This window comes from Enterobacter cloacae complex sp. ECL352 (assembly GCF_020149545.1).
In the GTDB taxonomy this organism is placed as follows: Bacteria; Pseudomonadota; Gammaproteobacteria; order Enterobacterales; family Enterobacteriaceae; genus Enterobacter; species Enterobacter asburiae_B.
On sequence record NZ_CP083709.1, the window covers coordinates 3216929 to 3446428 of the forward strand.

A 229500-nucleotide genomic window follows, 5' to 3' on the forward strand; every position below is an offset into this window, starting at 1 on the left:
TACGTAACTTTACACGCCCGACTATGTCGGGCGTTGTTCTTTTTGGCCTGCCACGCGTTACAATAGTCTCTATACGACGTATTCATGGAGGCAACGCAATGACGCAGGCGAATCTCACCGAGACTCTCTTCAAACCCCGTTTCAAACACCCTGAAACGTCGACGCTGGTGCGTCGCTTCAATCCGGGTACCCAGCCTGCCGTCCAGTCCGCGTTAGACGGAAAAAACGTGCCTCACTGGTATCGCATGATTAACCGCCTGATGTGGATCTGGCGCGGTATCGACCCTCGTGAAATCCTCGATGTGCAGGCACGTATCGTGATGAGTGAAGCCGAACGTACCGACAGCGAACTCTACGATACGGTGGTGGGCTACCGTGGCGGAAACTGGATCTACGAGTGGTCTAAACAGGCGATGCTCTGGCAGCAAAAAGCCAGCCAGGAAGAGGATGCCACGCGCAGCGGCAAGCACTGGCTGCACGCCGCTAATCTTTACGGCATTGCCGCTTACCCCCATTTAAAAGGGGATGAACTGGCGGAGCAGGCTCAGGCGCTGGCGAATCGCGCCTATCAGGAGGCGGCTCAACGTCTGCCGGGCCGGATGCGTGAACTTGAATTCACCATTTCAGGGGGCGCACCCGTCACCGGGTTCCTGCATATGCCGGAAGGCGACGGCCCGTTCCCGACCGTCCTCATGTGCGGCGGGCTGGATTCGCTGCAAATTGATTATTACAGCCTGTATGAGCGTTACTTCGCACCAAAAGGGATCGCGATGCTGACGCTTGATATGCCTTCAATTGGTTTCTCATCCAAATGGAAACTGACTCAGGATTCCAGCCTGCTGCACCAGCATGCGCTAAAAGCGCTGGAAAATATTCCGTGGGTTGACCACACCCGCGTGGCGGCATTCGGCTTCCGTTTCGGCGCGAACGTCGCGGTGCGTCTGGCTTATCTTGAATCTTCTCGTCTGAAAGCTGTCGCCTGCCTCGGCCCGGTCGTACACGCTCTGCTCAGCGATCCTGCACGCCAGGGGAGCGTACCTGAAATGTACCTTGATGTGCTGGCCAGCCGTCTTGGCATGCATGATGCATCAGACGAAGCGCTGCGCGTTGAGCTCAATCGTTACTCGTTAAAAACGCAGGGGTTGCTGGGACGTCGCTGCCCAACGCCGATGCTGTCAGGGTTCTGGAAAAACGATCCGTTCAGCCCGGAAGAAGAGTCGCGATTAATCACTTCGTCATCTGCGGATGGCAAATTGCTTGAGGTGCCGTTCAGCCCGGTCTATCAGAATTTCGACAAATCACTGAAAGAGATTACGCGCTGGATCGCTCAGAGATTGTGTTAATAGATTGCTAAATTTCGCTGGTTTGGTAAAACAGTGGCTTCACAAAAGGAGATCGCAATGACGTTACCGAGTGGACACCCGAAAAGTAGACTGATTAAGAAGTTTATGGCTCTCGGCCCGTATATTCGAGAAGAGCAGTGTGAAGAGAATCGCTTTTTTTTCGACTGCCTGGCTGTATGCGTCAACGTGAAGCCTGCACCCGAAAAACGTGAATTCTGGGGCTGGTGGATGGAAATGGAAGCAGAGGAAAAACGCTTTACGTATAGCTACCAGTTTGGCCTGTTTAATAAAGACGGCAACTGGCAGGCGACCACGATTAAAGATCAGGAAGTGATTGACCGCCTGGAATATACGCTAAAAGAGTTTCACGATAAGGCACGCGCACTGCTGGCTACCCTGGATCTCAAGTTCGAACCTGCGGATGACTTTTCCAGCGAAGCGGTGAAGCTGACTGCCTGATGGTGTCACAGCGCCGGGTGGCGGCTTCGCCTTACTCGGCCTACAAATTCTCCCTCTCACCGTGGGAGAGGGCACCAGACCGCATGAATCCCCGACAATAAAAAAACCGGCATCAAGCCGGTTTTTTTATTTCACATCATCAGAACTGGTAGGTCATACCTACAGCAACGATGTCATCGCTGCTCACGCCCAGTTTATTTTTGTCGTCAATCTGGTTGATTTTATAATCAACAAAGGTGGACATATTTTTGTTGAAGTAATAGGTCGCGCCAACGTCAATATATTTCACCAGATCTTCGTCGCCAATACCTTCGATATCTTTGCCTTTAGACTGGACATAGCCCAGGGACGGGCGCAGACCAAAGTCGAACTGATATTGTGCGACAACTTCAAAGTTCTGCGCTTTATTTGCAAAGCCGCCGGAAATTGGCGTCATATTGCGGGTTTCAGAATACATTGCAGCCAGATAAATATCGTTCGCATCATATTTCAGACCGGTTGCCCAGGCTTCTGCTTTCTGACCCTGGCCACGCGCCAGCAGGTTCTGAGCATTGGTGCGGTCAGAGTTGGTGTAGGCGCCGCTGACGGCGAAATCGCTGCCGCCGAAGTCATAGGTCAGAGAGGTACCAAAACCGTCACCGTTCTGTTTCTTGGCGTCACGGTTCTCGTTTTTGCCCTGGTACTGCAGCGTCATGTCCAGACCGTCAACCGCGCCGAAGAAATCGGTGTTACGGTAGGTGGCCAGGCCGGTAGCGCGCTTGGTCATGAAGTTATCGGTCTGCGCGGAAGAGTCGCCGCCGAACTCAGGGAACATATCGGTCCATGCTTCGACGTCATACAGGGCGCCCAGGTTACGACCGTAATCCAGTGAACCAAAGTTTTTCAGCTTCAGGCCCGCAAACGCCAGACGCGTTTTCTGAGTAGAGTCGCTCTCGGCTTTGTTACCTGCAAATTCAGATTCCCAACGGCCATAGCCCGTCAGCTGATCGTTAATCTGCGTTTCGCCTTTAAAACCGAAACGAACGTAAGTCTGATCGCCATCTTTGGTGGCATCATCACTGATGTAGTGCATGGCTTTCACTTTGCCGTACACGTCCAGTTTATTACCATCTTTATTATAAACTTCAGCTGCGTGAACGGATGCAGAAGCAACTACGCCCATAACCATTAATGCCAGAGTGCTCTTTTTCATTTTCGATCCTGTCTTATAAACGCGCTAAAAAATTCGCTGGACGATAAGCTCATGCTTAAGTCCCGTGAAAAAACAGGAAGGGTTTTATCGTTCTGGAATGAAACTTTTATGACAAACTAAGAATAATTTTAAAAAAATGTGATTTATTATTTCGGTAATAAAATTGTCAAAATTTCCCGCTAGGCTTCCTGATCCCGCGCAACAAAGTGTTTCGCGATGTGCTAAGGCAGTTGGCAACGGGGCTGACTCCTGTTAAAACGTTCGTTCGACATTACTTTCCCTTATCGTTGAACGGCAGAGAATCATGAGTGACAGCCAGACGCTGGTGGTAAAACTCGGTACCAGTGTTTTAACAGGCGGATCGCGCCGCCTAAATCGCGCCCACATTGTTGAGCTTGTACGTCAGTGCGCTCAGCTACATGCCGCAGGGCATCGTATTGTGATTGTGACCTCCGGGGCGATTGCCGCCGGGCGTGAACACCTGGGTTACCCCGAACTCCCCGCGACGATCGCTTCCAAGCAGCTGCTGGCCGCCGTGGGGCAAAGCCGACTCATTCAACTCTGGGAACAGCTGTTCTCCATATATGGTATTCACGTCGGGCAGATGCTGCTGACGCGTGCGGATATGGAAGACAGAGAGCGCTTCCTGAACGCCCGCGATACCCTGCGCGCGCTGCTGGACAACAACATTGTTCCGGTCATTAACGAGAACGATGCCGTTGCTACCGCTGAAATCAAAGTGGGTGATAACGATAACCTCTCGGCGCTGGCTGCGATTCTGGCCGGTGCCGATAAATTACTGCTTCTGACCGATCAGCAGGGGCTGTTTACCGCCGACCCGCGCTCGAATCCGGAAGCCGAGCTGATTACCGACGTTCAAGGCATCGACGATGCGCTGCGCGCCATCGCCGGTGACAGCGTTTCAGGCCTCGGAACGGGCGGTATGGGGACCAAGCTGCAGGCCGCTGACGTAGCGTGCCGCGCCGGTATCGACACCATCATTGCAGCGGGCAGCCGCCCCGGCGTGATTGGCGACGTAATGGAAGGTATCTCCGTCGGCACCCGCTTCCACGCCCAGGAATCCCCGCTGGAAAACCGCAAGCGCTGGATATTTGGCGCGCCTCCTGCTGGCGAACTCGTCGTCGATGAAGGGGCAACCGCCGCGATTCTGGAACGAGGAAGTTCATTGCTTCCTAAAGGAATTAAAAGCGTGACAGGCAACTTCTCCCGTGGTGAAGTGATCCGTATCCGTAACCTCGAAGGCCGCGACATCGCCCACGGCGTAAGCCGTTACAACAGCGACGCGCTGCGCCGCATCGCGGGTCACCACTCGCAGCAGATCGACGCCATTCTGGGCTATGAATATGGCCCGGTTGCCGTGCATCGCGATGACATGATTATTCGTTAAGGAGCCAGAACATGCTGGAACAAATGGGCGCTGCCGCGAAGGCTGCCTCTTACAAACTGGCGCTCCTTTCCAGCCGCGAGAAAAACCGCGTGCTGGAAAAAATCGCTGATTATCTGGAGTCCCAGTCTCAGGAGATTTTGCTCGCCAACGAGCAGGATCTGCTGGAAGCCCGTCGTAACGGCTTGAGCGAAGCGATGCTCGACCGTCTGGCGCTGAACCCGGCACGCCTGAAAGGCATCGCCGACGATGTGCGTCAGGTCTGCAATCTGGCCGACCCGGTAGGGCAGGTGATCGACGGCGGGCTGCTCGACAGCGGTTTACGCCTGGAGCGCCGCCGCGTGCCGCTCGGCGTCATCGGCGTTATTTATGAAGCCCGTCCAAACGTGACGGTTGATGTTGCCTCCCTGTGCCTGAAAACCGGTAACGCCGCTATTCTGCGCGGTGGGAAAGAGACCTGGCGCACCAACGCCGCCACGGTGAAAGTCATTCAGCAGGCTCTGGAAGAGTGTGGCTTACCGGCGGGTGCCGTACAGGCGATCGAGAGCCCGGACCGCGCGCTGGTCAACGAAATGCTGCGCATGGACAAATACATCGACATGCTGATCCCACGCGGCGGCGCGGGCCTGCACAAGCTGTGCCGCGAGCAGTCGACGATCCCGGTTATCACCGGCGGTATCGGCGTGTGCCATATCGTTGTTGACGACAGCGCTGAGATTGAACCGGCGTTGAAGATTATCGTGAACGCGAAAACCCAGCGTCCAAGCACCTGTAACACCGTTGAAACGCTGCTGGTGCATCAGGATATTGCAAACACCTTCCTGCCGGCCCTGAGCAAACAGATGGCAGAGAGCGGCGTGACGCTGCATGCTGACGCCAGCGCGCTCGCACTGCTTCAGGATGGCCCGGCTAACGTTGTTCCCGTAAAAGCGGAGCAGTACGACGACGAGTTCCTGTCACTGGATCTAAACGTGAAAATCGTTGCCGATCTCGACGACGCCATTGCCCACATTCGTGAATACGGCACGCAGCATTCTGACGCGATCCTGACGCGCACCCTGCGCAATGCCGATCGCTTCGTGAACGAAGTGGATTCTTCAGCAGTATATGTGAATGCCTCCACCCGCTTTACCGACGGCGGCCAGTTCGGCCTCGGGGCTGAGGTGGCGGTCAGCACGCAGAAACTGCACGCGCGCGGTCCGATGGGGCTGGAAGCGTTGACCACTTACAAGTGGATCGGCTTCGGTGACGATACGATTCGTGCGTAAATAATCATGGGTGATGCAAAAATAGCCGTTTGATTCAAAAGGGCATTGACGCATCACCCGGTTAGATCTAACCTTTTGCCCCGTGGTTACGCTCGTAACCGGCCTCTCAGGGCCGATATAGCTCAGTTGGTAGAGCAGCGCATTCGTAATGCGAAGGTCGTAGGTTCGACTCCTATTATCGGCACCATTAAAATCAAATTGTTACGTAAGATCTTATCATTCTCCCACCAAAAAAATTATCTTAATGTAACAGCTGGTGTAAGTAAATTCTATCAACGAAGATCAATCTTATCTACTGACCAAAAAGGCCTGATAGGGCTTCGCTCACTATACATCCTTGGCTGCAGGTTTAGTTGTACACCACTCCTAAATTTAATGTGTTGGCAATGTGTTCAATAAAGCTCGAACAAATTAGCTCATTATGATCGGTTAATACTTCAACTTCTGGTTGCATGATTGTTTGTCCGTAAAAAGATAACGCGCCTGCCGGGTAGTAGCAGGCGCATTACGCAATAGGTAAACAAGGGAGGAAGTTCAGAAATGTAAATCGGGAAGGTTGTACGCAATGTTCATCGTACTACGTTGTTACGGCTTTGCCGCAACAAGCCCGTTGCCTGCCGCGCTCGCAGAATGTCTGCAGCCCGGAGATAAGGAGATTGTTCCTGCCAGCTAAATCCCTTCCTGTCGATACGAACCAGCTCGTATTTTTCTACCAGAAAATTCACGGCATCGGCTAGGGTGATACCGGCATCGATGTGTTCCTTAATCACAGCCTCATTGCAGAATGGCGTGTCGTTTATTGTCAGACCATAGTGCTGTTCCAGCAGACGTGTCAGTAACATTTGCCAGACAGCCACGGGTGACAGGCAGGGCTTCACCGCCCGCTGAGTTGTTGCAGGTAAAGTTTTCATGTTTGCTCTCGTGTAGGTAATTAACGCTGAGTGGGGTAAATGGCGATGTATACGTAGCCGCAACTGCCAAGGGTGTCGGCTTCGCAGGTTAAATCGTTGTGTTACAGGGTAACGCAGTGGGCATGGTGGGGGCTGAGTTCACCGGTGGTCAGCATCGATTCCATCTGGCGGATAAAGTGCGGGAATGTTTCATCCAGCTTCCGGCATTCGATGTCACTGAACTTGCCGGTGATGCTGGCCCGGTCAGCCAGATAATGCAGTCGGTTGCCTTCCTGCACCAGACGGGCTCCCAGGCGCAGTGTAATCTCCCGCTGCAGGCCCCTGGTAGGGTTGCTCATTACAGTTCTCCACTATTGTCAGTTCAGGGTGATGCTCATCAGGCAGGTATAGGGCCCATTGCGGTCCTGGCGGCGTTCGGCGTATACCGCGAGGACTCCGGCGATATCCGGAACGTCCCTGCCGGTGTAATGACAGACGCTACCGTGCCACTGGTATTTGCCGGTGCAGTAGCGAAAGATTCGGGACTCAGGATGCTGGCGGTATATCGTCATTGCCCTGCGTTTACTGATAATTTTCATGTAATACCTCAAAGCAGACCGTGTTCTGCGAACGAATAGATTTGCCTGCCACCGACAATCAGATGGTCAGGGACACGGATATCCACCAGCTGAAGCACCTGAACCAGTCGCTGCGTGAGGGTTTTGTCGGCCTGGCTAGGTGTCGTCTCGCCGGAAGGATGGTTATGCGCGAGTATCACCGCCGCCGCGTTGAAGTGCAGAGCATGTTTGACCACCTCCCGGGGATGCACCTCGGTGCGGTTAATCGTGCCGGTGAAGAGCGTTTCATGGGCAATCAACTGATTCTGGTTGTCCAGATACAACACCCGGAACTCTTCCCGCTCAAGCGCGGCCATATGCAGTCGCAGCCATTCACGTACGGCGTGGGTAGAGGTGAAGGCTACGCCGGGCTCATGCAGGTGGCGGTCCAGAGCCCTGAGCGCCCGCTGAATGAGACGCCGGTCCTGTGGCGTCATCTCGCCGGGTAAAAAGGAAAGCTGTTTCATCTGTTGCTCCTTCGGTCAGTCGATAATACGCAGAATGGCGTGAGCCTCTGGATGTTGCATGGCATACTCCCGCAGGCGGTAATAGTGTGCGGTCATCGCGTCACATTCTGTACGGCAGGCATGGTGGCTATACGCAATCAGGCAGACAGCAATACCTGCTGCTTCTGCACTCATTTGGGCATCGTTACCGTTCAGGCAGTTAAACAGACGCCATGTCTCATCGTTGTCAGGCTCGGGGGACATAAATGCGCCGCCATTGCTGAGGGTGTAGAACGACCAGATACCACCGCTGTAGCCCTCACAGAAGCGGTCCATCCAGGCGAAGATATGCGGCTCCAGGAGTAGCCACTGCGGGATAGCGCCAAAGTACTGTGGCCAGAAATCGATACGCTGTTCATCGGGGACCGGCGTGACGGTCAGTTCAAATTCGGGTTGGTTAGCGGGTGCGAGGTCGTGCTGCGTCTGTGTTGTCATGGGTATGTCTCCGTCAATAAAAACGCCAGCGGCGATGGCTGGCGTATGGGGATATAAAGTGTGTTCGGGGAGGTGAATGCGGGTAAATGCTTCGCGATCAGCGGGTGGCCGTGTCTGTACGGATGCCTGAGGTGCGGATATAGCGGTTAAGACCTTCACCGGCATCCGGCTCAAAGTTCCATGCCCGCCAGACCATCCGGCCTTCAGTATCACGAACCACCAGACGGAAGTGACTGCCCTGGTCGTCTTCGAGTGTGATATTGCTGTACGTGGTAGTGACCGCTTGCGCTTGTCTCCGGGTGAAAGGCCCCGGTGGCAGCAACACGGATTGGGTCATTTTCGGGCTCCTGATAAAAGAAAACCCCGGCAGCCTGCTGGCTGTCGGGGTGGATTTGCTGGGGAAGATACTACTATCAGTCGTTGCTGCAGTCTCCGAGAGTGGACAGAACTTTCTCAGCGTTCTTCCGGTCCGCAGTGAAGGTCCCTGCTTTGTGGTCATTGACGTAGACGTCGAACTGCCCGGCCTCAGAGATATTGCTGATGAAGTCAAACCAGGCGTTATCGCCGTTACGCCAGCCCAGGCTGGACGGAATAATGTACTGCTGGTGATCCATCACTACGGTGATAGTAGTGTCGTCATCGTGCGAACTGACCATCTTGTCATCGGCAAGGGTAAGAAAGACTGAATGCTGATAGAAACCATTCTGGTCCGGGTTCCCTGTGCAGTTGATGGTAAACGTCTTTCCGCTGGCTTCGGTCACGCTGTATTCCGTATTGCCCTGACCGTAACCCTGCTGCCAGAACCCCGGGATAGCAGAGGCATTAAAGCTCGCGAGCAGTACACCCGCCAGCATAAACCGACTTAGTGAAAGTATTGTCATTCTTGTCTCCTTTGTCGTTGTTTTATTACTGGTTCTCAGGGTTTGAGGGTATCAGCAGTCGCCCCATCAGTTTGCCGTCATGGGCGTACTCAAAGTATTTTTCTTTGGTATACGGGTCCGTCACCTCCTGGTATTCCAGTTTGATGTTATCGGCAATACACAGCGCATTCATCAGCGGCTGGATGGTTTTTTCCTGCATATCCACGAGGTAGTAGTAACTACCGCCCTCGCAGCCATCGGGCGACTCACGGGTACGTAAGACCTGCAGGGTGAGACCTGATGAAAAGCCAACCTGTGACCATTCTTCGCTGACATCATCCTGCCGACTGACCACATCGCTGAAGCGCGGAGGCGTGAGGTCCTTAAATTTACTGATAGCTTTCAGGTCATCACTCCTGTCATCGCAGGCGCTCAGAAACAGCGTGGTGGCAACCAGCGCCAGCAGAGGTAGTGTTTTACATTTCATTATTTTTTCCCTGAAATCAGACGTACCACTTTGGCAAAGACATAAATGCCGACGAAAATACCCACCGGCACGCCGACGAACGGTGTCAGCGCGACACTGGCAGCACCGGCTGCGCCACCTCCCGTCAGCAGTGCGGCAACAGTGGCAAGGGTCAGGGCCGCGAGACTGTCGGACACCCCGGTTTTGTTCAGAATGATGACGATGACAACAATGGCGATAATGGCAATAACGGGCATAGGGCTCCTCCCTGTTGCCGGGTTGATAACAATGCCTGCGCTATTCCGGTGGGCTGTCAGCCGGAACAAATGTAAGCAGTGACTGCTGGATAAAGCGAAAATGGGGTAAGGACTGAATAAAGCCCGGGTCTTCAACAAGACGACACAGACTGTCGTTACGCCGGAAAGTCTCCTGCAGGGGCTGAACCAGATGGATTTCATCCAGGGAGAATACGGCGATATGTCCGTCGTGCTCTGCCACCAGATACCAGGCCTGCTGGTGGATAAGTAACCGGCAGGGAGCCAGCCGCTCACAGCGCTGCCCCTCGGCAATCAGAGTCACCCGCCTGCGCCCGGTAATGGCCTGAATCAGTCGCCAGAAAGACAATGCGCCTGATGGCGAAGGAGCCGGACTGGCGGGTGCGATTACGCAGGGAGACTCATCGCACATCAGCAGTGCGTTTACCAGACGACGGTCAAAGCCAGGGAAAAGACCGGCCATCCCGCTGCGGTGGGCAAAGATAAGCACGTCGGGCACCATCTGCGTCTCACTGCCCGCAGTGCGTAAGCGGCAATATCCGGACTGATACTCCAGGTCCAGATACATCAGCCGCTCACGAAAATCACGCCGCAGCGTGCGCACCGACACACCAAACTCAGCGGCAAGCTTACGCACACTCAGCGTTTCCCCTGCCACCAGACGGCTGATTATCAGTGACAGCCTGACAGCCAGCCGGTCATGGCGGCGTTCTGCCTGTGTCATGAGACGTTCTCCGTGAAAGTTAACTGACTGAAAATGATGTGATTACTTTAAAGAGGGGGTCGGACAGGGTATGGACACCACAGAAACTATTTTTCATTTCTGCAAAAGCCAGAGGCAGCGGGGGTTACAGGCCTTCCCTCGGTGAGTGAGGACCGTCAGCACGGTGCGATGCGGACAGGTGGTGTCCGATATTAACAACGCAGCAACATTAAACGGTCACTGCAGTTGCGTGAGCAGGGCTTCCGCCATCACCCACAGTGCCCGGTTAAGTTTCACGTCCCCGTCGATACCGCGAACGGCACGGGTATGTGACCGTCCTCCTTTGGCATTACGGCCACTGAGCCCGCCCTTAATCAGGTTCTCCTGAATACGCTGGTACGTGGTCCACAGGTCATTGCTCTCATCCTGCCAGCGGCGAGGGGAGAGGATCTGCGATTCAGTCACCGGCTGGTGGTCTTCACCAAAGCGGTATGTGAGGGCGGCTTTTGCCAGTGCCTGCTGTGCCGGGGGTGGCAACAGCAACGACTGCATGGCATCCCGTTTCTCCTCCACCCGGTCAAAAATCCCCAGCACCTCATACGCGCCTTCAATCACCTGACTCACCACGTCCCCCTTGTGTGGCACCCGCACCTCGCCAAACGACTCACCGCAGACGAGCCCGTTCTGACAAACCGCACGAAATAGTCCCGGCAACATCTGATACGAACTGGTTCCATCGTGGGAGTTGAGCAGGATAATTTCTGGTACCTGTTTACCGGTAATCTGCCCCTCACGCCGCAGACGCAGCATATGCTTTGTATGTTCACGACGACCGGGGTCACGCACGCGGGTCTGACAGGCAAAGAATGGCTGGAAGCCTTCTCGCTGCAGGCTGTCGAGCAGGGAGATGGTAGGTATATAGGTATAACGCTCACTGCGGGATTCATGTTTGTCCTCGCTGAACACACTGGGCACCACGCGAAACAGCTCCTCACGGGTTAACGGGCGGTCGCGACGGATAAGGTTTGCTGCGCCAAAGCGCGAAGCCAGACGGGTCATAAGCAGACTCCTCATAATGGGAAAACAAATAAAAGAAATCCCCGTCGCATCGGCGACAGGGTCAGGGAAATAACAGGGATGGGTTAAATACTCAGAAGAAGAAATCCCAGACGGCACGGGCCACTGACACCACGGTGGTGCGCACGGCCTGAATGACGGCCCGCACCGGGGCGGGTATCAGGGGAAAGGCACTGATGCTATCGAGTACAGCACCGACGGTTTCACCAAAATCGCTACGCGCCTGTTCCCGGACTACCGTCGTGCGAAAGGAAGGCTGGAGTTGCGACACCACCGGGCTGGTGGCCTCACGTGGCAGGCACTTAATCATTCGCTCGGCCATCACCCGCAGTCCCCACTGAAGACGGACCGACACGGCACACACTGGATGGACGGGCTGGAACAGCTCATGCAGCAGACAGATTTTACGGCTGATATTCTGCTTCTGCTCTTTGGACAATGGCCCCCCACCGCTGGTGGGCTCGACCTTATCCGACTGGCTGATAACAAACAGCACCTTATGCCGGTATGCCTCCCCAATCACCTGATGATAAAAGTGTTCATCCACTGCCAGCGCCCGGTCATCGGCCTTAATCAGCCACAGCACCAGGTCAAGCCGGGGAAGCTGTTCGCGATACAGCGCAGCATATTCGTTATCGCGAGCGCCACTTTCGCCCACACCGGGCAGGTCCACCAGCGTCATATGGCGGTCGCCAACCAGCAGACGAAAGCGTAAAGGTTCACGGGTGCAGGCCGCCACATCGCTGACCGGCGATACTTCGCCGACAAACAAGGCATTGCAAAGGCTACTCTTTCCCGCGCCGGTTTTACCCAGAATGCCGATCACTGGCTCGTAGTCGGTTAACTGGTTTATTTGCTGCAGAATCCGCTCTGATGCCCACTGTGGCAGACCAGAAAGCGATTGGTGAAACGACTTCAAACCTTCAGAATTGTTCATTACTACTCCTCTGAAAAATAATACAAAAACGGCAGAATCGTGAGATTCTGCCGTTAATCGCGTATGTTCAGAAGAATGATATCTATCTGAAAATAATTTGAATTAAGGTAAGCGACGAGCCACAGCCGCCTGTGATCCCGGTCCCTGAGTCGTTAGGTTATTCTGGTATCCCTCATCCCAATACCAAAATAGTGGATAAGGGCAAATTGCCTGAGGGGGCTATAGGGCCTTGGGCAGCAAGGTTTTATAGTTGGATGGCATCAATTTAACGGTATAGAAACATCAGCCCATACGATGACTGTCTACGTTTAAGACATAAATTCTTGCTGTTACATAAGTATTAATGCTGATTATCATCAATTTGATTATAATCATGGCACTTTATGGATTACCGTATTAAATATTCATTTTTTCCCTATAGTGATGATTCATGCTTGGTTCCCTTTCTAAGCGGCTTGAGGACTTGAGTTTGGTCCAGCGCGAGAGGTTGGCCTACATCGATTTTCGGCTCTATTTCTTCGGTGAGATCGGACGCCCTGATCTGATTGAGCGCTTCGGTGTGGCTCCGGCAGGGGCGACACGCGATTTGGCTTTGTACCGGGAAATTGCGCCGCATAACATCACCTTCGATGGTAGCAACAAGATTTATCGCATCGGGCAGGAGTTCTCACCGTTGTTCGAGCACGCATCGCTGCGCGTTCTGTCGGCGCTGTCTCTCGGTTTTGGCGATGGCGTGAACGGCTCAATGCAGGCGCTGCTACCATGCGAATCCCCCGCAGCCCTAAGCATTCCCAAGATGGATGTGTTAGCCACGATTTGCCGAGGCATCCACGCTAAGCGACCCGTCGCCATCCGCTACTACTCGATGAGCAGCGGCGAGTCCGAGCGGGTAATTGTGCCCTTTGCTTTGGTTGATACCGGCATGCGCTGGCACGTCCCTTTGATCGCAAGAGTAGAGAGTTTCGGGATTTCGTCGTCACCCGCATCGAAGCACCAACATTGCTCGACGAGGAGCCACAAGCCAACGAACGACAGGATAACGACATCCAGTGGACGCGCATCGTCGAGCTGGATTTCGTGCCGTACCCGAGCGTTGAGCGGCCCGATATTATCAAGATGGACTATCGTCGATGCCACGCTGATCCACGCGCCCAGTTCATCCAAGAACCAGGACGGCAAGCGCGACCCGAAAATGCACCAGACCAAGAAGGGGAACCAGTATTACTTTGGCATGAAGGCGCACATCGGCGTTGATGATGAATCGGGGCTGGTACACAGCGTGGTGGGCACGGCAGCCACCGTGGCGGATGTCACCCAGGTCGACAAGCTGCTGCACGGCGACGAGAACGTCGTCTGCGCCGATGCCGGCTACACCGGCGTCGAAAAGCGCTCCGAGCATGCCGACCGAGAAGTGATCTGGCAGGTCGCAGCACGCCGCAGCACCTACAAGATGCTCGATAAACGCAGCGCCCTGTACAAAGCCAAGCGCAAGATCGAGAAGGCCAAGGCGCAAGTGCGAGCGAAGGTAGAGCCCCCGTTTCGCGTGATCAAGCGGCAGTTCGGCTACACCAAGGTACGTTTCCGAGGGCTGGTGAGGAACACTGCACAACTGGTGACGCTGTTTGCCCTGTCGAACCTATGGATGGCCCGCCGACATTTGCTGGCAAGCGCAGGAGAGGTGCGCCTGTAATGCGGAAAATGGCCGTCGCAAGGTGCTCGCGACGGCTGAAAGCACCGAAATGAGCGGGTGATCCGATCGTTTTTGATCGGTTCACCGCTTTCAAAATCAGCAGTGGCTGAAGTCAGCCGGAAATACAGGGCTACTTCAGACCATCCCTAGCTAGGGCTCGTAGTTCGGCGCAAGGCTGAAGTCGCTTGGCTGCTTCGCTGTGCAGATCCATGACCCACTTTCCATCAAACTCCCGGTTGTAGTTCCACAAGCATCTCGCGAGTCTTGCCGGCCCGCTCCACTAACAAGACCACAACATCTCCAACGTTCTTGTCGTCTAGCCGGGCCTGTAATGTGGTGACGTCGTCGACGGCGATACCGTCGATGCTGATAACGCGATCGCCGGGCACGATGCCGCCTGCGGTGACCTCGACGCCGACGAGCCCGGCCCTGTGCGCCGCCGAGCCCGGCGTCACGCGCAATACGAATACGCCCTTACTGCCGGTCAGCGCCTGCAGACGCGCGTTGATCTGCTCATCCACCTCGATGCCCAGTGCCGGACGGATGTACTTGCCGGTCTTTATGAGTTGCGGCACCACGCGCATGACGGTATCGACCGGCACCGCAAAGCCTATGCCGGCCGAGGCGCCAGACGGACTGTAGATGGCGGTATTGATTCCGATCAGCCGCCCAGCCGAATCGAGCAGCGGGCCACCGGAATTGCCGGGGTTGATGGCGGCGTCGGTCTGGATCAGGTGATCGATGGCCGGGCCGCCCGCTTCTCCCGGCAACGAGCGGTCGAGCGCGGAGACGATACCAGTGGTGAGCGTCCAGTCCAGGCCGAAGGGGTTGCCGATAGCGAACACCTTCTGACCCACCTTGAGGTCGGCACTGGTGCCGACCGGCACGGCCGGCGGGCTCTTGAAACCGACGCCGATCTTGAGCACGGCGATGTCGTGCGCGGGGCTCATCCCCACCAGCGCGGCCTGGTAGTCGCGGCCGTCGGCCAGTTTGACGGTGGCTTCGGACGCGCCCTGGATGACGTGGAAGTTGGTGACGACGTGGCCGGCGTCGTCCCAGATGAAGCCCGAGCCAGTGCCGCGCGGCACGGAGAACACGTTGCGCGTCCAGACATCGCGTACTAATCGCGTACTAATTGCGCGGTGGTGATGTAGACCACCGAGGCGCGCGATTTTTCGAACAGTTCGATGGTGGTTTTCTCGTCCGCCGCCAGATCGCCACGCGCCATCACGGTGCGTTCTGCTGCCTCGCGCGGACTGAACCATGCCTCGATGGCGGGCAGAAACTGCCACAGCAGCATGAGCGCGGCAATGCAGGCGGTGATGAAGAGCCCGCGCCGGACGAAGCGGTCCGGCGCGGGGCGTTGGTACGGGTCGAGATAGGCCATGAGACGTCTCCTGTTGATGGGCAATCAGCGCCACAGCCCGCTCGGGCGCCAGCGCGGTGGGCGCGTCGCCAAAGCAGATTCCGGCAAAAAATGGGGCGCGCGGAGTGGCAACGCTGATGCTGGCCCAGGCGCCAACGTCAGCAGGCGTGCGATGCGCTCTTGCGTTGCCGGACGCGTACGCAAGCAGGAGTGCTCGGGATTGCCCCATCCCGGCCATAGCCAGGCACGCCAGGAGCGGCTGACCCGCTCGATTTTTGCCAGCACGGACGCCAGCCCCTGCGGGTCGCCAGTCAGTTCCGCCGCAAGGCGGTCAGCGTCGAACTCACGCACGCGAGACAAGCCGAGCTGTGCGAGCAGGGCCAGCTGGGGCGATGCGGCCAATAACAATAGACCAGGCCAATAGACCTCCGCCGCGCCAACCAGCTGCGCGGGCAGGCTGAGCAGGATCGCGATCTGTCCCATAAGGGCCAGTAGGCTCGTGAGGCGACTGTCGGAATCCGCCAGCCCAATGACACGCAGATCCTCATTAGCGATGTGCGCGACCTCGTGCACGAGCACACCCGCCAGCTCGCGTGGGCTCAGGCTGCGCAGCAGGCCATCGGTGAGGGCGATCGATGCCTCCTGCTTCGAGCCGGTGGCGAAGGCGTTGACGACGGCACTGGGCACATAGTGCGGCACCGGCGTGGCGGGCAAACCGGCACGGGCGGGCAGCTCGCGCAATAGGGCCCACATCTTGTGGGCTTCTTGCGGGTGCAAGGCCCGTACGCGGTACAGGCGCAAGCTCAGCGCCGACGCGGCTACCGGTTCCAGCAGCAACGCACCTGCAATGGCAAACAGCGCGAGCCACAGGCAGCCTTCCCCAAACGGCAGTCTCCCTGCTGCGGCTGCGATCCCGACCAGGGTCAGGACCAACAGCCCGGTCTGCAGGCGGTTGAGCCAGCGGTGTTGCAAGAGCGCCGTGCGCGGATCACTGGGATGATGACGGGTCATGCTCAGAGGTCTCGGCGGCGCGGTCGCCGCGCTTGCGCAGCAGCCAGTAGGTCGCACCCAGAGCCAGCGTGGCGCTTGCCAGCGCGGCTATCTTTGCGGGGCTCGCGTCGGAGTCGAGGATCACGAACTTGCGGGAGAGTGCGATCAGCGCGATCAGGACCACCGTCTTGACCTGGATGATGCTGTCCCGACGCAGCGCCACGCGCACGATGGAATGCTTGAACTCCATCGCGATCAAGAGCGTCATGATCATGCCGAACACGCTCTGGAATACCTCGTGGTCCAGGGGATTGAAGGCATCTAGAACCAGCAGCGTGAAGACGATGGAGATGAGCTGGAACAGCGACACCACGATGATGACGGCGATCACCGCCGACAGCACGAGCGCGACGACCTGCTCGAAGCGCTCGTAAAAACTCATGATGGCCAATTGGTCACGTAAGACCTGAAATGGGTTAAGGCGTGTTGATTTCATGACGATGAACTCCCTGGAAAACGGCTGCTGTCGAGACGGCGGCGCATTGCGCTGATGTGTCCTTCAATCAGCTCGGTCGACATGCCAAGCGTCGACATCACCTGTTCCGCCAGCCCAATAGCTGCGGCAAAGGATTGCTGATACACGCGCACGTTGGGCATGGCGCGAAATGCATCGGCCGCGGTCGTACTTCTGCATGACACCCACAAGGTCAGCGCCGGACGGCGCTCGGCAATCGCCTGGGCGATGCGCAACGCTTGCTGGGCATGGGCGAACGTCAGCACCACCAAGTGCGCATGCGTCAAGCCGGCAGCCAGCAAGGTATCGGGCCGACTGGCATCGGCATGGAACACCGGCGCGCCGGCGGCACGCGCGGCCTCGACCTTCTGCGCGTCCGCCTCCAGCAGCAGATGCGCCACGCCGGCGTGGCGAAGAATCTCGCTGACTGTCAGGCCAAGCTCGCCCGCGCCGCAAATGATGACATGGTCTCGATATCGCGTCGTCTGCGCGGCGATCTCGACTTCTTCAGCCTGGGGTGGCTGAATGACGCCGCCGGTGCGGCTCAAGAACCGGGCAAGTACATCGTGATGGCGGATCAGTAGCGGTGCCAGGGCCATGCTGAGCACCAGCGCGACCAGCATGGGTTGGACGACGGTCGCGGGGATCAGATGCTGCTGCAAGACCGTGCCCAACAACAGCAGGGCGAACTCGCCGCCGTGCCCCAACGCTATGCCCGTGCGCCAGGCATCGAGGGCGGACAGGCGCGTCGCCCGCAAGGCCAGCGTATTGAGCAGGATCTTGACCGGTACCAGCACCACCAGCCACGCCAGCACCGCCAGCGGTGCCGAAAGAATCTGTGCTGCGTCCAGTTGCAGGCCGATGGTCACGAAGAACACGCCCGACAACACATCGCGAAACGGCCTGAGGTGGCTTTCCATGTGGTGCCGGAAGTCGCTCTCGCCCAGCACCATCCCGGCGAGGAAGGCCCCCAGGGCGGCAGATACGCCGACCGCGTGCGCAGCGGCGGCGGCGGCCACCACCACGCACAAGGAGACGAGCACGAACGATTCCTCGTGGCCCCGCCGCGCCACCCAGCCCAGCAGGCCATGCAACAGACGGCGCGAGGCGAGGGCCGCTGCCGCGAACAGCAGCAGCACACCGAATACTTCGAGCAGCACATGCTCGATCTTCGGCGACTCGCCGCGCGCCCAGATCGCCAGCAAGGCCAGCAGGGGCACGCTGGCCAGGTCCTGAAAGACCAGCACGGCGATGGCACTGCGTCCGTGGCGGGTGGTGAGCTCGCCTTGGTCGGCCAGTTGTCGGCTGACCAGCGCCGTGGACGACATGGCCGCCGCAGTGCCGAGCAGCGCGGCGCTCTGGCCGGGCTGCCCCAGCCACATCAATAGCAGGATCAGCGGCGGGGCCACGGCGATCATCTGCAGAGCGCCCGCCATCAGCACCGTCCTGCGGGCGAGCCAGAAGTCTCCGAGGGAGAATTCCAGTCCGACCATGAACAACAGCAGCGCCACGCCCAGCTCGGACAGAAAGCTCAGCGTCTCCCCCGGCGCGATCACGCCGATGACTGAGGGGCCCAGTACAACGCCGACAGAGAGATACCCCAGCAAGGCGGGCACTCTGAACGCCGCCGTCGCCATCGCCGCCAGGCTGCAAGCCGCCAGTAGGATTAGTGTAGTGCCGAGCAAGCCCTGCATCGGTCAGCGTCCCACTTGCGTCGACGTCCAGCGCACGATGTCCTGCGCGCCCATCACGCCGGCCTGACGGGCGATCTCCCGCCCACCTTGGAACAGGGCGAGCGTCGGGATGCTGCGGATACCGAACTGCGTGGCCAGGTGGGGCTCAGCCTCGGTATTCACCTTCGCCAGCCGGATCCTCGGTTCGAGCTGGTGCGCCGCTTGCTGGAACTGTGGCGCCATCATCTTGCACGGCCCGCACCATGGCGCCCAGAAATCGACCAGCAGCGGCAGATCGCTGCGCTCCACGTGGCGCGAGAACGTCGCCGTGGTCAACTCGATGGGCTCGCCCGTGAACAAGGGCTGCTGGCAGCGGCCACAGTTGGGATGTTCCGATAGCTTCGCAGTCGGTACGCGGTTGATGGACTGGCAATGCGGGCAGACAAGGTGAAGATCATTCTTCATGGTTCGCCTCCTTGGACCACAGTGAGGCTGCCTCGTTTCGGGTCACAGACAATGCCGACCAATCAACGCTTTGGAGCCAATCGTTCCCGTTTTTGCTTACTCCGGCCTCTTCCAGATGAGCAGCGATGAATGCTTCGGCCTGCATGAGCCACCTTCGGACAGCATCTTCCTTACTAGGAATCAGCAGGATTTCAGAGACGCTGCTGGCATTCAGCCCGTCCACACGGATAAGCAGAAAAATGCGCCGCCACAAACGCGGCATGTCCTTCAGCAGGTCAAATGCAAAAGCGAACTCGCTCGACCGATCAATCAGCTCCTCCTGTTCCGCGATCGTTGCGACATCGGGATGCTGACTGCCAGCGAAAATATCGGCCAGCTTGAGTGTGTCATCGTGCTGATAAAATTCGAAGATTTCCTCTTCCACCATGGCCTCGGCCACGTCTTGGGCATCCGGTTCGACCGGCGCGTCCAGAGAAACGGATTCGCCAAATTGCCGGCTGCTTGCCACTTCGTTATCCAGGACGGCGAACAGATGCTTCAAAAGACCGGTGTAAGCCTCTTTTTCCCCCGGCACGGATTGCCATTCCACCTTAGCTCGGACAATCGCTTCATCCACCACGTCGCGCAGCGTCGGATAATCGCGCGGTAAATCGCCGACGGCCCGCAGATAAGCCAGCTCACGCCTTGCGACAGCCTCAAGTTTCGACAGTAGAGGCATTCGGGGCACCTCGGCCTCATGGGCGGCTGATGCGGGTTTTGCGGCAATCTGCACCTTGAGCTCGCGCAAGCGCTCGCGTCGTGCTTTGCGCTTGATTTGATCCTGAGCATGCAGTCGGTCAAAATGCTTCTTGGCCTGACGGAACAACGACTGTGCGAGCATCTGCGCGAGGGGCGTCAGCTCGTTATGTGATGCAGTAACGCTGACAATCTTTTTGCCGGGCAGGTGCATATAGCCACTGGCCAGAAATTGCCGCTTGATCTTATCGCGATCAAGGACGATTTGAAGTCGCGCTGAATCTTTAGTGTGTTTGTCGAGCAATGGCTTGAGGGCGTGCTCGATCACATTTCCCAAAGCTCTCTGCCAAGGTTCATGAAACTCTTTGTCGATAGCTCGATAGCTATATTGTATCTGCATGTATGACTCCTTCGATGTCATTTCTATGGAGGCATGAATCGAGGATGCTCATATCCATAGATTTTGGTTTGGCACGCTCTTACCCCAGGCGCGTTTTGCGAAGACTCCAACTCAAGAACAAAAGCGTGACGCCATAGACTGCCGCATGGAAACCCAACAGCCAGCCTGCGGCCACGAATGACTCGACCGGACGGGTAAAAAATATCCACAAGACGATAGCACCAAGGATAATCGAGAGCAGTCCACTGAGGGCAAGCCAGATTTCACCCTTGATTTCCCGACGCAGCCGAACGGCGGCGGATATCTCCAGCACACCGGTGAAAATCGCCCAGAAGCCCACGCTAGCCCATAAAAAAGAAGCCAAGACTATCGTGGCGACCCAAGGAGCAACCAGGACGACGACGCCCGTAAGTATGCCGACAATGCCGCTGAACAGCAGCCAGCCCCAGCGCTCTTTTTTCTGGATATGGCGCACCGCTGCAAACAAGTTGAACGCGCCATTGACCAAGGAAAATGCGCCGAACATGATGGTCATGGCCAACAGAGCCGATTGTGGCATCCAGAACGCGAGGGCTGCAAAAATCAATGCCAAGACACCGCGCAGCACAAAAAGCCACCAATTTTGGCTCAGCGAACACAGTGCTTTGGTGGGGTCATCCGCATTGGAATTGGCGATGGTGTCTGTGTTCATGCAATATCTCCTAAAGATCTATACAAAATAAAAAATCAAACACTCATGGGACAAGAGAGGGGGCGCTATGCGCCCCCTCTCCAGCGGTTTCAGAACAACTTGGACAGTTTTGCCTTGACTTCATCGAGCCAGCCTTTTCCGCAGCCTCCCCCTCCCGTCTTTTCCTTGATTTTCTTGAGTTCAGCGTACAGGGGCTCAAAGTCCTTCCTTTTTCCATAGCCCAGCAGTTCTGCCATTTCCAACTGCTGCCGGGCTTCGTTCAACAATGTCTCCAGGCGCTCATTGGATGCTTCGCTGCGCTGACCATCTTCTACCAGGGGCTCGGCGCGCTTCAGGAGCAGCTTCGCACGCAGGACGGGCAGCGGAAGCACGCTGCGCTCCTCGACCAGCGTGCTGAGCGCTGACTGCAGCGCGGCTTTGGCTTCTTCGATCTTGCCCTGATCGATCAGCGGCACGACTGCCTTCACGGCTGCGGGATAGGACGCCAAAGGGATGTTGGTGACCGTGATCACGATTTCACTGGCCAGCAAAGCCAGCACGTGGCGAGCCTGTTGCACCTCGCCATGTTTGAGGGCATCCAGCGCCTCGTCGGTCATCGCCTCAATGGTTTCCGTGTTGGCGAACAAGTCGTGCACGATGGTGCGCACATCAACGCCGGCCAGGGCGAGCGTGGGTTCGCGCGCGACGATCAGCTCCAGCTTTCCCGTCACTTCGGCCAGCGTTGCCAATGCGCGTGCAGTGTCCTTGCCGTCAAGTGCGGCCAGCGCTGATTTGGTCAGCGACAAGGCCGAGACTGCCTCATCGAGGACTTGTTTACGTTTGTCTGCCGCCTGTGAGTCCGTTTCTTTCTGAACCTCAGGCTGTACCTCCGTGACGACTTCAGGCTTGGACTCTGGACTGACAGGAAGGCTGCTTACCGCGGCCTGTTCGTTTATTCCTTCGTTCGTCGCATTGGGATTCGGTGTTTGCTCATTCATGGTGATATGCCTCGTATGAGATAGTGAAAATAGGCGAATCTATTGGGGCTGAATGCGAACATCGCGAGACTGACCGGCAGAGCAGTCAGCCCCTTCATCACCTCAAAACAGCTTTTGGATGCGCGTCTTCAACTCGTCGAACCATCCCTTGCCGCTTTTGCCACCAGCCGACTTTTGCTCAATGGACTTCACCTGATCGAAGATGGGTTTGAAGTCCGCCTTCTTGCCATAACCCAGGATCTGCGCCATCTCGATCTCCGTGCGCACGGACGACAGCAAGGTGCTGAGCTCCTCGTTCTGCTTGGCATCGCGCCTGTCGGTCTCGGCCAGCTTTTCAGCTTTTGCCATCGCGGCTTCGGCCCGTAGCACGGGCAGAGGAAAGGCGACCGAGGTCACCACCAGCGTGTTCAGTGCTCGGACGAGTTCCGCTTTGGCGTTGTCGATCTCGCCGCTGTCGATGAGCCGTGCGGCCGACTTGATCGCTGCCGGGTACGTTGCCATCGGAAGGTTGTCGGTTTGGATTACGATTTCGCTGGCCAGATTGGCAACGATGGGCCGGGCCTTTTGCACCTCGCCATCACCCAACAACTCCCGAGACAACTTGACCGCTTTCTTTACCGATTCCACGTTGGCGTGGATATCGTGGGTGATGACGCGTACATCGACCGGCGCTAAAGCAAGTTTGGCGTCGCGTGCCAATACCAGTTCCAGCTTTCCGCTGGCCAGTTCCAGCGCAGCAAGCGCCTCCTTGGTCTTCTTTGCATCAAGGAGGGTCAAAGCCTCCTGGGTCTTGGTGAGCGCCGTGATGGCGTCTTGAGTGAGCTCGGCACGCTTTTTATCGGCTTCCCGGGCGGCCTTGTCATCTACCTGTGGCTGTGCCGCCTTGGATGCGGCAGAGGGTGCTGCAGCACCTGGGCTAGAACCTGCCGCCGATTGGGCCAGAGCCGGTCCGCTCAGTCCGACGACGACCGCCAGGGCAAGTGCGGAGAAGGTGTATTGTGGCTGTTTGATATTCATGATCTTGGGCTCTTGGTTGAAGTTAGTTGACTGAGATTTCAATCTGTTTCGGTTTGGCTTGCTCGGCCTTGACAAGCCGCACTTCCAGCACGCCGTCTTTCATGGAAGCCGTCACCTTGGTCGGATCAACGTTGTCAGGCAAGACAAAGCTGCGCACAAAGCGGCCATACGCACGTTCGATGCGGTGGAACTTCTTGCCCTGCTCCTCTTTTTCCAGTTTGCGCTCGCCGCTGATGGTGAGCACACCGTTTTCCGCGCTGACGCGCACGGCATCCTTGGGGACCTCCGGCAGATCCAGCTTGAGGAGGAATGCGTTCTCATCCTCGCTGATGTCCGCCATTGGTGCCCAGTCCGCCGTGGTCATGGCTTCGTTGCCGGTACGGGCGCCCTGTCGCTGGGGTATTCGTCCGAACATCGTCGCCAGGCGGTTTTGCAATTCATCCAGTTCCCGGAAGGGGTCCCACGGTGTCAATGCAGACATATCGGTTCTCCTTGAACAATGCCGACGAATTGGATGACGCACTGAACAGAGCCGTCGGTTTACTCTGAATGGCACCTACTACTGTTTTCAGTTCCGAACAAGTCCTTGAGTCAATTGACGGATATCGCTTTCGTCGAGCGTTTCCCGCGCCAGCAGCTCGCGCGCACAGCGCTCCAGCACCGCGCGGTTGATGTCGAGAATCCGGTAGGCGTGCTCGAACACGCCCATCACGATGCGTCGCTCGCCGACTTCTTCTTGCGCGAGCCTTTGCCAGCGTCGCCGTGCGGCGTCTCGGTCGCCTTCGCGACATCCGGCTGCTCCGGCTCGGCCGGGGTCTGCGGTAGCTCTTTGCGTTCGAACACCACGCGTTCGGCCTTGTCGTCCCAGCGTGCGCTGGCGTGATCGCCCTTGCCGATGCTGCCACCGAGCATCTCGCGCGCCAGCGCAGTTTCCAGCTCGCTGCGGATCAGGCGCTTGAGTTCACGCGCACCGAACTCGGGTTTGTAGCCTTCTTCCGCGAAATGGTCGATCAGCGTCTGATCGAAAGTGAGCGTCACGCCCTGGCTGGCGGCGCTGCGCGCCACGCGATCGAGCTGCAGGCCGACGATGTGGCGGATCTCCTCCTTGCCCAGCGCATGGAAGACGATGATCTCGTCGATGCGGTTGAGGAACTCGGGCCGGAAGTGGCCGCGCAGCACGTCCATGACCTCGGCCTTGGTCTTTTCGTACTCCTCGTCGGCCGCCCCACGCGCCTTCAGCCGTCGCTGGATGATGTCCGAACCCAGGTTGGACGTGGCGATGATGATGGTGTTGGTGAAATCCACCACCCGGCCCTTGCCGTCGGTGAGGCGACCGTCGTCGAACACTTGCAGCAGGATGTTGTAGACGTCAGGGTGTGCCTTCTCGATCTCGTCGAGCAGCAGCACGCTGTAGGGCTTGCGCCGCACCTTCTCGGTGAGCTGACCGCCTTCGTCGTAACCGACATAGCCCGGAGGCGCGCCCACCAGCCGCGCCACGGTATGGCGTTCGCCATATTCCGACATGTCGATGCGCAACAGGGCGTGCTCATCGCCGTAGATCGATTCGGCCAATGCCTTGGCGAGCTCGGTCTTGCCCACCCCGGTCGGGCCCAGAAACAGGAAGGTAGCCACCGGTTTGCTGCCTTCGCGCAGGCCGGCGCGGGACAGCCGCACGGCATCGGCCACGGCACGGACCGCCTCGTCTTGTCCCACCAGGCGCTCGTGCAGCCGTTGTTCCAAGTGCAGCAGCTTTTCGCGCTCTTCCACCGTCAACTCGTTGACCGGGATGCCGGTCAGGCGCGAGACGATCTGCGCCACGTGTTCCGCCTTGACCTCGGCACTGCCGGAGGCCCGCTCCCGCTCCCAGTTCTCGACGAGCTTCTTGAGCTCGGCCTCCTTGGCTTCGATGCGCTTGCCGAGCTCGGCGGCCTGGTCGTACTGCTTGCGCGCGGCCACGTAATCCTGTTCACGCCGCAGCTGGTGCAGTTCGGACTCCAGCTCCTGCACGGCCACCGGCCGGGCCGTGGCCGACAGCTTCACGCGCGCGGCCGCCTGGTCGAGCAGGTCGATCGCCTTGTCCGGCAGGAAGCGCGCCGTGATGTAGCGGTCGGACAACTCGGCCGCCGCGATGATCGCGTCCTCGGAGATGCTGACCTTGTGGTGCGCCTCGAAGGTGTCGCGCAGGCCGCGCAGAATCATGATGGCCTGGGCCACCGTCGGCTCGGGCACCGTCACCGGCTGGAAGCGCCGCTCCAGTGCGGCATCCTTCTCGATGTATTTCTGGTACTCGTTCAGCGTCGTGGCGCCGATCAGGTTGAGTTCACCGCGCGCCATCATCGGTTTGAACACGTTGGCCACGTCCAGCCCGCCTTCGCCACCGCCCTGGCCGGCACCGACGATGGTGTGCACCTCGTCGATGAACAAAATCAGCTCGCCCTGGTGCTCGGTCACCTCCTTCAGCACCTTCTGCACGCGCTCCTCGAACTCGCCGCGATATTTGGCGCCGGCCACCATGGCGTTGATGTTGAGTTCCACCAGGCGCTTGTCGCGCAAGGTCTCGGGCACTTCACCCGCCACCATGCGCTGCGCCAGCCCTTCGACGATGGCGGTCTTGCCCACACCCGGCTCGCCGATCAGCACCGGGTTATTCTTCTTGCGCCGGGCCAGCACCTCGATGGTGGTTTCGATCTCCTGCGCGCGGCCGATCACCGGGTCGAGCTTGCCGTCGCGCGCCATCTTGGTCAGGTCGCGCGAGTACTTGTCGAGTTCTGGCGTGTTGGTCGGCGTCTCAGCGCGTCCATCCTCGGCGCCCTTGCCGACCACCTTGCTGACCTGTTGGCGCAGCGCCTGCGGCGTCAGGCCGTAGCGGCGCAGCAGGTTGGCGGCCAGCCCTTCGCCTTCCTCGGCCAGACCGATCAGGAAATGCTCTGGACCGACATAAGAATGGCCGAGTTCATTGGAGGCCACGAAGGCGCGGCTGAGCGCATCCTTCACGCGCGGCGACACGCCGATCTCGCCCTCGAAGGGCTTGTCCCCGCGCTTGGCCTCAGACTCGATCTGCCGCTTGAGGTCATCGACCTTGATCTTGAACTGACCCAGGATGGTCTTGACCACGTCGCTGTCGGCCAGCGCCAGCAGCAGATGTTCGGTATCCACCTCGGAGCGGCCAAATTCGGCAGCGTGTTTGGCGGCCTCCTGCAACAAGGCTTCCGACTGTTCGCTGATGCGGCTGGCCAGCCCACTGCCGCGACGGCGCGGTGCACCCGAACCTGCGGCGGCGGGCTCGCCAAACGAGGCATCGACCACGTCATCGGTATCGGCGGCAACTGGCGTCGCGTCGTCGCCGATGCGGAAGAAGTCACTGCCGAGGAAGTCCTCGAACAGGCCGCTGCGCGAACCGAACAAGGCTTCCAGCGGCGAAACGGTGCGCTTTTGCTGGCGCACTAATTGCCGGTAATGGTCGTCGCACAACAGCATGGTGCTGTGACGACCGTTGAGATTGGCTTCCACCCGCACGGTGGCGGGTTGGCCGCAGACCTGGCATTGTTTTCTGGCCATGCTGATGCTCCTGAGAAGGTTGAAAAGGTTGAGGCGACGAGGCATCGCGAGCCGCGACACCTCGTCTCGGGCCGGGTTTTTCTTGTGACGAACGAGCCGGCGACGTCAGCCGTTGATCGGGATCGAGCGTCCCTGCTTCGGCGCACTGACCTCGCGCTTGTCGATCGTGACCGTGAGCACCCCGTTCTTGAACGATGCTTTGATCGAATCCTGGTTGGCGTCGTCAGGCAGGTTCAAGGCACGCTGAAAGCTGCCGTAGGAGCGCTCCACACGGTGGAAGCCACCTTCCTTCTTCTCCTGTTCCTGGCGCTTCTCGCCACGCACCATCAGCACGTCGTTGTCGAGGGTGATCTGGATGTCCTTCTCCTCGACACCGGGCACTTCCAGGGCAATCTTGTACTGCTTGTCGGTTTCCTGGATGTCCAGGGCCGGCTTCAGCATGCCCGACCAATCGGATGGCCACTGCGGCATGTTCAACGCCGGAAAACCGAAGCCCCGGAATGCGTCATCGAACAGCCGGTCGATTTCCCGATGCAGTTGCAGGATCGGGCTGACTGGCCCGCTCGCCGCTGGCAGGTCATTGCGCTGCACCGGCAGGGAAGAGGCGGTCTGCTGCTCTTGCTGCTCGTTCTTGAACCAGTTCCAGGGAGCCAACTTCTTGAAATCGATGTCCATGTCATACCTCCAGAAAAATTGGAAAACGAGTTACTCAAGCCCTTTGCCTGCTGCGACGGGCAGTGCGCCCAGGCGACACGGGCTGCTCGGATGACTTCTGCTGTTCACGCTTGCGCATCACCTCCTTCTTTGCTCCGGCTCGGGTCTGATCATTGATGCACTGATCGATTTCACTTTGACGAAGCCGCCACGTCCCGCCCACCTTGAAAGCCGGAATTTCCCCGTGTGCGGCGAGCCGATAAAGCGTCCGCTTGCCGACTTTCAAGTACGCAGCCAATTCATCGAGCGTGAAAATCACCTGTAGGTGCGCTTTCATCTCCCCCTCTCCAATCGCGTCGCTTTGCGGTTCCGGCCAAGGAAATCCTTGCAATACTTTGTAATACTAGACCTACTATGAAAAACTTCAAGAGTCAATGTGCAGCGTTCTCCCGCCCCATTGATGCAGGTCAACTGCTCAGGCAAGGCACAGGGGGGCGGCCTGATCAGGCAATGGACAGCGCCTGGCTCCTCAGCCTGCGTGTGCCACAGGCGCCTCGATCAAACACCGATCCTCACGTTGTAGCCGAGTGCCCGCAGCCCCTTGCTTGTCTGCATGTTCCTTGGCGGAAACTCGTCTGGGCGCGCCCAGACGACGATTTCCCCGAGGCTGCTCAGGCCAACGTGCGGAATTGCCCAGTCGTCGCTGCGGATCGCGTTCCAGAGTCGGGCCGAAACACTTCCGTTGCCCCAGACAACGTAGTTCAACAGTATCCGTCCGGCCAACACACCTTCCCGACACCGCCGCCGAAGGCCATGGCCCATCAAGCGGATTTTCCATGCGCCCTCAGCGCCGTACCTACAGCAAATCTTTCAAGGCCCAGGTCATTCAGGAGTGTTCTGAACCCGGTGCCTCCATCGCAAACATCGCCTTGGGCTACAGCCTCAATGCCAACCTCGTCCACAAATGGATTCGCCTGCTTACCCAGAAAACCACGGCTATCCAGCCAGCGTTCATCCCGTTGCCTTCTCAAATGCTCGGCGCGGGTTCGCATGCTCAAGCGCGCTGCTGTAGATTCAATCTGTCAATGCAACACCCCTTTCAATTATCTCTTTCGGTGTTTTGAACTTCAGTGTCTTTCTCGGTCTGTTGTTTAGCTGAGCAGCAACCAGATCTAGTTCATGTTGAGTATATTGGGCAAGACATGTCTTTTTAGGAAAGTACTGCCGAATTAGCCCATTTGTATTCTCATTTGTTCCCCGCTGCCAAGGACTCTGAGGATCGCAGAAGTAAACTTTAACGCCGGTGCTGACAGTAAATTCTAGATGTCTGGCCAGTTCCATTCCTCTGTCCCATGTCAGTGATTTTCTGAGTTCTGACGGTAAACTCAGGAATTTGTCGGTAAGAGCCTGATTTACTGAGACAGAATCTTTGCCCCTGAGTCTAAGGATGATCGTATAACGTGATTTTCGGTCTACAAGTGTGGCTATATGAGAGTTTTTTGTACCTGAGACTAAATCGCCCTCCCAATGCCCCAGAGTAAGCGTCGTCTGAGTACCGTCTGGTCCCGAATCCAGGATCCTGTAACTTAAGCACCCACTTATTTTGCAGGTGGACACCTCATGCGCGCTAAAGAAAGACTTCCCCGGAAACACTATTCCCCTGAATTCAAAATGGAACTGGTCAGGCTGGCTCTTGAAGAAGAAGGCAGTATTGCCGCACTGGCCCGGAAACATGACGTCAATGATAACCTGCTCTTTAAATGGATAAGGCTCTGGCAGCGTGAAGGGCGGGTCTGTCGGCCCCGAAAAAACTCATCGTCGCTTCCTGCCCTGATACCCGTGCAGCTTCAGGCGGGCTCTTCTCTCCCAACCTTCGAACTACCATCCTGCTCTCCTCCCGCTACCTGCCACATAAAATGTCGGGGAGGAGAAATAACACTGACTCATCCCTCTGCTGAACTCATGAGCACTGTCCTGCGCGAACTGATGCGGGGGCCTGTATGATAAATCTTCCCGCAGGCACAAAAATCTGGCTGGTTGCCGGTATCACCGATATGCGCAACGGCTTCAATGGCCTCGCCGCAAAGGTGCAGACCGCGCTGAAAGATGACCCGATGTCCGGCCACGTCTTCATCTTCCGGGGACGCAGCGGCAGTCAGGTAAAACTGCTCTGGTCCACCGGCGATGGTCTGTGCCTGCTGACAAAGCGACTGGAACGTGGTCGCTTCGCCTGGCCCTCAGCCCGCGATGGCAAAGTGTTCCTGACGCCGGCGCAACTGGCGATGCTGATGGAAGGTATCGACTGGCGACAGCCAAAGCGGTTACTGACATCCCTGACCATGTTGTAGCGCTCTTTATCCTGGTTGTCGCAGAATAAGCCTGGTAAAATACAGGCTTATGAACGACACCTCTTCTGACGACATCCTTCTGCTGAAACAGCGCCTGGCCGAACAGGAAGCGTTGATCCACGCCCTGCAGGAAAAGCTGAGCAACCGGGAACGCGAAATAGACCATCTGCAGGCGCAACTGGATAAGCTGCGCCGGATGAACTTCGGCAGTCGTTCCGAAAAGGTATCCCGCCGTATCGCGCAAATGGAAGCTGACCTGAACCTGCTGCAGCAGGAAAGCGATACGCTGACCGGCCGGGTGGATGACCCGGCAGTGCAGCGCCCGCTGCGTCAGACCCGCACCCGCAAACCGTTCCCTGAGTCACTCCCACGGGATGAGAAGCGGCTGCTGCCGACTGAGCCGTGTTGCCCGGAGTGCGGTGGTTCGCTGAGTTACCTGGGTGAGGATGCCGCCGAACAGCTGGAGCTGATGCGCAGCGCCTTCCGGGTTATCCGGACAGTCCGTGAAAAGCATGCCTGCCGTCGGTGCGATCGCATCGTTCAGGCCCCGGCTCCTTCGCGCCCCATCGAACGGGGGATCGCCGGACCGGGGCTGCTGGCCCGAGTGCTGACCTCAAAGTATGCAGAGCACACACCGCTGTATCGCCAGTCGGAGATCTATGCCCGCCAGGGTGTAGTGTTGAGTCGTTCTGTACTGTCGGGCTGGGTGGATGCGTGTTGTCGTCTGCTGGCACCGCTGGATGAAGCCCTTCAGCACTATGTCCTGACCGACGGCAAACTCCATGCTGACGATACGCCTGTCCCGGTGCTGTTGCCGGGCAATAAGAAGACGAAGACCGGGCGCTTATGGACGTACGTTCGAGACGACCGCAACGCCGGATCAGCGCTGGCCCCCGCAGTGTGGTTCGCTTACAGCCCGGACAGAAAAGGTATCCACCCTCAGACCCATCTTGCAGGCTTCAGTGGCGTACTGCAGGCTGATGCCTACGCCGGGTTCAACGAGCTCTACCGCGACGGCCATATAAAGGAAGCCGCGTGCTGGGCCCATGCCCGCCGAAAAATCCACGATGTTCACGTCCGTACCCCGTCAGCCCTGACGGAGGAGGCGCTGAAACGGATCGGCGAGCTGTATGCCATCGAGTCGGAGCTCAGAGGTAAAAGAGCAGAGGAACGGCAGGCAGTCCGGCACCAAAAAGTGCTGCCGCTGCTGGCGTCACTGGAGGGGTGGCTGCGGGAGAAACAGAAAACCCTCTCAAGGCACTCAGAACTGGCGAAGGCGTTCGGGTATGCGCTGAACCAGTGGCCGGCGCTGATCCGCTATGCAGAAGATGGCTGGGTGGAGGTGGATAATAACATTGCCGAAAACGCCCTACGACGGGTCAGTCTGGGGAGAAAAAACTGGCTGTTCTTCGGCTCGGATCATGGTGGTGAGCGCGGTGCGTCACTGTACAGTCTTATCGGGACGTGCAAATTAAACGGCGTGGATCCGGAACGCTATCTGCATTATGTACTTGATGTCATCGCCGACTGGCCTGTGAACCGGGTGGGTGCTCTGCTCCCGTGGCGGGTTACTCTGCCTGCCTGACCAGCTTCACTTCGTCAATACGGTTCTCACTGCACGCTTACTGTTTAACTTTGCCTTCAGCGATCAGGTCTTTTACCGTACCGGCAACATCTTCAATCGGGACATCCGGGTCGACACGATGTTGATACAGCAGATCAATGACATCAGTCTTAAGACGGCGTAACGATCCTTCCACAGCTTCACGGATATGCTCCGGACGGCTGTTTAAAATCTGCTGCTTGTTGTCGTCGCCAAAAGTAAAACCAAACTTGGTGGCGATGACCACGCTGTCACGAAATGGTTTTAAGGCTTCGCCAACAACCTCTTCATTAAGGAAGGGGCCATACACTTCAGCGGTATCGAAGAAGGTGACGCCACGTTCAACCGCTGCGCGAATGAGCTCGATAGCCTGTCGGGTATCGGTCGCCGGGCCATAGCCGTGGCTTAATCCCATGCAACCGAGCCCAAGCGCGGAGACTTCGAGTCGGGATTTACCCAGATAACGTTTTTGCATTGAATGAATACCTCTTTTATCGCGACTTAAACATCAAGTTTGCGGCCCGTCAGCCATTCCACCATCGCCGGGTCGCGGTGAGAGAAGAAGGCGCTGGTTGCGGTGTCGAGGGCGGCAATTTGCAGCATATCCTCAGCGCTGAGTTCTAAATCGAGAATATTGATGTTCTCTTCCATGCGTTCTTTGCGCACCGATTTCGCCAGTGAAATGATGCCTCGCTGGAAGATCCAACTCAGTACAACTTGGCCCACGCTTTTGCCGTACTTCTGGCCAATTGCCGTTAACACGGGATGCTGGAACAGGCCATTTTTACCCTCAGCAAACGGTGCCCAGGCTTCCGGCTGAATACCACGGCTTTGATTCCATGGAACCGCATGCAGCTGCTGGTTGAAGGGGTTAACTTCAATCTGGTTCACCGCAGGGGCAATTTTGTTGAAGGCGATAAGGTCAGCCAGTCGGTCAGGATGAAAATTGCTGACACCAATGGCGCGAATTTTGCCTGCCTGCTGCAGTTCTTCCATAGCACTCCATGCCCCATGGACATCGCCATAAGGCTGGTGAATCAGGTACAGGTCGACGTAATCAAGTTGCAGCCGATTAAGGGAGCGTTCGAACTGGGCTTTAGCGCCTTCGTAATTGGTATCCTGCAGCCAAAGTTTGGTCGTTACAAAGAGTTCGTTGCGGGCGATACCGCTCTGTTTAAGTGCGTTCCCGACCTGGGTTTCATTCTGGTAAGACGCTGCGGTATCGATCAGGCGGTATCCCGTATCGATCGCATCAATAACCGCTCTTTCGCATTCAGCGGCATCCGTCATCTGGAATACACCAAACCCCAGCAGGGGCATTTCTATACCATTGTTCAGTTTTACAGTTTGCATGACGTTATCCTTCAGCTGTTGTGTTGGAAAAGCATAACGCAAACTGATTTATTCGATTAGGTGGGGTAATTAGCTAGGGTTTATTAGATGTGTTCATTAATTTAGAGGGGGCTGAAGGTCGGCTTTGTGCCACATATAGATGTTGTGGCTGTCTCCGCAACAGCAAGTCCTAAATCCAAGTGTTGAACTCTAGCAATTAACGGCCGATGATAAGAAAAGAATAAAGTAAAATCGCTCAGAACCTTCGCTGTTAAATTTTATGAGCTTTTTGCCAGAAGAACGTCTTTCCAAAGCCTATGTAATGCATTTAGAGGGAGTTTTATGTATTTATCAAAACTCGGAATCCGCAACTTTAGAAATTTTGAGGCGGCTGATATTCCCCTGGCAGATAATGTTGTGTTATTAGGGGAAAATCGTGTCGGTAAAAGTAATCTGCTTTTCGCAATTCGACTGGTTATTGATCCCACTCTGCCTGATTCAGCCAGGCAGCTTAAGCTGTCAGATTTCTGGGATGGCTGCGACCTTGAATCAAACCCTCAAATTGAGGTGCACCTTGAATTCGCCGATTTCGACAGTGACCCTTCCCTCTCAGCTCTGTTGACCGATTTTCGCATCGCAGAGGATCCTACCGTAGCAAGGTTGAGCTACATTTTTCGTAAAAAGGAAGAACTCGATGGGGCTCCACGTTCGGGTGAGGACTGTGAGTTTATTGTTTTTGGCGGAGGTCAGGAATCGCGAGCCATTCCTGGACGCGTCAGGCGGCGGATCTCCATTGATATGCTGGACGCGTTACGCGATGCGGAAGCACAACTTGCTTCCTGGCGAAACTCTCCGCTACGCCCCTTATTGGAAGATGCATTCTCTTCACTGAGCCGAGCCGATTTGGATCGCGTAGCAACTGAGCTTCAGGCAGCAACGGAAACCATGGAGAAGTTCCCATCAATTAAGGATCTCGAAGATTCTCTTCGTGGTGGCATTCTTGACTTGGCTGGAACTGCTCACGATTTAGATGCCCGCCTCCGTTTTGCGCCTGCTTACCCGCTCAGATTGATGCGTTCTATCTCTATGTTCATTGATGATGGAAAGAGAGGCATTATTGAAGCGAGCCTAGGTTCTGCGAACGTGGCTCTGATATCACTCAAGCTAGCAGAGTTTGCATGGCGACGTGAAAAGAATGAACGTAATTTCTCCCTGCTTTGTATTGAAGAACCCGAAGCACACCTGAAGTGGTTTACTGAATTTGGCCACCTGAACAGAGGTGATATGCTCACCTCAGAACAACACAGGTGTCATAATGAAAAAAAGAAATTTCAGCGCAGAGTTTAAACGCGAATCCGCTCAACTGGTCGTTGACCAGAACTACACCGTGGCAGATGCAGCCAGCGCTATGGATGTCGGCCTTTCCACAATGACGCGATGGGTGAAACAATTACGTGATGAACGGCAGGGCAAAACACCAAAAGCCTCCCCCATTACCCCGGAACAAATTGAAATCCGTGAGCTCAGGAAAAAGCTACAACGTATTGAAATGGAAAATGAAATATTAAAAAAGGCTACTGTAGATTCAATTGGTCAACGCAACAGTTATGTGAAAACATGGGGTTGCGGAGGTTTTTTGAATGAGACGAACATTTACAGCAGAGGAAAAAGCCTCTGTTTTTGAACTATGGAAGAACGGAACAGGCTTCAGTGAAATAGCGAATATCCTGGGTTCAAAACCCGGAACGATCTTCACTATGTTAAGGGATACTGGCGGCATAAAACCCCATGAGCGTAAGCGGGCTGTAGCTCACCTGACACTGTCTGAGCGCGAGGAGATACGAGCTGGTTTGTCAGCCAAAATGAGCATTCGTGCGATAGCTACTGCGCTGAATCGCAGTCCTTCGACGATCTCACGTGAAGTTCAGCGTAATCGGGGCAGACGCTATTACAAAGCTGTTGATGCTAATAACCGAGCCAACAGAATGGCGAAAAGGCCAAAACCGTGCTTACTGGATCAAAATTTACCATTGCGAAAGCTTGTTCTGGAAAAGCTGGAGATGAAATGGTCTCCAGAGCAAATATCAGGATGGTTAAGGCGAACAAAACCACGTCAAAAAACGCTGCGAATATCACCTGAGACAATTTATAAAACGCTGTACTTTCGTAGCCGTGAAGCGCTACACCACCTGAATATACAGCATCTGCGACGGTCGCATAGCCTTCGCCATGGCAGGCGTCATACCCGCAAAGGCGAAAGAGGTACGATTAACATAGTGAACGGAACACCAATTCACGAACGTTCCCGAAATATCGATAACAGACGCTCTCTGGGGCATTGGGAGGGCGATTTAGTCTCAGGTACAAAAAACTCTCATATAGCCACACTTGTAGACCGAAAATCACGTTATACGATCATCCTTAGACTCAGGGGCAAAGATTCTGTCTCAGTAAATCAGGCTCTTACCGACAAATTCCTGAGTTTACCGTCAGAACTCAGAAAATCACTGACATGGGACAGAGGAATGGAACTGGCCAGACATCTAGAATTTACTGTCAGCACCGGCGTTAAAGTTTACTTCTGCGATCCTCAGAGTCCTTGGCAGCGGGGAACAAATGAGAACACAAATGGGCTAATTCGGCAGTACTTTCCTAAAAAGACATGTCTTGCCCAATATACTCAACATGAACTAGATCTGGTTGCTGCTCAGCTAAACAACAGACCGAGAAAGACACTGAAGTTCAAAACACCGAAAGAGATAATTGAAAGGGGTGTTGCATTGACAGATTGAATCTACAACCGCGCTCTTGATGTCAGACTCCCTGAACAGTTCTCGATAATCGGGAAACTCAGAGCGCATTATCCTGTGGCCACACTCTGCCATGTGTTCGGGGTTCATCGCAGCAGCTACAGATACTGGAAAAACCGTCCTGAAAAACCAGACGGCAGACGGGCTGTATTACGCAGTCAGGTACTTGAGCTACATGGCATCAGCCACGGTTCGGCCGGAGGAAGAAGCATTGCCACAATGGCAACCCGGAGAGGCTACCAGATGGGACGCTGGCTTGCTGGCAGGCTCATGAAAGAGCTGGGGCTGGTCAGCTGTCAGCAGCCGACTCACCGGTATAAACGTGGTGGTCATGAACATGTTGCTATCCCTAACTACCTTGAACGGCAGTTCGCCGTGACCGAGCCAAATCAGGTGTGGTGCGGTGATGTGACCTATAGTGTGCCCGGAGTTCAGGGCGGGCATGGATGCTTAAATGAACCGCGAGTCTGTCTGGAATATTGAACCGGTAACTCACGATGAGAAACCCAACAATCCCACCGGGTGTGACGGTGGAGAACCTGAGCGGCAGTGACCTGCGGCATGCCCGCAGGGTGATGTAACCCGCTGACAACGGGGATTGAGGCGAGATCACTAAGCCGAGATGATCCTCAAGGTTAAGTACTGAAAGGCTGAAGAACATGAACCCGTTAATCCGCCTCTGTGGGTTGAAAACGTCACCACGGCCTACGTGATCTGACAGGCCGTGCAGGAGGAACTGGCAGTGATACGTAAGCACTGCCGGTCGAAGGTGTTTTGACATGTATGCGAAACACCGGGGCAGCAGCGTCTATCACGCTTGCGTTGCTGACTTCTGCCAACTTGCGGCAAGCAAGGATAAAGAGTGCGACGGGCAGCCTCCTCAGTATGCCTGAGTCCAGGCAGGTAAACCGGGGAAGGTCAGCGACGGATGTTAAGGGGGCATGGCTCCGATGACGCGCTGGCTGGCGGAGCTTCCGTAGTAGTCCGCGATGGGGAAAGCCCATTACATGGCGAAGGGAAGCAGTTTGAATGTGTTTGCGACGTGAATTAACTGACCTAACGAGGTGAAGACCTTTGATAATCAGCGAAATGCAACGCAAGCTTGCCACATGGGCGGCCACCGATCCGTCCCTACGGATTCAACGGCTGCTGCGTCTGATAACACAACCAGAATGGCTGGCTGAAGCGGCGCGGATCACGCTTTCATCAAAGGGGGCGCATACCCCCGGCGTTGATGGCGTGAACAAAACAATGCTACAGGCCAGACTGGCTGTTGAGCTGCAAATCCTCAGGGATGAATTACTCTCAGGCCACTACCAGCCCTTGCCCGCCAGACGGGTTTACATCCCTAAAAGCAACGGCAAACTGCGACCACTGGGTATCCCCGCGTTGCGGGATCGTATTGTTCAGCGGGCCATGCTGATGGCGATGGAGCCGATATGGGAGAGTGATTTTCATACGCTCTCATATGGCTTCCGGCCTGAGCGCAGTGTCCACCACGCGATCCGCACGGTGAAATTACAGCTCACAGACTGCGGTGAAACCCGGGGACGCTGGGTGATTGAAGGCGACCTGTCCAGTTACTTCGACACCGTACATCATCGACTGCTGATGAAGGCTGTACGCCGCAGGATCAGTGACGCACGTTTCATGACTCTGCTGTGGAAAACCATCAAGGCGGGACATATCGATGTCGGTCTCTTTCGGGCGGCCAGTGAAGGTGTGCCACAGGGCGGTGTTATATCGCCGCTATTATCGAACATCATGCTGAATGAGTTCGATCAATACCTGCATGAGCGCTACCTGAGCGGGAAAGCCAGAAAAGATCGGTGGTACTGGAATAACAGTATCCAACGGGGCCGAAGTACGGCGGTCAGAGAAAACTGGCAGTGGAAACCCGCGGTGGCGTACTGCCGCTATGCCGATGATTTTGTCCTCATCGTCAAAGGCACCAAAGCACAGGCGGAAGCCATCAGGGAGGAGTGTCGGGGTGTGCTCGAAGGCAGTCTGAAACTCAGGCTGAACATGGATAAGACTAAAATCACCCATGTTAATGACGGCTTTATCTTTCTGGGGCACAGGATCATTCGCAAACGCAGTCGTTATGGCGAGATGCGAGTGGTCTCAACGATCCCGCAGGAGAAAGCCAGAAACTTCGCCGCATCGCTGACAGCACTGTTATCAGGCAACTACAGTGAAAGCAAAGTCGATATGGCTGAACAACTCAACCGAAAACTGAAAGGCTGGGCCATGTTCTATCAGTTCGTTGATTTTAAGGCCAAAGTCTTCAGTTATATCGACCGTGTCGTGTTCTGGAAGCTGGCTCACTGGCTGGCCCGCAAATACCGTACAGGTATCGCTTCCCTGATGAGGTGGTGGTGTAAATCACCGAAACCGGGTCAGAGCAAAACGTGGGTTTTATTTGGTAAAACCAATCACGGCAAGCTCAGCGGCGAAATACTGTACCGGTTGGTGGGGCAAGGCAAGAAGCTGTTCCGCTGGCGGCTACCCGAAGGTAATCCCTATCTGAGGACGGAGACCAGAAACACGTATACATCGCGCTTTACAGAAGTGGCAATGGCGTTCGCCAGCATTTAAATGGAGAGCCGGATGCGCTGAAAGGTGCACGTCCGGTTCGGGGAGGAGAGGCAGGGAAATAGTCCGACTACGCCCTGCCTCTTACTCTACTCTGGACAGGCAAGCGTTGGGCTTACCTTGCTGTTGTTCTCGATCTGTTCGCAAGGAAACCTGAGGGTTGGGCAATGTCATTCTCACCGGACAGCAAGCTGACATCAAAGCGCTGGAAATTGCGTGGGAAGCTTGCGGTAAACCCGCCGGAGTGATGTTCCACAGTGACAGTAATAATGCCGGTGTCAGTCTTTACCACCACTCAGTTTGCCGTTTAACCCGATTGGTGTGATTACTGATGCAGTGAAGACCTTTCCGCATCACATCACTACAAATATTGATTTTTGATTGTTGGATTCGCACCAGATTTCACCTCTGTAGGGTATTCAAAAATGCTCAGTTATTACTGATGCCTAAACTGCAGCGTTGCGGGCAGGTAGCGTTGTAGCGTTTCGGGCGTATCGCCCTCGATCAATTGGCTTATCAGATCATAGCAGTGCCAGGCCAACTGGCGGTTATCCTGCTGTACGGTATCGATACGCAGCGACAGCGAATCATAAAGATAGTGATCGTCAAAGCTCGTCAGATGGATATCTGAGTCGAGTAAATGGTGCTGGCTCATATAGCGCAGTACCCCTTCGAGCAGTCCACAGGCGGCAGTGAACAGCGCCTTAGGCGGCCGCCCAAGTCGCGCGCAGAGTGCGGCGAACATCTCATAGCCTGAGCTCGGGTGGTAGTTACCGTTAATCACCCATTCCGGGCGCAGTGCAATACCCGCCTGAGCCAAACCCTGCGTGAAGCCGGTCAGACGATCGCGTGAAGGCGACAGACGCGACTGACCGCCTAAAAACCAGAACTCATCGCTATGCTTAGGTGCAATGCGGGAAATCAGTTCCGCCGTTGGGGTAATCGAATCAGTCATCACCAGCGGCAGCAGGCTTTCATTAGGACAACGGTCAAACAGCACTACTGGCAGTTGTTGGCTGAGCTTAAGATAGTCGGCATCGTTGTGCATACATGAAGCGACGATCAGACCGTCAACCTGGCGGGAAATCATGTTATTGACCACCACGCTCTCCTGACCGGGGTTTTCATCAGTACAAGAGATCAATAGCTGGACGCCTGCTTCGCGGCACAGCATTTCCAGCTCATGTGAAAAGACCGCAAAGCCGTGGTTGGTGATCTCCGGCACCACCAGTCCGATGGTGTGGCTGCGGTTGTCGCGCAGCGAGCGGGCGTGAATGCTTGGCTGATAGTGCTGCTCACGGGCAATCGCCAGTACTCGCTCACGCGTTTCCTGCGCCACACGCAGCTCCTTACCACGACCGTTCAGTACTAGGCTGGCGGTCGCTTTTGAGACGCCAGCCTGTTCGGCGATATCTTTAATGGTTACGCGTTTAGTTTTCATTACGACGCCATGAGCTTGAGGCAAAACGCTTATTCTACCATGCAAGTTCGCAGCGGCCAGTAGCAGAATGCGTCCGGTGTGATGCCAGAGAACATTAGCTGCCCTGAACAGGCCGGGAAGTAGCGGCAGCTCATCACTCCTTCGCCGCCGTTGATGAAAATCTCCACGCTAGACTGGTCGATGAAAATATGCAGCGAGCGGACGTCTCCGCGCCAGTAACGATAATGCTTCTCGTCGCTGGCCAGACTGGGTCGGGCCAGGCGGATCCCGCTGGCATCGCGTTCAAGGATTAATGCGCCGTCAAAATCGAGGCTCAAAATATCGTCCCCAGTGGTTTGTAGAACGATTTCCATCGGTGCCAGCGGCAGGGAGTTCCCTGCCCAGCCGTGCGCTTCGCCGCGCAGGGCGCTCAGCTCTCGTAGAGGACGTTGGTATAGCTGACCATCGATAAACTCCAGCTCACGCAGGCAGGTCATCTGATGGATCCAGCCGTTGGTGAGGGTCGGTTGAAGCATCTCTTCGCCCTCCGGCACGCCCATCCAGCCGACCAGCAGACGGCGGCCATCACTGGTAAGCATGGTTTGCGGGGCGTAGAACTCAAACCCTGCGTCCAATTCGTGCAGTTCGCCATGCTCGAAGGCCGCGCGGTGGTAGTCGAAATCGCCGCTCATCCACACTGCCGGGTAGGTGTTGAGATAGCGCTCTTTCTCACGAGGCACGCCCTGCGGGCAGCAAATCAGGACATGCTGGTCGCCGAGGGCAAACAGGTCCGGGCATTCCCACATATAGCCCGCGTCGTCCAGGCCATTGATGCCATAACCGGCGATTTCGCCCTGACTCGTCCACTCATGAAGGTCCGCTGAGCTGAATAACAACACCTTGCCACGCTTTTGCAAATCCTGTGCGCCCAGCACCATGTACCAGCGACCTTCGTGCTGCCAGACTTTCGGGTCACGCACGTGGCCGGTATAGCCCTCCGGCAGCGGTAATACCGGGCCGAGTTTGGTAAACGTGCCGTCGGCATTTTCCGTCGCCAGGCACTGCCACGCGGTTCGGCTGCCGTCGTCAAATTTTACGTTGCCGGTATAGCACAGGGTGAGCGTGCCCTGACTATCCACGGCGCTTCCGGAGTAGCAGCCGTTGCGGTCATACTCTTCATCCGGCATGAGCGCGATCGGCTCATGTTGCCAGTGCAGCAGGTCGGCAGAGCTCCAGTGCCCCCAGCACTTGAACTTATGATCGCAGGCGAGCGGGTTCCACTGATAAAACAGGTGATAACGTCCGGCAAATTCAATAAAGCCGTTGGGATCGTTCATCAGCCCGGTCACCGGCGCATGGTGCCAGCGGGGATAGTGGCTGTCGGCCAGCGCGCGCGGCTGGCCCTGCATAACAGCCTGCAAAATCGCAGGCAGGCGTGATGGATGTGACATTATTCAGCGTCCGTTTTGTATTTCAGTACCAGGGAGACGACAAAGGCGACGCCAAAGGCGATAACCATCCCGATAATGTAGTTCAGCAGCGAGCTGGCCTGCACGATAGCCATGCCAGGGATAGCCGTCAGGCCCACCGCGGTCATGTAAACATGCATGGATACCACCCACGCGCCGCCCACCGCGCCGCCAATCAGGGCTGCGATAAACGGTTTTACAAAGCGTAAGTTAATACCAAAAATCGCCGCTTCGGTGATGCCGAGCATGGCAGAAAACGCCGAGGGCAGGGTAATGGCTTTGATTTTGGCATCTTTCGTTTTGAACCACACCGCCAGACAAGCACCGCCCTGAGCGACGTTGGCCATCGCCCAAATCGGCAGCAGGAAGTTGACGCCGATGGATGGGTTGCCCAGCAGTCCCGCTTCGATGGCGTGGAAGCTGTGGTGAATACCGGTAATGACGATAACCGAATAGAGACCGCCAAACAGCAGTCCGGCCAGCCAACCGGCGTGGGTAATCAGGGTGCTAAGGACAAACGAAATACCGTCGCCAAGCGCGCGACCAGCCGGGCCGATAATCAGCAGGGCGATAAAACCGGAAATGATCACCGTCAGGAACGGCGTCAGGATCAGATCCAGTGCATCGGGGATCACGCGACGCAGCTGTTTCTCAACGATGCTCATAAACCACACCGCCAGCAGCACCGGGAACACCGTGCCCTGATAGCCGATCATGGCAATCTCAAGGCCGAAGAAGTTCATGGTGTGGAAACCGGCGGCCACACCCCAGGCGTTGGTGAGCGCCGGGTGAGTCAGGATGCCGCCAAGCGTCGCGCCAAGATAAGGATTACCACCGAACTCGCGGGCGGCGGTGAAGCCAATCAGGATCGGCAGAATAATAAACGCCGCTGAGCTGCACATATCCAGCATGATGTAGATGGCGTTACCCGGGTCGACCCAGCCGTACGTTTTAACCATCCCCAGAAGGCCCATCAACAGGCCGGAGGCGACGATAGCCGGGATGATCGGCACAAAGATGTTCGACAACAGGCGGGCAATGCGCTGGAAAGGATTCAGTTTTTTCGCCGCAATGTCGGCAGCTTCCGATTTGCTGGATTCGCCAATCCCTGCCGCCTGGATAAAGGCGGCGTAGACTTTGTTCACCACCCCGGTGCCGAAGATAATCTGCATCTGTCCGGCGTTACGGAAACAGCCCTTCACCCCATCAATTTTGCCGATGGCCTGCTGATCGGCCAGTGAGTCATCGACCAGCACCAGGCGCAGGCGTGTGGCACAGTGCGCGGCGCTGGCGATATTTTCCTTGCCTCCCAGAAGCGGAAGTAGCGAGCGGGAAATCTGTTCAAAATCCATAGTACCCTCTGAATGCGTATTGATTTTCGAGTTGTCGTCCCGTGGTAGCCGGAGCGCATTCTCTTCGTTGTTATTGTGTCCGGGGCGACGAAACGTATTTTGTCGCCCCGGCGGTTACTGTCGCCAGGTGTTAACCATCAAAACCAGGTTTCCATCTGCATCCCGAACGACCATTCGCCGCCCGATTTAAAACCACTGCTGCCCAGCGCGTCATCGCTGGCGTAATTATTGAGTTTTTTGCTCCAGTCCATCCACGAGGTGTAAAGACGGATTTCAGGACGGCTGAAGAAATCGCCGATGTCGCCAACCTTAAAGGTCGGGGCGAAGGTGAGCTTGTAGAAGCTGCCGTTTACCGCATGGCGATCGTTATAACCTTCAGGTTTGAGATCCATATACTGGTAACTGCCTTCATAAGCGAGGGCGAAGTTTTGATTGATCTCCTGGATCAGACGCATGTTGAGGGTTGCCCACTGGTAGCTGTCGCCATCGACATAACGGTCTTTACTGGTTTGTGCCAGTATCGCCGGGGCGATAAACCAGTTCTTGCTCAGTGGCGTGGTGCCGTAGCTGGCGAAGCGCCAGGTGTTAGCCCCCGAGCGTAACGCGCCGTCAGAGCCGACACCTTTAACTTCGGCACCCAGTCCGTGACCGTAGAGCAGGGCGGTTTTGCTGGCACCTTCACGCAGGCCGTAAAAACTGTCGTTGTGCAACCCGAGCAGCGCATGTACACCGGTATTTGCCGCATCGCCTTTGACCGGATTACCGTTGGTATCCTGGCGTTCGTCGTTGTCTTTTGCCCGCATCCCGCTGACCATCATCTGCACCGGCCCGATGAAATTGTTCATGCTGACGATGTAGTTCTGCACACTGTTGCTGGTATCAGCAATATCGCCGAAGTTACGCCCGTAAAGAGAGAAGTTGCTGCGAACGCTGTCGTTCCACCTGACATCGTAAATACCGCCGCCGGTACCGGCGAGGAACACGACATCCGAGTCGATCCAGTGAATGTCAAAGTTATCCCGGTCAAAGCGTTTCCCGGCCCACAGGGTGGAGCCTTTAAACGGCCCGTCGAAGGTGGGCAAGTTGCCCAGTTCAACAAAGGCCTGACGCACGTTCAAATCACTGGTGCTCGCCGTCCAGTCGTTATAAGTGGTTTGACCGTCGGCGACCATGACTTTGAAGCGGGTCGTTGCCCCGTTATCCAGGGTCTGCTTATGTTCAAGATTCATTTCAACATAGGTATCGGCCTGGTTTCCCAGGCGGCCAATAGCCCCACCGGTTTCCCCTGCTGGCGTCATGTAGGCTCCGGATTTGGTGCTGGCGCCGGAGTCATTCATTATCACGCCGGAGCGGGCGTAGCCGTGGAACTCAAACCCGCTTTTCTCATCGGCTTTTTTCTCCAGTTTGGCGGTACGCTGAGCCACTTCCTGAGTGCTGTCCTGGGTTTTTTGTTGCTGTGTCGTGAGCTGCTGTACTTTCTTCTCTGCCGACTCTGCGCGGGTTTCTGCCGTTTGCGCTCTGTTTTCGGCATCCTGTAAGCGTTTTTCCAGCGCAATTAAACGGGCTTCGATACTGCTGAGATCCGTTTGTGCATGGGCTGAGGCGGCGCCGGTTAGCAAAGCGATAAGAACCGCGAGTGTGCTTTTTCTGAACATATTGATTGCATCCCAAAAGGAAAATAAAAAATTGTGTGTTTTTACTAAACCGGTTTAGTTGCAATGTTAAGCACGACATTTAACATTTTGAAATTGATTTTGCTAAACCGGTTTAATAAGTGTGATGGATGCAACAAAGTGGACCGCGTACGACGGTATTTAGGATCAAATCTGGCGGTGTAGATCGCGCTGGTATGGCAGGGCAGTCATCGCGCCTTTCGCCAGGGTTGCCAGGGCACCGCAGGTTTGCGCCAGAGCGAGCGTTGGCTCCAGGGCATTGATATCCGCCGGCATCCCGTTGGCAGCAAGGCTGGCAAGCAGTCCGGCGACAAACGCATCGCCCGCACCGGTGGTATCCACGCTGACAACCGGTTTAGCGCTGAAATGGATAAACTGCTGCTGGAATGCGGCGATGACGCCCGCTTTACCCTGAGTCACCAGCAGTAATTCAGGCTGATAACGCTCAGTGATGCTGGCGATCCCCTGCGCGATATCATTACTCCCGCTGATGAGTATCAGCTCTTCTTCGGACAGTTTCACCACGTTCGCCAGACGCAGGGCGCGGTCGAGACAGGCGTGCAACAGGTTCTGATCTTGCCAGAGATCCAGGCGGATATTAGGGTCAAAGCTCACCCGGCCACCGGCACGTTTGATGTTCTCCATAGCCGCGAAGGTAGCACTGCGGCTGGGCTCGGCGCTGAGCGCGATGGAGCAGATGTGCAACCACTGTCCGGCGGCAAACTGTGGCAGGTCTTCTTCAGCCAGGAACAGGTCAGCGCTGGGGCGTACCATAAAGGTAAAGGTGCGTTCACCTTGGTCATCAAGGTCGACCACCACAGTGGACGTGCGGTGATGATCGTCAAGATACATATGGCTGACGTCGACCTGCTCCTGTTGCAGGGTATGACGCATGTAGCGGCCAAACGGGTCACCGCCGACGCGGCCGATAAATCCGCTGTTGCCGCCAAGGCGGGCAACCCCTACCGCCACGTTAGCCGGCGCGCCTCCAGGGCACTGTAGCAAGCGCCCTTCACTCTCCGGTAGCAGGTCCACCACTGCGTCGCCCAGAACCCAAACTTTTGCTTTCATGCTAAAACCCTCCAAGGCTAAACTTAATTAAACCGGTTTAGCATATTAAATCACAGTGAATGAGTGGGGGAAAGTTCCAGCCGGAAAAGCACTGCTCAGGGCATAAAAACGTGAGCCGCCTTACGAAATAGAATTGATTCGACAGCTGTGAAGACTTACGTCCTGGACACAAATGGATCCTGGATAAATTACCATGCAACTTGATGAAATTATCATGTTTTATCTTATTTACAGATAAATCAAAGGGCTTTTAACACCACACTTCTTGGCATAATGGTTAAGTGTAGTAATGCTCGCTCTGGATGGGTTTGCTTCTATGCTGCGCAGGTATTTGTAAGAAATACCCATTCTACTGGCGAGTTGTTGTCGCATCAGGCCAGCGAAACTGCGCAATTTCATCAGCGTTTCTGGAGGGTTTCCTTTAAAACTTCATCGACAAAACCGCTTTTTACCGTAGATACAGTAAGTGCCTCTTCTCTGCCATTATCCCAGCATCCAAGGTTACCGGGTTCTGATGTAGTCTGCCGATATGCAAGAAATGCAACGGCATCATGCTGGTTATGATGCTGTTTAATCTTCATTGTCACATGGACTATTCAGGGAGCGACAAGCGCTCCCACATGAAAACAGAACCACTCGTTTCATTTACGTGCTTCCTCAAAAGTAATCTCATACCCAATACTTCTGATTTAGTAGGGTTCTGATCATATCATGCAGCTCGATTGCGCTCAATTTGACGGTTTTCATCTTTACACAATGCTCGGTTATGATACTTTGTGATAGGCATGACAAGATCTGGCCGTAATTTTTTAGAAGTGAGTTTGCCCGCCACTTCACGGGACAGCATACATCCGGATAAAACCGGTAACAGGAAAGGCTCCACGCTGCATACGGAGGAAACAGAATTAATGAATGATAAATTGCCGCCCTGCGCTGATACCAGGGTGGAACGTGTCCGTCTTAAAGATGGGGATTACTTTTTCCCTGCTGAACCCGCCATAAAAGCGGATTCTTTGCGGACAAAATCGCTCCTTCATCGTTTTAACCACACCGATCCTGCTCATATTGATTCCCGCCTGCTACTGATGAAAGAGTTGCTGCCTGAATGTGGGGAAGGGGTATCTGTCACCACGTCTTTCCACTGCAGCAGGGGGTATAACATTCGTAAGCGTCGTCTCAGCACCGTCTGGCAGATCCTGAAATTCCTGAGAGGATAGTGGACACCAAATATGGTGGACACTATCCATGAAATCATTAACCACAGTGCGTAAAAAAAGCCCTAATTATCCCGTTGAGTTCAAAATCAAAATGGTTGAACTCTCGCATCGACCAGATATCCGAGTCTTTGCGTTTGCCAGCGAGGATAAGGAGTACCAACCGTTACTCGATGATATTCTGGATGGTCCAATGGTTGGGCGTTTTGATACTGAGGAAGCCGGAAAGGCTTTGATCGATGGTGGATTGATTGAGCGTTTGATGTCAACTATCATGCCCTTTATCACTTCAGAGGCCCCTCTACCCGATACGCATCTACGTCGGGAAACAACCTGGTATTATCCACTGGAAGCTATTCGCGAAACTGTTGTAAATGCACTGGCTCATCGTGACTGGACACGCTTTGTTGAGATAGAGATTGGCTTGTATAGCAATCGATTTGAAGTTATTAGCCCAGGGGCGCTGAATAATTCGATGTCGATTGAAAAGATGGTTACAGGTCAGCGATCACCACGCAATACGATTATTATGGAAGTCTTACGTGATTATGGTTACGTTGATTTCAGGGGGATGGGAGTCAGGACAAAGATTATTCCACTAACACAGGCCATGAGTGGCCAACTCCCTGAGTTTACTGCAACAGATGATTACTTGAAAACAATACTTTATCGCTCACCATCTTCTTGATATATAAGGTCTGGCCTTTCCATCCATAAGAAAGGCCATTGCTGTAAAAAATAAATTACCCGCGACTGCAGCCGAAGCTACGGTCGCCATCTCCATATGCTTTTGTATCGAGTTTAGCTAGGTAGTCGAGACGATTCAGTAATTTATTGTATTCTCCTTCAAAGTTAAAATCATTGACGTCTAAAATATAACGACAATTTTCAGGGTAGTGAACCAATCCCGGATAATCATCCAGTTCCAATCCCAGTGCGCTATACCATGCTCTTACAATCATCATCCTTAAATTTCTTTCAGCCTCATAATCACCTAAATGGTAATAAGCATCTTTATTAAAAAAAAGACCAAGGTGAAAGTGACATTTTCCTTCTTCGGAAAACTCCCGTGCCCAAACATGACGAACACGGTTTGGATATATTCTTTTGCCGTTAGCTGCTCTGGTTCTCTCATTGGCCTCCAACATGGCATTTAATGCATTACGGAAACGGGATATGGCACCAGGCTCTAGATTAGGAAAACAGCAAACAGTGTCACCTCTGTCTAAAATGGGTGGATAATGAACATCAACACGTAACGCCATTGTTCTGGGGAATTCACTGATAGCATCATTGACGACTCGTTCAATATGTTTTTTATAGGCGAGCACATGCTCACCATGGGAACCATGATATAATTCCATGTTTCGATCCTGTCGTTAGCCCTACGGCTTTGGATAGCCGTTGACCTGCTCCCCGTTGATTAGTACACCCCGATGTTAGTAATGTCTTCATAAGCCACATGAGGACATCCCCATGAAGAAGCGTTTTTCCGACGAACAGATCATCAGTATTCTCCGCGAAGCCGAAGCTGGGGTACCCGCCCGTGAACTCTGCCGCAAGCATGCCATTTCCGATGCCACGTTTTACACCTGGCGTAAGAAGTATGGCGGTATGGAGGTGCCTGAAGTTAAGCGCCTGAAGTCGCTTGAGGAAGAGAACGCCAGACTCAAGAAGCTGCTTGCCGAAGCCATGCTGGATAAAGAGGCGCTTCAGGTGGCTCTTGGGCGAAAGTACTGACGACAGACCAGAAGCGGGAAGCCGTGATGTTGATGTGTGATGCGACCGGTCTGTCGCAACGTCGTGCCTGCAGGCTTACAGGTTTATCCCTGTCGACCTGCCGCTATGAGGCTCACCGTCCGGCTGCTGATGCGCATTTATCAGGGCGCATCACTGAGCTGGCACTGGAGCGCAGGCGTTTTGGCTACCGTCGTATTTGGCAGTTGCTGCGCCGTGAAGGGCTTCATGTTAATCATAAGCGCGTGTACCGGCTTTATCACCTCAGTGGCCTGGGCGTAAAACGCAGAAGACGTCGTAAAGGGCTGGCAACAGAACGTCTGCCGCTGCTCCGTCCGGCGGCGCCCAATCTGACCTGGTCGATGGATTTCGTCATGGACGCACTTTCCACCGGTCGCAGGATCAAGTGTCTTACCTGCGTCGATGATTTCACAAAGGAATGCCTGACGGTCACTGTTGCCTTTGGGATTTCAGGCGTTCAGGTCACGCGTATTCTGGACAGCATTGCACTGTTTCGAGGCTATCCGGCGACGATAAGAACTGACCAGGGGCCGGAGTTCACTTGCCGTGCACTGGATCAATGGGCCTTTGAGCATGGTGTTGAGTTGCGCTTAATCCAGCCGGGCAAGCCAACGCAGAACGGATTTATTGAGAGCTTTAACGGACGATTTCGCGATGAATGTTTGAATGAGCACTGGTTCAGCGATATCGTTCATGCCAGGAAAATTATTAATGACTGGCGGCAGGATTATAACGAATGCCGCCCGCACTCCACGCTGAATTATCAGACACCGTCTGAATTTGCAGCGGGCTGGAGAAAGGGTCATTCTGAGAATGAAGATTCCGACGTTACTAACTGAGTGTTGTATCTAATCGTGGGGGCAGGTCACGTGACATGTGTTAATACAGTGGCGAATATGGTTTGAGTATAAAAATTAAGGGGCGTAAAGAAAGAATATCACGAAAAGTTTAAACCTTTTCGCCGTCACAAAGGAGGGCTACTTATCACAACGGTAATTGTGGCAGGACAGGTTCTTACTGAGAAATAGTGACGAAATATGTAATTTAAAGTTTTCTATTTCTCAAGCGAGAACGTGTAAGGTTTGTTGTTCCTGACGAATTAGATTCATTGATGTAAATCAGATTATCTCTTTCATTCGCCGCTTATCGTGTGCACACCCTTCCTTAAAACGAATCAAAAAATGAAAAAAAGACCATTCTTGATGGTGCTTTGCGCTGTGTGCTGCTTTTTTGTTGCGGACATCGCTATGGCAAAAAACAGTTCAGTTTCCAGTGAACAGGTTAAAGAGAACGTTATTGCAGAGTCGATCGCATCTTATCCCGGAGTATGCGCCTGTCCTTTTAACCGGGCCAGAAACGGAAGCGCCTGCGGCAGACGCAGCGCATGGAGTAAAGCGGGAGGCTATGCTCCCATTTGTTATAAAAATGAAGTTACGGATGAGATGGTAAAGCAGTGGCGTGAAAATAATAGCTAACCCGCCTCCAGCATCCCAAAGCTCACAATCCGCGCGCGGCCCAGCTCTTTCGCCCGGTACAAGGCCACATCCGCGGCGCGCAGCAGGTTGTCAGTCTGGGCATGTTGCGGGTAGCTGGCAATGCCAATCGACACATCCACCGGCCCAATCTCGGTCAGCCCGTAGCGAAGCGACAGCTCATGCACGCTATTGTAAATCTTCTGCGCGCAGGCGTGCGCCTCTGGTTCATCGGCACCGGGAAGCAGGACCAGAAACTCCTCGCCCCCGTAGCGGAATGCGAGTCCGTTGTCATGTGCGGCCCGCTGAACAATTGACGCCACGCTTTTAATCACCTGATCGCCCGCTTCATGGCCGAAGCGGTCATTGATGCTCTTGAAGTGATCGATGTCGATCATCATGCAGCTTAACGGTTCGCCGGTGCGCAACGCCTGTGCCGTTTGGGTTTGCAGGGTATCTTCCAGATGATGACGATTACGCAGGCCGGTGAGCGGGTCGAACAAGGCTTTTTCCAGCAACGCGTCGCGCAGACGCTGGTTGGCCAGCGCCAGACCGAGCGCTTCGGCCATCAGTTCCAGATAGGCGCGGGATGGGGCGTTGTCCGCCGTAATATTCTGGAATGAGAGCAGGCCAATGGCCTCGCCCTGGGCGATAAGCGGCACGCACAGCGAGCTTTCAGCTTGCGATGCCGGAAGATGGTAGCAGGCGATATCCGGCTCACCGTTTACCGGCGGGTGGCTCTGCCCGCGGCGCACGGCCCAGCACTCGTCAGGGTGGAACGTCGTCTCTTCACCAACCGGTGAAAGCCAGTGCGCGACGCAGCGCATCTGCCACGGATCGCGGTCAAGGACGTAAAGTCGGCCCGCGATACCCGGCGCGATATTAGGCGCAAACAGCTCCGCCACGTTAATCACATCGTTAAAGTTCTCACACCCCTGCAGCCGCTGCGTCATGCGGGCCAGCAGCTCGCGGATGGCCCAGTCGGCATCGCGCTCTTTTTCCAGACGCTGTCGCGCCAGGCCGTTTTCGCGGAAGATGCGGATGGCCTGGGCCATGTCGCCAATCTCATCAATCTGGTTGAAATTGGGCGTTTCAACCGCGTAATCCTGGGATGCCAGGCGGTGCACCACGTCGCTCAGACGCACCACGGGACGCAGCACGCGGCGCTTTAATATAAAGCCGAGAACAAACAGGAACAGCAGGGCGGTCAGGCCGACCATCAGCTCAGAGGCCGTACGCAGCGCTTTCGATTTTTTTGTCGCGTCCTGAACGGAGGCGATGACGCGTTTGTCGAGTATCTGGCGGAAGTGATCGAGCTGGTTCTGCGCGCGCTCCAGCTCCTGCTCATAGGGCGCACCGTAGAGTAGCGCAACGGCCTGCGCGTCTTCTCCTCGCTCAAGGCTGGAAAGGGCGGTTTGCTGTTCGTCCTGCAGCTCGTCGACGATCTTTATTCCTTCATGCAGCAGGGCCAGTTCTTCATCCGATGCGCCGTTATCCTGCAACTTTTCCAGCCGAAGCTCGATGCTCTTCAGGCTGTTTTCCGCCTGGTTATATTCCTTGAGAACCTGAGGATCTTTTTTAATGACGTACAGCCGTGCTAAATCAGACTGGGCCCAGATATCGGTTTCGATATCTTCCGTGAGCTGATCAAATTTCTGCCGTTGTTCAACAGCCTGACGCTCGAGGGTATCAGCGCTGGACGCCATCAGCATGATGATGCCGGAGGCGATGGTCAGGCAGACCGTGGCACCGTAGGCCCAGTTTGTTATCGTTGCGATTCGCACCTGATGATCCTTTTACGACATGAGTAGGATGGCGTTCTTTCAAATTATAGAAAACGTTTGATTTAAGGCGAAAAAAAAGGCGGCACAGCGCCGCCTGGTGTGGTCTATATCGTCACATCCTCACAATTCTGGAGGATTTTTTCCTTCTTCGATGAAGTCGGGGTCCAGCTCTTCGGCGTTACCTTCGTGATCGCGCCCTGAGAAGAGGTTCCAGCAGGCGATAAACAGCGCGGCAATGAGCGGCCCAATCACAAAGCCGTTGATGCCGTACAGCTCCATGCCGCCGAGGGTGGAGATCAGAATCAGATAGTCCGGCATTTTGGTGTCTTTCCCGACCAGCAGCGGGCGCAGGATATTGTCCACCAGCCCGACGATAATCACGAAGAAGCCGACAATAAACAGCCCTTGCCAAAGCTGATGGGTGGCGAACAGGAAGATGGCGGCGGGAACCCAGACAATCGCCGAGCCGATGGCGGGCACCAGCGAGAGGAAGGCCATCAGCGCGCCCCAGAGCACGCTGCCGTCAATACCGGCAATAGCAAACGCAATCCCGCCGAGGATGCCCTGAACCACCGCTACCGCCGCCGTTCCTTTTGCCGTGGCACGCGACACGCCGACGAATTTGGCGAACAGGTGTTGCTTGGCGAAATCAGACAGCGGCAGGGAGTCGAGGATCTGGCGCACCAGATACGGGCCGTCTTTCAGCAGGAAGAACAGCAGATAAAGCATGATGCCGAAGCTAATCGCAAAGCCAAACGTGCCCTTGCCAATCAGGAACGCGCTGCCGGCGAGATATTGCCCGCCCTGCAGGGCGACATCAGAGAGTTTTTTCTGGATCTGCGCCGCGTTGGTCAGGTTGTGATCCGCCAGGAAGCCGCTGGCCCAGTCAGGCAGATGGTTGAAGATGCTCGCCACCACTTCCGGAAACTGGGTGTTGTTCTCCTGGAGCTTTGTGTACACCATGTTCAGCTCAATGGCGAGCGAGGAGAGGATAACCATCAACGGAATAAAAACGATCAGGCAGATAATGCCAATGGTCAACAGCGAGGCAAGCCCGTTGCGATCCCCCAGCGCGGCGCGCAGCCTGTTTTTTACCGGATTGAAGATGACGGTCAGAATGGCGGCCCACAGTATCGCGGAGAAGTAGGGCGACAGTATGTCGAAGAAGGCCCAGGTGACGAGGGCGAGAATAAAAATGAAGAAACCTTTGGTCAGTCCGTTAAAGCGCATCAGTCAGTCCTGTTACTAAGAAACTGTGTCGACTATAGAACTGATTGTGAGAATTACCAACCCTGTACCGGGTAGCGGCTGCGCCTTACCCGTCCTGCGGGCAGTGTTGCGGTATGAATCCGCTCTTCGCGGATACCACTTTCGACTGACCGAAGTTCGCCGCTTCCCGCACCATGCTGTAAGTATCTGCTTGCGGAGGTGCTTATGGCCTGGCGTCCGATTCTCTATGTGATCCTCACGACCCACCCCAGACTCAGCGCGAGGCGTGCCCGTTTGCGTCTGGTCATCTAGCTTTTTATTAACAATCGCGGTATAACACACCTTCTTTGGATGTTTAGATGTCCATACGTATAGAAGGTAATATGCAAACACAACAAGAAAATGGGCAGCTTAAGCGCACCATGAAAACACGCCACCTGATTATGCTCTCGCTGGGTGGCGTGATTGGGACAGGGTTATTCTTCAATACCGGATACATCATTTCAACGACCGGGGCGGCGGGCACGCTGCTGGCGTACCTGATAGGCGCGCTGGTGGTCTGGCTGGTGATGCAGTGTCTGGGCGAGCTTTCCGTGGCGATGCCGGAAACCGGCGCGTTCCACGTCTATGCTGCCCGCTATCTTGGCCCGGCTACGGGCTACACCGTGGCGTGGCTCTACTGGCTCACCTGGACGGTGGCGCTCGGCTCTAGCTTCACCGCCGCGGGGTTCTGCATGCAGTACTGGTTCCCGCAGGTGCCCGTCTGGGCGTGGTGCGTGGTCTTCTGCGTGGTGATTTTTGGCCTGAACGTCATCTCGACGCGCTTTTTTGCGGAAGGCGAATTCTGGTTCTCCCTGGTGAAAGTCATCACCATCATCGCCTTTATTATCCTTGGCGGGGCGGCGGTCTTTGGCTTTATTCCGATGCAGGACGGTTCCCCCGCGCCGGGCTTAAGCAACATCACCGCCGAAGGCTGGTTCCCGCACGGCGGCCTGCCGATCCTGATGACCATGGTGGCAGTGAACTTTGCCTTCTCCGGGACGGAGCTCATCGGTATCGCGGCGGGCGAAACGGAAAATCCGCACAAGGTGATTCCGGTTGCGATCCGCACCACCATTGCGCGCCTGATTATCTTCTTTATCGGCACCGTGTTTGTGCTGGCGGCGCTGATCCCGATGCAGCAGGCGGGCGTGGAAAAGAGCCCGTTCGTGCTGGTGTTTGAAAAGGTCGGTATTCCTTACGCGGCAGACATCGTTAACTTCGTGATCCTGACGGCGATCCTCTCGGCGGCGAACTCGGGCCTGTACGCTTCCGGGCGCATGCTGTGGTCGCTGTCGAATGAGAAAACGCTGCCGCGCTGCTTTGCCCGCGTGAACAAAAACGGCGTGCCGCTGACGGCGCTCTCGGTCTCTATGCTCGGCGGCGTGCTGGCGCTGTTCTCAAGCGTCGTGGCCCCGGACACGGTGTTTGTCGCGCTCTCGGCGATTTCTGGCTTTGCGGTGGTGGCGGTGTGGATCAGCATCTGCGCGTCGCACTTCGTTTTCCGTCGCCGTCATCTGCAGTCCGGGCAGCCGCTCTCTGCGCTGCAGTACCGCGCGCCGTGGTATCCGCTGGTGCCGGTGCTCGGTTTTATCCTCTGCGTGGTGGCCTGTGTCGGCCTGTGGTTTGACCCAAGCCAGCGCATTGCCCTTTATTGCGGGCTTCCGTTTGTCGCCCTGTGTTATGGTGCGTACTACCTGACCCGAAATATGACATCGCAGGAGCCTGAACATGTCGCAGAATAACCCGCTTACCGCCATCCTTGAAAAACAGCCGTTTGTGGTGCTGGATGGCGCGATGGCGACGGAGCTGGAAGCGCGCGGCTGTAACCTGGCAGACAGCCTCTGGTCAGCCAAAGTGCTGGTGGAAAACCCGGAACTCATCCGTGAAGTGCATCTCGATTACTACCGGGCTGGGGCACAGGTGGCGATCACCGCCAGCTATCAGGCCACGCCTGCGGGGTTTGCGGCGCGCGGTCTGGACGAAGCGCAGTCCCGCGCGCTGATCGGTAAAAGCGTGGAGCTGGCGCGTAAGGCGCGCGAAGCGTACCTGGCCGAAAACCCGCACGCGGGCACGCTGCTGGTGGCGGGATCTGTTGGGCCGTATGGCGCGTATCTGGCGGATGGCTCAGAATATCGCGGCGACTACGTGCGCAGCGCCGGGGAGTTTACTGCCTTCCACCGCCCGCGCGTGGAAGCGCTGCTGGATGCGGGCGCTGACCTGCTGGCCTGCGAAACGCTGCCTTCGTTTGTGGAGATCAAGGCGCTGGCGGCGCTTCTGGCCGGGTACCCCCGCGCCCGGGCGTGGTTCTCCTTTACCCTGCGCGACAGCGAACACCTGAGCGACGGCACGCCGCTGCGCGAGGTGGTCAGCGCGCTGGCAAACTCTCCGCAGATTGTCGCGCTGGGCATTAACTGCATCGCCCTGGAAAACACTACGGCAGCGCTGAAGCATCTGCAAAGCCTGACGACGCTGCCGCTGGTGGTCTATCCGAATTCAGGCGAGCATTATGACGCGGTAACCAAAACCTGGCACCACCACGGTGAAGCGTGCGAGACGCTGGTAGGGTATCTGCCGCAGTGGCTGGAAGCCGGCGCGAAGCTGATTGGCGGATGCTGTCGCACCACGCCGAAGGATATTGCTGAGCTGAACGCGCAGCGCTGATGCCCTCACCCTGACCCTCTCCCACGGGGAGAGGGAAAAAAACGAACCGCACAAAATTCGCTATCCTTTCCCGCTTTTTATCTAAAAACGAATCGTTATGAGCGATTCATTTTTATTCCTTTATCAAAATTCCCGCGCCGGAAATACTGCCCTCATAACAACAAGGGGAGCAGACATTATGGCAATTTCATCGCGAATCACACTTCTCGGCGCACTGGCGCTGTGGGCATTTCAGGCGCAGGCGGTGGACGTCACCGTCGCGTATCAAACCTCTGCGGAACCGGCGAAAGTCGCGCAGGCAGACAACACCTTTGCGAAAGAGAGCGGCGCGAAAGTCGACTGGCGCAAGTTCGACAGCGGGGCGTCCGTTGTGCGTGCGTTAGCCTCCGGCGACGTGCAGATCGGTAATATCGGCTCCAGCCCGCTGGCGGTTGCGGCCAGCCAGCAGGTGCCGATCGAGGTTTTCCTGCTCGCCTCGCAGCTCGGTAACTCTGAAGCGCTGGTGGTGAAGAAAAACATCACTAAACCGGAAGATCTGATCGGCAAACGCATCGCCGTACCGTTTATCTCCACCACCCACTACAGCCTGCTGGCGGCGCTCAAACACTGGGGCATCAAGCCGGGTCAGGTACAAATCATCAACCTGCAGCCGCCGGCGATTATCGCCGCCTGGCAGCGCGGGGATATTGACGGGGCTTACGTCTGGGCTCCGGCAGTGAACGAACTGGAAAAAGACGGCACCGTGCTGACCGACTCTGAAAAAGTGGGCCAGTGGGGCGCGCCAACCCTCGACGTGTGGGTCGTGCGCAAGGACTTCGCCGAGAAACATCCCGAAGTGGTGAAATCCTTCGCCAAAAGCGCGATTGACGCCCAGCAGCCGTACATCTCTAACCCGGATGAATGGCTGAAGCAGCCCGCCAACCTGGAAAAACTCTCCCGCCTGAGCGGCGTGCCGGAAGCGGACGTGCCGGGGCTAGTGAAAGGCAATACCTATCTGACCCCCGCGCAGCAGGTGCAGCAGCTGACCGGGCCGGTGAACAAAGCGATTGTGGATACCGCCACCTTCCTGAAAGAGCAGGGCAAAGTGCCTGCGGTAGCGGCGGATTACAGCCAGTACGTGACCGATCGTTTTGTGAAATAAGGAGTACGCCATGCTGAATATTACGAACCTGTACGCCGATTACGGCGGGAAACCCGCGCTGGAGGATATCAACCTGACGCTGGACAGCGGTGAGCTGCTGGTGGTGCTGGGCCCGTCCGGGTGCGGAAAAACCACGCTGCTGAATCTGATCGCCGGGTTTGTCCCTTATCAGCATGGTACTATTCAACTGGAAGGCAAAAAGGTGGAAGGCCCGGGCGCCGAGCGCGGCGTGGTCTTCCAGAACGAAGGGTTGCTTCCCTGGCGCAACGTGCAGGAAAACGTGGCGTTTGGGCTACAGCTTGCGGGCATCAACCGCGAACAGCGGCTGGAAACGGCGCGGGCGATGCTGAAAAAAGTGGGGCTGGAAGGGGCGGAAAAACGCTTTATCTGGCAGCTTTCCGGCGGCCAGCGGCAGCGCGTCGGTATTGCCCGCGCGCTGGCCGCGAATCCGCAGCTGTTGCTGCTGGACGAGCCGTTCGGGGCGCTGGATGCCTTCACCCGCGAGCAGATGCAAACCCTGCTGCTGCGCCTGTGGCACGAGACGGGCAAGCAGGTGCTGTTGATTACCCACGATATCGAAGAGGCGGTGTTTATGGCGACGGAGCTGGTGCTGCTCTCGCCGGGGCCGGGCCGCGTGCTGGAGCGCTTGCCGCTGGATTTCGCCCGCCGCTACGTCGCGGGAGAGCCCGTGCGCAGCATCAAATCCGATCCGCTGTTTATCGAACAGCGTGAATACGTCTTAAGCCGCGTGTTTGAACAACGGGAGGCTTTCTCATGAGCATCGTCTTCAGTGAAAAAACGCGCCGCACGCGTCTGGCGCTGCACTGGCCTTTCTCGCGCCAAATCACGCTGAGCGTCGGTACGCTGCTGGTGCTTCTGGCGGTGTGGTGGGCGGTTGCTGCCCAGCAGTGGGTCAGCCCGCTGTTTCTGCCGCCGCCGGGCCAGGTGCTGGCCAAACTCATTACCATCGCCGGGCCGCAGGGCTTTATGGATGCCACGCTCTGGCAGCACCTTGGAGCCAGTCTGGCGCGTATTCTGGTGGCGCTGCTGGCAGCGGTAATTATCGGGATACCGGTCGGGATCGCGATGGGCTTAAGCCCGACGGTGCGCGGTATTCTCGATCCGCTGATTGAGCTTTACCGTCCGGTGCCGCCGCTGGCCTATCTGCCGCTGATGGTGATCTGGTTTGGCATCGGTGAAACGTCAAAAATCCTGCTGATTTATCTGGCCATTTTCGCTCCGGTTGCCATGTCGGCGCTGGCGGGCGTGAAGAGCGCCCAGCAGGTGCGGATCCGCGCGGCGCAGTCGCTGGGGGCCAGCCGCACGCAGGTGCTGCTGTTCGTGATTTTACCGGGCGCGCTGCCGGAAATTTTAACCGGGCTGCGCATCGGCCTCGGCGTGGGCTGGTCCACGCTGGTGGCGGCAGAGCTGATTGCGGCCACGCGCGGCCTTGGGTTTATGGTGCAGTCGGCGGGAGAGTTTCTTGCGACTGACGTGGTGCTGGCAGGGATTGCGGTGATCGCCGCGATCGCCTTCGGATTAGAACTGGGGCTGCGCGCGTTACAGCGTCGCCTGACGCCCTGGCATGGAGAAATACAATGAGTGAACGTCTGACCATTACCCCGCTGGGGCCGTACATTGGCGCGCAGGTGTCGGGCCTGGATGTGACCCGTCCGCTGAGCGATAACCAGTTCGAGCAGCTGTACCACGCGGTGCTGCGCCATCAGGTCGTTTTCCTGCGCGAACAGGCGATCACCCCGCAGCAGCAGCGCGCGCTGGCCCTGCGCTTTGGCGATCTGCATATCCACCCTGTCTATCCGCATGCGGAGGGGGTGGAGGAGATTATCGTTCTGGATACCCACAACGATAACCCGCCGGACAACGACAACTGGCATACCGACGTGACCTTTATCGAGACGCCGCCCGCCGGGGCGATTCTGGCGGCGAAGCTGCTGCCGGTAACCGGGGGGGATACGCTGTGGACCAGCGGGATTGCGGCGTATGAGGCGCTCTCCGCGCCGTTCCGGACGCTGCTGAGCGGGCTGCGGGCGGAGCACGACTTCAAAAAATCGTTCCAGGAGTACAAGTACCGTAAAACGGAAGAGGAGCATCAGCGCTGGCAGGAGGCGGTTGCGAAACATCCTCCGCTGCTGCACCCGGTGGTGCGGACCCATCCTGTCACGGGCAAGCAGGCGCTGTTCGTGAACGAAGGGTTCACGACGCGCATTGTGGACGTGTCCGAGAAAGAGAGCGAGGCGCTGTTAAGCTTCCTCTTCGCGCATATCACCAGGCCGGAGTTTCAGGTGCGCTGGCGCTGGCAGGAGAACGACCTGGCGATCTGGGATAACCGCGTGACGCAGCACTACGCCAATGCGGACTATCTTCCGCAGCGCCGGATTATGCAGCGGGCGACGATCCTGGGGGATAAGCCGTTTTACCGTGCGCCATGATCCCCTCACCCTAACCCTCTCCCCAAAGGGGCGAGGGGACTGCCCGGTGCGGTTTTCACCCTCTCCCTTTTAGGGAGAGGGCTGGGGTGAGGGTATTAAATGCGCCTCTATATACCGCTGATAGCGGTTCGCCTTCAGGTAACACAAATCCACCAGCACCAGTCCGTCGACGCAGTCGTTAAACGCCGGGTCGCTGCCAAAATCAATAAACTGCACGCCGCCGGGTTCACACAGCTCGGAATACTGCTTGTAGAGCGGCGGAATGCCGCAGCCCAGATTGCCGAGCAGGGATTTGAGCTTTGTCAGATCGTCCACGTAATCCACGCCGCCAAACTGCGCGAGCACGTCCGGCAGTGATGCGGGATACGGCTGACGTGACGCGGCGAGCGGATGCGTTGCCGGGAACCACATGCGGTAAAAGGCCACCAGCAGATCCCGCGCGGCAGGCGGTAAGCCGCCGGAAATGGAGACCGGGCCAAACAGGTAGCGGTAGTTCGGATAACGCGCCAGGTAAGCCCCAATGCCGGACCATAAATAGTCCAGGCCGCGGCGTCCCCAGTAGCGGGGCTGAATAAAGCTGCGCCCCAGCTCAATGCCGTGTTCCAGCACGTCCTGCATTTTGTCGTCGTAGTGGAACAGGCTATAGCTATACAACCCTTCCAGACCGCGACGTTCAACCTGTCTGGCGGTCGGCATAAAGCGATACGCGCCGACGATCTCCAGATCCTCATCATCCCACAGGATCAGGTGCAGATAATCATCATCGTAGCAGTCGGTGTCACGGCGTTTGCCGCTCCCTTCCTCGACCGCGCGAAAGGCAATCTCGCGCAGGCGGCCCAGCTCGCGCAGCAGCGGGGCGTCTTCCTGACCGTTGCGCTGCCAAAGATAGATGGTTTTACCGTCGCTTGTATTGCCCAGACATTCGGCCTGCGCCAGCGCGCGTTTCAGGGTGGCCCGGTCTTCCGGACGGGCAATGGCGCACTGGGTTTTAAAGACGCCAGGCAATCCCTTGCCAAGACGCATCACGTGCTGACGGCACTGTTCGGCCATCTCACGTGACGAAAGGGTGGCGCTGTGCCAGTGATGCCACGCAATCTGCTGGCCGATTTTAATCGGCAGCTGGCTATGGCGGCGGCGGAACATCTGCTGCATCAGCAGCAGCATGGACAGCGTCGGGGAGACCAGCGTGCTGGCATAGAAGAGCAGGCTGTTATGCGCCTGAATATGCACCGGCAGCAGCGGGGCGCGCAGCTTGCTGGCGAGTTTGATAAAGCCAGAGTGCCATTTTTTATCGCGAATGCCCTTGCGCGTGGGGCGGGAAACTTCTCCGGCCGGGAAGAAGATCAGCACGCCCGCGTTTTGCAAATGCTGTTCCATCTGAACCAGGGACGATTTCGCCGTCCTGCCGCCCATATTGTCCACCGGAATAAACAGCGAGCTGAGGGGCTCAAGGTGCGTCAGCATCCTGTTGGTGACGACTTTAACGTCGCGTCGCACGCGGGAGACGGCGTACATCAGCGCCAGGCCATCCAGCGTACCCGTCGGATGGTTGGCAATAATGACCAGCGGGCCATGTTCGGGGATTTGTTCAAGATCGCGGGCGGAAACGGTGCAGAGAATATCAAGGTGTTCCAGAACTTGCTCCACCATATCCAGTCCTTTCAGGTGGCGGTGTGCTGCGGCAAATTGCTGAAATTCGTCTTCGTAAAACAGTCTTTTTAACAGACTTTTTTGCCAGGGTGCAGGCCTCGCCTGAGGCCAAAGATCGTCGAGAACGCTATCGAGGCTAAACATGGTTACTCCTCCTGCCGTCTTGCGAAGACAGTAGAAGGAGCAGATGTCGGTTGTATTGCAGTTTGGTGAAGATTAGAGCAGGCCGGGTAAGGTGAAGCCGCTACCCGGCGCTAGAGCGGATTAACGCAGAATTTTCTTCTCGGCCAGATCCAGCGCGAAGTAGCTGAAGATCAGATCCGCGCCTGCGCGTTTGATGGCGCCGAGGCTTTCGAGGACCACTTTCTCTTCGTCAATCGCACCGGCCAGCGCGGCGAATTTGATCATCGCGTACTCGCCGCTGACCTGGTAAGCGCCCAATGGCAGCTCGGTGCGCTCGCGGATGTCGCGCAGGATATCGAGATACGCGCCCGCTGGTTTCACCATCAGGCAGTCTGCGCCCTGGGCTTCGTCGAGCAGGGATTCGCGAATCGCTTCCCGACGGTTCAGCGGGTTCATCTGATAGGTTTTACGATCGCCCTTCAGCGCCGTACCGGCCGCTTCGCGGAACGGGCCGTAGAAGGAGGAGGCAAATTTGGTGGAGTAAGACATGATGGCGGTGTCGGTAAAGCCCGCCGCGTCCAGCGCCTGACGGATCGCCTGAACCTGTCCGTCCATTGCGGCAGAGGGCGCGATGAAGTCCGCACCTGCAGCAGCAGCCACGACCGCCTGTTTGCCGAGGTTCAGCAGGGTGGCATCGTTATCGACACCGTGATCGCACAGCACGCCGCAGTGGCCGTGAGAGGTATATTCGCAGAAGCAGGTGTCTGACATAACCACCATTTCCGGCACGGTCTCTTTGCAGATGCGCGACATGCGCGCGACGAGGCCATCTTCTTTCCACGCGTCGCTGCCGGTGGCATCGGTATGGTGAGAGATGCCGAAGGTCATCACCGAGCGGATCCCCGCGTTGGCGATGCGTTCAATCTCACGCGCCAGATATTTCTCCGGAATGCGCATTACGCCCGGCATGGCTTCGATGGCTTTGTAGTCATCGATCTCTTCTTCGACAAAAATCGGCAACACCAGATCGTTTAAGGTCAGGGTTGTCTCTTCAAACATAGCGCGCAGTGCAGGTGACTTGCGCAGGCGGCGGGGACGTGCAATTAAATCGGTCATGGTATGCCTGATGTTTGTGGAACAAAGAAGGCTAGTGTACCTCAAAGTGAAGACAGGTGTTTTGGTAAAAATGGGCATTTTATTTTTGTAAAATGTGATGGGTTTGACTTTCTGGCATCAATATATAATGCAGGGCAGTATAACGCCGAAATGGAGATGAGTTATTCATATTGTTTTTATATTAAATAGAAAACATCATTGAAAATGATTCATTATATATTTTTATATGTGTCTTATTGTTGTGTCTGTATTTTAATGCTTTGTTTTTATAATATTTATCTGTAGTGACAGATGCTTTCTCGGTTTTGATGTGTTATTAGTCTGGATACGGACTTAATGGAAACATTCATTGAACCTTTTCGAAATGAAAATGCATAATTCCCTCCGCAATTAAACATTGCAAAATCATTGATGGACAAACTTGCTTACGTCCCTGAGGAGGGATGACCCAATGCAAACATGGAAAAAGAAACTCGTTGTATCTCAACTTGCATTAGCCTGCACCCTGGCTATCGCTTCTCAGGCAAATGCGAAGGATATTTCCGGTACGACATATAATACATTCGGATACGATAATACCGCTTCCACCCCCTGGTATTATGGCTATGCCGACTGGGATTACTCAGGCGCTACCCATGACGGTGATATTTATCCGGTGATTAATAAAAGCACCGTGAATGGTGTTATTTCAACATACTATCTGGATGATGGCATCAATGGTCGGGCGAATGCGTTAAGCATTTCCAACAGCACCATTAATGGCATGATTACCTCTAAGTGTATGACCTCCTCGTGTGCTGAAGGCCTGGATACCGATGGCACCAACCATTCTCAATACGATCGTTTTAGCCTGACCGTAGATAATTCCACCATTAACGATACCTATGAGCATTATGCGTATGATGTCGTGAATGGGGAAAATACGGAAAGACACTATCTGGACACGTATAATCTGGGTAATGCGATCACCCTGGATGTAGAGTCCGATATTGTTATCCAGAATAATTCCCACATTGCCGGTATTACCCTGACGCAGGGTTATCAGGAGTCGGATAACACTCCTTACGACGGTGTTGAAGGCGTAGCCAACAGCAGCAAAGTATTTACCGACACGCTGGTGGTGAAAGACTCCGTTCTGACCTCAGGCGCGTACCGCGATCTGGGGACCAGCGGGTTCTACGGTCAAACCGCGAAGCCGAGCGACTACGGTGAAACGAATGCCACGGCAGCAGATGATGCGGCGCTGATCGTTGCCGCTAGCGCGTCTGATAACGCGATGCAGACCACTGCCACGTTCGATCATTCCACCGTTACTGGCGATATTCTGTTCTCCAGCACCTTCGACAACAACTTCTATCCGAACGGCGATCCGGCAACGGATACGACTGCAGACGGTGTCTATAACCCAACCACCAACGGCTGGGATGGCACCGATAAGCTGGATGTCACCCTGACCAACGGCAGCAAATGGGTCGGTGCAGCACAGTCCAGCGTCGAGGCTATTGGCCCAGCGCAGATGTATGGCCTGGGCTACAGCAACGTAGACTGGAGTAGCTTATCCCCTAACAGCATTTGGCCGGATTCCATTTATGACAGCAACGGACACGTTGCGGGTGAAGCGGTGTATCAGAGCGGGCTGTTTAACATCGCGCTGGATAATGGCTCTGAGTGGGATACCCGCAAGCTTTCTAATATCGACACGCTGACGGTAAACAACCAGTCTCAGGTTAACGTTGAAGACTCTGGTCTGCTGGCGGACTCCATCACCCTGACCAATGCTTCATCAATGAATATTGGAGACAGCGGTGCTGTGGCGACCGACCATCTGTATCTGGACAGCTATAGCCGTGCGGCACTGACGGAAGAAACGGCCCAACTGTATGCCAACACCATCACCGTGGATAACGGTGCTGAGCTGGCGCTGGGGCTGGGTCAGGTTGATACGCATAATATGGAACTGACCGATGGCGGGGTGCTGAACGTTGCCAGTCGTGATTACGTCCTGAACAGCGATCTGAACAACGCACGCTATATCACTAACGATAAGTACAATGCCGATTACGACTATGGTGTTGTGGCGATTAACTCAGATGGCCATCTGTCAGTGAACGGTGATGTTGCAGGTAACTACCAGGTGCGCATCGACGATGCGACCGGTGCCGGTTCCGTTGCCGATTACAAAAACAAAGAGATTATTCGCGTCTATGACAATAACGCGGATACCACAGCCAGCTTTACTGCCGCAAACAAAGCCGATTTAGGTGCTTACACCTATCAGGCGCAGCAGCAGGGTGACGCCGTTGTCCTTCAGCAGAAAGAGCTGACTGACTCTGCCAACATGGCGCTGAGCATCCCATCTGCCAATACCAATATCTGGAATCTGCAGCAGGATACCGTCGGCACGCGTCTGACCAACAGCCGTCACGGCCTGACGGATAACGGCGGGGCGTGGGTGAGCTACTTCGGTGGCAACTTCGACGGTGACAATAGCGTTATCAGCTACGATCAGGACGTGAGTGGTATTATGGTGGGTCTGGACACCCAGATTGACGGTAATAACGCGAAGTGGATCGTCGGTGGTGCGGCAGGTTTCGCGAAGGGTGATATCAGCGATCGTACCGGTCAGGTCGATCAGGATAGCCAGACAGCGATGATCTATGCGTCAGCGAAGTTCATGAACGATCTGTTCCTCGACAGCTCCCTGAGCTACACCCGCTTCAACAGCGATCTCTCTGCCAACATGAGCAACGGTGAGTACGTTGACGGCAATACCACGAATGATGCTGTTGGTTTTGGGCTGAAGCTGGGCTATGACTGGAAGCCAAACCTCTCTGGCTACGTTACGCCATATGCAGCCGTCTCTGGCCTGTTCCAGTCTGGCGATGATTATCGTCTGAGCAATGACATGCGCGTAGATGGACAATCATACGATAGCCTGCGTTATGAACTCGGTGTTGATACGGGTTACACCTTCAACTACGGGGGCGAACAGGCTCTGACGCCTTACTTCAAACTGGCCTACGTCTATGACGATGCCGATAACAATGCCGATATTAACGGTGACAGCATTGATAACGGCGTGAAAGGCTCCGCTGTGCGGGTAGGGCTGGGCACCCAGTTTAGCTTCACGAAGAACTTCAGTGCGTACACCGATGCCACTTATCTGGGCGGCGGCGACGTTGATCAGAACTGGGGCGCAAATCTGGGCGTGAAATATACCTGGTAATGAATAAAAGCGGGGGAGTGGTTATCTCCCCCGCTTTTTATAGAAGCAATAAAAATAATATTGGACCGAAAAATACGGATGACTTGAGGTCTGCATGAACGTTAATGCGAAACCGCTTTCTGAATTACGCCGGCTCGAACAGTATTTAACAGCGGCCAGCACCCCTTTTACATGTGCGCCCCAGCAATTAATTACGTCAGGGGAATGGAATGAGCCTTGTACGATCGTATTACAAACCGGCGTTATTGAGGTTTATCGAACTTCTGATGAATTGCTGGTGGGGATTGCGACTGCCCCTTTTATATTCGGGCTGTCTACGGTGGTGATTAATCACTCTCACGAATACAGGGTGATTGCTAAAACGGCCTGTACCGGTTTTTATTTGCCCACGGAAACCACCCGTCAACTCATCCAGCAGTATTCACTCTGGAAAGAGGCCTTCTGCTGGTTATCCTGGATAACTTACATTCTCGAGAAACGCGATAAGCAGCTGGTGGGAAATAATTCCTATCACCAGATCCGCTCGATGCTGCTGAATATGGCGGAATGGGATGAAACGCTGCGTTCAAAAATCGGTGTGATGAATCATATTCAACAGAGCACACGAATTTCACGTTCCGTTGTTGCCGAGGTGCTTGCCGCCCTGAGGCAGGGAAACTATATCAACATGAGCCGGGGCAAGCTGGTCAGCATCAACCGCTTGCCCACGGAATATTAAAATTAGTTAGACGCGGTGAGAACCTGGGCTTTATTGGCGCTCAGTTCAGCCACTAAGTTATTAATCCCGTCACTCATATTGACGAAACGCGTATGCGGGGAGCGGGTGACCACCACAAATGCGCCCACGTTTGACTGCGGGATCATGGCCATATAGGTGATGAATCCACCGCCGCCGCCTGTTTTCTGAATAATACCCGGACGGCCATTTTTCGGTGCCATATAGACCCAGCCCATACCGAGTGCGTCGGCTTTACCCGGCACGTCCATCCCGATGACGCGTTGCAGCTGAGTGCGCTGATAAATCAGGGTCTGCATGCGATCGGCCTGGCTGCTGCGTGCGTAGAAATCTGAGGAAAGGAACTGTTGCATCCAGCGCATCATGTCGCCAGGCGTGGAATAGACCCCGCCGCTGCCCACGGCCGCCAGCGTATTATTACAGGGGCTAGCGCCTTTCTCCGCCACCATCAGGCGACGACACTGATCCGGAGACGGGGTAAAGGTGGTGTCTTTCATACCCAGCGGACGGGTTATCTGCTCTTCAAAAAGCTGCGTGTAGGGTTTGCCAGCCGCCGTTGAAAGGGCGTCCGCCAGCAGGTCAAAGGCCAGGTTTGAATAAGAGGCCTGCGAACCCGGCGCCGCCTTCAGCGTGGCGGTACTCAGGTAGCTCCAGCGCTGGTCGCGCGTTGGCCAGACAAATACGTCACGGTGCGCCGCCCCGCCTGGCTGCTCACGCGGCAGGGCGCTGGTGTGGGTGGCAAGGTTCACAAGCCGAATCGGCGTACCCTGATAGGTTGGAACCCGGGCGCCTGGAGGCGCGTATTTGCTGAGCGGATCGTCGAGTTTTACCACGCCCTGATCGAGCAGTTTCACCAGCATTTCGCTGGTCATCAGCTTGGTTAAGGACGCGATGCGAATAACGGAATCCAGCTGCGGGTGAACGTTATTTCCTGGGCGCGTCTCGCCAAAGCTGCGGAACACACGCTGGTTGCCGTCGATGACGACCATCGCCATCCCGGTCGCACCGCTGCCGTAATAGATAAGGTTCGCGTAGCGGTCGGCAATATCTGAAGCTAAAACGGGTGCCGTCAGCGGTTGGGCTGCCTGGGCGGTAGAAAAGCTCACCGCACACAGCGCGGCAAAAGAGAGCAGACAACGTTTCAACGAAAAGCATCCATGAAGTGAATGAAGAAAGTAATGGGTATTTATACTACTAATCGGTACCGCGCAATGCCCCGAATTGCATAACGATAGCGAGAAAAACGTAACCATGGGTAAATATGAACAATTTACTTACGAGCCATCTCCCATTTTGTGACATCGGGCTTATGATAGGCACCAGTGTCACTCAATCTTACGGAGAACGGTATGTCTGAGAAGCGTGTGGTTATGGTTGTCGATATGCAGAACGGGGTATTTGAAACCCCTCGTCATCAGCGCGAAAAATGTGTCTCTCTGATCAACCAGCTTACGCAGGCAGCCGACAAGGTCATTTTTATTCAGCATACCGAGGCAGGGGGCCTGGAAGAGGGAAGCGAAGGGTTTGCGCTACTGCCTGAACTCCATCAGCCAGCTGACGCGCTATATGTGACCAAAACCGCCTGTGATGCCTTCTATAACACCGTGCTTGAGGCGCTGCTGCGTGAGCAGGGCATTCGCGAGTTTGTCATCTGCGGCTGCGCCACCGATTACTGCGTCGATGCGACGATCAAGAACGGCGTTAGCCGGGGTTATCACATCACCGTGGCGGAAGATGCCCATACTACCGCCAATCGCCCGGCGGCAGATGCGCAGATCCTGATTAACCACCACAACGACGTCTGGCGTAACTTCATCGCGCCGGCGAATCCTCTCGCGGTGAAACGCACCGAAACAATTCTCGAAAACTGGAAAGCGAACTAATAATCAACCCTCGGGTCTGACCTTTTTGCCTGAGTCGGGAGGCTGGCTCGGGCAGGTTTTTCGTGTGGTAACGTGTTGTGCACAGCAACAGCCATAACAACAAGAAGGAAGCATTATGTTTAAGTCTTTTTTCCCAAAGCCGGGGCCTTTTTTCCTGTCGGCATTTATTTGGGCACTCATCGCTGTCATTTTCTGGCAGGCGGGCGGCGGCGCATGGCTGACGCGCATCACGGGAGCAACGGGCGAGGTGCCGATTAGCGCGGCGCGCTTCTGGTCGCTCAGCTATCTGCTGTTTTACGCCTACTACACGGTGTGCGTAGGGCTGTTTGCTCTGTTCTGGTTTATGTATTCTCCGCACCGCTGGCAGTACTGGTCTATCCTCGGCACATCGCTAATTATCTTTGTCACCTGGTTCCTCGTGGAGGTGGGCGTGGCGGTTAACGCCTGGTATGCGCCGTTCTACGATCTGATCCAGACCGCGCTGAGCTCGCCGCATAAGGTGACCATCAACCAGTTCTATCATGAAGTCGGCGTCTTCCTCGGTATCGCCCTTATTGCGGTGATTATCGGCGTGATGAACAACTTCTTCGTCAGCCACTACGTTTTCCGCTGGCGTACCGCGATGAACGAACATTATATGGCGCACTGGCAGCACCTGCGCCATATCGAAGGTGCCGCACAGCGTGTGCAGGAAGACACCATGCGTTTTGCCTCCACCCTTGAAGACATGGGCGTCAGCTTTATCAACGCCATCATGACGCTAATCGCCTTCCTGCCTGTGCTGGTGACGCTCTCGGCGCACGTGCCGGATCTGCCGATTGTCGGCCATATTCCTTATGGTCTGGTGATTGCCGCGATCGTCTGGTCGCTGATGGGCACGGGCCTGCTGGCGGTGGTGGGGATCAAACTGCCGGGCCTGGAGTTTAAAAATCAACGCGTGGAAGCCGCTTACCGTAAAGAACTGGTTTACGGCGAAGATGACGCCAACCGCGCCTCGCCGCCAACCGTCCGCGAGCTGTTTGGCGCCGTGCGTCGTAACTACTTCCGACTCTACTTCCACTATATGTATTTCAACATTGCCCGTATTTTGTATCTACAGGTGGATAACGTTTTCGGTTTGTTCCTGCTGTTCCCGTCGATTGTTGCGGGTACGATTACGCTCGGTCTGATGACGCAGATCACCAACGTTTTCGGTCAGGTTCGCGGGTCGTTCCAGTACCTGATCAACTCCTGGACCACCCTGGTAGAACTGATGTCCATCTACAAACGTCTGCGCAGTTTTGAACGTGAGCTGGACGATCGTGACCTGCAGGAAGTCACTAACACATTTAGCTAATACAGGAAGTTGCTATGTCTTTTGCCGTACCGCGCGCGTTACCGTTGTCCTTGCTGGCCGCTCTTGTGCTGGCAGGCTGTGCCGAAAAAGGGGCCGCTCCGCTCAAAAAGGGGGAGAAGCCCGTCGATGTGGCGAGCGTTGTGCGGCAGAAAATGCCCGCCAGCGTGAAGGATCGCAACGCGTGGGCAGATGCGCTGGCAAAAACCTTTGAAAGCCAAAAGATCGCGCCGACCGAGGAGAATATCTGCTCGGTGCTGGCGGTGGCGCAGCAGGAGTCGATGTACCAGTCAGACCCGGTGGTGCCGGGCCTGAACAAAATTGCCTGGAAAGAGATCGACCGCCGCGCGGAATCCATGCATATCCCGGTTTTCCTCGTGCATACCGCGCTTAAAATCACCTCGCCGAACGGAAAAAGCTACAGCGAACGGCTGGATGCGGTGAAAACCGAAAAACAGCTTAGCGCCATCTTTGATGATTTCATCAGTATGGTCCCGATGGGGCAGAAGCTGTTTGGCTCGCTGAACCCGGTACATACCGGTGGCCCGATGCAGGTGAGCATTGCGTTCGCGGAGAAGCATACCGACGGCTACCCGTGGAAAATCGACGGTACGGTGCGTCAGGAGGTCTTCTCCCTGCGCGGTGGGCTGTGGTTCGGCACGTATCATCTGCTGAACTATCCGGCGAACTATGATGAGCCGCTGTACCGCTTTGCCGACTTTAACGCGGGCTGGTACGCCAGCCGTAACGCGGCATTCCAGAGTGCAGTCAGCCGCGCAAGCGGCGTTAAGCTCGCGCTGGACGGCGATCTCATCGCTTACGGCAGCAGCGAGGCGGGAAGCACCGAGCTGGCAGTACGGAAATTATCCACCACGCTTGGCTTCAGCAACAGCGACATTCGCCGTCAGCTTGAGAAAGGCGACAGCCTGGCCTTTGAGAAAACGGATCTGTACAACAAGGTGTTTGCGCTTGCAGAGAAGAAGAGTGGGAAAGCGTTACCGAGGGCGATCCTGCCGGGGATCCAGCTGGAAAGCCCGAAGATCACGCGTAACCTGACCACCGCATGGTTCGCAAAACGCGTGGACGATCGTCGGGCGCGCTGTATGGGGCTTTAACGGCGACGGCGAAAGCGCAACACTAACGCCACAACGCCCAGAATCATACATCCCGCGAGGAAGGGGATCAGGCCGAACAGGGTGCTGACGCCAAAGCCAATCTCAACTCGCGGGCGTCCGTTATCCTGCACCTGCATCAGGTGTTCATAAACGCCCGGCGCATGGACCAGCATATTGAGCAGCTGTGAGCCGGCCCAGAAGCAGAACAGGACAAACAGGGCATAAGCGATATTACCCGCCGTGGAGGTTTTTGGTTTGCCGCCAAAAATCGGTTTCGACAATGTAAAGTCAGCCATGTTGACCTCCCGTGGTATCACTCTGTTTTAATACGCGTCTTACGAGGTGAGTTTGACAGGTCATCGCATTTGTCAATATCAGAATCGTGGTAATTTACGCGCCGGAATCCTCCTGGATTGTCGATTTCTGCAGCACATCACAATTTCATCACTTAAGTGAAATTGCGTCGCGTTTCAGAATTTCCGTATCTGCCACAGACCTGGCCGTAAAACTGTGAGAGGATGTCTTTTTTTCCTGCCGGAGTTGTTATGAAGCTCACGTCCAAACTACGCCGTGACTGGCACTACTACGCCTTTGCTATCGGGCTGATCTTTATTCTTAATGGTGTCGTGGGCCTGTTGGGGTTTGAAGCAAAAGGATGGCAAACCTATGCCGTCGGGCTGGTGACCTGGGTGATAAGTTTCTGGCTGGCGGGGTTGATTATCCGCCGTCGTCCTGAAGAGACGACAGCGGATGATGCGAAGCGCGCCGATTAACCGTTTACGGAACTTTTAAGCGCGCTGTCGGCGGCGTGACGCTCCAGCGCCAGTTCGATCAGGCGGGTGATCAGTTCCGGGTAGCTCAGGCCGCTGGCCTGCCACAGTTTCGGATACATGCTGATGTTTGTGAACCCCGGCAGCGTGTTGATTTCATTGATCACCACTTCGTTTTCCGGCGTCAGGAACACATCCACGCGCGCCATGCCGCAGCAGCCGAGCGTCTGATAAGCGCGAATGGCGATCGCCCGGATCTTATCGTTAATCGCCGGATCGATATCCGCAGGAACGACAACCTGCGCGCCTTTGTCATCAATGTATTTGGTGTCGTACGAGTAGAAGTCGCTGTTTAAGACCACTTCGCCGCAGGTGCTCGCCTGTGGAAAATCATTGCCCAGCACGGCGCACTCAATTTCACGGCCTTTGATGCCCTGCTCAACCACCACTTTATGGTCGAACTCAAACGCCAGACGGACAGCCTGCGTGAACTCTGCTTCACTGGTGACTTTGCTGACGCCCACGGAGGAGCCCTGGTTTGCCGGCTTCACAAACAGCGGCAGACCCAGCTCTCCGCTAATTTGCGCGAAGCTGTGCTTGTCGCGGTTGGCGCGGGTGAGGGTCACGAATGGCGCAATATTCAGCCCGGCATCGCGCAGCAGGCGTTTGGTGACGTCTTTGTCCATGCACGCGGCAGAGCCGAGGACGTCCGAGCCGACGAACGGCAGGTTGGCCATGCGCAGCATTCCCTGCAGGGAACCATCTTCGCCCAGGGTGCCGTGAACGATAGGGAAGACAACGTCGATCTGGGCGAGTGCCTGCGCGTTGCCGGCGTCGATGAACTGCCCCTTCACGACGCCGGGTACGGTGGCGACGCTCACTTCCGAAGGATTAAGGGCGATGTGCGCCGGATCGTGAGCATTCAGCAGATACTGGCTGGCATCGTTAACGTGCCACTGCCCCTGTTTATCAATGCCCAGCAGCACCACGTCGAAACGGCTTTTATCGATCGCATCAACGATATTTTTGGCCGATTGCAATGACACTTCGTGCTCCGCTGATTTTCCCCCAAAGACAATACCTACGCGCTGCTTAGCCATCTCACTCTCTTCCAGTCTGACGAAAAGCCAATAACATACCACGATGCCCGGCGGGTTTCGCGGCCTTCTGCCATAATGTTTTTGGGGAATGTTGAGGGGGGAGAGTGAAAGGAAAAACGCTGCTGACCGTATTCATCATTGTGGCCGTTGCAACGGTGGGTTACCGCTGGTTGCCGCCTTACTACAACCCTTTCATGCCGCTGACGCTTGACGACCCGCCGGGCCGAATCGCCCAGTATAAGCTCCGGCGCTTAACTCCCGAGGCGTGCGCGAGCCTGCTTTCGCAGGCTAACCAAAGAGATCTCATCCGCACCCAGCCGGTGGCCGACAGCGGCGGCGCGTGTCCGCTTAACAACGTCGTGCGCGTGCGTGACTTCGGCCCGGTCAGCCTGAACAGCAGTTTCCTTGCCAGCTGTCCGCTGGCGCTCAGCTCTGCGCTGTTTATCAGCCAGCAGGCCCGGCCGCTGGCAAAACGCTATACGGGCAGCGACCTGGCGCGTATCGATCATCTCGGCAGCTTTGCCTGCCGCAACATTTACCACCGCCCTGACGCGCGACGCAGTGAGCATGCCACGGCGGAGGCGCTGGATATCGCCGCCTTTCGGCTGGCGAACGGGGAACGCGTCACGGTACTGAACGGCTGGAAGGCGGCAACAACGCAGCCATGGCTGAAGGCCATGCTGGCGGCAAGCTGCGGCTACTACGGAAACGGCCTGGGGCCGGAGTATAACGCGGCGCATGCCAACCATTTTCATCTGGGAATGCGCGGTTTCGGATTCTGCCTGTGAAGCATAATATTCCGCCAGAAAATGGATGAATTGTGACTTATTTCACAAATATGATGACTGGGAAGATAAAACACCAAAGTCAGTCAGGCCGCATCTCTGGTGCGACGTCAAAACGCGTAACTTGCTAATCTGTCGGCGAATTCGCCTAAAAATGAAGACTATTTCTTTATGGAATCCTGGAAAGTTAATCTCATCTCGGTCTGGTTCGGCTGCTTCTTTACCGGGCTGGCCATTAGCCAGATCCTGCCGTTCCTGCCGCTGTACGTCTCGCAGCTGGGAGTGACCTCGCATGAAGCGCTCTCCATGTGGTCCGGCCTGACGTTCAGCGTCACGTTTCTGGTCTCCGCTATTGTGTCACCGATGTGGGGCAGCCTGGCGGATCGGAAAGGCCGAAAACTGATGCTGCTGCGCGCCTCGCTCGGGATGGCGATTGCCATTCTGCTCCAGGCCTTCGCCACCAACGTCTGGCAGCTGTTTTTCCTGCGTGCGGTGATGGGGCTGACGTCCGGGTACATTCCGAATGCCATGGCGCTGGTCGCCTCTCAGGTGCCGCGCGAGCGTAGCGGCTGGGCGCTGAGTACGCTCTCCACGGCACAGATCAGCGGCGTCATCGGCGGTCCGCTGCTGGGCGGCTTTCTGGCGGATCACGTCGGGCTGCGCGCCGTATTTATCATCACCGCGATCCTGCTGGTGGTCAGTTTTCTGGTTACGCTCTTTCTTATCAAAGAGGGAGGCCGCCCGGTTATCAGTAAATCTGAACGCCTGAGCGGCAAGGCCGTCTTCGCCTCGCTGCCCTATCCTGGACTGATGATCAGCCTGTTTGTGACCACTATGGTTATCCAGCTTTGTAACGGTTCGGTCGGTCCGATTCTGGCGCTGTTTATCAAGTCGATGGAGCCGGAAAGTACAAATATCGCTTTTCTGAGCGGCATGATTGCCGCCGTGCCGGGCGTATCCGCCCTGATTTCCGCGCCGCGTCTGGGAAAACTGGGTGACAGGATCGGCACGGCGCGCATCCTGATGGCGACGCTGATCTTTGCGGTCGTGCTCTTCTTCGCGATGTCGTTTGTCACCTCTCCGCTTCAGCTTGGCGTATTGCGATTCCTGCTCGGGTTTGCTGATGGTGCAATGTTGCCTGCGGTACAGACCCTGCTGGTTAAATATTCCAGCGATCAGGTGACGGGGCGTATTTTTGGATATAACCAGTCATTTATGTATCTGGGGAATGTTGCCGGTCCGCTTATTGGCGCATCCGTTTCCGCGATGGCCGGTTTTCGTTGGGTATTTGCCGCCACGGCGATTGTCGTTTTAATCAATATTATCCAGCTGGTTATTGCGCTGCGTCGCCGCAGACAAATGGCGGAAGCGAAATCGTCGAGATAATCGTTTTGTTGATGTATTATATATTCTTATGGTAGCCGCATTTTTATATAACAAAATGCGGCGCTTTTTTATAGAAAAACGTTTCGCTCACCGCGGCGGTCCTTTATTTTCATTCCTGCATCACTTTTGCATACCATAATAAATTTCTTCTCTTTGCATTATGGATTCAGAATGCTAACTTCAGACAAAACTGAAAAAGGAACTGGCACGATGAAAAATCTCATTGCTGAATTGCTGGTAAAGCTGGCGCAAAAGGAAGAGGAGTCAAAAGAGCTGGTAGCCCAGGTCGAAGCGCTGGAAATTGTGGTCACCGCGCTGCTGCGACAAATGGCGAAAACCGATCAACAGGCGTTGATTGAGAGCGTGGAAGGCGCGCTGGACAGCGTCAGGCCTGAATCGCAGGTTCCGGTTGAGGATGCCGAGATGCTCCACCAGTACGTAAAGAAGCTGTTAAGGCATCCGCGCAGCTAAACCGTCACAGGACGTAACGACGTGTCATAGAATTGTCATGCAGGATGCCTATAGTCGCTCTGTTTTTATTTTTATGTATTTGTACATGGAGAAAATAAATTGAAACAGAGCGCACTTTTCATCGCATTACTTCCCCTGTTAATTACCCCTGCCATTTATGCCGATACTGCCCAAACCAGCGTGCTGGATAATCGCGCGGCAAAAGGGGATATCACCCAGCCTGGCGGCGCACGCCGTTTATCAGAAGATCAAACTGCCGCTATTCGCGCTTCGCTGAATGATAAGCCGGCGAAAAATATTATTCTGATTATTGGCGATGGAATGGGGGATTCCGAAATCACGGCGGCGCGAAATTATGCCGAGGGTGCGGGCGGCTTTTTTAAAGGCATCGACGCATTACCGCTGACCGGACAATATACCCATTACGCGCTGGATAAAAAAACCGGTAAACCGGATTACGTCACGGACTCCGCGGCCTCTGCTACGGCGTGGTCCACCGGCGTGAAAACCTATAATGGCGCGCTGGGTGTGGATATTCACGAAAAAGATCATCAAACCCTTCTGGAGATGGCAAAAGCGGCGGGCCTGGCGACCGGCAACGTCTCCACCGCTGAACTTCAGGATGCAACGCCCGCGGCGCTGGTGGCGCACGTGACCTCGCGTAAATGCTACGGTCCGTCAGTGACCAGCGAAAAATGCCCGACGAACGCGCTGGAAAAAGGCGGCAAAGGCTCGATTACGGAACAGCTGCTGAACGCGCGTCCTGACGTGACCCTCGGCGGCGGCGCGAAAACCTTCGCAGAAACCGCAACGGCGGGCGAGTGGCAGGGCAAAACGCTGCGCGAGCAGGCGCAGGCCCGCGGCTATCAGCTGGTGAGTGATGCAAATTCGCTGGCAGCCATCACCGAGGCGAACCAGGACAAGCCGCTGCTGGGGCTATTCTCTGACGGCAACATGCCCGTGCGCTGGGAAGGACCAAAAGCCTCTTATCACGGCAATATCGATAAACCTGTCGTAACCTGTACGCCTAACCCGAAACGCACGGACAGCGTACCGACGCTGGCGGCGATGACTGATAAAGCCATCTCTCTGCTGAGCAAGAGCGAAAAAGGGTTCTTCCTGCAGGTTGAGGGCGCGTCGATCGATAAGCAGGATCATGCGGCGAATCCGTGCGGCCAGATTGGCGAAACCGTCGATCTGGACGAAGCGGTGCAGAAGGCGCTTGAGTTCGCGAAAAAAGACGGCAACACCCTGGTGATCGTCACCGCGGACCATGCCCATGCCAGCCAGATCATTCCGGCAGATACTAAAGCCCCGGGCCTGACGCAGGCGCTGAATACCAAAGATGGCGCCGTTATGGTGTTGAGCTACGGCAACTCTGAGGAAGAGTCCATGGAGCACACGGGCACCCAGCTGCGCATTGCGGCCTACGGTCCGCACGCGGCAAATGTGGTAGGCCTGACCGATCAAACGGATCTGTTCTACACCATGAAGGCGGCGCTGGGTTTTAAATGATAAAATCCCGGCGGAAATCACATCTGTCGGCTGGTTTTTTTCCTGTCACGAACCAGACTTACAGGGAATGTTCACAAAAGGATGGTGCAATGAAAACAACATTACTGGTTACTCTGCTCTCCGGCCTGTTCCTGGTCGCATCGGCGAACGCGGAAGAGAAGACGCTAACGCCGCAACAACAGCGTATGACCACCTGTAATCAACAGGCGACGTCGCAGAGTCTGAAGGGAGATGCCCGCAAGACCTACATGAGCGACTGCCTTAAAAATGGCGCCGCGAAACCGGCTGAAAAAAGCCTGACGCCGCAGCAGCAAAAAATGCGCGAGTGTAATGCGAAAGCAACCGAACAGTCCCTGAAGGGGGACGACCGCAGCAAGTTCATGAGCGCGTGCCTGAAGAAAAAAGTGTAGTTCAAACGGGTGAGCGGCTCCGGCGGCTCACCCGAAATTTCATACTTTCCCCGCAGACCCCCTCTCTATAATTTGGGAAAATGTTTCAGAATATTCCCAAAAATGATGAATGATGAAACGTATTACAACAAAAAGCGCATTCGGGAAGAGTGGAATTTAACCCTTTCTCAGGATGACCCTCACCGCGCCGGCATTCAGTTTGCCCGGCGAGTTCGGCTGGCGCGCGCCGTCGGGCTGGCGGCGATGTTTTTCCCCGTTGCGGGGATGCTGGTCACCCATTTTTTACCCGGTGGCTGGTGGCTTTTACTGGTGGGGTGGGCGTTCGTCTGGCCCCATTTTGCCTGGCAGCTGTCCTGCCGTGCCGCTTCACCTCATCAGCAGGAAATTTTCAATCTTAAAATCGATGCCATTATCGCCGGGCTCTGGATAGGCGTGATGGGGATGAATGAATTACCCACCGCAGCGCTGGTGATGATGGTGGGGATGAATATGATGGGTTCCGGCGGCTGTCGTCTGTTTATCCCGGGGATCGCGTTGACGCTGCTCTCCGCGCTGGTGACCCTGCCACTCGTCGGGAAAGTGGCCGTCTTCAACCCCGACCTCGTGGAGTGGGGCTTAACGTTACCCGTGCTCGTGCTGTATCCCATGCTGTTTGCCTGGCTCAGCCACCGAACCGCCGTCAGGCTTGCGGAACATAAGCAGCGGCTGGAAATGATGAGCACCCGCGACGGGATGACCGGGGTCTTTAACCGTCGGCACTGGGAAATGCTGCTGCGAAATGAATTTGAGCATTGTCGGCGCGACCACAGCACCGCCACGATATTGCTGATTGATATCGACCACTTTAAAAACATCAACGACACCTGGGGGCACGACGTGGGCGACGAGGCGATCATTGCTATTACGCGTCAGCTCCAGCGGTCGGTACGGTCAGGCGATGCGATCGGTCGGTTTGGCGGGGATGAGTTTGCGGTGATTATGTCGCAGACCGCGGCGGAAAGCGCCATCGCCGTGATGTCGCGACTGCATGAGCGGCTGGAAAAACTGACGTTACCGTGCGCGCCAAAAGAAGCGCTGCGCATCAGCGTAGGCGTTGCCCCCTGGGGGCCGCAGTTTGGACATTATCGGGAGTGGCTAAAGGCGGCGGACGTGGCGCTGTACAGGGCGAAAAATGCCGGGCGCGGCCGCACCGAAGTGGCCGCCTGACGCCCGGTCAGAAATCAGGATTTACTCAGCTTCTCTGATTTTTCCATGCATTTTGCCATCGCTTCAATGACGGCCGAGCGGAATCCGCGCTCTTCCAGCACCCGCACCGCTTCGATGGTGGTACCGCCCGGGGAGCAGACCATATCTTTCAGTTCACCCGGGTGTTTGCCGGTTTCCAGCACCATTTTGGCGGAGCCCATGACGGCCTGCGCGGCGAACTTATACGCCTGCGCGCGCGGCATTCCGCCAAGCACGGCGGCGTCGGCCATCGCTTCTAAAAACATGAACACATAGGCAGGGGCTGAGCCACTCACGCCGACCACCGGATGGATCATCGATTCGGCAATCACTTCTGCCTCACCGAAGCAGCGGAAAATATTCAGCACGTCGGCCACTTCTTCTGTGGTCACCAGCGCGTTAGGCGTGACGGAGGTCATGCCGGCATTGACCAGCGAGGGGGTGTTGGGCATGGCGCGGACGATTTTACGATCGTGACCCAGCGCGCGCGCCAGCTGATCGAGCGTGACGCCCGCGGCAATCGACACGACCAGCGTCTCTTTATTCAGGCTGGAGGTGATATCGCTCAGCACTTTGATCATGATGTTCGGCTTGACGGCGCCAAAGACGATATCGGCGACCTGGGCGACTTCCTGCGCGCTTTCGGCGGCGTTGATCCCATATTGATCGCGCAACTCGGCGACTTTGTCCGGTGACGGGGTATAGACCCAAATCTGACCCGGCAGCACCTGCCCGCTGGCGATCAGACCGCCCAGGATGGCTTTGCCCATGTTACCGCAGCCGATAAACCCGATTTTCTTGTCCATCACGATTCTCCGTCATTATGCGTTGTTTTCTCTGATTGATAGCTTAACAACGAAATGCAGGCGACAATAGTCGGCAGACTCATTATGGGGAAACAATATGGCGATTTGGGTTGATGCGGACGCGTGTCCGAACGTGATTAAAGAGATTTTATTTCGCGCCGCCGAGCGCGTTCAGATGCCGCTGACGCTGGTGGCGAACCAGAATATTCGCGTACCGCCTTCGCGGTTCATTCGCTCCTTGCGCGTGCCGGCCGGGTTCGACGTGGCGGATAACGAAATTGTTCGCCTGTGCAGCGCGGAGGATCTGGTGATCACGGCGGATATTCCGCTGGCTGCCGAAGTGCTGGAGAAAGGGGCGGCGGCGCTCAATCCGCGCGGGGAGCGTTACTCGCCTTCGACCATTCGCGAGAAGCTCACCATGCGCGATTTTATGGATACGATGCGTGCCAGCGGCGTGCAGACCGGTGGACCGGACAGCCTGTCCCAGCGCGATCGCCAGCAGTTCGCTGCCGAGCTGGATAAATGGCTGCTGGAAGTGAAGCGCCGCACAGCGTAATGATAATTATTGTCAATTTGTGGTACAGTGTGGCCTCCACAGGGTTGTCATCCCGTACCGCTTTGCAGTAAAGTAATCGCAACATCTTCTGCAATTATTTCTTTACACTCTTCAGCCATTCGGCATCAAGGGGAACACCTGGCATGACCCAACCCATCTTTTTAGTTGGCCCCCGCGGCTGTGGGAAAACCACCGTTGGCCTGGAGCTGGCACGCGTGTGTCATCGCCAGTTTGTTGATACCGACCACTGGCTGCAAACCGAGGCCGGAAAAACCATCGCCGAGATTGTTGAGCAAGAGGGATGGGAGAGCTTTCGCGCGCGCGAAACCGCCGCGCTGAAAGCGGTCACGACCCCGTCTGCCGTGATCGCGACCGGCGGAGGCATCGTTCTGGCGGAGTGCAATCGTCACTTTATGCGCGAAAAGGGGATTGTGATTTATCTCAGCGCGCCGGTGTCGGCTCTGGTAGGGCGGCTGGAAGCCTTTCCGGAAGAGGGGCAACGTCCCGCGCTGACCTCCAGGCCGCTCAACGAAGAGGTGAGCGAAGTGCTGGCCGAACGCGATGCGCTATACCGCGAAGCGGCTCACCACGTGGTGGATGCGTCAGCCTCTCCCGAAGACGTTGTGATTCAGATTATTACCGCCCTGCGTTTGGCTTGTGCCAGCTAACCGGCGTCTATACTTATAGCTCAGACATAAAAAAAGGATGAGCTATGCCAACCAGACCTCCCTATCCGCGTGAAGCACGTATTGTTACCGTTGAAAAAGGCCAGACGGGTCATACCGTGACCTGGTATCAACTGCGTGCCGATCACCCCAAGCCGGACTCGCTGATCAGTGAACACGAGACTGAACAGGAAGCGCTGGATGCGAAACGGCGCTATGAAGATCCCGATAAAACCTGACCCTTTTCCTAAACGTTCCAGTATCGTGCCTGAATCACACTTTTTACTCATCGGGAAAGTTAAGCAGGAGTTAATATTTAGTTATTACAAGTAACTCCGGTATCGGCAGGCGATCTTTACATTTCGATGTCGGGATCACCTGCTACGCTTGGTGCTGTTTTGTTGAAAAAATGAACTGTGCAGCGTAGTGAGCCTGTACCTGTGTGCACGATGTTGGAGTAATGGAAGGCGATCAAGATGAAGGCAACGTTGGCGATCCTCACCATTGGTGTGGTCCCTGTAAGCGAAGTGTTACCGCTCTTAACCGAGCATGTATCTGAACAACAGATAACGCATCTTAGCCTGCTGGGGAAGATGAGTCGGGAAGAGGTCATGGAAGACTACGCTGTCGAGGCGGGGGAGGATCCCCTGGCGACGTTATTAAGCGACGGTAAACTGGCGCACGTTTCGCGTCAGAAAATCGAGCGCTCGCTGCAGGGCATAATAGAAGTGCTCGATAATCAAGGTTATGACGTTATTTTGCTGATGAGTACCGCGCCCATTAAGGGCCTCACGGCGCGTAATGCGATTTTGCTGGAGCCGATGCGGATCATTCCACCGCTGGTGGCCTCCATCGTGGATGGTCATCAGGTGGGGGTGATTGTGCCCATTGAGGAGCTCATGGATAACCAGGAAGCAAAATGGCACGTGCTGGAAAAAGTGCCCTTGTATGCGCTGGCAAATCCGTTCTGGGACAGTGAGGCAAAACTTATTGCTGCCGGGAAGGAACTGCTTGAGAGAGGAGCAGATGTCTTGATTCTGGACTGCCTCGGTTTCCATCAGCATCATCGTGATCTGCTGCAAAAAGCGCTGGATGTTCCCGTGCTGTTATCCAACGTTCTGATGGCTCGCCTGGCCTCGGAACTTCTCATGTAATGATTTTGCGTGACAGGTGATGAGCATGGCCCCTATAGTGAATTTTTATCTAAAAATATAAGGGCCAGTTCATGCTTCAAAGTAACGAATACTTTTCCGGTAAAGTGAAATCCATTGGTTTTACCAGCAGCAGCACTGGCCGCGCCAGTGTCGGCGTTATGGCGGAAGGGGAATACACCTTTGGCACGGCGGAAGCTGAAGAAATGACGGTCGTCAGCGGTGCGCTGAACGTCTTACTGCCGGGTGAAACGGAATGGAAAGTTTACGCTGCCGGGCAAGTTTTCAACGTCCCTGGCCACAGCGAGTTCCATTTGCAGGTCGCTGAACCTACCTCTTATCTGTGCCGCTACCTGAAATAAAAAATAAGCCGGGTGGCGTTAACGCTTACCCGGCCTGCGTTTTGCCTGTTATCTTTGCGCTTCGCCGCCGAGACCTTCCACCAGATTCTGAATCAACGCGGCCAGCTCGCCGGTCATCAGGATGAAGTCCGCGTCAAAACGCTGGGCGTAATCTTCCCTGTCGATATCTTCGTTCTGATCGCGCAGCTCGTCGCAGAACTTCAGACGCTTCACGGAGCCGTCGTCGCACATCACGAACTGAATGCGCTGCTGCCAGTCGAGCGCCAGTTTAGTGACCACTTTACCCGCTTCGATGTGGACGGCGATCTCGTCGCTCACCAGATCCTGCTTCTTCGCGCGGATCACGCCGCCATCTTCCAGCAGGGCTTTCAGCTCGGCTTCATCAAGGATCTGGAAACCCTGAGCCGCAGCGCCGCTGCGTACCCATTCGGTCAGCGTCAGCTCGATCGGCGTTTCCAGCGCCAGCGGAACGACCGGTAAAGATCCGATGCTTTTACGCAGCAGGGCCAGCGTATCTTCTGCTTTCTTGGCGCTGGCGCAGTCCACCATGATCAGCCCGTTGACGGTGTCGATCCACATCATGGTCTGGCTGAAGCGGCTGAAGGCGCGCGGCAGCAGCGAGTGCAGCACTTCGTCTTTCAGCGAATCTTTTTCGGTCTTTTTCAGCTTGCGGCCCTGTTCGGCTTCCAGCTTGAAAATTTTCGCTTCGAGCGCCTGCTTAACCACCGGCGTCGGCAGGATTTTCTCTTCTTTACGGGCGCAGACGATGATTTGACCCGTGCTGCTGGCGTGGGTCAGTGCATCGCTTTGTGAACCCATTGGCGGAACCCAGCCGGTTTTCGCCATATCCTGGCTACCGCAAGGGGAAAAGGTATAAGCGGCTAACTGTTTTTCCATCTCTTCTGCACGCAGCGAAACGTCGCGGCTGAGACGGTAAACCATCAAATTTTTGAACCACAGCATGATAATTTCCACGGCCTTGTCGTTAAATCAGCGGGCATGATAACGAATTGTCGCTTCGCTTGCATTGCTAATCGGGAAGCGTGCTTCTACTCTGTTGATAATCAAAATAATGAGGAGAGTCTTGTGCGTATTGGGATCGATTTGGGCGGCACCAAAACAGAAGTTATCGCACTGAGCGAGCAGGGGGAGCAGCTGTTCCGCCACCGTCTGCCGACGCCGCGCGATGATTATCACCAGACTATCGAGACGATTGCCAGCCTGGTTGAGATGGCAGAGCAGGCGACAGGGCAAACCGGCAGCGTCGGGATGGGGATCCCGGGGTCGATCTCGCCGTATACCGGGGTGGTTAAAAATGCCAACTCCACCTGGCTCAACGGTCAGCCGTTTGATAAAGATTTGAGCCAACGTCTGAACCGGGAAGTGCGTCTGGCTAACGACGCCAACTGCCTGGCGGTCTCTGAGGCCATCGACGGCGCGGCGGCCGGTGCTCAGACCGTGTTTGCCGTGATTATCGGTACCGGCTGCGGAGCGGGCGTGGCGTTCGGCGGGCGCGCCCATATCGGCGGTAACGGCACCGCGGGCGAGTGGGGACACAACCCGCTGCCGTGGATGGATGAAGACGAGCTTAAATACCGCGCTGAGGTGCCGTGCTACTGCGGAAAGCAGGGCTGTATTGAGACGTTTATCTCTGGCACCGGTTTTGCGACCGACTACCACGGCTTAAGCGGCCAGCCGCTTAAGGGCAACGAAATCATGCGTCTGGTCGAAGAACAGGATCCGGTCGCCGAGCTGGCCCTTAGCCGCTACGAAATGCGGCTGGCGAAATCCCTGGCGCATGTGGTGAATATTCTCGATCCGGACGTGATTGTGCTCGGCGGCGGCATGAGCAACGTCGACCGGCTATACGCCACGGTACCGAATCTGGTGAAACAGTGGGTGTTTGGCGGCGAGTGTGAAACCCCGATCCGCAAAGCTGTCCACGGTGACTCCAGCGGCGTGCGCGGCGCGGCGTGGCTGTGGCCGGAATAAAAGCAAATAATGTTTATTCCCTCTCCCTGTGGGAGAGGGTCAGGGTGAGGGCACCAGACCGCACCCTCCCCCCATTTATTCCACCGCAAATTCCTTATCCAGCCTGCTATAACCCAGCCCGTTAATTTTCTTCACCTTGATCTGCACCGGAATGCGCTCTTTCATCGCCTCAACGTGGCTGATCACGCCGATGGTTTTCCCGGTGGCGTTCAGCGCGTCGAGCGCATCCAGCGCGGTATCCAGCGTTTCACTGTCGAGCGTGCCGAACCCCTCATCCAGGAACAGGGAATCGATTCGCGTTTTATGGCTCACCAGATCGGAAAGGGCCAGCGCCAGCGCCAGGCTGACCAGGAAGCTCTCGCCGCCCGAGAGCGTTCGGGTATCGCGCACCGCGTCCGCCTGCCACGTATCGACCACTTCCAGCTCCAGCGCGTCGCTGGCCTTGCGCTGCAGCAGATAACGCCCGTGCAGACGGTTAAGCTGCTGGTTAGCAAGCCAGACGAGATTATCCAGCGTCAGCCCCTGCGCGAACTTGCGGAACTTGTCGCCGGTGCTGGAGCCGATCAGCGCGTTCAGATAACCCCAGTCGTCCGCCTGGCGCGCGGCCTCTTCAATTTGCTGCATCAACGCCAGCTGGTGCTGACGGTTATCGCTGTCCTGCTTGAGCTGCTGGCGGATCTCGCCCTGATGCGTCGTGTTCTCGCGAAGCCGTTGCGCCAGCTGCTGCAGCTGGCTTTGCAGCGCAGGAGCATCGGCGTTGAGCCCTTCCGGCCGCAGCGCCAGATGAGCCTGCAGCTGCTGGTTAGCCTGGCCGGAAAGGGCTGCGGCCTGCTGTATCTGGCTTTCCAGCGACTGCTTCAGCTGTTCGAGGCGACGAATAGCGTCGTCATCCAGCAGCGCGGCAAGGAACGCGTCCCGATCGGCAAAGCAGCTCGCTGCGAGCGCCGCGGTGAACTGCGTCTGCGACTGCTGCAGGCGCTCTTGCTCCAGCTTTTCCTGCTGCTGCTGCGCGCTGAGCTGGCTTTGTAGCGACACGCATTCATCGTGAACGTCGCGCCAGCCGTCAGGAATGGCCGGTTCGGCCTCTTCGCCGTTCGTTTCCGGAAGCGTGTCGAGCAGCGGCTTCAGCGCGTTTATGCGTTCCAGAAGCACGCCGTGCTGCGTTTGTTTCTCCTGCCACTGCGCGAATTCCGCTTCGCGGGCGTGCAGCCAGGCGGCTTCATTGCCGTCTTCAGGTACGTTAAGCGATAGCGAGAGCAGGGTGATTTCCAGCGCCTGGCGCGCGGCCGTCAGCTGCTGCTGATACTGTCGCTCCAGCACTTCCTGCTCGTTTAGCTGGTTTTGCAGGGTCAGGCGCTGGCTCAACTGATAAAGCTGGCGCTCGTACTGTTCCTGCTCGTTCATCCATGGCGTGATATCTTCCTGAATATTCAACGCGATGTTCAGGGAAGCGCAGACCTCCATCCACTCTTTAGTGAGCGCTTGCTCTTCCTGAGAGAGCGTCTGCGCTTCGTCTGACTCGCGCTGGATCTGCTGCGTCAGGGCATTAACCTGTCCCAGCACCAGCAGGCCTTCCTCTTTAAGCGCGGCGACCTCTTTTTCCAGGACATCGCGGCGGCGCTGGTTATCCGTCAGCTCAAGCGACTGGTATTGCGCAACGGCGGGATGCTCGCTGGAGCCGCACAGCGGACAGGGTTTGCCTGCCTCAAGCCGGGAACGATAGTTTTCCAGATCTTTAATCGTCGCTTCGCGTTCGCACAGGGCCTTGAGGTCCAGATAGTGCTGGTGTTTCTCTTTGTACTGCTGGCGACGCAGCGTCAGCGTTTCATTGAGTTTGTTTTGATCGGCCTGGGCCTTCTGCACGCTTTCACCGCTCTGGCGCAGGCGCTTTTGCAGCGGCTGATAGCGGGCATGCAGCGACGTCAGCCGCTGGCGCAGCGTGCGTGACCGGGACTGCTGCTCCATGGCCGCGCTGACCTCATCCGCCGTCAGCGTCAGCGCATTTTCCGGCATCTCAGCCAGCCTGTTGCGTAATTCACCCATCCGCGCAGCAAGCGAGGCTAACTGCGTTTTGTCGCGGTTAAGCTGAGAGAACTGGGCACGCCAGCCGGCAATCTCCTGCCCCAGCAGGCGATAGCGTTCGTGCTCCGCCAGCCACTGCGCCAGCGCCGTCTGCTCGGTTTGAAGCTGCTCATGATTACGCTGGGCGGTATGACGGATCCGCGCGCGCAGCGCGGTTTTGGCTTGTAAGCGAGTATTTACTTCAATAATTCGCTGCTGGGTTTGCGTCAGGCGCGCGGTTTGCTCCTGCTGTTGCTCCCAAAGCGGTCGAAGCTGGGCGGCAGGCAGAGCAAGCTGGAGCTTTGCCAGCTCTGGCGCAGCGTTCGTCAGCGCCTGTTGCGCCTGCTGCTGCATCGCGGTGACGCGCTGTTGCTCAAGCACGAGCTCATCATGGCGCGTAAGCCACTGAAAATCTTTCTGTTGGCTTTGCTGCTGAACCAGCAGGGTTTTCTCTTCGTCAGTAAGCGCCTGCAAACTTTGCTGCAACTGCTGCTGCTGTTCTTCGCTCAACAGCACGACGCCCGCCGCCTGCGCCTCGCACTTTTCAAGCACGCTGCGGGCGGCTTTGTGTTTTTCAAACACCATGGCGGAAATCTGTCCGTAGATCTCGGTGCCGGTCAGCTCTTCCAGCAGCTCGGCGCGATCGCTCGGCCTGGCATTAAGGAAGGCGGCAAACTGCCCCTGTGAGAGCAGCATCGAGCGGGTGAAGCGGCCATAGTCCAGCCCGGTGAGCGCAGCGGTTTGCTCCAGTTTATCCGTCACTTTGTCGGCCAGGATTTTGCCATCTTCGCAGCGCGCCAGCTCCACGCGCGGCGCCTGCAGGTTTCCGTCCGGCTGGTTGCGCGCGCGGTTCTGGCTCCAGAATGCGCGATAGGCGGTGCCTTTTACCTCGAACTCCACTTCCGCCAGGCACTCGGCGGTGTCGCGCGTCATCAGGTCGTTTTGCGCCTGAGAGACCTTCTGCAGTCGCGGCGTTTCGTGATAAAGCGCCAGGCAGATGGCGTCGAGCAGGGTGGTTTTACCTGCCCCGGTCGCGCCGGTAATGGCAAACAGCCCGTTGCTGGCAAACGGCTCCGCGGTAAAGTCAATTTTCCACTCGCCCTTGAGGGAGTTGAGATTTTTCAGGCGCAGGCTCAAAATTTTCATGCGTTTTCTTCCTCATCATTGAGCGCATGCAGGGTATGGCTGAACAGTTCGCTGAGTCTTGCGCGCTTCGCGTCGTCAATTTCCTCCTGCGAGAGCCTGCGTTCAAACACCTCTTCAACCCGCAGTTCACTGAGCGTTTCACGTTGAGCGCTTAACAGAATTTTCTCGCGCTGCTCGCGGCTGCGGCGTACCAGTAAGACTTCGACGGGCAAATCTTCCGTCAGCGCCTGAATTTTACGCTGCATATCGTGCAGGTAGTCATCGGTGGTGATTTCGATATCCAGCCAGACGGGCGGGTTAAGCGCCGCGCCGCGCCACTGCTCAAGCTGGGCGGTAATGGCGTCAAGATCGCCCTTCAGCACCGCCAGCGGCTGGGTGACGGGCACCTCCAGCGTCTCGACGGCGTGAAGTTTTCCTTCGGAGAAGCTCACCAGATGGACGGATTTGGCCTTGCCCGTTTCGTCAAAGCTGAGCGAAATTGGCGAGCCGCAGTAGCGGATGTGCTCGCTGCCGCCGACGATCTGCGCCCGGTGAATGTGTCCGAGCGCAATGTAGTCGGCTGGCGGGAAGTTTTGCGCCGGAAAGGCGTCCAGCGTGCCGATATAGATCTCACGTACGGCGTCACTTTTACTGGCCCCGACGGTGGTGAGATGGCCGGTCGCAATCACTGGAATCCGCTGCTCGCCCCGTAGGGCGCAGGCATCGGCGTGCTGCTGGTGATAATAGTCGGTGATGGCCTGTAATAAATGCTGCTGCTTTTCCGCACCCGACAGCCCCGCCTGGCTTTGCACGATGTCGCGTGGCCGTAAAAACGGAATGGGGCACAGCACCGCCCCCGGCGTGCCGTCGCGTTTTTTCAGGAGCTGCGGGGCGTGCCCGGCGCTGGCGACGACGGTGGTATTGAGAAATGCCAGGATGTCACGAGATTCATTGAGGGTCGCGACGGAATCATGGTTGCCGGCGACAATCACCAGATGACAGCCGGTTTGCTGCAAATTCACCACGAAGCGGTTGTACAGTTCACGCGCATAGCTGGGGGGCGAGCCGGTATCAAAGATGTCACCCGCCACAATAATCGCGTCCACCTCGTGCGTCCGGGCCGTTTCCAGCAGCCAGTTCAGGAAAGCTTCATGTTCAGCCGCACGGCTTTTGCTGTAAAAATTTTGACCCAGATGCCAGTCCGAGGTGTGAAGTATGCGCATAGCTGATCCGTGGCAAAAAAGAGAAAGCAGGATTATAAACGTTCAGAGACGGGAAAATAACCGCTGTAATAAAACAACGGTTTGCCCGTTATCGTGGTACTGTTTTTCATAAATCTGTCATAAATCTGACGCATAATGGCGCCGAATTACAAACTTGTAACTTAAATAAGATAAGACAGGGCAAAGTATGGCGAGACGTATTCTGGTCGTAGAAGATGAAGCTCCAATTCGTGAAATGGTGTGCTTCGTGCTCGAGCAAAACGGCTTCCAGCCGGTTGAAGCGGAAGATTATGACAGCGCAGTGAACCAGCTGAATGAACCCTGGCCCGATCTGATTCTGCTGGACTGGATGTTGCCCGGCGGCTCCGGACTGCAGTTTATCAAACACCTGAAGCGCGAGGCGCTGACCCGCGACATCCCGGTTGTGATGCTCACGGCGCGCGGAGAAGAAGAGGATCGCGTTCGCGGTCTGGAAACCGGCGCGGACGATTACATTACTAAACCGTTCTCCCCAAAAGAGCTGGTTGCCCGCATTAAAGCCGTGATGCGCCGTATTTCGCCGATGGCGGTGGAAGAGGTGATAGAGATGCAGGGACTGAGCCTTGACCCCACCTCACACCGCGTGATGACCGGTGAAAATCCCCTCGACATGGGGCCTACCGAATTTAAACTCCTGCACTTCTTTATGACCCACCCGGAACGCGTTTACAGCCGCGAGCAGTTGCTGAATAACGTCTGGGGAACTAACGTGTATGTCGAAGACCGGACGGTTGACGTACATATTCGCCGCCTGCGAAAAGCACTGGAACTGAGCGGCCACGATCGCATGGTGCAGACGGTCCGCGGCACGGGTTATCGTTTTTCTACCCGTTTCTGAACAATGACAGGAGTGTGACGCGTGCTGGAACGTCTGTCATGGAAAAGGCTCGTCTTTGAACTGATCTTATGCTGTATTCCGGCCTTCCTTCTGGGGGCCTTTCTTGGACACCTGCCGTGGTTTCTGCTGGCGTCGGTCACCGGGCTGCTGATCTGGCATTTCTGGAACCTGCTGCGCCTCTCCTGGTGGCTGTGGGTTGACCGAAGTATGACGCCGCCGCCGGGAAGCGGCAGCTGGGAGCCGCTGCTGTACGGACTGCATCAGATGCAGATGCGTAATAAAAAGCGTCGCCGCGAGCTGGGAAGCCTGATTAAGCGTTTTCGCAGCGGTGCAGAGTCGCTGCCGGATGCCGTTATTCTGACGACCGAAGAAGGGACGATCTTCTGGTGTAACGGCCTTGCGCAACAGCTGCTGGGCCTGCGCTGGCCCGATGATAATGGTCAGAATATCCTCAACCTTCTGCGTTATCCCGAATTTACGCTGTATCTGAAAAAGCGTGATTTTACCCGCCCGCACAATCTGAAGCTCAATAATGGTCGCCATCTGGAAATCCGCGTGATGCCCTACAGCGATAAGCAGTGGCTGATGGTGGCGCGCGATGTCACCCAGATGCACCAGCTGGAAGGGGCGCGTCGCAACTTCTTCGCCAACGTCAGTCACGAACTGCGTACCCCGCTGACCGTGCTTCAGGGCTACCTCGAGATGATGCAGGAGCAAACGCTTGAAGGCGCGCCGCGTGAAAAAGCGCTGCACACCATGCGCGAGCAAACGCACCGGATGGAAGGGCTGGTGAAGCAGCTGCTGACGCTCTCGAAGATTGAAGCGGCGCCGTCGCTCGCGCTAAATGACACCATTGATGTGCCGATGATGCTGCGGGTCGTTGAGCGTGAAGCGCAGACGCTAAGCCACAAAAAGCATCACCTGACCTTTGAGGTCGACAATACGCTGAAGGTGCTGGGCAGCGAAGATGAACTGCGGAGCGCCATTTCCAACCTGGTGTATAACGCGGTGAATCATACGCCGGAGGGGACGAATATCGTGGTGCGCTGGCACCATGCCCCAACGGGGGCTGAGTTTAGCGTGGAAGACAACGGGCCGGGGATCGCGCCTGAGCATATTCCGCGTCTGACCGAGCGCTTTTACCGTGTGGATAAAGCGCGATCCCGGCAAACAGGCGGAAGCGGCCTGGGGCTGGCAATTGTGAAACACGCGGTGAATCACCATGAAAGCCGTCTCGATATTCAGAGTACGCTGGGTAAAGGAACCCGCTTCAGTTTCGTTATTCCGGAACGATTAATTGCCAAAAAGATCGCCTGACGGCAGGCGTGTCATTTTACCTTTCCACGGGTCAGCGTCTGCTGGCCCGTTTGCTTTGCAGTCAAGCGAAACGCGGAAGAATTTTATACGGCTGACTGTTTTTTGTTCGCATGATTAGCCATGGGTTTTTCTTATAAATAGCGTATTGTTCTGACGTGTATTTTCATGCTGGCATATTGTTCTGGTTTTACGATCCCACCTTGCCTTTAAACGTTATAAGCGTTTAAATTGCGCCCCAGATACTGTCAGACCGACTGTATTTGCGTGGTAAATCGAAAAACTATTCTTCTCCACGCCAGGACGGGAGCATTTCCCGCTGAAATTGAGCAAATTTTCGGCTGTATCGTCCCGTCAGGGATATCGAAAATCTCAATGTTTTCAACACCACATCCACAGGCAGTAAGGTTTTATGACCCATCACTTAAAATCGCGTGACATCATCGCGCTGGGCTTTATGACATTTGCGCTGTTCGTTGGCGCAGGCAACATCATTTTCCCTCCAATGGTTGGCTTACAGGCGGGTGAACACGTCTGGACCGCCGCGTTTGGTTTCCTGATTACTGCCGTGGGTCTACCGGTGCTGACCGTCGTCGCGCTGGCGAAAGTCGGCGGCGGTGTGGATAGCCTCAGCACCCCGATTGGCAAAGTTGCAGGTGTTCTGCTGGCAACCGTCTGCTATCTGGCCGTTGGCCCGCTGTTTGCAACCCCGCGTACGGCAACCGTGTCCTTCGAAGTGGGTATTGCTCCCCTGACCGGTGACGGTGCGATGCCGCTGTTTATCTACAGCCTGATCTACTTCGCAATCGTGATTCTGGTTTCCCTCTATCCGGGCAAGCTGCTGGATACCGTGGGTAACTTCCTGGCTCCGCTGAAAATTGTGGCGCTGATTGTTCTGGCGGTTGCGGCCATCGTCTGGCCAGCGGGCCCGATTAGCGACGCGATGGACGCCTATAAAAACGCCGCGTTCTCTAACGGCTTTGTGAACGGCTACCTGACGATGGATACGCTGGGCGCCATGGTGTTTGGTATCGTTATCGTTAACGCCGCGCGTTCCCGCGGTGTGACCGAAGCGCGTCTGCTGACCCGCTATACCATCTGGGCTGGCCTGATGGCCGGCGTGGGGCTGACGCTGCTGTATCTGGCGCTGTTCCGTCTGGGCTCCGACAGCGCCATGCTGGTTGAGCAGAACGCCAACGGTGCGGCTATCCTGCACGCCTACGTTCAGCACACCTTCGGCGGTGCGGGCAGTATGCTGCTGGCAGCGCTGATTTTCCTGGCGTGTCTGGTGACGGCGGTTGGCCTGACCTGCGCCTGTGCAGAGTTCTTTGCACAGTATCTGCCGCTCTCTTACCGCACCCTGGTGTTTATCCTCGGTATCTTCTCCATGGCGGTGTCCAACCTCGGTCTGAGCCACCTGATTCAGGTCTCTATTCCGGTGCTGACGGCGATTTACCCGCCGTGTATCGTGCTGGTGGTGCTGAGCTTTACTCGCCCGTGGTGGAACAACTCTTCACGAATTATTGCGCCAGCCATGTTTATCAGCCTGATTTTTGGTATCCTTGACGGGATTAAAGCATCAGCTTTCGCGCACATACTGCCGGCATGGACACAGCGTCTGCCGCTGTCCGAGCAGGGTCTGGCCTGGTTGATGCCTACCGTTGTTGCACTGGTTCTGGCGATTATCTGGGATCGTGCTGCAGGGCGTCAGGTCGCATCGAACGCTCATTAATCAACGGCAACAAACTGTTTAACCACGGGGCTTAAGGCCCCGTGGTTTTTTGTTTTTTTCGTGTTGAATGGCAAGATTTAAATGGAAAGCACTAACAAACTTAAACGTGGATTGAGCACGCGCCACATCCGCTTTATGGCGCTGGGCTCTGCTATCGGCACCGGTCTTTTTTATGGCTCGGCAGATGCCATCAAAATGGCCGGTCCCAGCGTTCTGCTGGCGTACATCATCGGCGGCGTGGCGGCGTATATCATCATGCGCGCCCTCGGCGAAATGTCGGTTCACAACCCGTCCGCCAGCTCCTTCTCCCGCTACGCGCAGGAAAACCTCGGCCCGCTGGCCGGGTTTATCACCGGCTGGACCTACTGCTTTGAAATCCTGATTGTGGCGATTGCCGATGTGACGGCGTTTGGCATCTATATGGGCGTCTGGTTCCCAGCGGTGCCGCACTGGATTTGGGTGCTGAGCGTGGTGCTGATCATTTGCGCCGTCAACCTGATGAGCGTGAAGGTGTTCGGCGAGCTCGAATTCTGGTTCTCCTTCTTCAAGGTCGCCACCATCATCATCATGATCGTGGCCGGTTTCGGCATCATCATCTGGGGAATCGGCAACGGCGGGCAGCCGACCGGTATTCACAACCTCTGGAGCAACGGTGGCTTCTTCAGCAACGGCTGGCTCGGGATGGTCATGTCGCTGCAGATGGTGATGTTCGCCTACGGCGGTATCGAGATTATCGGTATCACCGCCGGGGAAGCGAAAGATCCGGAGAAATCCATTCCGCGCGCCATCAACTCGGTGCCGATGCGTATTCTGGTGTTCTACGTGGGCACGCTGTTCGTGATTATGTCCATCTACCCGTGGAATCAGGTCGGCACCAACGGTAGCCCGTTTGTTCTGACCTTCCAGCATATGGGAATTGCCTTTGCGGCCAGCATTCTGAACTTTGTGGTGCTCACCGCGTCACTCTCCGCGATCAACAGTGACGTCTTTGGCGTGGGCCGTATGCTGCACGGCATGGCGGAGCAGGGCAGTGCGCCGAAGGTGTTCGCCAAAACTTCACGCCGCGGCACGCCGTGGGTAACCGTTGTGGTGATGACCGTGGCGCTGCTGTTCTCGGTTTACCTGAACTACATCATGCCGGAGAACGTCTTCCTGGTGATCGCATCGCTGGCGACCTTCGCGACGGTGTGGGTGTGGATTATGATCCTGCTGTCGCAGATTGCGTTCCGCCGTCGTCTGTCGCCGGATGAGGCGAAAGCGCTGAAGTTCAAGGTACCGGGCGGCGTTGCGACGACCGTCGTCGGGCTGATCTTCCTGGTGTTTATCATTGCCCTGATTGGCTACCATCCGGATACCCGCATTTCCCTGTACGTGGGCTGCGCGTGGATCGTCCTGCTGCTGGTGGGCTGGGTGTTTAAATGCCGCCGCGACCGTCAGTTGGCGGAAGCGCAGTAATCTTTTTTCTCCCTCTCCCTGTGGGAGAGGGTTGGGGTGAGGGCATCAGGCCGCACTGATGCCTCATCCTCCTTTCTCCTCCCCCAATAATCCCGAACGTGATGAGCTATCCTTAACCACCCTGTGGCAAGGTGACGTCAATTTCATCAGAGGGGATTCGTGATGTTAAACGCCTGGCACCTTCCGGTTGCCCCATTTGTTAAGCAAAACAAAGACAACCTTGTGATTACGCTCTGGCTGGCGGGGGAAAATCAGCCTGAACGCGTGACGCTCCGCGCCGAAATAGATAACGAAGAGACCGGCCTGAAAATGCACAAGCTGCGCAGCCAGCCGCAGCCGGGGATCACGGCGTGGCGGGCGAATATCGACCTGAATAGCGGGCAGCCGCGCCGCCGTTACAGCTTTAAGCTTTTGTGGAATAACCGCCAGCTGTGGTTTACCCCGCAGGGGTTTAGCCGTTTCCCGCCCGCACGGCTGGAGCAGTTTGCGGTCGATTACCCGGATAACGGCCCGCAGTGGGTTAACGATCGGGTGTTTTACCAGATTTTCCCGGACCGTTTTGCGCGCAGCGAAAAACGCACCGCCGACCAGGATAAGATCTATCACCACCATGCGGCGGGCCACGACATTATCCTGAAAGCGTGGGACGAGCCGTTAACCGCGCAGGCGGGTGGATCCACTTTTTACGGCGGCGATCTCGACGGCATCAGCGAAAAGCTGCCGTACCTGAAAAAGCTCGGCGTGACGGCGCTGTATCTCAACCCGGTGTTTAAAGCCCCGAGCGTGCACAAATACGATACCGAAGATTATCGCCACGTTGACGAACAGTTTGGTGGTGACGAGGCGCTGCTGCGCCTGCGAAAGAATACCCAAAACGAAGGCATGCGCCTGATTCTGGACGGCGTGTTCAACCACAGTGGAGATTCGCACGCCTGGTTTGACCGCCATAACCAGTCGATGGGCGGGGCATGTCATAACCCGGACTCGCCGCAGCGCGACTGGTACAGCTTTAACGAGGAGGGCCGTGCGCTGGACTGGCTGGGCTACGCGAGCCTGCCGAAGCTGGATTTCCAGTCGCCAACGCTCGTGAATGAAATCTACGGCAGTGAAGACAGCATCGTCCGTCACTGGCTGAAGGCGCCGTGGAATATGGACGGCTGGCGCCTGGACGTGGTGCATATGCTCGGTGAAGCGGGCGGAGCGCGGAATAACCTTCAGCACGTCGCCGGGATTACGCGCTCGGCGAAAGCGGCCCAGCCGGAGGCGTTCGTCTTTGGCGAGCACTTTGGCGACGCGCGCCAGTGGCTGCAGAACGATGCGGAAGATGCGGCGATGAACTATCGCGGCTTTACCTTCCCGCTGTGGGGATTCCTCGCTAACACCGATATCTCCTACGATCCGAATCATATCGACGCTGAAACCTGCATGGCGTGGATGGAGAACTATCGCGCCGGTCTGTCCCATCAGCAGCAGCTGCGGATGTTCAACCAGCTCGATAGCCACGATACCGCTCGCTTCAAATCCCTGCTCGGCAAGGATGCGGCGCGTCTGCCGCTGGCGGTCACCTGGCTCTTCACCTGGCCGGGCGTGCCGTGCATCTATTATGGAGACGAAGTGGGGCTGGACGGCAACAACGATCCGTTCTGCCGTAAAACCTTCCCGTGGGAGCCAGAGAAGCAGGACAAGGTGCTGTTCAGCCTGTATCAGCGGCTGGCGAAGCTGCGTAAGCAGAGTCTCGCCCTTCGCTATGGCGGCTGTCAGGTGGTCTATGCGCACGATAACGTGGTGGTGTTTGCTCGCGTCTATAACCAGCAGCGCGTGCTCGTGGCGATCAACCGGGGCGAGGCGTGCGAAGTGGTGCTGGATGATTCACCGCTGCTGAAGGTGGCGGCGTGGAAGAATAAAGAGGGTAAGGCGACGATACAGGACGGCGTGCTGGCGCTGCCTGCGGTATCCGCGACGATCTGGTTCGGCAGCTAAGACCTGCTAATGTTTCCACCTTTTAAGATGGCGCAAATGCAACTATTTGTGTCAATCTTAACGGATCGTTTACGGTGAAGGTGGAAACATGGACGAGCTTTACATCCTTGGCTGTTTGTTCCTGGTATTTGCGCTGGTGGTGGCACCCGTGCTTGCGGTTATCGGCTTTAACCGAAGTACGGCGGCGCGACAGGAGATCGCCCGGCTACGCCAGCGCATTGAGGCGCTTGAGCAGCGCGACGTACCTGAAAGCGCGCCGGAGCCCGTGCAGCCTACCGCGCCAGTGGTTGAAGATGCTCCCGCGCCTGTCGACCCCTGGCGTTCCGATACTCCCGCAGCCGTGGCAGAACCCGCTCCGGCCCCGACGCCTGCGGCAAAACAGCCTTCTGCCTTTGGCGGCATCCTGACGTCGCTGGTGCGCTGGTTTATGCAGGGTAATCCGCTGGCGAAGCTTGGGATCCTGCTGCTCTTCCTCGGTCTTTCATTCCTGCTGCGCTATACTGTGGAACATTCCCTGTTCCCGCTTGAGCTACGCCTCGTGGCAACGGCGCTCTTTGCCATCGTGCTTCTGGCGGTCGGGTGGCGGCTGCGGCATAAGCAGCGTGTCTATGCGCTGATCCTCCAGGGCGGGGCGACCGGCGTGCTCTACCTGACGGTGTTTGGCGCATTCCGGCTCTGGCAAATGCTGCCGATGACGCTGGCCTTTGCGCTTCTGGTGGTGATTTGCGCGGCGAGCGTTGGGCTGGCGGTGCTGCAGAAGGCGCTGAGCCTGGCCATGCTGGCGAGCCTCGGCGGGTATCTTGCGCCGCTGCTGTTGTCCACCGGGGGCGGCAGCTTTGTGGCGCTGTTCTCATTCTATCTCCTGCTTTCCATCGGGATTCTCGCTATCAGCATCTGGCAGCACTGGCGCGAGCTGAACCTGCTCGGGCTGCTGTTTACGTTCGGCGTGGGCGGCCTGTGGGGGCTGAATGACTACCAGCCTGAAGACTATTGGATCTGCCAGCTGTTCCTGATTGCCAATACGCTGATATTCGGCGTCCTGAGCGTGGCGCTGTCGCTGCGGGCGCAGGAGAAAGGGAAGCAGATTATCGACGGCGTGCTGCTGTTTGCCCCGCCGCTGATCGGTTTCGGGATGCAGTACGGCATGACCCGGCACTGGGAGTATGGCCCGGCCCTGAGCGCGCTGGGATACGGCGCATTTTATCTTACCCTCGCGTTCCTTGCGCTGCGGCGCTATCCCTCCATCGGACGACCGCTGGTCATGGCGGCGCTGGCCATCGGCGGCGGATTTGCCACGCTCGCCATTCCGCTGGCGCTGTCGGCGCGCTGGACGGCGATGGCCTGGGCGCTGGAAGGGCTGGGTATCCTCTGGCTGGGCGTACAGCAGCACCAGCGTCGCATGTGCTATAGCGGGACGGCGCTGCTGGTGCTGGCGCTCGGCAGCGCGCTGTGGACGCAGACGAACGGCGTTACGTCCCTCAGCCTGCTGCTGATCTTCACCATCCTCAGCCTTTGCTGGCTGGCTGCGGCCTGGCTGTGGCGGACTCTCTTTCTGCCGGTCAGCCGGGCGCTGCTGGCAGGCGGGCTGCTGTTCTGGCTCGTGGCGCTATTGGGCGCATCGCGGCTGGCACTGACGAAGGAATTACCCATTCTGGCGGGCGTGCTGGCGCTGACGGCGGCGTCGGTCTGGGGCTGGCGGCAGGCGGCTGCTCGTCTGGCGTGGCGGGAGCTGGATGCCAGCAAATGGCTGCTGTGGCCGGTTATGCTGCTGATGGTGGGTTATCAGCTCTGGCACCAGCAGATCGTTGCCGCCGGCTGGTCAAATCTCGCCTGGTGCGTTGCGCTTCCTGCCGCGCTGATGCTGCTTCGGCGCGACGGTGAAAGACTCCCGCCGCGCATCGCGATGGGGCTGCATTTGTCGCTGTTATGGATGATTTTGCTGGCGCTGGCCGCGGAGCTTTACTGGTTTACCCGTTCGCTGCCGTGGGGCATGGCGGCCTGGGGCAGCGGACTGGCGATGGCAGCAGGCGGCGGGATGATTATGGGGCTCTCTGCAGCCGTACGGCGTCGCGGGTGGCCGTTCCGGGAGTGGCCTGCGCTCTACGCCTGCCTGGCACCGATCCCCGTGGTCGTGGCGCTGCTGGTACTGCTGGTGGTGACCAATTTCCAGGACGGCGTGGTCTATCGTCAGACCTGGCTGCCGCTGGTAAACCCGCTTGAGGAAGGCGCGGCGTTCGCATTGCTGGGGCTGGTGGTCTTTTATCGGGCGGTGGATCGCTACTACCCGGCGTGGCTCTCGCAGGCCCGTCCGTGGCCTGCCGTCGCGATGATGGCGTTTGGCTTCTGGTGGCTTAACGGTGCGCTGATGCGCGCCCTGGCCTGGTACGGCGACGTGGCCTGGAATATGGCATCGCTGTGGGATTCGCGGCTTATCCAGACCAGTTTTGCCCTGTTCTGGATGCTGAGCGCGCTGGTGGTCATGATCCATGCCACCCGTCGGGCTTCCCGGCAGGAGTGGCTCTGCGGTGCCGCGCTGCTGGGCGTGGTGATGGTTAAACTGATGCTGGTGGACAGCGCGGGCGGAGGCGGTTTGTCGCGCGCGGTGGCGTTTATCGGCGTGGCGATACTGGTTCTGATCGTGGGGTATTTCTCCCCGCTGCCGCCCAAAACAGGAGATGAAAAATGAAATGGATGAAAGCGGTAGCCTGTACCGCGCTGCTGGCGCTTTCCGGCCCAGCGTTCTGCGACGAGGGACAAACGGAATCGCCCCGGGACTATGCCTTTGGTCTTTCACTGGATACGTCTGTTCCTTCCCAGTGGTATCGGGTGATGCTGCCGCTCGCCGTCTATGAGCAAAGCACGTCTCCGGATCTGCATGATGTCCGCGTCTTTAACCAGTCGGGCGAGGCGGTTCCCTTCAGCCTGGTCAGCGCGACGCGTCCGCAGGCGCCAGCGCAATCCACCGCGCTGCGCCTTTTCCCGCTGGACGCCTCGCCGCTTGCGGCTTCTCGAGGATCCGGTGATAGCGATAAGATCCTGCTTCGTTCCGGAAGCGGCGTTGAGATTGTGCTGGAGGGGCAAAAAGCCGCCGCAGCCGGGCAACATTATCTGCTGACCCTGCCGGAACAGGCGACGGGCGAGATCGCTATATCCCAGCTGCAGCTGCTCTGGAATACCCCGCAGACGCCGTGGCAGGGAACGGCGTCGGTCTATTACAGCGAGGATCTTAAGCGCTGGTATACCCTGCGCGAGGATATGCCATTGCTGGACGTCGTCAGCGGTCAGGATAGTCTTAAGCTCGATCGGATCGATACCGATACCGTTTTATCTCCCGATGCGAATCGCTATCTCATGGTGGTGCTGAATGCGCAGAGCCAGGGGATAACCTTGACCGGCGTAAACGCAATCAGCGCACCTGCGCAGGCAGCCCCGGAAGCGGTCGACCTTGAGGGCGAAGTGGAGCAGCTATCGACAAGCGAAGCGCAGTGGCACTGGGCGCGCCCGCAGCCGCTGAGTGCTGTCAGCCTCTCACTGAATGGCGATGGCGTCCTTCCCGTGGAGATCGCGTGGCGGAGTACGGAAAAAGACGCATGGCATCCTCTGAAGAAAGAGGTCCTTTACCGTCTTGAGGGAAAAACGTCGCCACCGGTTTCGCTTAACGGGGGGCTGGTGCAGGCCGTGAAAATCACGACGCTGAATGCGCGTCTGCCAGAATACCTGCCGAGCGTCACGGGACATCGCGACCGCTATGACCTGGTGTTCAACGCGCAGGGGAAAGCGCCGTACCTGCTCGCCTGGGGCAACGGCGCCGCGAAGCCTGCCAGCGTGGAGCCCGGCATGCTGATCCCGACCGACCTGCGCAAGACTTATGATATGGCGAACCTGCCGCAGGCCGACATGCTGGATGATGTCGCGTTAGGCGGCCAGGAGCGTCTGACCGCTACCTCTGCGGCCGAGCGGGAGAGCAGGATGAACACGCTGCTGGTATGGGGCGTGCTGATTGCGGGGGTGATTCTGCTGGCGGGCATGGCCTGGCGTATCTGGCGAGAGACGCAGCGTAAGGCATAAAAAAAGGCCCGCATAAGCGGGCCTTTTTCGTAAACCGTGCCGATTACAGGCTGGATACGTTCTCAGACAGGTATTTAGCAACGCCGTCTGGAGACGCGTTCATGCCTTCTTTACCTTTTTCCCACTGAGCCGGGCACACTTCGCCGTGCTCTTCGTGGAACTGCAGCGCGTCAACCATGCGCAGCATTTCGTCGATGTTACGACCCAGCGGCAGATCGTTCACAACCTGGTGACGAACGATGCCGTTTGCGTCGATCAGGAAGGAACCACGCAGCGCAACGCCAGCGTCCGGATGTTCGATACCGTAAGCCTGCTGGATTTCGCGTTTGATGTCCGCAACCATTGCGTATTTCACCGCACCGATGCCGCCTTTGTCGACAGGGGTGTTACGCCATGCGTTGTGTACAAATTCAGAGTCGAAGGAGACGCCAACAACTTCCACGCCACGCTTCTGGAATTCTTCATAACGTTTGTCGAAGGCAATCAGCTCAGACGGGCAAACGAAAGTGAAGTCCATTGGCCAGAAGAACAGAACGGTCGCTTTACCGTTGGTATGCTGTTTGAAGTTGAAGTTTTCAACGATTTCACCGTTGCCCAGAACTGCTGCAGCTGTAAAATCCGGAGCCGGACGAGTTACCAGAACCATATGATTCTCCTGTAGATACTAAGGTTATTTAGAACGCAACGCGAGCCAGTATAGAGAGTGTTCATGGATAAGACAAAGAGGTGGTGACAATCGTTCCGCCAGCTTTTACCTATCAATGTGAATTCTGTCAGAGCTGTTTGTTTTTCGCCTGCACCATCATCCGCGGGTAAAACTGCCAGAAACGCGCTTCCAGGGCATCGTAATGTTCATCCAGGTCATACCAGGAATCCCGCAGCGCATCCAGTCGCGGTCGGCGGCTCGCCATCCCGTTCAGCACGTTCTGGATGAAATCCATCTCGCGATAGCGCTCCAGCCAGCGTTCCGACCATAAATAGTTATTCAGATTCACAAAGCGCGGCGGCGAGTCGGGCAGAATGATCGACACCTGCTGGTGGGCATAGCGCACAAACGCCGGCAAGGGCATCTCCGGCGACAGCTGTTCCCAGTGGCGCGACAGAAAGTGATCCCACATCACGTCGAGCGTGATCGGCGCAACGCGGCGCGTTTCAGGGCGAAACCACGCTTTGGCTTCCGTCACTTCCGGCAGCTTATCCGTCAGTACGTCGATGCGGCGGTGCATAAAAATCCCGTCGACAACCTCAGGGGAATAGTCCTCAGCGGGGTTGCCGCGTACGAAATCGGCCAGCAAATTGCCGGACAGGGAGCTGTCAGCGAGGTGAGCGAGATGCAGGTGAGCGAGAAAATTCATGCGTTTTATTTGTCCGGGGGCGGCTAGTTGTTGCAGCAAAAGGGTGTGAGCACTAGACTATGCCGCCTGTTTTTAAGTCACGAGTATACGTCATGCGCGTCGCCGATTTCTCCTTTGAACTACCTGAATCCCTGATTGCTCACTATCCCATGCCTGAGCGCAGCAGCTGTCGCTTACTGTCACTGGATGGGCCAACGGGCGAGCTGACGCACGGTACTTTCACCGATTTGCTCGACAAGCTCAACCCTGGCGATCTGCTGGTCTTTAATAATACCCGCGTGATCCCGGCGCGCCTGTTTGGCCGTAAAGCCAGCGGCGGCAAGATTGAAGTGCTGGTCGAACGTATGCTCGATGATAAACGTATTCTGGCACATATTCGCGCGTCTAAGGCGCCGAAGCCGGGCGCTGAACTGCTGCTGGGCGATGATGAGAGCATCAAAGCGACCATGACCGCGCGCCACGATGCGCTGTTTGAGGTGGCGTTCGATGACGAACGCACGGTGCTCGATATCCTGAACGCCATCGGCCACATGCCGCTGCCGCCGTATATTGAGCGTCCGGACGAAGAGGCCGACCGCGAGCTGTACCAGACCGTCTACAGCCAGAAGCCTGGCGCCGTCGCTGCGCCGACCGCGGGCCTGCATTTTGATGAGCCGCTGCTGGAGAAACTGCGCGCGAAGGGCGTGGAGATGGCGTTCGTGACGCTGCACGTCGGCGCGGGAACCTTCCAGCCGGTGCGCGTGGACAGCATTGAAGATCACATCATGCACTCTGAGTATGCCGAAGTGCCTCAGGACGTGGTGGACGCGGTGCTGGCGGCGAAAGCGCGCGGTAGCCGCGTCGTGGCGGTCGGTACAACGTCCGTGCGCTCACTCGAGAGCGCCGCGCAAGCCGCGAAGAGCGATCTTATCGAGCCGTTCTTTGGCGATACGCAGATCTTTATCTACCCGGGCTATCAGTACAAAGTGATTGACGCGCTGGTGACCAACTTCCATCTGCCTGAATCAACGCTGATTATGCTGGTGTCGGCATTTGCCGGTTATCAGAACACGATGGCGGCCTACAAGTCTGCGGTAGAACAAAAATATCGCTTTTTTAGCTACGGGGACGCGATGTTTATCACGTACAATCCGCTGGCTTTGAATGAGCGTGTCGGGGAATAAGTCCGCGGCACCGTTTTACAACGTTGGACTGTTTTTCTGACGTCGGAGAAAAAATGAAATTTGAACTCGATACCACCGATGGCCGCGCGCGTCGCGGTCGCCTGGTGTTTGAGCGCGGCGTGGTGGAAACCCCCGCGTTTATGCCTGTGGGCACGTACGGCACCGTCAAAGGGATGACGCCGGAAGAAGTAGAAGCCACTGGCGCACAGATTATCCTCGGCAACACCTTCCACCTGTGGCTGCGTCCGGGTCAGGAGATCATGAAGCTCCACGGCGACCTACACGATTTCATGCAGTGGAAAGGCCCAATCCTGACCGACTCCGGCGGCTTCCAGGTCTTCAGCCTGGGCGATATCCGCAAGATCACCGAGCAGGGCGTACACTTCCGTAACCCGATCAACGGCGATCCGATTTTCCTCGATCCCGAAAAATCGATGGAGATTCAGTACGATCTCGGCTCTGACATCGTGATGATCTTCGACGAATGTACGCCGTATCCGGCCGACTGGGATTACGCAAAACGCTCCATGGAGATGTCTCTGCGCTGGGCGAAGCGTAGCCGTGACCGTTTTGACTCCCTGCAGAACAAAAATGCGCTGTTCGGCATTATCCAGGGCAGCGTTTACGAAGATTTACGCGATATCTCTGTTAAAGGTCTGGTAGAGATAGGTTTTGATGGCTACGCTGTCGGCGGTTTGGCTGTGGGTGAACCGAAGGAAGACATGCACCGCATTCTGGAGCATGTCTGCCCGCAAATCCCGGCGGATAAACCACGATACCTGATGGGCGTGGGTAAACCAGAAGATCTGGTTGAAGGCGTACGCCGCGGCATTGATATGTTCGACTGCGTCATGCCAACCCGCAACGCGCGTAACGGCCATTTGTTCGTTACCGATGGCGTGGTGAAAATCCGTAACGCGAAGCATAAGAGTGACACCAGCCCGCTCGATTCCGAGTGCGATTGCTATACCTGTCGCAATTATTCTCGCGCGTATCTGCATCATCTCGATCGTTGCAACGAGATTTTGGGCGCGCGTCTCAATACCATTCATAATCTTCGTTATTATCAGCGCTTAATGGCTGGTTTACGTAAGGCTATCGAAGAGGGTAAATTAGAGAGCTTCGTGACCGATTTCTACCAACGTCAGGGGCGGGATGTTCCACCGTTGAACGTTGATTAATTTTAATAATGAGGGAATTTGAATGAGCTTTTTTATTTCTGATGCGGTAGCGGCAACAGGTGCTCCAGCGCAGGGCAGCCCGATGTCTCTGATTCTGATGCTGGTTGTGTTCGGTCTGATCTTCTACTTCATGATCCTGCGTCCACAGCAGAAGCGCACCAAAGAGCACAAAAACCTGATGAACTCCATTGCGAAAGGCGATGAAGTACTGACTAACGGTGGTCTGGTGGGTCGCGTAACCAAAGTGGCTGAAAACGGCTACATTGCTATCGCCCTGAACGACACCACTGAAGTGGTCATCAAACGTGACTTCGTAGCTGCCGTTCTGCCGAAAGGCACCATGAAGGCGCTGTAATCCCAACTTTTCCCAAAGGGAACTGCCGTGTTAAACCGTTATCCTTTGTGGAAGTACATCATGCTGGTCGTCGTGATTCTCGTCGGCCTGCTGTACGCGCTTCCCAACCTGTATGGTGAGGATCCGGCTGTTCAAATCACTGGCGCGCGCGGTGTCGCCGCCAGTGAGCAAACGCTGATCCAGGTCCAGAAAACGTTACAAGAAGAAAAAATTACCGCTAAGTCTGTGGCTCTGGAAGAGGGTGCAATTCTTGCTCGCTTCGACACCACCGACACGCAGCTCCGCGCTCGCGAAGCGCTGATGGGCGTGCTGGGTGACAAATACGTCGTGGCGCTTAACCTTGCCCCTGCAACCCCGCGTTGGCTGGCTGCGATGAAAGCAGAGCCAATGAAACTCGGTCTTGACCTGCGTGGCGGCGTTCACTTCCTGATGGAAGTGGATATGGATACCGCGCTTGGCAAGCTGCAGGAACAGAATATCGACAGCCTGCGCAGCGATCTGCGTGATAAAGGCATCGCTTACACCACCGTGCGTAAAGAAGATAACTACGGCATGAGCATCACGTTCCGCGACAGCGCGGCGCGCGATCAGGCTGTAGATTACCTGACTCAACGTCACCGTGACCTGGTGATCACCTCTCAGGGCAGCAACCAGCTGCGCGCGGTGATGACCGATGCGCGTCTGAAAGAAGCGCGTGAATATGCCGTTCAGCAGAACATCAATATTCTGCGTAACCGTGTAAACCAGCTGGGCGTGGCTGAGCCGCTGGTACAGCGTCAGGGTGCTGACCGTATCGTGGTTGAACTGCCGGGTATCCAGGATACCGCGCGTGCGAAAGAGATTCTGGGTGCGACTGCTACCCTGGAATTCCGTCTGGTGAACTCCAACGTCGATCAGTCCGCTGCCGCCGCAGGGCGTATTCCGGGTGACTCCGAAGTGAAACAGACCCGCGAAGGTCAGCCAGTTGTGCTGTACAAACGCGTGATTCTGACCGGTGACCACATCACCGACTCCACCTCGAGCCAGGACGAATACAACCAGCCGCAGGTTAACATCTCGCTGGATAGCGCGGGTGGTAACATCATGTCTAACTTCACCAAGGACAACATCGGCAAACCGATGGCGACCCTGTTCGTGGAGTACAAAGACAGCGGTAAGAAAGATGCAAACGGTCGTGCGGTGCTGGTGAAAGAGGAAGAGGTGATTAACATCGCCAACATCCAGTCTCGTCTGGGTAACAGCTTCCGTATTACCGGTATCAACAACCCGAACGAAGCGCGTCAGCTTTCTCTGCTGCTGCGTGCCGGTGCGCTGATTGCGCCAATTCAGATTGTTGAAGAACGTACCATTGGTCCAACTCTGGGTATGCAAAACATCCAGCAGGGTCTGGAAGCGTGTCTGGCCGGTCTGGTGGTCTCAATCCTCTTCATGATCTTCTTCTACAAGAAGTTTGGTCTGATTGCGACCTCCGCGCTGATCGCCAACCTGGTGCTGATCATCGGCATTATGTCCCTGCTGCCGGGGGCGACGCTGACCATGCCGGGCATTGCGGGTATCGTTCTTACCCTTGCGGTGGCGGTCGACGCCAACGTACTGATTAACGAACGTATAAAAGAAGAGTTGAGCAACGGTCGCTCTATTCAGCAGGCGATTGACGAAGGCTATAAAGGCGCGTTCAGCTCCATCTTCGATGCGAACGTAACAACACTGATTAAGGTTCTTATCCTGTATGCAGTGGGTACTGGCGCGATCAAAGGCTTTGCGATTACAACCGGTATCGGTGTCGCAACGTCAATGTTTACCGCTATTGTCGGCACCCGTGCCATCGTGAACCTGCTGTACGGCGGCAAGCGCGTCAAAAAGCTGTCTATCTGAGGAGTGCGTTGTGGCACAGGAATATACTGTTGAACAATTGAACCACGGCCGTAAAGTCTGGGACTTTATGCGCTGGGACTACTGGGCCTTCGGCATTTCAGGTTTCCTGCTGATTCTGTCCATCGGCATTATGAGCGTGAAAGGCTTTAACTGGGGTCTGGATTTCACCGGCGGTACGGTCATCGAGATCTCCCTGGAAAAACCGGTCGATATGGACCAGATGCGCGAATCGCTGCAGAAAGCGGGCTTTGAAGAGCCGCTGCTGCAGAACTTCGGCAGCAGCCGCGACATCATGGTGCGTATGCCGCCGGTGCACGATGCCAACGGCAGCCAGGAGCTGGGCAGTAAGGTTGTTAGCGTGATTAACGAAACAACCAGCCAGAACGCGGCGGTCAAGCGTATTGAGTTCGTCGGCCCAAGCGTGGGTGCTGACCTGGCGCAGACCGGTGCGATGGCGCTGCTGGTAGCGCTGATCTCCATCCTGGTGTACGTCGGTTTCCGCTTTGAGTGGCGACTGGCGGCCGGTGTGGTTATCGCTCTGGCGCACGACGTGGTGATCACCATGGGCATACTGTCGCTGTTCCACATTGAGATTGACCTGACGATTGTGGCATCCCTGATGTCCGTTATCGGTTACTCACTGAACGACAGCATCGTGGTATCTGACCGTATCCGTGAAAACTTCCGTAAGATCCGTCGCGGTACGCCGTACGAAATCTTTAACGTGTCGTTGACCCAGACGCTGCACCGTACCTTGATCACATCCGGTACCACCCTGATGGTGATCCTGATGCTGTTCCTCTTCGGTGGTCCGGTACTGGAAGGCTTCTCGCTGACCATGCTGATTGGTGTCACCATCGGTACGGCGTCGTCTATCTACGTCGCATCCGCTCTGGCACTGAAACTCGGCATGAAGCGCGAGCACCTGCTCCAGCAGAAAGTCGAGAAAGAAGGGGCGGATCAGCCGTCCATTCTGCCGTAAGGCGAGGTTTAGCGCGTTATCGAAATCCCGGTCTGTTGACCGGGATTTTTTTTATCTGCTCCTGACAAACACTCCTGACAGTATGCTGTCAGGAGCCCTGTCGTAGACTTCTTCTGAACCCAAACAACAGGCAGGAGAATATATGAAAAGCGTCATTAACTGGTTTGAAATTCCGGTCGCGGATATGGATCGCGCCATCAAATTTTATGAGCCGGTGATGCAGCTCGCGCTGCGTCGCGAGAAAATGGACTGTGCGGAGCTGGCCGTTTTCCCGCATGAGGATCCGTATACCGGCGGGGCACTGGCAAAATTTGACGGCGTTACACCGTCTTTGCAGGGCGCTATTATCTACCTGCATACTGACAATCTGGCGGCCACGCTCGATCGCATCGCCTCTGCGGGCGGCGAGTGCGTGTTTGGCCCGCTGGAACTGCCGCATGGCATTGGCACTATCGCATTGTTTACCGACAGCGAGGGTAACCGCGTCGGCCTCCATCAACCTGCCTGAGAGCGGAATAAGATATGACCCGACGCGCTGACCGTTTGTTTCAGATTGTGCAGATCCTGCGGGGCAGGCGTCTGACAACGGCAGCGCATCTGGCGGACCGGCTTGGCGTGTCCGAGCGCACGGTCTACCGCGATATCCGCGATCTGTCGCTTTCCGGCGTGCCGGTGGAAGGTGAGGCGGGGAGCGGATATCGGCTGATGTCGGGTTTTGACCTGCCGCCGCTGATGCTGACAAATAAGGAGTCAGAGGCGCTGATCGTCGCGATTCGCCTGCTCAAAACCTGGGGAGGGGAATCGCTTTCGCGCGAGCTGGAGTCGGCTCAGGAGAAGGTGCTGGCTATCCTGCCCGAGGAGAGTCGTCGAAAGGCGGAGCAGACGCGGATCTACGCCCCGGATTTTTGCATGCAAAGCCACTCCCGCAGCGATTTTGACATGATCCATCAGGCGATTTCCGCCCAGCGCGTGCTGGCGCTGCATTACCGTGATGAAGCCGGACAGCTCTCAAAGCGCGAGGTTCAGCCGCTGGGCTTGTTCTTCTGGGGGGAGCGCTGGATGCTGGCGGCGTGGTGCGAACGGCGCGACGACTATCGCTGTTTCCGGCTCGACCGCTGTCTCAATATTGTGCAGATGGAGAGGCGGTTTAGCGAGAGTGCGGACAGATCGCTGGCGGATTTTTTGCGGAAGGTTAAGCAGTAAAAAGCCAGCTCTTGAGCTGGCTTTTTTTGCCCGGCGGCGAGGTAAAAGTAAAACGGCAACGAATGTTGCCGTTTTTTGTATTTGTTCCCTCTCCCTGTGGGAGAGGGTCAGGGTGAGGGCATCAGCCCGCACAGTCCCGAACAGGTTAGAAGTTATAACCTACAACCAGGTAGCCACCCCAACCGGTTGATTTTGACGTGAAGTCACCATCACCCCAGTTCACGGTATCTCCACCTTTCCACTGGCCGCCATTATGGAAATAACGCGCGACTACGGAGTAGTGCCAGTGATCGTAGTTCAGAGCCAGAACGTGGCTGGACGCGATAGAGTTGCTGGTACGGTTCTTGTCATCACCCAGATCTGAGCCCCAGTCGAAGTTGGTGAAGCCGATGTAGGTCAGCTGCCCACCCCAAACCTGAGTGATTGGCACAAAGTATTTCACTTTGAAACGGTAGCCATCCCACTCGTTTTCGTTGGAAGCGCCATAGTTCTGCCACTGGTATTTCGCGTACACGTTCAGAGACAGTCCCATAGGCAGACCGGTATCGATGTCTGTACCCAGACCCATGTACCAGGTGCTCTGACGGCTGCCTTTGTTATCGCCCATATCGTAGATATAGTTGTTGGCGAAGTACCATTCTTTGAACGGACCAAAACTCAGGTCAGTGCCCGTCAGCTTATCGATAGAGAAACGCGGTTCGATTTCCATGAACATCGGGGAACCGTCTGACCAGATACCTTTATCGTTGCCGTTGCCCCAGTCAAAAGTCTTAGGAATATCGATGTAGCCGTAGAAATCAAACCAGTCTTTTTTAGCAAACGCTTCGTATTCCAGGTAGACGTCGTTGTTCAGCTTTGGAGAAAAGCGCGTGTGGTAGCTGCCGACCACGTTAACGCTCTGGTGCCACCAGTCGGAGAGGTATTGTGGTTTATCGTTTTCCGCTGCGTTAACAGTGAAAGAGGAAGAAAGTGCCAGCACGGCGCCGGCTGCGAGTAATGTTTTTTTCATAATCATGCCACTGATTGAAATTCCCTTCCGGGAGTGAAAAATGCGCGAATTGCGTTTCTAAATATTTCGTGTTTCTGCGGTGCCTATTATAGGAATCCCTGCTCACAAAAATATGTGTTGTTTCACATATCTCTCACACGCGTAATCGATTGCGTTCACGTTTGCGTACTTTAAACGGGCGGGATTGTAGCGGCAATCATTTATGTTGCCAATCCATACGAAATGTAAATGTTAGCGGAGTGACATTTCACTCCGCTAAAGGGAGGGTTATTGCGCGGCGGGCTGGATATCGTGAATGCGGATGAAACCTAACCGATCCGGAGTGAGTCCGTTAAGCTGCAGCGGAATGTCAACATCGCTCGGAGCCAGCACGCTGGCCGGTGCGGTGAACAGCTGACTGTTAACATTCACCTCCTGGTAGCTTTCCGTGGTGCCTTGGATCTGTCCCCATTCGACGGTACCACTGAAGGCAGGCAACGGATCGTTGGACTCGCCCTGAATGCGTAATGTTGCCCGAGTACCATTTGCATTCGCCGCCACATTCACCAGAGACATTTTTAGCGTGCCAATCTGACTATTGAGACGCGCAGGCGTATTCGCTCCCGGCAGGAGATAAACCCCGCTGCTGGATTTGGCGTTTAGCGCGTTTTGCTGGGTGATCTTCACCGTTTCTTTGTTCAGTTTGTCCATCGCCGCATTGAGCGTGTTCACGCTCTGTTTCATCTGACGGACTTCGGTTTGCTGTGCACAGGCGCTAAGGGTGAAGAGGCTCCCCACCAGCAAAATTTTAAGGTAACGTCTTGTCATTGCGTTTATTTCCTTGAAATAACGGATCGCCTTAATGGTAGCCAGACTCGACGTGTCAGACATAGATCCTTTGTCTCAAAAAGCTCTTCCTTTGTTGTCAGGCCAGATCAGGGTAAAATGAAAATTAGTTAACCACATAACAGGGATACCGTATGCATTGCCCATTCTGCTCCGCTGTGGATACCAAAGTCATCGACTCTCGTCTTGTGGGCGAAGGGTCCTCCGTACGCCGTCGTCGGCAGTGTCTGGTGTGCAACGAGCGTTTCACGACCTTTGAGGTTGCAGAGCTGGTAATGCCGCGCGTGGTGAAAAGCAACGACGTGCGCGAGCCGTTTAACGAAGAGAAACTGCGCAGCGGGATGCTGAAGGCCCTGGAAAAACGTCCCGTCAGCGCGGATGACGTTGAGATGGCGTTAAACCACATAAAATCTTACCTTCGTGGTTTGGGTGAGCGTGAAGTGCCGAGCAAAATGATCGGTAACCTGGTGATGGAGCAGCTGAAAAAGCTCGATAAGGTTGCCTATATCCGCTTCGCCTCGGTCTACCGCAGCTTCGAAGACATCAAAGAGTTTGGCGAAGAGATCGCCCGCTTACAGGATTAAGCTCATGCAGGATGAGATTTACATGGCGCGAGCCATGAAGCTGGCGCAGCGCGGTCGTTTTACCACCCATCCCAACCCGAACGTCGGGTGCGTTATCGTTAAAGATGGCGAGATCGTGGGGGAGGGGTTTCACTATCGTGCCGGCGAGCCGCATGCCGAGGTTCATGCGTTGCGCATGGCGGGTGAGAAGGCGCGCGGCGCCACAGCCTACGTCACGCTGGAGCCCTGCAGCCATCACGGGCGTACGCCGCCGTGCTGCGAAGCGCTGATCGCGGCAGGCGTTTCACGCGTGGTCGCGTCGATGCAGGACCCGAATCCGCAGGTTGCCGGACGCGGTCTGTATCGCCTGCAGCAGGAAGGCATCGACGTCAGCCATGGGCTGATGATGCAGGACGCGGAAGCGATCAACAAAGGCTTTCTGAAGCGCATGCGCACGGGGTTCCCGTATATTCAGCTCAAGCTGGGCGCCTCGCTGGACGGTCGTACGGCGATGGCAAACGGCGAAAGCCAGTGGGTAACCTCACCACAGGCAAGGCGCGATGTGCAACGTCTTCGCGCGCAAAGCCATGCTATTCTCACCAGCAGTGAAACCGTTCAGGCTGACGATCCGGCCATGACCGTGCGCTGGGACGAACTGAATGCCGATACCCAGGCGCTGTACCCGCAGGAGAACCTGCGCCAGCCGCTGCGTATTATCATTGATAGCCAGAACCGCGTGACGCCGGAGCACCGCATCGTGCAGCAGCCGGGTGAAACCTGGATTGCCCGCACTAAAGAAGATGCGCGCGAATGGCCGGAAGGCGTGCGCAGCATTATGGTGCCGGAGCATAACGGTCATCTGGATCTGGTGGTGCTGATGATGCTGCTCGGCAAGCAGCAGGTGAACAGCATCTGGGTTGAAGCGGGGCCAACGCTCGCCGGTGCGCTTTTACAGGCCGGACTGGTGGATGAACTGATTGTTTACGTTGCGCCTAAACTGTTAGGTCACGACGCGCGCGGCCTGTTTGTGCTGCCCGGCCTTGAAAAACTGGCCGACGCACCGCAACTCAAATTTAGCGAGATTCGTCCGGTAGGCCCGGATGTCTGCCTCCACTTAACGACAGCGTAATTGCTCCTGAAATAGGGAAGCAGTGCGCAAAGTATTATGATAAAATCCGCCCCCCTGCGGGGCCAAATGAACCCGTAAAGGAAGAGTATGAACATTATTGAAGCTGCTGTAGCTACCCCGGACGCTCGCGTCGCCATCACCATTGCGCGTTTCAACAACTTCATCAACGACAGCCTGCTGGAAGGTGCGATTGACGCCCTGAAACGTATCGGCCAGGTTAAAGATGACAACATTACCGTTGTTTGGGTTCCAGGCGCTTACGAACTGCCACTGGCGGCGGGCGCGCTGGCGAAAACCGGTAAATACGACGCGGTGATTGCGCTGGGTACCGTTATTCGTGGCGGCACTGCGCACTTCGAATACGTTGCGGGCGGTGCAAGCAACGGTCTGGCACACGTTGCGCAGGATGCTGAAATTCCTGTCGCGTTCGGCGTGCTTACCACCGAAAGTATTGAACAAGCCATCGAACGTGCTGGCACCAAAGCCGGTAACAAAGGTGCAGAAGCTGCACTGACCGCGCTTGAAATGATCAATGTATTGAAAGCCATCAAGGCCTGATTTTTTTGTAAGGGGAATTCCGTGAAACCTGCTGCTCGTCGCCGCGCCCGTGAATGTGCCGTCCAGGCACTTTACTCCTGGCAGTTGTCCCAGAACGACATCGCTGATGTTGAATACCAGTTCCTGTCAGAACAGGACGTAAAAGACGTTGACGTTCTGTACTTCCGCGAACTGCTGTCGGGAGTGGCGACTAATAGCGCGTATCTCGATGGCCTGATGAAGCCATACCTGTCCCGTCTGCTCGAAGAGCTGGGCCAGGTGGAAAAAGCAGTGTTGCGTATCGCGCTGTTTGAGCTGTCTAAACGTGATGATGTGCCGTATAAAGTGGCCATCAACGAAGCGATCGAGCTGGCGAAAACCTTCGGCGCTGAAGACAGCCACAAGTTTGTAAACGGCGTACTTGATAAAGCAGCACCTGCGATCCGTCCCCACAAAAAGTGATCCGCAAACCGGAGTTCTGCATTGCCTGACGGGCAATGCGGCTCCGGTTTTTTCTTTTATTTGCTGAGGCATAACGTATGGCATGCGGCGAATTCTCCCTGATTGCCCGTTATTTCGACCGTGTCAGAACCTCTCGTCTTGATGTTGAAACCGGCATTGGCGATGACTGTGCACTTCTCAATATTCCCGAAAAACAGACGCTGGCAATCAGCACCGACACCCTGGTGTGCGGCCGTCATTTCTTACCGGATATCGATCCTGCCGATCTGGCGTATAAAGCCCTGGCGGTTAACGTCAGCGATCTGGCGGCGATGGGTGCCGATCCCGCGTGGCTGACGCTGGCTCTGACCCTGCCAGAGGTAGATGAAGCCTGGCTGGAAGCCTTTAGCGATGCGCTGTTTGAGCAGCTTAGCTATTACGATATGCAGCTGATTGGCGGCGATACGACTGCCGGTCCGCTGTCGATGACGCTGGCGATCCACGGCTACGTGCCGCTCGGCCGCGCGCTGAAGCGCTCAGGTGCAAAACCGGGCGACTGGATCTACGTGACCGGTACGCCGGGCGACAGCGCGGCAGGGCTGGCGATCCTTCAGAATCGTTTAACGGTTGAAGATGCTGACGACGCGGCGTATCTGGTGAAACGCCATCTGCGGCCAACGCCGCGTATTTTGCACGGCCAGGCGCTGCGCGAACGGGCAAGCTCGGCTATCGATCTCTCTGACGGGCTGATCTCGGATCTCGGGCATATCCTGAAGGCCAGCGGCGTAGGTGCGCGCGTTGACCTGGATCTCTTCCCGCTGTCTGAGCAGCTGCTTCGCCATGTGGAGCCTGAGCAGGCCCTTCGCTGGGCGCTCTCCGGTGGCGAAGACTACGAACTGTGCTTCACGGTGCCTGAGCTCAACCGTGGAACGCTGGACGTGGCGTTAGCGCATCTCGGCGCGAAATTTACCTGCATCGGTCAGATCATGCCGGAGAGCGAAGGACTGAAGTTTGTCCGTGAAGGTGCGCCGGTAACGCTCGACTGGAAAGGGTACGATCACTTCGCGTGAGTTTGTGCGCTCTGTATTGCCGGGTGGCGCTGCGCTTACCCGGCCTACAAACAGGGTGCGATCGTAGGCCGGGTAAGGCGGAGCCGTCACCCGGCAAGTGTTTACTTAAACCCCACCACCGGGTGGGGCTGATACGGTGTTTCCAGCTCGGCAACCTGCTCCGGCGTCAGCGTGATATCCACCGCATTCAGCAGCTCATCAAGCTGTTCTTCCCGCGACGTTCCAATAATCGGCGCTGCGACCCCGCGCTTGCCCAGCAGCCACGCCAGGGCCACCTGAGCGCGGGTTGCACCGGTATCGTCGGCGATCCCGGCTAAACGTTCGGCAATCAGCGCATCGCTGGCTTCTGTACCGCCATAGAGATTTTTTCCCACTTCATCCGATACCAGCCGAGCCGTGGTTTCACCCCATGGACGGGTCAGGCGGCCTCGCGCCAGCGGGCTCCACGGGATCACCGCCACGCCCTCCTGATGGCATAGCGGCAGCATCTCGCGTTCTTCTTCACGATAGATCAGATTGTAGTGATCCTGCATGGTGACAAAGCGCGCCCAGCCGTGCTGCGCCTGGAGATCCAGCGCCTGAGCAAACTGCGACGCGTGCATAGACGATGCGCCGATGTAGCGTGCTTTACCGGCTTTGACCACATCATTCAGCGCTTCAAGCGTCTCCTCGACTGGCGTGTTGTAATCCCAGCGGTGAATTTGCAGCAGATCGACGTAATCCATGTTCAGGCGTCTGAGGCTGTCATCAATGGAGCGCAGGATCTGCGCGCGAGAAAGGCCCTCAGCCAGATCCCCCACCGGATAGTAGACCTTGGTAGCGACGACGATGTCATCACGACGGGCAAAATCGCGCAGGGCGCGGCCGACAATTTCCTCGCTGCTGCCGTCTGAGTAGCTGTTGGCGGTGTCAAAGAAGTTAATGCCGCCCTCGATGGCGCGTTTGATAATCGGACGGCTGCTCTCTTCCGGCAGCGTCCAGGCGTGGTTTCCCCGATCGGGCTCGCCAAAGGTCATGCATCCCAGACAAAGTCGGGAAACCTTAAGGTCCGTTTTTCCTAATGTTGTGTATTGCACGGTTCCGCTCCTGCTGTTTAAACACCAGGTTTAAGCATAGCAGGAGCGGAAAAGGGGGAGGGGTCAGTCCAGCCAGGTACGGATTTTGGCTTCGATACCGGCGGCGTCCAGGCCAATCGCCGCACGGGCTTCGTCCTGAGTACCTTGCGGAATGAAGCGATCCGGCAGGCCGAGGTTCAGCACCGGCACGGCTTTACGGTTCGCCATCAGCACCTCATTCACGCCGCTGCCCGCGCCGCCCATGATGGCGTTTTCTTCCAGCGTGACCAGCACGTCGTGGGTCTCAGCCATACTCAGGATCAGAGATTCATCGAGGGGCTTCACAAAGCGCATGTCCACCAGGGTGGCATTCAGCGCTTCAGCCGCTTTCGCGGCCTCGGGCATCAGCGTGCCGAAGTTCATGATCGCCACTTTCTCACCGCGACGCTTAACCAGACCTTTACCGATCGGCAGTTTTTCCAGCGGCTGCAGCTCAACGCCTACCGCATTGCCGCGCGGGTAGCGAACGGCGCTTGGGCCATCCTGGTAGTGGTAGCCGGTAAACAGCATCTGACGACATTCGTTCTCGTCGCTTGGCGTCATGACAACCATATCCGGAATACAGCGCAGGAACGACAGATCAAACGCGCCCTGGTGCGTCTGGCCGTCGGCACCGACGATGCCCGCACGATCGATAGCAAACAGTACCGGCAGCTTTTGAATCGCCACGTCGTGGATCACCTGATCGTAGGCGCGCTGCAGAAAGGTGGAATAGATAGCGACAACGGGCTTGTAGCCGCCAATGGCGAGGCCCGCTGCAAACGTCACCGCATGCTGCTCGGCAATGGCAACGTCAAAATACTGGTCAGGGTATTTTCTGGAGAAGTCCACCATGCCGGAGCCTTCACGCATGGCAGGCGTCACCGCCATCAGCTTGTTGTCTTTGGCTGCGGTTTCGCACAGCCAGTCGCCGAAGATTTTGGAATAGCTCGGCATGCCGCCGCTGCTTTTTGGCAGACAGCCGCTGGACGGGTCAAATTTCGGTACCGCGTGGAAGGTGATCGGATCTTTTTCCGCCGGTTCGTAACCGCGCCCTTTTTTAGTCATGATATGCAGGAACTGCGGGCCTTTCAGGTCGCGCATGTTCTTGAGCGTGGTCACCAGGCCCAGCACGTCGTGACCGTCAACCGGGCCAATATAGTTAAAGCCCAGCTCTTCAAACAGGGTGCCCGGCACCACCATGCCTTTGATGTGTTCTTCGGTACGCTTGAGCAGCTCTTTAATCGGCGGTACGCCGGAGAAGACTTTCTTGCCGCCTTCGCGCAGCGAGGAGTAAAGCTTGCCGGAGAGCAGCTGGGCCAGATGGTTGTTCAGCGCGCCGACGTTCTCGGAGATCGACATTTCGTTATCGTTGAGGATAACCAGCATGTCCGGCTTGATATCGCCCGCGTGGTTCATGGCTTCGAAGGCCATACCGGCGGTAATGGCGCCGTCGCCAATCACGCAGACGGTGCGGCGCTGCTTGTTCTCTTTCTCGGCGGCAACGGCAATACCGATGCCCGCAGAAATGGAGGTGGAGGAGTGGCCGACGCTCAGCACGTCATACTCGCTCTCACCGCGCCACGGGAACGGGTGCAGGCCGCCTTTCTGACGAATGGTGCCAATTTTATCGCGACGTCCGGTCAGAATTTTGTGCGGATAGGCCTGGTGTCCCACGTCCCAGATGAGCTGATCGAACGGCGTGTTATAGACGTAGTGCAGCGCCACGGTCAGCTCTACCGTGCCAAGCCCGGAGGCGAAATGGCCGCTGGAGCGGCTTACGCTGTCGAGCAGGTAGCGACGCAGCTCGTCGCACAGCTTCGGCAGGCTCTCTTTCGGCAACAGACGTAACTCCTGGGTGGAGTCAACTAACGCCAGTGTCGGGTATTTGGCAATATCAAAACTCATCAAAGGCTCATCGAGATATATAGTTTATTTATCACGCTGGATTATATAGTCCGCTAGCGCTTCCAGTGCCGAGGTATCCAGCGATTGCGCGGCCAGTTCATTTAGCGACTGGCGGGCATCGTCAATCAGATCCCGGGCTTTACGTTGGGCTTGCTCAAGACCCAGCAGGGCGGGGTAGGTACTTTTGCCAAGCTGCTGGTCCGCACCCTGACGTTTACCCAATGTTGCAGTATCGCCCACCACATCCAGAATGTCATCCTGAACCTGGAACGCCAGACCGATACTTTCTGCGTATCTGTCCAGAATCGGCAGGGCTTTGCGCCCTTGTTCACCCGCGCTCAGCGCGCCCAGGCGAACGGCGGAACGAATCAACGCCCCGGTTTTATGGCGGTGAATACGCTCCAGCTGTTCCAGATTAACCTGACGTCCTTCCGCTTCAAGATCCAGCGCCTGTCCGCCGCACATGCCGGCCACGCCGCTGGCCATTGCCAGCTCGGAGATCATCGCCAGGCGGTCGCGGTCGGCCACTTCCGCCATCGGCGCGTCGCTCAAAATCGAGAACGCCAGCGTCTGCAGGGCATCACCCGCCAGAATGGCATTCGCCTCGCCAAACTTGATATGGCAGGTGGGTTGACCCCGACGCAAATCGTCGTCGTCCATGGCCGGGAGATCGTCGTGGATCAGCGAGTAGGCGTGGATGCACTCAACGGCGGCTGCCGGGGCGTCCAGCGTGTTATCGCTGATGCCAAACATATTGCCTGTGGCGTAGACCAGGAACGGGCGAAGGCGCTTTCCACCCAAGAGTGCGCCATAGTGCATGGCTTCAACCAGTGGAGTGTTCTGAAAAGGCTGTGGCGCAATAAAACGGCGCAGGGCGTCGTTGGCGCGTACGACACGCGCCTGAAGCTCGTTGGCAAAATCCATTTACTCGGCGTCCGGTGTGAAAGGCGTGGTTTTCGCGTCTTCGCTGTCGGAAAGCAGGATCTGCACGCGCTGCTCGGCCTGCTGCAGTTTGACCTGCCCCTGGCGCGCCAGCTGCACGCCACGCTCGAATTCGTTGAGCGCCTCTTCCAGCGGGAGATCGCCGCTCTCAAGACGGGTAACGATTTGCTCCAGTTCATTCAGCGCAGTTTCGAAACTGGCCGGTGCGTCGTTCTTCTTCGGCATAGTGAATTGACTCTTATATTCTCAGCCCCGACATGGTAACGGACTCAGGGCAATTATCAAATAACGCGCAATGTGCACAGGAGCGGCGCGATGGTGGTATACTTGCGCGCCTGGATGCAGCCACGGGTGTGGGCTGCTGTACTCTTTTCCATTACAAGCCTTAATACGCTTGCCTAAGAAACATTGCCGCCATGAAGTTTATCATTAAATTGTTCCCTGAAATCACCATCAAAAGCCAATCTGTGCGTTTGCGCTTTATTAAAATTCTCACCGGGAACATTCGTAACGTATTAAAGCACTACGACGAAACCCTCGCCGTGGTGCGCCACTGGGACCACGTAGAGGTCCGTGCGAAAGACGAAAACAAACGTCAGGATATTCGCGACGCGCTGACCCGTATTCCGGGGATCCACCATATCCTGGAAGTGGAAGATGTTCCGTTCAGCGATATGCACGACATCTTCGAGAAAGCGCTGGTCCAGTACCGCGACCAGATCGAAGGCAAAACCTTCTGCGTGCGCGTGAAGCGTCGCGGCAAGCACGAGTTCAGCTCTATTGAAGTGGAACGTTACGTCGGCGGCGGTTTGAACCAGCACGTTGAAACGGCGCGCGTTCGTCTGACCAACCCGGACGTAACCGTGAACCTGGAGATCGAAAACGATCGCCTGCTGCTGGTGAAAGGGCGCTATGAAGGTATCGGCGGCTTCCCGATTGGCACCCAGGAAGACGTATTGTCCCTGATCTCCGGCGGCTTCGACTCCGGCGTCTCCAGCTATATGCTGATGCGTCGCGGCTGCCGTGTGCACTACTGCTTTTTCAACCTGGGCGGCGCGGCGCACGAAATCGGCGTTCGTCAGGTCGCGCATTACCTGTGGAACCGCTTCGGCAGCTCCCACCGCGTGCGTTTCGTGGCGATCAACTTCGAACCTGTGGTCGGCGAAATCCTCGAAAAAGTGGACGACGGCCAGATGGGCGTGGTGCTGAAGCGCATGATGGTACGTGCGGCGTCCAAAGTTGCCGAGCGCTACGGCGTGCAGGCGCTGGTCACCGGTGAAGCGCTGGGCCAGGTGTCCAGCCAGACGCTGACCAACCTGCGTCTGATCGACAACGTGTCTGATACGCTGATCCTGCGCCCGCTGATCTCCCACGATAAAGAGCACATCATCGATCTGGCGCGTGAGATCGGCACCGAAGATTTTGCCCGCACCATGCCGGAATACTGCGGCGTGATTTCAAAAAGCCCAACGGTGAAGGCGGTGAAGGCGAAGATCGAAGCGGAAGAAGAGAACTTCGATTTCAGCATTCTGGAAAAAGTGGTGGAGGAAGCATCCAACATCGACATCCGCGAGATTGCCCAGCAGACCGAGCAGGAAGTCGTTGAAGTTGAAACCGTGAGCGGTTTCGGCGCTAACGATGCGATTCTGGATATCCGCTCCATTGACGAGCAGGATGACAAGCCGCTGCAGGTTGAAGGCGTCGACGTGGTTTCTCTGCCGTTCTATAAGCTGAGCACCAAGTTTGGCGATCTCGACCAGAGCAAAACGTATCTGCTGTGGTGCGAGCGCGGGGTGATGAGTCGCCTGCAGGCGCTGTATCTGCGCGAACAGGGCTTTGCGAACGTGAAGGTGTATCGCCCGTAGTTTTTTGCCGGGGAGTGCGGCCTGAAGCCCTCACCCCGGCCCTCTCCCACAGGGAGAGGGAGAGCACCTATTCGTAATAATTATAAATCCCCGCCGGCATCACCAGCGACGACGCCACTTCGTACGCTTTCTCGCGCCCGACCAGCAGGTCAATAATCTTTAAGCCAAAATCAATCGCGGTGCCTGGCCCCTGGCTGGTCAGCAGGTTGACGCGCGGGTCCCAGACGACGCGTTTATCCACCCAGTGCTCTTCCGGGATCGTATCCTTAAGCCCCGGGAAGCCGGTCATGTTGCCGATGGGGAAGATATCGTGCGGAACCAGAACCGTTCCGGCGGCGGCACAGATAGCCGCGACGATGCGGCCGGATAAATGAAACTGACGCACGGTCTCGACCAGCAGCGGGCTGTCGCGAAAACATTCCGCGCCTTTTAAGCCGCCGGGCAGCACGATGATGTCGTAATCGCCGTCAGCGACCTGAACGAGGGGGGCATCCGCGAGGATTTTCACCCCGCGCGAGCAGGTGATTGCCAGATTACCGTCGCTGGCGACGCTGGCGGTGGTGACCTTAATGCCGCCGCGCACCATCAAATCAATGGTGGTGACCGCTTCCATCTCTTCGCTACCAGGGGCGAGGCAGATCAGTGCTGACGCGCTCATATTCACTCTCCTTACGTTTAACCAGGTCATACAGACGGGCGTTTTCCGGCACGGAAATGCCGTGCGCGCGGGCGCGTTTTAGCAGATAGCCGGTAATGTAGTCGATCTCCGTGTGGCGTAAAGCCCGAACATCCTGCAGCATCGAGGAGATGTTTTCTGCCGTGCTCTCAATGACCTGCTCGACATAACAGCGCAAATCGTCGGCCGAGGTATGCAGGCCTTCCCGCTCAACGACCGCCGCGACTTCCGCACACAAAATCGCAACGTCCTGCGGATGATTTTTCAGCTCCCCGTTCGGGCAGTTCCACAGCGCCGTCAGCGGGTTGATTACGCAATTTACCGCCAGCTTGCGCCACAGCTGAGGGCGGATGTTGTTGTGCCAGGCCGCGTCCGGCAGCACCTTCTGCAGCACATCGGCAAGATAGCTGTAATCTCCATCCTGAGTTCTGGCGGGCCCGATGTGCGTCACGCCACTGGCGACATGCACGATGATGTTGCCGTCGCGACGCGCAGCGTGCGTGGTCGTCGCCATCAGCAGGGGCTGCGGGACGCTTTTCAGCTCATCAAGGGTCCCCATGCCGTTATGCAGCAGCAGTATGGGTGAAGTGGGGGGGAGCTGCGCGGCCAGTGTCTTTACCGCGTCTGAGACCTGCCACGCTTTGAGCGTCACCAGTAAAAGGTCGCTTTGCGCCAGGAAATCAGGATCGTTCGCGGTGAGGGATTCGTTAAAGATGCTTCCGTCTTCACCAATCAGGTTTACACTGCAATAGGGCTGGGGCACGCGCAGCCAGCCCTGAACCTCATGTCCGTGCTTGCACAGCGCGGTCAGCCACAGCTGACCAAGCGCTCCGCATCCGAGCACCGTAATTTTCATTGTTCCTCCTCACCTGCAACTGCGCCAGGTGTTACGGCTTAATTATACAGCTAAGCTTCTGTTGAGTTATGCCTCGTAGCGGGTATTATGCAACGCAACAAAAGTGAAGGGAGAAGAAAAGATGCCATCTTTCGATATTGTTTCCGAAGTTGATATCCAGGAAGTTCGCAACGGCGTTGAGAACGCAACCCGCGAAGTTGAGTCACGTTTCGATTTTCGTGGCGTCGAGGCGTCGTTTGAGCTGAACGACGCAAATAAGACCATTAAGGTGCTGAGCGAGTCTGATTTCCAGGTGAATCAGCTGCTCGACATTCTGCGCGCCAAGCTGTTAAAGCGCGGCATCGAAGGGACGTCTCTGGACGTGCCGGAAGAATTTGTGCACAGCGGTAAAAACTGGTTTGTTGAAGCCAGGCTGAAGCAGGGCATCGAGAGCGCGGTGCAGAAGAAGATCGTTAAGCTTATTAAAGACAGCAAGCTGAAGGTGCAGGCGCAGATCCAGGGCGAAGAAATTCGCGTGACCGGTAAGTCCCGCGATGACCTCCAGTCCGTAATGGCGCTGGTGCGCGGCGGCGATCTGGGGCAACCGTTCCAGTTTAAAAACTTCCGCGATTAATATAAAAAGCCCGGTTTAACCGGGCTTTTTTTCACGCTTTGAGCGCCTGCTCAACCTCGAAGCGGTTGGTCATTTTACTGTCTATTTTGACGTAAGCGCTGCGCTCTTCCGGGACGATGAGCACCTCTGTCACACCCTCTTTGGCTTCCAGACGCTGTTTCAGCGTATCGCTAATCTCAACATCATCCGGGATTTCCACGCGCAGGCTGCTCACGTAGCGCGGCTCTTTCATGGTGCTGGCGACCAGTAGCCAGACTGTTGCCAATAGCGCACCGGCGAGGAACACGGTTTGTGAATCAAACAGGCCGTCCACCCAGCCGCCGAGCGAGCCGCCGATCGCCACGCCGAGAAACTGGCTGGTGGAGTAGATGCCCATCGCCGTGCCTTTATATCCGGCGGGGGACTCTTTGCTGATCAGCGACGGCAGTAGGGCTTCCATCAGGTTAAAGGCCAGGAAGAACAGCTGTACGCCGGCAATCAGTTCCCAGAAGTGCGGGCCGGCACCCCAGAGCACAATTTCGGCAATCAGCAGGACCGCCACGCAGCCCACGAAGACGCGCTTCATTTTGCGCTTCACTTCGGCGTAGATGATGAACGGCACGACGGAGACAAACGAAATCAGCATCGTGACCAGATAGATTTTCCAGTGCTCAGCCGCCGGGAAACCCGCTGCGGCAAGCTGGCCGGGCAGGGCGACAAAGGTGGACATCAGCAGGATGTGCAGACACATAATGCCTAAGTTCAGCTTGAGCAGGCGCGGCTCGACAATCACTTTGCTGAAGCAGCCTTTTACCATCCCTGATTCGCGGTTCAGAACGTGGTTTTTGCTGTCCGGCACAACCCACAGGGTTAAGGCAATACCGATGGTTGCCAGCACGGCAATCATCCAGAACAGGGCGTGCAGACCCAGCGTGTGCGTAATGATGGGGCCCAGCACCATCGCAATCGCAAAGGTCACGCCAAAGCTCACGCCGATGAACGCCATCGCTTTAGTGCGGTTTTGCTCGCGGGTTAAGTCGGACAGCAGCGCCATCACCGCGGCGGCAATCGCGCCGGAACCCTGCAGGGCGCGGCCGAGAATAATCCCCCAGATGGAGTGGGAGAGGGCGGCAATCACGCTTCCGAGCACAAAGACCAGCAGCCCGCCGACGATCAGCGGCTTTCGGCCCACCCGATCAGAGAGCAGGCCAAACGGGATCTGGAAAACCGCCTGCGCCAGGCCGTAGATGCCGATCGCGAGCCCAATCAGCGCCTCGCTGGCCCCCTGCAGCGCCATACCGTACGTGGTCAGAACAGGCAGGACCATAAACATGCCAAGCATCCGTAGCGAGAAGACAGTCCCTAAGCCCCAGGTCGCGCGTAGCTCGCCTGGCGTCATTTTATAATCGTTCATTACCACCTCAGTTCAAAAGCAGGCCATAGTGTAGTGCGGGGAAGGGGCGGGGTAAATAAAGGGTTATTTAACAAATATTACATGCGTTATTAGTAGATTCAGTGAATAAAAAAGGGTGCCGAAGCACCCTTTTATTGACCTGTTTGGCTTACCAGACGTAAGTCAGCAGGTTGTGTGAATCTGGCACCATGAAGTCCACGGACATCATCACGGACAGCGAGGTGATGGCCACAATCGAGAACACAAACAGTTTGCGCGCCCAGACTTTGTCATCTTCCACTTTGTAACCGCGCAGCGCCATACCGAGCCACCAGACGCTCACCGCAGCCGCTACCGCCAGATATTTATACCCGGCGTAACCACCCAGAGAGAGCATCAGCGTTGCCACGGCAAAGGCGATGATGTACAACGTGATGTGGTTCTTGGCAACAGAAATGCCCTTCACGACCGGCAGAACCGGGATGTTCGCTGCCTGATAATCCTTAAAGCGGAAAATCGCGATGGCATAGGAGTGCGGCATCTGCCACAGGCTAAAGATAGCCAGCAGGATCAGCGCACCGCTGTCGAACTCGTTCGTGACCGCGCAGTAGCCAATCACCGGCGGCGCAGCGCCGGAGAGAGAACCAATCAGCGTGCCGTAGACGGAGTGGCGTTTCATATACAGGCTGTAAACGCCTACATACACCACGAACCCCATCACCCCCAGCCAGCAGGCCAGCGGGTTAGCACCAAACCACAGCAGCATAAAGCCAGCAATACCCAGCAAGGTGGCGTACACCAGCGAGACGGAAGGGGCGATCAGGCCTTTCACCAGCACCCGATTTTTGGTCCTTTCCATCTTCTTGTCGATATCCATGTCGATGTAGTTGTTAAATACACAACCGGACGCAACAACCAGTGACACACCGACCAGCGTGTAGATAAAGAGGGTGTAATCAATGCTGCCCTTAGAGGCCAGCAGGAACCCTCCGATCACGGAGATCAGGTTGCCAAAGATGATGCCTGGTTTCGTTACTTGCAGGTATTGCTTAAACATACTCGCCGCTCTTAGTGAACCATCATGTTGTAGTTGAGGTTCCACATAATCCAGATGGAACCGACTACCAGGATAGCGATGATAATCACGGTAAAGATAAAGGCGGTCATATTCCAGCCTTCATCGGACTTGGTGTTCATGTGCAGGAAGCAAACCAGATGCACCAGAATCTGAATCACCGCGGTCACCAGGATTGCACCCAGAATAACCGGTTTAGACGCAGAACCGCTCATCACCATCCAGAACGGGATCACCGTCAGGATGATCGACAGGATGAAACCTGTCATGTAGGTTTTTACGCTACCGTGGGAAGCGCCATGATCGTTTGAATGACTCATTACATCGCCCCCATCAGATATACAACAGAGAACACACAGATCCACACCACGTCCAGGAAGTGCCAGAACAGGCTCAGGCACATGATACGGGTACGGTTAGTGCTGGTCAGGCCGCGACGGGATACCTGGAACATCAGTACCGCCATCCAGATCAGACCAGAGGTGACGTGCAGACCGTGGGTACCGACCAGCGCGAAGAACGCGGACAGGAAGCCACTGCGATCTGGACCGAAACCTTCCAGAATCAGGTGATGGAATTCATAGATTTCCATCCCGATAAATCCAGCACCAAACAGCCAGGTCAACGCCAGCCAGGACACAACCTGGCTCTTGTTGTTTTTGTACATGGCGATAGCCGCCATGCCGTAGGTGATGGAGCTGAATAACAGCAGTGCGGTTTCAACCAGAACGAACGGCAGTTCAAAGATGTCCTTGCCAGCCGGGCCGCCCGCCGTGCCGTTCACCAGAACGGCGTAGGTCGCGAACAGACAGCAGAACAGAATGCAGTCGCTCATCAGGTAGATCCAGAAACCGAAGACTTTGGTCGGTCCTGTATCGTGGTGCGCATGTTCATGCGCGTGGGCAGTTGAGTGCGCCAGAGTATCAGTTGCCATTTTTCAGCCCCGCTTTAGAAATCTCGTCGAAATGCTGATTTTCCAGCTTCTCAACTTCACGGACTGGCACGTAGTAGTCCACGTCCTCGTCAAAGCTCTTCACAATCCAGCTGATTACGATGCCGGCGAAGCCAACAATCGCCATCCACCAGATGTGCCAGATCATTGCGAAACCAAATACCGTTGCGAAGGCGGCAATCACAATGCCCGCACCGCTGTTTTTCGGCATGTGGATTTCTTCGTAATGAGCAGGTTGCTTGTACGCTTCACCTTTTTCTTTCATTTCCCAGAATGCGTCGCGTTCATGAACCTGCGGCACGATGGCAAAGTTATAGAAAGGAGGTGGAGAAGAGGTTGCCCACTCCAGCGTACGGCCACCCCATGGGTCACCGGTCAGGTCACGGTTCTGGTCGCGGTCGCGAATAGACACGTAGAACTGAATCAGCTGAGACGCGATACCGCAGGCAATCAGCACGGCGCCGCCCGCTGCAACCATCAGCATTGGGTGGAACTGCGGATCGATCTGCTGGCTCAGACGACGGGTCATACCCATGAAGCCCAGCACGTACAGCGGCATAAATGCCACGAAGAAGCCGATGATCCAGAACCAGAACGCGCGTTTACCCCATTTTTCGTTCAGCGTGAAGCCGAACGCTTTTGGCCACCAGTAGGTTACGCCAGCGAAGCAGCCGAAGACCACGCCACCGATGATAACGTTATGGAAGTGCGCAATCAGGAACAGGCTGTTGTGCAGAACGAAGTCAGCACCCGGTACCGCCAGCAGTACGCCGGTCATCCCACCTACGGAGAAGGTCACGATGAAGCCGATAGTCCACAGCATCGCTGAGTGGAACACGATACGGCCCTGGTACATGGTGAACAGCCAGTTGAAGATCTTCACCCCGGTAGGGATGGCGATAATCATGGTGGTAATACCGAAGAAGGCGTTTACGTTCGCGCCAGCACCCATGGTGAAGAAGTGGTGCAGCCAAACGATGAACGACAGAACGGTAATACACACGGTTGCCCACACCAGAGAGGTGTAACCAAACAGACGTTTACGCGAGAAGGTTGCCGCGATTTCGGAGAACACACCGAACACAGGCAGAACCAGAATGTACACTTCCGGGTGACCCCAGGCCCAAATCAGGTTGATGTACATCATCATGTTGCCACCCATATCATTCGTGAAGAAATGGGTGCCCAGGTAGCGGTCCAGGGTCAGCAGCGCGATGGTGACGGTCAGAATTGGGAAGGAGGCAATAATCAGGATGTTGGCGCACAGAGATGCCCAGGTAAATACCGGCATCTTGAACATGGTCATGCCTGGGGCACGCATCTTGATAATGGTCACGAAGAAGTTGATACCGGTCAGGGTAGTACCGACACCGGAGAGCTGAAGCGCCCAAATCCAGTAGTCGACGCCAACGCCCGGACTGTACTCAATTCCTGACAGCGGCGGGTAAGCCAGCCAGCCGGTCTGCGCGAATTCGCCCACACCCAGTGACAGGTTAACCAGGATAACGCCGACAACCGTGAACCAGAAGCTCAGGTTGTTCAGGAACGGGAACGCCACGTCGCGCGCGCCGATTTGCAGCGGAACGACAACGTTCATCAGACCGATAACCAGCGGCATCGCCACGAAGAAGATCATGATAACGCCGTGGGCGGTAAAGATCTGATCGTAGTGGTGCGGTGGCAGGAAGCCGGCTTCACCCGCAGAAGCGAGTGCCTGCTGGCTACGCATCATGATCGCATCCGCAAAGCCACGAATTAACATGACGATACCGACGATGCAGTACATGATACCGAGTTTTTTGTGGTCAACCGAAGTCAGCCACTCGTTCCACAGGTAACTCCACTTACCGAAGTAAGTGATCAGGGCCAGTAAGGCCGCGCCACCAATGATAATTGCAGCCACCGTAACCACGATAATCGGTTCATGGTAGGGCACTGCATCCAGTGTCAATTTTCCGAACATTTTCTTCCTCGGCCCCTTAGTGAGCGGTTTCCGCGTGGCTCATGTCCATGCCTTCCATACCTTCGTGCGCGCTGTGCTCGCCTTCAGGCTGGGTCATGTCCATGCTCTTGCCGTGATCCATAAATTTGCCAATAACGTCTTTGAACAAATCTGGTTTCACATTAGAGAAGTACTCCACCTTGTTGTATTCGCTTGGTGCAGCCACTTTTTCGAACGCCGCCATGTCAGACATGGTGTTTGGAGACTGCTTCGCTTTTTCAACCCACTGGTCGAAAGCGGCACGGTCTGGCGTCGCAATAGCTTTGAACTTCATACCTGAGAAGCCCGGGCCGCTATAGCTGGCGGAGATACCATCATAGGTGCCTGCTTCATTCGCGATCAGATGCAGGTTGGTCTGCATACCGGCCATCGCGTAAATCTGGCTACCCAGACGTGGGATGAAGAAGGAGTTCATTACGGAGTTGGAGGTCACTTTGAACTGAACCGGAGTGTTCGCCGGGAAGGCGATTTCATTCACGGTAGCAATACCCTGCTCTGGATAGATGAAGAACCATTTCCAGTCCATGGAGACCACTTCAATGGTAATAGGTTTCTCATCGTGAACCAGCGGTTTGCTTGGCTCAAGTGCGTGAGTGGTTTTCCAGGTCAGTACGGCAAGGAACAGGATGATCAGAATAGGTACCGTCCAGACCACAGCTTCCACTTTATTGGAGTGTGACCAGTTAGGGCTATACTTCGCATCTTTATTGCTCGCACGATACTTCCAGGCGAAACCAACAGCCATCAAAATGGCAGGAATAACCACAATCAACATCAGGCCAAAAGCCGTCAATATCAGTGAACGTTGTTCCAGTCCAATCTGTCCTTTGGGGTCAAGTAGTGCAGAATCGCAGCCACTGAGTAATACAGTGCCCGCGAATAATGACAACCATCCCAAACTTTTATTGTATTTCCCGAGTCTCATTTAACGACCTCAATTCCACGGAGTCTGGTGGCGTTTAAAGTGTGCGGGCATTTTACGGGAAGGTTACATTACTGTAAACATCATTAGGCCTGTGTCAGGAAGGTGTTACCGGGTTCTGCCGCACGTGTCACAAGTGTTGCAAATTATGTCGGTTTTTATGACCGAAGCCGCATGGCATGGGCTTTATAACGAAAGGACCCCCAAGCATACCCTAAAAGGGGCAATTGGTATAACCATTGTTGAAAATAAACAAAAAATTAACAATTAATTATCAATAAAAAGACATCTGAAAAACGAAAAATCAAACTCTCGTATGCTGAATCGTTTAATGAAAAATAGCGTTTTGGAATGGGAGCCAATAATTTCCAAATCTTATCCCGCACAAAACAACAAATATTTTTTTTGCGCCTGGCGGCTATTTCGCCGTTATAATTTCAGTTAGTGATTACAACGGGAAATAACCTTTCGCATTTTTCTTCAGGTCATCTGCGTTTTACGCAACGCCATGAAATCAAGCAGACCTCCGATCAGGATCCCGGCGATAGCCAGCAGGGCGCCTGCGTCCAGCAGAAGGGCTTCGAAAGGGAGTACCAGAGAGGTGCTGGCATTGATAATAAGCACCACAAGCCAGAGCGCCAGAGCAATGCAGCCCGCCATTAACAGACGTAGCGCAAAACGGTAGGCGCGGCGATATTCGGTGCGCGGCATAAAATGTTCTGTCCGCTGGGTATATTCCAGCGTCTGACGGCAGACCAGCAGCAATAAAATCCCCGGCACGGCAGCCACGACCGAGAAGAGATAAAATGTTGGCCAGCCGTGGGCTTCCACGAACCAGCCGGCAATCGGGCCAACGTACACGCGGCCAACTGCGGAAAGCGCCGAGAGCAGAGCGAACTGGGTAGCGGAAAACGACTTATTGCACAGGGTCATCAGCAGGGCGACAAACGCCGCTGTTCCCATGCCGCCGCAGAGGTTTTCGAAGAACACCGCCGCGGCCATGCTGATCGTATGTTTGTCGGTAATCGACAGCAGCCAGTAGCCTGCGTTAGAGGCGCCCTGAAGGATGCCGAAAATCAGCAGCGCGCGAAACAGCGTCAGGCGTTGCATCAGCACGCCGCCATAAAGCGCACCGACGATGGTCGCAAACAGCCCCAGCGTTTTATTCACCACACCCACTTCACCGGCGTCAAAACCGACGCCCCGGATCAGGAAGGTGGTGGTGAGGCTCATGGCAAAGGCATCACCCAGCTTATAAAGGACGATGAGCAGCAGGATCAGCCAGGCGTTGTTGCGGCCAAAGAAGTCACGAAGAGGTTCGGCGACGGCCTGCTCCAGCGAGCGGGGAACCGGAATAACGTCACTCGGTTCGGGCGCGAACAGCGTCGCGATGATGCAGGGGATCAGCAGGGCGGCCATCAGCCAGTACATGCCCTGCCAGCCGAGGTAACGGTCGGCCAGCCACAGCGCCAGCCCGCCTGAGACCAGCATCCCGAGGCGATAGCCCAGCACGCTGATTGCTGCACCAGCACCGCGCTCTTCAGCAGGTAACACGTCCGTCTTCCAGGCGTCGAACACGATATCCTGAGAGGCGGAACAGAAGGCAATCACCACCGCAAGCGCTGCCATCCAGCGAAGCTGGGTGGTGGGTTCAAGAAATCCCATTGCCGCAATAGCCAGTAGCAGCAGGATCTGCGTCATCACTAGCCAGCCGCGTCGACGTCCGAGGAAAGGCGGCGTGTAGCGATCCATGACCGGAGACCACAGGAACTTAAAGACATAGGCCTGGCCGACAAGCGAGAAGAAACCAATGGTTTTAAGATCGATGTTCTCAACCGTCATCCACGCCTGAAGCGTGCCGGAAGTAAGTGCGAGGGGTAAACCCGAGGCGAAGCCGAGGATCAGCAGAATCGCTGATTTCGGTTGCTGGAAAATGCGTAAGTAATGGCTGGACATGTTCTTATAAAACTGACCCGGTGATACACCGGGTCAGCGAGCGGGATTAACGCGCGTTCTGCTTGATGAAGTCGTGAATGCTGGTGTCCTGCGCCATATCGGCGATGGTATCGGTCAGCACGCTGTTCACGGCGTTAGCAATGTTCTGGTTAGAAGCCTGGAAGGCACCTTCAACAGAGTAGCTGGCGCGGTAGTTTTTAGTCATCTTGTTGCCATTCTTCGCGGTGGCAATGATGGCGATATCCGCTTTGGTCGCAATGTTGTAGCGCACGTTGCCCTGAGACACGTCAGCGTACAGGTTATTCACGATGATCTGCAGATCAACCGCGCCGCTTGGGCCAATCATGTAGCCGCGAGCGGTCATCTGTTTCTCCAGCACTTCCTGGAGCAGGAAGCGCAGGTCGCGGGAGGCGGTGAGAGTAACCTGCTGGTTATCGCGGGTCACTTTAGCCAGCGCCTGATCCTGACGCTGATCGGCACCGTTAATGCTCACGGTGACGCCCATCAGGCTTGGGTCCTGCTGAGGCAGAGTGATTTTTGGTGAGACATCAATGGTGGTAGGCGGGGTAGCACAGCCTGCCAGCATAAAAAGGGCTACCAACGGAAAGAAGAGTTTTTTTAACATTTTCGGGTTCTCAACGAATCGTAAGCATATAAAGAGAAAAATTGCCGCCATCATAACATCGCCAACGGCGAGGGGAAGTGGTCAACGCATGTAAATTCATCGCCTTGTCCGAAAACTGACCAGATCACCCTTTTTCCCAATCCGTGTATGACAAAACGTATGAGTCTCACAGTGAACTTCATTCGTTTGAATGAGAAAATCAGACGAAAGCTAAATATTTGTTGTCAAGGTGTAATGGAAACGGTAAAAGCGGCTAACATTTAAAGGGATGGGTGACATCCTGGCGTTGTCGGAGGAGTAATTTCATGATGATACGTGAGCATATAGAAGATAAATTAAGGGCAGCGTTCAACCCTGTGTTCCTCGAAGTCGTCGACGAAAGCTATCGTCATAACGTGCCGGCAGGTTCTGAAAGCCACTTTAAAGTGGTTCTGGTTAGCGATCGCTTCACGGGAGAACGTTTCCTGAATCGACACCGCTTGATCTACAGCACCTTGACGGAAGAGCTCTCCACGACCGTGCATGCGCTGGCACTGCATACCTACACCATTAAGGAATGGGAAGGCCTGCAGGATACGGTTTTCGCATCGCCGCCCTGTCGCGGTGCAGGCACTATCGCCTGATAAATCGGATTTGCAACGGCTGGAGCTTTTCCAGTATGTTGCTTACAGATTTCCTCAAAACGGCCTCCGGGCCGTTTTGTTTTGTCTGAGTTTTGAGCGAATGGAGCGATTTTAAGACTAAAAATAGCCTTAAAGTGTGAAAAAAGCCGCAGCAACATGCCCCAACCGTTCTCGACTCACCTAAGTGATGCCGCTATAATGCCGCGTCTTATTGAATGTCTTCGGGATGATTCTGGCGACAGGGAATGTGAATCTGCACTAAGAGAGCATCCCGGTATAACAGACAGATTCAGAGTTGACCGAGCACTGTGATTTTTTTGAGGTAACAAGATGCAAGTTTCAGTTGAAACCACTCAAGGCCTTGGCCGCCGTGTAACGATTACTATCGCTGCTGACAGCATCGAAACTGCTGTGAAAAGCGAGCTGGTCAACGTAGCAAAAAAAGTACGTATTGACGGCTTCCGCAAGGGCAAAGTACCAATGAATGTTGTTGCTCAGCGTTATGGCGCTTCCGTGCGTCAGGATGTGCTGGGTGAACTGATGAGCCGTAACTTTATTGATGCGATCATCAAAGAAAAAATCAATCCGGCCGGCGCGCCTAACTACGTTCCAGGCGAATACAAACTGGGCGAAGACTTCACCTACTCCGTAGAGTTCGAAGTGTACCCGGAAGTTGAGCTGAAAGGTCTGGAATCTATCGAAGTTGAAAAACCAGTTGTTTCCGTGACTGACGAAGACGTTGACGGCATGCTGGATACCCTGCGCAAGCAGCAGGCGAACTGGAAAGAGAAAGAAGGCGCTGTTGACGCTGAAGACCGTGTCACCATCGACTTCACCGGTTCTGTAGACGGCGAAGAGTTCGAAGGCGGTAAAGCGTCTGACTTCGTACTGGCGATGGGCCAGGGTCGTATGATCCCAGGCTTCGAAGACGGTATCAAAGGCCACAAGGCTGGCGAAGAGTTCACCATCGACGTGACCTTCCCGGAAGAATACCACGCTGAAAACCTTAAAGGGAAAGCAGCGAAGTTCGCTATCAACCTGAAGAAAGTTGAAGAGCGCGAACTGCCAGAACTGACTGAAGAATTCATCAAGCGTTTCGGCGTGGAAGATGGTTCCGTAGCGGGCCTGCGTACCGAAGTGCGTAAGAACATGGAACGCGAACTGAACGGCGCGGTGCGTAACCGCGTGAAATCTCAGGCGATCGAAGGTCTGGTGAAAGCCAACGAAATCGACGTTCCAGCTGCCCTGATCGACAGCGAAATCGACGTTCTGCGTCGTCAGGCTGCACAGCGTTTCGGTGGCAACCAGCAGCAAGCGATGGAACTGCCACGCGAGCTGTTCGAAGAGCAAGCGAAACGCCGCGTTGTTGTTGGCCTGCTGCTGGGCGAAGTAATTCGTACCCACGAGCTGAAAGCTGACGAAGAGCGTGTGAAAGGCCTGATCGAAGAGATGGCTTCTGCATACGAAGATCCATCAGAAGTGATCGAGTTCTACGGTAAGAACAAAGAACTGATGGACAACATGCGCAACGTTGCCCTGGAAGAGCAGGCTGTTGAAGCGGTACTGGCGAAAGCGAAAGTGACCGAAAAAGCGACCTCTTTCAACGAACTGATGAACCAGCAGGCGTAATTTCGCCCCAACGGTTTAAAGTTTGAACAGAAAACCCGTTGCCTTGCGGCAGCGGGTTTTTTTTATCGCAGCGATAGCCCAGGAAGAGTGCTAAAACGCCCTTTCGGTGTTAGCGTAACAACAAAAGGTTGTTATGCTTGAAATAGGGCACTGTGAACCCCATAAGTACGTAATCATGATGAATGAGACTGGCTGATAATCCGTCCGTAAGGTTACAATCAGTACAGCAGGTGTTTTCAATTTTGATCCAGGAGACGGAAATGTCATACAGTGGCGAACGAGATAACTTTGCACCCCATATGGCTCTGGTGCCAATGGTTATTGAACAGACCTCACGTGGTGAGCGTTCTTTTGATATCTATTCCCGTCTGCTCAAGGAACGCGTTATCTTTCTGACCGGCCAGGTGGAAGACCACATGGCTAACCTGATCGTTGCGCAGATGCTGTTTCTGGAAGCGGAAAACCCGGAAAAAGACATTTACCTGTACATTAACTCCCCGGGTGGCGTGATTACAGCAGGAATGTCCATTTATGACACCATGCAATTCATCAAGCCTGATGTAAGCACTATCTGTATGGGTCAGGCTGCATCTATGGGCGCGTTCCTGTTAACAGCAGGGGCGAAAGGTAAGCGTTTCTGCTTGCCAAATTCCCGCGTGATGATTCACCAGCCGCTGGGCGGTTACCAGGGGCAGGCGACGGATATCGAAATCCACGCCCGCGAAATTCTGAAAGTAAAAGCGCGCATGAATGAACTTATGGCGCAGCATACGGGTCAACCACTCGAGCAGATCGAGCGCGATACCGAGCGCGATCGCTTCCTCTCTGCTCCAGAGGCAGTTGAGTACGGCTTAGTCGACTCCGTGTTGACCCATCGTAATTGATGCCCGCGACGCGAGTGTGCCGCTATACTAAGGTAGGGCGGCACGCTGCTGATTGCAGCTTGCGTCTTAGAATGGCATTTGCGTCGTCATGTGCGGCACAAAGAACTTAAAAAGAGGTTTGGACTCATGACAGATAAACGCAAAGATGGTTCGGGCAAACTGCTGTACTGCTCTTTTTGCGGCAAAAGCCAGCATGAAGTGCGTAAACTGATTGCCGGGCCGTCCGTGTATATCTGCGACGAATGTGTCGATTTATGTAACGACATCATTCGCGAAGAGATTAAAGAAGTCGCACCGCACCGTGAGCGCAGCGCGCTGCCAACGCCGCATGAAATTCGTCATCACCTTGACGACTACGTCATCGGACAGGAGCAGGCCAAGAAAGTGCTGGCGGTAGCGGTCTATAACCACTACAAACGTCTGCGTAACGGCGATACCAGCAATGGCGTAGAACTGGGTAAAAGTAACATTCTGCTGATCGGCCCAACCGGTTCCGGTAAAACGCTGCTGGCTGAAACCCTGGCGCGTCTGCTTGATGTTCCGTTTACGATGGCGGATGCCACCACCCTGACCGAGGCCGGTTATGTGGGTGAGGACGTCGAAAACATCATTCAGAAACTGCTGCAGAAATGCGATTACGACGTACAGAAAGCCCAGCGCGGGATTGTTTACATCGATGAGATCGACAAGATCTCCCGTAAATCTGACAACCCGTCCATTACCCGTGACGTATCGGGTGAAGGCGTACAGCAGGCACTGCTGAAGCTGATTGAAGGTACGGTTGCTGCCGTTCCGCCACAGGGTGGTCGTAAACATCCGCAGCAGGAGTTCCTGCAGGTTGATACCTCCAAGATCCTGTTCATCTGTGGTGGCGCGTTTGCTGGTCTGGACAAAGTCATCTCCCACCGTGTTGAAACCGGCTCCGGCATTGGTTTTGGCGCAACGGTGAAATCGACGTCCGAAAAACCAAACGAAGGCGAACTGCTGTCTCAGGTTGAACCGGAAGATCTGATCAAATTCGGTCTGATCCCTGAATTCATCGGCCGTCTGCCAGTTGTGGCAACGCTGAATGAGCTGAGCGAAGACGCGCTGATCCAGATCCTGAAAGAGCCGAAAAATGCGCTGACCAAGCAGTATCAGGCGCTGTTCAATCTGGAAGGCGTTGATCTGGAATTCCGCGACGAAGCGCTGGATGCTATTGCCAAGAAAGCGATGGTCCGTAAAACCGGTGCCCGTGGTCTGCGTTCAATTGTTGAAGCGGCACTGCTCGACACCATGTACGATCTTCCGTCGATGGAAGACGTTGAGAAAGTGGTGATTGACGAGTCCGTCATTAGCGGTCAAACCAAGCCGCTGCTGATTTACGGCAAACCGGAAGCGCAGCAGGCATCTGGCGAATAATTAACCAAATCATACAAGCAGTTAATCAAAAAGGGGGGATTTTATCTCCCCTTTACTTTTTCCGTATTCATAGCGTTGAATGTGTGGGAAACATCCCCATATACTGGATACATGTTAATGGTTATGTGAAGCACAGTGACATGACCAGCTTACCTGGCGGACACTAACTAAGAGAGAGCTCTATGAATCCTGAGCGTTCTGAACGCATTGAAATCCCCGTATTGCCGTTGCGCGATGTGGTGGTTTATCCGCACATGGTCATACCCTTATTTGTAGGGCGGGAAAAATCTATCCGTTGCCTCGAAGCCGCCATGGATCATGATAAAAAAATCATGCTGGTGGCGCAGAAAGAAGCATCAACGGATGAGCCGGGTGTAAACGATCTTTTCACCGTCGGGACCGTGGCCTCTATTTTGCAGATGCTGAAGTTGCCTGACGGCACCGTGAAGGTGCTGGTAGAAGGCCTGCAGCGTGCGCGTATTACCACTCTGTCAGACGACGGCGAGCACTTCTCTGCAAAGGCAGAGTACCTTGATTCGCCTGAGCTTGATGAGCGTGAACAGGAAGTGCTGGTTCGCACCGCGATTAGCCAGTTTGAAGGCTATATCAAGCTGAACAAGAAAATTCCACCAGAAGTGCTGACGTCGCTGAACAGCATCGACGATCCTGCGCGTCTGGCGGACACCATCGCTGCACATATGCCGCTGAAGCTGGCTGACAAGCAGTCCGTGCTGGAAATGTCCGACGTTAACGAACGTCTGGAATACCTGATGGCGATGATGGAGTCTGAAATCGATCTGCTGCAGGTTGAGAAGCGCATTCGCAACCGCGTGAAAAAGCAGATGGAGAAATCTCAGCGTGAGTACTATCTGAACGAGCAAATGAAGGCCATTCAGAAAGAACTGGGCGAGATGGACGACGCGCCGGACGAAAACGAAGCGCTGAAGCGTAAGATCGACGCGGCGAAGATGCCGAAAGAGGCGAAAGAGAAGGCTGAAGCAGAACTGCAGAAGCTGAAAATGATGTCTCCAATGTCGGCTGAAGCGACCGTTGTACGCGGCTACATTGAGTGGATGGTGCAGGTTCCGTGGAACGCCCGCAGCAAGGTCAAAAAAGACCTTCGTCAGGCGCAGGAAATCCTGGATACCGACCACTACGGTCTGGAACGCGTGAAAGACCGCATTCTTGAGTACCTCGCGGTACAAAGCCGTGTAAACAAAATTAAAGGCCCAATTCTGTGCCTGGTTGGACCGCCGGGGGTGGGTAAAACCTCTCTGGGTCAGTCCATCGCCAAAGCGACCGGACGTAAGTATATCCGTATGGCGCTGGGTGGCGTACGTGATGAAGCGGAAATCCGCGGTCACCGCCGTACCTACATCGGTTCTATGCCGGGTAAACTGATCCAGAAGATGGCGAAAGTGGGGGTTAAAAACCCGCTGTTCCTGCTCGATGAGATCGACAAGATGTCGTCGGACATGCGTGGCGACCCTGCGTCTGCACTGCTGGAAGTGCTTGATCCAGAACAGAACGTAGCGTTCAGCGATCACTACCTGGAAGTGGACTACGACCTGAGCGATGTGATGTTCGTGGCGACCTCCAACTCCATGAACATTCCGGCCCCGCTGCTGGACCGTATGGAAGTGATCCGTCTCTCCGGTTATACCGAAGATGAGAAGCTGAACATCGCTAAGCAGCACCTGCTGCCGAAACAGATTGAGCGTAACGCGCTGAAAGCCAACGAGCTGACCGTCGAGGACAGCGCGATTATCGGCATCATTCGCTACTACACCCGTGAAGCGGGCGTGCGTAGCCTTGAGCGTGAAATCTCGAAACTGTGTCGTAAAGCGGTGAAACAGCTGCTGCTGGATAAGAGCCTGAAGCACATTGTGATTAACGGCGACAATCTGCATGCCTATCTCGGCGTTCAGCGCTTCGACTACGGTCGAGCGGACAACGAAAACCGCGTTGGCCAGGTGACCGGCCTGGCATGGACGGAAGTGGGCGGCGATCTGCTGACCATCGAAACCGCCTGTGTCCCTGGCAAAGGCAAGCTGACCTACACCGGCTCTCTGGGTGAAGTGATGCAGGAATCCATCCAGGCAGCGCTGACCGTGGTGCGCGCGCGCGCGGAGAAACTGGGTATCAACCCTGATTTCTACGAAAAACGCGACATCCACGTGCACGTTCCGGAAGGGGCGACGCCGAAAGATGGCCCAAGCGCGGGTATTGCTATGTGTACCGCTCTGGTTTCCTGCCTGACAGGTAACCCGGTGCGTGCCGATGTGGCAATGACCGGTGAAATTACGCTGCGTGGTCAGGTTCTGCCGATTGGTGGTTTAAAAGAAAAACTGCTGGCGGCACACCGCGGTGGGATCAAAACCGTATTGATCCCTTACGAAAACAAACGCGATCTGGAAGAGATTCCGGACAATGTGATTGCCGACCTGCAGATCCATCCTGTGAAGCGAATTGAGGAAGTTCTCAGTCTCGCACTGCAGAATGAACCCTCCGGAATGCAGGTTGTAACAGCAAAATAGTGACCTCGCGCAAAGAGCGTCAATAAAAACAAGGCTGGTAAGTCATTTCGCACTTGCCAGCCTTTTTTTGTATAGCTAATTTAGATTGCTGATTAGGTCCGTCATCAACAACGGGTGTTGTAAGGTCATGGCAGGCCTGATATAACTGCTGCGCGGTCGCGTTGTGAAGGATTCAGGCGCGATATAAATTATAAAGAGAGGAAGAGAACAGTGAATAAATCTCAACTGATTGACAAAATTGCTGCGGGTGCTGATATTTCTAAAGCTGCAGCTGGACGTGCGTTAGATGCTTTAATTGCTTCTGTTACTGAATCTCTGCAGGCTGGGGACGACGTTGCACTGGTAGGTTTCGGTACTTTTGCTGTTAAAGAGCGTGCTGCCCGTACTGGCCGCAACCCTCAGACCGGTAAAGAGATCACCATTGCTGCTGCTAAAGTGCCGGGTTTCCGTGCAGGTAAAGCGCTGAAAGACGCAGTAAACTGATTGCTTTCCCGTTTCAGGGAAGCCGGAAAGTACAAGGGCGCATCATTTGATGTGCCTTTTTTGTTTGTCCAGACCTGATTTGTGCGAGTTTATGAGAGTTGTGGGCTGACAATCGCCCCGTTTTCTTGTCACAATACGCCTTCACGCGCGACGGGCAGGATTTTCCGTCAGCGTCAGGTAACCAGTCACCTACAGCGGAGTGTTGTTACACCATGATGGACAGCTTACGCACGGCTGCTAACAGTCTCGTGCTCAAGATTATTTTCGGTATCATTATCGTGTCGTTCATATTGACCGGCGTGAGCAGTTACCTTATTGGCGGTGGCGCAAACTATGCCGCAAAAGTGAATGGCCAGGAAATCAGCCGTGGTCAGTTCGAGAATGCTTTTGCCGGTGAACGTAACCGTATGCAGCAACAGCTGGGCGACCAATTCTCTGAACTGGCGGCGAACGAAGGGTACATGAAGACCCTGCGCCAACAGACACTGAACCGTCTTATCGACGAAGCGCTGCTTGATCAGTATGCCAAAAAACTGGGCCTTGGCATCAGCGATGAGCAGGTGAAAAAAGCCATCTTCTCCACGCAAGCCTTCCAGTCTAACGGTAAATTCGACAACGCGCGTTACAACAGCATCGTCAATCAAATGGGGATGACGGCCGACCAGTACGCTCAGGCGCTGCGTAACCAGCTGACCACCCAGCAGCTCATCAATGCCGTCGTGGGCACCGATTTCATGCTTAAAGGTGAAACGGATGAACTGGCCGCGCTGGTGGCGCAGCAGCGTGTTGTACGCGAAGCGACCATTGATGTGAACGCCCTGGCGGCGAAACAGCAGGTGAGCGACGCTGACGTCAACGCTTACTACGAGCAGAACAAGAATTCCTTTGTTTCTCCAGAGCAGTTCCGCGTGAGCTACATCAAGCTGGATGCGGCCGCGCTGCAGGAAACCGCGTCTGATGCTGAAATCCAGTCTTACTACGATCAGCATCAGGATCAGTTCACTCAGCCGCAGCGTAACCGCTACAGCGTAATTCAGACGAAAACCGAGGCTGATGCGAAAGCGGCGCTCGATGAGCTGAACAAAGGCGCTGATTTCGCGACCGTTGCGAAAGCGAAATCCACCGACATTATCTCTGCGAAAAACGGCGGCGATATGGGCTGGCTGGAAGATGCGACCACCCCTGACGAGCTGAAAAATGCCGGTCTGAAAGAGAAAGGCCAGCTTTCTGGCGTCATTAAGTCTTCCGTTGGTTTCCTGGTCGTGCGTCTGGACGACATCACCGCGGCGAAAACCAAGCCGCTGGCTGAGGTTCGTGATGATATCGCGGCGAAAGTGAAACAGGAAAAAGCGCTGGATGCCTACTACGCGCTGCAGCAGAAGGTAAGCGATGCTGCCAGCAACGACAACGAATCTCTGGCAGGTGCAGAGCAGGCGGCGGGCGTGAAGGCGGTTGAGACGGGCTGGTTTGGTCGTGACAACCTTCCAGAAGAGCTGAACTTCAAACCGGTTTCCGATGCCATCTTCAACGGTGGTCTGGTGGTTGAGAACGGCACGCCGGGCAGTAACTCTGACATCATTACCGTCGACGGCGATCGTGCGTTTGTGTTGCGCGTCAGCGAGCACAAGCCAGAAGCGGTCAAACCGCTGGCGGAAGTGAAGGATCAGGTCGTCGCTCAGGTTAAGCACAACAAAGCGGAACAGCAGGCGAAACTGGATGCTGAGAAGATTCTGTCCGATCTGAAAGCGGGTAAAGAAGACGCGCTGAAAGCGGCTGGCCTGAGCTTCGGTGAAGCGAAAACGCTGAGCCGTACCGGCCAGGACCCAATCAGCCAGGCCGCGTTTGGTCTGACTCTGCCTGCGAAGGATAAGCCAAGCTTTGGTACCACCACCGATACGCAGGGTAACGTCGTTCTGCTGGCGCTGGATGAAGTGAAAGCCGGTACCCTGCCAGAAGCGCAGAAGAAAGCTATGGTTCAGGGGATTACCCAGAACAATGCTCAGATTGCCTTCGAAGCCATGATGAGCAACCTGCGTAAAGAAGCCAAAATCAAGCTGGGTGATGTAATGACTCAGCAGCAGTAATTACGTGTCTGCTCGCAGATTTTCGTAACGCTCTGCAAAAACTCAAGGCCGCTTTCGCGGCCTTTTCCATTTCTGCAATCTGCTGTTTGTGCCGGTTTTAACTGGCGGCTATCGTGACGTGGCTGTCAACAAACAAGGAGATAACAGCATGAAATGTGGAATCAAAGCACTGTTAATTACGCTGGCTATTGCCACCACCGGGATGAGCGCGGGCGCGCTGGCGGCGACGCCTGCTGCCAAAGCACAGGCTACGCAGAGCAAGTCCGATGCGGCAGCGCCGGTGCAGGGGCAAACCAAAGCGACAGATGCCGGTAAAAATGCGGATGATGAAGGTACGCGGGTCAGTATCAATTCGGCCTCAGCGGAAGATCTCGCCCGTGCGTTGAACGGCGTGGGCCTGAAAAAAGCGCAGGCCATCGTCAGCTACCGCGAAGAGTATGGTCCTTTCAAAACGGTCGACGATCTCAAGCAGGTGCCGGGCATGGGCAGCGCGCTGGTTGAGCGCAACCTCTCACACCTGACGCTGTAATTACGCAATTTCTTGCACTGCGGCAAAATTTTGCCAGGATAAAGAGGTCATACCAGTTATGACCTCTCTTCCTACAATAACAGTAAAGGCTATTGCGCTATGCAGACAAAAATCAAAGTACGCGGTTTTCATCTCGACGTTTATCAGCATGTGAACAATGCTCGCTATCTTGAGTTTCTTGAAGAAGCGCGCTGGGACGGGCTGGAAAACAGCGAAAGCTTTCAGTGGCTGACCGCGCACAACATCGCGTTTGTGGTCGTCAATATCAACATCAACTACCGCCGTCCGGCCGTGCTGGGTGACGTGCTCACGGTAACCAGCCAGGTGCAACAGATCAATGGCAAAAGCGGGGTATTAAGCCAGGTGGTGACGCTCGATCCAGAAGGGCAGGTGGTCGCAGATGCGTTGATCACGTTTGTCTGTATCGATCTGAAAACGCAGAAAGCGCTGCCGCTGGAAGGGGAACTGCGGGAAAAGCTGGAGTTGATGATCGTGTAAGACATGTTAAGGCGTACTCGTGCTGTCGACACCTGTTTGCGACAGCACGGTCAAGTAGCCCTATTTAAGACCGGTCTTTTTCTGCATCGCGGCCATCACGCCGGATTTATCGGCAAGATAGTGGTTCAGCCCGTTAGCGCGCAGATTACAGGCCGCACACTGGCCGCAACCGTCGCCTTTGATACCGTTATAGCAGGTGAGCGTTTCGCTGCGAACAAGGTCCAGCTTGCCCCAGTAGTCCGCCAGCGCCCAGGTTTCGGCTTTATCCAGCCACATGAGCGGAGTTTCAAAGCGCGTCTCTTTCGCCATCCCCAGATTAACGGCGTGGTTTAACGCTTTAACGAACTCATCACGACAGTCCGGGTAGCCGGAGAAGTCGGTCTCGCACACGCCCGTGATCACCGCTTCGGCTTTTACCTGGTAGGCGTAGATCGCCGTCAGAGTCAGGAACAGGATATTACGGCCCGGCACGAAGGTATTTGGAATGCCGCTGGCATCGGGTTCATAGTCTGGCACAGGAATACTGTCGCGGGTGAGGCTGCTCACGGCCAGTTCATTTAACAGCGTAACGTCCAGCACTTTGTGCGCGCGTGCGCCCAGTTTCAGGGCTAGTTCACGGGCAACGTCGATTTCAGCGCGATGACGCTGACCATAATCGAAAGTGACACAGTGAACTTCATCGTACTGATGAAGGGCCTGGACCAGGCAGGTAGTTGAGTCTTGTCCTCCGCTGAACACGACGACGGCACGTTTCATAAATCATCTCGACTGTTACGGTAAAAACGTTATGTTACCGTCTGACCACGACGGCGACCAGCTTCTTCACGATTTGGGCGCGGGCAACCAGGCTTCGGTAAAGTCAAACCAGCCGCGGGTGTTGAGGCGTATACCATTCACGCCAGGCGGAGCACTGATTTGGTATTGATAATTAAAGAGTGGCGTCAGCACCGCACTCTCCATTAACCGGTTAAAGATGGCTTGCAGTCCCGCGCGTCTATCCCGAGCCTCGGCCTGAGTCTGTACCGCATCCAGCGTGGCTTGCAGATGGGCGTAAGCCGGTGCGCTAAGAACGTGCGGCCAGAGGGCATCGCAGCGCAGCCACTGTTCAAGCGTATATTCCGGCGCTTCGCCAATCAGCCTGTCCCCCATCATGATGTCTGCATCGGCAAGCTCCAGGCATCCGTCCCACGTCTTGGCGTCGTGAAAGATGACGGTCAGTTCACACCCCTGTAGCGCCAGGTATGCCTTCAACTGGCTGGCCATGGTGTGAAGCTCAACAGGGAGATGGTAAACCAGCGTCAACGCTTCAGGGAGGGTGACGTCCGATAAATCAGGCCATTCGGGGATGGTCCAGCCGGGAAGCAGTTCCTGGGTGGGCGTGATGAGCCCTTCGTTTAGCGGAAGTGTGTGAAGAAGCCTGGAGAGATGAATGATATTGATAAGCCGCTTTGCCTGAATCTCACTCAGGCGCGCGCTCTGTTTTAGCGTGAGGTAACAGAACCCCAGGCTGGTGCTGCTGCTTACCAGCCGCAGACTTTCCAGCTCGTCGGCCTCGCCGATCGCGATTTGCACCGGGTGACGACAGCTGGTGCCCAGGCTGTAATCAAAAAGCTGGGGAGTGATCCAGTATTCGATGGCTTTGAGCAGCGGATGGCTCAGGTGATACTGCTCATGGCTTTCCAGACGAACCAGGTCGGGCTCAAAGGCGGCCAGCCGAAACGGGCCACTGCCAACCGCAGGATGGTCGGGATGCGCCAGACGGCTGCAGTAGGTTGCCAGCCTGTGCGGCAGCCAGTAGTCCGGTTGATGCAGCCTAAACGTCAGACACTGTGGATGCGTTGTTTCAATACATAAGACGCTCTGAAACAGAGTGCGGAGGGCGGGAAGCGTCAACAGCGCTGTCAGACTTCGCTGGAGTTGCGCCGTTTCTATTTTATCGCCGTTATGCCAGTGCAGGGTGGAGCGAATGTAGAAATGCCAGCGCAGGCCGTCAGCAGAGACATCCCAGTGATGCGCCAGATCGCCCGTAGGTTCACTGCTATTACCGTTAAAACGCGTCAGGCCTGAGAAGACTTCTCCCGCCAGATGCTGCTCTGCCCGGCCCGGTAAAAAACCCGGCTGAAGCGGTTCCAGCGAGCGATAGTAGGGGATGCGCAGCGTCGGCGTGTCGTTTTGCCACTGCCCGCCCAAAAAAGGATGCAGTAATGACCGCAGCGCTTCAGGGGCAAGCTGCGCCAGTTCCAGCGCGTTATGCTGCTGCCCGCTTTTCAGCGCTTCTTCCATCATCGCATTGCGCAGTGACTCCGGGGCGACATGGAACGTGAGCTCACCGCGCTTACCGCGGCCAGACTGCGCTCGCCAGCTGAGCCAGCCCGCCTCCTGGGCCTGGCGCAGCAGGGTTCGGACATGCCGCTCGCTACAAAAACAGCGGGCGGCCAGCTCGCTGATGGTGACCTGTTGCGTTGCACCCTGCGAAGGCTGCCAGAGGCGGTGATACTGGTTGAGTCGATTGAGCTGGCGCATAAGAAACCCGGAACAATAATTTTCATCTATTCACTATTACTTCCGTATATCTCACACGATACTGTTGCACAAGTTAACCGCATCACATTTCGGGAGTAATCATGGCTCGGCTCGCTGCATTTGATATGGACGGTACGCTGTTAATGCCGGATCACCGTTTAGGGGAAAAAACCCTGAACACGCTGAAGCGCCTGCGCGAGCGTGATGTCACCCTGACGTTTGCCACTGGCCGCCATGTGCTGGAGATGCGCCATTTGCTGGGCGCGTTTTCCCTCGACGCCTTTCTAATCACCGGCAACGGGACGCGAATTCACTCCGTAGAAGGCGATGTGCTGCACCGGCAGGATCTCAACCCGGAAGTGGCGGACATCGTGCTGCACAGCACCTGGGACACGCAGGCCAGTATCCACGTCTTTAACGATCGGGGCTGGTTTACCGGACGTGAAATTCCTGAACTGCTGCACGCGCATGTATACAGCGGTTTCAAATATCAGCTTATCGATCTGCGTCGGATCCCCGCTCATGCGGTAACCAAGATCTGCTTCTGCGGCGATCATGACGATCTGTGTCGCTTACGGATTCAGCTGAATGAGGCGCTGGGCAACCGGGCGCACTTGACCTTCTCGGCGGTGGATTGTCTGGAAGTGCTGCCGGTGGGTTGTAACAAAGGCTCCGCTCTGGCGGTACTCAGCGACCACCTGGGCTTAACGCTGCAGGAGTGTATGGCGTTTGGTGACGCCATGAACGACCGCGAAATGCTGGGTAGCGTTGGTCGCGGTCTGATCATGGGGAATGCGATGGCGCAGCTGAAAGCAGAACTTCCCCATCTGCCGGTTATTGGCCACTGCCGCAATGAAGCAGTGTCCCATTTTTTGACGCATTGGCTGGACAACAACAATCTCCCGTATTCCCCCGAATAGTGAGACCCTTCCAGCAAGCCAGACTTCGGTCTGGCTTTTTTTATTTCACCAGTTCTGCAATCTGCGCTTTCCACGGAGCGATATCGCCGATGTTGGCCTGCACCCACTCCGCGTTGTAGTAAGTTTCAAGGTAGCGTTCGCCGCTGTCGCACAGCAGCGTGACGATGGAACCGGTACGGCCCTCTTCGCGCATACGGGCGGCAAGCTGCAGTGCACCCCACATATTTGTGCCCGTCGATGCGCCCACTTTGCGCCCCAGCTGCGTTTCCAGCCAGTGCGCCGTTGCCACGCTTGCGGCATCCGGCACGCGCATCATCTCATCCACGACGTCGGGGATGAAAGAGGGCTCCACGCGCGGGCGGCCAATCCCTTCAATTTTACTGCCCACCGGGCTGCGCAGCTCCGCATTGCGGTTTTGCCAGTAGTCGAGGAACACGGAGTTCTGCGGGTCAACCACCATCAGTTGGGTATCGTATCCCTGACAGCGGATGTAGCGTCCAATCGTGGCTGACGTGCCGCCGGTACCGGCGCTCATGACGATACAGGACGGAACCGGATGCGGTTCGTGGGTCATCTGGCGGAAAATACTGTCGGCAATGTTGTTATTGCCGCGCCAGTCGGTCGCGCGCTCGGCGAAGGTGAACTGGTCCATATAGTGACCGTTCAGCTCACGGGCCAGCATTTCGGAGGCGGCGTAGATTTCGCAGGCGCTTTCCACAAAGTGGCAGCGTCCGCCGTAAAATTCGATCTGTTCGATTTTGCGTTTTGCGGTGCAGGACGGCATCACCGCGATAAACGGCAGGCCCAGCAGGCGGGCGAAATAGGCTTCGGACACCGCCGTTGAACCGGACGAAGATTCAATAATAGTGGTGCCTTCTTTAATCCAGCCGTTACATAAACCGTATAAAAACAGCGAGCGCGCCAGGCGATGCTTCAGGCTACCGGTGGGATGGGTGCTTTCATCTTTCAGATAGAGCTGAATGCCGTCAAATCCCGGCAGGGAAAGGCGAATCAGGTGCGTATCCGCCGAGCGCTGATAGTCGGCATTGATTTCGCTGATCGCATGTTTAACCCAGGTGCTATTCATCATCGTTATCCGTTTGTCATTTTGTGCCTAGGATAGCGAAAAGCACAGAAAAAATTGTTGCTATCTGGCCTTTAAAATAGAATGAAGAGAGAAAAATTTTCTCTGTGAGGTGGGTATGCTAGATAAAATTGACCGCAAGCTCCTTTCATTGCTGCAAAATGACTGTACCCTCTCTTTGCAGGCGCTGGCAGATGCCGTTAATCTGACCACCACCCCGTGCTGGAAGCGGCTTAAGAAGCTGGAAGATGACGGCATTCTTCTGGGGCGCGTCGCGTTGTTAGATCCCGAAAAACTGGGGCTTGGGCTGACGGCATTTGTGCTGATAAAAACCCAGCATCACAGCAGCGAGTGGTATTGCCGCTTCGTCACTCAGGTGTCTGAGATGCCCGAGGTGCTCGGTTTCTGGCGTATGGCCGGAGAGTATGATTACCTGATGCGCGTCCAGGTGGCCGACATGAAGCGCTATGATGATTTCTACAAGCGGCTGGTGAACAGCGTTCCGGGTTTGTCGGACGTCACCTCAAGCTTTGCCATGGAACAGATTAAATACACCACAGCATTACCCATTGAATAACTTCGTAAAATACCTTCAGGAACAAACCGCGTGCGATTATTTGCCCAACTAAGCTGGTACTTTCGTCGGGAGTGGCAACGCTACCTCGGTGCAGTCGCCCTGCTTATTATTATTGCCATCCTGCAGCTGATCCCGCCGAAAGTGGTGGGGTACGTCGTGGATGGCGTCACCGAGCAGCATTACACCACCGCACGGGTGTTGATGTGGGTCGGCACGCTGGTGCTGACGGCGGTCATTGTTTATCTGCTGCGCTACGTCTGGCGCGTGCTGCTGTTTGGTGCGTCCTATCAGCTGGCCGTTGAGCTACGTGAAGATTTTTACCGCCAGCTGAGCCGACAGCATCCCGAATTTTATCTTCGTCATCGCACCGGGGATCTCATCGCCCGCGCGACGAACGACGTCGATCGCGTGGTCTTTGCCGCCGGGGAAGGAGTGCTGACGCTGGTGGACTCGCTGGTGATGGGCTGTGCGGTGCTGATCGTGATGTCCACGCAGATCAGCTGGCAGCTGACCCTGCTCGCCCTGCTGCCGATGCCGATCATGGCGCTGGCGATCAATCGCTATGGCGAACAGCTGCACGAGCGCTTCAAGCTGGCGCAGGCGGCGTTTTCGTCTCTGAACGATCGCACCCAGGAGAGCATGACCAGCATCCGCATGATCAAAGCGTTTGGTCTGGAAGACCGTCAGTCTGCGCTGTTTGCCGCCGATGCGGCAGACACGGGGGCGAAAAACATGCGCGTCGCGCGTATCGACGCCCGTTTTGACCCGACGATTTATATCGCAATCGGCATGGCAAATATGCTGGCCATTGGCGGCGGAAGCTGGATGGTGGTGCAGGGCACGCTTACTCTGGGGCAATTGACCAGCTTTGCGATGTATCTGGGTCTCATGATCTGGCCGATGCTGGCGCTGGCCTGGATGTTTAACATCGTGGAGCGCGGCAGCGCCGCCTACAGCCGCATTCGCGCCATGCTGGCCGAAGCGCCGGTGGTCATCGACGGCAGTGAAGCCGTACCGGAAGGGCGCGGCGTCATGACCGTCGACGTCCGCAAGTTTGTCTATCCGCATACGGAGCATCCGGTGCTGGAGAACGTCAGCTTTACCCTGCAGCCAGGGCAAATGCTGGGGATCTGCGGCCCGACGGGATCCGGCAAAAGTACCGTGCTCTCTCTGCTTCAGCGCCACTTTGACGTCACCGAGGGCGATATCCGCTTCCACGATATTCCCCTGACCAGACTGCAGCTGGACGAGTGGCGCGGTCGCCTGGCGGTCGTCAGCCAGACGCCGTTTTTATTTTCGGACACCGTGGCAAACAACATTGCCCTGGGACGCCCCGGGGCGACGCAGGAAGAGATTGAACATGTGGCGCGTCTGGCCAGCGTTCATGATGATATTTTGCGTCTGCCGCAGGGGTACGAAACGGAAGTCGGGGAACGCGGCGTCATGCTGTCCGGCGGGCAAAAGCAGCGTATCTCGATTGCCCGCGCGCTGCTGCTGAATGCTGAAATTCTGATCCTGGATGATGCGCTTTCCGCCGTGGACGGCCGTACCGAGCATCAAATTCTGCATAACCTGCGCCAGTGGGGCGACGGACGCACGGTGATTATCAGCGCCCACCGCTTGTCGGCGCTCACCGAAGCCAGCGAAATTGTGGTCTTACAGCACGGGCACATTGCCCAGCGCGGGCAGCATGAAACGCTTGCCGAGCAGCCGGGCTGGTATCGCGATATGTACCGCTATCAACAGCTTGAGGCGGCACTGGACGATGCGCCGGAGCAGGATGAGGAGGCCGCCAATGCGTAAGATCGGAACGATGTGGCCGACGCTCAAACGTCTGCTGGCCTACGGCTCGCCGTGGCGTAAACCGCTCTCCGTGGCCGTGCTTCTACTCTGGATTGCGGCGATTGCTGAAGTGAGCGGTCCGCTGCTCATCAGCTATTTTATCGACAACATGGTCGCCAAAAGCTACCTTCCGCTGGGGCTGGTGGCGGGTTTAGGCGTGGCCTACGTTGGCCTGCAGCTGGCGGCGGCAGGGCTGCACTATGCGCAGTCGCTGCTGTTTAACCGCGCAGCCGTGGGCGTCGTTCAGCAGCTGCGTACGGATGTGATGGACGCGGCGCTTCGCCAGCCGCTCAGCGAGTTTGACATCCAGCCGGTCGGGCAGGTGATTTCGCGCGTGACCAACGATACCGAGGTGATCCGCGATCTGTACGTTACCGTGGTCGCGACGGTGTTACGCAGCGCGGCGCTGATTGGCGCGATGCTGGTGGCGATGTTCAGCCTCGACTGGCGCATGGCGCTGGTGGCGATCACCATCTTCCCGGCGGTGCTGATTGTCATGGTCATTTACCAGCGCTACAGCACGCCGATCGTGCGTCGGGTGCGCGCGTATCTGGCCGACATTAACGATGGCTTCAACGAAGTGATCAACGGCATGAGCGTCATCCAGCAGTTCCGCCAGCAGGCGCGCTTTGGCGAACGCATGGGGGAAGCCAGCCGTTCGCACTACATGGCGCGTATGCAGACGCTGCGGCTTGATGGTTTCCTGCTGCGTCCGCTGCTGAGCCTTTTCTCGGCGCTGGTGCTTTGCGGGCTGCTGATGCTCTTCGGGCTGAGCTCAAACGGTACGATTGAAGTGGGCGTGCTGTACGCCTTTATCAGCTATCTCGGGCGTCTTAACGAGCCGTTGATCGAGCTTACCACCCAGCAATCGATGCTGCAGCAGGCGGTGGTCGCCGGTGAGCGCGTGTTTGAGCTGATGGACAGGCCGCGCCAGGCCTACGGCAATGACGAGCGTCCTCTGCAAAGCGGTAGTATCGCCTTTGATAACGTCTCGTTTGCCTATCGCGAAGACCGGCTGGTGCTGCAGGACATCACGCTCGACGTTCCGTCGCGCGGTTTCGTGGCGCTGGTAGGGCATACCGGCAGCGGTAAGAGCACGCTTGCCAGCCTGTTGATGGGCTATTACCCGGTCACGCACGGCGAAATCCGCCTCGATGGGCGCCCGCTCGCGTCTCTCAGCCACACCGTGTTGCGTAAAGGCGTCGCGATGGTGCAGCAGGATCCGGTCGTGCTGGCCGATACCTTCTACGCCAACGTGACCCTGGGGCGAGACTACTCCCAGGAGCAGGTCTGGGACGTGCTGGAAAAAGTGCAGCTGGCAGAGCTGGCGCGCGGGTTTAGCGATGGGATCAATACCAAACTGGGCGAGCAGGGGAACAATCTCTCCGTCGGGCAAAAGCAGCTCCTGGCGCTGGCGCGGGTGCTGATTGAAACGCCGCAGATACTGATTCTGGATGAAGCGACGGCCAGTATTGACTCCGGCACCGAACAGGCCATTCAGCAGGCGCTGGCCGCCGTACGCGACCATACGACGCTGGTGGTGATTGCCCACCGTCTTTCCACCATCGTCGATGCCGATACCATTCTGGTGTTACATCGCGGACAGGCCGTTGAACGCGGTACGCACCGTGAACTGCTGGAAGCCAAAGGGCGCTACTGGCAGATGTACCAGCTGCAGCTGGCGGGCGAAGAGCTGGCGGCCAGCGTGCGTGATGAAGAGTCGCTTAGCGCCTGATGCACCAAAATGAGGCGACGCGCTAACAGTCATTCCTGTTGGTGCAAAACTGAAACGCACCCTGCACCGGCATGGTGCGTTTTTTTTCACCTGTTCGTTTATTACGGCCGCGTAATGCTCTGTGCGCCGCCGTTCCCCCTCGTTTTCATTTCTGGCACACCCCTTGCAATACCTTCTGCGTAAGCTGCGGCCATTACCGAATTCTGACTGGAGGGGATCTATGAAGCTGGTTACGGTTGTAATCAAACCATTCAAACTCGAAGACGTGCGTGAAGCGTTGTCTTCAATGGGTATTCAGGGACTGACTGTCACCGAAGTGAAAGGCTTTGGTCGTCAGAAGGGTCATGCCGAGCTTTATCGCGGGGCGGAATACAGCGTTAACTTTCTGCCAAAAGTAAAAATTGATGTCGCGATTGCTGACGATCAGCTTGATGAAGTCATTGATGTCATTAGCAAAGCGGCCTATACCGGCAAAATTGGCGACGGCAAAATTTTCGTTGCCGAACTGCAGCGCGTCATTCGCATCCGTACCGGCGAATCTGACGAAGCGGCATTGTAAATAACGCCTGGCACACAGTGATAGGGATCGAGAAAATGAAGATAGCAACACTTAAAACGGGTCTGGGTTCGCTGGCGCTGCTGCCGGGCCTGGCGCTGGCTGCTACCCCTGCGGTGGTCGACAAAGCCGATAACGCCTTTATGATGATCAGCACCGCGCTGGTGCTGTTCATGTCAATTCCGGGCATTGCGCTGTTCTACGGCGGCCTGATCCGTGGCAAAAACGTTCTCTCCATGCTGACGCAGGTTGCCGTGACGTTCGCACTGGTCTGCGTGCTGTGGGTGGTTTACGGTTACTCGCTGGCGTTCGGTACGGGCAACGCGTTCTTTGGTAACTTCGACTGGGTGATGCTGAAAAATATTGAGCTGACCGCGCTGATGGGCAGTTTCTATCAGTACATCCACGTTGCGTTCCAGGGCTCCTTCGCCTGTATTACCGTCGGGCTGATTGTGGGCGCGCTCGCCGAGCGTATTCGTTTCTCTGCCGTGCTGATCTTCGTGGTGGTCTGGATGACGCTCTCCTATGTGCCGATTGCGCACATGGTCTGGGGTGGCGGTCTGCTGGCAACGCACGGCGCGCTGGACTTCGCGGGCGGTACTGTTGTACACATCAACGCCGCGGTAGCGGGTCTGGTGGGTGCCTACCTGATTGGCAAACGCGTGGGCTTCGGTAAAGAAGCGTTCAAACCGCACAACCTGCCGATGGTGTTTACCGGTACGGCTATCCTCTACTTTGGCTGGTTTGGCTTCAACGCCGGCTCGGCAAGTGCAGCAAACGAAATCGCCGCGCTGGCCTTCGTGAACACCGTTGTGGCCACGGCGGGTGCAATCCTCTCCTGGGTGTTTGGCGAGTGGGCGGTACGCGGTAAACCGTCACTGCTGGGTGCCTGCTCGGGTGCCATTGCCGGTCTGGTTGGCATTACGCCAGCGTGTGGTTATGTCGGCGTGGGTGGCGCGCTGCTGGTCGGTCTGGTGTCCGGTCTGGCGGGTCTGTGGGGCGTGACCGCACTGAAACGTGTGCTGCGCGTTGACGACCCATGCGATGTGTTTGGTGTCCACGGCGTGTGCGGTATCGTGGGTTGTATCATGACCGGTATCTTCGCCGCGAAATCGCTCGGTGGCGTGGGCTACGCAGAAGGCGTGACCATGGTTCATCAGGTGCTGGTGCAGCTGGAAAGTATTGCAATCACCGTTGTCTGGTCTGCCGTTGTGGCCTTCATTGGCTATAAGCTGGCGGATATAACGGTGGGTCTGCGCGTACCGGAAGAGCAGGAGCGCGAAGGTCTGGACGTCAACAGCCACGGCGAGAATGCGTATAACGCCTGATAAACAGCAAAACGGCAACCTTTGGTTGCCGTTTTTAATGTGTATCCCCTCTCCCCTTGGGAAAGAGGGTCAGGGTGAGGGCATCAGGCCGCACAAGGCAAAAGCAAAACGGCAACTTCGGTTGCCGTTTTTAATGTGTATTCCCTCTCCCCGTGGGAGAGGGTCAGGGTGAGGGCATCAGGCCGCACACAATCACCCGCGATTACGCATCACCCCTTCCTGCACCGTAGACGCGACCAGCACGCCGTCCTGAGTATAAAATTCCCCGCGCACAAACCCGCGCGCGCTCGACGCTGACGTACTCTCCACGCTGTAAAGCAGCCACTCATTCATGTTGAACGGGCGGTGGAACCACATGGAGTGATCGATCGTCGCGACCTGCATCCCTTTTTCCAGGAAACCAACCCCGTGCGGCTGCAGCGCCACCGGCAGGAAGTTGAAATCTGACGCATAGCCGAGCAGATACTGATGCACGCGGAAATCTTCCGGCACGGTCCCGTTGGCACGGATCCAGACCTGGCGCTTCGGTTCGGCGGTATGGCCTTTCATCGGGTTGTGGAACTCAACCGGGCGGATCTCCAGCGGCTTATCGCAGAGAAACTTCTCTTTGACCTGCGGCGGAAGCAGATGCGCCAGCGCGCGGGCGATATCCGTCTCTGATTTTAAAGAGTCGGGCGACGGAGCCGGGGGCATCACTTTTTGATGTTCGTAGCCGGGTTCCGGCGCCTGGAAAGAGGCGGTCATGTAAAAGATCGGCTTGCCGTTTTGAATGGCCGCTACGCGGCGTGCGCTGAAGCTGTTGCCGTCTCGCAGGACTTCAACGTCATACACAATCGGTTTTGCGCTATCGCCAGGGCGTAAGAAGTAGCTGTGGAACGAATGCACCAGACGGTCTGCCGGGACAGTCTCCTTTGCTGCGTACAGAGCTTGTCCAACGACTTGCCCCCCGAAGACCTGGCGTAAGCCGAGATCTTCGCTCTGTCCGCGAAAGAGTCCTTCCTCAATTTTTTCCAGATTCAGTAATGTCAGCAGATTGTTCAGTGCCTGACTCATAGTTGTCCTCAATAAACGCCGTAGCGAAAGATAGGCAGAGTATAACGCAGAAATGAAAGTGGTCCGATGGGTAGAATAATCTGAATATCGGCACGTTTTCAGGCATAAATCGGTGATCTGTGCCACACTTGAATACGTTATGTGATTGAAACGACATCGGATGGGATCGATCCCGCTGGTGCATTGATAAGGAGACTTCAATGAAACTCGTGCCCATGCTAAGTGGTGTAGCTATTGCGGTGGCGTTGTCCGCCTGTGCCGGTAAAAGCGCCCAAGTGCCAGTACCAGCAGCCGACCCGAACGGGATTAATACCCTTTCACAGCAATCCATTCAGCAGCCTAATGTTTCCGGTACCATCTGGATTAAACAGAAAGTGGCGTTGCCGCCGGATGCGGTATTAACCGTAACGCTGTCTGATGCTTCTCTGGCCGACGCGCCGTCGAAAGTCGTTGCCCAGCGCGCCGTTCGTACTGAAGGTAAGCAGGCGCCGTTTAGCTTCGTGTTGCCGTATAACCCGTCGGACGTGCAGCCTAACGCCCGTATCCTGCTGAGCGCAGCGGTAACCATCAACGGCAAGCTGGTCTTTATCACCGATACGGTCCAGGAAGCGATCAACAACGGTGGGACAAAAATCGACCTGAACCTGGTGCCGGTGCAGCAGACCGAAGTGCCGGTCGCACCGCAGACCAATCAGCCGTCTCTGCCAACTCCACCGACTCAGATGTAATTTCTGCATTTCCCCTCTCCTCCGGGAGAGGGGTCAATATACCCAGCGAAACTTCTGCAAATCGATCTGACCCGACCCTGACACCTGCACACCCTCTGAAAGTAACGCCTGACGCTGACGCTGAAGATCCGGCCCGGTGAGTGAAATGGCGCCATGACGGTTCACCACCCGATGCCAGGGCAGCGTGCTGCCTTCCGGCAGCCGTTTCAGGACGCCTCCAACCTGTCGCGCCGCGCGCGGGGAACCGGCCAGACGCGCGACATCACCATAGGTGGTGACGTAGCCTTCCGGGATTGAGGCCACGATTTGCCATACGCGCTGTGGAAAGGAGTCGTGTTCGTCCATACCTTTACCTGTGGGGAGTTTCTGGAAAGCTATGGTAAACGAAGATCTTCATGATTGCTGCGCCTGTTTGCGCAAGAAACCAGCATCCGGTTGCTGGTCGCTTGCAATTGGGCTTTAGCACAGGGATAATGCGCCAGCGCGTTGGTTATCAACGCTCTCAATGGGGGCTCTGTTGGTTCTCCCGCAACGCTACTCTGTTCACCAGGTCAGGTCCGGAAGGAAGCAGCCAGGGCAGACGACGTGTGTGCCGGGATGTAGCTGGCAGGGCCCCCACCCATTTGTGGCCTCGTAAGATTCTTCAGCTTCATCTCTCCCTCAAAGCATTACTCCACAATAAAACTACGCCTGTATCGTGTAATATATATTTCATTGCACTGAAATATTATTGTCATAAACCTGTAATAATAGACTGTCATTTTATAATCGGACGGTTATTTTGTTCCATAACTCAAAAAAATATATATCTGGATAACATTGTTAAGTTCGTGTATTAAATAAAGTACTTATTCCGAAGGGAAGTGACAAACATGGCTACAGCGGTATTAAACGTTAAGATTGATGACGCGCTAAAAGAAAGACTTCGCCACTATGCGGAAGTCAATAACGAGAATTTAAGCGTGACGACAGAGAAACTGCTGCTGCTGGCGTTCGAAGCAGTAGAAGAGGCGGGAGTATCGGAAGAGGATATTGATAATCAGCATACGGAAGAAGAGAGTGTTTCTCCTTTTACTCCTAAAGAAATCAAGGCTCTACGTAAACTTCTGAAGAAGAGAAAATGAAACAACAACTGTCAACCGCCAGTGACTACAACGAGGCCTGCGATCTGTTGCGTTCAGGCTACGTGAAGCATGTACGTCTTGGCTGGAATGTTGGAAGCGATGAGTTCTTTCGTATTGCGTCTGACTGGTGTGATACCGGTGCAAAAATAAAGAAAGACGGTGATAACTTCGTTATTTCACTAAAAGGCTTTCCTATTCCTCCTCAGCATTAAACCCTGACCAGTGAAAACTGCTGACTGCATATATTACAGTCAGCAGTTTTTATTTTATGATCTGCTTCAAATATTTAAATATCAGATCACGCTGCGTTTTAACGATGGCACGTTTTTATTCAGGGCGAGCCATAACGGTTTGATCCTCAGCAACGCCTGCTCAAGCTCTGTCGATTCCAGCGAGAAGGGCATACGTAAATAGCGGTCAAACGCCCCCGATAAACCAAATCGCGTCCCGGTTCCCAGGTTAATCCCGATTATTTCTGCCCGCGCGGCAAGCTGTGTCGCCAGCATGCCCGGGAGCTCTATCCAGTAAGATAGCCCGCCTTCCGCCTCGTGGAATTTCCACTCCGGGAAATGTTCGCGCAGCAGGTCACCGCATCGATCGCGCCGTTCCGCCAGCATCTTCCGGCGTGCGGGCAGAAACGTCTCGCTGTTGTTAATAAGCCACTGCATTGCCAGCTGTTCGAGCAGCGGCGAGCCTAAATCCAGAGTATCCCGCGTCTGGGCAAGGGTGGCGATGATGCGCGATGATGCGCGGATCCAGCCGAGACGCAGCCCGCCCCAGAAGCTTTTTCCGGCAGAGCCTAAGGTGATGACGGTGGCCTGCGGGTTAAAGGCGGCCAGCGGTGGCGGGGGAGGCGCATCAAACCAGAGATCCACCATCGTTTCATCCACCACCAGCGCCGTGCGGGTTTGGGCTGCAATATCCGTGATGGCCTGACGGGTGGCGATATCCATACAGCGCCCGGTCGGATTATGAAAATCTGGCATCAGGTAGGCCAGGCGCGGCGCCGTTTGGGCAAGCGTTGCGGCAAAGCCATCCGTATCCCAGCCGGTTTCCGGCAGCGACACCCCGACTGGCCGACACTGCGCCCCCTGAATGGCGGCAATTGCCAGCGGATAGGTGGGGTGATCGACCACGACGCGGTCCCCCGGCCCGGTCATCATCCGCAGTATCAGCGCAAAGCCGCTGACGGCGCCATTGACCACCATCACTTCGTCTGCGCGGGTGGGAAGACCCCGCGCGGTATAGCGCGCAGCGATGGCCTCCCGCAGCGTCGGTAGCCCCAGCTGATCGTAGCCCGTCAGCGAGAGATGCGGGGTAATGGCCGTGAGCGCATGGGCATAAGCCTGATGGATCTCCGGCCCGGCATTCAGGGCGGCAGTGGAGAGATCCAGTGCGGCGCTCGCCGCGGAAAGGGTGGGAACGGCGCGCGTGTCAGGGAGAATGACCCGTGACCCGCTGCCGTGGCGGCTTTCAAGGTACCCCTCTTCACGCAGGTGGGCGAGCGCGCTGCTGATGGTGGTTCGGCTCACGTCCAGCGCCGTGGCCAGCTCACGCTCGCCCGGCAGCCGCGTATTCAGTGCCAGACGCCCATCAAGAATTAACAAACGCAGCGCGTCGGCCAGCTGTCGCCAGAGCGGGGTGCGGGATGAGGCTTGCTGCCAGTGGCCTAAAAGGCGTACCAGAGACTGGCTTCCGAAGCGACGTGATGACATATGCAGTCCACTATTTGAAAACTGGACATTAATCATAGTGCCATTTTAGGTCAGGATGAAAGCCTGGTTCACTGGAGAAGATAAAAATGGTACGTCGTCTGCTACAACTCTATGTCGGTTTAGGACTGTATGGCCTTTCCACCGCAATGTTTATTCGTTCCGATTTGGGGGTCGATCCCTGGGATGTTTTTCACCTCGGGGTGGGGATGCAGCTGGGGATGACTATCGGGACGGTGATCATTTTAGTCGGCGCTGCGGTGCTGCTGCTGTGGATCCCGCTGCGCCAGATGCCGGGGCTTGGCACGATCAGCAACGTGATTTGTATCGGTCTGGCGGCGGACGCCAGCATGGCGCTTATCCCGGAGCTGGATTCGTTACCCGTTCGAATTGCTTTCCTGGTGTCGGGCATCGTGATGAATGCGATTGCGACCAGCATGTACATCGGGGCCGGTTTCGGGCCAGGCCCGCGCGACGGCCTGATGACCGGCATTCACGCCCGACTGGGTTGGTCCATTCGCAGCGTGCGTACCTCAATTGAGGTGTCCGTTCTGCTGATTGGGTGCGTGCTTGGCGGCACGTTTGGGGTGGGAACCGTACTGTATGCACTGACCATTGGCCCGCTTATCCAGCTCTGCCTGCCCTGGTTCCGCCAGAAGCCACGCATTGCGGAAATACGCCAGCCGGAGCGGGTTGTTTAATTTTGCGAAGCGCTCACATGTTTTAACGGCGTCGCTGTGCCAGAATAGACGCTTCGAAAATCGCGATGCCAGAAAGCATGAAAGCAATCACTCTCTATGATGTCGCCCTCCTTGCGGGGGTTTCTTATCAGACCGTTTCCCGCGTCATTAACGACGCGGAACATGTGTCTGCCCGCACGCGAGAAAAGGTGCAGCAGGCGATGGCGGAGCTGCACTACGTTCCTAACCTTCGGGCGCAGCAGCTGGCGGGGAAACGCACCCGTACGCTGGGCCTCATCACCACCGACCTGGCCCTGCACGCGCCTTCGCAAATTGTGTCGGCAGTCAAATCGCGTGCGGCGGAACAGGGGGCGAGCGTCCTTATCTCCATGGTGGAGCAACCCCAGCAGTGTCAGGCCGCGCTTCAGGCGCTGCTGGCACAGCGGGTGGACGCGCTGCTGGTGAATGTGCCGCTTGACGATCCGCACGCCGAAGAGCTCGGGGCGCTGGCGTCGCCCGTCCCGGTGCTGTTCCTCGATGTGGCGCCCTCAGCGCGGGTAAACAGCCTCGTGTTTAACGCGGAGCAGGGGGCGCGTCTGGGCGTTGAGCATCTGCTTTCGCTGGGGCATCAGCGCATTGCCCTGCTGAGCGGGCCGGAAAGCTCGGTCTCTGCGCGGGCGCGCCTGGCGGGCTGGAAAGCGACGCTGGCGCAGGCGGGTCTTAACGCGACGGCTGTGGCCTACGGTGACTGGAGCGCGGCCAGCGGTTATGAGAAGGGACACGTGCTGCTGTCGGGGGCGGCATTACCGGACGCGCTTCTGGTGGCGAACGATCAGATGGCGCTCGGGGTGATGCGCGCCTGCGCGGAAAAAGGGATCGCGATCCCTGGCCAGCTTTCGGTGGTAGGGTTTGACGATACGGCCGACAGCGCCTGGTTTTCCCCGCCGCTGACGACCATTCGTCAGGCGTTTCGCGAGGCGGGCGAACGCAGCGTGGAGTGGCTGCTGGCGCCTTCCGGGGGCGAAGCGTGCCGGCAGGTTCAGCTGCCGGTGACGCTGGTTACCCGTCATTCCAGCGCACGGCGCAACCCTAAGCAGGCCGAACGCGAGGATCTGGCGCAGCAGCTCAGAAGCCTGGCACTGCTTGCCGAGCAGATTGCCCGCAAATAAAACTTTGTGATCGGACTCGCTACCCCGCGATTGAACGCTTTACCGTTGCCGGGTGCCAGGGCATGTTAACCAAAATTGTGAGCGCTTCGCAAAGAGGTTACTATGTCCACCACTTCACCGCTGACCCTCAGCGCCATTCTGGCCCGTCGGGACTGGGAAAATCCTGGCGTCACCCAGTGGAACCGTCTGGCCGCACACGCGCCGTTACACAGCTGGCGCAATGAACCCTCTGCCAGAGAGGAGGCTGGATCCATCAGCAGGCACACTCTGAACGGAGTGTGGCGGTTTAGCTACTTTACCGCGCCGGAGCAGGTTCCTCAGGCATGGGTAACCGAAGATTGCGCCGATGCCGTTGCGATGCCCGTGCCGTCTAACTGGCAGATGCAGGGGTTCGACACGCCCATCTATACCAATGTTACCTATCCTATTCCCGTTAACCCGCCTTTCGTGCCGCAGGAAAACCCGACCGGTTGTTACTCGCTCACATTTGAGGTGGATGACGCCTGGCTTCGAAGCGGGCAGACCCGCATCATCTTCGACGGTGTGAACTCGGCGTTCCATCTCTGGTGCAACGGGCAGTGGATGGGCTATTCCCAGGACAGCCGATTGCCCGCCGAATTTGACCTCTCGGCGGCCTTGCGCCCCGGGCAGAACCGGCTGGCGGTCATGGTATTGCGCTGGTGCGACGGCAGCTATCTGGAAGATCAGGACATGTGGCGCATGAGCGGCATCTTCCGCGATGTGACGCTGCTGCATAAACCCGAGACGCAGATTGCCGATTATCACGTGGTGACGGACCTGAATGCGGAGCTGGACCGCGCGGTGCTGAAGGTGGATGTCGCGCTGGCAGGCGCTGGCTTTGCAGACTGCGAGGTGGTCATGACCCTGTGGCGCACGGGTGAAAAATGCGCCAGCGTTTCCCGGCGTCCAGGATCTGCCATCGTCGACGAGCGCGGCAGCTGGGCAGAGCGCTTAACGGCGGCGATCCCTGTTGACCAGCCCGCGCTCTGGAGCGCTGAAACGCCAGAACTATATCGCCTGACGATTGCGCTTCTTAACCCGCAGGGTGAGGTGCTGGAGGTTGAGGCGTGCGACGTGGGCTTCCGCCGCGTTGACATCGGCAACGGCCTGCTGAAGCTCAACGGTAAACCGCTGCTGATCCGCGGGGTTAACCGACACGAGCATCACCCGGAAAACGGTCAGGTGATGGACGAAGCGACCATGCGCCGCGATATCGAAATCATGAAGCAGCACAACTTCAACGCCGTGCGCTGCTCGCACTATCCGAACCATCCGCTGTGGTACCGGCTTTGCGACCGCTACGGGCTGTACGTCGTTGACGAAGCCAATATCGAAACGCACGGCATGGTGCCGATGAGCCGCCTTGCTGACGATCCGCGCTGGCTGCCCGCCATGAGCGAACGCGTGACCCGCATGGTGCAGCGCGATCGTAATCATCCCTCGGTTATCATCTGGTCCCTGGGCAATGAGTCGGGCCACGGCGCGAATCACGATGCGCTGTACCGCTGGCTGAAAACCACCGATCCTACGCGTCCGGTGCAGTATGAAGGCGGCGGCGCGAACACGGCGGCGACCGATATTGTCTGTCCGATGTACGCCCGGGTCGATCGGGATCAGCCCTTCCCGGCAGTGCCTAAATGGTCAATCAAGAAATGGATCGGTATGCCGGACGAAACGCGCCCGCTGATCCTCTGTGAATACGCCCACGCGATGGGAAATAGCTTTGGCGGGTTTGCGAAATACTGGGAAGCGTTTCGCAGCCATCCTCGCCTGCAGGGTGGGTTTGTCTGGGACTGGGTCGATCAGGCCCTGACGAAACGGGACGAAAAGGGCAACGCGTTCTGGGCCTACGGCGGAGACTTCGGCGATAAGCCGAACGATCGGCAGTTCTGTCTTAACGGGCTGGTGTTCCCCGATCGCTCGCCGCACCCGGCGCTGTTCGAGGCGCAGCGCGCCCAGCAGTTCTTTACCTTTACGCGGGTCAGCACCTCTCCGCTGGTGATTGAGGTGCAAAGCGGCTATCTGTTCCGCCACACCGATAACGAAGTGCTGAACTGGACGGTTGCCCGGGACGGGGACGTGCTGGCCGCGGGCGAGGTGACGCTCTCGATGGCGCCTGAAGGCACCCAGCGTCTGGAGATTGACCTGCCGGCGCTGAAAGCCGTGCCGGGTGAGGTCTGGCTGAACGTTGAAGTACGCCAGCCGCGGGCAACGCCGTGGTCTCCGGCTGACCACCGCTGCGCGTGGGAGCAGTGGCCGCTTCCGGCTCCCCTTTTTATTGCTCCGCCAGTCCCGGCGGGCGAGCCGCCGGTGTTAACGCAAAGCGATCGCATTCTGGAGATCGCCCATCGTCAACAGCGCTGGCAGTTCGATCGCGCAACCGGAAACCTGTCCCAATGGTGGCGAAACGGCGTTGAAACGCTCCTTTCACCTCTGACGGATAACGTCAGCCGCGCGCCGCTGGATAACGACATTGGCGTGAGCGAGGCGACGCAGATCGATCCGAACGCCTGGGTTGAGCGCTGGAAAGCGTCGGGCATGTACGATCTCACCTCGCGCGTTCTGCACTGTGAGGCACAGCAGCACGCAGGCGACGTGGTGGTCACAACCCAGCACGTACTTGAGTATCGCGGCAAAGCCCTGTTCATGAGCCGTAAAGTCTGGCGGGTAGACGATCGGGGCGTTCTGCATGGCGATATTCAGGTCGATATGGCATCTGATATCCCTGAACCCGCGCGCGTTGGCCTGAGCGTTCATCTTGCCGAAACGCCGGAAAACGTTCACTGGCTGGGGCTGGGGCCGCATGAAAACTACCCGGACAGAAAGCTGGCGGCGCAGCAGGGTCGCTGGACATTACCTCTCGAGGCCATGCACACGCCGTATATCTTCCCGACGGAAAATGGTTTGCGCTGCGATACCCGGGAACTTGTGGTGGGAACGCATCAGCTGAACGGCCGGTTCCATTTCTCGGTGAGCCGCTACGGCCAGCAGCAGCTGCGTGAGACAACCCATCATCATCTGCTGCGCGAAGAGCCGGGATGCTGGCTCAATCTCGATGCGTTCCATATGGGCGTGGGCGGCGACGACTCCTGGAGCCCCAGCGTCTCTCCGGAATTCCTCCTGCAGACACGCCAGCTTCGCTATACCTTCAGCTGGCAGCAGAACCCTTAGCTGACCATGAAGATGCGGCCACAGAGCGTGGCCGCAGTCTTACGCCAGAATGCCGCTCAGGCCATGCAGGCTCATGTAAATCCCTACTACGGTAATCAGCGCAGCGGAGATCCACGGCGCTTTACGGGAGAATTCGCTAAACCCGGGCCAGCGTTTGGTCGCGTGCTTGAGGCTTAAGGCGGCAATCGCGCCGGAAGCGACCAGCGTTAACGCCAGACCAATGCTGAAGCTGAACACCAGCGTCGCGCCGAGGGCGAAATGCTTCAGCTGCAGGCAGATCAGCAGCACGGTGATGGACGCCGGACAGGGGATAAGCCCGCCGGTCAGGCCAAACATCACGATCTGGCCGGTGGTGACGTTTTGACCGCTGAAGCGCCGGTTAATATCCTGCGCGTGAGCGCGCTGGTGGGCGTCCTGCCACTCTTCTTCAACCAGCGAGTGTTCGTGGTGGTGGTGGTGATGATCATGATGGTGGTCATGGTCATGGTCATGGTCATTGTGGTGGTGATCATGGTCGTGATGATGATGATCGTGCGGCTGGCTCTCTTTCCAGGTTCGCCACGCCATCCACAGGGCGATCGCAACGATCAGCACCCCGGAAATCAGCTGGAACCAGGGTTCGGACGTGTGTGCATCCCAGCCCCGACCAAACCATAATCCCGCCATCGCAACGAGCCAGACCACCGCCGTATGGGAGAGCGTGGCCGCCAGGCCGAGCAGCACCGCCTGTTTCAGCGTGCCTCGGATGGCCACGATAAAGGCGGCCATCATTGTTTTTGAATGGCCCGGTTCCAGGCCATGTAGCGCACCGAGCAGGATAGCGCTGGGAACAAACAGCCAGGCGTTGCCCTGCTGAAGGAGTGAAGCAAAATCGGTCATGGGAAATTCCGGAGTGGAAAGCGTGTGAAGATACTACTCCCCCCCAGTAGTACAATACTACCCCCCAGTAGAAAAATACTCAGGGGGAGTAGAGCGTGATATGCTTTAAAAGCCAAAAAATAAGGGATACAGAGATGTCACATACCGTTCGCGACAAGAAAATGTTACTGACTCGCCTGAAGAAAATTCAGGGGCAGAGCACCGCGCTGGAAAAAATGCTCAACAGCGATCACGAATGCGCCGAGGTGTTACAGCAGCTGGCGGCGATCCGCGGGGCGGTGAATGGCATGATGATGCAGGTGATCGAAGGGCATTTAACCGATCATGTGGTGAAAGAGCCTGAAGAAGCGCAGCGTGAAGCCGATCTTGGCGTGGTGTTGCGGGTGATGAAATCCTATCTTAAGTAGAATGCATGCCGAGGTTATTTTCTGCCCAGAGAATAAATTCCGTTTTTGGCAGCGCTTTGCTGTAGTACCACCCCTGCCCGTACTGCACGCCGTGGCGGTGTAGCCAGGCGAGTTGCCCTGCGGTTTCGACGCCCTCCGCTACCATCGCCAGCTTCAGCGACTTCGCTATTTCAATGATGTGCGGCGTCACATTTTTATACTCCAGCGCATCCACGAACGATTTATCAATTTTTAGCGTATCGACGTCCAGATCCTGCAGATAGCTCAGGCTGGAATAGCCCGTGCCAAAATCATCAATATAGACAGGGTGGCCCGAACGACGGAATGCGGCGATAGCCGGTGCGCTAATTTTGGGATCGGCAAAGCCGCGCTCGGTGAGCTCAAGGGCGATTTGCCGGGGGTGGATCTGCCACTTGTTCAGGAGCTGGCTCAACAGAGGCGGCAGGATGCCGGAGGTTAAATCGGCAGGGGCGAGGTTAATGGAGATATGCTGATCCGGATAGCGTTGCAGCCAGTGGCCCATATCTTCAAACACCTTTTCGATGACTAACTGCGTCAGCTTCGAGATGAGCCCCGTTTGCTCGGCAAGAGGGACAAAAATATCCGGCGAGAGGCAGCTTCCGTCCGGCTGCGGCCAGCGCGTTAGCGCCTCAGCGCCCACAATTTTTCCGCTACAGAGCGCCACGATGGGCTGATAGTGGACCACAAAATCCCGGCTGTTAATTGCGTCAAGCAGGCGATTGCGCGGCGACTGGATACGCCGCAGGATCCGCAGGACAAACAGTGCGGCGAGCAGGCTTATCAACATGCCGAACGGTAACCAGAAAAGAAGCTGCCGGTGCCAGGTTTCAGCCAGCGGTTTGAGCGTTGCCCATGCGACAACGGTAAACCCAAGCTCAGGTACAGACTTCATGACGTACATTGAACCGTTGTACTGCACGCTTTTCACACCCCGCTCCTGAACCATGTCGCGGATATGAGAGTCGAGCTTGCTGCTGCTGGCAAATATGCGGTGCGTTGCGCTTCCTACCAGGGCGGCATCAATCGCTATCTCGCCGAAAGGGATCACGTCCACCAGCGAGGCAGGATCGATCATGACAAGGTAGTGGCCTTTTCCCAGCACCGTCATGTAGCGGTTAAACCCAAGATCGTTTTGCGTGGTCAGCCGCGCGCTGTAACCATCTTCGGTAATGCGCATTGGAGGAGGGAAAGGGGACGCATGGCTGGTTTGCTCCAGGGAGGAGCAGAGCGGTCGAAGGTTGTCGATATAAATCACTTCCTGGACATATCGCCACGAGAAAGCGACCCGGCGCATTTCCCGCAATTGCAAGGGGCTACACGGCACGCCCTCAAAGGCCTGCAGGTGATCGAGCGCTTCTTTTGCCTGATCCACAACCCTGTCGGTGCGTACCAGCACGCGGGAGGCATAGTTATCCAGCGCATCGGCGAATTTATCTTCCGCCTGGCGATGGGCCAGCCAGATGCTCAGGCAAATGGGGACCAGCACAGAAAAGATAAGTACGCCAGTCACCAGACTGACCAGATGTCGGGTTTTCATGCTGTCGTGTCCTTCCTCGTATACCCGTTCCTGGGCATTGAGTTCCCTGCCTGAAGAGAAAGATTTTACAGCGAAATGATATAGTTATAGCACGTGGTTGGCATGGTTTTCATTTTATCTCAGGCATACGAGAAATTATCGTCAGAAGAGAGGGGTTGTTTTTTCAACCTCGCCTGGATATTATTTTGTTATGTTATAACAAAACATAAAGGATTTACGATGAAACCCGATATCCACCCAGCCTATCGCACCGTGGTATTCCACGACACCAGCGCTAATGAATACTTTAAAGTTGGCTCAACCATTAGGACCGACCGCGAAATTGAACTCGACGGTGAAACGTATCCGTACATCACCATCGAGGTTTCTTCAAAATCGCACCCGTTTTATACCGGTAAGCAAAAAACGTTCTCCACGGACGGCAGCGCAGCGCGCTTCCGCAAGCGTTTTGGCGGTTTTCTCAATGCGAAGCGGGGCTAATCATGCAGGTACTTAACTCATTACGCAGTGCAAAGCAGCGCCACCCGGATTGCCAGATTGTCAAACGCAAGGGACGCTTATACGTGATTTGCAAATCTAATCCGCGCTTTAAGGCGGTTCAGGGACGTAAAAAAAGACGCTAAACGCGCGTTTCTCGCCAGCTTTCCAGGGATCTAATCTGTTTGCCATCGGCGGTAAAATTGTCGGTGGCAAGCCAGCTTTCAAAGGCGCTCGCCAGCGCCGGCCACTCTTTGTCGAGAATCGAAAACCAGTCGGTATCCCGGTTACGGCCTTTTATGACCAGCGCCTGACGAAAGCGCCCCTCAAACTGAAAGCCCAGACGCAGCGCCGCTTTACGGGAAGGCTCGTTCAGGCTATTGCACTTCCATTCATAACGCCGGTACCCCAGGGAATCGAACACGTATCGCATCAGCAGATACTGCGCTTCTGTCGACCCTGGCGTGCGGCTTAACAGAGGAGAGAAGTGAACGTGCCCCACTTCCACGACCCCGTTTTTAGGATCGATCCGCATCAGGGACAGCGTCCCGACAGGAGACTGGGTCCGGTTGTCCATAACGGTAAAGTGGATGGGATCGGATAACTCACTTACGCTCGCCACCCAGTTGGCAAACTCCTCTGCGGTGGCATCGGGTTCACGCAGCAGCCACGTCCAGCTGCGGGTATCTTCGGCCAGGGAATAGGCGGAGAACAACGCGTGGGCATGCTCCACGCGCAGCGGCTCAAGCCGACAATAGTGACCCTGAAGGACCACCCGGGACGGGTGCTGACGAGGCTGCCAGTCGATAAGGGCTTCGCCTACAGGCTGTCCAAACTCGTTGAATGTATTCATCTTTATTTCCATGACGTTGAAAAGATCTCCAGATTAGTGAATTGCTGGTTCCTTAAAAAGAACCACCAGGCTATGTTTTTCTGGTACCACAAGGAGGGAAGATGAATATACCGGGTGATGAGTTTTACACTTTGCTCCATGCTGCGCTGAAAAAGCGTGGGCAGGAGACGCTTCAGCGCGCGCTCTATCTCGCTTTGCGGGAGGCCATACTGGGCGGAAGGCTTCGGTCCGGCAGCCAGCTGCCCGGTTCGCGAACGCTGGCGCAGCAGATCTCGGTTTCCCGAAACACCGTCAATGCGGCGCTGGACCAGCTCACGCTCGAAGGTTATTTACTGCGTAACCGTCAGGGAACGCGGGTGGGGCAATTCGCTCATCGTACGATTGCCCGGACATTGCCGGATCCTGACGTCAGTCTGACAAAACGGGTCGCCCTGCTGCCCGCGCCCGTGCCGCGCGACACCCCGGTGATGGCGTTTACGCCGGGAACGCCTGCCATTAACTATTTCCCCTTGCCGCTGTGGCGGCGATTGTACGATCGCGTCCTGCGCGAGGAGGGGAGTGCCCTGTTAGGCTATGGCGACCCGGCCGGCGAGCCGTCGCTGCGCGCCGCGATTGCCCGGCATCTCGCCCTGTCCCGCGGTATCGACTGCGACGCCAGCCAGATTGCGATAACCGAAGGGGCGCTTGAAGGCGTCAACCTCTGCACGATGCTGTTAAGCGAGCCTGGCGATGTCGCCTGGGTAGAAAACCCCGGCTATAGCGGGGCAAAGAGTGCGTTTGTTAAAACTGGCCTGGCAATGACGGGAATACCGGTTGATGACGAGGGAATGTGCTGGGAAGGGCTGGATGCGCCTGCGCCCTCAATGATTTTTACCTCACCTTCGCATCAGTTCCCTTACGGAAGTGTGCTCAGCGCGCGGCGGCGGCTGGCGCTGCTGGAGCTGGCCCGGCAGCACAACGCGTGGATCATTGAAGACGATTACGACAGCGAGTTCCGCTATGCCGGTGAGCCCGTACCGGCGATGCTGGGAATGGTCAACAATGCGCTCGTTGTGTATCTGGGGACGTTCAGTAAAACGCTGTTTCCCTCGCTCAGAATGGGGTTTATGGTTTTACCGCCAGCGCTGGCGAAAGCGGCTCGCCCGGCTATCGGCTCGCTGTTGCGCGGAGGGCATCGTGCGGAGCAGCGTACCCTGGCGCTGTTTATTGAAGAAGGTCATTACGCCCGTCATCTTGCCGCCATGCGTCGGCTCTACCGTAAACGCTACCGCCAGCTGCGTGAGGTGCTGGGCGCAGAGCTTTATTCTCCGCACCGCATTCTGGCAGGCGAAGGGGGAATGCATCTGACGCTGGCGATAGACGGTATTGACGACCAGAAGCTGGTGGAGCAGGCGAGGGCGTTTCAGCTGGCACCCGCTGCGCTGAGCGGGTACTACCTGGAGGCGAAGCAGGGGCAAACCGGTCTGGTTTTAGGTTACGGCAATACCTCTGCTTCTCAGTTTGCGCCGGGGATCCGACGCCTGCAGGCGTTAATTACGCAGCAGCAGGGCGGGAAAGGGTAAAAACATCATAGAAAGAGAGCTGACCTTTGGTGGAGACCATTTTCTGCAGCTTCTCTTTTTGCCCGGCTTCAACCGCCGGAGAGTGCATAATGTTCTCGATCAGCTCTTCTGGCACGTAACGCGTGTTGTACCATTCGCCGTTATAGCAGACCCGAAAATCGAGCACGTCGATATCTTCGTAACGGTAGCGCGGATTCACGTCGAAAAAGAAAAAGGCGTTAAAGACGACAAACAGTACAACCAGCAGCCAGACGGAGTCCACCAGCGTTTCGGACTTCAGCATCACAACAAGCGTCGCCAGCCAGGCGGCATACATGGCGACAAACAGTCCAGGATGTTTGCGAATAAAGCTAATGCTAAAGCGCGGGCGATTGTCGCGCTTTTCGCGGAGGTTAAGATCGTCGATGGTGGCGGTAAGCAGGCGCTGTATCTCGGTCATTTTTTGCCTTCATAAGAGTTGACAATACAGGGGGTCTGCCAATTTTAGGGGAGCCATCAGGCTGAAAAAAGTAACAGTCTGGCGCTAAAAGACTATAACAGTTGACTCCCCGCAACCTCACAGCGTTTTGATGATTTTTGCCGGATTGCCGCCAACGACGACGTTAGCCGGGACGTCTTTCGTCACGACGGCGCCGGAGGCCACGACCACATTATCACCAATGGTGACGCCAGGGTTAATGACAGCCCTGCCGCCAATCCAGACGTTATTGCCAATATTGACGGGTTTTCCAAACTCCACGCCGCTGTTTCGTTCTTCCGCGTCCAGGGGATGGGTAGCCGTATAAATATGAACACCCGGTGCGAGCATACAGTTATCGCCAATATGAACAGGGCAGACATCCAGCATCACGCAGTCGAAGTTAGCGTAAAAGTTTTTGCCCAGATAAATGTTATATCCGTAGTCGCAGCGGAAGCTCGGCTCAATATAAGCGCCTGCGCTTTGTCCCAGAAGTTCCGCCAGAATGTTCTGGCGTTCTGTTTTTTCATCAGGCGCGGTGTGGTTATAGCGGTAAACCAGATGGCGGGCGTGCAGTCGGTCAGCCCGTAACGTCTCATCGCCGGGGCGGTAATGTTCACCGGCAATCATTTTCTGTTTTTCTAAGCTCATTGGAAACCTCTCTGGATGTTATTACCGAAGGGTAATCGGAACAGGCCAGAAGGGGAACGTTCCCGAAAAGCCGATGTGACTGACGTCACAACATTGCTGCTGATGAACACGTTTTACACGGAGACCTGGCCTGGGCACAGGGAGCATAACGGGACAGGTAAATACTCAGAACGAGGCGTAGAACTCTACAGACACCCTTCAAAGATTAACGGACAAATTTCCACACAGAAGTAGGGATTTTGTCATACAGTTTATTCATTGTCAGTTCAGCAAGACGATGGTCAGCGGCTGAATAAAATACCGCCAGTTCATTATCAGAAAGCTCGTATTTATTCTTTTCAATGACGCGCTCAAGCGTGTCAATTGACTGACAACGTCGTAAGCGCATCAAATAATCGATTTTTGTGAGTGGTTTATCAGACATAAATTCACCTTAGTAATTGTAATAATTTTAACAGGAAAGACTCACCGGGTTAGCTCTGCTCACGTTGACGAAACAGCGGAATAGCCGATTTCCCGATTTACGCCATTTTTGCAAATCCTGAGCGTTAATGCCGTAACTGCTGAACAACATAAAGGTGTCGTCCAGGTATTCATCAATTTGCTCAATGAGCTTATTATCTTCATTGTACTTAATTTTATAATTAAGTGCGAAGGTTGCGATATGCTCTATCAGCTCATTCAACTGTAAATTGATGGCAGACGTTGGGTCGTTTACCCAGCCATGGTTACTTTCATCAAGATTGGCAAGGCAGTCATGGTACAAGGATTCGCAGAGAAATTTCAACTGCGCGATATCATGCCTTTTTGGCGAGTACTCGTCCATAGCGCATCCCCTTCTGAGTGATTTCTTACTCACCGAACATCATTGTCGGGATGGATACAACTGACTTAGCTACATGAGTGCTGTGTTCCTGATAACCTAACTATAAGCCACTCCTTCCTGGATTTCACCGCGCTATTACGAAAAATTACAAATAAAAACCGCAGGCTGGGAGCGTGTACGCAAATGGTCACCCTGGACTCAACGTTTTTATCCAAATTAACGACGGGGTTTTATCGCTTCCTTACGTTTCATCGGCTTAGCAAAAATGATGAGAAAAGTTCAGATTCAGACTTATCTTTGTAAGAACATCTTATTAGGAATATTCCTAATATCTTAAGCGGGGAAATGAAATTAAAAAAATCCTGAATTCACCGATTAAGGTATCAGTTAATTATGATATGTCTATTTAAGATGGCAGAAAATAAATAGAGCCACAATAAGCGTAATTTATGATTTTTTCTGAAAATGAAAAAGGCCGCTAATGCGGCCTTTTTATCATGTGGAACCGGTATCAGTGAGGTTCTACCGAATGACTGTGTTCAACATCTTCATTCTTGCGGCTAAAGCGGCGGCGAACCACCACGAAGAACACCGGTACGAAGAAGATAGCCAGTACGGTCGCGGTAACCATACCGCCCATCACGCCTGTACCTACCGCGTTCTGCGCGCCGGAGCCCGCACCGGAGCTGATAACCAGCGGCAGTACGCCGAGGATGAACGCCAGCGACGTCATCAGGATTGGGCGCAGACGCATACGAACCGCTTCAAGCGTCGCCTCAATAAGACCTTTGCCTTCTTTCTCCATCAGATCTTTGGCGAATTCAACGATAAGTATCGCGTTCTTCGCCGACAAGCCAATGGTTGTCAGCAGGCCTACCTGGAAGTAAACGTCGTTGGTCAGTCCACGGAACGTTGCCGCAAGCAGCGCACCGATAACCCCGAGCGGAACCACCAGCATAACGGAGAACGGAATCGACCAGCTCTCGTACAGTGCCGCCAGACACAGGAAGACCACAATCAGTGAAATGGCGTACAGGGCTGGAGCCTGGTTACCGGACAGACGTTCCTGATAGGACATACCGGTCCAGTCATAGCCGATACCCGCAGGCAGTTTGCTTGCCAGTTCTTCCATCAGGTTCATGGCTTCACCGGTGCTTCGGCCCGGAGCAGCCTGACCCAGGATCTCCATCGATGGCAGACCGTTATAGCGTTCCAGACGCGGCGAACCGTATTCCCAGCGTGAGGTTGAGAACGCCGAGAACGGTACCATCTGACCATTGCTGCCGCGCACGAACCAGCTGTTGATATCGTTAGGCAACATACGGTACTGCGCCTCGGACATCACGTACACTTTCTTCACACGACCGCGGTCGATGAAGTCGTTAACGTAGCTACCGCCCCAGGCAGCGCCCAGCGTGGTGTTGATGTCACTGATGGATACGCCCAGCGCCTGGGCTTTCTCCTGGTCGATATCGATCTTGTACTGCGGCGTATCTTCCAGGCCGTTTGGACGCACGCCAACCAGCAGGTCAGGGTGTTTAGCGACTTCACCAAACAGCTGGTTACGCGCCTGCGTCAGTTTCTCGTGACCCAGACCGCCCTGGTCAATCAGCTGGAAGTCGAAGCCGGTCGCGGTACCCAGTTCAACAATCGCTGGCAGGTTAAAGGCAAAGACCATCGCATCTTTAATCTGCGAGAAGGTGCCCATTGCACGACCAGTGATGGCTTCAACCTTGTTCTTTTCGCCCGGACGTTCAGACCAGTCTTTCAGAGAAACGAAGGCAATACCGGTGTTCTGACCACGACCCGCAAAGCCAAAGCCGTTAACCGCAAACACGGACTCAACGTTGTCTTTCTCTTTGGTGAGATAGTAGTCCGTCACTTCATCCAGCACTTTCTGGGTACGCTCTTGCGAGGCACCCGCCGGAAGCTGTGCCATCGTCAGGAACACGCCCTGGTCTTCATCTGGCAGGAACGAGCTTGGCAGACGGACGAACAGGAAAGCCATGCCCACCACGATGATGATATAGAGCAGCAGGTAACGACCGGTGCTGCGCAGGATGTTGCCCACGCTGTCGGTGTAGTGGTGCGTGCTCTTATCGAACATGCGGTTAAACCAGCCGAAGAACCCTTTGTGCTCGCCGTGACCGCCTTTCTGAATTGGCTTCAGCATGGTGGCACACAGGGCAGGAGTCAGGATCAACGCGACCAGCACCGACAGCGCCATCGCGGAAACGATGGTAATGGAGAACTGACGGTAAATCGCACCGGTAGAGCCTCCGAAGAAGGCCATCGGGATAAATACCGCAGACAGTACCATCGCGATACCGACCAGCGCGCCCTGGATCTGGCCCATTGATTTACGGGTCGCTTCCTTCGGCGGCAAACCTTCTTCCGCCATCACGCGTTCGACGTTCTCGACCACGACGATGGCGTCATCCACCAGCAGGCCGATGGCGAGCACCATCCCGAACATCGTCAGGGTGTTTATCGAGTAGCCGAATATCGACAGGATCGCAAAGGTCCCGAGCAATACCACCGGCACGGCAATCGTTGGGATAAGCGTCGCGCGGAAGTTTTGCAGGAACAGGTACATCACCAGGAATACCAGGATGATCGCCTCAACCAGCGTCTTAACCACTTCATGAATCGAGATTTTGACGAACGGCGTGGTGTCGTACGGGTAAACGATTTTCAGACCTGACGGGAAGAACGGTTCCATCTTCTTCAGCTCTGCGCGGATCGCCGTGGCGGTGTCCAGGGCGTTAGCGCCGGTCGCCAGTTTGATACCCAGACCGGAAGCCGGTTTACCGTTAAACTTCGCGATGATGTCGTAGTTCTCACCGCCCAGCTCAACTTTCGCCACGTCGCGCAGGCGAACCTGCGAACCGTCCTGATTCACCTTCAGCAGAATTTTGCTGAATTCATCAGCAGAGGTCAGACGGGTCTGCGCGATGATCGAGGCGTTAAGCTGCTGGCCTTTCACCGGCGGCGTACCGCCTAACTGACCGGCCGCTACCTGGGCGTTCTGCGCTTTAATCGCGCTGATCACGTCAACCGGCGTCAGCTGGAAGTTGTTCAGCTTGTTCGGATCCATCCAGATACGCATCGCGTACTGGGAACCGAACAGCTGCACGTCACCCACACCGGAAGTACGGCTGATGGCGTCCTTCATGTTGGCGCCCACGTAGTCGGAAATATCCTCCTGCGTCATGGTGCCGTTGGTGTTGATAACGCCGACAACCATCAGGAAGCTACTGGACGATTTCTCGACGCTCACACCCTGCTGTTGTACTTCCTGCGGCAGCAAAGGCATTGCCAGCTGCAGTTTGTTCTGCACCTGAACCTGCGCAATGTCAGCATCCGTACCTGACTGGAAGGTCAGGGTGATCTGCACCGTACCGGTGGAGTCACTGTTTGAGGACATGTACATCAGGTTATCGATACCGTTCATGTTCTGTTCGATAACCTGGGTGACGGTGTCCTGCACCGTTTTCGCATCAGCCCCCGGGTAGGTTGCGGAAATTGTCACCGCCGGTGGCGCAATCGTTGGATATTGCGCGACAGGCAGCTTCAGGATCGCAAGTCCCCCGGCCAGCATGATGATTATGGCGATCACCCACGCAAATATGGGGCGATCGATAAAGAAATTAGGCATGTCTTAACGGCTCCTGTTTAAGTTAAGACTTGGTTTGTTCTGACTGGCCAGCGGCCGAAGCTTGTTGTTTATCGTCAGATTTCACTTCCTGTGCTTTAACCTGCGCGCCAGGACGAACTTTTTGCAAACCAGTAACAATCACGCGATCGCCATCTTTCAGACCTTCCGTCACCAGCCATTTATCGCCAATCGCCTGAGTGGCGGTGATATTGCGCGTTTCGACTTTGTCATCAGCCCCAACAACCAGCGCGCTCGCATCGCCGCGTGGCGTACGGGTCACACCCTGCTGTGGAACCAGAAGTGCGGTTGGATTCGTTCCTTCTTCCAGACGCGCGCGAACGAACATACCTGGCAGCAGATTTTTGTCAGGGTTCGGGAAAATCGCACGTAAGGTGATGGAACCGGTAGTCTGGTCGACCGTCACGTCAGAGAATTCCAGGGTACCTTCCTGCGGGAACTTAATACCGTCGTTGGTAATCAGCTCCACCTTGGCTTTGCCGTTTTCCTGTTTCAGGGTGCCGTTAGCCAGCTCCTGTTTCAGGCGCAGGAAATCGTTGCTGGACTGCGTCACGTCAACGTAGATCGGATCAAGCTGCTGCACGGTTGCCAGCGCATTGGTCTGACCGTTCTGCACCAGCGCCCCTTCCGTGACGGAAGATTTACCAATACGACCGCTGATAGGGGAGGTCACTTTGGTATAGGCCAGGTTAATGCGCGCGGTTTCGACGGCCGCTTTGGCTGCCACCACGGCCGCGTTAGCCTGCTGTGCATCGGCCAGAGCGGTATCGTAATCCTGTTGGCTGATGTACTTGGTACCGAGCAGCTTTTGGTAGCGGTTCAACGTCAGCTGAGCAATTTTGGCCGCGGCTTGTGCTTTCGCCAGGTCGCCTTTCGCACTTTCATAAGAGGCCTGATAGGTTGCTGGATCAATCTGATACAGAGACTCACCGGCTTTCACATCACCACCTTCGGTGAAGTTACGCTTCAGGATAATGCCGCTGACCTGAGGACGCACTTCCGCAATGCGGTAAGCATTGGTACGGCCTGGTAATTCGGTGGTGATTTGTAGAGGTTCAGATTTGAGCGTCACGACGCCTACTTCTGGCGCCTGCTGAGCTCCTTGTTGAGCTGGTTTGTCGTCACATCCTGTTAGCGCTAAGCTGCCTGAGAGCATCAGAACGACCGCCAGAGGCGTTAACCCTCTGTTTTTGTTCATATGTAAACCTCGAGTGTCCGATTTCAAATTGATCAAGGGTCCTGAGTCTAAAAACCCATTGCTGCGTTTATATTATCGTCATGCTATGGTACATACATTCACAAATGTATGTAAATCTGACTCCTGTAAATTCACCCACCTATGGCACGAAAAACTAAACAACAAGCGCTGGAAACCCGACAACACATTCTGGATGTGGCAATACGTTTGTTCTCGCAGCAGGGTGTTTCATCCACCTCGCTGGCGCAGATTGCTCAGGCTGCCGGTGTGACGCGAGGAGCGATTTACTGGCATTTTAAAGATAAGTCAGATCTGTTCAGTGAAATCTGGGAGCTTTCAGAGTCCAGCATTAGCGATCTCGAGAGTGAGTATCGGGCAAAATTCCCTGACGATCCACTCTCAGTATTGAGAGAAATATTAGTATATATCCTTGAAGCAACGGTAGTTGAAGAACGTCGCAGATTAATGATGGAGATTATTTTTCATAAATGCGAGTTCGTGGGCGAGATGGCGGTGGTGCAGCAGGCGCAACGCAGCCTTAGCCTGGAGAGCTATGATCGTATTGAACAGAATCTGAACCTGTGTATGCAGGCAAAACTCTTACCGGCCAATCTCTTGACCCGACGGGCGGCAATCCTGATGCGCAGCTACATTTCAGGTCTGATGGAAAACTGGCTTTTCTCGCCGCAATCCTTTGACCTCAAAGAGGAAGCCCGCAGCTACGTGGCGATTTTACTGGAAATGCTACAGCTCTGCCCCACGCTGCGCAGCGACGCGCCTTCGCTAACGGCCTGATCCCTTTCCAGGATTTATCTCAGAGGATAACGTTCGCGCTATTCTGCTTTCAGCGAGCGTGATATTCTTCACGCCGGACTATTTTCGGTCATCTTCTGACATCATTCACAACTATGCTGCCCATCAATCGCTCGCAACATCCTGTTTTTGCATTGCTCTTTGCGATGCTGTTTTTCTTCGCCACGGCGCCGCTGACCTGGGCCCGCGCCGATAACAGCAACGATATTCCCTCGCGCAGCGATGTTCAGTCGCAGCTCGACACGCTGAATAAACAAAAAGATCTCTCCCCTCAGGATAAACTCGTCCAGCAGGATCTGACTGAAACGCTGGAAACGCTGGATAAAATTGAACGCATCAAAGCGGAAACCGTCCAGCTTCGCCAGAAGGTGGCGCAGGCGCCTGAAAACATGCGTAAGGCCACCGACGCGCTGAATGCCCTCAGCGATGTGGATAACGACGACGAGACGCGCAAGACGCTCTCGACGCTCTCTTTACGCCAGCTGGAGTCCCGCGTCGCGCAACTGCTCGACGACCTGCAAACCGCGCAGTCGGATCTCGCCACCTATAACAGCCAGCTTGTCTCGCTGCAGACCCAGCCCGAGCGCGTGCAAAACGCGATGTACGCCGCGTCTCAGCAGCTGCAGCAGATCCGCAACCGTCTGAACGGCACGACGGTAGGCGAAGGCACGCTGCGCCCGACGCAGCAAACCCTGCTGCTGGTGCAGCAGACCTTGCTTAATGCGCAAATCGAACAGCAGCGTAAAAGCCTGGAAGGGAATACGGTGCTGCAGGACACGCTTCAGAAACAGCGTGATTACGTCACCGCGAATATTAACCGCCTGGAACACCAGCTTCAGCTGTTGCAGGAGGCGGTCAACAGCAAACGCCTGACCCTGACGGAAAAAACCGCCCAGGAGGCCGTATCGCCTGATGAAACTGCCCGCATTCAGGCGAATCCGCTGGTGAAACAGGAGCTCGAGGCCAACCACCAGCTTAGCCAGCGCCTGATACTGGCGACGGAAAACGGCAACTCGCTGGTTCAGCAAAATATCAAAGTGAAGAACTGGCTGGATCGCGCGCTGCAGGCTGAACGCAACATCAAAGAGCAGATCGCGGTCCTGAAGGGCAGCCTCCTGCTGTCGCGTATTCTCTACCAGCAGCAGCAGACGCTCCCGTCCGCCGATGAGCTGGAGGACATGACCAACCGCATTGCGGATTTACGTCTGGAACAGTTTGACGTCAACCAGCAGCGCGATGCCCTTTTCCAGAGCGATGCCTTTGTCGCCAAAATTGAAGAGGGGCATTCCAGCGACGTGAACCCGGAAGTGCATGACGCGCTGCTCCAGGTCGTCGATATGCGTCGCGAGCTGCTGGACCAGCTCAACAAACAGCTGGGCAACCAGCTGATGATGGCCATTAACCTGCAAATCAACCAGCAGCAGCTGGTGAGCGTCTCGAAAAGTCTGCAGGAGATCCTGACCCAGCAGATTTTCTGGGTGAACAGCAACAAGCCGATGGACTGGGACTGGGTCAAATCCTTCCCGGAGACGCTGAAAACGCAAATTAAGAGCATGAAGGTCACCGTAAACTGGGAGAAAGCCTGGCCTGCGGTGACGATTGCCCTGCTGGCTGGATTACCGCTGCTGCTGATTGCCGGCCTGATCCGCTGGCGTCTGGGCTGGCTGAAAAAATACCAGGCGAAGCTGGCCTCCGAAGTGGGTCAGCTGCGCAACGATAGCCAGCTCCATACGCCAAAAGCGATTCTGATCGATCTCATCCGCGCCCTGCCGGTGTGCCTGATTATTCTGGCCGTGGGCCTGATTCTGCTCACGATGCAGCTCAACGTCAGCGACCTGCTGTGGGCGTTCAGTAAAAAACTGGCGCTGTTCTGGCTGGTCTTTGGCGTGTGCTGGAAGGTGCTGGAAAAAGACGGCGTGGCGGTGCGTCATTTCAACATGCCTGCGCAGCTGACCAGCCACTGGCGTCGTCAGATTGTGCGCATCAGCCTGGCGCTCCTGCCGCTGCACTTCTGGTCGGTTGTCTCTGAGCTTTCTCCGCTGCACCTGATGGATGACGTGCTGGGCCAGCTGGTCATTCTGCTGAACCTGCTGCTGATTGCGATCCTGATGTGGCCGATGTGCCGCGACAGCTGGCGTGATAAAGAGTCCCACAATATTCGCCTGGCCACCGTGACGGTGCTGGCGATCATTCCGCTGGCGCTAATGGTGCTGACGGCAACGGGCTACTTCTATACCACGCTGCGCCTGTCCGGGCGCTGGATTGAAACGGTCTATCTGGTGATCGTCTGGAACCTGCTCTATCAGACCGTGCTGCGCGGCCTGAGCGTGGCGGCCCGCCGCATCGCCTATCGCCGTGCTATCGCGCGTCGTCAGCATCAGGTGAAAGAGGGGGCCGAAGGCGCGGAGCCTCAGGAAGAGCCGACCATTGCCCTGGAGCAGGTTAACCAGCAGACGCTGCGCATCACCATGCTGGTGATGATCGCCCTGTTTGCGGTGATGTTCTGGGCTATCTGGTCCGATCTTATTACCGTTTTCGCCTATCTCGACAGTATTACCCTCTGGCAATACAACGGTACCGAAGCGGGCGCGGCGGTCATGAAAAGCGTGACCATGGGCAGCCTGCTGTTTGCGCTGGTGTCGTCGGTGGTGGCCTGGGCGCTGATTCGCAACCTGCCAGGCCTGCTTGAAGTGTTGCTCCTGTCACGTCTGAATCTCCGCCAGGGGGCGTCCTACGCCATTACCACGATCCTCAACTACGTGATCATTATTGTCGGGGCGATGACGGTCTTTGGCTCGCTTGGCGTCTCGTGGGATAAACTGCAGTGGCTGGCGGCCGCCCTCTCGGTCGGTCTTGGTTTTGGCCTGCAGGAGATCTTCGGTAACTTCGTGTCCGGCCTGATCATCCTGTTCGAACGTCCGGTACGAATCGGCGATACCGTTACCATCGGCACCTTCTCCGGTACGGTCAGCAAGATCCGTATTCGTGCCACCACCATCACCGACTTCGATCGCAAAGAGGTGATCATCCCGAACAAAGCGTTCGTGACCGAGCGCCTGATCAACTGGTCGCTTTCCGATACGGTGACGCGCGTGGTGATCCGCCTGGGCGTAGCCTATGGATCGGATCTGGAGAAGGTGAAAGAGGTGCTGCTCAAGGCGGCGTCAGAACACCCGAAAGTGATGCACGATCCGGCTCCGGCGGTCTTCTTCACCACCTTTGGGCCGAGCACGCTGGATCACGAGCTGCGTTTATACGTGCGCGAGCTGCGTGACCGCAGCTACACGGTGGATGAACTCAACCGTTCTATCGATCGTCTGTGCCGTGAAAACGATATTAATATCGCCTTCAACCAGCTTGAGGTTCACCTGCGTAACGAGAAAGGTGATGAGCATACGGAAGTGAAGCGCGACATTAAGGGTGACGATCCTACGCCTGCTTAATCTATTTTCTCTCAGCCCTCAGGGGCGAGGGAGCGATTTTCCCCCTCTCCCTCAGGGAGAGGGCTGGGGTGAGGGTAATTTACCTTCAAAATCCCGCCGCACAATCTCCAGCGCCTTAAGCACCGTCTCGGCGGGGATCTCATGATTCTCGAGAAGCATAATCAAATCGACGGCCAGCTTGACCTCATCGGGTGCATTTTCCAGTGACATGGGTGTGGCTCCTGTTAACGGGTCAAACGTTCAATGACGCGCTCAATCTCGTCCCGCGCCTGACGGCAGCGGACGATACGTCCTTCCAGCGCGCTAATCTCGCGCATCAATAGCTGCTGCTCTTCCAGCGTCTCGCTGTTGTTTAGCCGCGTCTCGCGCTCGCGCTTCATCTCAAACAGCCTGCGCTCAAACTCCTGGTTCTCCAGCCGCTTGCGCTGCCATTTACCGAGCCCCGGCGAGGCGCTGTCCCAGGCGCGCAGCGGCCAGGCGGCGATTTCGCGATGCAGAGCGGTGATCTGCTCTGTGAGATGCTCTGCGAGCCACGCCACCTGTTCCTGCTGTTCACTCTCAACCGCATGGCGAAGCTCGTCGAGGTTGGTCTGCGCTTCCGCCAGGTAATCCTGAATGACGGTGCTGCGGGTACGAAAAAGCTGCCGGTCAAAGCGCGGTTTCAGCGTGGCGTGGCCCATCAGCGGTGTAGCCTGCTCCCGCAGAACAATAAGCTGATTTTGCAGCCTCTCAAGAAGCAGTGCTGTTTTCAAGGCGCTCTCCAGTGGTAAAGTAGCCGTTCAGTTTGATAACGATTCGCATTATGAAGCGTACTATTTTAATCATCATTGGCTGGCTCGCGGTAGTGCTTGGCACGCTGGGTGTGTTTTTACCCTTGCTGCCGACCACCCCGTTTATCCTGCTGGCGGCCTGGTGCTTCGCCCGCTCGTCGCCGCGTTTTCACCACTGGCTGCTCTATCGCTCGTGGTTTGGCGGCTATCTGCGGCACTGGCAAAAACACCGGGCCATGCCGCCAGGCGCGAAGCCGCGCGCGATCGCGGTGATCCTCATCACCTTCGCTATTTCATTATGGCTGGTGAAAATGATGTGGGTACGTATTCTGCTGCTGGCGATCCTCTCCTGCCTGCTTTTCTTTATGTGGCGGATCCCCGTGGTTGATGAAAAGCAACAAAAGCACTGAAGCCTCATCATGGCTGTTGCAATTATCACGCGCAGCCAGTAAATTCGACCGTTTTCGAGCACAGGTGCGCCTGGTCAAAGGTTAAACAATTGTTGCCTTGGCCGACTCGTTGCGCGCTGTGAGTAACACTGTTTCATTTAGGCAAAACCGATGACCGCAACTGCACAGCAGCTTGAATATCTGAAAAACAGCATCAAAAGCATCCAGGACTATCCAAAGCCTGGCATTCTTTTCCGTGATGTCACCAGCTTGCTGGAAGACCCGAAAGCGTACGCGCTCAGCATTGAACTGCTGGTCGAGCGTTATAAAAACGCCGGGATCACCAAAGTAGTAGGTACCGAAGCCCGTGGCTTCCTGTTTGGCGCACCGGTTGCGCTGGCAATGGGCGTGGGTTTTGTGCCGGTGCGTAAGCCGCGCAAACTGCCGCGTGAAACCATTGCTGAGAGCTACGAGCTGGAGTACGGCACCGATCAGCTGGAGATCCACATTGATGCGATCAAACCTGGCGACAAGGTGCTGGTGGTCGACGATCTGCTGGCAACCGGCGGCACCATTGAAGCGACCGTGAAGCTGATCCGTCGTCTGGGTGGTGAAGTGACCGACGCGGCATTCATCATCAACCTGTTCGATCTCGGCGGTGAACAGCGCCTGGAAAAACAGGGCATCACCAGCTACAGCCTGGTGCCTTTCCCGGGTCATTAATCCCGGTTTTCACAACCTCGCTCAATGGGTGAGGTTGTGATAGCATTCCCCTCCATAAATTCACCTTCCAGCGTTGCAGAGCCTGCCCATGAGTTATCAGGTGTTAGCCCGTAAATGGCGACCACAAACCTTTGCTGACGTTGTCGGTCAGGAACATGTGCTGACGGCCCTGGCGAACGGCTTGTCGCTAGGTCGCATCCATCACGCCTATCTTTTCTCCGGCACCCGCGGCGTCGGTAAGACCTCTATTGCCCGTTTGCTGGCAAAAGGTCTCAACTGCGAAACCGGGATCACCGCCACGCCGTGCGGCGTGTGCGATAACTGCCGGGAGATCGAGCAGGGGCGTTTTGTCGATCTGATCGAGATCGACGCCGCCTCGCGTACCAAAGTGGAAGATACCCGCGATCTGCTCGATAACGTGCAGTACGCCCCGGCGCGCGGCCGCTTCAAGGTCTACCTGATCGATGAAGTGCACATGCTGTCGCGCCACAGCTTCAACGCCCTGCTGAAAACGCTGGAAGAGCCGCCCGCGCATGTGAAGTTCCTGCTGGCGACCACCGATCCGCAAAAGCTGCCGGTCACGATTTTGTCGCGCTGCCTGCAGTTCCACCTGAAGGCGCTGGACGTTGAGCAGATCCGCGCGCAGCTTGAGCACATTCTTGATGAAGAGAAGATCGTTCACGAGCCGCGCGCCCTGCAGCTGCTGGCACGCGCGGCGGACGGCAGCCTGCGTGATGCGCTCAGCCTGACCGACCAGGCGATTGCCAGCGGTGACGGCAAGCTCTCCACCGAGGCGGTCAGCACCATGCTCGGCACGCTGGATGACGATCAGGCGCTGTCGCTTATCGAGGCGATGATTGCCGCCAACGGCGAACGCGTGATGTCGCAGGTGAACGCGGCCGCTGCCCGGGGTATCGAATGGGAAGGACTGCTGGTTGAGATGCTCAGCCTGCTGCACCGCGTGGCGATGCTGCAGCTTTCACCGTCCGCCATCGGAGCGGATATGGCCGCCATTGAACAGCGGATGCGTGAACTTGCCCGCACCGTGCCGCCTGCCGACGTGCAGCTGTACTACCAGACGCTGCTGATTGGCCGCAAAGAGTTACCGTTCGCGCCGGATCCACGAATGGGCGTTGAAATGACGCTGCTGCGCGCGCTGGCGTTCCACCCGCGCATGCCATTGCCGGAGCCGGAAGCGCCGCGGCAGTCTTTCGCGCCGGTCGCCCCTACGGCGGTGATGTCGCCGCAGCAGGTGCCACCGCAGCCGACACCGCCGCCGCAAAACGTGCCGCTGTCGGATGCCACCAGTTCGGTGCTTGCCGCACGCAGCCAGCTGCAGCGTGCGCAGGGAGTAACCAAACCAAAAAAGAGTGAACCGGCAGCGCCAGGAAGAGCGCGGCCGGTGAACAACGCCGCGCTTGAACGACTGGCCTCGGTAACGGAGCGCGTACAGTCGCGTCCGGCACCGTCCGCGCTTGAGCAGAAAGCCCCGGTGAAAGAAGAGGCTTACCGCTGGAAGGCAACCACCATCACCGAAGAGGTGAAGGAAGAGGTCGCCACGCCGAAAGCGCTGAAAAAGGCGCTGGAGCATGAGAAAACGCCGGAGCTTTCCGCGAAGCTTGCTGAAGAGTCCATTGCGCGCGACGCCTGGGCCGCCGAGGTCAGCAAACTCCAGCTGCCGAAGCTGGTCGAGCAGGTCGCGCTGAATGCCTGGAAAGAGCAGGACGGTAATCAGGTGCGTTTACACCTGCGTCCGGGCCAGCGGCACCTCAATTCCCCTGGTGCGCAAAAGGCGCTGGCCGAGGCGCTCACCGCATTACAGGGTGCGCCGGTTGAATTGACTATCATTGAAGATGATAATCCGGCAGTGAAAACGCCGCTCGAGTGGCGCCAGGCCATTTATGAAGAAAAGCTCGCGCAGGCGCGCGAGGCGATTATTGCGGATAACAACATTCAGACCCTGCGCCGGTTCTTCGACGCCGATCTGGATGAAGAGAGTATTCGCCCCATTTGATCGTGAGTCTGACTTACGGTTGTAATCCTTAAACGTGAAAGAAGAGAGAAGCCTATGTTTGGTGGAAAAGGCGGTCTGGGTGGCCTGATGAAGCAGGCTCAGCAGATGCAGGAAAAAATGCAGAAGATGCAGGAAGAGATCGCTCAGCTGGAAGTCACGGGTGAATCCGGTGCCGGTCTGGTCAAAGTGACCATCAACGGTGCGCACAACTGCCGTCGCGTGGAAATCGACCCGAGCCTGCTCGAAGACGACAAAGAGATGCTGGAAGATCTGGTTGCAGCCGCGTTTAACGATGCCGCTCGCCGTATCGACGAAACTCAGAAAGAGAAAATGGCCTCTGTTTCCAGCGGTATGCAGCTTCCGCCTGGCTTCAAGATGCCATTCTGATGCAAACCAGTCCGCTGCTCACGCAGTTAATGGAAGCACTGCGCTGCCTGCCGGGCGTTGGCCCGAAGTCGGCGCAGCGCATGGCGTTTACGCTATTGCAGCGCGACCGCAGCGGCGGGATGCGCCTGGCGCAGGCTTTAACCCGCGCCATGTCAGAAATTGGTCACTGTGCGGATTGCCGCACCTTTACCGAGCAGGACGTGTGTAACATCTGTACGAACCCGCGTCGTCAGGAAAACGGTCAGATTTGCGTGGTGGAGAGTCCGGCGGACATCTACGCCATCGAACAAACCGGGCAGTTTTCCGGTCGCTACTTCGTGCTGATGGGGCATCTCTCCCCGCTGGACGGTATTGGCCCGGATGATATCGGTCTTGACCGCCTTGAACAGCGTCTTGAGTCCGAAACCATCAAAGAGGTGATCCTCGCCACCAACCCGACGGTGGAAGGGGAGGCAACCGCCAACTACATCGCCGAACTGTGCTCGCAGTACGGCGTTGACGCCAGCCGCATTGCCCACGGCGTGCCGGTGGGCGGCGAACTGGAAATGGTCGACGGCACCACGCTGTCGCACTCTCTGGCCGGGCGTCACAAGATTATTTTCTGACCAAACGGAGGCTGCGCGCGCGGCCTCCGCTTGAAAATTTCCTCCCTTATCCCCATCTCTCACTCAACGTTTTAAAACCCCATTAAATGGCATTGTTGAGGTCGACATAGATGAAAGGACAAGAAACCCGTGGTTTCCAGTCAGAAGTAAAACAGCTTCTGCACCTGATGATCCATTCCCTGTATTCCAACAAAGAAATTTTCCTGCGTGAGCTGATTTCCAACGCCTCGGACGCGGCGGACAAGCTGCGCTTCCGCGCGCTGTCTAACCCGGACCTGTACGAAGGTGACGGCGAGCTGCGCGTGCGCGTCTCGTTCAATAAAGAGAACCGCACCCTGACCATCGCCGATAACGGCATCGGGATGAACCGCGACGAGGTGATCGACCACCTCGGTACCATCGCCAAATCCGGCACCAAAGCGTTCCTTGAGTCCATGGGCTCTGACCAGGCGAAAGACAGCCAGCTCATTGGTCAGTTCGGCGTCGGTTTCTACTCGGCGTTTATCGTGGCCGACAAAGTTACCGTCCGTACCCGTGCGGCAGGCGACAGCGCCGAGAACGGCGTGCTGTGGGAATCCAAAGGGGAAGGCGAATATACCGTTGATGACATCACCAAAGCGGATCGCGGTACCGAAATCACCCTGCACCTGTGTGAAGGGGAAGATGATTTCCTGAACGACTGGCGCGTGCGCTCCATCATCAGCAAATATTCCGATCACATCGCCCTGCCGGTAGAGATTGAAAAACAGGAAGAGAAAGACGGTGAAACCGTGGTTTCCTGGGAGAAGATCAACAAGGCGCAGGCGCTGTGGACGCGCAACAAGTCTGAAATTAAAGACGACGAATATAACGAGTTCTACAAGCACATCGCCCACGACTTTACCGACCCGCTGACCTGGAGCCACAACCGCGTGGAAGGTAAGCAGGAGTACACCAGCCTGCTGTACATCCCGGCACAGGCGCCGTGGGACATGTGGAACCGCGATCACAAGCACGGCCTGAAGCTGTACGTGCAGCGCGTATTCATCATGGACGACGCCGAGCAGTTCATGCCGAACTACCTGCGCTTCGTGCGTGGTCTGATCGATTCCAACGATCTGCCGCTGAACGTCTCCCGTGAGATCCTTCAGGACAGCACCGTCACCCGTAACCTGCGCAACGCCCTGACCAAACGTGCGCTGCAGATGCTGGAAAAACTGGCGAAAGACGATGCGGAAAAATATCAGACCTTCTGGAAACAGTTTGGCCTGGTGCTGAAAGAAGGTCCGGCAGAAGACACCGCGAACGTTGAAACGATCGCTAAACTGCTGCGCTTCGCCTCTACGCACAACGACTCCTCCGCGCAGACCGTGTCGCTGGAAGAGTACGTCTCCCGCATGAAAGAAGGGCAGGAGAAGATCTACTACATCACCGCCGACAGCTACGCGGCGGCGAAGAGCAGTCCGCACCTGGAGCTGCTGCGCAAGAAAGGCATCGAAGTGCTGCTGCTTTCTGACCGCATCGACGAGTGGATGATGAACTACCTGACCGAGTTCGACGGTAAGGCGTTCCAGTCCGTAGCCAAGGCCGACGAGTCCATCGACAAGCTGGCGGATGAAGTGGACGAAAGCGCGAAAGAAGCCGAGAAGGCGCTGGAGCCGTTCGTTGAGCGCGTGAAAAACCTGCTGGGCGAGCGCGTGAAAGAGGTACGCTTCACGCACCGTCTGACCGACACCCCGGCGATTGTCACCACCGATGCGGACGAAATGAGCACCCAGATGGCGAAACTGTTCGCGGCGGCGGGCCAGGCGATGCCGGAAGTGAAATATATCTTTGAGCTTAATCCGGATCATCCTCTGGTGAAACGCGCGGCGGATACCCAGGACGACGCCCGCTTTGCCGAGTGGGTTGAACTGCTGCTGGATCAGTCCCTGCTGGCCGAGCGCGGCACGCTGGAAGATCCCAACCTGTTCATTAAACGTGTGAATGCGCTACTGCTGGCGTAATTAAACACCTGCCCCTCACCCTGCCCTCTCCCCAAAGGGGAGAGGGTGTTCAAATTCCCTCTCCCCTTTGGGGAGAGGGTTAGGGTGAGGGGAAACAACCGCACTAATGCAAATAATCTCCCCCCGTTAACCGTTTCAGCCTTCCCGCCTTCCTTGAGCGATGCCCGTTCTGGTGGTATTGTTTAGCGCTTTTGAAAAATTGAAACGACTTTTGAGGGGATTTTCGCAATGCGTATTATTCTGCTTGGCGCTCCGGGCGCGGGTAAAGGAACTCAGGCTCAGTTCATCATGGAGAAATACGGTATTCCGCAAATCTCCACCGGTGACATGCTGCGCGCCGCTGTAAAATCTGGCTCCGAGCTGGGTAAACAAGCGAAAGACATCATGGACGCAGGCAAGCTGGTGACCGACGAGCTGGTTATTGCTCTGGTCAAAGAGCGCATTGCGCAGGAAGACTGCCGTAACGGTTTCCTGCTGGACGGCTTCCCACGCACCATTCCTCAGGCTGACGCCATGAAAGAAGCGGGCATCAACGTGGACTACGTTCTGGAGTTCGACGTACCGGACGAGCTGATCGTTGACCGTATCGTTGGCCGTCGCGTACACGCTGCTTCTGGCCGCGTTTACCACATCAAATTCAACCCGCCTAAGGTTGAAGGCAAAGACGACGTGACCGGCGAAGAGCTGACTACCCGTAAAGACGATCAGGAAGAGACCGTGCGTAAACGCCTGGTGGAATACCATCAGATGACCGCGCCGCTGATCGGCTACTACACCAAAGAAGCGCAGGCGGGTAACACCAAATACGCCAAAGTTGACGGCACCAAAGCCGTGGCTGACGTACGTGCAGAGCTGGAAAAAATCCTCGGCTAATCGCGCGCCTCTCACCCGGGCTCCCGGGTGAGAAATATTCTCATCTTACCTATTACAGCAATGGGTTTCGTTTAAACGCATTTCCGCTACAATTGACAACCTATCAAATGGTTAAGAGGCGTGAATGAGTCAGGCGAAAACCGGCATCCTGCTTGCCAATCTGGGCACTCCAGAAGCACCTACATCAGACGCGGTAAAACGCTACCTGCGACAATTTTTAAGCGACACGCGCGTCGTGGATTTCCCGAGACTGCTGTGGTGGCCGCTGCTGCGTGGCGTCATTCTGCCGATTCGTTCCCCGCGCGTCGCCAAACTCTATCAGTCCGTCTGGATGGAAGAGGGCTCGCCGCTGATGGTTTACAGCCGTCGCCAGGAAAAAGCGCTGGCCGCCCGCCTGCCGGATATGCCCGTCGCGCTTGGCATGAGCTACGGAAAACCGTCCCTGCAAAGCGCGGTGGAATCACTGCTGGCGCAGGGCGTGGACCATATCGTCGTGCTGGCGCTCTACCCGCAGTACTCCTGCTCGACGGTGGCCGCCGTCTGGGACGAGCTGGCCCGCATTCTGGCGACCCGCCGCCGCATTCCGGGCGTGACTTTTATTCGCGACTACGCGGATAACGATCTCTACATCCAGGCGCTTGCCAACAGCGCGCGCGCGTCGTTTGAAAAGCACGGCGAGCCGGATCTGCTGCTGCTTTCCTATCACGGGATCCCGCAGCGTTTCGCCAATGAAGGGGATGATTATCCGCAGCGCTGCCGCGATACTACGCGCGAGCTGGTTTCCGCCCTTGGCCTGCCGCCGGAGAAGGTGATGATGACCTTCCAGTCGCGCTTCGGTCGCGAGCCGTGGCTGACGCCGTACACCGATGAAACCCTCAAAATGCTGGGTGAGAAGGGCGTGAAGCACATTCAGGTGATGTCGCCGGGCTTCTCGGCAGACTGTCTGGAAACGCTGGAGGAGATCGCGGTGCAAAACCGGGAATTTTTCCTTGAGGCTGGCGGCGAAAAGTACGAGTACATTCCGGCGCTTAACGACTCGCCTGAGCATATCGATATGATGGTCTCGCTGGTAACGAACAGCCGCTGATCGCACTCCGGGCCGGGTTTGTGCTACCATTCCCGGCCCATATTCTTCGTACAGTTCAGACCATGAAATTTCCCGGTAAACGCAAATCCAAACACTACTTCCCCGTCGATGCCCGCGACCCGCTTCTGCAGCAAATCCAGCCAGAAAACGAAACCAGCGCGGCATGGGTCGTCGGTATCGATCAGACGCTGGTGGACATTGAAGCGAAAGTGGATGATGCGTTTGTCGCCCGTTACGGTCTGAGCGCCGGTCACTCGCTGGTGATTGAGGACGACGTTGCCGAAGCGCTGTACCAGGAGCTGGTGCGCGAAAACCTGATTACCCATCAGTTCGCCGGTGGCACCATCGGAAATACCATGCATAACTACTCCGTGCTGGCCGACGATCGCTCCGTGCTGCTCGGCGTGATGTGCAGCAATATCGAAATCGGTGGCTATGCCTACCGCTATCTCTGCAACACCTCCAGCCGTACCGACCTGAACTATCTTCAGGGCGTCGACGGGCCTATTGGCCGCTGCTTTACGCTGATTAGCGATTCCGGCGAGCGTACTTTTGCCATCAGCCCGGGCCATATGAACAAGCTGCGCGCCGAGAGTATTCCGGAAGAGGTGATCGCGGGCGCCTCGGCGCTGGTGCTGACCTCCTACCTGGTGCGCTGTAAGCCGGGCGAGCCGATGCCGGAAGCGACCATGAAAGCGATCGAGTACGCGAAGAAATACAACGTGCCTGTCGTTCTGACGCTGGGCACAAAATTCGTTATCGCCGATAACCCGGATTGGTGGCAGGCGTTCCTGAAAGAGCACGTCTCGATTCTGGCAATGAACGAAGAAGAGGCCGAAGCGCTGACCGGCGAAAGCGATCCGCTGCTGGCGTCTGACAAAGCGCTGGACTGGGTGGATCTGGTGCTCTGTACCGCCGGCCCGGTTGGGCTCTATATGGCGGGCTTCACGGAAGAAGAGAGCAAGCGCAAAACCCAGCACCCGCTGCTGCCCGGTGCGATTGCCGAGTTCAACCAGTACGAGTTCAGCCGCGGCATGCGCTACAAAGATTGCGTGAATCCGCTGCGAATCTACTCTCATATCGCGCCGTATATGGGCGGGCCGGAGAAGATCATGAACACCAACGGTGCGGGCGACGGCGCGCTGGCCGCACTGCTGCACGACATCACCGCTAACGCCTATCATAAAACCAACGTGCCGAACTCCAGCAAGCACAAGTTCAGCTGGCTGACCTATTCCTCGCTGGCACAGGTGTGTAAATATGCCAACCGCGTGAGCTATCAGGTACTGAACCAGCACTCCCCGCGCTTAACGCGTGGGCTGCCGGAACGTGAAGACAGCCTCGAAGAGGCTTACTGGGACAGGTAAAAGCAAAACGGCAACCCTGGTTGCCGTTTTTAGTGTTTGTTCCCTCTCCCTGTGGGAGAGGGTCAGGGTGAGGGCATCAGGCCGCACCAAACTTACCCCGTCACCCCTTCTTCAACCGGCGGTTTCTCCAGCAGCGTCAGCATCGTATTCGCAATCTCGCGCTCGCCCATCACCACCTTATTTGCACCGCGCTCGGTAATGTACTCCACCTCGTCGTCATAGTGCGCCCGGGCGATAATCTCAATCGTTGGGCACTTCTCGCGCGCGGAGGCCACAATCTCGCCCGCTTCATAGCCGTTAGGTATGGTCAGCAGCAGCCAGCGCGCGCAGTCCAGATGCGCCAGATTCATGATCTCTTCGTTTGCCGCATTGCCCAGTACCGCACGAATGCCGCGCTCGCGCAGCTCGTCGACGCGGGTGCGTGAGGTCTCAATCACCACCAGCGGAATGCCCTGCGCCATCAGCTTCTCACCGAGCAGGCTGCCCACGCGGCCAAAGCCGACCAGCAGGGCGTGATTGCAAATATCCACCGGGATCTGCTTCTCTTCTTCGATGGCCTCTTCGAGCGTCTGTTCTTCCAGCGTTTCGGTTTTATCGAGGTATTTTTCCAGCAGGGCAAACAGTACCGGGTTCAGCATAATCGACAGAATCGCCCCCGCCAGCACCAGGTTTTGCCCCGCCTGCGGCAGCAGGTTCAGGGCCATGCCCAGACCGGCCAGAATAAAGGCGAACTCACCGATCTGCGCCAGGCTGGCAGCGATGGTCAACGCCGTGCGCGGGGAGTGACCGAACATCCGCACCAGGAAGAAGGCGGCAAGCGACTTACCAAAGATGATGATCGCCAGCGTGCCCAGCACGGCCAGCGGCTGGTGAATCAGGACCATCGGGTCAAACAGCATCCCGACGGAGACGAAGAACAGCACGGCGAAGGCATCGCGCAGCGGCAGAGTGTCATGCGCCGCGCGGTGGCTCAGCTCGGACTCGTTCAGCACCATCCCGGCGAAGAACGCGCCCAGGGCAAAGGAGACGTCAAACAGCTCTACGGCACCAAAAGCGATACCCAGCGCCAGCGCCAGCACGGAGAGGGTGAACAGCTCGCGGGAGCCGGTTGCCGCGCTGCGGGACATGATCCACGGCACCAGACGGCGTCCCACCAGCATCATGATGGCGATAAATGCCACCACCTTACCGATGGTGATACTCATATCCAGCGCCAGCGAGGCAAAGCCGACGTTGTCTTTTTCCATCATCCCGGCGACGGCTGGCAGCAGCACCAGCGTCAGGACCATCACCAGGTCTTCAACAATCAGCCAGCCTATCGCGATTTGCCCGCGCTGGCTGTCTATCAGCTGTCTCTCTTCAAGCGCGCGCAGCAGCACCACGGTACTGGCGGTTGAGAGACACAGCCCAAATACGATACCGGTCATTAACGACCAGCCCAGCACCGCCGAAAGCGCCATCCCCAGCAGCGTCGCCACCCCAATCTGGGCGATCGCTCCCGGTATGGCGATCGACTTTACCGCCATCAGATCCTTCAGGGAGAAGTGCAGGCCGACGCCAAACATCAGCAGAATCACGCCCAATTCCGCCAGCTCAGGGGCCAGCTTGGTATCCGCCACGAAGCCTGGCGTAAACGGTCCCGCCAGTACACCCGCTAACAGATAGCCGACAAGAGGAGAAATACGCAGCTTATTGGCAATCATGCCGAGGATAAAAGCGAGCACAAGTCCACCAACAATGGTGGTGATAAGCGGTGTGGCGTGGTGCATTCCGTCTCCTTTCGTTGTGGGTGTTCCTTTTTGGCGAAAACCAAAAAACCGAGTAATAGTTTATGACAATTTTTACCCTTATGTTTATGAATTATTGTTGAAGTTTGAATAAAACAGCAATATGCACGTAAAAAAGCGCGTTTTGATAAATTCAGCGAGGGGAAGAAGAAGAAACCCTTATGGCATCAGGGTATCAGGTAGCCAAAGTAAAACTTTGGCTACCCGTAATTTACGCTTTATGACGGTTATCAGGCAGGAATATGGTCAACATCCCAAGAAGTGGCAGGAAAGCGCAGATTTTATAAACCAGGAAGATGCTGGTGTGATCCGCCACCATCCCCAACACCGCCGCGCCAAGCCCGCCCATGCCGAAGGCGAAACCGAAAAAGAGCCCGGAAACCATACCGATACGGCCAGGCAGCAGCTCCTGGGCATAGACCAGAATGGCGGAAAACGCGGATGCGAGAATAAAACCAATGATCACGGTTAAAATCCCCGTCCATTCAAGGCTCGCGTACGGCAAAATAAGGGTAAACGGCGCCACGCCGAGGATAGAGCCCCAAATGACGTATTTACGCCCAATCTTATCACCCACAGGCCCGCCAATGACCGTGCCGGCCGCAACGGCGAACAGGAAGGCAAACAGGTGGATCTGCGCATTCTGCACCGATAATCCGAATTTTTGCATCAGATAAAAGGTGTAATAGCTGCTGATGCTCGCCATATAGAAGTATTTCGAGAAAATCAGTACCAGCAGCACGGAAACCGCCAGGATAACCTTGTTGCGCGGAAGGGGATTGATAACCTTCGCTTTAGGTTTACCTTTATTCACGCGATGCTGAGCGGCATACCAGCGACTGATCTGCGCCAGCACGATGATCGCCAGCAGCGCGGCCAGTACAAACCATGCCACGTTGCCTTTACCGTAAGGGGCAATAATCACCGCGGCCAGCAGCGGGCCGAGAGAGCTACCAAAGTTACCGCCCACCTGGAAGAGAGACTGCGCCAGACCGTGACGTCCCCCGGAGGCCATACGCGCCACGCGGGAGGACTCCGGATGGAAAACGGACGAGCCGGTGCCCACCAGCGCGGCGGCAATCAGCACCGCTTCAAAGCTGCCCGCCATGGCCAGCAGCACCAGCCCGCTGAGGGTGAAGCACATGCCTATCGGCAGCGACCACGGCATCGGATATTTATCCGTCCAGTAGCCCACCACCGGCTGCAGCAGTGAGGAAGCCAGCTGGAAGGTCAGGGTGATCATCCCGATCTGCACGAAGGTGAGTGAGAACTCGGACTGCAGCAGCGGATAAATGGCCAGAATCAACGACTGGATCATATCGTTGAGCAGGTGCGAGAGACTGATTGCGCCTAAGACTTTAAAGGAGGTGCGCGACGCCGGCGCGCCCGGAACGGGCTGGGTTGATTCACTGATTGCCATAGAGAGAAGTACCACGTTTTTCGTTATTAGAGATGCAGGGTGTAATTATTATCCGACTAACATACCCGTCCGGGACATTTGAAGAAAGTCGCAATTCTGAAAACTTATTTGTCTATTCTTGTTAGTCACTGTAATTTTTGCCTTTGTCTATTGGTCAGGGAGAGAGAAGATGAAGTTAATGAAGCGGGGCGTCGCGCTGGCGCTCATCGCCGCATGGGGCCTGGTAAGCCTGCCCGCGCAGGCGTATGAAAAAGACAAAACCTATAAAATCACCATTCTGCATACCAACGATCACCACGGTCATTTCTGGCGCAGCGAATACGGCGAATATGGCCTGTCGGCGCAAAAAACGCTGGTGGACGGCATTCGTAAAGAGGTGTCTGCCCAGGGCGGCAGCGTGCTGCTGCTGTCGGGTGGCGATATCAATACCGGCGTGCCGGAATCCGATTTACAGGACGCGGAACCTGATTTTCGCGGCATGAACCTGATTGGCTACGATGCGATGGCCGTGGGTAACCACGAGTTCGATAATCCGCTGACCGTGCTGCGTCAGCAGGAAAAATGGGCCAAATTCCCCTTCCTCTCCGCCAATATTTACCAGAAAAGCACCGGCGAACGCCTGTTTAAGCCGTGGGCGCTTTTTAAGCGTCAGGATCTGAAGATCGCGGTCATCGGCTTAACCACTGACGATACGGCGAAAATTGGTAACCCCGAGTTCTTTACCGATATCGAATTCCGCAAACCGGCAGACGAAGCGAAGCTGGTGATTCAGGAGCTGCAGCAAAACGAGAAGCCGGACGTGATTATCGCCACCACGCACATGGGGCACTACGACAACGGCGAGCACGGTTCTAACGCGCCCGGCGACGTGGAAATGGCGCGCAGCCTGCCCGCGGGCTCGCTGGCAATGATTGTGGGCGGTCACTCACAGGATCCGGTGTGTATGGCCTCGGAGAACAAAAAGCAGGTGGACTACGTGCCGGGCACGCCGTGCGCGCCGGACCGTCAGAACGGTATCTGGATAGTTCAGGCGCACGAGTGGGGCAAATACGTGGGCCGGGCGGATTTCGAGTTCCGTAACGGCGAGATGAAGCTGGTTCACTATCAGCTCATCCCGGTCAACCTGAAGAAGAAAGTCACCTACCCGGACGGGAAAAGCGAGCGTGTACTCTACACGCCGGAGATCGCTGAAAACCAGCAGATGCTCTCCCTGCTGACGCCGTTCCAGAACAAGGGCAAGGCGCAGCTGGACGTGAAAATCGGCACGCTGAACGGTCGTCTGGAGGGGGACCGCAGCAAAGTTCGCTTCGTGCAGACCAACATGGGCCACCTGGTGCTGGCGGCGCAAATGGCGCGCACCGGCGCTGACTTCGGCGTGATGAGCGGCGGCGGTATTCGTGATTCCATCGAGGGCGGAAACATTACCTATAAGGACGTCCTGAAGGTGCAGCCGTTCGGCAACGTGGTGGTCTATGCGGACATGAGCGGGAAAGAGGTGATTGACTACCTGACCGCCGTGGCGCAGATGAAGCCGGATTCCGGGGCCTATCCGCAGTTTGCCAACGTCAGCTTTGTGGCGAAAGACGGCAAGCTTAACGACCTGAAGATCAAAGGCGAACCGGTTGATCCGGCTAAGACCTACCGTCTGGCGACGTTAAGCTTTAACGCCACCGGCGGCGACGGCTATCCGCATATCGATAATAAACCGGGATACGTGAATACCGGCTTTATCGACGCGGAAGTGCTGAAGCAGTTCATCGAGCAGAATTCGCCGATTGACGTGAATGCCTACGAGCCGAAGGGTGAGGTGAGCTGGCAGTAGTGGTGTGCGGCCTGATGCCCTCACCCCAACCCTCTCCCACCGGGAGAGGGCGCGAACACAAAAAACGGTAACGCCTGTTACCGTTTTGCTTTTACCTCGCAGCCGCCACCGGGCAATTTTCTCAATCCCGGCGCGCAATATCCGCAAACTTCGCGTCCAGCATTTTCGCCAGGTCGCCCGCCGCCAGCTCGATATCCAGCCCGCGTTTGCCGCCGGATATAAAGATGGTTTCAAACTCCTGCGAAGGGGCATCAATCAGCGTCGGCAGGCGTTTTTTCTGCCCGAGCGGACTGATCCCGCCCACCAGATAGCCCGTGGTGCGTTGCGCCACCATCGGATCCGCCATATCCACCTTCTTCGCCCCCAGGGCTTTGGCGACTTTCTTCAGATCCAGCTGTCCCGCCACCGGAGTAACCGCGACGGCGAGGTGTTTCATATCGCCATTCACCGCCACCAGCAGCGTTTTATAAACCTGGTCAGCATTCAGCCCCAGCTTGCGCACCACTTCATCACCAAAGTTAGTTTCATTCGGATCGTGATCGTAAGTGTGGATCCGGAAAGAAATGTTGTTTTTTTCGAGTAATTTAACGGCGGGAGTCATAGCTATCCTTCTTACGACAGACAAATCATGCCATCAGCATACGCCTGACGTTTGTCTAAAAAATAGCACCATCTTGCGCAATAGTATTGGCAGTGATGGTCACTTTGAGCGACAATCGGCTCAACCGAAGGTCTCCTTCGGCATAATAAAAACGATGAAATTCCTCTTTGACGGGCCAATAGAAATATTGGCCATTTTTTTATTTCAACAGTGACGGCAAATTCCCTTCTCCGTACAAATGTAACGCCCCAACCGCCACCACGTAATGCCCCGCGGGCAAAGCATGCAGCGTCTGCCGCCAGGCTTTGTTGCGCGCATTCATCAGCACATCATAAAGCGATTCGCTGAACGTCGAGGGCAATGCCAGCTTACCGTCCTCAGGCGGCGCGTCCAGCCACCAGCCAATCATGGTCTGCAGCAGGCGCGCGTTGGTGTGCCAGTGGGTCAACGTATCATCCAGCAGCATCAGGCCGTCGTCGGGAAGCTGGCGCAGAAGCGCAATCTGGCTGTCCGTCCCTTCCAGCTCGATGATGGGCAGGCTGCGCGCCCTTGCCGCGTTCAGCAGCTGGTAATCAATGCCGTAGTCACCGCGCAGTCCCAGACGCTGCGCCTGCGTAGCCTGCAGCACCATCGCAATTTGCCAGAGCGGCAGGGTGTCAATCATGGAGAGCGACACGCCGGTTTCATCCGCGACGCGCGTCAGTTCCGCAAGCCGGGGATCATCCAGACGTTCCGCCAGGCTGAGATCGCTTTCCAGCCCGGCAAACGGCGACTCCTGACCCGAAATGTCCGCCTCAACGACCAGCGCGTCGGCGCGTTTCAGCAGTTTAATCAGCCCGGGTGGCAGGGGAGACATATCCTGCGTACCCATATGAATACTGCCGACCAGATGCAGGTGCTGCCCGCCGGGGAGAGAGATATCCAGACCGGGCCAGGCATAACGGCGAGGAAAGAGGGCGCGAAACGATGCTTTTATACGATTAAACAGACCCATACGCGCTCCATGAATGGAAAGGTTCATGCTAGCGCGTACGGGTACAAGGTTCAATCCTTCGGTTTAAAGCGCAGCAGGCGGTTGGCGTTGCTCACCACGGTAATGGAGGAGAGCGCCATCGCCGCGCCCGCGACCACCGGGTTAAGCAGCGTGCCGGTCAGCGGCCACAGAATACCGGCCGCGATTGGGATACCGAGGGTGTTATAGACGAACGCTCCCAGCAGGTTCTGCTTCATGTTGCGCAGCGTGGCTTTTGAAATGGCCAGCGCGTCGGCAACGCCCATCAGGCTATGGCGCATCAGCGTAATGGCAGCGGTTTCGATGGCGACATCGCTCCCGCCGCCCATGGCAATCCCGACGTCCGCCTGGGCCAGCGCCGGGGCATCGTTGATGCCGTCGCCGACCATCGCCACCTGACGACCCTGACTTTGCAGTTTCTTGATGGCGTCCGCTTTACCGTCCGGCAGTACGCCTGCAATGACCTCATCAATTCCGGCCTCTTTCGCGATGGCGTTGGCCGTTGTCGGATTGTCCCCGGTCAGCATCACCAGACGATAGCCCGCACGGTGCAGACGCTGCAGGGCGTCCACGCTGTCCTGGCGAAGCGGATCGCGCACGGCCAGCAGCGCGGCGGCTTTGCCATCCACCGCCAGCAGAACCGGCGTAGCGCCCTGAGACGCCTGCGCCTTCAGCTCGCTTTCCAGCGCGGCGGTATCAATACCATTTTCATTGAGCAATGCCTGGTTGCCCAGCAGCAGCGCGTGGCCTTCTGCTTCACCGCTGACGCCGAGCCCGCGCAGGGTGCGGAAATTGCTGATCTGCGGCAGGGCAGAAGCATTCGCTTTATCGAGAATGGCGCGCGCCAGCGGATGGCTGGAGCCTTGCTCCAGCGCGGCGGCGAGGCGCAGCGCGTCCTCTTGCGCAATGCCTGCGGTAGTGACGGCCACTACCTGGGGTTTGCCTTCGGTCAGCGTCCCGGTTTTATCAAACACCAGCGTGTCGAGGGTGCTGGCCCGCTGCAGCGCGTCCGCATCCCGCACCAGTACGCCAAATTCGGCCGCGCGGCCTACGCCGGAGATAATCGACATTGGGGTCGCCAGGCCAAGGGCGCAAGGACAGGCGATGATCAGCACCGTAGTGGCAATCACCAGGGTGTAAACAATCTGCGGTGCCGGGCCGAAGAAATACCAGATCGCCGCGCTCAGCAGGGCAATGCCGACCACCACCGGCACAAAAATGGCCGAGATTCTGTCAGCAAGCTGGCCAATTTCCGGCTTGCTGCTCTGCGCCTGGCGCACCATGCGGATGATACGCGACAGCGTCGTGTGGCTGCCGACGGCGCTGGCGGTAAACAGCACGCTGCCGTCCTGCACAACCGTACCGGCATGAACGGCGTCGCCGTCTGATTTCTGCTGAGGGATAGGCTCGCCGGTCAGCATCGCTTCATCCAGCCAGGCTTCGCCCTGGGTTATCTTGCCGTCAACGGGAACGCGATCGCCCGTCGTCAGGCGCAGCGTCATGCCGGGCTGAACTTCCGCCAGCGGGACGCTTTTCTCCCCCTCATCCGTGACCACGCGCGCCGTCGGCGGGGTTAAATCAAGCAATCTTTCCAGCGCTTTCGAGGAGCGCTGGCGGGCGCGGGCTTCCAGCATGTGGCCCAGGTTAATCAGGCCAATAATCATCGCGCTGGCTTCATAGTAGAGATGGCGCGCCTCCATCGGGAACCACTGCGGCCAGACGTTCACGCTCATCGAATAGAGCCACGCCGCGCCGGTTCCAAGCGCCACCAGCGTATCCATCGTCGCGGTGCGGTTTTTCAGGCTCTTCCAGGCGCTGGTGTAAAAATGCCCGCCTGCAAACACCATCACCGCAAGAGTAATCAGACCAATCACCAGCCACAGCGTGCGGTTGTCAGCGGTGACCATCATGTTGTCACCCATCATGCCCCACACCATCACCGGAATACCCACCAGCAGGGCGACAATCGCCTGCCAGCGGAATCGCTTCATGGTGGCGATAGCCGTTTCCTGCTGGCGCTCGCGGCGCTCGGCATCATCTTCGATGGCCTCCGCCCCGTAGCCCGCTTTCTCAACGGCCTGCACTAAATCTGCGGCGGAGGCGCTGCCCATCACCAGCGCAGTGCGCTCCGCGAGGTTTACCCGTGCCTGCGCGACGCCCGGTACGGCCTGCAAGGCGTTTTGTACCCGGGAGACGCAGCTGGCGCAGCTCATGCCGTTGATCAGCAGCTGTTGGCTGTCGTCAATATCATCAGCTGCCGGAAGCTCAGGAGTGGCCGCTGTCAGTGCTTCCGACGGGGATGATGACTCTGCCAGCGGTTTAGCCTTTGGGTGGCTTAACTCCGCCCCGTAACCGGCCTGCTTGATGGTATCAATCAGCGCATCCGCGCTGGCGCTGCCGGTCACGGCGGCATGATCGATAGTCACGTCAGCGCTTTCAACGTCAGGGCGCTGTTCCAGGCTTTCTTTAACGCGTTTGATGCAGTGGCCGCAGGAGAGGCCGTCCAGCGTCAGGTCGATAGTGTGAGACATAGTAAAACTCCCGTATAATGATCTGGTCAGTTGTTGACCGATACAGTGCTTTTCACTGACTGTTATAAAGGTTAAACCTTCCATCAAGGGGAAGGTCAAGGGGGAAATGTGAATATCAGTGACGTGGCAAAAAAAACTGGCTTAACCAGCAAGGCAATCCGCTTTTATGAAGAGAAGGGGCTGGTAACGCCACCGCTGCGCAGTGAAAACGGCTACCGCAGCTACACGCAGCTGCATCTGGATGAACTGACGCTGCTGCGCCAGGCAAGACAGGTGGGGTTTAATCTGGAAGAGTGCGGCGAGCTGGTGAACCTGTTTAACGATCCGAAGCGTCACAGCGCCGACGTGAAAAAACGCACGCTGGAAAAAGTGGCCGAAATTGAACGCCACATCATCGAGCTGCAGGCGATGCGCGAACAGCTGCTGCAGCTGGCGGAATCCTGTCCGGGGGATGACAGCGCCGACTGCCCGATTATCGATAATCTTGCCGGCTGCTGTCATCGTAAGGCCTCTGTCTAACAGGCCTTCACCCGCAGGGTAATGCCTTCCACCGCAATGACCTCAACCCGCGTGCCGGCGCTGAGGTCGTCGTCTGCGACCACCGGCCACGAGCTGTCGCCCACGCGCATATGCCCGCGCCCGTTTACCAGCGCGGTGTCGAGCGTAAAACGCTTGCCGACAATCTGCTGTCCGCGCTGGTTGAGGTGCGCGTCCAGCGGCTTCTGCTCGTTAACCCGCCGGTTTAGCCAGCGCCACCACAGCCACGCGGCCACCAGCGTGAGCACGGCAAATAGCGCACCCTGCCACGCCCAGTCCAGGGGAAGGATCCAGACCAGAAGGCCCGTAATGACGGCGGCAACACCGCTCCAGAGCAGGTAGCCGTTGCCGCCCAGCATCTCCGCCGCCAGCAATAAGCCGCCGAGGCTTAGCCAGAAGGCATGAGGATGTGCAGCGATCAGCTCAATCATTTTTTACGCTCGTTTCCGCTGTCTTTAATCAGTTCGGCAATACCGGCGATAGAGCCCATCAGGCTGCTGGCCTCCAGCGGCATCATCACCACTTTGCTGTTGTTCGCCGAGCCGATCTGTTTTAGCGCGTCGGTATATTTTTGCGCGACAAAGTAGTTCACGGCCTGGATATCACCGGCGGCGATTGCCTCGGACACCATCTGGGTGGCGCGGGCTTCCGCCTCGGCTGAACGTTCACGCGCTTCCGCCTGTAAGAATGCGGACTGACGATCGCCTTCCGCTTTCAGGATCTGCGACTGTTTTTCCCCTTCCGCTTTGAGGATCTCCGCCTGACGCACCCCTTCGGCTTCCAGAATGTAGGCGCGCTTGGTTCGCTCGGCCTTCATCTGGGCGTTCATGGAGGCGATCAGCTCCGCCGGCGGGCGCACGTCGCGGATCTCGATACGGGTGACCTTGATCCCCCACGGGTTCGTTGCCTCATCGACAATGTGCAGCAGGCGGGTATTGATGCTGTCGCGCTGGGAAAGCATCTCGTCCAGCTCCATTGAGCCGAGCACGGTACGGATGTTGGTCATCGTCAGGTTGACGATCGCCAGCTCCAGGTTGCTGACCTCATAGGCCGCTTTCGGCGCATCAATCACCTGAATAAAGCAGACGGCGTCGATGGTGACGTTGGCGTTATCCTTGGAGATGATCTCCTGAGAAGGAATGTCCAGTACCTGCTCCATCATGTTGATCTTGCGACCAATCCGATCCATGAACGGAACAATCAGGCTTAAGCCTGGCTGGAGGGTATTGGTGTAGCGACCGAAACGCTCGACGGTCCACTGATAGCCCTGAGGGACAATTTTGACGCCTGCGCCCACAATAACCAGCGCAACGAAAATAAGGACAGGAACAACGATAAGCATAAAAACCTCCTGTTTTGCATGCTGTGATGAGTGAAAGTGTGTGTTTATTGCTCGTAAGTATAGGTAAAGTCAGAGATGAATCCATCACCCGCTTCGGCAATGGCTTTGGATAATCCCTGGTAGTACTTCTCCAGCCCCAGCGCTTCGATACGCTGGATCTGTTCGCGAATGGGGGCGCAGAACAGAACGGCATTTCCCGCTTCAACGCGCTTGTTATTGGGAGGAAGATCGCCCGCGATGGCTTTGAACCACGTTCTGATACCCTGCTTTAAATTATGCGGCGCTTTAGTCAGGTTATCCATGCCCGTCAGAACCTGCAGGGTGGGAAACTCATCGGCCAGCACGGCGGTTTTCATGCGCGCAAAGAACTGGCTGAACAATTCAAACGATCCCAGATCGGTGACGCGCGGTTTGGTCGTTTTACCGTTTTTATTGCCGATTTTCCCTGCGGCTGACGCTGCGGCCGGAACCGCATTCACCTTTTCCAGCTCCAGCCCGAATAACAAATTACAGTGCGCACGGCGCTCTTTCAGCGGATAGGACATCAGCACGTCAATGAATTGGGTGGCCTTTACATCCGCAAGATCGTGGTTGATAAGCCACTGGGTACGAGAAAATTCAGCCGGAGAGACGAACCAGTCGGGTACCTCATTGAAACGTTTGGATTTTCCCTTGCCGTCAAATTCCAGGAAGTGTGTCCCGTTGTCGAAGGCGAAATAGCAATTTTTGAAACTGCCGATCGTGGTGTTCACGATGAGCGCCTTCTTAACAAAATCCACCACCTCTGCACCGATGACAAAACGCGTGAGTTCCGACGATTTGATGACTTCCATTAATGTTTCGACATCAGGAACACCAGGCTTCAGGGAAGGAAACTCATAAAAGATATGTGCCATGCTGCTTACTTCCTGTAGTGATGGTGGAGACAAATGACAAACAAAAAGTTTAACACTTGCTTTAGCGTGAGGCTATTCGCTCTGTGCGCACGAAAGGATTATGCTACAGGCGGTTATTACACGAAGCGGTTAACGGAAGCGTAATGAACGATAAAAAAGAACTATTACATCTCAGGGATATCGGATTTCGTGTTGGAGAAAACATTATTCTTCAGCACGTCGGGTTTAGCCTGTCGCCGGGCGAGTTTAAATTAATCACGGGCCCTTCAGGCTGCGGTAAAAGCACGCTGCTGAAAATTGTGGCCTCACTCCTCAGCCCGACGGAGGGCACCATTCTGTTTGAAGGACAGGATATCTCAACCCTGTCCCCGGAAAACTATCGCCAGCAGGTCTCCTACTGCGTGCAAACCCCCGCGCTGTTTGGCGATACGGTTTATGACAACCTGATTTTCCCGTGGCAAATCCGCAATAAAACGCCGGAGCCGGAAAAGTTTATCAGCGATCTGGCCCACTTTGGCCTGGCGCAGGAGACGTTAACCAAATCCATCACCGCGCTGTCGGGCGGAGAAAAGCAGCGCGTCTCGCTGATCCGCAACCTGCAGTTTTTACCGAAGGTGCTTTTGCTGGACGAAATTACCAGCGCGCTCGATGACGTCAACAAGCGCAACGTTAACGAGATTATCCATCGCTACGCCCGGGAGCAGAACATTGCCGTGCTGTGGGTGACGCACGACGCTAATGAAATAACCCATGCTGATGACGTGATTACGCTTCAGCCGCACGGCGGGAAAATGCAGGAGGCTAACCGTGGGTGAGCATAACATTACCAATGAATCACTGGCGTTTTCGATGGTGCTGGTGCTGATTGCGATTGTAGTCAGCTACCGGGAAAAGCTGGGGCTGGAAAAAGATATTGTGTGGAGTATCTGCCGCGCGGTGGTTCAGCTCATCATCGTCGGCTATGTGCTGAAGTATATTTTCAACGTCAACCACGCGGTGCTGACGCTGCTGATGGTGCTCTTTATCTGTTTCAACGCGGCGTGGAATGCAAAAAAACGCAGTAAATACATAGATAAGGCCTTTATCTCGTCGTTTATCGCCATTACCACCGGGACGGCGCTCACGCTGGCGGTGCTGGTGCTCTCCGGCTCGATTGCCTTTACGCCGATGCAGGTTATCCCTATCTCCGGGATGATTGCGGGGAACGCCATGGTGGCCGTTGGGCTCTGTTATAACAATCTCGGCCAGCGCTTCAGCAGTGAACAGCAGCAGCTGCAGGAGAAATTAAGCCTGGGAGCGACGCCTAAAGTGGCCTCGGCGCGGCTGATCCGTGAGAGCATTCGCTCATCGCTGATCCCAACGGTCGATTCAGCCAAAACGGTGGGGCTGGTGAGCCTGCCGGGCATGATGTCGGGGCTGATTTTTGCCGGTATCGATCCGGTCAAAGCGATTAAGTATCAGATCATGGTGACGTTTATGCTGCTCTCCACGGCAAGCCTGTCAACCATCATTGCCTGCTACCTGACCTATCGGAAGTTCTACAACACGCGCCACCAGCTGGTGGTAACGCAATTAAAGAAAACGGGTTAAGCCTGTTTTGTAGGCCCGGTAAGCGTTAGCGCCACCGGGCATTTTTTTGTTAGTAGAGCAACGCGTACAGCTGACGACGATACTTCGACGCCAGCGCGTCTCCGGTGCCCAGCGCGGCCAGAATTTCCTGGAACATCTTGCGCGCCTGACCGTCTGCTGCTGCCAGGTCTTTTTGCAGGTGGCTGAACAGCAGCTCCAGCGCCTCTTCGTTACGCCCCACCTGGTGCAGCTGCAGCGCCAGCTGGCTTGCCAGCGCGGCATCGGCCGGGTTGTCGGCAACCTGCTGCTGCAGCTGCTGAATTTCCGGGGTGTCCGCGGCCTGTTTCAGCAGCTCAATCTGCGCGACCAGACCCTGATAGCGGGTGTCCTGATCCTGCAGCGGAACCGTCTTGAGTACGGCTTCCGCGTCTTCTGAACGGTGCAGGGCGATTTGCGTTTCCGCCAGCAGCAGGCCAATCTGGCTGTTCTGATTCGACAGCTGCCACGCCTCTTTGAGCAGCGGCAGCGCCTCGTCGTATTTACCTTCCTGCATCAGCGCTATGCCTTCCTGCGCTTTCAGCTCTTCTTCACGCGGCAGCACTTTATCCAGCAGGGCGCGGATAGTCTCTTCCGGCTGCGGCCCCTGGAAACCGTCAACGGGCTGGCCGTTCTGGAACAGATAGACGGTTGGGATGGCGCGCAGACCAAACTGAGACGCCACCATCGGCTCGGCGTCACAGTCCAGCTTAGCGAGAATGAACTGACCGTTGTACTGGGCGGCAAGGCTTTCCAGCACCGGCGTCAGCTGCAGGCAGTGTTGGCTGCGTTCAGACCAGAAGTAGAACAGGACCGGTTTGGTCATCGACTGTTCAAGGGTCTGTTGCAGGTTAGCTTCTGTAATATTGACGATATTCTGTACGGACATGCGGCTTTCTCTTTTGTCGGTTTGTTCTTTACATGGGGATGAGCGTCGTCGCTTCAACTCAACCGTGCAAAATTTTGTCCATCATCCGGCCCGGCAGCAGGCGTTTTAACCAGCCTACGGCATGGGTGACCAGCGTCACCGGATAGCGCATTTTAGGATGTTCGCTCTCAAAAGCATGGCGCACTTTGGCCACCACCGCCTCTGGCCCGAGGGTAAAACGTGCGGCAATGCCGGGGTTCTCGACCGGCTTATCCGCCTGGGTCTGGTTCACGTTTTCGGTAAAGCGGGTGCGGATCGGGCCGGGCTCAATCAGGCTGACCTTGATGCCGCTGTGGCGCAGCTCCATGCGCAGGGCGTCGGACCAGGCCTCCAGCGCATATTTGCTGGCGGCGTAGGCGCCGCGGCCCGGGGTGGAAATCAGCCCCATCACTGACGATGTCATCACGATGCGCCCTTCACCGTGCGGCAGCATCGCGGGGAGCAGGCGCATGGTGAGCTGATGCACGCCGAAGAAGTTGGTCGAAAACTGTTTCTCCAGCGTTTCGCGGGAGAGCGTATCCAGCGGACCATACACGCCGTAGCCGGCATTGTTAAAGAGCCCGTACAGACGATTGTCGGTCAGCGCGATCACTTCATCGGCGGCGCGTTCAACGCTCTCCGGCGAGTCCATATCCAGCAGCACGCCGGTAAAGCCCAGCCCGTTCATGCGTTCGACATCGTCGGGTTTGCGACACGCCGCCAGCACCCGAAACCCCTGGCGCTTCAGTTCGAGCGCGCTTTCCAGGCCGATTCCACTGGAACATCCTGTAATTAAGACCGATTTTTGCATAACTTTACCTGTCAGGATCTCCGCTTAATCAGGAGTCATGTTTAACTAAAGGAGCCAGCCGCGTTGCCATCCAGTCGGCAATAAACGGCTGAGCATCGCGATTGGGGTGGATCCCGTCATCTTGCATCCACTGGGGTTTGAGATAGACCTCTTCCATGAAAAATGGCAGCAGCGGAATATCAAACTCTTTGGCAAGCTTAGGGTAGATCGCGCTAAAGGCTTCATTATACCGACGACCGTAGTTGGCGGGCAGGCGAATTTGCATCAGCAGCGGCTGGGCGTTTGCCGCCTTAATGTCCTGCAAAATGGTGCGCAGCGTTTGCTCGGTTTGCTGAGGCTGGAAACCGCGCAATCCATCGTTACCGCCAAGCTCCACCAGCACCCAGCGCGGCTGATGCTGTTTGAGCAGCGCAGGCAGGCGCGACAGGCCCTGCTGCGAGGTATCGCCGCTGGTGCTGGCGTTGATTACCGACGTCTTGCTCTGCCATTTGTCGTTGAGCAGAGCGGGCCAGGCCGCGCTGGCCGCCATGCGATAGCCTGCGCTCAGGCTGTCGCCGAGAACCAGTAACGTGTCCGCTGCCGCCGCGCGGAAGGTCATCAGAATCAAAAACAGGAAGGGCAAATGCCAGCGGAAAACAGTGTTGAAGTTCATCATCTTAAGAAGTCCGTCGGTCAGGGGGAACACGAGCTTTCCATCCTTACTGGAGTTGAACTCGTTGTCAAACGCGCTGAAACCATCGCGCTGATTGGCGAATCCGGCTCCGGCAAGTCCACGCTGCTGGCGATTTTGGCCGGTCTGGACGACGGCAGCAGCGGCGAGGTCCACCTGGTCGGGCAACCGCTGCATCAGCTTGATGAAGAGGCGCGGGCCGCGCTGCGCGCGCGTCACGTTGGTTTTGTCTTCCAGTCCTTTATGCTGATCCCAACCCTGAACGCGCTGGAAAACGTCGAACTCCCGGCGCTGTTGCGCGGTGAAAACAGCCGTGAAAGCCGGGCGCACGCGAAGGCGCTGCTGGAGCAGCTCGGTCTGGGCAAGCGTCTCGACCACCTTCCCGCACAGCTTTCCGGCGGCGAGCAGCAGCGCGTGGCGCTGGCGCGGGCGTTTAACGGTCGTCCCGAAGTCCTGTTTGCCGATGAGCCCACCGGTAACCTTGACCGTAAAACCGGTGACCGGATTGCCGACCTGCTGTTTTCGCTCAACTGCGAGCACGGCACCACGCTGATCCTCGTGACCCACGATCCTCAGCTCGCCGCCCGCTGCGACCGCCGCCTGCGGCTGGTGAACGGTATTCTTCAGGAGGAGGCATGATTACCCGCTGGTTCTGGCGCGAGTGGCGCTCGCCCTCGCTGCTTATCGTCTGGCTGGCGCTAAGCCTGGCGGTGGCCTGCGTGCTGGCGCTCGGCAGCGTCAGCGACCGCATGGAAAAAGGGCTCAGCCAGCAGAGCCGGGAGTTTATGGCGGGTGACCGGGCGCTGCAAAGCTCCCGCCCGGTGCCGTCGGGCTGGATTGACGAAGCGCGTAAACAAGGGCTGAAGGTGGGGGAGCAGATAAGCTTCCAGACCATGACCTTTGCGGGCGACACGCCGCAGCTCGCCAGCGTTAAAGCCGTCGATGATATCTACCCGATGTACGGCGAACTGCAGACCAACCCGTCAGGGCTGAAGCCAAAGCCCGGTACGGTGCTGCTGGCATCACGTCTGATGGCGCTTCTGAACCTGAAACCCGGCGATAGCATCGACGTCGGCGACGCCACCCTCAACATTGCCGGGGAAGTGGTGCAGGAGCCCGATTCCGGCTTTAACCCCTTCCAGCTCGCGCCGCGCCTGCTGATGAACACCGCGGATGTCGCGGCAACCCATGCTGTACAGCCGGGCAGCCGCGTCACCTGGCGCTATAAGTTTGGCGGCACGCCTGCCCAGCTTGAGGCGTACGAAAAATGGCTTCTGCCGCAGCTCAAGCCAGAGCACCGCTGGTACGGGCTGGAGCAGGACGAAGGGGCGCTGGGTAAATCTCTTGAACGTTCTCAGCAGTTCCTGCTGCTTTCGGCACTGTTGACCCTGCTGCTGGCGGTGGCGGCGGTTGCCGTGGCGATGGGGCATTACTGCCGCAGCCGTTACGACCTGGTGGCGATCCTCAAAACCTTGGGGGCGTGCAGGGCGCAGCTGCGCAAGCTGATTGTCGGCCAGTGGCTGATGCTGCTGGTCCTCTCCGCGCTGACCGGCGGAATAATCGGGCTGCTGTTTGAAAAACTGCTGATGGTGATGCTGAAGCCGGTGCTCCCGGCCGCCTTGCCGCCGGCCAGCCTCTGGCCGTGGCTGTGGGCAATCGGCGCGATGACGGTGATTTCGCTGCTGGTGGGGCTACGCCCGTACCGCCTGCTGCTCGCGACGCAGCCGCTGCGCGTGCTTCGCAACGATGTGGTGGCGAACGTCTGGCCGCTGAAGTTCTACCTTCCGGTGATTATTGCCGTGGCGGTGGGGCTGCTGGCGTGGCTGATGGGGGGCAGCACGCTGCTGTGGGCGGTTCTGGCCGGCGCGGTTGTGCTGGCGCTGCTGTGCGGCGTGCTGGGCTGGATACTGCTCAACGTCCTGAAGCGGCTCACGGTGAAATCCCTGCCCGTGCGCCTGGCGGTCAACCGCCTGCTGCATCAGCCGTGGTCAACGCTCAGCCAGCTGTCGGCGTTTTCGCTGTCGTTTATGCTGCTGGCGCTGCTGTTAGTGCTGCGCGGCGATCTGCTCGATCGCTGGCAGCAGCAGCTTCCCCCGGAAAGCCCGAACTATTTCCTGATCAACATTGCCCCTGAGCAGGTCACGCCGCTGAAGGGCTTCCTGGCGGAGCATCACATTATCCCTGAGTCGTTCTATCCCATCGTGCGCGCGCGTCTGACGCAGATCAACGGCCAGCCAGCGGACGGAAACAAGGACGAGTCGCTGAATCGCGAGCTGAACCTGACCTGGCAGGAGAAACGCCCTGACCACAACCCAATAACCGCCGGCACTTGGCCGCCAAAAGCGGGGGAAGTGTCGATGGAGGAGGGGCTGGCGACGCGCCTGAACGTGAAGCTGGGGGACAGCGTCACCTTTACCGGCGATACCCAGGATTTTACCGCGAAAGTCACCAGCCTGCGTAAAGTGGACTGGGAAAGCCTGCGGCCAAACTTCTTCTTTATCTTCCCGCCGGGCGCGCTGGACGGGCAGCCGCAGAGCTGGCTGACCAGCTTCCGCTGGGAAAACGGCAACGGCATGCTGACCCAGCTCAACCGGGAGTTTCCGACGGTCAGCCTGCTGGATATTGGCGCGATCCTGAAGCAGGTGGGGCAGGTTCTGGAGCAGGTGAGCCGCGCGCTGGAGGTGATGGTGGTGCTGGTGACGATCTGCGGCGTGCTGTTGCTGCTGGCCCAGGTGCAGGTGGGCATGCGCCAGCGCCATCAGGAGCTGGTGGTCTACCGCACGCTGGGGGCTGGAAAGCGGCTGCTGCGGATGACGCTCTGGAGCGAGTTTGCGCTGCTGGGGCTGGTGGCGGGTCTGGTAGCGGCCATTGGCGCGGAAACGGCGCTGGCGGTGCTGCAGACAAAGGTCTTCGACTTCCCGTGGGAGCCTGACTGGCGCCTCTGGTTGATCCTGCCTCTCAGCGGCGCGGTGCTGCTTTCTCTTTGCGGAGGCTGGCTCGGCACGCGGCTGTTAATGGGGAAAGCCCTGTTCCGTCAGTTTGCGAGTTGATTTAGAGCCGTGATAGTTGCGCGCCGGGTTTTAATGCCGGTGCGCAGCGTTTAAATAGCACAAAGTGATAATACCCACTCATTTAGTAGCACAAAACATTAAAAACCCGACCACACGGCCCGATTATTTCCAGTTAATATTCACCCGCTAAATATTTAGCAGCGTGTCTATTAAGGAAAAATAATGACTATAAAAAAATCAGCGCTGGCGGCAACGATCGGCGCGGCAGTGGCATTGACTACCTTCGCTTCTCAGGCGGAAATCACCGTTCTTAAGCAGGAGCCTCAGGCGGGTAACCCGCTGAGCCGCCTGAACTTTACCGTTGGCGGCAGTATTCGTCCTCAGTTCCAGAACATGACCGGCGACGACGGTAAAAACAGCTACAAGCGTAACGGCTTTGACGGCGGCACCCGTTTCCGTTTCGCGGCTGATTACTACCTGTTTGATGACATCAGCTGGATCAGCTACTACGAGCTGGGTGTCAATATTCCTGCGCAGTTTAACTGGGATCACCACTACGCCGACGGCGCACACGACACCACGCGTCGTATGCTCTACACCGGTCTGAAGAGCGATACCTGGGGTACGCTGACCTTCGGTCAACAGAACAGCGTTTACTATGATGTGGTGGGCGCGAAAACCGATATCTGGGACTACGACATGATCGGTCAGGCGCCAGGTAACGGGATCAACGGCGATTACGACGGTTCTTACCGTTCACGCCAGATGCTGAAATATAAGAAAACCGTGGGCGATGCCGACATCTACGCATCTTACCTGTTTGAAGACAGCGAATACCTGCCGGGCAACGGCCTGCGCTACAAGCGTAAAGGCGGCGGCTCGCTGGGTCTGGATTACCACCTGACTACCGACCTGACCTGGGGCGCGGCGTGGAACTACACCCGCGCGGACATGCGTAACCCGGACAACGGCGACAGCAAAACCTACGACCAGAACATTCTCGGTACCGCGCTGAGCTGGACCCCGGACAACTGGACCTTCTCCGCAGGCGGCGGCTGGTACCAGAACTTCATGACCACCAAAAAAGTGTCGGTTAACGACTACTTTGCGGGTGATGCATGGGGTATTGAATACTTTGCGGGCTACAAGTTCCCGGTCGGCCAGTACGCGGTTAAATCCATCCAGCCTTACTTCATGGGCGACCGTATTGAGTACGTGAACGGCCGTAACTACCAGCGCATCGACAACGGCGTGGGTATCAGCTTCCAGCTGGATTACGGTTTCCGCGTGGATTACGAACACGCGTTCACCTCCAGCACCGACAACCTGGGCGACATGAACCTGGTGCGTCTGCGTTACGACTTCTAAGTCGTCTTGTTGGGTGCGGCCTGATGCCCTCACCCTGACCCTCTCCCACGGGGAGAGGGAATGAACATTAAAAACGGCAACCCAGGTTGCCGTTTTGCTTTTACCTCGCCACCCGGCTTTGTTTTAGCGATTAAGCCACTCAGCGACCTCTTCGTACGTCCCGCGATACACAATCTTCTCCGCTTTTTTCTCCAGCTGATAGCCGTACATCGGGTCGTAATAGTCCTTCAGCAGCGGCGCAAGCCAGCTAAAGTGCGCCTCTGTGCTGCCAGAGCGTTGCTGTTCCAGCAGCGCGGAATCTAACAGCGCGGTGAATTCTGCATACCGCTGCAGCCCCAGACGGCGGCGAATGGCGAACAGGCCGTGGTGCAGATACTCGCTGTATTCTTTCCAGCCCGCTTCCTCGCCGTATGCGGCAGAAAAGTCCGCCCACATGTGGTCGAAATACTCTTCGCGCAGGCGCTCAAGGCGGACGTCAAACGGGTCTTCGACGACAACGATAGGGGCTTCAGCCATGCGGTCGCGCAGGCACTCCGGCAGGTGGTTGGAGCCAATCATCCGGCCCTCGTCTTCCAGCACCCAGCGCGCGGCGTCTTTTTTCAGGAGCTCAACCGCAAGGTGGTTTTCAAAGCTGGCCTGGGAAAGCTGCGGCGTGAGCGTGCGGCCAAACGACGAACCGCGATGGTGCGCCAGCCCTTCCAGATCGATACCCTGCGCGTGCTGCTTCACCAGCAGGGTTTTGCCGTTTCCGGTGCAGCCGCCAATAAGCACCATCGGCTTTTGCGACTGCTCGATAGTCACCTGAATCGCCGTCTGACGCAGGGCTTTGTAGCCGCCGCGGATCAGCGGGTAGTCAACGCCCGCCTCTTTCAGCCAGGCCTGAGAGATATGCGAGCGCTGGCCGCCGCGCGCGCAGCAGAGATAGCCCTCAGGATGGGCAAGGCTGGCTTCCCGCCAGGCGTTGATGCGTGCCTCACGCGTCTCGCCGCTTACCAGCTGATGGCCGAGCGCCAGCGCGGCCTCGGGGCCCTGGCGTTTATAGCAGGTACCGACGGCGGCGCGCTCGTTGTCGTTCATTAAGGGCAGGTTGATCGCCGCAGGCATCGCGCCCTGGGCAAATTCGATCGGCGCGCGAACGTCGATTAAAGGGGTATCAGACGCGAGGATCGCGCGATAGTCCGTTCCATCGTTCATGGTTATTCCAGAAGAAAACTCAGCAGCAATGGGCGGGGATTGTACGCCGGGGAAGGGGAAGATCAACTCCCCGGCGCAGATGTCTTACTTGAGCTTAGACTGTGCCCAGACAATACCGCTCGCATATTCCGGCGGCAGGAGCGGGATCATTGCTTCCAGGGTGGCGCTCAGGCGGCCCGTGTCGCTGTCGTTCAGGTTCAGGTGACCGACCTTACGACCCGCGCGAACCTCTTTGTCATACCAGTGCAGATGCACGAGCGGCAGCTTCAGCCAGTCGTAGTTCAGATCGGTGCCGATCAGGTTGATCATCACCGACGGGCTGTTCACCACGGGCTGCGGCAGCGGCAGGTCGGTGATTGCACGCAGGTGCAGCTCGAACTGGCTGATGGACGCGCCGTTTTGCGTCCAGTGGCCGCTGTTGTGCACGCGCGGTGCAAGTTCGTTGATCAGCAGACCGGACGGGGTGATAAAGCACTCCATCGCCATGACGCCGACATAACCGAGTTCGTGCATGATGGCAGAGAGCATATCTTCCGCCTGCGCCTGCTGGTCAGCATTGGCGTGCGGGAAGGCGACGCTGGTGCGCAGAATGCCGTCCTGATGCAGGTTATGCGTCAGCGGATAAAAGACGGTATGCCCGTCGTGCCCGCGCGCGCCAACCAGCGACACTTCACCGCTGAAGTTGATGCCCTGCTCAACGATGCACTCGCCGTAGCAGTCGTCCGGCAGTTCTGCCGTTTCATCTGCACGCAGGCGCCACTGGCCGCGGCCGTCGTAACCGCCCACGCGGCGCTTCACGATTGCCAGCTCGCCCAGCATCGCGAAAACGTCATTCCACTCGCTTTTATCGGACAGGAGCTGCCACGGCGCGGTCGGCAGACCGAGCTTGTCGAACAGCTGCTTTTGCGTCAGACGGTCGGCGATGATCGGGAACACGTCGCGGTTAACGAAGGCGTTATGACGCGCCAGCTCGCGGGTCAGAGCCGTTTCCGGCCAGCGTTCGATCTCGGCGGTGATCACGCTCTGGTGGAACGGTACGGCTTCCGGTTCGGCGTCCAGCCCGACGGGCCAGACGGCAATACCCAGCGGCTCACCGGCCTGACGCAGCATGCGGCCTAGCTGGCCGTTACCGAGGACGCAAACCTGCTTCATGCCGCACCCCGCGGGTCCGGATTGTCCAGCACCTCGTCGGTCTGGGCTTTACGCCACTCCGCCAGACGCTGGTGTAATGCTTTATCGTGCGTCGCAAGAATTTGCGCCGCCAGCAGGGCTGCGTTCGCCGCACCCGCTTTACCAATCGCCAGCGTGCCGACAGGAATACCGCGCGGCATCTGGACGATGGAGTAGAGGCTATCTACACCGCTTAACGCGGCGCTTTGGACCGGAACGCCCAGTACCGGCACCAGGGTTTTGGCGGCAATCATGCCTGGCAGATGTGCTGCGCCGCCCGCACCGGCAACGATCACCTCATAACCGTTCTCTTCGGCGCTTTCGGCGAAGCTGAACAGTTTGTCCGGTGTACGGTGCGCGGAGACCACTTCAACGTGGTGTGGAACATTCAGGATTTCAAAGATTTCGGCGGCGAACTGCATGGTAGCCCAGTCGCTTTTGGACCCCATCACGATGGCGACACGCGCCGGATTATTGCGGGAAGACATGCGTCTTAAAACTCCTGTGGTGCGAAACACACTGCTTTCGAGGGCACAGAGAATAGCATGTTATACGGGCAAGGAAAACGGTTGCGCGGTTAAAAGGCGAGCAGTTATGGCGAGAAAGCGATAACATAAAAGACCGCACGATGGCGGTCTTTTATGTGATGTTACTGAAGATCCCCTGCGGACAGGTTCTCGTTGTCGAACGCGCGGCTGACATCGATATGATTCACCATGCTGGTGTCGGCATTCGAGCCCGATTTTGGCACGGAGAAGCGATTCTCCGCGGCCTGTGCGCCAGTGGACACCACGACTGCCAGCAGCAGGGTACTTACGATGCTGATGTTTTTCATTCTCTGTTCCTTCCTCATCGTATTGTCGCTGTCGCACGTCTTCGCTGGCGGCACGGCAATCAGGGTTTTTATTTAGTCAGTTCTGCGGTCATGTACACGCGGTTGTTGACCTTCGCGCTCGTGATTTTATAAGAGGCATTCTGCTCGGCGGCCTGCGCGGCAATTTTCGCTTCTGCGCGGTCAAGGGTAGAGGCGGTTGCGCTCACGCTTTGAGCGAAAGAACCGAAAGAAACCAGGGAAAGAGCGGCAACTGCAACGAAAGTTTTGATAGATTTCATGGTCGTATTCCTTAAGTATTTTATCTGGGATAGGGCGTGTTGCCCTGATGTGATAAATAATAGGCCGACCACGGGCTGATTAAAATCGAAACAATTTGCCGATATTGTTCAAAAAAATAGAATGATGGTGCGAGGGGTTAAAACGGAAAGGCGATCAGCTCCACGCCCTCTGGCGTGACTTTGACCATGGAGCCTTCGGTGTGCCAGGCACCCAACACCACGCGATGGGCCGGTTCGCCGTTGGCGATAAGGGAATGGACGTCAGGACGGTGCGTATGACCGTGGATCAACCACTGAACGCCATGCTTTTCCATCACGCTCGCCACGGCCTGCGGGTTCACGTCCATGATGGTCATGCATTTGCTGCTGTTGGCGGCTTTACTGCCCGCGCGCATTCTGGCAGCTATGCGGTTACGGATAAACAGCGGCAGCGCAAGGAACACCTTTTGGATCCATGGGGTGTGGACTTTGGCGCGAAACGCCAGGTAGCCGGTATCGTCGGTGCAGAGCGTGTCGCCGTGCATGATCAGAACCCTGCGGCCATAGAGGTCGAGCACCTGCTCTTCCGGCAGCAGCGTCATGCCGCTTTCGCGGGCGTAGTGCTTGCCGATCAGGAAATCACGGTTGCCGTGAATGAAGTAGCAGGGAACGCCGGAATCCACGAGCGCGTGAATGGCGGCGGCCATTTCACGGTGCAGCGGGTTAGGGTCGTCGTCGCCAATCCAGGCTTCAAAGAGGTCGCCCAGGATGTACAGCGCATCGGCGCTTTTCGCTTCACCGCGTAAAAAACGCAGAAAACCGGCGGTTATCGCCGGTTCTTCTGTTTGCAGATGCAGATCCGCAATAAAGAGTGTCGCCACGAATTACTCGCTGACGGTCACGCTTGTAATCACAACGTCTTCTTTAGGAACGTCCTGGTGCATACCGCTGCGGCCAGTAGCGACGGCTTTGATCTTGTCAACCACGTCCATACCTTCAACCACTTCTGCGAATACGCAGTAGCCCCAACCCTGCAGGCTTTCGCCGGAGAAGTTCAGGAAGTCGTTGTCCGCCACGTTGATGAAGAACTGCGCGGTGGCAGAGTGTGGCGCCTGAGTACGGGCCATTGCCAGCGTACCGCGGGTATTTTTCAGACCGTTGTTCGCTTCGTTTTTGATCGCTTCTTTGGTCTCTTTCTGGTTCATGCCAGGTTCGAAACCGCCGCCCTGGATCATAAAACCGTTGATCACGCGGTGGAAAATGGTGTTGTTGTAGAAACCTTCGCGGCAGTAGTCCAGGAAGTTTTTAACTGTTTCAGGCGCTTTGTCATCAAAGGTTTTGATTACGATATCGCCATGATTAGTGTGGAAAGTAACCATTTTTGCATCCTGTTCCGTTATTGTGGTACGTCGACCCGCGTTCGGGTCATCTATAGGGGCTTGTTATAGCATAACCACAGGATGCGATCACCTTGCATTGTGTGCTGCTTCGGGTTTGAATTACGGGTAGAATAGCCGGTTTTCAACCACACACGTGTTTACATGGAATCTTCGATGTTAAAAATCTTTAATACAATGACGCGCCAGAAAGAGGAATTTAAACCTATCCATGCCGGGGAAGTCGGCATGTACGTGTGTGGTATTACGGTTTACGATCTCTGTCACATTGGCCATGGCCGTACCTTTGTCGCTTTTGACGTGGTGTCACGCTACCTGCGTTTTCTGGGCTACACCCTGAAATACGTGCGTAATATCACCGACATCGACGACAAAATCATCAAGCGCGCTAATGAAAACGGCGAAAGCTTCGTTGCGCTGGTCGATCGCATGATCGTCGAAATGCACAAAGATTTCGACGCCCTGAATATTCAGCGCCCGGACAGCGAGCCGCGCGCGACCCACCATATTCACGAAATCATTGAGATCACCGAAAAGCTGATCGCACGCGGTCATGCCTACGTTGCGGACAACGGTGACGTGATGTTCTCGGTGCCGACGGACCCAACCTACGGTTCGCTTTCCCGTCAGGATCTGGACCAGCTCCAGGCCGGCGCGCGCGTTGACGTGGTTGACGTGAAGCGTAACCCGATGGACTTCGTGCTGTGGAAAATGTCCAAAGAGGGCGAGCCAAGCTGGCCATCACCGTGGGGCGAAGGCCGTCCGGGCTGGCACATTGAATGTTCCGCGATGAACTGCAAGCAGCTGGGCAAGCACTTCGATATCCACGGCGGCGGTTCAGACCTGATGTTCCCGCACCACGAAAACGAAATCGCGCAGTCTACCTGCGCCCACGGCGGCGAGTACGTGAACTACTGGATGCACTCCGGCATGGTAATGGTTGACCGCGAGAAGATGTCTAAATCGCTGGGTAACTTCTTCACCGTGCGCGACGTGCTGAAGTATTACGACGCGGAAACCGTGCGCTACTTCCTGATGTCCGGCCACTATCGCAGCCAGCTGAACTACAGCGAAGAGAACCTGAAACAGGCGCGCTCGGCGCTGGAGCGCCTGTATACCGCGCTGCGCGGAACCGACAGGTCTGTTCCTGCTGCAGGCGGCGAAGCGTTCGAAGCCCGCTTTGTTGAGGTGATGAACGACGACTTCAACACCCCGGAAGCGTACTCCGTGCTGTTCGACATGGCGCGCGAAGTGAACCGCCTGAAGTCAGAAGATATGGCCGCGGCGAATGCGCTGGCGTCCCATCTGCGTAAGCTCTCCTCCGTGCTCGGCCTGCTGGAGCAGGATCCGGACGCGTTCCTGCAGAGCGGTGCGCAGGCGGACGACGGTGAAGTGGCGGAAATTGAAGCGTTGATCAAAGCGCGTCTGGAAGCGCGTCAGGCAAAAGACTGGGCGGCGGCAGATGCGGCGCGTAATCGTCTGACCGAGATGGGCATCATTCTGGAAGATGGCCCGCAGGGCACCACCTGGCGCCGTAAGTAATTTTCCCCTCACCCTAACCCTCTCCCAAAGGGAGAGGGAATTATTAGGTTTTCTCCCTCTCCCCGTGGGAGAGGGCCGGGGTGAGGGCATCAGCGCCCACGTTTTCTCCACCACAGCAACCCCATCAGCACGACTCCCGGCAGCCACACCCACAGCAGCTCCGACACGATCACCTGATGCCCGTACGGCGTGGTGTAGCGCGACAGCGCAAACGGCGCGACCTTAATCACCTGCCACGGCGCAAAGAAGCGTTCATCTGACCACGGCCACAGCCAGCCGACGCCTTTCCCGCCCGTGGTAATCGAATCCAGCAGGCTGTGCGAAAGCAATGACGCGGTCAAAAACAGCCAGCACCGCATCAGGCTGGCCCGGAACCACCGTCGTCCAGTCAGCACGCAGAGTATCGGCACCACAAAGGCGAACAGCAGGGAGTGGGTAAAGCCGCGATGGCCGAAAACATTGCCGTACGCGACGCCGAACTTGAACGCCAGCACGTCGGCATCCGGCAGCATGGCGAGGACAATCCCGGCAAACAGCAGGCGGGGAGGAATCACTTTGGTTCCCAGGCCTAAGCCCAGACAAAGCGGAACAGCAGCGTGTGTAATAACGGTAGGCATTGCGATTATCCATGGCAAATCATGGAAATATAGCAGTAATCCCGCGCCGGCAGACCCGCGTCAAATTCTTATTTTTACGCCGACTCGCGCGCGATAAGCTGTCCGGAAAGCGTAATGCGCTGGGTTTGCAGCGTCGGCTCCTTCAGCGTACGAATAATCAGCCCGGCAGCCTGACGCCCGGTCTCTTCGCTGGCGGACGACACGTAGGTAAAGGACGGCGAGGTGAGGTTAACGTGGAGCATATCTTCGAAACCGACCAGCGCGACCTGCTGCGTCAAAAACACATCTTTACCCACCGTTCGTCCAACCTGATGAATACCGGAGATGGAGCCGATCATGGCATCCGGCGAGTGGCAGAGCAGGGCGGTGATGGTGTTGTTTTTTTCCAGCAGCTGGCGGGTGGCGAAACCCGCTGCCAGGGTGTCATCGCTGCAGGCCGGAGAGTATTCATCGCGCCAGACCAGCCCGTTCTGCGTCATCGCGCTGCGAAAACCGAGCAGGCGCTGCTCGCGGATAAGGCAGCCTTCACGTCCGCCAATGTAGGCGATATTGCGATGGCCGCGCTCGATAAGATAACGCACCGCCAGATTTGCCGCCTGACGGTTATCGCGCATCACCAGATTGCATTTTTCATCCAGCAGCGACTGAGAAACCACCACCAGCGGCAGCGGGCAGCGGCGAATCTGCTCCGGCAGGGTGGAGGTGCGGGTATCCGAGGCCAGATAGATAACCCCGGCGACGCCCTGCTGCTTAAACGACAGCAGGCAGCGCTCAAGATGGTCATGGTCGTTCTGGGGCTGGCCGAGAAAAACCATATACCCCTGTTTTTCAAGATCCTGGACGATGCTCGCCATCACCTTGATGGAGAAACTGTCGCTAAAGTCGCGGAGGATCAGGCCAATCAGATTGGACGTATTGGCGCGGAGATTGGCAGCGGCAACGTTATGAACATAGCCCAGCGTATTGATGGCAGCGTTGACCTTCTCGATCGTTGCCTCTGAGATTTTCCCTTTCTGGCGCAAAACCAGCGAGACGGTTGAGACCGATACGCCCGCGTGCTTTGCGACATCAATAATGCTGACTTTCTTCAAAACCGCTCCCTGAAATTCACCGATTATCAGTCAGATACGACAATGCGTCTCCCAGACTACAGGAGACGCGTCGTTCAGGCATCTTATTATTTGCCGATCATGGTGGACATGGTCTGGGCGATAAACTGTGCTCTGGCACCGAAAATCACCTGAATACCGTTATCGCCGACGAAGACCACGCCGCGCGCGCCGAGTCCGTTCAGGCCGTCCTTATCGACCACCTCGCTTTTTGCCACTTCCAGGCGAAGGCGGGTGATACAGGCGCCGACGGAGTCGATGTTGTGCGCCCCGCCCAGCAGGGTGATGATCTCGGTCGCGAGTTCTGAATCAGACTTATCATCCGCGTTGGCGGTCACTTCAGTGCGGCCCGGCGTTTTCACGTCGAAACGACGGATCACAAAGCGGAACGTGAAGTAATAAATCAGGCCCATTGGAATGCCGATGATAATCGCATTCAGGAAGTTGGTCTTGTAGCCGTTAAAGGACGGCAGGATCCCGAATGACAGATAGTCGATAAAGCCCGCTGAGAACGACTTGGCGATATGCGCATGCAGTAGATACATGGTCATGTAGGCCAGGCCCGCCATGATGGCGTTAAAGACGTACAGGATCGGCGCCACGAAGATAAAGGTAAACTCTACCGGTTCAGTGATCCCCGTCAGGAAGCAGGTCAGCGCCGCAGAGAACAGAATACCGGCCGCGATTTTCTTATTCTTCGTATGGGCTTCGTGATACATCGCCAGGCACGCGGCGGGCAGCGCGAACAGCATCAGCGGGAATTCGCCCTGCATGAATTTACCGGCATTCTGGTAGGTATCGCTGCTGAAGGACTTCACACCTTCTTCCAGCATCTTGAACCAGATGGTCTGGTCGCCGTGGATCACCTGTCCTGCCTGAGTGGTGTAATCCCCGAACGAGTACCAGAAGGACGGATACCAGATGTGGTGCAGGCCGAGCGGGATCAGCGCGCGCTCTACCAGACCGAAGATAAAGGTCGATGCCGCCTGATTATCGCCGTTCACCACCACGGAGAGCGCGTCGATACCGGCCTGGATATGCTGCCATACGTACGGCAGCAGCAGCCCCATCAGGAACGACAGAAACGCCGTTGCAATGGCCACGAAGCGCTTGCCGGAGAAGAAGCCCAGGAACTCCGGCAGCTGCATGGTGTGGAAGCGGTTATAGCACCAGGCCGCGAGAATACCGCAGATCAGGCCGCCGAAGACGCCCATCTGCAGCGTCGGGATGCCGACCACCATGGCGTATTTCCCACCCTGGGAGGCCATTTCCGGCGTGATGCTCAGCACGGTGCTGATGGTGATATTCGTGACAAACACCGACACCGCCGCAGACAGCGCCGCGATGCCAGATTCTGACGCCAGACCCACGGCGGAGCCAATGGCAAACAGCATCGGCAGGTTATCAAAAATAACCCCGCCCGCGTTCATCATCAGCGGCAGATGGAACTTATCGCCGAAGGCCAGCAGCAGGCCCGCAGCGGGAAGCAGTGAAATTGGCAGCATTAAGGCGCGACCAATCATCGATAACTTAGACAGCGATTTAACAAACCCTGATATCAGACTCATGCTGATTTCCCCCGAGTAGCGCTTTCTTGGCGCTGTTATTGTAAGTAGAACGTTTTAGTAGAACGTTCTACTTATCGTGGGCAAAGAGTGAAAAACGCGCAACTGAATTCTCACGTTTCAACAGATGAAATAGTGATTATTTGAAGTTGATCGATAAATAACCGCGATGGTTGTGAGGGGATTTTATATCCCCTCTCCCTGTGGGAGAGGGTTAGGGTGAGGGCATAAAACGGCTCAGGCCGTAACGGTTACGCTCTGTCCTTCAAAGCTCACGGTCTGACCCGCGACAATCTTGCAGCGCTTGCGCGTTTCTACCACGCCGTCGACTTTTACCAGCCCGTCGGCGATAACGATTTTCGCCTGCGCGCCGCTTTCGCTCCAGCCTTCCAGCTTCAGCAGATCGCACAGCTCAACGTGCGGGTGTTTACCTAATGAAAAAGTCGCCATCTTACGCGTCCTCTACGTCGTGATATTCTTCGCACGCCTGCAGCGTGTTCTGAATCAGCGTTGCTACGGTCATCGGGCCTACGCCGCCCGGTACGGGGGTGATGTAAGACGCGCGCGCGGCGGCATCTTCGTACACCACGTCGCCGACCACTTTGCCGTTTTCCAGACGGTTAATCCCGACGTCCACGACAATCGCGCCCTCTTTGATCCACTCGCCCGGAATAAAGCCCGGCTTGCCGACCGCGACGATCAGCAGATCGGCGTTTTCGACGTGGTGACGCAGGTTTTTGGTGAAGCGGTGGGTCACGGTGGTGGTGCAGCCCGCCAGCAGCAGCTCCATGCTCATCGGGCGGCCCACGATGTTGGACGCACCGATAACCACGGCGTTCAGACCGTAGGTGTCGATGTTATAGCGCTCCAGCAGCGTCACAATGCCGCGCGGCGTGCACGGGCGCAGACGCGGCGCGCGCTGGCACAGGCGGCCAACGTTGTACGGATGGAAACCGTCCACGTCTTTATCCGGCGCGATACGCTCCAGCACCTTCACGTTGTCGATACCCGCCGGCAGCGGCAGCTGAACCAGAATACCGTCGATCTCTTTATCGGCATTCAGGGTGTCAATAAGTTCCAGCAGCTCTGCTTCGCTGGTGGTTTCCGGCAAATCGTAAGAGCGGGAGACGAAGCCCACCTCTTCACACGCTTTGCGCTTGCTGCCGACATAAATCTGCGATGCCGGGTTGCTGCCAACCAGCACAACGGCCAGCCCGGGGGCGCGTTTTCCGGCAGCTTTACGCGCCTTCACTTTTTCCGCGACCTCAGAGCGCACCTGCTGCGCAATCGTTTTACCGTCAATAATCTTTGCTGCCATCAGAGAGAAGATTCCGTCTGTAACGTTTGAAAGGGGGGATGGCGTGTATTTTGTCAGAAGCGAGCGTCGCTGTCAGTCACCCTTTACGCGTTTTTATCAGTGAGACGCAAAAACCCTTCTTAAGGGATGGTCAATTTCTTAGGCGGGATTAGGATGTGACCTGGCGAAATAGCAGCGTTTTGACATATTTAAAAAACGCGTCCTGAGCTACTTTGTCTCCTCCGAAATAAGCTTTCAATTAATCAATTGAACGTATTTCTTATTCCCGATTATTCGCGGGAAGGGTTATTTACATTTTAAAGGAATAGACATGAAACTCAGCAACATTGCTTCTACTGTTATTGCTACTTTGGCCCTGGTTGCAGGTGCCGCAAATGCAGCAGATCCTGCTGCGCCGGTTTCCGTAAATGGCGGTACCGTACATTTTAAAGGTGAGCTGGTTAATGCGGCTTGTTCAGTAAATACTGATTCTTCCGAGCAGACCGTTAATCTGGGTCAGTATCGTACCGCGAAATTTACCAAAGTGGGCGACACCACCTCTAATATTCCATTCAACATTGAACTGAATGATTGCGATCCGCTGGTTGCCAAAACTGCCGCTGTTGCGTTCACCGGTCAGATCGACCCAACCGACAAAACCCTTCTGGCCGTGACCTCCGGTAACAACGACAACACCGCGAAAGGCGTGGGTATCGAGATCCTCGACAGCAAATCCAGCGTTCTGACCCCAGACGGCGCGACCTTCTCTGCTGCGCAGACGCTGATCGAAGGGACCAACACCCTGAAGTTCACCGCACGTTACAAATCAACGGCTGCCACCACTGAGCCAGGCCAAGCAAACGCTGACGCCACCTTCGTAATGAAATACGAGTAATTCCTCCGCACAGGGATGTTCAGGCCTCACGGACGAGGCCCGTCATACGCTAATGCCAGGAACGAAGGATGACAAGGACTGGAACACTACTGCTGTTAACCCTTGCGATGGCTTGCCCGGCATCGGCGCATACCGTGGTGATCGAAGGTGGCAAGGTTCATCTCAGAGGTGAACTGGTGAACGGCGGCTGCGCCGTGGCGCCCGACAGCCAGAATATGCGCATCGACATGGGGCAGTACCGAACCAATTCATTTTCCGGTGTGGGCAGTTTTTCCACGGTTAACGTGCCTTTTACCGTGCGGCTGCTGGATTGCAGCGTTGATGTTTCGCGCACCGTGGGGATCCAGTTTCAGGGCGTGACGCCCGCAGAAGATCCGCAGGTCTTTCTGGCGACCTCGCGGCCGGGTGAAACGCCCGTCAGCAGCGGCGTGGGGCTGGCGCTTTTTGACGAACAGCAGCGTCAGATTATCCCAAATGCCACGGCCGTCAGCTGGCTGCCGATCGATACCCGCGAGCTCGCGTTCCATTTTAGCGCCCGCTATCGGGCTATTTCCGAACACCTCGAGCCAGGCAAAATTCAGTCGGATGTCTGGTTTACGTTGATTTATCCATAACACCTGCGAACACATTATTAAAGGTACGGTTGTGATGAATACCCTAATTAAACCAGGACTTTTTTTATCGTTTATTTTGATGATGGTTTCTGCCTGCGCAAATGCTTCCGGCGGTATTGCGCTGGGGGCCACGCGCGTTATTTATCCCGCAGAGGCGAAGCAAACGTCGCTGGCGATCACCAACAGCAACAAACAGGAACGCTATTTAATTAACGCGTGGATCGAAAATGCGAGCGGGCAAAAAGAAAAAACCTTTGCCGTCACTCCGCCCCTGTTTGTCAGCGAGCCGAACAGTGAAAACACGCTGCGTATTATTTACGCCGGGCCAGCGCTGCCTGCCGATCGCGAATCGCTCTTTTACATGAACGTGAAGGCGATCCCGTCGGTGAACAAAGCGAAAACGGAAAACAATAACGTGCTGCAGCTGGCGATCCTCTCACGCATCAAGCTGTTTGTGCGCCCGAACAACCTGGCGATGCAGCCGGAAGAGGCGCTTTCCCAGCTGCGGTTTGAGCGCGCGGGCAGCCATCTCAAAGTCAGCAACGCTTCCCCGTATTACATCACCCTCGTCAACCTGAAGCTGGGCGGGCAGCAGCTGGATAACCTGATGGTTGCGCCGAAAAGCTCGGCTCAGCAGGTGCTGCCAGCCGGTGCTGGCGGTACGCTTTCCTGGCAGAGCGTGAATGACTACGGTGCCATCACTCCGGCGCGTAGCGTCAACCTGTGAGCAGAGTCAGGGCGATGAAAAAGCACCAGAGACGTTACTGCCCGGTTGCACTGGCGCTGATGGCTGCGCTCTGGCCGCAGGCTGGCTGGAGCGAAAGTTATTTCAACCCGGCCTTCTTGTCGGACGACACCGCCAGCGTGGCGGATTTGTCGCGTTTTGAACAAGGACACCAGCAGGCACCCGGCGTTTATCGCGTGGATATCTGGCGTAACGATGAGTTTATCGGTACCCAGGACGTGCGTTTCGAGCAGGCCGAGAACACGCCGCCGGTGGCGGGCGGTTTGTCGGCGTGCATTACGCGCGCGATGCTCGATCGCTTTGGCGTCAACGTCGCGGCGTTTCCCGAGCTGGCTAAGGTGCAGGGCGACACCTGCGTTCCGTTGGCCACGGCCATACCCGGCAGCGAAACGGTATTCAATTTTGCCTCTCAGCGTCTGGACGTCAGCCTGCCGCAGGTGGCGTTGCAAAACAGCGCCCGGGGCTACATTCCGCCTGAACAGTGGGATGAAGGCATTCCCGCCGCGCTGGTGAACTACAGCTTCACCGGTAACCGGGGAAGCGAAGACGACAGCTATTATCTGAACCTGCAGAGCGGGTTGAACTATGGCGCCTGGCGTTTACGTAACAACGGCGCATGGCGGTACACGCAGAATAACGGGCAGCGGCACAGCGAGTGGCAGAATATTGGCACCTGGGCGCAGCGCACCGTCATCCCGCTCAAAAGCGAACTGGTGCTGGGCGACAGCAATACCGGGAATGACGTCTTCGACAGCATGGGTTTTCGAGGTGGGCGGCTCTTCTCGTCTGACAGCATGTACCCGGACAGCCTGCAGGGCTACGCGCCGACCGTGCGGGGGATCGCCCGTACGCCTGCCAAAGTGGTGGTTCGCCAGAACGGCTACGTTATCTATCAAAGCTATGTCCAGCCGGGCGCATTTGCGATTACCGATCTTAACCCGACCTCCTCAAGCGGTGACCTGGAAGTCACGGTCGAAGAGAAAGACGGCACCCAGCAGCGCTATACCGTGCCGTACTCCACCGTGCCGCTTCTGCAGCGTGAAGGGCGCTGGAAGTATGACCTCGTTGCCGGGGATTACCGCAGCGGTAACAGCGATCAGGATACGCCGTTCTTCACTCAGGGCACCCTGATTACCGGTCTTGCCAACGGTTACACGCTCTACGGCGGGACGCAGCTGGCGTCACGCTATACCGCGGTGGCCGTCGGGGCCGGGAAAAACTTGGGCGACTGGGGCGCGGTCTCGCTCGATATCACCCACGCCCGCAGCCAGCTCGCGGACGACAGCAGGCACGAAGGGCAGTCTCTGCGCTTCCTTTACGCGAAATCCCTTAACGGCTTCGGCACTAACTTCCAGCTGCTGGGCTACCGCTACTCCACAAAAGGGTTTTACACCCTCGACGATGTCGCCTGGCGCTCAATGGAGGGCTATCAGTATGCCGAGAGCCAGAACGATAACGATGTGCCGGACGTGCAGAGCTATCACAACCTGACGTGGAATAAAAAAGGCCGCTTTCAGCTCAACGTCTCTCAGTCGCTGGGGGACTACGGCTCGGTCTATATCTCCGGTAGCGAGCAGACCTACTGGGGAACAGACGAGACGAACCTCTGGTACCAGCTGGGCTATGCGGGCGGCGTGAAGGGGATCAACTACTCCGTCTCGTGGTCGTGGAACAAATCCGTTGGGATAGACGGCACCGATCGGATCGCGTCGTTTAACGTCTCCGTGCCGTTCAGCCTCTTTACCCGTCAGGGCTATCGCCGGGACAGCGCGATTGACCGCGCCTACGCTACGGCATCCGCCAGTCGAAACAGCGATGGCGACACAAGCTGGCAAACCGGCGTCAGCGGAACGCTGCTGGAGGACCGCAACCTGAACTACAGCGTGACCCAGGGACACGCCAGCACCAACGGCGCAAGCGGAAGCGCCAGCGCCAACTGGCAGGCGACCTACGGCACGCTGGGCGTTGGCTACAACTATTCCCGCGATCAGCACGATCTCAACTGGCAGCTCTCCGGCGGGGTGGTCGGCCACGCCGACGGCGTGACCTTCAGCCAGCCGCTGGGCGACACCAACGTGCTGATCAAAGCGCCGGGAGCATCGGGCGTCAGTATTGAAAACCAGACCGGCGTGAAAACCGACTGGCGAGGCTACGCGGTGATGCCGTATGCCACCGTCTATCGCTACAACCGCGTGGCGCTGGATACCAACACCATGAGCAATAACACCGATATCGAAAACAACGTGAGCAGCGTGGTGCCGACCAAAGGCGCGCTGGTGCGCGCCAGCTTTGATACCCGCATTGGCGTGCGCGCCCTGCTGACGGTAACGCGCGGCAACCAGCCGGTGCCGTTCGGCGCGGTGGTGCGTGAGACCAAAAGCGGCGTGACCAGCATGGTGGGGGATGACGGGCAAATTTACCTGAGTGGGCTGCCGCTGGAGGGCGAACTGCTGATCCAGTGGGGCGACGGGGCGCAGTCCCAGTGTCGCGCACCTTACAGCTTATCTGAACAGAGCCTGCAACAGGCAATCACACTTAAGGGGATCGGCTGTGATTAAAACTCAACTCTTTGCCTTGTCGCTGCTGGCGCTACTGCCCGCGACAAACGCATTAGCGACCGTGTGCGTCAATGAAAAAGGCGTGCCGACGGAAGTGCATTACGACCTGACGGATAAATTCAACAGCTCGAATAACCAGATTGGGCAGGTCGTGACGCTCAGCGAGAAATCGCAGTGGGTAGGGGTGAATGCCGTCTGCCCGAAGGGCACGACCGGGAATACCACCAAGCGCAGCTATGTGACCGATTATCCGGTCACGGGGACCAGCGATGGCTATCAGTATCTGAAGCTTAACGACTATCTGGACGGGGCGATGAAAATCACGGACAGCTATGCTGGCGTGTTTTACCCGCCAAAAAGCTATATCCAGATGGGGAGCCATCCTAACGTCTCCAAAAACAAACCGTTTGGCGTTCAGGACTCCAGCCTGGTCTTCCGTCTTAAGGTGACCCGGCGTTTTATCAACATGGTGGTGATCCCGCGTGCCACCATGTTCCGCGTTTACGTCACCACTACCTCTTCCGATCCGTTAACCACGCCGGTCTATACCATCAGCTACAGCGGAACCATTCAGGTGCCGCAAAGCTGCGCCATTAATGCCGGTAACGTGGTGGAGTTTGATTTCGGCGACATTGGCGCCTCCTTGTTCAGCAAGGCGGGCGTGGGTAACAAGCCGGAGGGCGTCTCATCGCAAAGCAAAACCATCGCCATTAAATGCACCAACGTGGAGGCAAACGCCATGCTGACGATGCGCGTCGAGGCGGAAAAAGTCTCTGATAATGTGCTGGTGTCGGATAACCCGGATGTGGGGTTCATCATTGCCAGCGAGAGCGGGGCGCCGCTGACGCCCAACAACCTGACGAGCAAAATTCCGTTCCGCCTCGACGACAGCGCGCAGGCGCAGGTGGGGATCCGGGTCTGGCCGGTGAGCGTGACGGGCAATAAGCCAGCGGAAGGGCGCTTCACCTCGCGCGGGTATTTGCGCGTGGATTACGACTAAGGAGCCGATATGCGAAACAGGATCCGTTTTCTCACCGTAGCGCTCTTTGCGCTTTGCACGCAGGCTCAGGCGGACACCGCGTTGGGCGAGATTAACATTCGGCTCTACGGCAATATCGTCGATTTTACCTGCGTTGCTGAGGGCAGCGACAGCGACAAGGCTGTCCCGCTGGGCACCTGGCCCACGAAACAGCTCAGCACCACCGGGAGCCGCACGCAGCCGATGCCGTTTACGCTGAAGCTGACCGGCTGCCCGCCGGGCGCGGCGTCCATTACGTTTTCGGGTAAAGCCGACGGAAGCAATAGCGGCCTGCTGGCGCTGAATGACGCCAGTACTGCAAGCCATGTCGCCGTTGAGATCAGGGATGCGGATAAAACGCGGCTGGCGCTTCAGCAGGCCAGCCAGCCGGTCTCGGTTGATGCGCAGGGAAATGCGATTCTGTCATTTTATGCCAATTATATTGCCACTGCCGATAACCCTCAGCCCGGACGGGCTGATGCGGATGCCACCTTCATGATTAATTATAATTAGCACTGACCGCACTCCCTGCAGCTCAGATAAGCTGCAGGGAGTGAATTCAGGTTATAGCAGCTCGTGGGCTTTAGCGTAATCAATTAATTCCACGATGCTTTGCACACCCAGCTTGGAATAAATATTGGATTTGTGCGCGCTAATGGTCTTGTTGCTTAATAGTAGCTGTTCAGCAATTTCCTTGTTGGATAATCCATTCGCCAGATACCGTAATACCGTGACCTCGCGATTCGATAATGGCATATCTACTGCCATCCCTTTCCCGGAACCCAAATGGTTTATAAAGTTCAACGTCTCTGACGGGAAAAAGGAATAGCCCATCAGAATCATTTCTACGGCGTTGTAGATCTCACCCAAATCTTTTCGTTTACTGACGAAGCCATTTGCCCCGGCGCGAATGGCGCGACCTGCGTAAAACAACTCTGATTTAGACGAGAGGAACAGAACCTTAATGTTTTTGTTTAAATTCCTGATTCTCTTCAGTAAAGAGAAGGCATCCGTGCCCGTGAGTTCAATGTCAAGGATCACCAGATCGATAGGGTGATTGCGGATACAGTCAAGGACTTCATGGCTATCGCCAGACTTGAGCTTGACTGTGATATTCTTATTTTTCTGTAGCAGGACTTCTATCGACATTCTGACGATAGGATGTTCGTCCATAATGATAACGGATGCCGGTTTCATTTTTAATGCCTCAGATTATTAAAAGCGTTATGCAGAGTTTGGTAAAACTCTCGAAATGCCGGAAGGATATAATGTGCAGATCCCTATACCGTAGTATTTCCCTGGAAAGAGCGAAAGCATCCTTGTTTACGTAATGAAAAGAACTATGCCTCAGCGCGGTCATCTCATTAGGCTGGTGTTGGCAAAAAGGTTTTTCTTATTCATATTTGATACGCATCTTATTATACAGGGTAAGTTTTTTCCGAAAACCCTGTAAATTAATATGAGGGTATTGGTTTGTATTATCTTCTGGATCTGAATCGCTATTTTTTTAAATTTAGCGGAAATATCCTGTTATCTCATTTACCGCATTTTTTCATCTTTATGTAATAACAAAAAATAACAGATATCTCTGTATGTTGATTAATTGTTAACAAAAATACGCCTCTTTGAAAGGGACGAACCCGCAAAAGTGAGGTTGAAAATTGCCCTCGCAGGCCGTCTGACCTTCATCTGAAAGTGCTTACGCCGATCCGGATAACGGCGTCTGGTGCACAGGAGAACGTGCTGCCCGCTTTGCTTTTTACTCCTGGCAGTTGTCGCTAAGCTGCTTGTTTTTACATCATTATCATCTTGTTAACGCCTTCTGCATTCGCTTAACGGATGGAGGAAAGTGCTGCCGTTCCGCTAATCTGTGGCATTTCACAAGGTTCGCGCCCATAAATTAGGAATAGTTATAAATTCGATTATATTGTTAAAAATTAACATTTTCGCAACGCAAGTGGTAAGTAAATTCTTAAACCGCTTTAGGAAATAAGGGGTTAGGAGGTGAGTGAAAACGTGCAGTCTGAGAGGTTATTAAGAAGATGCAGCAATTCCTGGCGATGGCTTAGCCCCAGCTTCAGCAGGATGCAGCTGAGACGATAGATAATGCGGCTATAGGGGCGATTCTGCATAAGGGCAATCTGACGCAATGTCTTGCCCCGGGATAGCTCCTGCAGAATGGGCCATTCGTTGCGCGAGAACCAGTCTTTCTCGGTTCCCGGCGGAGGGAGGGGATCCTGCAGGCTGTGCTGGAGCGCGGCGGCGTTCAGCTGACGTTCGAGCACATGAAAGGGACCTGCCGCTTTGCAGAAGAGGCGGGTGTCGTAATTATCGGCCCGGACCAACAGCCAGGGCGTCAGGAACGGAGGAAACAGGCTATGCCGTCTCAACTGATCCAGTTTCTCCAGAAGCCCCGTGGATCGGCTTTCAATATCCACGACCAGACGGGCTGAGGGCCACTGCGTCTGAGCGATAAGGGCGTCGTCCAGCGTGGCGTAGTCGCAGCAGCTGCTCAGGGGAAACTGCCCGTGGAGAAAACCGGTGCGCAGGTAGTGATCCTCCGTCACCAGAAGGATAAACGGGGCGTCTGTTTTGCGGGGCTGGCTGATGGACTGGCTCAAAAATTCGAGCCGGTCGAAAAAGGGGGGAGCAAAAGGTGAGCGCGTAAATCCCAGTGCATCACTTCCTGTACGCCGCCGCCGGTAACGGCGCACTGTCATTCGCATGGTCTCCCTCCTGGAAATGGCGTTTTAATCCTCCGGCCATGTCCAGGACGGCCAGTAATATCCCTGGCCGAGGTCTGCGCCTGCCTGCAGTGCCCAGGTACGATCGCGTTCAGTCTCAATACCTTCAATAAGCACTTTCCCGGCAAGCTGAAAGCAAAGGGAAACCAGTTGCCTCAGCGCAGGGGTGTCGCGTAAACGCCAGAATGCTTCCTTATCTATTTTGATGCCGCTTAACGGGAGTCGGCAGGATAAAAACGACTGCACGGTGACGTCATCCACGTCATCAAGCCAGATTGCGTGTCCCTGTCTGCTAAGTTGCCGCAGATTTTGAACGACATGCTGCTTCTCGACGAGGGTCAGCGCTAAAAAGGACGCGAGATCGACAATCTCAATATTGAGCGACACGTCTGGCAACCGGATAAGCCGCTGAAAAGAGGCTGTCTCTGTCAGGACGGTTATCGGCAGATTAATAAAAAGATTATGACCGTGCGGCGCATTTTTTAACGCGGCAAGCTGCGCTTCAAGCAGCGCTATCGACCAGTCTGCGGACCGTTCGCAAAAAAAGTCCTCGCTGTGCCGCGTGTCGGACAGAACGCTAAGTACCTCCACGCCAACCAGGCGCAGGGAGGAAAGGGCGACGATGGGCTCAAGCTTAATGCCGACGATGTCCTGAGAAATGTACTGTAACCGGGGGGGCGTATCGATCAGGTTTTGCGCTGTCACTCCATTGTCCTGTTGTCTGTCAGCCTCCAGGCGGCCGGGATACCTGACTCTAGTGTGACGAGCTGACGGTCAGGAAAACAGCAGGCGTTACTTAAATGCAACTAAGCCTTTTCGCAGCGCTAAATTTTACGGTGAAACAGGGCGAAATGTTGAGAAAATAGCCGTATTTACAATCGGCTAGCGGTAATTGGCCCTGAAAACGGAAAAGGCATTGACTCACCTGCCATTGACCGTATAATTCTTCGCGTTTCACCACCGCGAAGTACACGCATATCAGTGCGCCCTTAGCTCAGTTGGATAGAGCAACGGCCTTCTAAGCCGTAGGTCGTAGGTTCGAATCCTACAGGGCGTGCCATTTCATTTCATAGAGTTACGCCTCCTTCACATCCTCCTGATTTCCGCTGTGGGACATATTTGGAACATCGCCCCTAAAATTTACCGGTCAAGAAGGACATTTATGTGGTATCTACTCGCAACTTCGCTTGCCGCACTCTCCCTTAATAAAAGCCTGGCTTACCTGATTCTGGGATTAACGGCATTTCTCGGCTGGAAACAGAGTATTCTTGACGCCCCGGCGCTGCTGGTTATTGCATCAATCGTCGTTGGCTGGTCTGTTGTTGAATGGCTACGGAATAAAAATAATAAATATACGTATCTGGTCGAAGGCCTGTGCGTGGCCATCGCCGTTGCCCTGGTTTTGCATCTGATCCCGGGTTTTCATAACCCCAAAGTGCTGGATGCTGTCGTCGTAGGTCCGCAAAGCATACCGTTCAGTATGTACTTTAATATGGACAAGGCAGTGGTGCCGTTCTTTTTAATTACGTGCATGCCAACGTTATTCGTCGCAAAACCCCTCTATAAAGCGGGCAAGGTCGGCTGGGGAATATTGGTTCTTGCGATACCCGCGCTGTTACTTCTGGCTGTTGCGTTGGGTGGACTTAAAATTGAGCCGCATGCGCCAGAATGGTTCGCTCAATTTGCCCTTGCGAATATTTTTTTCGTCTCTTTGGCTGAGGAAGCCTTGTTCAGAGGCTACCTGCAGCAACGCTTGTCCCGGATTATTCATCCTGTTGTCGCGCTGTTGATTGCCTCAGTCATCTTTGGATTGATGCATTATAGCGGCGGTTTACTACTGATTATTTTTGCCAGCCTCTCCGGCATTATTTACGGCCTGGCGTGGATGTGGAGCGGCAGGCTCTGGGTTGCAACGTTATTCCATTTTGTGCTGAACTGCGTGCATTTATTGTTCTTCACCTATCCTATGTATGCCCCTCATGCGGTTTTGTGATGCTTTTTAAATTAGTCGCCTTATAAATTTAGCGACCTCCGGATAAGCATAAAAAGCCCCGCAAGATCGGGGCTTTTATATCTGCCGGGCGCATGAATAACAGATTTACCTTCGCGTCATAATGAATAGAAGGCTAATGAATTTCACTGTAGGCAGGCTTAAGGTTTTCTTAATCTAAAAATTATCTCTCATGAAAATTTGGATTTTTATCATTCTAAAATCTGCTAAAAAGAAATTTTACACTTTTACGACTAAACTCGATTGATACTAATTATCATTAGCGTTGTTGTATGCTTTAATCCTGTCCCACAAAGCTATGAGTCGTTAATCCCGTTGGTCTATAAAGGATATGTTCATGAATTCTCGCCTGCTGTCCTGCTTCTCGCTTGCCTTGTTGTCTTCATCCCTTTTCCTTT

General features: G+C 56.3%; 216 protein-coding genes, 2 tRNA genes, 1 other RNA gene, 10 pseudogenes and 1 other annotated feature (1 of these 230 running past the window's edge). Of the genes and pseudogenes, 119 read left to right on the forward strand and 110 right to left on the reverse strand.

The features are described from left to right. The first annotated feature begins 98 nt into the window (after window positions 1–98). Window positions 99–1343, forward strand: coding sequence for an esterase FrsA (frsA, locus tag LBF07_RS15590; protein ID WP_094935651.1), 1245 nt, complete (start codon window positions 99–101; stop codon window positions 1341–1343). Window positions 1344–1400: 57 nt separating this feature from the next. Next, window positions 1401–1802, forward strand: a complete 402-nt coding sequence (gene crl, locus LBF07_RS15595) for a sigma factor-binding protein Crl (protein ID WP_023310506.1) — start codon at window positions 1401–1403, stop codon at window positions 1800–1802. Between the two features lie 139 nt (window positions 1803–1941). Here the strand turns inward: crl and phoE are convergent, their stop codons facing one another. Then, complete coding sequence (gene phoE, locus LBF07_RS15600; protein WP_033144705.1) at window positions 1942–2994, reverse strand: phosphoporin PhoE; 1053 nt, start codon at window positions 2992–2994, stop codon at window positions 1942–1944. Window positions 2995–3298: 304 nt separating this feature from the next. Here phoE and proB point away from each other — a divergent pair, with 304 nt between their 5' ends. From proB to LBF07_RS15615, 3 genes are all read left to right on the forward strand, one after another. After that, on the forward strand, window positions 3299–4402 hold the full coding sequence (proB, locus tag LBF07_RS15605; protein WP_023310508.1) for a glutamate 5-kinase: 1104 nt from the start codon (window positions 3299–3301) through the stop codon (window positions 4400–4402). Between the two features lie 11 nt (window positions 4403–4413). Further along, entirely contained in the window at window positions 4414–5667 is a 1254-nt protein-coding gene (gene proA / locus LBF07_RS15610) for a glutamate-5-semialdehyde dehydrogenase (RefSeq protein ID WP_094935652.1), read from the forward strand. A 111-nt stretch (window positions 5668–5778) separates the two neighbouring features. Next, a tRNA-Thr gene (locus tag LBF07_RS15615) sits at window positions 5779–5854 on the forward strand. Between the two features lie 382 nt (window positions 5855–6236). Here the strand turns inward: LBF07_RS15615 and ykfI are convergent. The 12 genes and pseudogenes from ykfI to LBF07_RS15675 all read right to left on the reverse strand — a co-directional run bounded on the left by ykfI (window position 6237) and on the right by LBF07_RS15675 (window position 12433). Further along, window positions 6237–6578 (reverse strand): type IV toxin-antitoxin system toxin YkfI, encoded by a 342-nt coding sequence (gene ykfI, locus LBF07_RS15620; protein ID WP_000854680.1) that lies wholly within the window; start codon window positions 6576–6578, stop codon window positions 6237–6239. 20 nt (window positions 6579–6598) lie between these two features. Next, window positions 6599–6916, reverse strand: a pseudogene (gene yafW, locus LBF07_RS15625) (type IV toxin-antitoxin system antitoxin YafW). A gap of 18 nt (window positions 6917–6934) precedes the next feature. Next, on the reverse strand, window positions 6935–7156 hold the full coding sequence (locus tag LBF07_RS15630) for a DUF987 domain-containing protein (protein WP_000691994.1): 222 nt from the start codon (window positions 7154–7156) through the stop codon (window positions 6935–6937). Between the two features lie 8 nt (window positions 7157–7164). Continuing rightward, complete coding sequence (locus LBF07_RS15635; RefSeq protein ID WP_073437677.1) at window positions 7165–7641, reverse strand: RadC family protein; 477 nt, start codon at window positions 7639–7641, stop codon at window positions 7165–7167. A gap of 15 nt (window positions 7642–7656) precedes the next feature. Continuing rightward, window positions 7657–8115 (reverse strand): antirestriction protein, encoded by a 459-nt coding sequence (locus tag LBF07_RS15640; protein WP_000211838.1) that lies wholly within the window; start codon window positions 8113–8115, stop codon window positions 7657–7659. A gap of 97 nt (window positions 8116–8212) precedes the next feature. Beyond that, complete coding sequence (locus LBF07_RS15645) at window positions 8213–8452, reverse strand: DUF905 domain-containing protein (RefSeq protein ID WP_000194654.1); 240 nt, start codon at window positions 8450–8452, stop codon at window positions 8213–8215. A gap of 76 nt (window positions 8453–8528) precedes the next feature. After that, window positions 8529–8996: a protein YkfB gene (gene ykfB / locus LBF07_RS15650; RefSeq protein ID WP_001547765.1), complete on the reverse strand. Its 468-nt coding sequence runs from the start codon at window positions 8994–8996 to the stop codon at window positions 8529–8531. Window positions 8997–9021: 25 nt separating this feature from the next. Beyond that, complete coding sequence (locus LBF07_RS15655) at window positions 9022–9462, reverse strand: YfjS/YafY family lipoprotein (RefSeq protein WP_181238934.1); 441 nt, start codon at window positions 9460–9462, stop codon at window positions 9022–9024. Next, window positions 9462–9698: a protein YpjK gene (ypjK, locus tag LBF07_RS15660; RefSeq protein WP_001144031.1), complete on the reverse strand. Its 237-nt coding sequence runs from the start codon at window positions 9696–9698 to the stop codon at window positions 9462–9464. The genes LBF07_RS15655 and ypjK overlap by 1 nt, the downstream gene beginning before the upstream one ends. A gap of 40 nt (window positions 9699–9738) precedes the next feature. After that, a complete protein-coding gene (locus LBF07_RS15665) occupies window positions 9739–10440 on the reverse strand; it encodes a WYL domain-containing protein (RefSeq protein ID WP_001581462.1) in 702 nt (233 codons plus the stop codon). A 216-nt stretch (window positions 10441–10656) separates the two neighbouring features. After that, window positions 10657–11478 carry a DUF932 domain-containing protein gene (locus LBF07_RS15670; protein ID WP_000197389.1) on the reverse strand — a complete coding sequence of 274 codons (822 nt, stop codon included), beginning with the start codon at window positions 11476–11478 and terminating at the stop codon, window positions 10657–10659. A 91-nt stretch (window positions 11479–11569) separates the two neighbouring features. Further along, window positions 11570–12433, reverse strand: coding sequence for a GTPase family protein (locus LBF07_RS15675; RefSeq protein WP_049015602.1), 864 nt, complete (start codon window positions 12431–12433; stop codon window positions 11570–11572). A 1114-nt stretch (window positions 12434–13547) separates the two neighbouring features. Here LBF07_RS15675 and LBF07_RS15680 point away from each other — a divergent pair. Next, window positions 13548–14123, forward strand: a pseudogene (locus LBF07_RS15680) (IS5 family transposase); the annotation flags it as partial. A 224-nt stretch (window positions 14124–14347) separates the two neighbouring features. Here the strand turns inward: LBF07_RS15680 and LBF07_RS15685 are convergent. From LBF07_RS15685 to LBF07_RS15755, 15 genes and pseudogenes are all read right to left on the reverse strand, one after another. Further along, window positions 14348–15510, reverse strand: a pseudogene (locus tag LBF07_RS15685) (S1C family serine protease). Between the two features lie 24 nt (window positions 15511–15534). Further along, complete coding sequence (locus LBF07_RS15690; RefSeq protein ID WP_206462050.1) at window positions 15535–16500, reverse strand: zinc metalloprotease HtpX; 966 nt, start codon at window positions 16498–16500, stop codon at window positions 15535–15537. Next, window positions 16478–16975, reverse strand: a complete 498-nt coding sequence (psiE-GI, locus tag LBF07_RS15695) for a heat resistance protein PsiE-GI (RefSeq protein WP_016154556.1) — start codon at window positions 16973–16975, stop codon at window positions 16478–16480. Before psiE-GI ends, LBF07_RS15690 begins: the two co-directional genes overlap by 23 nt. Then, on the reverse strand, window positions 16972–18687 hold the full coding sequence (kefB-GI, locus tag LBF07_RS15700) for a heat resistance system K+/H+ antiporter KefB-GI (protein WP_019077719.1): 1716 nt from the start codon (window positions 18685–18687) through the stop codon (window positions 16972–16974). The genes psiE-GI and kefB-GI overlap by 4 nt, the downstream gene beginning before the upstream one ends. 3 nt (window positions 18688–18690) lie before the next feature. Next, entirely contained in the window at window positions 18691–19131 is a 441-nt protein-coding gene (trx-GI, locus tag LBF07_RS15705; protein WP_000786816.1) for a heat resistance system thioredoxin Trx-GI, read from the reverse strand. Beyond that, window positions 19121–20266 carry a hypothetical protein gene (locus tag LBF07_RS15710; protein ID WP_019077720.1) on the reverse strand — a complete coding sequence of 382 codons (1146 nt, stop codon included), beginning with the start codon at window positions 20264–20266 and terminating at the stop codon, window positions 19121–19123. The genes trx-GI and LBF07_RS15710 overlap by 11 nt, the downstream gene beginning before the upstream one ends. Before the next feature lie 79 nt (window positions 20267–20345). Further along, the gene (gene hdeD-GI / locus LBF07_RS15715; RefSeq protein WP_001090779.1) at window positions 20346–20957 is read right to left on the reverse strand and encodes a heat resistance membrane protein HdeD-GI; all 612 of its coding nucleotides are present in this window, start codon (window positions 20955–20957) and stop codon (window positions 20346–20348) included. An 89-nt stretch (window positions 20958–21046) separates the two neighbouring features. After that, window positions 21047–21934, reverse strand: coding sequence for a heat resistance protein YfdX2 (gene yfdX2 / locus LBF07_RS15720; protein WP_016154558.1), 888 nt, complete (start codon window positions 21932–21934; stop codon window positions 21047–21049). Between the two features lie 102 nt (window positions 21935–22036). Next, on the reverse strand, window positions 22037–22951 hold the full coding sequence (gene yfdX1 / locus LBF07_RS15725; protein WP_016154559.1) for a heat resistance protein YfdX1: 915 nt from the start codon (window positions 22949–22951) through the stop codon (window positions 22037–22039). 22 nt (window positions 22952–22973) lie between these two features. After that, window positions 22974–23432, reverse strand: a complete 459-nt coding sequence (gene hsp20-GI, locus LBF07_RS15730) for a small heat shock protein sHSP20-GI (RefSeq protein WP_001275372.1) — start codon at window positions 23430–23432, stop codon at window positions 22974–22976. Between the two features lie 87 nt (window positions 23433–23519). Continuing rightward, the gene (locus LBF07_RS15735) at window positions 23520–23660 is read right to left on the reverse strand and encodes a hypothetical protein (RefSeq protein WP_016154560.1); all 141 of its coding nucleotides are present in this window, start codon (window positions 23658–23660) and stop codon (window positions 23520–23522) included. After that, a complete protein-coding gene (gene clpK / locus LBF07_RS15740; protein WP_016154561.1) occupies window positions 23660–26509 on the reverse strand; it encodes a heat shock survival AAA family ATPase ClpK in 2850 nt (949 codons plus the stop codon). Before clpK ends, LBF07_RS15735 begins: the two co-directional genes overlap by 1 nt. 105 nt (window positions 26510–26614) lie before the next feature. Then, window positions 26615–27184 carry a small heat shock protein sHSP20 gene (gene hsp20, locus LBF07_RS15745; RefSeq protein ID WP_000350435.1) on the reverse strand — a complete coding sequence of 190 codons (570 nt, stop codon included), beginning with the start codon at window positions 27182–27184 and terminating at the stop codon, window positions 26615–26617. A 34-nt stretch (window positions 27185–27218) separates the two neighbouring features. After that, complete coding sequence (locus LBF07_RS15750; RefSeq protein WP_000643630.1) at window positions 27219–27500, reverse strand: helix-turn-helix domain-containing protein; 282 nt, start codon at window positions 27498–27500, stop codon at window positions 27219–27221. Window positions 27501–27721: 221 nt separating this feature from the next. Continuing rightward, window positions 27722–27985 (reverse strand): hypothetical protein, encoded by a 264-nt coding sequence (locus tag LBF07_RS15755; protein ID WP_001295708.1) that lies wholly within the window; start codon window positions 27983–27985, stop codon window positions 27722–27724. A gap of 14 nt (window positions 27986–27999) precedes the next feature. On the opposite strand from LBF07_RS15755, the gene LBF07_RS15760 reads away from it, so the two are divergent. Next, window positions 28000–28287 (forward strand): transposase, encoded by a 288-nt coding sequence (locus LBF07_RS15760; RefSeq protein ID WP_142476737.1) that lies wholly within the window; start codon window positions 28000–28002, stop codon window positions 28285–28287. On the opposite strand, the pseudogene LBF07_RS15765 reads toward LBF07_RS15760, so the two are convergent. Further along, window positions 28238–28702, reverse strand: a pseudogene (locus LBF07_RS15765) (IS30-like element IS30 family transposase); the annotation flags it as partial. The gene LBF07_RS15760 and the pseudogene LBF07_RS15765 overlap by 50 nt on opposite strands. A 132-nt stretch (window positions 28703–28834) precedes the next feature. On the opposite strand from LBF07_RS15765, the gene LBF07_RS24750 reads away from it, so the two are divergent. The 3 genes from LBF07_RS24750 to LBF07_RS15780 are packed head-to-tail and all read left to right on the forward strand — an operon-like array spanning window position 28835 to window position 31096. Continuing rightward, on the forward strand, window positions 28835–29167 hold the full coding sequence (locus LBF07_RS24750; RefSeq protein WP_050586387.1) for a transposase: 333 nt from the start codon (window positions 28835–28837) through the stop codon (window positions 29165–29167). Then, a complete protein-coding gene (gene tnpB, locus LBF07_RS15775; RefSeq protein WP_000609174.1) occupies window positions 29164–29511 on the forward strand; it encodes an IS66 family insertion sequence element accessory protein TnpB in 348 nt (115 codons plus the stop codon). The genes LBF07_RS24750 and tnpB overlap by 4 nt, the downstream gene beginning before the upstream one ends. 49 nt (window positions 29512–29560) lie before the next feature. Further along, window positions 29561–31096 carry an IS66 family transposase gene (locus LBF07_RS15780; RefSeq protein WP_016239903.1) on the forward strand — a complete coding sequence of 512 codons (1536 nt, stop codon included), beginning with the start codon at window positions 29561–29563 and terminating at the stop codon, window positions 31094–31096. Between the two features lie 43 nt (window positions 31097–31139). Here the strand turns inward: LBF07_RS15780 and LBF07_RS15785 are convergent. Both LBF07_RS15785 and LBF07_RS15790 read right to left on the reverse strand, forming a co-directional pair. After that, window positions 31140–31589, reverse strand: a pseudogene (locus LBF07_RS15785) (aldo/keto reductase); the annotation flags it as partial. 26 nt (window positions 31590–31615) lie between these two features. Continuing rightward, entirely contained in the window at window positions 31616–32467 is an 852-nt protein-coding gene (locus tag LBF07_RS15790) for an aldo/keto reductase (protein WP_016243458.1), read from the reverse strand. Window positions 32468–32788: 321 nt separating this feature from the next. Between LBF07_RS15790 and LBF07_RS15795 the strand changes: the two genes are divergently transcribed. The 6 genes and pseudogenes from LBF07_RS15795 to LBF07_RS15820 all read left to right on the forward strand — a co-directional run. Further along, entirely contained in the window at window positions 32789–33793 is a 1005-nt protein-coding gene (locus LBF07_RS15795) for an ATP-dependent endonuclease (protein ID WP_077760864.1), read from the forward strand. After that, window positions 33762–34019, forward strand: a pseudogene (locus LBF07_RS15800) (transposase); the annotation flags it as partial. The gene LBF07_RS15795 and the pseudogene LBF07_RS15800, both read left to right, overlap by 32 nt. A gap of 67 nt (window positions 34020–34086) precedes the next feature. Further along, the gene (locus LBF07_RS15805; protein WP_001254932.1) at window positions 34087–35238 is read left to right on the forward strand and encodes an IS30-like element IS30 family transposase; all 1152 of its coding nucleotides are present in this window, start codon (window positions 34087–34089) and stop codon (window positions 35236–35238) included. 9 nt (window positions 35239–35247) lie between these two features. Next, window positions 35248–35673 (forward strand): annotated as a pseudogene (locus tag LBF07_RS15810) (IS3 family transposase); the annotation flags it as partial. Between the two features lie 672 nt (window positions 35674–36345). After that, window positions 36346–37854, forward strand: a complete 1509-nt coding sequence (gene ltrA, locus LBF07_RS15815) for a group II intron reverse transcriptase/maturase (RefSeq protein WP_001189111.1) — start codon at window positions 36346–36348, stop codon at window positions 37852–37854. 80 nt (window positions 37855–37934) lie between these two features. After that, window positions 37935–38122: pseudogene (locus LBF07_RS15820) on the forward strand (DDE-type integrase/transposase/recombinase); the annotation flags it as partial. A gap of 165 nt (window positions 38123–38287) precedes the next feature. On the opposite strand, the gene LBF07_RS15825 reads toward LBF07_RS15820, so the two are convergent. The 6 genes from LBF07_RS15825 to LBF07_RS24755 all read right to left on the reverse strand — a co-directional run bounded on the left by LBF07_RS15825 (window position 38288) and on the right by LBF07_RS24755 (window position 45235). After that, a complete protein-coding gene (locus LBF07_RS15825) occupies window positions 38288–39292 on the reverse strand; it encodes a LacI family DNA-binding transcriptional regulator (protein ID WP_003029591.1) in 1005 nt (334 codons plus the stop codon). Window positions 39293–39321: 29 nt separating this feature from the next. Beyond that, entirely contained in the window at window positions 39322–40722 is a 1401-nt protein-coding gene (locus LBF07_RS15830; protein ID WP_003029589.1) for a sucrose-6-phosphate hydrolase, read from the reverse strand. Beyond that, window positions 40722–42092, reverse strand: coding sequence for a sucrose-specific PTS transporter subunit IIBC (locus tag LBF07_RS15835; protein ID WP_000345204.1), 1371 nt, complete (start codon window positions 42090–42092; stop codon window positions 40722–40724). The genes LBF07_RS15830 and LBF07_RS15835 overlap by 1 nt, the downstream gene beginning before the upstream one ends. A gap of 137 nt (window positions 42093–42229) precedes the next feature. Beyond that, window positions 42230–43747: a carbohydrate porin gene (locus tag LBF07_RS15840; RefSeq protein WP_003029587.1), complete on the reverse strand. Its 1518-nt coding sequence runs from the start codon at window positions 43745–43747 to the stop codon at window positions 42230–42232. A gap of 165 nt (window positions 43748–43912) precedes the next feature. Beyond that, complete coding sequence (locus tag LBF07_RS15845) at window positions 43913–44836, reverse strand: aminoimidazole riboside kinase (RefSeq protein WP_003029584.1); 924 nt, start codon at window positions 44834–44836, stop codon at window positions 43913–43915. A gap of 228 nt (window positions 44837–45064) precedes the next feature. Next, a complete protein-coding gene (locus LBF07_RS24755) occupies window positions 45065–45235 on the reverse strand; it encodes a helix-turn-helix domain-containing protein (RefSeq protein WP_077258089.1) in 171 nt (56 codons plus the stop codon). Between the two features lie 509 nt (window positions 45236–45744). Here LBF07_RS24755 and LBF07_RS15855 point away from each other — a divergent pair. Together LBF07_RS15855 and LBF07_RS15860 are read left to right on the forward strand one after the other, a co-directional pair. Continuing rightward, complete coding sequence (locus LBF07_RS15855) at window positions 45745–46053, forward strand: maltose acetyltransferase domain-containing protein (protein WP_003029582.1); 309 nt, start codon at window positions 45745–45747, stop codon at window positions 46051–46053. Between the two features lie 28 nt (window positions 46054–46081). Continuing rightward, complete coding sequence (locus LBF07_RS15860; protein ID WP_003029581.1) at window positions 46082–46738, forward strand: ATP-binding protein; 657 nt, start codon at window positions 46082–46084, stop codon at window positions 46736–46738. A gap of 55 nt (window positions 46739–46793) precedes the next feature. Here LBF07_RS15860 and LBF07_RS15865 read toward each other — a convergent pair whose 3' ends face one another. Beyond that, window positions 46794–47414, reverse strand: a complete 621-nt coding sequence (locus tag LBF07_RS15865; RefSeq protein ID WP_008321072.1) for an inovirus Gp2 family protein — start codon at window positions 47412–47414, stop codon at window positions 46794–46796. Between the two features lie 112 nt (window positions 47415–47526). Between LBF07_RS15865 and LBF07_RS15870 the strand changes: the two genes are divergently transcribed. Next, window positions 47527–48647 (forward strand): IS3-like element ISSen4 family transposase gene (locus LBF07_RS15870; RefSeq protein ID WP_087451024.1). Its coding sequence is split into 2 segments (ribosomal slippage): window positions 47527–47785 and window positions 47785–48647, totalling 1122 coding nucleotides; the frame shifts between segments, so codons are not numbered across the junction. A gap of 342 nt (window positions 48648–48989) precedes the next feature. Then, window positions 48990–49283, forward strand: coding sequence for a hypothetical protein (locus LBF07_RS15875; protein ID WP_071884809.1), 294 nt, complete (start codon window positions 48990–48992; stop codon window positions 49281–49283). Here the strand turns inward: LBF07_RS15875 and LBF07_RS15880 are convergent. After that, window positions 49280–51064, reverse strand: a complete 1785-nt coding sequence (locus LBF07_RS15880) for a diguanylate cyclase (protein WP_094935825.1) — start codon at window positions 51062–51064, stop codon at window positions 49280–49282. The genes LBF07_RS15875 and LBF07_RS15880 overlap by 4 nt on opposite strands. A 120-nt stretch (window positions 51065–51184) precedes the next feature. After that, on the reverse strand, window positions 51185–52294 hold the full coding sequence (locus LBF07_RS15885; protein WP_094935824.1) for an AI-2E family transporter: 1110 nt from the start codon (window positions 52292–52294) through the stop codon (window positions 51185–51187). 362 nt (window positions 52295–52656) lie between these two features. On the opposite strand from LBF07_RS15885, the gene mmuP reads away from it, so the two are divergent. From mmuP to tauD, 6 genes are all read left to right on the forward strand, one after another. After that, the gene (gene mmuP, locus LBF07_RS15890) at window positions 52657–54057 is read left to right on the forward strand and encodes an S-methylmethionine permease (RefSeq protein WP_023334652.1); all 1401 of its coding nucleotides are present in this window, start codon (window positions 52657–52659) and stop codon (window positions 54055–54057) included. Next, a complete protein-coding gene (mmuM, locus tag LBF07_RS15895; protein ID WP_094935823.1) occupies window positions 54044–54976 on the forward strand; it encodes a homocysteine S-methyltransferase in 933 nt (310 codons plus the stop codon). Before mmuP ends, mmuM begins: the two co-directional genes overlap by 14 nt. Window positions 54977–55154: 178 nt before the next feature. Beyond that, complete coding sequence (tauA, locus tag LBF07_RS15900; RefSeq protein ID WP_069303717.1) at window positions 55155–56117, forward strand: taurine ABC transporter substrate-binding protein; 963 nt, start codon at window positions 55155–55157, stop codon at window positions 56115–56117. 10 nt (window positions 56118–56127) lie between these two features. Further along, the gene (gene tauB, locus LBF07_RS15905) at window positions 56128–56895 is read left to right on the forward strand and encodes a taurine ABC transporter ATP-binding subunit (RefSeq protein WP_023334655.1); all 768 of its coding nucleotides are present in this window, start codon (window positions 56128–56130) and stop codon (window positions 56893–56895) included. Next, window positions 56892–57719 carry a taurine ABC transporter permease TauC gene (gene tauC, locus LBF07_RS15910; protein ID WP_094935822.1) on the forward strand — a complete coding sequence of 276 codons (828 nt, stop codon included), beginning with the start codon at window positions 56892–56894 and terminating at the stop codon, window positions 57717–57719. The genes tauB and tauC overlap by 4 nt, the downstream gene beginning before the upstream one ends. After that, window positions 57716–58567: a taurine dioxygenase gene (gene tauD, locus LBF07_RS15915; protein ID WP_094935821.1), complete on the forward strand. Its 852-nt coding sequence runs from the start codon at window positions 57716–57718 to the stop codon at window positions 58565–58567. The genes tauC and tauD overlap by 4 nt, the downstream gene beginning before the upstream one ends. Before the next feature lie 69 nt (window positions 58568–58636). Here the strand turns inward: tauD and LBF07_RS15920 are convergent, their stop codons facing one another. Together LBF07_RS15920 and hemB are read right to left on the reverse strand one after the other, a co-directional pair. Next, window positions 58637–60361: a lysophospholipid acyltransferase family protein gene (locus tag LBF07_RS15920; protein WP_094935820.1), complete on the reverse strand. Its 1725-nt coding sequence runs from the start codon at window positions 60359–60361 to the stop codon at window positions 58637–58639. A gap of 120 nt (window positions 60362–60481) precedes the next feature. Further along, complete coding sequence (gene hemB, locus LBF07_RS15925; protein WP_028017695.1) at window positions 60482–61456, reverse strand: porphobilinogen synthase; 975 nt, start codon at window positions 61454–61456, stop codon at window positions 60482–60484. A gap of 451 nt (window positions 61457–61907) precedes the next feature. On the opposite strand from hemB, the gene LBF07_RS15930 reads away from it, so the two are divergent. Both LBF07_RS15930 and LBF07_RS15935 read left to right on the forward strand, forming a co-directional pair. Further along, window positions 61908–64682, forward strand: coding sequence for an autotransporter outer membrane beta-barrel domain-containing protein (locus tag LBF07_RS15930; RefSeq protein ID WP_112778260.1), 2775 nt, complete (start codon window positions 61908–61910; stop codon window positions 64680–64682). Between the two features lie 94 nt (window positions 64683–64776). Beyond that, complete coding sequence (locus LBF07_RS15935; RefSeq protein WP_033144736.1) at window positions 64777–65400, forward strand: helix-turn-helix domain-containing protein; 624 nt, start codon at window positions 64777–64779, stop codon at window positions 65398–65400. Window positions 65401–65402: 2 nt separating this feature from the next. Here the strand turns inward: LBF07_RS15935 and ampH are convergent, their stop codons facing one another. Beyond that, on the reverse strand, window positions 65403–66563 hold the full coding sequence (ampH, locus tag LBF07_RS15940) for a D-alanyl-D-alanine-carboxypeptidase/endopeptidase AmpH (RefSeq protein WP_023310524.1): 1161 nt from the start codon (window positions 66561–66563) through the stop codon (window positions 65403–65405). Window positions 66564–66767: 204 nt separating this feature from the next. Here ampH and LBF07_RS15945 point away from each other — a divergent pair, with 204 nt between their 5' ends. The 3 genes from LBF07_RS15945 to LBF07_RS15955 all read left to right on the forward strand — a co-directional run bounded on the left by LBF07_RS15945 (window position 66768) and on the right by LBF07_RS15955 (window position 69749). Continuing rightward, complete coding sequence (locus LBF07_RS15945) at window positions 66768–67301, forward strand: isochorismatase family protein (protein ID WP_039263886.1); 534 nt, start codon at window positions 66768–66770, stop codon at window positions 67299–67301. Between the two features lie 115 nt (window positions 67302–67416). Beyond that, window positions 67417–68637, forward strand: a complete 1221-nt coding sequence (sbmA, locus tag LBF07_RS15950; RefSeq protein WP_094934778.1) for a peptide antibiotic transporter SbmA — start codon at window positions 67417–67419, stop codon at window positions 68635–68637. 14 nt (window positions 68638–68651) lie between these two features. Beyond that, on the forward strand, window positions 68652–69749 hold the full coding sequence (locus LBF07_RS15955) for a DUF1615 domain-containing protein (protein WP_069303721.1): 1098 nt from the start codon (window positions 68652–68654) through the stop codon (window positions 69747–69749). Here the strand turns inward: LBF07_RS15955 and LBF07_RS15960 are convergent. Continuing rightward, window positions 69746–70045, reverse strand: a complete 300-nt coding sequence (locus LBF07_RS15960) for a DUF2755 family protein (protein WP_008503287.1) — start codon at window positions 70043–70045, stop codon at window positions 69746–69748. The two genes, LBF07_RS15955 and LBF07_RS15960, sit on opposite strands and share 4 nt — an antisense overlap. Before the next feature lie 249 nt (window positions 70046–70294). Here LBF07_RS15960 and LBF07_RS15965 point away from each other — a divergent pair, with 249 nt between their 5' ends. Next, on the forward strand, window positions 70295–70522 hold the full coding sequence (locus LBF07_RS15965) for a DUF2754 domain-containing protein (protein ID WP_094934777.1): 228 nt from the start codon (window positions 70295–70297) through the stop codon (window positions 70520–70522). On the opposite strand, the gene ddlA is transcribed toward LBF07_RS15965, so the two are convergent. Then, window positions 70519–71619: a D-alanine--D-alanine ligase gene (gene ddlA / locus LBF07_RS15970; protein WP_094934776.1), complete on the reverse strand. Its 1101-nt coding sequence runs from the start codon at window positions 71617–71619 to the stop codon at window positions 70519–70521. The two genes, LBF07_RS15965 and ddlA, sit on opposite strands and share 4 nt — an antisense overlap. A gap of 104 nt (window positions 71620–71723) precedes the next feature. On the opposite strand from ddlA, the gene LBF07_RS15975 reads away from it, so the two are divergent. The 6 genes from LBF07_RS15975 to adrA all read left to right on the forward strand — a co-directional run bounded on the left by LBF07_RS15975 (window position 71724) and on the right by adrA (window position 77392). After that, a complete protein-coding gene (locus LBF07_RS15975; RefSeq protein ID WP_094934775.1) occupies window positions 71724–72407 on the forward strand; it encodes an extensin family protein in 684 nt (227 codons plus the stop codon). Between the two features lie 168 nt (window positions 72408–72575). Then, window positions 72576–73790, forward strand: coding sequence for a multidrug efflux MFS transporter (locus tag LBF07_RS15980; RefSeq protein ID WP_094934774.1), 1215 nt, complete (start codon window positions 72576–72578; stop codon window positions 73788–73790). 210 nt (window positions 73791–74000) lie between these two features. After that, a complete protein-coding gene (gene iraP / locus LBF07_RS15985; protein WP_024906786.1) occupies window positions 74001–74261 on the forward strand; it encodes an anti-adapter protein IraP in 261 nt (86 codons plus the stop codon). Between the two features lie 99 nt (window positions 74262–74360). Then, window positions 74361–75776 (forward strand): alkaline phosphatase, encoded by a 1416-nt coding sequence (phoA, locus tag LBF07_RS15990; protein WP_094934773.1) that lies wholly within the window; start codon window positions 74361–74363, stop codon window positions 75774–75776. 89 nt (window positions 75777–75865) lie between these two features. Beyond that, entirely contained in the window at window positions 75866–76186 is a 321-nt protein-coding gene (gene psiF / locus LBF07_RS15995) for a phosphate starvation-inducible protein PsiF (RefSeq protein WP_023334671.1), read from the forward strand. Window positions 76187–76288: 102 nt separating this feature from the next. Continuing rightward, window positions 76289–77392 (forward strand): diguanylate cyclase AdrA, encoded by a 1104-nt coding sequence (adrA, locus tag LBF07_RS16000; protein WP_094934772.1) that lies wholly within the window; start codon window positions 76289–76291, stop codon window positions 77390–77392. Between the two features lie 14 nt (window positions 77393–77406). On the opposite strand, the gene proC is transcribed toward adrA, so the two are convergent. After that, on the reverse strand, window positions 77407–78216 hold the full coding sequence (proC, locus tag LBF07_RS16005) for a pyrroline-5-carboxylate reductase (RefSeq protein ID WP_023310536.1): 810 nt from the start codon (window positions 78214–78216) through the stop codon (window positions 77407–77409). A 97-nt stretch (window positions 78217–78313) separates the two neighbouring features. Here proC and LBF07_RS16010 point away from each other — a divergent pair, with 97 nt between their 5' ends. The 5 genes from LBF07_RS16010 to ppnP all read left to right on the forward strand — a co-directional run bounded on the left by LBF07_RS16010 (window position 78314) and on the right by ppnP (window position 80950). After that, window positions 78314–78772: a YaiI/YqxD family protein gene (locus LBF07_RS16010; protein WP_010428006.1), complete on the forward strand. Its 459-nt coding sequence runs from the start codon at window positions 78314–78316 to the stop codon at window positions 78770–78772. Window positions 78773–78915: 143 nt separating this feature from the next. Then, entirely contained in the window at window positions 78916–79440 is a 525-nt protein-coding gene (aroL, locus tag LBF07_RS16015) for a shikimate kinase AroL (RefSeq protein ID WP_032639634.1), read from the forward strand. Window positions 79441–79484: 44 nt separating this feature from the next. Then, on the forward strand, window positions 79485–79676 hold the full coding sequence (gene yaiA / locus LBF07_RS16020; RefSeq protein ID WP_032638425.1) for a protein YaiA: 192 nt from the start codon (window positions 79485–79487) through the stop codon (window positions 79674–79676). Between the two features lie 237 nt (window positions 79677–79913). Further along, window positions 79914–80591 carry an AroM family protein gene (locus LBF07_RS16025; RefSeq protein WP_094934771.1) on the forward strand — a complete coding sequence of 226 codons (678 nt, stop codon included), beginning with the start codon at window positions 79914–79916 and terminating at the stop codon, window positions 80589–80591. Between the two features lie 71 nt (window positions 80592–80662). After that, window positions 80663–80950 carry a pyrimidine/purine nucleoside phosphorylase gene (ppnP, locus tag LBF07_RS16030; protein WP_008503270.1) on the forward strand — a complete coding sequence of 96 codons (288 nt, stop codon included), beginning with the start codon at window positions 80663–80665 and terminating at the stop codon, window positions 80948–80950. 48 nt (window positions 80951–80998) lie between these two features. Here ppnP and rdgC read toward each other — a convergent pair whose 3' ends face one another. After that, window positions 80999–81913 carry a recombination-associated protein RdgC gene (gene rdgC / locus LBF07_RS16035; protein WP_023310540.1) on the reverse strand — a complete coding sequence of 305 codons (915 nt, stop codon included), beginning with the start codon at window positions 81911–81913 and terminating at the stop codon, window positions 80999–81001. A 123-nt stretch (window positions 81914–82036) separates the two neighbouring features. Between rdgC and mak the strand changes: the two genes are divergently transcribed. After that, complete coding sequence (gene mak, locus LBF07_RS16040) at window positions 82037–82942, forward strand: fructokinase (protein ID WP_094934770.1); 906 nt, start codon at window positions 82037–82039, stop codon at window positions 82940–82942. A gap of 75 nt (window positions 82943–83017) precedes the next feature. On the opposite strand, the gene sbcC is transcribed toward mak, so the two are convergent. Together sbcC and sbcD are read right to left on the reverse strand one after the other, a co-directional pair. Beyond that, window positions 83018–86149 (reverse strand): exonuclease subunit SbcC, encoded by a 3132-nt coding sequence (sbcC, locus tag LBF07_RS16045; RefSeq protein WP_094934769.1) that lies wholly within the window; start codon window positions 86147–86149, stop codon window positions 83018–83020. Next, window positions 86146–87351 (reverse strand): exonuclease subunit SbcD, encoded by a 1206-nt coding sequence (gene sbcD / locus LBF07_RS16050; protein ID WP_094934768.1) that lies wholly within the window; start codon window positions 87349–87351, stop codon window positions 86146–86148. Before sbcD ends, sbcC begins: the two co-directional genes overlap by 4 nt. A 187-nt stretch (window positions 87352–87538) precedes the next feature. Here sbcD and phoB point away from each other — a divergent pair, with 187 nt between their 5' ends. The 7 genes from phoB to LBF07_RS16085 all read left to right on the forward strand — a co-directional run bounded on the left by phoB (window position 87539) and on the right by LBF07_RS16085 (window position 98777). Continuing rightward, complete coding sequence (phoB, locus tag LBF07_RS16055) at window positions 87539–88228, forward strand: phosphate response regulator transcription factor PhoB (RefSeq protein WP_008503265.1); 690 nt, start codon at window positions 87539–87541, stop codon at window positions 88226–88228. 21 nt (window positions 88229–88249) lie between these two features. Continuing rightward, the gene (gene phoR, locus LBF07_RS16060) at window positions 88250–89545 is read left to right on the forward strand and encodes a phosphate regulon sensor histidine kinase PhoR (RefSeq protein ID WP_058841165.1); all 1296 of its coding nucleotides are present in this window, start codon (window positions 88250–88252) and stop codon (window positions 89543–89545) included. Between the two features lie 409 nt (window positions 89546–89954). Further along, window positions 89955–91274: a branched-chain amino acid transporter carrier protein BrnQ gene (brnQ, locus tag LBF07_RS16065; protein WP_023310545.1), complete on the forward strand. Its 1320-nt coding sequence runs from the start codon at window positions 89955–89957 to the stop codon at window positions 91272–91274. Between the two features lie 81 nt (window positions 91275–91355). Then, window positions 91356–92729 carry a proline-specific permease ProY gene (gene proY, locus LBF07_RS16070; protein ID WP_029739758.1) on the forward strand — a complete coding sequence of 458 codons (1374 nt, stop codon included), beginning with the start codon at window positions 91356–91358 and terminating at the stop codon, window positions 92727–92729. 162 nt (window positions 92730–92891) lie between these two features. After that, window positions 92892–94709, forward strand: a complete 1818-nt coding sequence (gene malZ, locus LBF07_RS16075; protein WP_094934766.1) for a maltodextrin glucosidase — start codon at window positions 92892–92894, stop codon at window positions 94707–94709. 88 nt (window positions 94710–94797) lie between these two features. Further along, the gene (locus LBF07_RS16080; protein ID WP_094934765.1) at window positions 94798–97395 is read left to right on the forward strand and encodes a DUF2339 domain-containing protein; all 2598 of its coding nucleotides are present in this window, start codon (window positions 94798–94800) and stop codon (window positions 97393–97395) included. Next, window positions 97392–98777: a DUF3999 domain-containing protein gene (locus LBF07_RS16085; RefSeq protein WP_094934764.1), complete on the forward strand. Its 1386-nt coding sequence runs from the start codon at window positions 97392–97394 to the stop codon at window positions 98775–98777. The genes LBF07_RS16080 and LBF07_RS16085 overlap by 4 nt, the downstream gene beginning before the upstream one ends. A 43-nt stretch (window positions 98778–98820) precedes the next feature. Here the strand turns inward: LBF07_RS16085 and LBF07_RS16090 are convergent, their stop codons facing one another. Further along, entirely contained in the window at window positions 98821–99423 is a 603-nt protein-coding gene (locus tag LBF07_RS16090) for a peroxiredoxin (protein WP_014168840.1), read from the reverse strand. A 127-nt stretch (window positions 99424–99550) separates the two neighbouring features. After that, window positions 99551–100132, reverse strand: a complete 582-nt coding sequence (gene acpH, locus LBF07_RS16095) for an ACP phosphodiesterase (protein WP_029741678.1) — start codon at window positions 100130–100132, stop codon at window positions 99551–99553. Between the two features lie 92 nt (window positions 100133–100224). Here acpH and queA point away from each other — a divergent pair, with 92 nt between their 5' ends. From queA to LBF07_RS16130, 7 genes are all read left to right on the forward strand, one after another. Further along, window positions 100225–101295, forward strand: coding sequence for a tRNA preQ1(34) S-adenosylmethionine ribosyltransferase-isomerase QueA (queA, locus tag LBF07_RS16100; protein WP_087822092.1), 1071 nt, complete (start codon window positions 100225–100227; stop codon window positions 101293–101295). A gap of 53 nt (window positions 101296–101348) precedes the next feature. Continuing rightward, window positions 101349–102476 (forward strand): tRNA guanosine(34) transglycosylase Tgt, encoded by a 1128-nt coding sequence (gene tgt / locus LBF07_RS16105; protein WP_063439843.1) that lies wholly within the window; start codon window positions 101349–101351, stop codon window positions 102474–102476. A gap of 22 nt (window positions 102477–102498) precedes the next feature. Beyond that, window positions 102499–102831 (forward strand): preprotein translocase subunit YajC, encoded by a 333-nt coding sequence (gene yajC / locus LBF07_RS16110; RefSeq protein ID WP_003859109.1) that lies wholly within the window; start codon window positions 102499–102501, stop codon window positions 102829–102831. Between the two features lie 27 nt (window positions 102832–102858). Further along, complete coding sequence (secD, locus tag LBF07_RS16115; protein WP_071789390.1) at window positions 102859–104706, forward strand: protein translocase subunit SecD; 1848 nt, start codon at window positions 102859–102861, stop codon at window positions 104704–104706. A gap of 10 nt (window positions 104707–104716) precedes the next feature. Then, window positions 104717–105688 (forward strand): protein translocase subunit SecF, encoded by a 972-nt coding sequence (gene secF, locus LBF07_RS16120; RefSeq protein ID WP_033144760.1) that lies wholly within the window; start codon window positions 104717–104719, stop codon window positions 105686–105688. A gap of 142 nt (window positions 105689–105830) precedes the next feature. Continuing rightward, a complete protein-coding gene (locus LBF07_RS16125) occupies window positions 105831–106196 on the forward strand; it encodes a VOC family protein (RefSeq protein WP_033144761.1) in 366 nt (121 codons plus the stop codon). A gap of 14 nt (window positions 106197–106210) precedes the next feature. Beyond that, window positions 106211–106891: a YafY family protein gene (locus LBF07_RS16130; protein WP_094934763.1), complete on the forward strand. Its 681-nt coding sequence runs from the start codon at window positions 106211–106213 to the stop codon at window positions 106889–106891. Window positions 106892–107036: 145 nt separating this feature from the next. Here LBF07_RS16130 and LBF07_RS16135 read toward each other — a convergent pair whose 3' ends face one another. Together LBF07_RS16135 and LBF07_RS16140 are read right to left on the reverse strand one after the other, a co-directional pair. Then, window positions 107037–107900: a nucleoside-specific channel-forming protein Tsx gene (locus LBF07_RS16135; protein ID WP_028015691.1), complete on the reverse strand. Its 864-nt coding sequence runs from the start codon at window positions 107898–107900 to the stop codon at window positions 107037–107039. A gap of 267 nt (window positions 107901–108167) precedes the next feature. Beyond that, the gene (locus LBF07_RS16140; protein WP_033146491.1) at window positions 108168–108707 is read right to left on the reverse strand and encodes a DUF3251 domain-containing protein; all 540 of its coding nucleotides are present in this window, start codon (window positions 108705–108707) and stop codon (window positions 108168–108170) included. A 152-nt stretch (window positions 108708–108859) separates the two neighbouring features. Between LBF07_RS16140 and nrdR the strand changes: the two genes are divergently transcribed. From nrdR to thiL, 5 genes are all read left to right on the forward strand, one after another. Further along, entirely contained in the window at window positions 108860–109309 is a 450-nt protein-coding gene (gene nrdR, locus LBF07_RS16145) for a transcriptional regulator NrdR (protein ID WP_008503337.1), read from the forward strand. Window positions 109310–109313: 4 nt separating this feature from the next. Then, window positions 109314–110417 (forward strand): bifunctional diaminohydroxyphosphoribosylaminopyrimidine deaminase/5-amino-6-(5-phosphoribosylamino)uracil reductase RibD, encoded by a 1104-nt coding sequence (gene ribD / locus LBF07_RS16150; protein ID WP_094934762.1) that lies wholly within the window; start codon window positions 109314–109316, stop codon window positions 110415–110417. 87 nt (window positions 110418–110504) lie between these two features. Then, window positions 110505–110975 carry a 6,7-dimethyl-8-ribityllumazine synthase gene (gene ribE, locus LBF07_RS16155; protein ID WP_006176874.1) on the forward strand — a complete coding sequence of 157 codons (471 nt, stop codon included), beginning with the start codon at window positions 110505–110507 and terminating at the stop codon, window positions 110973–110975. Window positions 110976–110996: 21 nt separating this feature from the next. After that, window positions 110997–111416 carry a transcription antitermination factor NusB gene (gene nusB / locus LBF07_RS16160; RefSeq protein ID WP_006809908.1) on the forward strand — a complete coding sequence of 140 codons (420 nt, stop codon included), beginning with the start codon at window positions 110997–110999 and terminating at the stop codon, window positions 111414–111416. 77 nt (window positions 111417–111493) lie between these two features. Then, window positions 111494–112465, forward strand: coding sequence for a thiamine-phosphate kinase (gene thiL / locus LBF07_RS16165; RefSeq protein WP_032661549.1), 972 nt, complete (start codon window positions 111494–111496; stop codon window positions 112463–112465). A gap of 101 nt (window positions 112466–112566) precedes the next feature. Here the strand turns inward: thiL and LBF07_RS16170 are convergent, their stop codons facing one another. From LBF07_RS16170 to xseB, 4 genes are all read right to left on the reverse strand, one after another. Continuing rightward, a complete protein-coding gene (locus LBF07_RS16170; RefSeq protein WP_094934761.1) occupies window positions 112567–113541 on the reverse strand; it encodes an aldo/keto reductase in 975 nt (324 codons plus the stop codon). Window positions 113542–113604: 63 nt separating this feature from the next. Then, window positions 113605–115467 (reverse strand): 1-deoxy-D-xylulose-5-phosphate synthase, encoded by a 1863-nt coding sequence (gene dxs, locus LBF07_RS16175; RefSeq protein ID WP_094934760.1) that lies wholly within the window; start codon window positions 115465–115467, stop codon window positions 113605–113607. 24 nt (window positions 115468–115491) lie between these two features. Next, window positions 115492–116391 carry a (2E,6E)-farnesyl diphosphate synthase gene (ispA, locus tag LBF07_RS16180; RefSeq protein WP_008503332.1) on the reverse strand — a complete coding sequence of 300 codons (900 nt, stop codon included), beginning with the start codon at window positions 116389–116391 and terminating at the stop codon, window positions 115492–115494. Further along, window positions 116392–116634, reverse strand: a complete 243-nt coding sequence (gene xseB, locus LBF07_RS16185) for an exodeoxyribonuclease VII small subunit (RefSeq protein ID WP_045328337.1) — start codon at window positions 116632–116634, stop codon at window positions 116392–116394. A 191-nt stretch (window positions 116635–116825) separates the two neighbouring features. Between xseB and thiI the strand changes: the two genes are divergently transcribed. Further along, window positions 116826–118274, forward strand: coding sequence for a tRNA uracil 4-sulfurtransferase ThiI (thiI, locus tag LBF07_RS16190; RefSeq protein WP_048978945.1), 1449 nt, complete (start codon window positions 116826–116828; stop codon window positions 118272–118274). A gap of 67 nt (window positions 118275–118341) precedes the next feature. On the opposite strand, the gene yajL is transcribed toward thiI, so the two are convergent. Both yajL and panE read right to left on the reverse strand, forming a co-directional pair. Beyond that, window positions 118342–118932, reverse strand: a complete 591-nt coding sequence (gene yajL / locus LBF07_RS16195) for a protein deglycase YajL (RefSeq protein ID WP_033144768.1) — start codon at window positions 118930–118932, stop codon at window positions 118342–118344. Next, window positions 118895–119806: a 2-dehydropantoate 2-reductase gene (gene panE / locus LBF07_RS16200; RefSeq protein WP_094934759.1), complete on the reverse strand. Its 912-nt coding sequence runs from the start codon at window positions 119804–119806 to the stop codon at window positions 118895–118897. The genes yajL and panE overlap by 38 nt, the downstream gene beginning before the upstream one ends. A gap of 121 nt (window positions 119807–119927) precedes the next feature. On the opposite strand from panE, the gene LBF07_RS16205 reads away from it, so the two are divergent. Continuing rightward, a complete protein-coding gene (locus tag LBF07_RS16205) occupies window positions 119928–120419 on the forward strand; it encodes a YajQ family cyclic di-GMP-binding protein (protein ID WP_033144770.1) in 492 nt (163 codons plus the stop codon). A gap of 31 nt (window positions 120420–120450) precedes the next feature. Here the strand turns inward: LBF07_RS16205 and LBF07_RS16210 are convergent, their stop codons facing one another. The 8 genes from LBF07_RS16210 to LBF07_RS16245 all read right to left on the reverse strand — a co-directional run bounded on the left by LBF07_RS16210 (window position 120451) and on the right by LBF07_RS16245 (window position 129323). After that, window positions 120451–121812: an MFS transporter gene (locus LBF07_RS16210; protein WP_094934758.1), complete on the reverse strand. Its 1362-nt coding sequence runs from the start codon at window positions 121810–121812 to the stop codon at window positions 120451–120453. 148 nt (window positions 121813–121960) lie between these two features. After that, entirely contained in the window at window positions 121961–122848 is an 888-nt protein-coding gene (gene cyoE / locus LBF07_RS16215) for a heme o synthase (protein WP_013095848.1), read from the reverse strand. An 11-nt stretch (window positions 122849–122859) separates the two neighbouring features. Beyond that, entirely contained in the window at window positions 122860–123186 is a 327-nt protein-coding gene (locus LBF07_RS16220) for a cytochrome o ubiquinol oxidase subunit IV (RefSeq protein WP_006176899.1), read from the reverse strand. Further along, window positions 123186–123800, reverse strand: a complete 615-nt coding sequence (locus LBF07_RS16225; protein WP_023334703.1) for a cytochrome o ubiquinol oxidase subunit III — start codon at window positions 123798–123800, stop codon at window positions 123186–123188. Before LBF07_RS16225 ends, LBF07_RS16220 begins: the two co-directional genes overlap by 1 nt. Further along, a complete protein-coding gene (cyoB, locus tag LBF07_RS16230) occupies window positions 123790–125781 on the reverse strand; it encodes a cytochrome o ubiquinol oxidase subunit I (RefSeq protein WP_014168864.1) in 1992 nt (663 codons plus the stop codon). Before cyoB ends, LBF07_RS16225 begins: the two co-directional genes overlap by 11 nt. 16 nt (window positions 125782–125797) lie before the next feature. Then, window positions 125798–126745 (reverse strand): cytochrome o ubiquinol oxidase subunit II, encoded by a 948-nt coding sequence (gene cyoA, locus LBF07_RS16235; RefSeq protein ID WP_014882770.1) that lies wholly within the window; start codon window positions 126743–126745, stop codon window positions 125798–125800. A 477-nt stretch (window positions 126746–127222) separates the two neighbouring features. After that, complete coding sequence (gene ampG / locus LBF07_RS16240; RefSeq protein WP_023310567.1) at window positions 127223–128698, reverse strand: muropeptide MFS transporter AmpG; 1476 nt, start codon at window positions 128696–128698, stop codon at window positions 127223–127225. A 46-nt stretch (window positions 128699–128744) separates the two neighbouring features. Next, a complete protein-coding gene (locus tag LBF07_RS16245; protein ID WP_023310568.1) occupies window positions 128745–129323 on the reverse strand; it encodes a lipoprotein in 579 nt (192 codons plus the stop codon). 305 nt (window positions 129324–129628) lie between these two features. On the opposite strand from LBF07_RS16245, the gene bolA reads away from it, so the two are divergent. The 9 genes from bolA to LBF07_RS16290 all read left to right on the forward strand — a co-directional run bounded on the left by bolA (window position 129629) and on the right by LBF07_RS16290 (window position 139991). Further along, the gene (gene bolA / locus LBF07_RS16250; protein WP_021241655.1) at window positions 129629–129946 is read left to right on the forward strand and encodes a transcriptional regulator BolA; all 318 of its coding nucleotides are present in this window, start codon (window positions 129629–129631) and stop codon (window positions 129944–129946) included. Window positions 129947–130276: 330 nt separating this feature from the next. Continuing rightward, a complete protein-coding gene (gene tig, locus LBF07_RS16255; protein WP_023310569.1) occupies window positions 130277–131575 on the forward strand; it encodes a trigger factor in 1299 nt (432 codons plus the stop codon). Between the two features lie 260 nt (window positions 131576–131835). Then, window positions 131836–132459 carry an ATP-dependent Clp endopeptidase proteolytic subunit ClpP gene (gene clpP / locus LBF07_RS16260; RefSeq protein WP_010428105.1) on the forward strand — a complete coding sequence of 208 codons (624 nt, stop codon included), beginning with the start codon at window positions 131836–131838 and terminating at the stop codon, window positions 132457–132459. Between the two features lie 126 nt (window positions 132460–132585). Beyond that, window positions 132586–133860 (forward strand): ATP-dependent protease ATP-binding subunit ClpX, encoded by a 1275-nt coding sequence (gene clpX / locus LBF07_RS16265; protein WP_023310570.1) that lies wholly within the window; start codon window positions 132586–132588, stop codon window positions 133858–133860. A 182-nt stretch (window positions 133861–134042) separates the two neighbouring features. Beyond that, the gene (gene lon / locus LBF07_RS16270; protein ID WP_023334706.1) at window positions 134043–136397 is read left to right on the forward strand and encodes an endopeptidase La; all 2355 of its coding nucleotides are present in this window, start codon (window positions 134043–134045) and stop codon (window positions 136395–136397) included. A 210-nt stretch (window positions 136398–136607) separates the two neighbouring features. After that, window positions 136608–136880, forward strand: coding sequence for a nucleoid-associated protein HU-beta (hupB, locus tag LBF07_RS16275; RefSeq protein WP_002444653.1), 273 nt, complete (start codon window positions 136608–136610; stop codon window positions 136878–136880). Between the two features lie 212 nt (window positions 136881–137092). After that, window positions 137093–138964: a peptidylprolyl isomerase gene (gene ppiD, locus LBF07_RS16280; protein ID WP_094934757.1), complete on the forward strand. Its 1872-nt coding sequence runs from the start codon at window positions 137093–137095 to the stop codon at window positions 138962–138964. A 148-nt stretch (window positions 138965–139112) separates the two neighbouring features. Beyond that, a complete protein-coding gene (locus LBF07_RS16285) occupies window positions 139113–139493 on the forward strand; it encodes a helix-hairpin-helix domain-containing protein (RefSeq protein ID WP_039263937.1) in 381 nt (126 codons plus the stop codon). A 99-nt stretch (window positions 139494–139592) separates the two neighbouring features. Next, the gene (locus tag LBF07_RS16290) at window positions 139593–139991 is read left to right on the forward strand and encodes a YbgC/FadM family acyl-CoA thioesterase (RefSeq protein ID WP_032646165.1); all 399 of its coding nucleotides are present in this window, start codon (window positions 139593–139595) and stop codon (window positions 139989–139991) included. Window positions 139992–140051: 60 nt separating this feature from the next. Here LBF07_RS16290 and queC read toward each other — a convergent pair whose 3' ends face one another. After that, window positions 140052–140747, reverse strand: coding sequence for a 7-cyano-7-deazaguanine synthase QueC (queC, locus tag LBF07_RS16295; RefSeq protein ID WP_023310577.1), 696 nt, complete (start codon window positions 140745–140747; stop codon window positions 140052–140054). A 66-nt stretch (window positions 140748–140813) separates the two neighbouring features. Continuing rightward, on the reverse strand, window positions 140814–142514 hold the full coding sequence (locus LBF07_RS16300) for an SgrR family transcriptional regulator (protein ID WP_112778265.1): 1701 nt from the start codon (window positions 142512–142514) through the stop codon (window positions 140814–140816). A 101-nt stretch (window positions 142515–142615) separates the two neighbouring features. Between LBF07_RS16300 and cof the strand changes: the two genes are divergently transcribed. Beyond that, window positions 142616–143434: an HMP-PP phosphatase gene (gene cof / locus LBF07_RS16305; RefSeq protein WP_094934755.1), complete on the forward strand. Its 819-nt coding sequence runs from the start codon at window positions 142616–142618 to the stop codon at window positions 143432–143434. Between the two features lie 40 nt (window positions 143435–143474). Here the strand turns inward: cof and LBF07_RS16310 are convergent, their stop codons facing one another. Further along, window positions 143475–144524 (reverse strand): PLP-dependent cysteine synthase family protein, encoded by a 1050-nt coding sequence (locus tag LBF07_RS16310; protein WP_219773467.1) that lies wholly within the window; start codon window positions 144522–144524, stop codon window positions 143475–143477. Window positions 144525–144636: 112 nt separating this feature from the next. On the opposite strand from LBF07_RS16310, the gene LBF07_RS16315 reads away from it, so the two are divergent. The 5 genes from LBF07_RS16315 (at window position 144637) to amtB (ending at window position 150556) form a co-directional block, all read left to right on the forward strand. Further along, the gene (locus tag LBF07_RS16315; RefSeq protein WP_023310581.1) at window positions 144637–145095 is read left to right on the forward strand and encodes an Lrp/AsnC family transcriptional regulator; all 459 of its coding nucleotides are present in this window, start codon (window positions 144637–144639) and stop codon (window positions 145093–145095) included. Window positions 145096–145125: 30 nt separating this feature from the next. Next, on the forward strand, window positions 145126–146898 hold the full coding sequence (locus LBF07_RS16320; RefSeq protein ID WP_094934754.1) for a SmdA family multidrug ABC transporter permease/ATP-binding protein: 1773 nt from the start codon (window positions 145126–145128) through the stop codon (window positions 146896–146898). Then, window positions 146891–148672: a SmdB family multidrug efflux ABC transporter permease/ATP-binding protein gene (locus LBF07_RS16325; protein ID WP_094934753.1), complete on the forward strand. Its 1782-nt coding sequence runs from the start codon at window positions 146891–146893 to the stop codon at window positions 148670–148672. Before LBF07_RS16320 ends, LBF07_RS16325 begins: the two co-directional genes overlap by 8 nt. A gap of 220 nt (window positions 148673–148892) precedes the next feature. Then, window positions 148893–149231: a P-II family nitrogen regulator gene (gene glnK / locus LBF07_RS16330; RefSeq protein ID WP_008503304.1), complete on the forward strand. Its 339-nt coding sequence runs from the start codon at window positions 148893–148895 to the stop codon at window positions 149229–149231. A 35-nt stretch (window positions 149232–149266) separates the two neighbouring features. After that, window positions 149267–150556, forward strand: a complete 1290-nt coding sequence (amtB, locus tag LBF07_RS16335) for an ammonium transporter AmtB (RefSeq protein WP_094934752.1) — start codon at window positions 149267–149269, stop codon at window positions 150554–150556. 192 nt (window positions 150557–150748) lie between these two features. Here amtB and tesB read toward each other — a convergent pair whose 3' ends face one another. Beyond that, window positions 150749–151609 carry an acyl-CoA thioesterase II gene (tesB, locus tag LBF07_RS16340; RefSeq protein WP_023334719.1) on the reverse strand — a complete coding sequence of 287 codons (861 nt, stop codon included), beginning with the start codon at window positions 151607–151609 and terminating at the stop codon, window positions 150749–150751. A 200-nt stretch (window positions 151610–151809) separates the two neighbouring features. Here tesB and LBF07_RS16345 point away from each other — a divergent pair, with 200 nt between their 5' ends. After that, window positions 151810–152337: a YbaY family lipoprotein gene (locus tag LBF07_RS16345; RefSeq protein WP_008503301.1), complete on the forward strand. Its 528-nt coding sequence runs from the start codon at window positions 151810–151812 to the stop codon at window positions 152335–152337. A 33-nt stretch (window positions 152338–152370) separates the two neighbouring features. Here LBF07_RS16345 and LBF07_RS16350 read toward each other — a convergent pair. Continuing rightward, window positions 152371–152768, reverse strand: a pseudogene (locus tag LBF07_RS16350) (MGMT family protein). A gap of 84 nt (window positions 152769–152852) precedes the next feature. Here LBF07_RS16350 and ffs point away from each other — a divergent pair. The 3 genes from ffs to LBF07_RS16365 all read left to right on the forward strand — a co-directional run bounded on the left by ffs (window position 152853) and on the right by LBF07_RS16365 (window position 153673). After that, window positions 152853–152949: signal recognition particle sRNA small type (gene ffs / locus LBF07_RS16355), an RNA gene on the forward strand. A 260-nt stretch (window positions 152950–153209) separates the two neighbouring features. Further along, on the forward strand, window positions 153210–153461 hold the full coding sequence (locus LBF07_RS16360; protein ID WP_023310587.1) for a hypothetical protein: 252 nt from the start codon (window positions 153210–153212) through the stop codon (window positions 153459–153461). Beyond that, window positions 153458–153673 (forward strand): hypothetical protein, encoded by a 216-nt coding sequence (locus LBF07_RS16365; protein WP_023310588.1) that lies wholly within the window; start codon window positions 153458–153460, stop codon window positions 153671–153673. Before LBF07_RS16360 ends, LBF07_RS16365 begins: the two co-directional genes overlap by 4 nt. Before the next feature lie 81 nt (window positions 153674–153754). On the opposite strand, the gene LBF07_RS16370 is transcribed toward LBF07_RS16365, so the two are convergent. Next, entirely contained in the window at window positions 153755–155176 is a 1422-nt protein-coding gene (locus tag LBF07_RS16370; RefSeq protein ID WP_094934751.1) for a PLP-dependent aminotransferase family protein, read from the reverse strand. A gap of 86 nt (window positions 155177–155262) precedes the next feature. Between LBF07_RS16370 and LBF07_RS16375 the strand changes: the two genes are divergently transcribed. From LBF07_RS16375 to LBF07_RS16385, 3 genes are all read left to right on the forward strand, one after another. Further along, window positions 155263–155874, forward strand: coding sequence for a YitT family protein (locus LBF07_RS16375; protein ID WP_094934750.1), 612 nt, complete (start codon window positions 155263–155265; stop codon window positions 155872–155874). A 77-nt stretch (window positions 155875–155951) separates the two neighbouring features. Then, the gene (locus tag LBF07_RS16380; protein ID WP_094934749.1) at window positions 155952–157022 is read left to right on the forward strand and encodes a LacI family DNA-binding transcriptional regulator; all 1071 of its coding nucleotides are present in this window, start codon (window positions 155952–155954) and stop codon (window positions 157020–157022) included. A gap of 102 nt (window positions 157023–157124) precedes the next feature. Beyond that, a complete protein-coding gene (locus LBF07_RS16385; protein WP_094934748.1) occupies window positions 157125–160214 on the forward strand; it encodes a beta-galactosidase in 3090 nt (1029 codons plus the stop codon). A 39-nt stretch (window positions 160215–160253) separates the two neighbouring features. Here LBF07_RS16385 and LBF07_RS16390 read toward each other — a convergent pair whose 3' ends face one another. Continuing rightward, window positions 160254–161093: a nickel/cobalt efflux protein RcnA gene (locus LBF07_RS16390; protein ID WP_094934747.1), complete on the reverse strand. Its 840-nt coding sequence runs from the start codon at window positions 161091–161093 to the stop codon at window positions 160254–160256. 134 nt (window positions 161094–161227) lie between these two features. Between LBF07_RS16390 and LBF07_RS16395 the strand changes: the two genes are divergently transcribed. Then, on the forward strand, window positions 161228–161500 hold the full coding sequence (locus LBF07_RS16395) for a metal-sensing transcriptional repressor (RefSeq protein ID WP_023310594.1): 273 nt from the start codon (window positions 161228–161230) through the stop codon (window positions 161498–161500). Here LBF07_RS16395 and LBF07_RS16400 read toward each other — a convergent pair. Continuing rightward, window positions 161493–163058, reverse strand: a complete 1566-nt coding sequence (locus tag LBF07_RS16400; RefSeq protein ID WP_206461986.1) for an EAL domain-containing protein — start codon at window positions 163056–163058, stop codon at window positions 161493–161495. The genes LBF07_RS16395 and LBF07_RS16400 overlap by 8 nt on opposite strands. Window positions 163059–163277: 219 nt before the next feature. Here LBF07_RS16400 and LBF07_RS16405 point away from each other — a divergent pair, with 219 nt between their 5' ends. Continuing rightward, the gene (locus tag LBF07_RS16405) at window positions 163278–163538 is read left to right on the forward strand and encodes a type B 50S ribosomal protein L31 (protein ID WP_045356432.1); all 261 of its coding nucleotides are present in this window, start codon (window positions 163278–163280) and stop codon (window positions 163536–163538) included. Window positions 163539–163540: 2 nt separating this feature from the next. After that, window positions 163541–163681: a type B 50S ribosomal protein L36 gene (gene ykgO, locus LBF07_RS16410; RefSeq protein ID WP_003859006.1), complete on the forward strand. Its 141-nt coding sequence runs from the start codon at window positions 163541–163543 to the stop codon at window positions 163679–163681. On the opposite strand, the gene LBF07_RS16415 is transcribed toward ykgO, so the two are convergent. Continuing rightward, a complete protein-coding gene (locus tag LBF07_RS16415; protein ID WP_087822105.1) occupies window positions 163678–164388 on the reverse strand; it encodes a GNAT family N-acetyltransferase in 711 nt (236 codons plus the stop codon). The two genes, ykgO and LBF07_RS16415, sit on opposite strands and share 4 nt — an antisense overlap. A gap of 101 nt (window positions 164389–164489) precedes the next feature. Between LBF07_RS16415 and LBF07_RS16420 the strand changes: the two genes are divergently transcribed. Continuing rightward, a complete protein-coding gene (locus LBF07_RS16420) occupies window positions 164490–165950 on the forward strand; it encodes a PLP-dependent aminotransferase family protein (protein ID WP_094934746.1) in 1461 nt (486 codons plus the stop codon). On the opposite strand, the gene LBF07_RS16425 is transcribed toward LBF07_RS16420, so the two are convergent. The 6 genes from LBF07_RS16425 to acrA all read right to left on the reverse strand — a co-directional run bounded on the left by LBF07_RS16425 (window position 165922) and on the right by acrA (window position 172758). After that, window positions 165922–166389, reverse strand: a complete 468-nt coding sequence (locus LBF07_RS16425; RefSeq protein WP_045400719.1) for a YlaC family protein — start codon at window positions 166387–166389, stop codon at window positions 165922–165924. The two genes, LBF07_RS16420 and LBF07_RS16425, sit on opposite strands and share 29 nt — an antisense overlap. Window positions 166390–166506: 117 nt before the next feature. Further along, entirely contained in the window at window positions 166507–167058 is a 552-nt protein-coding gene (gene maa / locus LBF07_RS16430; protein WP_047061252.1) for a maltose O-acetyltransferase, read from the reverse strand. A 205-nt stretch (window positions 167059–167263) separates the two neighbouring features. Beyond that, the gene (locus LBF07_RS16435; protein ID WP_008499287.1) at window positions 167264–167482 is read right to left on the reverse strand and encodes an HHA domain-containing protein; all 219 of its coding nucleotides are present in this window, start codon (window positions 167480–167482) and stop codon (window positions 167264–167266) included. Between the two features lie 27 nt (window positions 167483–167509). Further along, on the reverse strand, window positions 167510–167884 hold the full coding sequence (tomB, locus tag LBF07_RS16440) for an Hha toxicity modulator TomB (protein WP_008499288.1): 375 nt from the start codon (window positions 167882–167884) through the stop codon (window positions 167510–167512). A 511-nt stretch (window positions 167885–168395) separates the two neighbouring features. Next, complete coding sequence (acrB, locus tag LBF07_RS16445; protein ID WP_029741964.1) at window positions 168396–171542, reverse strand: multidrug efflux RND transporter permease subunit AcrB; 3147 nt, start codon at window positions 171540–171542, stop codon at window positions 168396–168398. Between the two features lie 22 nt (window positions 171543–171564). Beyond that, a complete protein-coding gene (acrA, locus tag LBF07_RS16450) occupies window positions 171565–172758 on the reverse strand; it encodes a multidrug efflux RND transporter periplasmic adaptor subunit AcrA (RefSeq protein WP_029741963.1) in 1194 nt (397 codons plus the stop codon). Between the two features lie 141 nt (window positions 172759–172899). Between acrA and acrR the strand changes: the two genes are divergently transcribed. Both acrR and mscK read left to right on the forward strand, forming a co-directional pair. After that, a complete protein-coding gene (gene acrR / locus LBF07_RS16455; protein WP_033144791.1) occupies window positions 172900–173553 on the forward strand; it encodes a multidrug efflux transporter transcriptional repressor AcrR in 654 nt (217 codons plus the stop codon). A gap of 113 nt (window positions 173554–173666) precedes the next feature. Beyond that, window positions 173667–177014: a mechanosensitive channel MscK gene (mscK, locus tag LBF07_RS16460; protein ID WP_094934745.1), complete on the forward strand. Its 3348-nt coding sequence runs from the start codon at window positions 173667–173669 to the stop codon at window positions 177012–177014. 11 nt (window positions 177015–177025) lie between these two features. Here mscK and rsmS read toward each other — a convergent pair. Beyond that, window positions 177026–177224, reverse strand: a pseudogene (rsmS, locus tag LBF07_RS16465) (pleiotropic regulatory protein RsmS). Window positions 177225–177238: 14 nt separating this feature from the next. After that, window positions 177239–177766, reverse strand: coding sequence for a primosomal replication protein N'' (gene priC, locus LBF07_RS16470; protein ID WP_064673431.1), 528 nt, complete (start codon window positions 177764–177766; stop codon window positions 177239–177241). Window positions 177767–177816: 50 nt separating this feature from the next. Between priC and LBF07_RS16475 the strand changes: the two genes are divergently transcribed. From LBF07_RS16475 to LBF07_RS16515, 9 genes are all read left to right on the forward strand, one after another. Next, a complete protein-coding gene (locus tag LBF07_RS16475) occupies window positions 177817–178194 on the forward strand; it encodes a DUF454 family protein (RefSeq protein ID WP_033144794.1) in 378 nt (125 codons plus the stop codon). A 150-nt stretch (window positions 178195–178344) separates the two neighbouring features. Further along, window positions 178345–178896, forward strand: a complete 552-nt coding sequence (gene apt, locus LBF07_RS16480; RefSeq protein WP_069303751.1) for an adenine phosphoribosyltransferase — start codon at window positions 178345–178347, stop codon at window positions 178894–178896. An 88-nt stretch (window positions 178897–178984) separates the two neighbouring features. Further along, the gene (gene dnaX, locus LBF07_RS16485; protein ID WP_087822109.1) at window positions 178985–180910 is read left to right on the forward strand and encodes a DNA polymerase III subunit gamma/tau; all 1926 of its coding nucleotides are present in this window, start codon (window positions 178985–178987) and stop codon (window positions 180908–180910) included. After that, window positions 180240–180304, forward strand: a sequence feature (DnaX frameshifting element). It overlaps the preceding gene by 65 nt. Before the next feature lie 54 nt (window positions 180911–180964). Further along, entirely contained in the window at window positions 180965–181297 is a 333-nt protein-coding gene (locus LBF07_RS16490) for a YbaB/EbfC family nucleoid-associated protein (protein WP_003858972.1), read from the forward strand. Next, window positions 181297–181902: a recombination mediator RecR gene (recR, locus tag LBF07_RS16495; protein WP_008499298.1), complete on the forward strand. Its 606-nt coding sequence runs from the start codon at window positions 181297–181299 to the stop codon at window positions 181900–181902. The genes LBF07_RS16490 and recR overlap by 1 nt, the downstream gene beginning before the upstream one ends. 110 nt (window positions 181903–182012) lie before the next feature. After that, window positions 182013–183887: a molecular chaperone HtpG gene (htpG, locus tag LBF07_RS16500; protein WP_094934744.1), complete on the forward strand. Its 1875-nt coding sequence runs from the start codon at window positions 182013–182015 to the stop codon at window positions 183885–183887. Window positions 183888–184115: 228 nt separating this feature from the next. Further along, window positions 184116–184760, forward strand: coding sequence for an adenylate kinase (gene adk / locus LBF07_RS16505; protein ID WP_006809841.1), 645 nt, complete (start codon window positions 184116–184118; stop codon window positions 184758–184760). 124 nt (window positions 184761–184884) lie between these two features. Then, window positions 184885–185847, forward strand: coding sequence for a ferrochelatase (hemH, locus tag LBF07_RS16510; protein WP_033144798.1), 963 nt, complete (start codon window positions 184885–184887; stop codon window positions 185845–185847). 62 nt (window positions 185848–185909) lie between these two features. Then, window positions 185910–187214 carry an inosine/guanosine kinase gene (locus tag LBF07_RS16515; RefSeq protein WP_094934743.1) on the forward strand — a complete coding sequence of 435 codons (1305 nt, stop codon included), beginning with the start codon at window positions 185910–185912 and terminating at the stop codon, window positions 187212–187214. 92 nt (window positions 187215–187306) lie between these two features. On the opposite strand, the gene ybaL is transcribed toward LBF07_RS16515, so the two are convergent. Together ybaL and LBF07_RS16525 are read right to left on the reverse strand one after the other, a co-directional pair. After that, entirely contained in the window at window positions 187307–188983 is a 1677-nt protein-coding gene (ybaL, locus tag LBF07_RS16520; RefSeq protein ID WP_047061258.1) for a YbaL family putative K(+) efflux transporter, read from the reverse strand. A 229-nt stretch (window positions 188984–189212) separates the two neighbouring features. After that, on the reverse strand, window positions 189213–190421 hold the full coding sequence (locus tag LBF07_RS16525) for an MFS transporter (RefSeq protein WP_045887946.1): 1209 nt from the start codon (window positions 190419–190421) through the stop codon (window positions 189213–189215). 169 nt (window positions 190422–190590) lie between these two features. Between LBF07_RS16525 and ushA the strand changes: the two genes are divergently transcribed. Continuing rightward, window positions 190591–192243 carry a bifunctional UDP-sugar hydrolase/5'-nucleotidase UshA gene (gene ushA, locus LBF07_RS16530; RefSeq protein WP_094934742.1) on the forward strand — a complete coding sequence of 551 codons (1653 nt, stop codon included), beginning with the start codon at window positions 190591–190593 and terminating at the stop codon, window positions 192241–192243. Window positions 192244–192364: 121 nt separating this feature from the next. Here ushA and ybaK read toward each other — a convergent pair whose 3' ends face one another. From ybaK to copA, 3 genes are all read right to left on the reverse strand, one after another. Beyond that, window positions 192365–192844: a Cys-tRNA(Pro)/Cys-tRNA(Cys) deacylase YbaK gene (gene ybaK / locus LBF07_RS16535; RefSeq protein ID WP_023310615.1), complete on the reverse strand. Its 480-nt coding sequence runs from the start codon at window positions 192842–192844 to the stop codon at window positions 192365–192367. 199 nt (window positions 192845–193043) lie between these two features. Then, window positions 193044–193838, reverse strand: a complete 795-nt coding sequence (locus tag LBF07_RS16540; protein WP_094934741.1) for a TraB/GumN family protein — start codon at window positions 193836–193838, stop codon at window positions 193044–193046. A 50-nt stretch (window positions 193839–193888) separates the two neighbouring features. Beyond that, a complete protein-coding gene (gene copA, locus LBF07_RS16545) occupies window positions 193889–196387 on the reverse strand; it encodes a copper-exporting P-type ATPase CopA (protein ID WP_094934740.1) in 2499 nt (832 codons plus the stop codon). A 108-nt stretch (window positions 196388–196495) separates the two neighbouring features. Between copA and cueR the strand changes: the two genes are divergently transcribed. Further along, window positions 196496–196906 (forward strand): Cu(I)-responsive transcriptional regulator, encoded by a 411-nt coding sequence (cueR, locus tag LBF07_RS16550; protein WP_039263976.1) that lies wholly within the window; start codon window positions 196496–196498, stop codon window positions 196904–196906. Here cueR and LBF07_RS16555 read toward each other — a convergent pair. From LBF07_RS16555 to LBF07_RS16565, 3 genes are read right to left on the reverse strand one after another with little or no spacing between them, the layout of a single operon-like run. After that, window positions 196903–197355 (reverse strand): NfeD family protein, encoded by a 453-nt coding sequence (locus tag LBF07_RS16555; RefSeq protein WP_023310619.1) that lies wholly within the window; start codon window positions 197353–197355, stop codon window positions 196903–196905. The genes cueR and LBF07_RS16555 overlap by 4 nt on opposite strands. Beyond that, the gene (locus LBF07_RS16560) at window positions 197352–198266 is read right to left on the reverse strand and encodes an SPFH domain-containing protein (protein ID WP_023310620.1); all 915 of its coding nucleotides are present in this window, start codon (window positions 198264–198266) and stop codon (window positions 197352–197354) included. The genes LBF07_RS16555 and LBF07_RS16560 overlap by 4 nt, the downstream gene beginning before the upstream one ends. Before the next feature lie 44 nt (window positions 198267–198310). Further along, window positions 198311–199162, reverse strand: coding sequence for a hypothetical protein (locus LBF07_RS16565; RefSeq protein WP_048975507.1), 852 nt, complete (start codon window positions 199160–199162; stop codon window positions 198311–198313). Window positions 199163–199305: 143 nt separating this feature from the next. Between LBF07_RS16565 and fetA the strand changes: the two genes are divergently transcribed. Continuing rightward, entirely contained in the window at window positions 199306–199977 is a 672-nt protein-coding gene (gene fetA, locus LBF07_RS16570; RefSeq protein WP_094934739.1) for an iron ABC transporter ATP-binding protein FetA, read from the forward strand. A 34-nt stretch (window positions 199978–200011) separates the two neighbouring features. Further along, entirely contained in the window at window positions 200012–200752 is a 741-nt protein-coding gene (fetB, locus tag LBF07_RS16575) for an iron export ABC transporter permease subunit FetB (RefSeq protein ID WP_198922155.1), read from the forward strand. A gap of 49 nt (window positions 200753–200801) precedes the next feature. Here fetB and LBF07_RS16580 read toward each other — a convergent pair whose 3' ends face one another. The 3 genes from LBF07_RS16580 to tesA are packed head-to-tail and all read right to left on the reverse strand — an operon-like array spanning window position 200802 to window position 203137. Next, window positions 200802–201656: a co-chaperone YbbN gene (locus LBF07_RS16580; protein WP_094934738.1), complete on the reverse strand. Its 855-nt coding sequence runs from the start codon at window positions 201654–201656 to the stop codon at window positions 200802–200804. Between the two features lie 58 nt (window positions 201657–201714). Continuing rightward, entirely contained in the window at window positions 201715–202485 is a 771-nt protein-coding gene (locus tag LBF07_RS16585; protein ID WP_014882827.1) for an SDR family oxidoreductase, read from the reverse strand. Between the two features lie 28 nt (window positions 202486–202513). Next, window positions 202514–203137: a multifunctional acyl-CoA thioesterase I/protease I/lysophospholipase L1 gene (gene tesA / locus LBF07_RS16590; protein ID WP_094934780.1), complete on the reverse strand. Its 624-nt coding sequence runs from the start codon at window positions 203135–203137 to the stop codon at window positions 202514–202516. Here tesA and ybbA point away from each other — a divergent pair. From ybbA to LBF07_RS16605, 3 genes are all read left to right on the forward strand, one after another. Beyond that, window positions 203108–203794, forward strand: coding sequence for a putative ABC transporter ATP-binding protein YbbA (ybbA, locus tag LBF07_RS16595; RefSeq protein ID WP_094934779.1), 687 nt, complete (start codon window positions 203108–203110; stop codon window positions 203792–203794). The genes tesA and ybbA overlap by 30 nt on opposite strands. Next, window positions 203791–206205 (forward strand): putative ABC transporter permease subunit YbbP, encoded by a 2415-nt coding sequence (gene ybbP, locus LBF07_RS16600; protein ID WP_094934737.1) that lies wholly within the window; start codon window positions 203791–203793, stop codon window positions 206203–206205. The genes ybbA and ybbP overlap by 4 nt, the downstream gene beginning before the upstream one ends. Before the next feature lie 183 nt (window positions 206206–206388). Beyond that, entirely contained in the window at window positions 206389–207534 is a 1146-nt protein-coding gene (locus tag LBF07_RS16605) for a porin (RefSeq protein ID WP_094934736.1), read from the forward strand. Window positions 207535–207657: 123 nt separating this feature from the next. Here the strand turns inward: LBF07_RS16605 and mnmH are convergent, their stop codons facing one another. The 7 genes from mnmH to ppiB all read right to left on the reverse strand — a co-directional run bounded on the left by mnmH (window position 207658) and on the right by ppiB (window position 212369). Next, a complete protein-coding gene (mnmH, locus tag LBF07_RS16610) occupies window positions 207658–208728 on the reverse strand; it encodes a tRNA 2-selenouridine(34) synthase MnmH (RefSeq protein WP_094934735.1) in 1071 nt (356 codons plus the stop codon). An 84-nt stretch (window positions 208729–208812) separates the two neighbouring features. Further along, entirely contained in the window at window positions 208813–209880 is a 1068-nt protein-coding gene (purK, locus tag LBF07_RS16615; RefSeq protein WP_032661448.1) for a 5-(carboxyamino)imidazole ribonucleotide synthase, read from the reverse strand. Beyond that, window positions 209877–210386 carry a 5-(carboxyamino)imidazole ribonucleotide mutase gene (gene purE / locus LBF07_RS16620; protein ID WP_023310631.1) on the reverse strand — a complete coding sequence of 170 codons (510 nt, stop codon included), beginning with the start codon at window positions 210384–210386 and terminating at the stop codon, window positions 209877–209879. The genes purK and purE overlap by 4 nt, the downstream gene beginning before the upstream one ends. Window positions 210387–210547: 161 nt before the next feature. Then, window positions 210548–210733, reverse strand: coding sequence for a hypothetical protein (locus LBF07_RS16625; protein ID WP_029741050.1), 186 nt, complete (start codon window positions 210731–210733; stop codon window positions 210548–210550). Between the two features lie 68 nt (window positions 210734–210801). Beyond that, window positions 210802–211011: a YdgH/BhsA/McbA-like domain containing protein gene (locus LBF07_RS16630; protein ID WP_023310633.1), complete on the reverse strand. Its 210-nt coding sequence runs from the start codon at window positions 211009–211011 to the stop codon at window positions 210802–210804. Window positions 211012–211148: 137 nt separating this feature from the next. Continuing rightward, complete coding sequence (gene lpxH / locus LBF07_RS16635; protein WP_094934734.1) at window positions 211149–211871, reverse strand: UDP-2,3-diacylglucosamine diphosphatase; 723 nt, start codon at window positions 211869–211871, stop codon at window positions 211149–211151. Window positions 211872–211874: 3 nt separating this feature from the next. Continuing rightward, the gene (gene ppiB / locus LBF07_RS16640) at window positions 211875–212369 is read right to left on the reverse strand and encodes a peptidylprolyl isomerase B (RefSeq protein WP_023310635.1); all 495 of its coding nucleotides are present in this window, start codon (window positions 212367–212369) and stop codon (window positions 211875–211877) included. 174 nt (window positions 212370–212543) lie between these two features. Between ppiB and cysS the strand changes: the two genes are divergently transcribed. After that, the gene (gene cysS / locus LBF07_RS16645) at window positions 212544–213929 is read left to right on the forward strand and encodes a cysteine--tRNA ligase (protein WP_029741052.1); all 1386 of its coding nucleotides are present in this window, start codon (window positions 212544–212546) and stop codon (window positions 213927–213929) included. Window positions 213930–214018: 89 nt separating this feature from the next. On the opposite strand, the gene LBF07_RS16650 is transcribed toward cysS, so the two are convergent. The 5 genes from LBF07_RS16650 to folD form a co-directional block, all read right to left on the reverse strand. Further along, window positions 214019–214546 (reverse strand): metal-dependent hydrolase, encoded by a 528-nt coding sequence (locus LBF07_RS16650; RefSeq protein ID WP_094934733.1) that lies wholly within the window; start codon window positions 214544–214546, stop codon window positions 214019–214021. Window positions 214547–214620: 74 nt separating this feature from the next. Further along, entirely contained in the window at window positions 214621–215637 is a 1017-nt protein-coding gene (gene malI, locus LBF07_RS16655) for a Mal regulon transcriptional regulator MalI (RefSeq protein ID WP_023310638.1), read from the reverse strand. 86 nt (window positions 215638–215723) lie between these two features. After that, window positions 215724–217223, reverse strand: coding sequence for a PTS transporter subunit EIIC (locus LBF07_RS16660; protein ID WP_029741054.1), 1500 nt, complete (start codon window positions 217221–217223; stop codon window positions 215724–215726). A gap of 234 nt (window positions 217224–217457) precedes the next feature. After that, window positions 217458–217670 (reverse strand): ribosome-associated protein YbcJ, encoded by a 213-nt coding sequence (gene ybcJ, locus LBF07_RS16665; RefSeq protein WP_023334767.1) that lies wholly within the window; start codon window positions 217668–217670, stop codon window positions 217458–217460. 1 nt (window position 217671) lies between these two features. Continuing rightward, window positions 217672–218538: a bifunctional methylenetetrahydrofolate dehydrogenase/methenyltetrahydrofolate cyclohydrolase FolD gene (gene folD / locus LBF07_RS16670; protein ID WP_008499332.1), complete on the reverse strand. Its 867-nt coding sequence runs from the start codon at window positions 218536–218538 to the stop codon at window positions 217672–217674. 310 nt (window positions 218539–218848) lie between these two features. Between folD and fimA the strand changes: the two genes are divergently transcribed. The 6 genes from fimA (at window position 218849) to sfmF (ending at window position 224860) form a co-directional block, all read left to right on the forward strand. After that, the gene (fimA, locus tag LBF07_RS16675; RefSeq protein WP_023310641.1) at window positions 218849–219412 is read left to right on the forward strand and encodes a type 1 fimbrial major subunit FimA; all 564 of its coding nucleotides are present in this window, start codon (window positions 218849–218851) and stop codon (window positions 219410–219412) included. A 68-nt stretch (window positions 219413–219480) separates the two neighbouring features. Beyond that, on the forward strand, window positions 219481–220026 hold the full coding sequence (gene fimI / locus LBF07_RS16680) for a type 1 fimbrial protein subunit FimI (RefSeq protein WP_023310642.1): 546 nt from the start codon (window positions 219481–219483) through the stop codon (window positions 220024–220026). Between the two features lie 34 nt (window positions 220027–220060). Next, window positions 220061–220753 carry a type 1 fimbria chaperone FimC gene (gene fimC, locus LBF07_RS16685; RefSeq protein ID WP_032661434.1) on the forward strand — a complete coding sequence of 231 codons (693 nt, stop codon included), beginning with the start codon at window positions 220061–220063 and terminating at the stop codon, window positions 220751–220753. Between the two features lie 14 nt (window positions 220754–220767). Then, window positions 220768–223329 (forward strand): fimbrial biogenesis usher protein, encoded by a 2562-nt coding sequence (locus LBF07_RS16690; RefSeq protein ID WP_094934732.1) that lies wholly within the window; start codon window positions 220768–220770, stop codon window positions 223327–223329. Next, window positions 223322–224329: a type 1 fimbria D-mannose specific adhesin FimH gene (gene fimH / locus LBF07_RS16695; protein ID WP_112778344.1), complete on the forward strand. Its 1008-nt coding sequence runs from the start codon at window positions 223322–223324 to the stop codon at window positions 224327–224329. The genes LBF07_RS16690 and fimH overlap by 8 nt, the downstream gene beginning before the upstream one ends. Before the next feature lie 9 nt (window positions 224330–224338). Beyond that, window positions 224339–224860 carry a fimbria assembly protein gene (gene sfmF, locus LBF07_RS16700; protein WP_039263992.1) on the forward strand — a complete coding sequence of 174 codons (522 nt, stop codon included), beginning with the start codon at window positions 224339–224341 and terminating at the stop codon, window positions 224858–224860. Window positions 224861–224911: 51 nt separating this feature from the next. Here sfmF and fimZ read toward each other — a convergent pair whose 3' ends face one another. From fimZ to LBF07_RS16715, 3 genes are all read right to left on the reverse strand, one after another. After that, window positions 224912–225544, reverse strand: coding sequence for a fimbria biosynthesis transcriptional regulator FimZ (gene fimZ / locus LBF07_RS16705; RefSeq protein WP_032661427.1), 633 nt, complete (start codon window positions 225542–225544; stop codon window positions 224912–224914). An 800-nt stretch (window positions 225545–226344) separates the two neighbouring features. After that, window positions 226345–227073, reverse strand: coding sequence for a response regulator transcription factor (locus LBF07_RS16710; protein WP_048975481.1), 729 nt, complete (start codon window positions 227071–227073; stop codon window positions 226345–226347). Between the two features lie 24 nt (window positions 227074–227097). Beyond that, window positions 227098–227796, reverse strand: coding sequence for an EAL domain-containing protein (locus LBF07_RS16715; RefSeq protein ID WP_126327570.1), 699 nt, complete (start codon window positions 227794–227796; stop codon window positions 227098–227100). A 278-nt stretch (window positions 227797–228074) separates the two neighbouring features. Here LBF07_RS16715 and LBF07_RS16720 point away from each other — a divergent pair. From LBF07_RS16720 to LBF07_RS16730, 3 genes are all read left to right on the forward strand, one after another. After that, window positions 228075–228151: transfer RNA gene (locus LBF07_RS16720), tRNA-Arg, on the forward strand. 102 nt (window positions 228152–228253) lie between these two features. Further along, window positions 228254–229084, forward strand: a complete 831-nt coding sequence (locus LBF07_RS16725) for a CPBP family intramembrane glutamic endopeptidase (protein ID WP_094934730.1) — start codon at window positions 228254–228256, stop codon at window positions 229082–229084. Window positions 229085–229439: 355 nt separating this feature from the next. Then, on the forward strand, window positions 229440–229500 hold the 5' end (the start) of the coding sequence (locus tag LBF07_RS16730) for an iron ABC transporter substrate-binding protein (protein ID WP_039263996.1). It continues 956 nt past the right edge of the window; only the first 61 of its 1017 coding nucleotides appear in the window; its start codon is at window positions 229440–229442; its stop codon lies off the right edge, out of view.

Coding starts and splice junctions, on each gene's coding strand:
- frsA (WP_094935651.1), top strand. CDS start 99: ATGACGCAGGCGAATCTCACCGAGACTCTCTTCAAACCCCGTTTCAAA.
- crl (WP_023310506.1), top strand. CDS start 1,401: ATGACGTTACCGAGTGGACACCCGAAAAGTAGACTGATTAAGAAGTTT.
- phoE (WP_033144705.1), bottom strand. CDS start 2,994: ATGAAAAAGAGCACTCTGGCATTAATGGTTATGGGCGTAGTTGCTTCT.
- proB (WP_023310508.1), top strand. CDS start 3,299: ATGAGTGACAGCCAGACGCTGGTGGTAAAACTCGGTACCAGTGTTTTA.
- proA (WP_094935652.1), top strand. CDS start 4,414: ATGCTGGAACAAATGGGCGCTGCCGCGAAGGCTGCCTCTTACAAACTG.
- ykfI (WP_000854680.1), bottom strand. CDS start 6,578: ATGAAAACTTTACCTGCAACAACTCAGCGGGCGGTGAAGCCCTGCCTG.
- LBF07_RS15630 (WP_000691994.1), bottom strand. CDS start 7,156: ATGAAAATTATCAGTAAACGCAGGGCAATGACGATATACCGCCAGCAT.
- LBF07_RS15635 (WP_073437677.1), bottom strand. CDS start 7,641: ATGAAACAGCTTTCCTTTTTACCCGGCGAGATGACGCCACAGGACCGG.
- LBF07_RS15640 (WP_000211838.1), bottom strand. CDS start 8,115: ATGACAACACAGACGCAGCACGACCTCGCACCCGCTAACCAACCCGAA.
- LBF07_RS15645 (WP_000194654.1), bottom strand. CDS start 8,452: ATGACCCAATCCGTGTTGCTGCCACCGGGGCCTTTCACCCGGAGACAA.
- ykfB (WP_001547765.1), bottom strand. CDS start 8,996: ATGACAATACTTTCACTAAGTCGGTTTATGCTGGCGGGTGTACTGCTC.
- LBF07_RS15655 (WP_181238934.1), bottom strand. CDS start 9,462: ATGAAATGTAAAACACTACCTCTGCTGGCGCTGGTTGCCACCACGCTG.
- ypjK (WP_001144031.1), bottom strand. CDS start 9,698: ATGCCCGTTATTGCCATTATCGCCATTGTTGTCATCGTCATCATTCTG.
- LBF07_RS15665 (WP_001581462.1), bottom strand. CDS start 10,440: ATGACACAGGCAGAACGCCGCCATGACCGGCTGGCTGTCAGGCTGTCA.
- LBF07_RS15670 (WP_000197389.1), bottom strand. CDS start 11,478: ATGACCCGTCTGGCTTCGCGCTTTGGCGCAGCAAACCTTATCCGTCGC.
- LBF07_RS15675 (WP_049015602.1), bottom strand. CDS start 12,433: ATGAACAATTCTGAAGGTTTGAAGTCGTTTCACCAATCGCTTTCTGGT.
- LBF07_RS15690 (WP_206462050.1), bottom strand. CDS start 16,500: ATGACCCGTCATCATCCCAGTGATCCGCGCACGGCGCTCTTGCAACAC.
- psiE-GI (WP_016154556.1), bottom strand. CDS start 16,975: ATGAAATCAACACGCCTTAACCCATTTCAGGTCTTACGTGACCAATTG.
- kefB-GI (WP_019077719.1), bottom strand. CDS start 18,687: ATGCAGGGCTTGCTCGGCACTACACTAATCCTACTGGCGGCTTGCAGC.
- trx-GI (WP_000786816.1), bottom strand. CDS start 19,131: ATGAAGAATGATCTTCACCTTGTCTGCCCGCATTGCCAGTCCATCAAC.
- LBF07_RS15710 (WP_019077720.1), bottom strand. CDS start 20,266: ATGCAGATACAATATAGCTATCGAGCTATCGACAAAGAGTTTCATGAA.
- hdeD-GI (WP_001090779.1), bottom strand. CDS start 20,957: ATGAACACAGACACCATCGCCAATTCCAATGCGGATGACCCCACCAAA.
- yfdX2 (WP_016154558.1), bottom strand. CDS start 21,934: ATGAATGAGCAAACACCGAATCCCAATGCGACGAACGAAGGAATAAAC.
- yfdX1 (WP_016154559.1), bottom strand. CDS start 22,951: ATGAATATCAAACAGCCACAATACACCTTCTCCGCACTTGCCCTGGCG.
- hsp20-GI (WP_001275372.1), bottom strand. CDS start 23,432: ATGTCTGCATTGACACCGTGGGACCCCTTCCGGGAACTGGATGAATTG.
- LBF07_RS15735 (WP_016154560.1), bottom strand. CDS start 23,660: ATGGGCGTGTTCGAGCACGCCTACCGGATTCTCGACATCAACCGCGCG.
- clpK (WP_016154561.1), bottom strand. CDS start 26,509: ATGGCCAGAAAACAATGCCAGGTCTGCGGCCAACCCGCCACCGTGCGG.
- hsp20 (WP_000350435.1), bottom strand. CDS start 27,184: ATGGACATCGATTTCAAGAAGTTGGCTCCCTGGAACTGGTTCAAGAAC.
- LBF07_RS15750 (WP_000643630.1), bottom strand. CDS start 27,500: ATGAAAGCGCACCTACAGGTGATTTTCACGCTCGATGAATTGGCTGCG.
- LBF07_RS15755 (WP_001295708.1), bottom strand. CDS start 27,985: ATGGGCCATGGCCTTCGGCGGCGGTGTCGGGAAGGTGTGTTGGCCGGA.
- LBF07_RS15760 (WP_142476737.1), top strand. CDS start 28,000: ATGCGCCCTCAGCGCCGTACCTACAGCAAATCTTTCAAGGCCCAGGTC.
- LBF07_RS24750 (WP_050586387.1), top strand. CDS start 28,835: ATGGAACTGGTCAGGCTGGCTCTTGAAGAAGAAGGCAGTATTGCCGCA.
- tnpB (WP_000609174.1), top strand. CDS start 29,164: ATGATAAATCTTCCCGCAGGCACAAAAATCTGGCTGGTTGCCGGTATC.
- LBF07_RS15780 (WP_016239903.1), top strand. CDS start 29,561: ATGAACGACACCTCTTCTGACGACATCCTTCTGCTGAAACAGCGCCTG.
- LBF07_RS15790 (WP_016243458.1), bottom strand. CDS start 32,467: ATGCAAACTGTAAAACTGAACAATGGTATAGAAATGCCCCTGCTGGGG.
- LBF07_RS15795 (WP_077760864.1), top strand. CDS start 32,789: ATGTATTTATCAAAACTCGGAATCCGCAACTTTAGAAATTTTGAGGCG.
- LBF07_RS15805 (WP_001254932.1), top strand. CDS start 34,087: ATGAGACGAACATTTACAGCAGAGGAAAAAGCCTCTGTTTTTGAACTA.
- ltrA (WP_001189111.1), top strand. CDS start 36,346: ATGCAACGCAAGCTTGCCACATGGGCGGCCACCGATCCGTCCCTACGG.
- LBF07_RS15825 (WP_003029591.1), bottom strand. CDS start 39,292: ATGAAAACTAAACGCGTAACCATTAAAGATATCGCCGAACAGGCTGGC.
- LBF07_RS15830 (WP_003029589.1), bottom strand. CDS start 40,722: ATGTCACATCCATCACGCCTGCCTGCGATTTTGCAGGCTGTTATGCAG.
- LBF07_RS15835 (WP_000345204.1), bottom strand. CDS start 42,092: ATGGATTTTGAACAGATTTCCCGCTCGCTACTTCCGCTTCTGGGAGGC.
- LBF07_RS15840 (WP_003029587.1), bottom strand. CDS start 43,747: ATGTTCAGAAAAAGCACACTCGCGGTTCTTATCGCTTTGCTAACCGGC.
- LBF07_RS15845 (WP_003029584.1), bottom strand. CDS start 44,836: ATGAAAGCAAAAGTTTGGGTTCTGGGCGACGCAGTGGTGGACCTGCTA.
- LBF07_RS24755 (WP_077258089.1), bottom strand. CDS start 45,235: ATGAAATTGCGCAGTTTCGCTGGCCTGATGCGACAACAACTCGCCAGT.
- LBF07_RS15855 (WP_003029582.1), top strand. CDS start 45,745: ATGAATGATAAATTGCCGCCCTGCGCTGATACCAGGGTGGAACGTGTC.
- LBF07_RS15860 (WP_003029581.1), top strand. CDS start 46,082: ATGAAATCATTAACCACAGTGCGTAAAAAAAGCCCTAATTATCCCGTT.
- LBF07_RS15865 (WP_008321072.1), bottom strand. CDS start 47,414: ATGGAATTATATCATGGTTCCCATGGTGAGCATGTGCTCGCCTATAAA.
- LBF07_RS15875 (WP_071884809.1), top strand. CDS start 48,990: ATGAAAAAAAGACCATTCTTGATGGTGCTTTGCGCTGTGTGCTGCTTT.
- LBF07_RS15885 (WP_094935824.1), bottom strand. CDS start 52,294: ATGCGCTTTAACGGACTGACCAAAGGTTTCTTCATTTTTATTCTCGCC.
- mmuP (WP_023334652.1), top strand. CDS start 52,657: ATGCAAACACAACAAGAAAATGGGCAGCTTAAGCGCACCATGAAAACA.
- mmuM (WP_094935823.1), top strand. CDS start 54,044: ATGTCGCAGAATAACCCGCTTACCGCCATCCTTGAAAAACAGCCGTTT.
- tauA (WP_069303717.1), top strand. CDS start 55,155: ATGGCAATTTCATCGCGAATCACACTTCTCGGCGCACTGGCGCTGTGG.
- tauB (WP_023334655.1), top strand. CDS start 56,128: ATGCTGAATATTACGAACCTGTACGCCGATTACGGCGGGAAACCCGCG.
- tauC (WP_094935822.1), top strand. CDS start 56,892: ATGAGCATCGTCTTCAGTGAAAAAACGCGCCGCACGCGTCTGGCGCTG.
- tauD (WP_094935821.1), top strand. CDS start 57,716: ATGAGTGAACGTCTGACCATTACCCCGCTGGGGCCGTACATTGGCGCG.
- LBF07_RS15920 (WP_094935820.1), bottom strand. CDS start 60,361: ATGTTTAGCCTCGATAGCGTTCTCGACGATCTTTGGCCTCAGGCGAGG.
- hemB (WP_028017695.1), bottom strand. CDS start 61,456: ATGACCGATTTAATTGCACGTCCCCGCCGCCTGCGCAAGTCACCTGCA.
- LBF07_RS15930 (WP_112778260.1), top strand. CDS start 61,908: ATGCAAACATGGAAAAAGAAACTCGTTGTATCTCAACTTGCATTAGCC.
- LBF07_RS15935 (WP_033144736.1), top strand. CDS start 64,777: ATGAACGTTAATGCGAAACCGCTTTCTGAATTACGCCGGCTCGAACAG.
- LBF07_RS15945 (WP_039263886.1), top strand. CDS start 66,768: ATGTCTGAGAAGCGTGTGGTTATGGTTGTCGATATGCAGAACGGGGTA.
- sbmA (WP_094934778.1), top strand. CDS start 67,417: ATGTTTAAGTCTTTTTTCCCAAAGCCGGGGCCTTTTTTCCTGTCGGCA.
- LBF07_RS15955 (WP_069303721.1), top strand. CDS start 68,652: ATGTCTTTTGCCGTACCGCGCGCGTTACCGTTGTCCTTGCTGGCCGCT.
- LBF07_RS15960 (WP_008503287.1), bottom strand. CDS start 70,045: ATGGCTGACTTTACATTGTCGAAACCGATTTTTGGCGGCAAACCAAAA.
- LBF07_RS15965 (WP_094934777.1), top strand. CDS start 70,295: ATGAAGCTCACGTCCAAACTACGCCGTGACTGGCACTACTACGCCTTT.
- ddlA (WP_094934776.1), bottom strand. CDS start 71,619: ATGGCTAAGCAGCGCGTAGGTATTGTCTTTGGGGGAAAATCAGCGGAG.
- LBF07_RS15980 (WP_094934774.1), top strand. CDS start 72,576: ATGGAATCCTGGAAAGTTAATCTCATCTCGGTCTGGTTCGGCTGCTTC.
- iraP (WP_024906786.1), top strand. CDS start 74,001: ATGAAAAATCTCATTGCTGAATTGCTGGTAAAGCTGGCGCAAAAGGAA.
- psiF (WP_023334671.1), top strand. CDS start 75,866: ATGAAAACAACATTACTGGTTACTCTGCTCTCCGGCCTGTTCCTGGTC.
- adrA (WP_094934772.1), top strand. CDS start 76,289: ATGATGAATGATGAAACGTATTACAACAAAAAGCGCATTCGGGAAGAG.
- proC (WP_023310536.1), bottom strand. CDS start 78,216: ATGGACAAGAAAATCGGGTTTATCGGCTGCGGTAACATGGGCAAAGCC.
- LBF07_RS16010 (WP_010428006.1), top strand. CDS start 78,314: ATGGCGATTTGGGTTGATGCGGACGCGTGTCCGAACGTGATTAAAGAG.
- aroL (WP_032639634.1), top strand. CDS start 78,916: ATGACCCAACCCATCTTTTTAGTTGGCCCCCGCGGCTGTGGGAAAACC.
- yaiA (WP_032638425.1), top strand. CDS start 79,485: ATGCCAACCAGACCTCCCTATCCGCGTGAAGCACGTATTGTTACCGTT.
- LBF07_RS16025 (WP_094934771.1), top strand. CDS start 79,914: ATGAAGGCAACGTTGGCGATCCTCACCATTGGTGTGGTCCCTGTAAGC.
- ppnP (WP_008503270.1), top strand. CDS start 80,663: ATGCTTCAAAGTAACGAATACTTTTCCGGTAAAGTGAAATCCATTGGT.
- rdgC (WP_023310540.1), bottom strand. CDS start 81,913: ATGCTGTGGTTCAAAAATTTGATGGTTTACCGTCTCAGCCGCGACGTT.
- sbcC (WP_094934769.1), bottom strand. CDS start 86,149: ATGAAAATTTTGAGCCTGCGCCTGAAAAATCTCAACTCCCTCAAGGGC.
- sbcD (WP_094934768.1), bottom strand. CDS start 87,351: ATGCGCATACTTCACACCTCGGACTGGCATCTGGGTCAAAATTTTTAC.
- phoB (WP_008503265.1), top strand. CDS start 87,539: ATGGCGAGACGTATTCTGGTCGTAGAAGATGAAGCTCCAATTCGTGAA.
- brnQ (WP_023310545.1), top strand. CDS start 89,955: ATGACCCATCACTTAAAATCGCGTGACATCATCGCGCTGGGCTTTATG.
- proY (WP_029739758.1), top strand. CDS start 91,356: ATGGAAAGCACTAACAAACTTAAACGTGGATTGAGCACGCGCCACATC.
- malZ (WP_094934766.1), top strand. CDS start 92,892: ATGTTAAACGCCTGGCACCTTCCGGTTGCCCCATTTGTTAAGCAAAAC.
- LBF07_RS16080 (WP_094934765.1), top strand. CDS start 94,798: ATGGACGAGCTTTACATCCTTGGCTGTTTGTTCCTGGTATTTGCGCTG.
- LBF07_RS16085 (WP_094934764.1), top strand. CDS start 97,392: ATGAAATGGATGAAAGCGGTAGCCTGTACCGCGCTGCTGGCGCTTTCC.
- LBF07_RS16090 (WP_014168840.1), bottom strand. CDS start 99,423: ATGGTTCTGGTAACTCGTCCGGCTCCGGATTTTACAGCTGCAGCAGTT.
- acpH (WP_029741678.1), bottom strand. CDS start 100,132: ATGAATTTTCTCGCTCACCTGCATCTCGCTCACCTCGCTGACAGCTCC.
- queA (WP_087822092.1), top strand. CDS start 100,225: ATGCGCGTCGCCGATTTCTCCTTTGAACTACCTGAATCCCTGATTGCT.
- tgt (WP_063439843.1), top strand. CDS start 101,349: ATGAAATTTGAACTCGATACCACCGATGGCCGCGCGCGTCGCGGTCGC.
- yajC (WP_003859109.1), top strand. CDS start 102,499: ATGAGCTTTTTTATTTCTGATGCGGTAGCGGCAACAGGTGCTCCAGCG.
- LBF07_RS16125 (WP_033144761.1), top strand. CDS start 105,831: ATGAAAAGCGTCATTAACTGGTTTGAAATTCCGGTCGCGGATATGGAT.
- LBF07_RS16130 (WP_094934763.1), top strand. CDS start 106,211: ATGACCCGACGCGCTGACCGTTTGTTTCAGATTGTGCAGATCCTGCGG.
- LBF07_RS16135 (WP_028015691.1), bottom strand. CDS start 107,900: ATGAAAAAAACATTACTCGCAGCCGGCGCCGTGCTGGCACTTTCTTCC.
- LBF07_RS16140 (WP_033146491.1), bottom strand. CDS start 108,707: ATGACAAGACGTTACCTTAAAATTTTGCTGGTGGGGAGCCTCTTCACC.
- nrdR (WP_008503337.1), top strand. CDS start 108,860: ATGCATTGCCCATTCTGCTCCGCTGTGGATACCAAAGTCATCGACTCT.
- ribD (WP_094934762.1), top strand. CDS start 109,314: ATGCAGGATGAGATTTACATGGCGCGAGCCATGAAGCTGGCGCAGCGC.
- ribE (WP_006176874.1), top strand. CDS start 110,505: ATGAACATTATTGAAGCTGCTGTAGCTACCCCGGACGCTCGCGTCGCC.
- thiL (WP_032661549.1), top strand. CDS start 111,494: ATGGCATGCGGCGAATTCTCCCTGATTGCCCGTTATTTCGACCGTGTC.
- dxs (WP_094934760.1), bottom strand. CDS start 115,467: ATGAGTTTTGATATTGCCAAATACCCGACACTGGCGTTAGTTGACTCC.
- ispA (WP_008503332.1), bottom strand. CDS start 116,391: ATGGATTTTGCCAACGAGCTTCAGGCGCGTGTCGTACGCGCCAACGAC.
- xseB (WP_045328337.1), bottom strand. CDS start 116,634: ATGCCGAAGAAGAACGACGCACCGGCCAGTTTCGAAACTGCGCTGAAT.
- thiI (WP_048978945.1), top strand. CDS start 116,826: ATGAAGTTTATCATTAAATTGTTCCCTGAAATCACCATCAAAAGCCAA.
- yajL (WP_033144768.1), bottom strand. CDS start 118,932: ATGAGCGCGTCAGCACTGATCTGCCTCGCCCCTGGTAGCGAAGAGATG.
- panE (WP_094934759.1), bottom strand. CDS start 119,806: ATGAAAATTACGGTGCTCGGATGCGGAGCGCTTGGTCAGCTGTGGCTG.
- LBF07_RS16205 (WP_033144770.1), top strand. CDS start 119,928: ATGCCATCTTTCGATATTGTTTCCGAAGTTGATATCCAGGAAGTTCGC.
- LBF07_RS16210 (WP_094934758.1), bottom strand. CDS start 121,812: ATGAACGATTATAAAATGACGCCAGGCGAGCTACGCGCGACCTGGGGC.
- cyoE (WP_013095848.1), bottom strand. CDS start 122,848: ATGTTTAAGCAATACCTGCAAGTAACGAAACCAGGCATCATCTTTGGC.
- LBF07_RS16220 (WP_006176899.1), bottom strand. CDS start 123,186: ATGAGTCATTCAAACGATCATGGCGCTTCCCACGGTAGCGTAAAAACC.
- LBF07_RS16225 (WP_023334703.1), bottom strand. CDS start 123,800: ATGGCAACTGATACTCTGGCGCACTCAACTGCCCACGCGCATGAACAT.
- cyoB (WP_014168864.1), bottom strand. CDS start 125,781: ATGTTCGGAAAATTGACACTGGATGCAGTGCCCTACCATGAACCGATT.
- cyoA (WP_014882770.1), bottom strand. CDS start 126,745: ATGAGACTCGGGAAATACAATAAAAGTTTGGGATGGTTGTCATTATTC.
- ampG (WP_023310567.1), bottom strand. CDS start 128,698: ATGTCCAGCCATTACTTACGCATTTTCCAGCAACCGAAATCAGCGATT.
- LBF07_RS16245 (WP_023310568.1), bottom strand. CDS start 129,323: ATGTTAAAAAAACTCTTCTTTCCGTTGGTAGCCCTTTTTATGCTGGCA.
- bolA (WP_021241655.1), top strand. CDS start 129,629: ATGATGATACGTGAGCATATAGAAGATAAATTAAGGGCAGCGTTCAAC.
- tig (WP_023310569.1), top strand. CDS start 130,277: ATGCAAGTTTCAGTTGAAACCACTCAAGGCCTTGGCCGCCGTGTAACG.
- clpP (WP_010428105.1), top strand. CDS start 131,836: ATGTCATACAGTGGCGAACGAGATAACTTTGCACCCCATATGGCTCTG.
- clpX (WP_023310570.1), top strand. CDS start 132,586: ATGACAGATAAACGCAAAGATGGTTCGGGCAAACTGCTGTACTGCTCT.
- lon (WP_023334706.1), top strand. CDS start 134,043: ATGAATCCTGAGCGTTCTGAACGCATTGAAATCCCCGTATTGCCGTTG.
- ppiD (WP_094934757.1), top strand. CDS start 137,093: ATGATGGACAGCTTACGCACGGCTGCTAACAGTCTCGTGCTCAAGATT.
- LBF07_RS16285 (WP_039263937.1), top strand. CDS start 139,113: ATGAAATGTGGAATCAAAGCACTGTTAATTACGCTGGCTATTGCCACC.
- LBF07_RS16290 (WP_032646165.1), top strand. CDS start 139,593: ATGCAGACAAAAATCAAAGTACGCGGTTTTCATCTCGACGTTTATCAG.
- queC (WP_023310577.1), bottom strand. CDS start 140,747: ATGAAACGTGCCGTCGTCGTGTTCAGCGGAGGACAAGACTCAACTACC.
- LBF07_RS16300 (WP_112778265.1), bottom strand. CDS start 142,514: ATGCGCCAGCTCAATCGACTCAACCAGTATCACCGCCTCTGGCAGCCT.
- cof (WP_094934755.1), top strand. CDS start 142,616: ATGGCTCGGCTCGCTGCATTTGATATGGACGGTACGCTGTTAATGCCG.
- LBF07_RS16310 (WP_219773467.1), bottom strand. CDS start 144,524: ATGATGAATAGCACCTGGGTTAAACATGCGATCAGCGAAATCAATGCC.
- LBF07_RS16315 (WP_023310581.1), top strand. CDS start 144,637: ATGCTAGATAAAATTGACCGCAAGCTCCTTTCATTGCTGCAAAATGAC.
- LBF07_RS16325 (WP_094934753.1), top strand. CDS start 146,891: ATGCGTAAGATCGGAACGATGTGGCCGACGCTCAAACGTCTGCTGGCC.
- glnK (WP_008503304.1), top strand. CDS start 148,893: ATGAAGCTGGTTACGGTTGTAATCAAACCATTCAAACTCGAAGACGTG.
- amtB (WP_094934752.1), top strand. CDS start 149,267: ATGAAGATAGCAACACTTAAAACGGGTCTGGGTTCGCTGGCGCTGCTG.
- tesB (WP_023334719.1), bottom strand. CDS start 151,609: ATGAGTCAGGCACTGAACAATCTGCTGACATTACTGAATCTGGAAAAA.
- LBF07_RS16345 (WP_008503301.1), top strand. CDS start 151,810: ATGAAACTCGTGCCCATGCTAAGTGGTGTAGCTATTGCGGTGGCGTTG.
- LBF07_RS16360 (WP_023310587.1), top strand. CDS start 153,210: ATGGCTACAGCGGTATTAAACGTTAAGATTGATGACGCGCTAAAAGAA.
- LBF07_RS16365 (WP_023310588.1), top strand. CDS start 153,458: ATGAAACAACAACTGTCAACCGCCAGTGACTACAACGAGGCCTGCGAT.
- LBF07_RS16370 (WP_094934751.1), bottom strand. CDS start 155,176: ATGTCATCACGTCGCTTCGGAAGCCAGTCTCTGGTACGCCTTTTAGGC.
- LBF07_RS16375 (WP_094934750.1), top strand. CDS start 155,263: ATGGTACGTCGTCTGCTACAACTCTATGTCGGTTTAGGACTGTATGGC.
- LBF07_RS16380 (WP_094934749.1), top strand. CDS start 155,952: ATGAAAGCAATCACTCTCTATGATGTCGCCCTCCTTGCGGGGGTTTCT.
- LBF07_RS16385 (WP_094934748.1), top strand. CDS start 157,125: ATGTCCACCACTTCACCGCTGACCCTCAGCGCCATTCTGGCCCGTCGG.
- LBF07_RS16390 (WP_094934747.1), bottom strand. CDS start 161,093: ATGACCGATTTTGCTTCACTCCTTCAGCAGGGCAACGCCTGGCTGTTT.
- LBF07_RS16395 (WP_023310594.1), top strand. CDS start 161,228: ATGTCACATACCGTTCGCGACAAGAAAATGTTACTGACTCGCCTGAAG.
- LBF07_RS16400 (WP_206461986.1), bottom strand. CDS start 163,058: ATGAAAACCCGACATCTGGTCAGTCTGGTGACTGGCGTACTTATCTTT.
- LBF07_RS16405 (WP_045356432.1), top strand. CDS start 163,278: ATGAAACCCGATATCCACCCAGCCTATCGCACCGTGGTATTCCACGAC.
- ykgO (WP_003859006.1), top strand. CDS start 163,541: ATGCAGGTACTTAACTCATTACGCAGTGCAAAGCAGCGCCACCCGGAT.
- LBF07_RS16415 (WP_087822105.1), bottom strand. CDS start 164,388: ATGAATACATTCAACGAGTTTGGACAGCCTGTAGGCGAAGCCCTTATC.
- LBF07_RS16420 (WP_094934746.1), top strand. CDS start 164,490: ATGAATATACCGGGTGATGAGTTTTACACTTTGCTCCATGCTGCGCTG.
- LBF07_RS16425 (WP_045400719.1), bottom strand. CDS start 166,389: ATGACCGAGATACAGCGCCTGCTTACCGCCACCATCGACGATCTTAAC.
- maa (WP_047061252.1), bottom strand. CDS start 167,058: ATGAGCTTAGAAAAACAGAAAATGATTGCCGGTGAACATTACCGCCCC.
- LBF07_RS16435 (WP_008499287.1), bottom strand. CDS start 167,482: ATGTCTGATAAACCACTCACAAAAATCGATTATTTGATGCGCTTACGA.
- tomB (WP_008499288.1), bottom strand. CDS start 167,884: ATGGACGAGTACTCGCCAAAAAGGCATGATATCGCGCAGTTGAAATTT.
- acrB (WP_029741964.1), bottom strand. CDS start 171,542: ATGCCTAATTTCTTTATCGATCGCCCCATATTTGCGTGGGTGATCGCC.
- acrA (WP_029741963.1), bottom strand. CDS start 172,758: ATGAACAAAAACAGAGGGTTAACGCCTCTGGCGGTCGTTCTGATGCTC.
- acrR (WP_033144791.1), top strand. CDS start 172,900: ATGGCACGAAAAACTAAACAACAAGCGCTGGAAACCCGACAACACATT.
- mscK (WP_094934745.1), top strand. CDS start 173,667: ATGCTGCCCATCAATCGCTCGCAACATCCTGTTTTTGCATTGCTCTTT.
- LBF07_RS16475 (WP_033144794.1), top strand. CDS start 177,817: ATGAAGCGTACTATTTTAATCATCATTGGCTGGCTCGCGGTAGTGCTT.
- apt (WP_069303751.1), top strand. CDS start 178,345: ATGACCGCAACTGCACAGCAGCTTGAATATCTGAAAAACAGCATCAAA.
- dnaX (WP_087822109.1), top strand. CDS start 178,985: ATGAGTTATCAGGTGTTAGCCCGTAAATGGCGACCACAAACCTTTGCT.
- LBF07_RS16490 (WP_003858972.1), top strand. CDS start 180,965: ATGTTTGGTGGAAAAGGCGGTCTGGGTGGCCTGATGAAGCAGGCTCAG.
- recR (WP_008499298.1), top strand. CDS start 181,297: ATGCAAACCAGTCCGCTGCTCACGCAGTTAATGGAAGCACTGCGCTGC.
- htpG (WP_094934744.1), top strand. CDS start 182,013: ATGAAAGGACAAGAAACCCGTGGTTTCCAGTCAGAAGTAAAACAGCTT.
- adk (WP_006809841.1), top strand. CDS start 184,116: ATGCGTATTATTCTGCTTGGCGCTCCGGGCGCGGGTAAAGGAACTCAG.
- hemH (WP_033144798.1), top strand. CDS start 184,885: ATGAGTCAGGCGAAAACCGGCATCCTGCTTGCCAATCTGGGCACTCCA.
- LBF07_RS16515 (WP_094934743.1), top strand. CDS start 185,910: ATGAAATTTCCCGGTAAACGCAAATCCAAACACTACTTCCCCGTCGAT.
- ybaL (WP_047061258.1), bottom strand. CDS start 188,983: ATGCACCACGCCACACCGCTTATCACCACCATTGTTGGTGGACTTGTG.
- LBF07_RS16525 (WP_045887946.1), bottom strand. CDS start 190,421: ATGGCAATCAGTGAATCAACCCAGCCCGTTCCGGGCGCGCCGGCGTCG.
- ushA (WP_094934742.1), top strand. CDS start 190,591: ATGAAGTTAATGAAGCGGGGCGTCGCGCTGGCGCTCATCGCCGCATGG.
- ybaK (WP_023310615.1), bottom strand. CDS start 192,844: ATGACTCCCGCCGTTAAATTACTCGAAAAAAACAACATTTCTTTCCGG.
- LBF07_RS16540 (WP_094934741.1), bottom strand. CDS start 193,838: ATGGGTCTGTTTAATCGTATAAAAGCATCGTTTCGCGCCCTCTTTCCT.
- copA (WP_094934740.1), bottom strand. CDS start 196,387: ATGTCTCACACTATCGACCTGACGCTGGACGGCCTCTCCTGCGGCCAC.
- LBF07_RS16555 (WP_023310619.1), bottom strand. CDS start 197,355: ATGATTGAGCTGATCGCTGCACATCCTCATGCCTTCTGGCTAAGCCTC.
- LBF07_RS16560 (WP_023310620.1), bottom strand. CDS start 198,266: ATGCTTATCGTTGTTCCTGTCCTTATTTTCGTTGCGCTGGTTATTGTG.
- LBF07_RS16565 (WP_048975507.1), bottom strand. CDS start 199,162: ATGGCACATATCTTTTATGAGTTTCCTTCCCTGAAGCCTGGTGTTCCT.
- fetA (WP_094934739.1), top strand. CDS start 199,306: ATGAACGATAAAAAAGAACTATTACATCTCAGGGATATCGGATTTCGT.
- fetB (WP_198922155.1), top strand. CDS start 200,012: ATGGTGCTGGTGCTGATTGCGATTGTAGTCAGCTACCGGGAAAAGCTG.
- LBF07_RS16580 (WP_094934738.1), bottom strand. CDS start 201,656: ATGTCCGTACAGAATATCGTCAATATTACAGAAGCTAACCTGCAACAG.
- LBF07_RS16585 (WP_014882827.1), bottom strand. CDS start 202,485: ATGCAAAAATCGGTCTTAATTACAGGATGTTCCAGTGGAATCGGCCTG.
- ybbA (WP_094934779.1), top strand. CDS start 203,108: ATGCCAGCGGAAAACAGTGTTGAAGTTCATCATCTTAAGAAGTCCGTC.
- tesA (WP_094934780.1), bottom strand. CDS start 203,137: ATGAACTTCAACACTGTTTTCCGCTGGCATTTGCCCTTCCTGTTTTTG.
- ybbP (WP_094934737.1), top strand. CDS start 203,791: ATGATTACCCGCTGGTTCTGGCGCGAGTGGCGCTCGCCCTCGCTGCTT.
- LBF07_RS16605 (WP_094934736.1), top strand. CDS start 206,389: ATGACTATAAAAAAATCAGCGCTGGCGGCAACGATCGGCGCGGCAGTG.
- mnmH (WP_094934735.1), bottom strand. CDS start 208,728: ATGAACGATGGAACGGACTATCGCGCGATCCTCGCGTCTGATACCCCT.
- purK (WP_032661448.1), bottom strand. CDS start 209,880: ATGAAGCAGGTTTGCGTCCTCGGTAACGGCCAGCTAGGCCGCATGCTG.
- purE (WP_023310631.1), bottom strand. CDS start 210,386: ATGTCTTCCCGCAATAATCCGGCGCGTGTCGCCATCGTGATGGGGTCC.
- LBF07_RS16625 (WP_029741050.1), bottom strand. CDS start 210,733: ATGAAAAACATCAGCATCGTAAGTACCCTGCTGCTGGCAGTCGTGGTG.
- LBF07_RS16630 (WP_023310633.1), bottom strand. CDS start 211,011: ATGAAATCTATCAAAACTTTCGTTGCAGTTGCCGCTCTTTCCCTGGTT.
- ppiB (WP_023310635.1), bottom strand. CDS start 212,369: ATGGTTACTTTCCACACTAATCATGGCGATATCGTAATCAAAACCTTT.
- cysS (WP_029741052.1), top strand. CDS start 212,544: ATGTTAAAAATCTTTAATACAATGACGCGCCAGAAAGAGGAATTTAAA.
- LBF07_RS16650 (WP_094934733.1), bottom strand. CDS start 214,546: ATGCCTACCGTTATTACACACGCTGCTGTTCCGCTTTGTCTGGGCTTA.
- LBF07_RS16660 (WP_029741054.1), bottom strand. CDS start 217,223: ATGAGTCTGATATCAGGGTTTGTTAAATCGCTGTCTAAGTTATCGATG.
- ybcJ (WP_023334767.1), bottom strand. CDS start 217,670: ATGGCGACTTTTTCATTAGGTAAACACCCGCACGTTGAGCTGTGCGAT.
- folD (WP_008499332.1), bottom strand. CDS start 218,538: ATGGCAGCAAAGATTATTGACGGTAAAACGATTGCGCAGCAGGTGCGC.
- fimA (WP_023310641.1), top strand. CDS start 218,849: ATGAAACTCAGCAACATTGCTTCTACTGTTATTGCTACTTTGGCCCTG.
- fimI (WP_023310642.1), top strand. CDS start 219,481: ATGACAAGGACTGGAACACTACTGCTGTTAACCCTTGCGATGGCTTGC.
- fimC (WP_032661434.1), top strand. CDS start 220,061: ATGAATACCCTAATTAAACCAGGACTTTTTTTATCGTTTATTTTGATG.
- LBF07_RS16690 (WP_094934732.1), top strand. CDS start 220,768: ATGAAAAAGCACCAGAGACGTTACTGCCCGGTTGCACTGGCGCTGATG.
- sfmF (WP_039263992.1), top strand. CDS start 224,339: ATGCGAAACAGGATCCGTTTTCTCACCGTAGCGCTCTTTGCGCTTTGC.
- fimZ (WP_032661427.1), bottom strand. CDS start 225,544: ATGAAACCGGCATCCGTTATCATTATGGACGAACATCCTATCGTCAGA.
- LBF07_RS16710 (WP_048975481.1), bottom strand. CDS start 227,073: ATGCGAATGACAGTGCGCCGTTACCGGCGGCGGCGTACAGGAAGTGAT.
- LBF07_RS16725 (WP_094934730.1), top strand. CDS start 228,254: ATGTGGTATCTACTCGCAACTTCGCTTGCCGCACTCTCCCTTAATAAA.